We start from the raw sequence: 229141 nt of genomic DNA on the forward strand, positions 1-229141 counted from the left end.
GAGGAGGACACACTCCATGCTTTCCCGCCTCTTCGCCCCCAAGGCGAAGGTCTCCGCCCACTGCGATCTTCCGTGCGGCGTGTACGACCCTGCCCAGGCCCGCATCGAGGCCGAGTCCGTCAAGGCCGTGCAGGAGAAGTACCAGGCCAACGAAGACGCCGACTTCCGCGCGCGCGCCATCACCATCAAGGAGCAGCGCGCCGAGCTCGCCAAGCACCACGTCTCGGTGCTGTGGAGCGACTACTTCAAGCCCCCGCACTTCGAGAAGTACCCGCAGCTGCACACCCTGGTCAACGACACCCTGAAGGCCCTCTCGGCCGCCAAGGCGTCGAACGACCCGGCGACCGGCGCGAAGGCTCTTGAGCTCATCGCCGAGATCGACCGCATCTTCTGGGAGACCAAGGCCGCCTGAGCCTTCCCTTCCCCGTGCAGAGGGGCCCGTCCGCACCGGTGGACGGGCCCCTCTGCACGTGCCGCGTCCACCACCGGCCCCTGTGGCGCGGCCGGTTGGGCGCCCGGTTGGGCGTCCGGGTCGGGTGTCCGGGTGGGGTGTCCGGGTGGGCGTCCCGCTTCAGGAACTCGGGTCGTCCTGCCCGGCCAGAGCCTCGCGGACCGCGTCGAGGTGTCGTGTCTGCCGCCTCGTCAGCAGCGCGTCGACCGGTTCGAGAAGCCGGTCGCATGCGCGGTCGGCCTCCGGCGGCGGCAGCCGGCGCGTGCGTGCACAGCCTCGGGCCGCGGCGATCGCCTTGTCGTAGAGGTCGTGATCCGCGGGAAGGGCGGTCGAGCGCTCGCGTCGCAGCCATGCGATCGGCCACGGCATGTCCCGGGGCCAGTCGGGGTTCGCCAGGGAGCGCAGACGCAGGTATCCCAGCCGGTCCCACCACCGGCGGCTGTGCCACTTGCGCGAGGGGGCCGGCGGCAGGCCGTGAGGCAGGTCCTTCACCGGACCCATGGTGCCCGGTGGCGGCGCCCGGGCGGGCGGATTTCTCCGCCCGACGATCCGGGCCCGCCATGGCCGTGGACGGAACCGGCCATACGGTCGGGGTCCGGGCAGGGCCGTCAGACCGGTGCCCGGACCCGGGGATCACTCGTCGTCCGCGTCCTCGTCGTCGTCCAGCCGGGCCAGCCACGTGGCCAGGCGTTCCACCGGGACCTCGAAATCCGGGTTCAGGTCGACGAAGGTGCGCAGCTGCTCGGCGAGCCACTCGAAGGTGACCTCCTCCTCGCCGCGCCGCTTCTCCAGCTCCTCGATGCCGCGATCGGTGAAGTACAAGTCGGGCTCCGTGCCGTGATGGGGGTGTGCAGGGGGTGTTTCCCGCCAGGATAATCCGCCTTAAGGCGAGACCTCCCGCCTGCGCCCTCCCCGGGTCTAGCCTGGATGCCCAACGAGCGGGGGGTGCGGATGACGGACGGGCGCACGACCGGGTCCGCGCGCGCCTTCGAGCTTCTGGAGCCCCTCGTCCAGGCGGCGACCGTACGCGTTCACGCCCCGCCGGGCGGGTATGAAACCCCTCGCAGTCATCGGACCGGTCCCACGTGGGGGAGCGGCTTCTTCATCGCCCCCGGCTGGGTCCTGACGTGCGCGCACGTGGTCGGCGAAGGGGGTGCTGCGGTGCGTCTGACGGGACGCGAGGTTGGCATCACCTTTTCCGCCGGGAGCATCACCGGCACGGTCACCGGGCGCGTGGAGTGCGTCCTGCCCGAGCGGCTGGAGGAGCGGCGGCCCGGCCGGCACGCCCTGTGGGACCTGCCCGACCTCGCGCTGGTCAGGGTGCTGGCTCCCGTCTCGCACGCCTGCGTGTGGCTGACCGACCGCTCCAGACCGCGTTTCGACGAGGTCGCCTACTTCGGCTGCACCGAGGACCTCGGCACCCCCGAGATCACCGGCCGCACCACCCGGCTGCGCGGCACCGCCGGGAACGGCGCGGCCATCCGGCTCGGCGACGACGACGAGATCGAGCCCGGCATGTCCGGCGGGCCCGTGGTGGACCTCGCCCGCGGCGAGGTCGTCGGCGTGCTCAAGGCCCGGCGGCAGACCGGGGGCGGCGGGCTCGCCGTCTCCGTCGTGCAGCTGCGCACCCTGCCGATGGCCGCGCGGGGCCAGGTCGGGCTCTACCGCCGGATCATGCAGGCCCACGACCTGTACCACTACGACCAGCACCTCAGCGATCTCGACAACCGCCGGACCTGGACGGACGTGCACGGCGAACTCCCGCCGGAGGAGGGCGACCCGTACGCCGGCCGGGGCCGGCTCACCCCCGGCGAACGCACCACCCTGTACGGGCTGCTGGCCGAACTGCCCCCGCCCGGCTCCTCCGAGGTCGTACGCGCCCTGGTCGAGGCGGCGCGCGGCGAGGAGCCGGACCCGTTGCCGCCGGCCCCGCTGAGCTGGCGCGACGGGCTGGGGCTGCTGCACGACCCGCCCGGCGGGACGGGCGAGGCCGCGGCGATGCTCCGGTACGCGACGGACGTGAGCGTGGCCGAGTACCGGGAGCCGGTCACGCCGGGCGCGGACGAGGAGCTGTGGGACTGGGTACGGGCCACGGCCGAGCGGCTGTGGCGGCCGCTGCGGCGCGAGCTCGGCGAGCGCCACGAGCGGGGCCTCGCCGAGCGCGAGCGGCGCCGCCGGGCCTCGGCCGGGCGGACGGCGCACGGCCCGGCGCAGCGGTCCGGCGGGCTGCCGCCCGGGGCCTCGGTGCTGCTGGAGGTCTGGGCGCACGGCTGGGAGGACGTCTACGACTGGCGGGTCTCGGTGCTGGCCGGTCCCGCGCACGCCGGGCGGGTGACCCCCGTGGACTCGGGCGTACGGGCCACGCTGGCGGGCCTGCCGGAGGCCTTACGGGCCCCGCTCGCCGAGGGCTTCCGGCGCTGCGACACCCACGAGGCGGCGGCCCTGCTCGAAGTGGCCGTGGCCCCCGCGCTGTTCGGGCTCGCGGTGGACGAATGGGTGGTGGTGGGCGGCGTGCCGCTCGGCGTGCAGCGGCCGGTGGTCCTGCGTCACCCCGCCGGAGCGAACCCGGCCGCCGTGAGCCCGGCCGCCGTGAGCCGGGCCGCCGTGAGCCCGGCCGCCGCGAGCCCGGGCGGCGTCGGCCCGGGCGGCGCCAGGGAGCACCCCGCCGACCGCGAGGGCACCGACGCGTCCGCCCGCTGGGCGCGGGTCCAGGCCGGACCGCTGCAGGACGAACGCGCCGACTGCATACGGGGGCGCCCGCGCAGCCCCGCCACCGAGTGGCTGACCGGACTCCCCGACAACACCGTGCCGGTGCACTGCCGGGCGGCCGACCAGGAGCCCACGCTCGGGTCGCTGCACGCGGTACGGGACGCCGGGTACGGGGTGGTGGTGACCCGCCGGCCGCCGCCCGACCCGGGGGCCTCGTGCGCGCCCTTCCACCGCGGGCTGCGGGAGGAACTGGCCGACGCCGGGCGGGCGGAGGTGCTCCCGGTACGCCTGCAGAACCTGCGGGGGCGGGCCTACGGGGCGGATCCCGACGCCTACTGGGCGGCCGGGACGGGGCTGGTGTGGGAGGACCCGGCGCGGCCGCTGCCGGACGAGGAGCCCCTCCAGGGCGACCTGTGACGGGGCCGGCACGGACGACGCGAGGGAGGGAGCAGGAGCACCATGAATGACGAGTGGCTCATATACCGCGGGGTGGGCGAGCCCCACGACGGGATCGACGCCCTGCCCGACCCGCCGCCCTGGCGGGACTTCGACGGCGGCCCCGTGGCGGAGCCGGGCGGTCCGGCCCAGGTCGCCGACGGCAACGTGGCGCGGCGGCTCGGGGCGCACCGGCAGGCCGCCGAGCTGCACCGGCCGGAACCGGAGGAGCTGGAGGCCATCAACGCCGCCCTCTACCTGCGGCGGCCGCTGCTCGTCACCGGCTTCCCCGGCACCGGGAAGTCCACCCTCGCGCACGCCGTCGCCCACGAGCTGAAGCTGGGGCGCGTGCTCCGGTGGCCGGTGGTGTCCCGCACCGTGCTCCTGGACGGCCTGTACCGGTACGACGCCCTGGCCCGGCTGCAGGACGTCCAGATCGCCGCGAGCGGCGGAGGCGGCCCGGCCGCCGCCACGGACACCGGGGTCCCCGGCATCGGGAAGTACATCCGGCTCGGGCCGCTCGGCACCGCCCTGCTGCCGACCGCCCGGCCCCGCGTCCTGCTCATCGACGAGCTCGACAAGAGCGACATCGACCTCCCCAACGACCTGCTGAACGTGCTGGAGGAAGGGGAGTTCGCCCTCCCCGAGCTGGAACGGGTCGCCGACAGCGAGCCCGAGGTCCAGGTGCTCACCGACGACGGGACCAAGGTCACCGTCCGCGGCGGCCGCGTGCGCTGCCGGGCCTTCCCGTTCATCATCCTGACCAGCAACGGGGAACGGGACTTCCCCGCCGCCCTGCTGCGCCGCTGCATCCAGCTGAAGCTCGGGCAGCCCGGCGAGAAACGGCTCGCCACCATGGTCCGCGCCCACCTCGGCGAGGAGGCCGCCCGCCTCGGGGCCGACCTGATCAGGGAGTTCCTCAGCCGCTCCCAGTCCGAGCTGGTCGCCGCCGACCAGCTGCTCAACGCCGTCTACCTGACCCACTACGCCGCCCCGCCCACCCGGGAGGACCTCGCGGACCTGCTCATCCAGCGCCTCGACCGCCCGAGGTGATCGGCCGTGGCATCCGCCGGCGCGCCCGGCGTCCGTGAACTGGCCGCGCTGCTGCGCGCCGCCGGGCTCGACCCGTCCGCCGGGGAGATCGCCGACGCCCTGTGGCTGGCCGGGCACATCGGCGGCCCCGCGCAGGGCGCCCCGGGCGGGCCGGGGCCGGGCGGCCCGCAGACCGCGCCCGAGGATCCGGGCGGGGAGCCCGCCGGGCCCGTACGCGCAGACACGGAGGCCGACGCTCCGGTCGGGCTGTACGCCCCCGGGACGGCCCGGGCCGACGGCGAACGGCCGCAGGAGTCGCCCGAGGAGTACGGAGTGCCCGTACGGGTGCCCGGGGCCGCCGCGCTGCCCCGCATCCTGGACATCCAGCGGGCCCTGCGCGCCCTCCAGCGGCACCGCCCGCCCGGCCCGCCCACCCGGCTGGTGATCGACGAGGCGGCCACCGCCGAGGCCAGCGCCCGCGCCCTCGGACTGGTCATCCCGGTGCTCCGGCCGGAGAGCCGGCGCGAGGCGACCGTACGGCTGGTGATGGACGCGTCCCCGTCGATGGCCGTCTGGCAGGACATGTTCGAGGAACTGCGGTCCGTGTGCGAGCGGTTGGGTGCCTTCCGGGACGTCCAGGTGCACTATCTGCACCGCCTCGCCGACGGCACGGCCGCGCTCGGCCGCAGCCCCGCACCCGGCTGCGTACGCGCCTCCGGCCTGCGCTCCGGTGACCAGCTGCGGGACCCGACCGGCCGGGCCCTGACCATGGTGGTCTCCGACTGCGCCGGGCCGCTGTGGCGCGAGGGCACGGCGCAGCGGCTGCTGCACCGGTGGGCCGAGTGCACCCCGTGCATGGTCGTCCAGCCGCTGCCGCAGCGGCTGTGGGGGCGCAGCTGGCTGCCCACCGAGCGGGGCACGCTCACCCGGCCGGAGGGCGGCGGCCAGAGGCTCATGTTCCGGCCGGACCGGCCGCCGCTGCCCGGACGGCCCACGGGCGGGCTGACGGTGCCGGTGCTGCCGCCGAGCGCGACCGCCCTCGGGGCGTGGGCCCGGCTGCTGGCCGGGCTGACGGCCGGGCCCGTACCGGCCGAGGTGGGCCGGGTACTGGCCGACCATCCGGCCGCGCCCCTGCCGCCGCCGCGTGCGGTGCGGCCGCCGCGCGAACTGGTGGCGCGGTTCCGCTCCTCGGCCGCGCCCCGGGCCGTACAGCTCGCGGTGTACCTGTCGGCGGCGCCGCTGACGCTGCCCGTGATGCGGCTGGTGCAGCGCACGATGCTCCCGGACTCCGAACCCTCCGACCTGGCGGAGGTGCTGCTGAGCGGGCTGCTGCGGCGCAGCGGGCCGGGGCCGGGGCACTGGTACGAGTTCGTCCCCGGGGTGCAGGACGTACTGCTGGGGCCACTGGGTCGGGACGAGGCCGCGCTGGTGCTCAAGCACTGCTCGGAGTACGTGCTGGCGCACTTCGGCCGGGGTGTACGGAACTTCCCCGCGCTCGCCGTCTCCCAGCTGACCGGGACCCCGCCGGCGGTCGCCGATCCCGGACCCGAGGAGGACGAGCGGGCGCCCGAGGGGCGGCTCCCGCAGGCCTTCGCACAGGTTTCGGCCAAAGTCGTACGGCGCTACCTGCCCGGGATGCCGCAGGAGGGCCCGGCGGTACGCCGGCCCGCCGCGGCCCCGGTGCCCACCCGGGCCGGGGCGGTGCGCGCCGCCCGGGCCCGGCTGGCGGACGCCGACGCCGACGGGGACGGCGGCGCGCGGGCGCTGTACGAGGCCGTGGCGGTGCTCCGGCGGGCGGTGACGGCCCCGGCGGGACCCGGCGATCCCCCGGAGGAGGCGGAGACCGAGCTGGCGGGGGCGCTGCTGCGGCTGTGGGCGGCCCAGCGGGACCCGGAGCTCCTGGCCGAGGCGGAACGGGCCGTGACCGGGCTGCGGACGGCGCGGGCGGGGGCGGTGCTCGGCCGGGTGCTGTACGAGCGGGCGCTGGCCGCCGGACCGGACGCGGAGCTGCTGGCGGCGGCGGACATGCAGTTCGCGGCGGCCGGAGCCGCGGCCGACCCGGAACTGCGCCGGGACTGCGCGGTGCGGCGCGCGGAGACCCTGATCCGGCTGAGCGGGCTGCGGGACGAGGCGGGCGCGCTGCGCGAGGCACGGGCGGCCCTCGAACCCCTGGCGGGCCGGGCGCCGGGCGCAGAACAGGGCGTGGATCCCGCCGCCGCACCCGGCCGGGACGGCGGCGGGGACGGCGGCCCGGAAGGCACCACGGACGGCGGCCCGGCCCCGTACCCCGAGCTGCACCTGGCCCTGGGCCGCGTCCTGCTGGCCCTGCTGCCCCGCACCCCGGACCCGGCCGAGCGCACGGCCCTGGCCACACAGGCCGCGGCCCGCCTCGCCGCGGCCCTGACCGCCCCGCCCGGCGCCCACGGCCGCACCGGCCCCGGCACCGGCCAGGTACGGGTGGAGCTCGCCGACGCGCTGCGCCACCTCCCCGGCCGGCTGGAGGAGGCCGCCGGGCAGCTGGACGCGGCCCTGGCGGAGGCGGGCGGGGACCCGGAACTGCGGGTGGCCGCCCTGGTGTGCCTGGCGCGCGTACACCGGGAGCGCTACGCGCGGGACGCCGACCCGACGGCACTGGAGGACGCGGCCGAGGCGTACGCCCGGGCCCGCCGGCTGATCCCCCGCGACGCGGAGGCCTTCGGCGAACTGCTGCCCGAGTGGGGCGACGTACTCCTGGACCGGGCCCGGGCCACCGACGGGCGGCGGTTCACCGGAGCCGCCGTACGCGTCCTGCGCGAGAGCCGGGCCGCGGTCCCGCAGTCCGACCCCGGCGCGGCCCACCGGCTGCTGCGGCTGGCCACGGGGCTGCGGCTGCGGCACACGTACGAGGGCGACCCGGTGGACCTGCGGGAGGCCGAGTACCTGCTGGAGCTGGCCGTCCGGCACAGCCGCAATCCGCTGGAACAGGCCCGCGTCTGGCGGGACCACGGCGACGTCCAGCAGGAGATCCACGGCCACACCCGGGCACTGGAGCGCCTCGACCGGGCGGCGGACTCCTACCGGCGGGCCTGGCGGGCCGCCCTGGAGGCCGACGTGGAGGAGCGCGAGGACACCGCCGTCCAGCTGGCCGCCCGCGTACAGCAGTTGCGCGGGGACGTGCTGGAACGCCTCGCCCGGCCCCGCGCGGCCCTGGACGCGTACCGCTCGGCACTGGAGCTGTGGACGCGGACCCGCGAGGGCGCCGCAGGGCGCTCGGAGGCGGTCCGCGCGCGGATCCTGGCCCTGGAGGCCGGGCTCTGACACCCGGGCCCGGGGCGCGGCCGGGCCGGGGACCGCCGTTTCCGCGGACCGGCCGACGGGAAAAGGAAGTTGACCATCCGGTGTGCGACGCGACAGGGGGCCCGGCGGCACATGGCGACGAAGCAGCAGGAAGTGGCGGCGGCGACCCCGGGATGCCCGGGGCGGCTGCCGGATCTCTCCGGGCTGGACCTGGCGGCGCTGCGCGGGATCGACCATCCCGTGCTGGCCCGGGTGATCGAGGGCATGGTCGAGCGGGTGACCCATCCCGCGGAGATCCTCAACGCCTTCGACTCCAGCGTGGCCTGATCGCGAGCACCATGCCGGATCCGTCCTACCTTGAAACCGAGTTGACCACTTTCCGCCGTTAGCCGGGACCGTCCCCAGGGCAGGGATGGACCGTCCGCCGGGGTGTCCCCGGGCGGCTGTTGCCGGGGGAGGGAGGTGCGGCGATGCGGCGAGCGGTCACGAGCGGAACCCCGCTGCCCGCACCCGGCGGCCCCGACCCCACCGCGCCCCCTGACCGCACCGCACACGCCGACCCCGCCCCGCGCGCCGATGCGGGTTCCGCTCCGTACGCCGCCCCGCCCGCCGATGCGGGTCCCGCCCCGCACACCGACGCGCCCGCCGATGCGCATCCCGCTCCGTACGCCGACGCGGCGGCCGGCCAGCGGCTGCGCCACGCCCGGTACGCGCCCTGGCCCTACACCCGGCTCGACGTGGCCGCCGCGCGGGCCGCCGGCCACCGGCCCCACCCGATACGCCAGTTCGTCCTCAAGACGCGCAGCCGCTGCAACCTCGCCTGCACCTACTGCTACGTCTACGAGATGGCCGACCAGGGCTGGCGCGACCAACCGCCCGTCATGACCCCCGCCACCACCGCCCGCGCCGCGCAGCGGATCGCCGAGCACGCCGCCGCCCACGACCTGCCCCGGATCGACCTCGTCCTGCACGGCGGCGAACCGCTGCTCACCGCCCCCGCCCAACTGGCCGCGCCCGTCGACGCCGTCCGGGCCGCCGTGGCCGGGGCCGCCCCGCGCACCCGGGTCACCGCCACCGTCCAGACCAACGGCACCCTGCTCACCCGCGGCCGCCTCGCCGCCCTGGCCGCCGCCGGGATCCGCGTCGGCGTCAGCCTCGACGGCGGGCTGCCCGTGCACAACACCCGCCGGGTGGACCACGCCGGACGGCCCGGCTTCGCGTCCGCCGCCCGCGGCCTGCGGCTGCTGGCCCGCCATCCGCAGAGCTACGCCGGGGTGCTCTGCGTCGTCGATCTCGACCACGACCCGGTGGAGACCTACGAGTCCCTGCTCGCCTTCGCCCCGCCCAGCATCGGGCTGCTCCTGCCGCTCGCGAACTGGAGCGATCCGCCCCCCGGCCACCACCCGGGCCGGACCCCGTACGCGGACTGGCTCCTCGCCGTCTTCGAGCGCTGGTGGCACGACGGCGTACGGCGCACCCGGATCCGGCTCTTCGAGGAGATCATCGCCCTGCTGCTCGGCCTGCCCACCACCACCGAGACCCTCGGGCTCACACCCGCCGCCACCGCCGTGATCGAGACCGACGGCTCCATCGAACAGGCCGACTCACTGAAATCCGCGTACGAGGGGGCCGCCGCGACCGGGATGACCCTCGACACCCACAGCTTCGACCAGCTCCTCGACCACCCCGGACTCGCCGCCCGCCAGCTCGGCCGGGACGCGCTCGCCGCCCGGTGCCGCACCTGCGAGCTGGTCGACGTGTGCGGCGGAGGGCACTACCCGCACCGCTACCGCGCCGGCGAGGGCTTCCGCCAGCCGTCCGTGTACTGCGCCGACCTCCAGGTCCTGATCCGGCACATCGCCGCCGCCGTCCAACGGGCCGCGCAGACCGCCCGGCCCGCCGCCGAAGCCCTCACGACCGAAGGCGCCGCACCCCCCGCCGCCGCACCCCCCGCCGTCCACCCCCCGGCGGTCGCCTCATGACCGACGCCCTCACCGCCTTCACCGTCTCCTCGCCCACCCTGCGCGCCCTCGCCTCCACCGAACCCTCCGTGGAAGGCACCCGCCTGGTCCGCGACGTACGCCGCTCCAAACGCCTGCTCCTACTGCGCGCGGTCCTCGACGCCGCCCCCGGCGGCCGGTCCGGGGAGACCGCCGACCACTGGGCCCTGCTGGAGGAGGCCGAGCGCCGCGACGCGGACGCCGTGCGCGACGTACTGCACTACCCGGCCACCGGGGTGTGGGCCGAGGAGACCCTGCGCCGGCTGCACGCCCCCTGCGGCGCTCCGCCCGACCTCGGACACCTCGGGGCCCTTGCCGTCGCCGCCGCCCTGCGCGCCGGGATCCCCTTCAGCCACACCCTGCGGCCCCTGCACGGCCGCCTCGTCCTGCCCACCCTCGGACTGCTGCGCCCGGACCGCCCCGGCCCGCTCGCCCTCTCCGAACGCTCCTGGGACCCCGACGACCCCGCCACCGTGCCCCTGCACGCCCTGCCCGGCGGCCGGACCGCCCTCGACGACCTCGACCCCTACCGGGCGCCCGGCCCCGCGCAGCCGGCCCCCGTCCGCCCCGCCCGCCGGCTCACGCCCAAGGGCCACAAGCGGTGGGACACCCAATGGTCCGGCGCGCTCACCCTGCTCCAGCGCTACGACACCATCCGCGCCGAGGAGACCGTCCAGCTGCTGCGCTCCGTCGTACCGCTCGCCGGCGGCTCCCGCTCCAGCGGTGCCACCCTCCCCGCGGCCGCGGGCTCCGTACTCGCCCGCGCCCAGGCCCCACCCGCGCTCGCCGCGACCCTCGTCCACGAGGTCCAGCACGGCAAACTGACCGCCCTCACCGACGTCCTGACCCTGCACACCGCCGACCACACGCCCCGCCACTGGGCCCCCTGGCGCAGCGACCCCCGCCCCCTGGAGGGCCTGCTGCACGGCGCCTACGCCCACCTGGCCCTCGCCGGGTACTGGCAGCGTGCCGCCCTCTACGGGGCCCGCGGCGCCTGGGCCCAACACGCCCGGATCCGCGCGCAGGTGGCCGCCGTCCTGCCCGCCCTGCGGGCGCACGAACAACTGACGAGCGAGGGGCGGGAGTTCACCGAGGCGATGGGGGCCGCCGAACGCGCCATGGACGACCTGCCGCCGCCCGGCGACCAGCACACCTCGGCCCGCCGAGCCGTCGACCGCGAACGCCGTGCCTGGTGCGAGGCGCACCCCGAACTCGCCCCGTTCGCACACGGCTGACGGACCGTCCGCTGCGGTACCTTTCAAGCCCGTCCACCGCCCGGATTCCAGGGAGACGGCCCGATGACCACCGGTAGTCGCCAGGACCGTGAACCGGCGGCGCAGCAGCCGCCCCAGCCGCCCCAGACGCAGCGATTCGTCATCAGCTTCGCGGGATTCAACCGCCCCTGGGCGGTGTGGATCGCGCACCGCCTGGAGGAGCACGGCCACCGCGTCGCCCTCCAGCGCTGGGACCCCCAGAACAGCCCCGGCATCGACCAGGCCCTCGACGACCTGGCCCGCTCCGGCAGCCGGGTCCTCCTCGTCCTCAGCGAGCGCTACTTCTCCGCCGGCACCCACACCGACGAGCAGTGGAACACCGCCCTGCGCGCCGTCACCGACCGCCACCCCGACCGGTTCGCGGCGGTCTGCCTCACCGACGCCCCGCTGCCCAGCGCCGTCGCCGTACTGGAGAAGACCGACCTGTGGGGCCTGGACGCGTACGAGGCCGAGTACCGCGTGCTGCGCCGCCTGGAGCTGCCCACCGACCGGATCGGCACCGAGACCGGCCGCCGCGGCCCCCGCTTCCCCAACGACCCGCCGGAGATCTGGGGCCGCGTCCCGCGCCGCAACCCGCGCTTCACCGGCCGCAACGACGTCATCGGCAACCTGCGCGAGGCGCTCACCGAAGCCCCGCCCGGCGCGTCCACCGTCACCCTCCTCGGGCTCTCCGGCGTCGGCAAGACCCAGGTCGCCACCGAGTACGCCTACCGCTTCGCCTCCGAGTACGACATCGTGTGGTGGGTCCCCGCCGAGGACCGGCCCACCCTGCGCGAACGCCTCGCCGACCTGGCCCCCGCGCTCGGGCTGCCGCGCGGCGCCGGCAGCTACGGAGAGCAGATCCGGGCCGTCCTCGAAGCGCTGCGGCGCGGGAACCCGTACGGCCGCTGGCTGATGGTCTTCGACGGCTGCGACAACCCGGACGACCTGATCGACCTGCTGCCCTCCGGCGCGGGCGACGTGATCATCACCTCGCGCAACCGCGAGTGGGCCGCCCGGCACACCAGCCTGGTCGAGGTCCCGCTCTACGCCCGCCCGGAGTCGATCACCTTCATCCGCCGCCGGGCCCTGCGCCTGACCGCCGACGAGGCCGACCAGCTCGCCGAGGCCCTGGAGGACTACCCGCTCGCCCTCGACCAGACCGCCGGCTGGCTCGCCGACTCCCCGCTGCCGGTCGGCGACTACCTCGTCCTGCTCCAGCACCGGATGGACTCCCGCGAGGCCGTCGCGGTCTCCGAGGACTACCCCCTGCCCTTCCCCACCGCCCTCGCCATACTGCTCAACAACGTCCGGGAGAACTTCCCCGACGCCCTCGCCCTGCTCCGGCTGTTCGTCTTCTTCGCCCCCGGCCCGGTGCCGCTGCGCCTGCTAGGCGAGTTCCCCGCCGACGACGTGCCCGAACAGCTCGCCGGGCTGATCAACGACCAGATCCGGTGGAACGCCGCCCTCAACAAACTCGTCCAGTTCTCCGTCGTCCGGCTGGAGTACTCCGACCTGGCCGTGGAGGAAGGCGGCGGCGGGCTGGAAACCGTACAGCTGCACCGCATGGTCCACGGCATCGTCCGCGACGACCTCTCCGAGGCGGAGGCCGAGCCCCTGGCCCGCGCCGTACGCCAGGTCCTCGCCGCCGCCGACCCCGGCCGGCCCTCGGACTCCCGCCTGTGGCCCCGGTACGCCGAACTCATCCCGCACCTGGCCACCTCCGGGGTGCTCACCAGCAGCAACCCGCGCATCCAGAACTTCCTGCTGCACTGCCTGCGCTACCTGATCCTCGCCGGGGAGTACCGCACCTGCCTGCGCCTGTCCGAGGAGACCGACCTGATCTGGCGGGCCCTGCTCGGCGAGGACCACCCCAAGGTCCGCGAACTCAGCTACCACTACGGCGGAGCCCTGCGCAATCTCGGCCTGTTCCGGCGCGCCGAGACCCTCACCCGCGCCCGCGCCGCCCAGCTCACCGAGGAACGCGGCGACCGCGACCTGGAAACCCTGCGCGCCACCAGCTCGTACGGCGGGGTCCTGCTGTGCATCGCCCGCTTCGAACCGGCCCGGGAGATCTTCGAACACTGCCTGGCCACCTACCGCGAACTGCTCGGCGAGGACGACTCCACCACCCTCGCCGCCCAGAACAACCTGGCCGCCACCTACCGCCTGCTCGGCCGCTACCAGGACGCCTACGACCTCGACCTGGACACCCTGCGCCGCCGCGAACGGGTCCTCAGAACCCATCACATCTCCACCCTGTCCTCCGGGATCGCCTGCGCCATGGGGCTGCGGCTGATGGGCCGCTACCACGAGGCCCAGACCCGGCAGGAACAGGGCGTGAAGATCAACACGCAGGTGCTGGGCCTGGAACACCCGCAGACCCTGCGCGCCGAGCACAACCTCGGGATGTGCCTGCGCCGCTCCGGCGACATCCCCGGCGCGGGCCTGCGGCTGCGGACCGTGTGGGAACGGGCCACCAGGGTCTTCGGGGCCGACTACCCGTGGACCCTGATGGTCGCCTCCGACTACGCCACCTACCTCAGGGAGTACGGGGACATCGGCGAGGCCCGCCGGATCTCCGAGGACGTGGTCCGCGGCTACCAGTCCCAGCTCGGCCTCGCCCACCCGTACAGCATCGGCACGGTCGGCAACCTCGGCCTCGTGCTGCGGGCCCAGGGGGAGCGCGCGGCCGCCCTCTCGCTGGCGGAGCAGGCGCTGGTGGGCATGCGCGGCGCACTCGGCGACCGGCACCCCTGGACGCTGGGCTGCGCCCTGAACGCGACCGGGCACCGCAACATCACCGGGCGGCTGGAGGACGCGCTGGACCTGAGCCGGGAGACGCTGCGCGGGGCCGAGCGGGTCCTGGGCCCGGACCACCCGATGGCCCTGAGCGCCCAGATCGCCCTGGCGGCGGACCTCCGGTCGGTACGGGAGTACGAGGAGGCGGCGAAACACGAGGACGCGGGCATCAAGGGCCTCACCCGCACCCTGGGCGCCCAGCACGTCCACACGATCTCGGCGAAGCAGCAGACCAGACCGTACTGGGACTTCGAGCCGCAGCCGTAGGGGAGCCCACGTGCGCGGGGCCTTCACCCCGTCGGCCCCACCGCTCCGGGGCGGCGAGTTGTCAGGCCTCCGTACCGTTCAGTCATCGGACGGCTCGGGCTCAGGCGTCAGCCGGCCGGCATCGAGGGCATCAGGGCCATGAGGGAGAAGATCGCGTGACGGACATCCAGCAGAGGATCACCGGGGACCAGTGGCGGCGGGCCGAGCTGATCTGGGACTACCACCGGATGGGCCACGACCTGGTGCCTGTGGACGTCGCGATCGGGCTGGGTAGCCACGACCTCGGAGTTGCCGTGGCCTCTGCCGATCTCTATCGGGCCGGGCTGTTCCCGGTACTCGTGTTCACCGGAGGCAACAGCCCCACTACCCGGGCTCGCTTCCCCCGAGGGGAGGCTGTCCACTTTCGCGAGCACGCTCTGGACCTCGGGGTTCCTGACTCCGCGATTCTCGTCGAGCCGAGCGCCGCCAACACCGGTCAGAACATCACCTTCACTCGCGACCTCCTGGCCGCGAACGGCATCACGCCGAAGACCGTGCTGCTCGTCTCCAAGCCCTATATGGAGAGGCGGTCCTTCGCCACCGCGCGCAAACTTTGGCCCGAGGTCGAGGTCATCTGTGCCTCGGAGCCACTTGAGTTGGACGACTACCTCAAGAGCATCGGTGACGAGAAGCTCGTCCTGGACATGCTCGTGGGCGACCTCCAGCGGGTGATCGAGTATCCGAAGCTCGGGTTCGCCATCGCCCAGGACGTACCGGAGGACGTGTACGACGCCTACGAGTCCCTCATGCACGACGGGTTCACCAGCCGAGTCATCCGATCCTGAACCCTTGCACCAGGCGTCCGCCGGTAGGTCGAGCGCACGCAGCAGGTGACCGGCCCGGCGACTCTGGTCGCCCGCGACGACCACCCGCGACCGGGAAGCCGGCGGACGGGGGCCGGCGCGGGCTGCGTGGCGGTAGCAGATGAGCCGCAGCCGTAGGGGCCGGACGCGGTGCGGAACCCACGTGAGCGGGTCGTCACCCCACCCGTTTCCGCCCGCATCGCGTCCGGCGCCCCCTGGCTGTTGTTACTTGAGCTGGATGCTGGCTCCGAATATGTTGCCGACCTCCGCGCATTCCTTGACGTCATCGCGGCTGAAGTAAGGGGTGCTGGCGGTGCCGGTCAGTCCCTTCGCGGTCGAAGTGCAGTACCACTTGCGCGGCCCCTTGTACGCCACCTTCCAAACCTCGCTCTTTCCTGCCGCCATGTTCCCGGAGCATTGCGTTGCGATGTCCGTGTGGACGCAGATGTTCGCGATGGTCGCCGAGAAATTGCTGAGACGGAAGGCCGCGACCGGTGCCGCCTGGCTCGCAGGTGCGGTCACGACCATTCCCGCGCTGACGGCCGCCACCATCCCGGCGACCGTGGCCATCCTGGTGCTCCGCTTCATGGTTCGAGACATGTTTCCTCCAGTTGTGGTATCCGGCCGGGACGGGCGGAATTGCCGGATGGTGCCCTCATTGCTGAAATGAGATCGTCATGCGCGGAACTGCGCACAGTGACATCGGAACCCGGCGTCGCTGTTGTCTTGATCTTGGTGGTTCACGGCTGCCGTGCGAGCTCGCCGCGCTCCCGGCGGGCCGCGTCCGCCTCCTCGCGCATCCGGTCGAGTCGCTCCTCCAGCTGGGCGACCCGCTCGCGGTAGCGCTCCAGCTCGGCCCGCACGAACTGCACGTCGGCCACCTGCTGTGCGGACTCCTGGCGGATCTTGTCCGTCTCCACCTCGAACCGGTGTCTGGCCACGTCCAGTTGGGCGATGGCCAGGTCCGCGGCCTCCTCCGCCATCGCGGTGCTCTGTTCGGCGTCCAGGGCCCGCTGGGCCGCGGCCTCGGCCACGGTCCGGATGCGCTCCTCGGCCGCCGCCGAGTCCGTGATGATCGCGAGCTCCTCGATGTAGCCCGGCAGGTCCGTGGACAGCTGGGAGATGAGCGCCACCAGGTCGGCGCGAGCGCCGGATCCGTCCTTGCCCGCCTTCTTGGCCTCGGTCGCCCGGCGTTTCTCGTCCTTGCGCTGCTGCCGCTTGGCCCGGAACCTGCGGAACGCCCCCAGCGCGTTGTGATCCGGGTGAGCGCAGTACGTCGGCTCCGGGTTGTCGGGCGTCGGCGCCTCGGGGTGGTTGGTGCACTCCGGGAAGGCGCAGAGGGGAAGCGTCTCGACCGTCATCATCCTGCTTTCTCATGAGATTTCGGGTACGCCGGAGACAACCGGTATCGGGTGCGGCTCGCGCCGCCCGGTCGCACTCGGTGATGTACGAACACGCTAGAGGCAGCAGGGGACTTGTGGGCGTCCCCGGAGGGGGGCGTCACGAATCGGTAAGATCATCGGCCGTCCGGGGCCACGACAGCCGGAAGGCCCGGCCCCCGTGAGGGGCCGGGCCTTCCGTACTGCTGGGGATCGGGGCGGAGTTACGCCTCGAAGACCTCGTTCAGCAGGAGCTGCTGCTCCGCCTGGTGGCGCTTCGCGGAGCCCACCGCCGGCGAGGAGCCGTGCGGCCGCGAGATGCGGCGCAGGCGCTCGCCCGCCGGGACGTCCGCGCCGACCGCCAGGTCGAGGTGGTCGATCAGGTTCAGCGCGATGAACGGCCACGCACCCTGGTTCGCCGGCTCCTCCTGGGCCCAGATGTACTTCGCCGCGTTCGGGAACTTGGCGATCTCGGCCTGGAGTTCCGCGCCCGCCAGCGGGTACAGCCGCTCGATGCGGATGATCGCGGTGTCCGTGATGCCGCGCTTCTCGCGCTCGGCCTCCAGGTCGTAGTAGACCTTGCCGGCGCAGAAGACGACCTTGCGGACCGCGTTCGCGTCCACCGTGGAGTCACCGATGACCGGACGGAACGAACCGGTCGTGAACTCCTCCGCCTTCGACGCCGCCGCCTTCAGACGCAGCATCGACTTCGGGGTGAAGACGATGAGCGGCTTGTGGTGCGGGTTGTGGACCTGCCAGCGCAGCAGGTGGAAGTAGTTCGACGGCAGGGTGGGCATGGCCACCGTCATGTTGTCCTGCGCGCACATCTGGAGGAAGCGCTCGGGGCGCGCGGACGAGTGGTCCGGGCCCTGGCCCTCGTAGCCGTGCGGCAGGAGCAGCGTGACGCCGGAGGTCTGGCCCCACTTCTGCTCGGCCGAGGAGATGAACTCGTCGACGACGGTCTGCGCGCCGTTGACGAAGTCACCGAACTGGGCCTCCCAGAGGACCAGCGCGTCCGGACGGGCCAGCGAGTAGCCGTACTCGAAGCCCATGGCCGCGTACTCGGAGAGCAGCGAGTCGTAGACGTTGTAGCGGGCCTGGTCCTCGGACAGGTAGAGGAGCGGGGTGTAGTCCTCGCCCGTCTCCCGGTCGATGAGGACCGCGTGGCGCTGGCCGAACGTGCCGCGGCGGGAGTCCTGGCCGGACAGCCGGACCGGGGTGCCCTCCATCAGCAGCGAGCCGAAGGCGAGGGTCTCGCCCATGCCCCAGTCGATGGTGCCCTCGTCGATCATCGCCGCGCGGCGCTGCAGCTGCGGCAGCAGACGCGGGTGGACGGTGACGCCCTCGGGGATGGTGACCTGGGACTCGGCGATCCGCTTGACGACGTCCTGGGAGATCGCGGTGTTCACGGCGACCGGGAAGTCGGCGGACGGGGCCGGGGCGGCCGGCGCGGCGACCGCGGGCTGCGTGGCGGCCTCGCGGACCTCCGCGAAGACCTTCTCCAGCTGGCCCTGGAAGTCCTGGAGCGCCTGCTCGGCCTCTTCCAGCGTGATGTCGCCACGACCGATGAGGGACTCGGTGTAGAGCTTGCGCACCGAGCGCTTCTTGTCGATCAGGTCGTACATCAGCGGCTGCGTGAAGGCCGGGTTGTCGGACTCGTTGTGGCCGCGGCGGCGGTAGCAGATGAGGTCGATGACCACGTCCTTGTTGAACGCCTGGCGGAACTCGAAGGCCAGCCGGGCCACGCGGACGACCGCTTCCGGGTCGTCGCCGTTCACGTGGAAGATCGGCGCCTCGATCATGCGGGCCACGTCGGTCGCGTACATCGAGGAACGCGAGGACTCCGGGGCGGCGGTGAAGCCGACCTGGTTGTTGATGACCACGTGCACGGTGCCGCCCGTGCGGTAGCCGCGCAGCTGCGACATGTTCAGCGTCTCGGCGACGACGCCCTGGCCGGCGAAGGCCGCGTCGCCGTGGAGCGCGAGCGGGAGGACCGTGAAGTCCGTTCCGCCCTTGTTGATGACGTCCTGCTTGGCGCGGGCGACACCCTCCAGGACCGGGTCGACCGCCTCCAGGTGCGAGGGGTTCGCGACGAGCGAGACCTTGATCTGCTCGCCGTCCAGGCCCGTGAAGGTGCCCTCGGCGCCCAGGTGGTACTTGACGTCGCCGGAGCCGTGCATGGACTTCGGGTCGAGGTTGCCCTCGAACTCGCGGAAGATCTGCGCGTACGACTTGCCGACGATGTTCGCCAGGACGTTCAGGCGGCCGCGGTGGGCCATGCCGATGACGACCTCTTCGAGGCGGGCCTCGGCGGCCGAGTCGATGACGGCGTCGAGCAGCGGGATGACGGACTCGCCGCCCTCCAGGGAGAAGCGCTTCTGGCCGACGTACTTCGTCTGCAGGAAGGTCTCGAAGGCCTCCGCCGCGTTCAGCCGGCGCAGGATGCGCAGCTGCTCCTCGCGCTCCGGCTTGGTGTGCGGGCGCTCGATGCGGTCCTGGATCCAGCGGCGCTGCTTGGGGTCCTGGATGTGCATGAACTCGACGCCGGTGGTGCGGCAGTACGAGTCGCGCAGCACGCCGAGGATGTCGCGGAGCTTCATCATCGACTTGCCGGAGAAGCCGCCGACCGCGAACTCGCGCTCCAGGTCCCACAGGGTGAGGCCGTGCTCGGTGATGTCGAGGTCGGGGTGCTTGCGCTGCTTGTACTCCAGCGGGTCGGTGTCGGCCATGACGTGGCCGCGGACCCGGTAGGAGTGGATCAGCTCGAAGACGCGGGCGGCCTTCGTGACGTCGTCGTCGTGCGAGGCGTCGATGTCCCGGTTCCAGCGGACGGGCTCGTACGGGATGCGCAGCGACTCGAAGACGGCGTCGTAGAAGCCGTCCTCGCCGAGCAGCAGGTTCGCGACGATGCGCAGGAACTCGCCGGAGGCCGCACCCTGGATGACCCGGTGGTCGTAGGTCGAGGTCAGGGTCATGACCTTGGAGATGCCCAGCTTGTTCAGGGTGTCCTGCGAGGTGCCCTGGAACTCGGCCGGGTAGTCCATGGAGCCGACGCCCATGATGACCGACTGTCCGGGCATCAGGCGGGGCACGGAGTGCACGGTGCCCAGGCCGCCGGGGTTGGTCAGCGAGACGGTGACGCCGGTGAAGTCGTCCATCGTCAGCTTGCCGACACGGGCGCGGCGGACGATGTCCTCGTAGGCCTGCCAGAACTCGAAGAAGTTGAGGGTCTCGGCCTTCTTGATGCCGGCGACGACGAGCTGGCGGTCGCCGTTGGGCTTCACCAGGTCGATCGCGAGACCGAAGTTGATGTGCTCCGGCTTGACCAGGGTCGGCTTGCCGTCCTTCTCCGCGAAGGAGTAGTTCATGGCCGGCATGGCCTTGATCGCCTGCACCATCGCGTAGCCGATCAGGTGCGTGAAGGAGATCTTCCCGCCCCGGGCGCGCTTGAGGTGGTTGTTGATGACGATGCGGTTGTCGAACAGCAGCTTCACCGGGACGGCGCGGACGGAGGTGGCCGTCGGCACGTCGAGGGAGGCGTTCATGTTCTTGGCGACGGCAGCCGCCGGGCCGCGGAGCGTCACCAGCTCGGGGCCCGCGGGGGCCTCGGTGGCGGGCGCGGCGCCAGCCGCTCCAGTGGAGCCGGTGCTTGCACCGGGCTTCTGGGGGGCTACGGAGGAGGGGGCGGGCGCGGCCGGTGCGGCGGCCGGGGCCTGGGAGGTGACAGTCACAGCAGGGGCACCAGAGGGGGTGGCAGGAGCAGGGGCAGGAGCTGACACGGGCGCAGCAGCTGGCGCGGCGGCAGCCGCTCCAGTGGAGCCGGTGCTCGCGGCGGGTGTCGGGGCAGGGGCCGCGGCGCGCGCCGCCCCCGTGGCGGCGGCGTCGGTGACCTGCGGCGCCGCGGTGACGGTGGTGGCGGCCTGTGCGGAGGCGCCGTCCGTCGTCGCGGGCTTCTCGGGACCGTCCGACTTCACCGGAGCGACAGCGCCACCCGGCTTGTAGTCGGCGAAGAAGTCCCACCAGGCCCGGTCGACCGAATTCGGGTCCTGGAGGTACTGCTGATAGATCTCGTCGACGAGCCACTCATTGGCGCCGAAGCCTGAGGCAGGGTTCTTCCCGCCCTCTGCTGCTTCGGTCGTGGTGCTCGAGTTACTGGGGGACTGTGGCGACACGGCGGCAACCGCCCTCTTCCGCTTCACAAGGTATGGACAGCGGGAATAAAGGCTACGCCTCCTCGGGCGCTGCATGCAGGCCGGGCCGGACTTACGTCGCGCAGGTCACACCGAACGGCGGGTTTCGGGACGTGGAATGGCGGGAAACGAGCCTGGTTCGGGTAGGCGGCACCGAGGTTGCGGCCCCCTTGGCTTCGCACCCCTGACGGACCCCGGGTACGTGTGGCCGAGATCATGTCCTTCCCACTCGAACCCTACGTCAACACGGCACCTATGAGCTGCCCGGAAGCGTGACGAGGATGCGGCAGCCGCGTGACGATTCGGCCACTCCGATCCGGCCTCCGTGCAGTTCCACGGCCCAGCGGGCGATCGCCAGGCCCAGTCCGGTGCCCCCGTCGCCGCCGCGCGCGCTGCCCCGGTTGAACCGCTCGAAGACGCGGTGGCGCTCCGCCTCGGGGATGCCCGGGCCCTCGTCCCGTACCTCCAGCACCAGGCTTCCGGGCGCGTCGCCGGTCCGGGCGCGGACCGTGACCCGGCCGTGCGGAGGGCTGTGCTTGACCGCGTTGTCGATCAGATTTGCGACCACCTGGTGCAGCCGCTCGGCGTCCGCGTGCGCCCACAGCTCGGGCGGGAAGACGTCCAGGTGCAGGTGCACGTCGTTGCGGGTGTGCCCGCCCGAACCGGAGAGGAGCCCCGGCCGGCCGGCGGCCGCCAGCCGCGATTCCTTCAGGACGCCCGACAGGTACGGCCACACCTCGAAGCGGCGGGCGCGCAGCGGGACCACGCCGTTGTCCACCCGGGACAGGTCCAGCAGGGTCTCCACGAGCCCGCCGAGCCGCTCGGTCTGCTTGAGCATCGTGCGCATGGTCTCCGGATCGGCGGCCGAGACCCCGTCCACCACGTTCTCCAGCACGGCCCGCAGTGCCGCGATGGGCGTGCGCAGCTCGTGCGAGACATTGGCGACGAGCTCCTTGCGGTGCCGGTCCACGGCCTCCAGGTCGTCCGCCATCAGATTGATGGTGGAGGCCAGGTCGCCCAGCTCGTCGCGGCGCCCCGCCCCGCGTACCCGCCGGGTGAAGTCGCCGTGGGATATCGCGCGGGCCACCGTCGTCATGTCGTCCAGCGGCGCCGTCAGGCTGTGCGCCACGAACTGGGTGATCAGCATCGAGGCGATCACCGAGAAGACCGTGATGAAGCGCAGCTCGGTGTCGGTACGCAGGGCCACCAGCAGCAGGCCCGTCGTGATGAAGACCGAGACCACCACGAGCGTGCCCAGCTTGGTCTTGATCGAGAACGGCGAGAAGGGCCGCAGCCCCGCGGGAGGCCGTTGCCGTAGCCGCTGCCGGTTCGGCGGGCCGCTCATGCCTGGGCCGGGGTCTCCAGGGCGTACCCGACGCCGTGGACGGTACGGATCCGCTCCGCGCCGATCTTGCGGCGCAGGGCCTTGATGTGGCTGTCGACGGTACGGGTCCCGGACGCGTCGGCCCAGTCCCACACCTCGGCCAGCAGCTGCTCCCGGGAGAGCACCGCCCGCGGGGTGCCGGCCAGGCACACCAGCAGGTCGAACTCGGTGGGGGTCAGGTGCACGTCCTCGGTGTGCACCCGGACCCGGCGCTGGGCGTGGTCGATCTCCAGATCGCCCAGGCGCAGGGTGGCACCGCGCGGGGTGTGCGCGGCCATGGTGGCCCGCTCCACGCGCCGCAGCAGGACGTGGACCCGGGCGGCCAGCTCGCGCATCGAGAACGGCTTGGTCATGTAGTCGTCCGCGCCGACCCCCAGTCCGACCAGCAGGTCGGTCTCGTCGTCGCGCGCGGTGAGCATGAGGACCGGCACAGGCCGCTGGGCCTGGACCCGGCGGCAGACCTCCAGGCCGTCGAAGCCGGGCAGCATGATGTCGAGGACCAGCAGCTCGGGCAGCCAGGTCTCGGCCGCCGTGACGGCCGAGGGTCCGTCGCCCGCGGTCTGCACCTGGAAGCCCTCGGCGCGCAGACGGGCCGCGATGGCCTCGGCGATGGTGTGGTCGTCCTCGACGACCAGCACACGCCGCTGGGCGCCGGGTGTCGCCGCGGCGCTCTGATGGGTGGTGTGTGTCTGTTCCATGTCCGCCCCTGAAGATCCCGCGTGAATGGGGTGCAGCGTAGAGGAGGCGTCGGCCTGCGGCTACGTGGGGTTCGGACATGGCATATGTGCTGGACCACAGTAAGCGGAATGTGTGGTACCGGGTGCCGGTCCCCCCACGGGACCGGCACCCGGCGGACGAGACCGGTCAGGTGCCTCGCCGTACTTGCCCTCCGAGGGGCGTCCGGGGGTGGCTACGGGCCCTGGAAGGTCAGCCCGTGGCCGTGCGGGAAGACCGGGTCGAGCGTGTCGTTCGGCACATCGGGGCGGGAGGCCTCGACGGCCTTCATCGAGCGCGGGAGCTCGAAGGGGAGGCGGCCCTCGGGAGTGGCGCGGCCGAAGGCCACGTCCAGCAGGGCGGCGTCGCCGGCCCCGTAGTCGGCGATCAGGGCCGCCGCGCGCTCGGCGATCTCCGGGATCACGGCGGCCCGCTCCAGATTGATGCAGACCAGGGTCGGGACCTGGTCCAGGAGGGCCAGGATCTGCGCCAGCTCCGGCTCGGGGAAGGCCAGCGAACCCGAGTGGAAGTAGGACTCGAAGATGTTCTCGCGCGGCTCGTACGGGGTCCGCAGCCGCAGCACGGCGAGATCCGCGTCGGCCGGCTCGGCGACGACCTCGCCGTACCCGGCGGCGACGGCCGCGTCCACGTTGCGCACGTACAGCTTCGGCCCCGTGGCGAGCGGGAGCAGGCCGTCCCGGTTGGTCAGGACGGTGAGGGAGCGGCGCTGGGCCGCGGCCCCCAGGGCCGTGAAGTCGGACCGGCCGACGATCTCGGCCGCCGCGTCCGGGTCCACGTACGGGTCCTCGAACAGGCCGAGCGTGAACTTCTCCCGCAGCAGGCGGCGTACCGAGTCGTCGATCCGGGACTCCGCGACGCGGCCCGAGCGGACCAGCTCCACGATCACCTCGGGGCACTGCTCGCCGCCGAACTGGTCGCAGCCGGCCTCCAGACCGCGCGCCGCCCGCTCGGCCACGCTCAGGTGTTCCAGGCCCCAGGCGCGCGCCGGATGCACCTGCCCGAAGATCGTCGCGTCGTTGAGCAGCCCCCAGTCGCTGCAGACGATGCCCTCGAAGCCGAGCTCCTCGCGGAGCAGGCCGGTGACCACGCCCTTGCTGAAGCCGAAGCCGACCTCCTCCCAGTCCGTGCCGATCGGCTGGCCGTAGTACGGCATCATCTGCGCGCACCCGGCGGCGATCGCCGCCTTGAACGGCTCCAGGTGGTGCTCGCGCATGCCGCCCGGGTAGACCTGCTCCTTGCCGTGTGCGAAGTGCGGGTCCTCGCCGTCCTTCTGCGGGCCGCCGCCGGGGAAGTGCTTGACCATCGCGGACACCGACCCGGGTCCGAGGGCCGGGCCCTGCAGGCCGCGTACGTACGCCGCCACGAGCTCGCCGGTCAGCCGGGCGTCGGAGCCGAAGGTGCCGGACTGGCGGGCCCAGCGGGGTTCGCTGGCCAGGTCGATCTGCGGGTGCAGGGCGACGCGGAAGCCGACGGCGAGGTACTCGCGGCGGACGGTGTCGGCGAACCGGTGGACGAGCTCGGGGTCGCCGATGGCGGCCAGGCCCAGGGCCTCCGGCCAGGCGGAGAAGGCGCCGGAGTTGAAGGACGCCCCGATGTTGTCGGTGAAGGTGTGGCGCGGGTCGGTGGAGAGGGTGACCGGGATGCCGAGGCGGGTGGCCGCGGCCATCTCCTGGACGGAGTTCTGCCACCGGGCCATCTCGCGGGGCCCGTAGGTGCCGAGCAGGTTGAAGTGGGTGAGGTGGCGGTCCTCGATCAGCTCGGGCGTGGTGAAGGGGAGCATCGAGCCGTCGGTCTCGGTGACCGGGGTGCCGTCCGCGTTCATCATCAGCATCGAGTGGAAGAGCTGGCCGGCCTTCTCCTCCAGGGTCATCCGGGCGAGCAGGTCCTCCACGCGGCGGTCGACGGGCAGCGCAGCGTCTTGGTAATCGGGCGTCGCGTTCATGGCGGGGCTCCTGGAGCACGTGACCGGGCGGATCGGCACGGTCAAGGTAGAGCCGAAAACCATGCACCTGCTAGGTTTTTGAAAAGTGAGCTGGGTCACGCGGACCGGACGGCCGGAAAACGCCGCGCCTTAGGCTGTCCGCATGGCACAGGACACGGGGCGCACGGAGCGGACCGAGCGGACCGAGCGGACGGAGCGCACGGAGCGGACGGAGCGCAAGGCCTCGAAGGGCTCGGCCCGGGGGACCTACGCGGTGGGCGACGCCCGGCGGCAGAAGATCCTCGACACCGCCGTCGAGCACTTCGCGCAGTGGGGCTTCAACGCGTCCTCGCTGGCCCGCATCGCCGCCGACTGCGGCATCACCCAGGGCGGACTGCTGCACCACTTCCGCGGCAAGGAGGACCTGCTGCTCTCGGTCCTCGCCCAGAGCGAGCGGCACGACGTGGAGCGGCTCTTCAGCGAGCCCGCCGGGTCGGTCGCCGCTCACTTCACCACCGTCGTGGAACTCGCCGCCGACAACGAGCGGCGGCCCGGCATCGTCCGGATGTTCAACACCCTGGTCGGCGAATCCGGCAACCCGGAGCACCCGGCACACGCGTACTTCACCCAGCGCTACGACCGGGTGCTCGGCTACACCGTCGACCTGCTGGAAGCGGGCGTCGGCCGCGGCGAACTGCGCCCGGACACCGACTGCGGGGCCGTCGGCCGGGAGATCCTCGCCGTCATGGACGGCCTGCAGATCCAGTGGGTGCTGGCGCCCGGAAGCGTGGACATGCCGGCCCGGCTGCGCGGATTCCTGGACCGGCTGCTGCGGGACATCTCGGCCGCGTCCTGAGAGACGGCCCGGGCCGTCTCTTTCTGATCTTGCCTGACCCGCGCCGCCTGGCACCGCGCCTCATCCGGGCGCCGCTGCGCCCGGGGGCCCCTCCCAGCGGTAGCCGGGGGAGAGGCACGGCACCAGGCGACGCGGGCTTGACCCGGCAAGATCCGGAAGAGACGGCTTAGGGCCTGTCTTTCCGATCATGCCGGGCCCGGCATGATCCCAAAGACAGGCCCTAGCCGCCGGTGAACGGGGGCAGCGCGTCCAGCACCTTCGTCAGGGCCTCCGGCAGGGACCCCTGGTCGCTGGCCACCTCGTGGCCGCCGTGCACGAAGGCGTAGTAGTACCCGTCGTAGATCGTCGGGCCGCCGGTGGCGATCCGGGGCAGCCGGGCGAAGTCGGCCTCCCGCAGGGCGGTGCGCAGGGCGGCGAGCTCCGCCCCGGACAGCTTTCCGGTGCCCGTCGGCCTCGCCCCGGCGTCGAGCCGGGTGAAGGAGCCGTCGCCCTTGACGACGAGGGTGTGGGTCCGCCCGGCGAAGCCGCCGGTCCGGGTGACCCGGACCAGGGTCTCGCCGGGGGCGGGGACCTGGCCGGCCGTGGGGCTCGTGGTCGGGGCGGCCGTCGCGCCCGGGCTCGTACTCGCGCCCGGGCTCGTACTCGCGCCCGGGTCCGCAGACGCGCTCGCGCTCGTGCCCGGCCCGGTGGAGGACTTCGGGGCCGGGTCGTCGCCGCCCCCGGCACCGGAGGGCCCGCAGCCCGCCAGGGCCACCGTGCTCAGCACTGCCACCGCAACCGCTCGTAACGCGTGCACACCCACCTCCGCAGGGACTCGTGTCCACCCCCGAGTATGGAGTCCGCACACCCGTTGCGACACCCGTCCCGACCGCACGCGGAGGCCGACATCAGCCGGATCGCCCCCTGGCGCCTGCTCCCGCCGCTGCTGGCCGTGCTCCTCGGCCTCTGGGGCCTGGAGCGGGGCGGCAGCATGTGGCGCGACGAGTCCGTCACCTGGCAGGTGGCCCACCGGCCGCTCGGCGGGATCGTGGAGCTGCTGGGCCGGGTCGACGCCGTCCACGGCCTGCACTACGTGCTCATGCACGCGGTGTTCCAGGTGGGGGAGGGCGGCCTGTGGGCGCTGCGGCTGCCCTCCGTCGCCGCCACCGCCCTCGCGGCCGCCGGGGTGGCCGCCGTCGCCCACCGGCTCGCGGGGGAGCGGGCCGCGCTGCTCGCGGGCTGCGTGTACGCCGTACTGCCCCCCGTGCAGATGTACGCCCAGGAGGGGCGCTCCTACGCCCTGGTCGCGGCCGCCGTGGTGTGGGCGACGTACCTGATGCTGCGCGAGCGTTGGCCGGCCTACACGGTGGTGCTGCTGCTCGGCTGCTGGCTGCACGAGTTCGCCGCGCTCGCCCTGCTCGCCCACGCCTTCACCGGGTGGCGCTCGCACGGCTGGCGCCGGAGCGCCGCCGTCGTGCTGGTCCTGCTGCTGCCGCTCGCCGTGGTGAGCGCCCTGCAGGCCGAGCAGCAGCTCGGCTGGCTCGGGCGGCCGAGCTGGCAGGACTGGGCGGCGTACGGGGTGGTGGGCGCCGCGGCCCTGCTGCTCGCGCGGGGCGCTCCGCCCGACCTCGTACGGGTGGCGCTCCCGCTCGTCCTGCTGCCGCCCGGGGTGCTGATGGTGATCTCACTGGTCAACCCCTGGTACGTCGACCGGTACGTGATCTACGCGCTGGCCGGGCTCGCCCTGCTGGCGGGGGTCCGGCTCGCGCAGGCCCGCGGATGGTGGCCGTGGCTGCCGGCGGCCGCGCTCCTGGTGCCGTTCGCCGTCTGGTCGGTGTGGCTGCGTACCCCCGAGAGCCGCAAGGACGACGTGCTCGCGGTGGCCGCCGCGGTCCGGGAGCGGGCCCGGCCGGGGGACGCGGTGCTGTTCATGCCCTCGCGCCGGCGCGAGTGGCTGCTGTCCTCGCCCGAGCTCTACCGGGAGCTGCGCGACGTGGCCCTGGACCGCACCCCGGCGGCCTCGCACAGTCTTCAGGGCACCGAACTGTCCCCGGACCGGATCCGTTCGGCGCTGCTGGCCTCGCCCCGGGTGATCGCCCTGCTGGACCCGGCCGGTCAGCCGCTGGACCCGTACCCGCGGGAGGCGGTCAAGCGGGAGGAGCTGGCGGCCCGCTTCGAGCTGTGCTCGGTGACCGGGGTGCGCGGCGCCCGGGTGGCGGTCTACGCCCGGCCGGGCGGCTGCGGCTGACCCCCGCGCGGGGGGCCGGTCCGGGCCGCGTCGGAGGATGGGGCGACCCGTGTCGAACAGCCGGAGGTGCCGCATGACCCCGCCCCAGGACGCCGTGTCCGAAGCACAGCACGAAGCGCAACTCGAAGCGCAGCCCGGAGCCTTGCCCGAGGCGCTGCCCGGAGCGCAGCTCGAAGCCCTGCCCGAGGCGCTGCCCGGCGCGTCGACCGGATCGCTTCCCGGGCCCCTTCCCGGACCGCTCGTCGGGGCCGACTGGCTCGCCGGGCGGCTGGGTGCGCCCGGCCTTGTCCTCTTCGACGCCTCCGTCGGCGCCCACCGCGCCGCGGCCCACCGGATCCCGGGCGCCCGCCCCTTCGACCTCGACGGGCCCCTGTCCGACCACACCGCGCCCGCCCCGCACACCATGCCCGGGGCCCCGGAGTTCACCGAGGCGATGCGCGCCCTCGGCGTCGACGACTCGGACACCGTCGTCGTCTACGACGGCGCCGGCGTCTACTCCAGCGCCCGCGCCTGGTGGATGCTGCGTGCCATGGGCTTCGACCGGGCCGCCGTCCTCGACGGGGGGCTGCCCGCCTGGACCGCCGCCGGCCTGCCGACCTCGGCCACCGGCCCGGCGTACCAGGGCCCGCGCGGCTCCTTCACCGCCCGGCCCCGGACCGGGCTGCTGGTCGACAGCGCCACCGTCGCGCGGGCGCTGGCCGACCCGGCCGCGGCCGTCCTCGACGCCCGCACACGCGAACGCTTCGCCGGCACCGCCCCCGAACCCCGCCCGGGCCTGCGCGGCGGCCACATGCCGGGCGCGGTCAACCTGCCGTTCGCCGCACTCCAGGACGCGAACGGTCTGATGCGCCCGGCCGGGGAACTGCGCGCCGTCTTCCGGGCGCTGACGGGGGGACGGGAACGGCTCTACCTCAGCTGCGGCTCCGGGGTGACCGCCTGCGTACTGGCCCTCGGCGCCGACCTCGCCGGGTACGAGGAGATCGCGGTGTACGACGGCTCCTGGAGCGAGTGGGGCATGCCCTCGGAGCTCCCCGTGACCACAGGCCGGTAGCAGACGGAGGACGGGGGTTAGCCCCACCGAGGGTCCGGGTACGAGCCCCATCGGCCCGGAGCACGCTCCCGACCCAGAATCGGGACATGACCTCTCACACCACGTCCGCCCGCATGGCCCGCACCGCGATCGCCGCCCTCGGCGCCGGCCTCCTCCTGGCCGGCTGCTCCTTCCCGGGCGGCGCCTTCGCGGACGACGCCTACAAGACGGCGGCCGCCGACGCCACCGTCACCGAGGCGGTCAAAGCCGTGAAGGTGACGGGGGCCCGGTCCGGCTCGATCGACGTCACCCCCGGGACCGGCCCCGGAGTCACGGTCCACCGCACCGTCCACTACCGCGGGGACACCGTTCCGGCGACCGGCCAGAAGGTCACCGCAGGCGTACTGACCTTCAGCGACAACTGCTCCGGGAACTGCTACATCGACTACCGGCTGGAAGTTCCGGCCACCGCCACGGTCGAGCTGGAGAGCTCCAGCGGCGACATCGCCGTGACAGGTGTCGCGGGGGCCGAGGTGGAGTCCGACTCCGGCACCGTCACGGCCGGCCGGATCGGCGGCCCGCTGAAGGTCCGTACCTCCTCGGGCGAGATCACCGCCACCGAGCTGTCCGGCCCGAGCGCCGAGATCCGCTCGTCCTCGGGCAACGCCCGCCTGGACTTCACGAAGGCCCCGGCATCGGTGCTCGCCGAGACCAGCTCGGGCGACGTCACCCTGGAGGTCCCGCAGGCTCCGTACCGGATCAAGGTCTCCACCGACTCCGGCGACCGCGACATCACCCTTCCCGACGACGCCTCCGCCTCCTCCCGGATCTCGGTGGAGACCAGCTCGGGCGACATCCGCATCTCCGCGGTCTGACGCGTTCGCCCCGGGCGAACGGGCCTTGGGGAACATCGGGAGGCGCACATGCATTGAGTCGGCAGAGCTCAACTTCACTGCCGGAGGGAAGATCATGGCTTCGACGTCCGTCACACTCACCCTGCCCGTGCTGCCGCTCGACGACGAGGTCGTGCTGCCCGGAATGGTCGTACCGCTGGACCTGTCCGACGCCGAGGTGCGCGCCGCCGTGGAGGCGGCGCAGGCCGCAGCCGGGAAGAGCGGCAGCGGCAAACCCCGGGTCCTGCTCGTGCCGCGCATCGACGGTACGTACGCCGGGACCGGTGTGCTCGGCACCGTCGAGCAGGTCGGCCGGCTCTCCGGCGGGGACCCAGGGGCCCTCATCCGCGGCCTCGGCCGGGTCCGCATCGGGGCCGGGACCACCGGCCCCGGGGCCGCGCTCTGGGTCGAGGGCGAGAGCGTCGACGAGACGGTGCCCGATCCGCTGCCCGGGGCGGTCACCGAGCTCGTCAAGGAGTACAAGGCACTCGCCACCAGCTGGCTCAAGAAGCGCGGCGCCTGGCAGGTCGTGGACCGGGTCCAGCAGATCGACGGCGTCTCCGCGCTCGCGGACAACTCGGGGTACTCGCCCTTCCTGACGGTCGAGCAGAAGGTCGAACTGCTGGAGACCGCCGACCCGGTCGCCCGCCTCAGGCTCGCCGTCAAGGCGCTCAGCGACCACCTCGCCGAGCAGGACGTGGCCGAGTCCATCGCCAAGGACGTCCAGGACGGCGTCGACAAGCAGCAGCGCGAGTTCCTGCTCCGGCGGCAGCTGGAGGCCGTACGCAAGGAACTGCGCGAGCTGAACGGCGAGAAGGACGGCGAGGAGTCCGACGACTACCGCGCCCGCGTCGAGGCCGCCGACCTCCCCGAGAAGGTACGGGAGGCCGCGCTCAAGGAGGTCGAGAAGCTGGAGCGGGCCAGCGACCAGAGCCCGGAGGGGTCCTGGATCCGGACCTGGCTGGACACCGTGCTGGAACTGCCCTGGAACGAGCGCACCGAGGACGAGTACGACATCCGGGGCGCCAGGGCCGTGCTCGACGCCGAGCACGCGGGCCTCAGTGACGTGAAGGACCGCATCACCGAATACCTCGCCGTCCGCAAGCGGCGCGGCGAGCGCGGCATGGGCGTCATCGGCGGCCGCCGCGGCGGCGCCGTGCTGGCCCTCGTCGGGCCGCCCGGCGTCGGAAAGACCTCGCTGGGCGAGTCCGTGGCCCACGCCATGGGCCGCAAGTTCGTCCGCGTCGCCCTCGGCGGCGTCCGCGACGAGGCCGAGATCCGCGGCCACCGCCGGACCTACGTCGGCGCCCTGCCCGGCCGGATCGTCCGGGCGATCAAGGAGGCCGGATCGATGAACCCGGTGGTCCTCCTCGACGAGATCGACAAGGTGGGCTCCGACTACCGCGGCGACCCCGCGGCCGCCCTGCTGGAGGTCCTCGACCCGGCGCAGAACCACACCTTCCGCGACCACTACCTGGAGGTGGAACTGGACCTCAGCGACGTTGTCTTCCTGGCCACCGCCAACGTCCTGGAGGCCATCCCCGAGGCCCTGGCCGACCGGATGGAGCTCGTCCGGCTCGACGGGTACACCGAGGACGAGAAGGTCGTCATCGCCCGCGACCACCTGCTGCCGCGCCAGCTGGAGCGCGCCGGACTCGGCCCCGACGAGGTGGTCCTGGGGGAGGACGCCCTGCGCAGGCTGGCCGGGGAGTACACCCGCGAGGCGGGCGTACGCACCCTGGAGCGGTCCCTCGCCCGCCTGCTGCGCAAGGTCGCCTCGCAGCACGAACTGGGGGAGCGGGAACTGCCCCTGAGCATCGGCGCCGACGACCTGCGGGCCCTGATCGGGCGCCCGCACCACGTACCGGAGTCCGCCCAGGACCCGGCCGAGCGGCGCACCGCCGTCCCCGGCGTGGCCACCGGCCTCGCGGTGACCGGCGCGGGCGGCGACGTGCTGTTCGTGGAGGCCTCGCTGGCCGACCCGGAGACGGGCGCGGCCGGCCTGACCCTCACCGGCCAGCTCGGCGACGTCATGAAGGAGTCGGCGCAGATCGCCCTGAGCTTCCTGCGCTCCCACGGCGCGGAACTGGAGCTCCCGGTCGCCGACCTGAAGGACCGGGGCGTGCACATCCACTTCCCGGCGGGCGCCGTGCCCAAGGACGGCCCGAGCGCGGGCATCACGATGACCACCGCCCTCGCCTCGCTGCTCTCCGGACGGCAGGTGCGCACGGACGTGGCCATGACCGGCGAGGTCTCGCTGACCGGGCGCGTCCTGCCCATCGGCGGGGTGAAGCAGAAGCTGCTCGCCGCGCACCGGGCCGGACTGACCACCGTCATCATCCCGAAGCGCAACGAGGCCGACCTGGACGACGTCCCGGCGGAGGTGCTGGAGAGGCTGGAGGTGCACCCGGTGACCGATGTGCGCCAGGTCCTGGAGCTCGCCCTGGCCCGGGCGGAGGCCACGGTCGTCGCGGCGGCCTGACGCGTGCACACGGCCCGGTGCCCCGCTGCGGCGGGGTACCGGGCCGTCGGCACACCCGCTGCGAAATACTGGCCCCGCACCATCCGGGTGCCACACATCATCGAAGGAGCGGGACGTGCACGGGAGTGAAGACCAGGAGTTCCTTGCCCTGGAGCGGGAGCTGTCCGTCTTCCTCCGGCGGGCCCGCGCCTCCTCGGGCGAGATGGCCCGCGAGCTCCACCCCGAGCTGGAGCCGGCCGCGTACGGGCTCCTCGTACGCCTGGAGGCGGCCGGCCGGCAGCGGGCCACCGAGCTCGCCGCCTACTTCGGGGTCGGCAAAGCCACCATGAGCCGGCAGCTGCGGGCCCTGGAGGTCCTCGGCCTGGTGGCCCGCGAACCGGACCCCGCCGACGGCCGGGCCTCCCTGGTCGGCCTCACGGAGGAGGGCCGGGAGCGGTTCCTGCGGGTCCGCGGAGCGCGGCGCGAGCAGTACATGCGCAAGCTCGCCGACTGGGACCGCGGCGAGGTGGCGGAACTGGCCCGGCTGCTGAACCAGTTGAACGCGGGCGCGGAGTAGACCCGCTCGGACCGGGGACCGCTCACAGCTCCGCGTAGACGGCCGACGCGTCGTCGTGCCGCTTGTACCGGGCCGACGGGAAGGCCGCGTCGGCCTCGATGGCGCGCACCCGGCCGATCAGGCCCTGCGCGCCCTCCTTCCGCAGCACCGCCAGGCAGTCGGCCCAGTCGCCCTGCCCGAAGGTGTCGGTCCACCGGCTCGCCCCGTCCGTGAGCGCGGCCACCGCCCGCACCTGCCCGCGCGGGGTGCGCCCCGTCACGGCCCGGGCTGCCACCGCCGGATCCGCGGCCGCCGTGAAGAACCCGCCCTCCGCGTTGCGCAGGGCGTCCGTCGCGGCCACCGAGCCCAGCACCTCCCGCGGGATCCGGTCCAGCCGGTCGTCGAGCACCGCCGTCACCCCGCCGTCGGATGCCTGCAGGAGCAGTACGGAGTCCGAGAGGACGAGGTGTTCCACGTACTCCGCGTCCCAGCGGACCACGACGACCGTCGCCTGCGGGGTCCGCACGTGAGAAAGGTCACAGGTGTCGCGGTGGGCTTCGGCCGCGGCGCGGACGGACTCGGCCAGAACCTGATCGAGCGGCATGTCCCGTCGCGATCCGGACAGTTCGGTCAATCGGCCGCCGAGGCGGGCCGTGAACCAGGGCACTCCGTGCACGCATCCGTCGTCGCCGCGCGGCGGGGTGACCCCGTCCAGGAGCACCAGGACGCCGCCGCCCGAAGCGGGGATCGCCGCCGACACCCAGTCCTCATTGGGGCGTTCCTGGTGGCCGGGGGCCGAGGCGAGGTCGATGCGCATACCCGCATTCTGCCGCGCGGGAGGCGGCCGGCGCAGGCAGGTCCGTACCAAATCGGGCGCGTCCCGGCGGCCCCGCACACCGGCCGCCCGGTACGGGCCGCGACGGCCGGGACGGCGGGGCGGTCTTGTGGGCGGGCATCCTGCCAAAGCCCGTATCGATCTTTCAACCACCTGTCCACGGAAGCGCTCCGGCACAGGGTGCCCGAGTTGGTCGGCAACTCATCCGTGATGTTCACTCGTTCGAGTGGCCGGTTGGGTGATGTGCGGCTCTCTCCCCAGCACGCTGCAAAGGTCTGAGGCGGTACGAGGGAGCAGGGGGCGTTTACTTGTTGACCGGCCGTTACCTCGGCCACACGAGTAGACGAGCAAGAGCACACGTACAGGATTGCGAGCACCGGTGCAGAAGAAGCGGTCTCGGAAGAACGGCACCGCCGCCGACGGCCCGGCCCCCGCAGGACGCCGCGTCCGCGTGCGCCGCAGGCTGGTCGTCGGCGTGGCCGTCGCCGGCCTCACCGTCCTCGCGGCAGGCGCGCCCGCCGTCGTCTCCGCCTCGACGGAACTGAACGACTCCCAGCACCTGGTCACCCTCGCGGAACAGACCCGGCAGACCCTCACCCTCACGCACCTCCTCGGTGACGAGCGTGACGCGGTCGTCGAGTACGCCGCCAAGGGCCGCCCCGGCACGGCCAAGGGGCCCGTCCAGGAGCGCATCGCCGGGACCGACCGGCAGCTCGCCGAGGTCCAGGCCGAGGCCGACGAGGCGACCGCCCGGGCCCTCGCCCGCGTACGGACCGTCCGCGCCGAGGCCGTCGACGGCAAGGGCACCGCCCTCGCCGCCCACCAGGCCTACGCCTCGGTCATCGCGGAACTCCTCGCACCCGGCGACCGGCTCGCCGAGCTGACCCCGCCGCGCGCCGAGGCCGCCCTCACCACCACCCGTCCGCTGGCCCCGCTGGGCCAGGCCGTGGAACAGGCCTCGGCCACCCGCGGACTGCTGCTCGCCGCGCTGGCCGTCCCCCGCGGCGACCAGGCCCCGGGCTCGGCCGTGGTCGACGAACTCACCACCGCCGCCCAGCGGGCGCGCGTACGGGAACAGGCCGCCCTCGACGACTTCGCGCGGGCCGCGCGGCCCGACGTACGCCAGACCCTGGCCGCCACCGTCACCGGCCCCGAGGTCAAGACGGCCGACGACTTCCTCAAGCGGCTCACCGACCGGCCCACCCTCACGCCCGCCGACCGCAAGACCGACGGCGCCACCGTCGGCACCGCGCTGACCGCCCGCATCGACCGCATGCGCACCGTGGAGGCCACCCTCGCGAGCGAACGGGCCTCCGCCCTGGCCGCGCTGCGCGACGACGACGTGACCCGGCTCGAAGTCGCGATCGCACTGCTGGGCGTGCTGTTCCTCTTCGCCGTCGGCGTCTCGACCGCCGTGGCGCGGTCGCTGACCCGGCCGCTGTCGGTCCTGCGCCGCGGCGCGGAGCGGCTGGCCACCCCGGAAGGCTCGGTGGAACCGGTCCGGTTCACGGGCCGCAACGACGAGTTCGCCGAGGTCGTGCGCCACCTGAACGCGGTGCGCGACCAGACGGTCTCCCTGCACACCCGGATCGCCGGGCTCGACGCCGACCGGCGCCGGATCATCGGCCGCAGCGAGGCGCTGGCCGCCGGCCGGGACGCGCTGGAGGAAGAACTGACGCAGCTGCGGGCGGGGCTGGAGGAGCACCGGCGCATCATGTCGACGACTTCCGTCTCGCTGTCGCTGCGGACCCTGGGCCTGGTGGAGCGCCAGCTCGCGGTCATCGAGGAGCTGGAGTCCAAGGAACAGGACCCCGACCGGCTGGCGACCCTCTTCAAGCTGGACCACCTGGCGACCGTGATGCGCCGCCACAACGAGAACCTGCTGGTCCTCGCCGGGCAGGAACACGGACACGGGCAGGGCCTGCCGGTGCCGCTGGTCGACGTGATGCGGGCCGCCGTCAGCGAGATCGAGCGCTACGAGCGCGTCGAACTCGCCTCGCTGCCCGCGTACACCCAGGTCGCGGGGCACGCCGCCGACGACATCTCGCACGTGCTGGCCGAACTGCTGGAGAACGCGACCACGTTCTCCCCGCCGGACGTCAAGGTGAAGGTCTCCGGCTGGCTTCAGGGCTCCGGTGACGTGGTGCTGTCCGTCGTGGACGAGGGCATCGGCGTCACCGAGGACCGCCTGGAATCGCTGAACACCCGGCTGTCCACGCCCGAGGCCTACGACGAGGAACCCGAGGCGGAACACGGTCTCGGCCTCGGGCTGTACGTGGCCGGACGGCTCGCGGCCCGGCACGGGGTCACCGCCGAGCTGCGCACCCCGCGGCACGGCGGGACCGAGGCCCTGGTGGTCGTCCCGGCGGCGCTGCTGCCCACCACCCCGGTGGTCTCCCCGGTGCACGCCCTGACCATGCCGGGCGCGCCCGCGCTGCGGCTGCCGGGAGTGATAGCGGAGGCGAACGAGAACACGCTGCCGAAGCGGCGGCGGGGGACGCATGCCGCTCCGGACGCGGGCGCGGACGCGGATGCCGTTACGGACGCGGATGCCGTTACAGAAGCGGCTGCGGAAGCCGAGGTCGAAGCCGAAGCCGAGGCCGATGCGGTGGCCGCTGCCGAGATCCTCGCCGAGGAGCCGGTCGTTCCGGCTGCCGTCGAGCCGGAGCCGGAGCCGGAGCCGGAGCGGGCCCCTGAGCCTGCCGTCGCGGCGGTCCCGATCACCCTGGCCGAGGCGCTGGCCGGACCCGCCGTCGTCGCCGAGACCCCGGCGGAGCCGGACCAGGACCCGGTCGCCGACGCGCCCGCCACGGCCGGGGCGGTCCCCGCCGACCAGGTGTTCGTCGCCGCGCCCCGGGCAGGGGACGGGCCCACCCCTGAGGAACAGCTGCTCGCGCGGGTCGTCCCCGACGCGGAGCCGGCCGCCTCCGGCGTGGCGGACCCCGCCGTACCCGTGGCCGGCGTAGAGGAAGACGTAGAGGAAGACGCAGAGGAAACCGAACCGGAGGCGGAGCCGCACACCCACGCCCCGGCCGAGGGCAACTGGCTCCCCCGCCAGGGCAGCCACCCGGCCGACCAGGCCGAAGGCGAAGGCGCCGTCACCGACAAGGGCCTGCCCAAGCGGACCCCGCGTGCCGTCCCCGCCAAGCGCGCGGCCCGTGACGACGTACGGCCCGAGCCGCCACGCCGCGTCGACGCCGAGGAGTTGCGGCGCCGGCTCGGAGGCTTCTACCAGGGAGCCCAGGACGGACGGCGCGTCGTCGCCGCCGAACTCGCCCAGGAGCAGGGGCCCGACCAAGCCCCTGACCCGGCGCTCGACCAGGCCCTCGACCAGGGGCCGACGCAGCGGCAGGGCCAGAGCAAGACCGACCGGGGGGACACCGCACAGGAGGCACGCACATGACCGCGCCCAGTACGTACGGACTGAGCACCCAGGCCCGCAACCTGCAGTGGCTGCTCACCGACCTGGTCGAGGAGGTACCCGGCGTCAACTCCGTCGCCGTCGTCTCCTCGGACGGGCTGCTGCTCCTGTCCTCCGACCCGGGAGCGGGCACGGCCGAACCGGCCGACCGGCCCAAGACCAGGGGCCCGCGCGGCGCCTCCGCCGACCTCGCCACCATCGTCTCCGGCCTCGGCAGCCTCACCACCGGCGCCGCGGCCCTCATGGAGACCGGCTCGGTCAAGCAGACCATGGTGGCGATGGAGCACGGCTCCGTCTTCGTCATGGCCATCAGCGACGGCTCACTGCTGGGCGTGCACGCCACCCCCGACTGCGACATGAGCGTCGTCGCCTACCACATGGCTCTGTTCGTCGGCCGCGCCGGCCACGTCCTGACCCCCGAAGTCCGCAGTGAGCTGCGCCAGTCGATGGAGAACACCCCGTGAGGAGTACGGCCTCCGACCGGCTGCCGATACGCGGCGCCGACCGCCGCCCCGCCCGCGTCCGCCCGTACTCCCTCACGGGCGGCCGCACCCGCTTCACGCAGGTCCTGCACGTCGAGACGTTCGTCGCCGCCCTGGACACGAAGGTCTCGGAGCCGCAGAAGCCCGACCGCATGCCCGAGATGCCCGCCATCGTCGAGGTCTGCCGCCGCATGCGGACGATCGCCGAGATAGCCGCGCTGCTGAAGCTCCCGCTCGGCGTGGTCCGGGTCCTGGTCAGCGACCTCGCCGACCAGGGACGGATCCGCGTCTACGCAACGGGGCACGGCAGCGGCCGTCCCGAACGCGCGCTGCTGGAAAGGGTGCTCAGTGGTCTTCGCCGTCTCTGACAACCCGGTGTCCCTGCCGCAGTCGGACGACGACCCGGCCCAGCCCTGGCAGTACGACCGCTCCCGCGCCCCCGTCGCCGTCAAGGTGCTGGTCGCGGGCGGTTTCGGCGTCGGCAAGACCACCTTCGTCTCCTCCGTCTCCGAGATCACCCCGCTGCGTACCGAGGCGGTGATGACCCAGGCGAGTGCCCCGACCGACGACCTGTCCGGCACCCCCGACAAGAACACCACCACCGTCGCCATGGACTTCGGCCGCGTCACCCTCGACGACGACCTCGTCCTCTACGTGTACGGAACCCCCGGCCAGGAGCGGTTCTGGTTCATGTGGGACGACCTGGTGCGCGGCGCCATCGGCGGTCTCGTCCTGGCCGACACCCGCCGCCTGCGCGACTGCTTCCCGGCCCTCGACTACTTCGAGACCTGCGGGCTCCCGTACGCCGTCGCCGTCAACCACTTCGACGGCTCGCAGTCGTACGAACCCGACGACGTGCGCGAGGCGCTCAGCGTCCCGCCCCACGTGCCCGTCGTGATCATGGACGCGCGGCGCCGCGACACGGTGGTCGAATCACTGCTCGCCCTGGTGGGCCACGCCCTCGACACCACCCCCGAATAGAGCACCCCGAACAGAGAGCGTGAGAGATGCGCAAGATACTTGTCGTGGGAGCCGGCCAGTCCGGTCTCCAGCTCGCCCTCGGACTCCAGTCGAAGGGGTACGAGGTCACCCTCATGTCCAACCGGACGGCGGACGAGATCCGCACCGGGCGGGTGATGTCCACGCAGTGCATGTTCGACACGGCCCTGCAGCACGAGCGCGATCTCCAGATCAACTTCTGGGAGCAGCAGGCCCCGAAGATCGAGGGCCTCGGCGTCTCCGTCGCCACCCCCGACGCCGGCCGCGCCATCGACTGGCTCGGCAGGCTCAAGGGGTACGCGCAGTCCGTCGACCAGCGCGTGAAGATGGCCGGCTGGCTCGACACCTTCGTGCAGCGCGGCGGGCAGCTGGTCATCCACGGCGCCTCGGTCGCCGACCTCGACTTCTTCTCCCGTACCTACGACCTGGTGCTGGTCGCCGCCGGCAAGGGCGAACTCGTCTCGATGTTCGGTCGGGACGCGGCGCGTTCCCCGTACGACGCCCCGCAGCGCGCGCTCGCCGTCGCCTACGTGCACGGCCTGGGCCCGCGCCCGGAGCACCCGGAGACGGAAGCGGTCCGCTGCAACCTGGTCCCGGGCGTCGGCGAGCTCTTCGTCATGCCCACCCTGACCACCTCGGGCCGGGCGGACATCCTGTTCTGGGAGGGCGTTCCGGGCGGTCCGCTCGACGTCTTCAACGGCGTCAAGGGCCCGGCGGAGCACCTGGCGCTCACGCTGGAGCTGATGGAGAAGTTCGTGCCGTGGGAGTACTCCCGGGCGACGAAGGTGGAGCTGACGGACGCGGGCGCCACGCTCGCCGGGCGCTACGCGCCGGTCGTCCGCAACCCGATCGGGCGCCTCCCGGGCGGCGGCGTGGTGCTGGGCGTCGCGGACGTGGTCGTCGCGAACGACCCGATCACCGGGCAGGGCTCGAACTCCGCCGCGAAGTGCGCCGCCTCGTACCTGTCGTCGATCCTGATGCACGGGGACAAGCCGTTCGACGAGGCGTGGATGAAGGCCACCTTCGACAAGTACTGGTTCACCACGGGCAAGCCGGTCACCCAGTGGACGAACGCGATGCTGGGCGTCCCGCCGGAGCACGTACTGAACCTGATCGGTGCGGCCGGGCAGCTCCAGCCGGTGGCGAATCGATTCGCCAACGGCTTCGACAACCCGGCCGACTTCGACTCGTACTTCTACGACCCCGAGGACACCGCCGACTACCTGGCGGAGGTCGCGTCGGCGTCGGCAGCCGTGGCGTCCGGGGCGTCCGGGGCCTCCTCGGCGGAATAGCCGGTATCGCCCCCCGCCTCGCCCGCTGGCTCGCCCCCTGCCTCGCCCGCCGCCGCCTCGGGCAGCTCGGGCGGGGTGAACTCCGTCAGCGGGGCGCCGTCCGGGTCCGGCCGGACGGCCCCCAGCAGCGGGTTCGCGGCGATCGGCGAAACCTTGACCAGGGCCCCCGGCCGCGGCGCCTGGATCACCTTGCCGTCGCCCACGTACAGGCCCACATGGGTGGCCTTGGGGAAATAGACCACCAGGTCCCCGGGGCGCAGCTGGTCCAGCGGCACCTTCGGCAGCCGGGCCCACTGCTCCTGACTCGTCCGCGGGATGGTGCGCCCGGCGTGCGCCCAGGCCTGCGAGGTCAGCCCGGAGCAGTCGAAGGACCCCGGCCCCTCCGCGCCCCAGACGTACGGCTTGCCGATCTGGGCCGCCGCGTAGGTGAGGGCGGCGCCACCGGCCGCCGTGGGGGTGCCCGTACGGGTGGGGAGGCGACCCGAATCGACCAGGTCCCGCTGCGCGGAGGCGGTGTTCTCGGCCTCCTGCGCGCCGAGCCGGGTGAGCTGGTCCGGGGTCAGGGCGGCGAGCACCCGCTCGACCTCCTTGAGCTGCGCTGCGACCTCGTCCTTGTGGATCTTCTGCTGCGCGGCCAGGGTCTGCCGGGCGTCCAGGGCCTCGCGGGCCCGGGCGGCGAGCGCGTCGGCCCTCTTCTCGCCCCGGGCGAGCCGCGCCAGTACGCCCGCCCGCCGGGCGCCCTCGCGGGCGGCGAGCCGACGCTGGTCCAGGGCGGCCTGCGGGCTCCCGGCGAGCAGCATCCGCGCGTACGGGGACAGCCCCTGGCCGCCCTGGTACTGCTCCCGGGCGATCCGCCCGGCCAGGGCCCTCTCGGAGTCGAGCGCGGTACGGGCCTTGCCGAGTTCGGCGGCGCGCAGCCGCTCCTCGGTCTGGCCGGCCCGGAGGGCCACGTCGGTGGCGTTGTAGGCCTCGGAGGCCTCCTCGGCCTTCTGGTACAGGCCCTGCAGGCGGGTGAGCAGCACCCCGACGGACTCCCCTTCGGGAAGCCCCGGCTCGGCCCCGGCCCCGGGGACCGGCCCGGCGACGACGAGCACTGCGGCGATGCAGACGGCGCGAAGCGGCCGATAGGACAGCCGATGTGACATGGGATCACCTCCGAGGCGGCCGATGCTGCCACGCCCGGTATGACAAATCCCCCAGCGGAGTCGGCCGGTCGCGAGGCCTCACCCGGTTGGGGGTGGGGAGGGCGGGGTCGGGGAGGTGGGGCGGGGGCTTCGGGGGGCGGAATCTGCTGGGGCGGGGTCAGGGTGGGGTATGGGGGTTTCCCGTCAGTCCCATCGTCCCTCCGTGTCGGGCCGGTCCCTCAAGGGCGCTCCTTCGTCGCGTCACTGCGTGATGTCGCTGCGCTCCACCCTTGACCGACCGTCCCGCCCCGGAGAAACGAAAGACTGCCGGGAAGCCCCCAAAGGAACGGGCCGGGTGTTCCTTTCCAGGGACGGGGCGGCCAGAGATGCGCGAGGAGACCCCCGTGGGCACGGTCCAGAGACGGGGCCCATCACAGACCGGCATCCGCGTCGGGGGAGCGCATCCAATCGCTACGCGCTCCTCATCTCTCAGCGTCCGACGACCGTCTGGGGCTGGACATAGGCCGCCCCAGATCGCTACGCGCTTCTCCATGACCGCGACCGGCGCCCGTCAGTCGTTGATGAGAGCCGCTGAGAGGGGCAGACGGCCGGCAGATCGGCTATTCCGTCGTAGAACCGGGTCAACGCGAGCAGCACCCCATAAGTCCATGAACAAACAGGTGCAATTGGGGTGAATGGTTGGCCTTTCTGGCCGTCCATGTGCGCTGACCCGCATCCACGACGACATAGCCGCTGTCCAGCCCGTCTTCACCCCAGCCGGCCGTCAGACGCCTCCCGGGAGGATCGCCTGCGGGTCGTGGGCGGCCTATGTCCAGCCCAGGACGAGATGGAGACGCTGAGAGATGGGGAGCGCGTAGCGATTGGACGCGCTTCCCCCGACACGGGCCCTGGTCTGTGATGGGCCCCGCCCCTCCGTCAGTCGCGCAGCAGGCGGGCCTTGGCCGTCGTGAACTCCTGGGGGGTCAGCAGGCCCTCGCGGGCCAGGCCGGCCAGCTGGGTGAGCTCCGCCGCCAGGCCGGCCGAGGGGGTCGGGCCGGCCGCCACGGTGTGGTCCGGTGGGATCGTCGGCGCCTCCGCCGGCTCCGGATCGGCCGGCTGTGGGGGCTCCGGCGGCACCCCGGGCGGCGGTTCGGCCGGGCCCACCAGGCCCACCGGGTCCGTGGCCATCGGCTCCGAGGCCCCCACCGAACCCGCCGTCGGCTCCGGGGCTCCCGACGCCCGCGCCAGCAGGCCCCGCAGCAGCGGGTGCCCCGGCGGGCGGTTCGCCGGGCGGACCGTTACTCCCATCGGGCGGATGAACATCAGGCCACCCCCGCCCGCGGGTCCGCCGGTACCCGGTCCGGCGGGATGCGGACCGAGCCGACGATCCTGCCGCCCGCGGCCCGTACGGCGATCGCCGCGTCCTCGGCCCACAGGTGTTCGACCACGAGCAGCAGGGCGCAGCTCCCGCGTTCCAGCAGCCCCACCGCCTCCTGGATGTCCTCCGGCCCGATCAGCCGCGCCACGTCCCGGCCCGTCAGCAGGCCGTGCAGCTCGACGAACTCGTCGAACTCGGCCGCCAGTACGTCCCCCGACGCCGTCCTCGTCGCCACGATTCCGTCGATCAGCCGGACCACCCCGGTCTTGCGCAGCCCCATCACGGCCTCGACCGCCGGGGCGCGCAGCTGTTCCTCCGGGAAGGCGAGGACGATGAATTCCACAGGTCCCATGCGCCTCGGCTCCTCACTTTCGATACTTCCGACCGTTTGTGACGACTCTTCGGCACACTATGGCATAAGCGGACATATCATCCGCCTGCTTGCTACGTTTCGGTGCATGACCGCTCTGACGGCAAAGGTGACGGAGCCCGCCCCGCCCCCGCCCCCCGGCGCCGGCGCCCCCAAGCGGCGCGGCGTCGAGCTGACGCTCCTCGCCGGAGCCGTCCTGATCTCCGTCCTCGGTCACCTTTACGTCGGCCTCGCCACCACCGGCCACATCCCCGGGCCCGCCGCCCGCTACGCCACCGGTCTGTGCGTCGCCGCCCTGCTCGCGCACCTCGCCGTCCGCCTGCGGGCCCCGTACGCCGATCCTCTCCTGCTCCCCATCGCGGTCCTCCTCAACGGCCTCGGCCTCGTCCTCATCCAGCGCCTCGACGTGACCACCCCCGGGCACCTCACCGCCGGGGACCAGCTCCTGTGGTCCGCGCTGGGCGTGGCGCTCTTCGTGCTGGTCGTCGCGCTGCTCGGCGACCACCGGGTGCTCCAGCGGTACGCGTACCTCTCCGTCGCGGTGGCCCTGGTCCTGATGCTGATCCCCGTCTTCTTCCCGGCGGTCAACGGCGCGCACATCTGGATCCGGTTCGCCGGGCTCTCCTTCCAGCCGGGGGAGTTCGCCAAGATCCTCCTCGCGGTCTTCTTCGCCGCCTACCTCGCCGCGAACCGCACCGCGCTCGCCCTCACCGGCCGCCGGCTCTTCTGGAAGCTCCGGCTCCTCCCCGGCCGCGTCCTCGGCCCGATCCTCGCGATCTGGCTGCTCAGCGTCGGCGTGCTGGTTCTGGAGCGGGATCTGGGAACCTCGCTGCTGTTCTTCGGACTGTTCGTGATCATGCTGTTCACCGCCACCGGGCGGATCGGCTGGATCGCGATCGGACTGCTGCTCGCCGCCCTCGGCGCGTACGCCGTCGGGACCTTCGAACCGCACGTGCACAGCCGGGTGGACGACTGGCTGAATCCCTTCGCTTCCATCGAGCGCGGCGAGGGCCCCGGCCAGCTCGCCCAGTCCCTCTTCGCCTTCGGCGCAGGCGGCCTCCTCGGCGCGGGACTCGGCCACGGCCAGTCCTTCCTCATCGGCTTCGCCGCCAAGTCGGACTTCATCCTCGCCACCGCCGGCGAGGAGCTCGGGCTTGTCGGCCTCGCCGCGATCCTGCTCCTCTACGGGCTCCTCGTCGCCCGCGGCTTCCGCGCAGGGCTCGCCCTGCGCGACCCCTTCGGGCGGCTGCTCGCCACCGGGCTCGCCTCGATCGTCGCGCTCCAGGTGTTCGTCATCGCGGGCGGTGTCAGCGGCCTGATCCCGCTCACCGGCATGGCCATGCCCTTCCTCGCGCAGGGCGGCTCCTCCGTCGTCACCAACTGGATCATCGTCGCCCTGCTGGTCCGGCTCAGCGACAGCGCCCGCAGACCCCGCCCCGCGAAGGAGCCGGCCGAGTGATCCGCTACATCCGCTGGTGTGCGTACTTCTGCGCCCTCCTGCTGGTCGCCCTGCTGGTCAACATCGCCCGCGTGCAGGTCTGGGAGTCCGCCGCCTACGGCGCGAACCCCGCCAACAAACGCCCCGCCATCGCGCGCTACGCCGAACCCCGGGGGGACATCCTGGTCGACGGGCGCCCTGTCACCGGATCCCGCGACAGCGGCCAACTGCTGCGCTACGAGCGGACTTACACGAACGGCCCGCTGTACGCGCCCGTCACCGGCTTCTCCTCCCAGATCTACGGGACCAGCTTCGTCGAGCGCGCCGAGGACGCGATCCTGTCGGGCACCGACCCGGGGCTCTCGGCCTTCCCGCTCTGGTACGAACTGGCCCGCGGCCGCCCCGCCGGCGGAAACGCCGCCACCACCGTCCGCTCCGGAATGCAGCTCGCCGCGTACGCCGGGCTCGCGGGCAAGCGCGGCGCGGTGGCCGCCGTCGAGCCCGCCACCGGGAAGATCCTCGCGCTGGTCAGCAGCCCCTCGTACGACCCGGCCGTGCTCTCCGGTACGGGTACGAAGGTCAAGGAGGCGTGGTCCGCCCTGAACGCGGACCCCGCCCGGCCGATGCTCAACCGGGCGCTGCGCGAGACGTACCCGCCCGGCTCCACCTTCAAGATCGTGACGGCGGCGGCCGCCCTCGACGCGGGCGTGGTCACCGATGTGGACGCGCCGACCAGGACCCCCGACCCCTACCCCCTGCCCGGGACCAGCACCCTGCTGCCGAACGCGGGCACCGGCTGCGAGGACGCCTCGATGGCGGACGCGGTGCAGTGGTCCTGCAACACGGTGATGGCGAAGATCGGGGTGCAGGTCGGGCTGCGCGCGATGGTGGAGGCGGCGCGGCGCTTCGGCTTCAACGGTGAGGGGCTGCGGGTGCCCTCATGGGTGTCCCGGTCGAACTTCGACACCGACATGAGCCAGGACCAGCTGGCCCTTTCCTCGATCGGGCAGTTCAACACCACGGCGACACCGCTGCAGATGGCGATGGTGGCCGCGGCCGTCGCGAACGGCGGCGAGCTCAAGTACCCCTACCTGGTGGAACGGACGACCCAGGACGACGGTTCCCAGGTCCGGCGCGGCGACCAGCGCAGCCTGGGGCGGGCGATGAACCCGGCCACCGCCGTCCGGCTGCAGGAGCTGATGGTCAAGGTGGTGGAGAACGGGACGGGCCGCAACGCCGCGATCCCGGGCGCGGTGGTCGGCGGCAAGACGGGCACCGCGCAGCACGGGGTCGGCAACGCGGGTACCCCGTACGCCTGGTTCATCTCCTGGGCCAGGGCCGAGGGTACGGCGCTGCCGCAGGTCGCGGTCGCGGTGGTGGTCGAGGACGCGTCGGCCGACCGGGGTGACATCAGCGGCAACGGCGCGGCGGCGCCGATCGCGCGGGCGGTGATGGAGGCGGCGCTGGCAACCGGCTGACTCACCCGGGCCGCCCCCGCCGGCCCGCCCGAGCGCCGAGGGCCGCCTGACCGCCGAGGGCCGCCCGAGCGCCGAGGGCCGCCCGAGCACCGAGGGCCGCCCGACCGCCGAGGGCCGCCCGGACACGCCTCAGGGAGCGTCTTGCCGACCGGGCCGGGCTCGACGGGCTGGACATCCTCAGGGGGCATCCACCCCGTCGGCGATGGCGGCCTCGATCTCCGCCACCCGCGCCGACTCCTCGGCTGCGAACCGCTCGCGGTCGAGGGCCTCGGCGATCTCCTCGTCCTGGCTCATCAGCAGGTCCAGGTTCGAGTCGCCCATGTCGAAGACGCCGAGGTCCAGGTAGGCCCGCTGCAGCCGTTCGCCCCACAGCCCGATGTCCTTCACGCACGGCACGATCCTGCTGAACAGCAGCTTGCGGAACAGGTGCAGGAACTCCGACTGCTCACTGATCAGCGCCGCCTCCTTGGCCGCGATCCCGAAGTTCTCCAGCACCTCCACCCCGAGCAGCCGGTCCCGCATCAGGTAGCAGCCCTCGATCACGAACTCCTCGCGCTCGCGCAGCTCGGCGTCGGTGAGCTGCTTGTAGTAGTCGCGCAGCGCCATCCGCCCGAAGGCCACGTGCCGGGCCTCGTCCTGCATCACGTACGCCAGGAGCTGCTTCGGCAGCGGCTTGGTGGTCGTGTCGCGGATCAGGCCGAAGGCGGCCAGCGCCAGCCCCTCGATGAGCACCTGCATGCCCAGGTACGGCATGTCCCAGCGGGAGTCGCGCAAGGTGTCGCCCAGCAGTTCCTGGAGGCTGTCGTTGATCGGGTACAGCATCCCGACCTTCTCGTGCAGGAAGCGCCCGAAGATCTCGGCGTGCCGGGCCTCGTCCATGGTCTGCGTGGCGGAGTAGAACTTCGCGTCCAGGTCCGGCACCGACTCCACGATGCGCGCCGCGCACACCATCGCGCCCTGCTCACCGTGCAGGAACTGGCTGAAGTTCCAGGAGGCGTAGTGCCGGCGCAGCTCGCCCCTGTCCTTCGCGGTGAGCTTGGCCCAGTGCCGCGTCCCGTACAGCGGCAGGGCCTCTTCGGGAGTGCCCAGCGGATCGAACGGGTCCACCTCGATGTCCCAGTCGATGCGCTTGCCGCCGTCCCACTGCTTGTCCTTGCCCTTCTGGTAGAGCGCCAGGAGCCGCTCGCGGCCGTCGGCGTACTCCCAGCTGAAGCGGGCGGAGCCGGCGGCGGGAACCTGCCAGACCGGCTCGCCCGGGTTCTCGGTGTAGAGCTCGTGCGTCGACACTGACGCCCCCTCGTCTCACGTACTGCCTTGTGGGACCGGACAGTTGGCAGCGTCACACGTTGGTAGACGCGGGGTCAACAAGTCGTGCGCGAGGGATTGACGGCCTTGCTGACAGGCAGTCTCATAAGAAGTGACCGCCGGTAACTCGACGACGAGGTGTCCGAACCCATGACGACCGTGACCGAACGAGCCGCGCTCCAGGACGCCCTCGGCCTGCTCAAAGACCGCGAGCAGATAGCCGAGCGACTGCTCGAATCCTCGGCCAAGCACTCCTTCGACCCCGACAAGGAACTCGACTGGGACGCCCCGGCGATCGAGGGCAAGTACTACTGGCCGCCGGAACTGCTTTCCCTCTACGACACCCCGCTGTGGAAGAAGATGGGGGAGGAGCAGCGCATCGACCTCTCCCGCCACGAGGCGGCGGCGCTCGGCTCGCTCGGCATCTGGTTCGAGATCATCCTCATGCAGCTCATGGTCCGGCACATCTACGACAAGTCCCTGACCAGCAAGCACGTCCGCTACGCGCTCACCGAGATCGCCGACGAGTGCCGCCACTCGATGATGTTCGCCCGCATGATCCAGAAGGCCGGCGCCCCCGAGTACCCGGTCTCCCGCCTCAACCACAACCTCGCGCGGATCCTGAAGACCGTCTCCACCACCCCCGGCTCCTTCGCCTGCACCCTCCTCGGCGAGGAGATCCTCGACTGGATGCAGCGCCTGACCTTCCCGGACGAGCGCGTCCAGCCGCTGGTCCGCGGCGTCACCCGGATCCACGTCATCGAAGAGGCCCGGCACGTCCGGTACGCCCGCGAGGAACTGCGCCGCCAGATGCTGACGGCCCCGCGCTGGGAGCAGGAACTCACCCGGATCAGCTGCGGCGAGGCCGCCCGCGTCTTCTCGCTGGCCTTCGTGAACCCGGCCGTCTACGACAACATCGGCCTGGACCGCCGCGAGGCCGTCGCCCAGGCCAAGGCGAGCGGCCACCGCCGTGAGGTCATGCAGAGCGGCGCGAAGCGGCTCACCGACTTCCTCGACGACATCGGTGTGCTGCGCGGGGTCGGCCGCAGGCTCTGGCAGAGCTCGGGGCTGCTGGCGTAGGCCGGGGGCCGGGGGCGCGCCGCCGGTCCGCGGTCCGGGCCGGACGGACCTGACCGGGCCTGACCTGTGCTGATCGGGCCCTGATCCACAGGACACCCACTCGTCCGGCGCCCGCGGGGCTACCCTGCGGACATGACCGTACGCGCGTACCGCAGGCTGAGCGTCGAGGAGCGGCGAGCCCAACTCCTCGACGCCGCCCTCTCGCTGTTCGCGCACCGGGCACCGGAAGAGGTCTCGCTCGACGACGTCGCCGAGGCCGCCGGGGTGTCCCGCCCGCTCGTCTACCGCTACTTCCCGGGCGGCAAGCAGCAGCTCTACGAGGCCGCCCTCCGCTCGGCCGCCGACCTCCTCGAACTGTGCTTCGCCGAACCCCAGCAGGGGCCCCTGACCCGGCGTCTGTCCCGGGTCCTGGACCGCTACCTCGCCTTCGTCGACGAACACGACGCCGGCTTCGCCGCCCTCCTGCAGGGCGGCAGCGTCGTGGAGACCTCCCGCACGACGGCGACGGTCGACGGCATCCGGCGGGCCGCCGCCGAGCAGATCCTCTTCCACCTGGGCGTCCCGGCCCCCGGACCCCGGCTGCGCATGATGGTCCGTACGTGGATCACGGCCGTCGAGGCGGCCTCCCTCATATGGATCGACGAGGGCAAGCAGCCCGAGGTCGAGCGGCTCCGGGACTGGCTGCTGGACCAGTTCATCGCCCTCCTGACGGCCACCGCCGCCACCGACCCGGAAACGGCCGCGGCCGCCCGGGCCGCCCTCGCCCTGGAATCGGCGGACGGCCCGGTCGGGGTCCTGGCCCGCCGCGTGATCCCGGTGGTGTCCGAGGCCGCCCACCTGCTGTGACACTGGTGGGGTGAGAAGCCAACCGACCCCGTTCGAGGGCGGCCCGATGGACGGCCGGGTCCTCCCCGTCCTCCTCGGCCCGACCGGACACCCCCCGAAGTGGTACGAGATCCCCGTCCCGGCACCGGACGGCGGCCCGCCGACGGTACTGCTGTACGAACGCGTCCCGGCGGGGTACTCCAAGCGGCTCGGCCTGCAGAAGGGCTGGAAGTACGACTTCCGCCCCTCGGGCACCAAGCCCAAGGTCCGCTGGCCCTGGACGAAGACCCCGCGTCCCTGACCCCGTCGGGGCCGGTTCGGGGGCCGCGAGCGTCGGGTCGGGCGCCGAACGTGACGAGGCGTCGGAAAGCGCGGCGGCAAGGCGTTCGACGCCCTGCGGGCACACCCGTCCCCGCCCTCCGCCCGGTCCGCGACGGTGAAGCCTCGGGCCCCGTGTCGTAGGGCCCCGGCCCCCGTCGAGCCTGCGGCCAGGAACCGTCAGTGTGCGGAGGCCGGGGCCGGGTGTGTGTCGGGGCGCTCCCCGCAGGGCGCCGAACGCACTGCCGCCCGGCTTTCCGACCCCTCGTCACGTTCGGCGCCCGAGGAGACGCCCCGGCGCGCGCCCAGCCCCGGCCGCGGCCCGCGCCGCTCACCGCCGCCCGCGTCTATCCGGCCGGGACCCCGGCTCCGGCCGTGTACCGGCGAGGAGCCCGGCAGGGGCCCGCGCCGTTCACCGCCGCCCTCGTGCATCCGGCGGGGACCGCCGAGCCTCCGGCCAGGAGCCCGGCCGCGGCCCGCGCCGTTCACTGCCGCCCCCGTGCATAACGGCGGGGACCGCCGAGCCTCCGGCTAGGAGCCCGGCCGCGGCCCGCGCCGCTCACCGCCGCCCCCGTGCATATCGGCGGGGACCGTCGAGCTTCCGGCGAGGAGCCCGGCCGCGGCCCGCGCCGTTCACCGCCGCCCCCGTGCATCCGGCCAGGACCGCCGAGCCTCCGGCTAGGAGCCCGGCAGGGTCAGGACCGCCAGCCCGCCGCCCCCCTCCGCCGCCTGGAACTCCAGCCGCGCCCCGATCACCCCCGCCTGCCCCACGGCGATGGTCAGCCCCAGCCCGTGCCCCTTGCCGCCCCCGCTGCGGAAGCGCTGCGGGCCGTGCGCCGCCAGGTACTCGGGGAAGCCGTCCCCGTGGTCCCGTACGGTCACCACCGGCCCGTCCACCGTCAGCACCACCGGCGGCCGCCCGTGCTTGTGGGCGTTGGCCACCAGGTTCCCGAGCACCCGTTCCAGCCTCCGCCGGTCCGTCTCCACGTGCGCGTCCCGGACGATCACCACCTCCGAGTCCGTCCCGGACGCCCGCACCACCCGGCGTACCAGCCGCCCCAGCTGGTGCAGATCGCTCTCCACCACCTCGCTGCCCGAGTCCAGCCGGGAGATCTCCAGCAGATCCTCCGTCAGCTGCCGCATCGTCCGTACCCGCTCGCGCACCAGCTCCGTCGGCCGCCCCTCCGGCAACAGCTCCGACGCCGCCTGCAGGCCCGTCAGCGGTGTGCGCAGCTCGTGCGCCACGTCCGCCGTGAACCGCCGCTCGCTCTCCAGCTTCGACTGCAGGCTCCCGGCCATCGTGTCCAGCGCCGCGGCCACCGTCGCCACCTCGTCCTGGTGCCGCGAGGGGGTCCTCGTCCGCGGGTCGTCCACCCGCGCGTCGAGGTCGCCCTGGGTGATCCGCCGGGCCACGGCCGCCGTCAGGTGCAGGCGCCGGGTCACGCGGGTCACCGCGAACGCGCCCACCAGCAGCGTGCCGCCGATCGCCAGCAGCGAGGACCCGATGATCGCGTTGTCCAGCCCGCTGATCGTGCGGGCGCTCTGCCCGTAGTCGACGGTGGTCGCGAGGGCACGGCCGTCCGCCGGGCCCGCCGCCCACATGGTCGGGCGGCCCCGGTGGTCCGCCACCAGAGTGCCCCGGCGCCCGCTGACGGCGAGCGCCCGCAGCTCGGGCGGCAGCCCGACGGGATCCAGCCACGAACCGCGCGGAAGGGGCTCGCCCGCCTCGTACGCGCGCGAGACCTCCAGCAGTCTGCCGAGTGCCTTCTCCCGTGCCGTGGCCACCGTCTGCCGGGTCACCTCCACGTGCACGAGGGCGCCCAGCACGGCCGCCAGCGAGCAGCACATCACCACAATGAAGCACGCCGACTTCCAGGTCAGCGTGGCCGTCCAGGCGGGCAGCCGCACGGGCGTCACGGCCGGCCCGGCACGGGAGCGGGTTCCCGGCTGCCCGGGGCCTGCGGATTGCCGGGCACCCGTACGATCTGCTCGCGTGTCGGCAGCATGGTGAGCTGCTTCTCGTCCCAGGACCAGGCGGTGATCAGCTCGTAGCCGTGGTTGCCGCTGGGCACCCGCAGGATCACGTCACGCCCGGCCAGTTCCACCGTGATGACGGTCTCCGTGGTCGCCATGATCCGGTTGAGCCGCCCGTCCGGGTCGGCCGTGTACACCCGTACGGACATCATCTTGTCCGGGAACTCGATGCCGACGATCAGCTCGTCCTTGCCGTTGCCCGTGAGGTCCCGGTAGTACGGCTTGAGCACCGGGCACGCCTCCGGATCCTGCTCGTCCTCGTCCTCGGCCTTCGCGCACTCCTGGATCGCGGCCGCCGTCCGTGACGGCATCCCGTCCGCGCCGACCTCGGTGTCCGGATGGGCGCGCAGCTCGGCCTGGACGAGGGCCACCGGGTCGACGGCGTGCACGTCCTGGTCGCGGACCGGCGGGATCCCCTTGACGTACTCGGGCGGGGCCCCACCCGGATCGGCGGGCGGTACGGACGCCCCGCGGCGGTCGGGCCACAGATGTACGGGCCCGCTCGCGGTCGGCGTGGAGCCGGCACTCACCAGCCCGCCGCTGTCCCCGCAGCCCGCCAGCAGCGGGACCAGCGCGAGGAGGGGGAGCAGCGGGCGCGCGGACACACGCAAGCGCAACCTGTTCACAGCTCCTGTGCCCTTCTGCCCGCGATACGCCGACGGCCGATCACGTCGACCACGTCAACCATATGCGGAGGTACATCCGTTTTACCCTGCGGTCTCAGCTGTCCGTGCGCCCTCGGCGCAGCATCGCGAAGCCCAGCCCGGCGGCGCCGACGGCCGCGATCCCGCCGGCGGCGGCGAGCAGCAGCACACCGTCGCCCGGACCGTCCGCCAGCGTACGCAGCCGCCGCCCACCGCCGGAACCGTCGGCCACGACACGGGTGTCCCCGGTGGCCGCCTTCCGGGGAACGGAGGCCGGAACGACCTGCCCGCCGCGGGCCTCGTTGCGGGTCCCGGTCTTGTGCCCGTCGCCCGCCACGGTGTGGTCGCCGCCCTGGGCCGGGACGCCACCCACCCAGGAGGTCAGCCGCCCGGCGGGGTCCAGCGCCGCGTGCAGGTCCCCGGAGCCGCCGATGGCGGTGACCCCGTCACGACTGGTCAGGGTGGCCGCCTTGGTGCCGTCGGCCGCCAGGATCTCGGCCTGGTAGGCGCCGTCGGCCGTGCGGTAGATCTTCGCCGTGGAGACCCCGTCCGCGAGCGAGAGGCTCTTGACGAGGATCGAGCGCGGGGCCGCGGAGTGCGCGGACGAGGCCGCGGGCACTCCCTCGGCCAGGGCGGCGGCGGTGGGCAGCGCCAGCAGACTTCCGGCACATGCGGTCACGGCGGCGGCGCGAACGAGAGTGCGGCGGCTGACGGTGCTCACGGGGAAATCCTTCGGTGCCGGTCAGGGCCTGGGCCATCCAGGTGGGTCAAACCTAGGGCCGGGCCGTTGCGGCAGCGCCCCGTTCGTGTAACAGCGGAGTCGCAAGGTTCCGTCAGAGTCGTTACACATCCGAGGGATTGCCCTGCGGCGCCCCGGCTGCTCCCATGGACGGCGGGGGTGAGGGTGATGCGCGGACTCAAGGTATTGCCGAGCGGCCGGCCCGGCCGCGGCCGGCTGTACGTCAATCTGCCCGACGGGCAGGCGGTGGCCTGGTACGACCGGCAGGCCAACCGGATCAGCGTCCTCGCGGACGACCACCGCGAGGCGATCCTGGCGGCGCTCCGCCCCTACCTGAGCGGGACGGTCTCGATCGGCCCGCCCCCGGTCCCCACGGCCTCCGACCTGCGGCGACTCGCGCTACCGCCGGACGCGGACCTGGCCCCGAACCGCCCGGGGGAGACCCTGCTGGGCGAACTGGAACACGGCCCGGCGGGCACCAGAGCCCGGCACCGGCTGCGCCAGGACCTGACCGCGCAGCAGCGGATGGGCGACGCCTTCGACGCCCTCGAACCCGAGGGCTGGCGGACCCTGCACTGCGTCCCGCTCCCGGGGTTGGGCCGCATCGACCACCTGCTCATCGGCCCGGCGGGGATCTTCTGCGTGCGTACGATCCCGGGCCGCCGCCAGCGCGCTGTGATCGGCGACCTCCTGCTCACGGTGGGCCGCACCGAACCCCGCCCGGACCCCCGCTGGATCCGCCGCGCGGCGGCCTTCGCCACGGCGGCCCTGGCCGCCAAGGTCACCCCGGCGCTGGCGCTCGTCGACGCCTCGCGGGTCGAGACGGCCCCCACGGTCCGCGACATCCGCGTCCTCCAGCCCCCGACGGCGACCCCGAACCTCGCGGCATCCCCCACGACGCTGAAACCCCCGGAGGTGGACACCCTCTTCGCCCGCGCCCGCGACACCACCACCTGGCTCGGCACACGCTCCAGCCCTGCCGGCGTTTGAGGCGCCCCACCCTGTCCCCGGCCGCGCACCCCGGCCCACCGCCGCATACTCCAGCCTCGCCGGCGTTTGAGGCGCGGGGTCTGGGGCGGAGCCCCAGTTTCGGGAAGGGGCGGGTAGGGGAGAGCGCTGCAGGCCCAGCCCCACCCTGCCACCGCCACCGTTATCGCTCAGGCGGAGGTCCGCTTCCGCGGCGTCGCGGCCTTCTTCGCCGCCGCACCGGTTTTCTTCGCCGCTGCGGTCTTGGCCGTCTTGGCTGTCTTGGCCGTGCTCTTGGCCGCCGCCGCACCCGAAGCCGACTTGCCCGCGGCCGACTTGCCGGACGTCGTCGTCTTCTTCTTCGTCGCGGCCGAAGCCGCCGCCTTCTTGGCCGAAGCCGCCGTCGACGTCGACTTCTTCCCACCGACCGCCTTCGGCGCAGCCGCACCGGCAGCTGCACCGGCAGCCGCACCGGCACCGGCACCCGCACTCGCCTTCCGCCGGATCGGCGTGACCTCGGCCTCCGCCTCGCCCTCCTGATCCGCCTCCCCCCGGGAAGCCTTCGCGGCCCGCACGCTCTTCTCCAACGCCGCCATCAGGTCGATCACCTGCCCGCCGGCCGGCTCCACCACGGTCTCCGTCGGCTCGAACGCCCCACCCGACTTCGCCACGATCAGCGCCTCCACGGCCTCCCGGTAGTCGTCGTGCAGCGAGGTCATCTCCACCTCGCCCAGCGTCGCCATCAGCGCGTCCGCCAGATCGAGTTCGGCTTCCCGTACGGACACCGTGACCTCCGGAGCCACCCCCTCCGGTGCCCGGATCTCGTCCGGCCACAACAGCCCGTGCATCGCGATCACGTCGTCCACGACCCGCAGCATGCCCAGCCGCTCCCGCCCCCGCAGCGCGTACTTGGCGATCGCGACCTTCCGGCTCCGCTTGAGCGCCTCCCGTAGCAGCGTGTACGGCTTCGCCGCCGTCGCACCGTTCGCCGCGAGGTAGTACGCCGCGTCCATCTGCAGCGGATCGATCTCCTCCGCCGGTACGAACGACATGATCTCGATCGTCTTCGCGGTCGCCAGCGGCAGCTGCGCCAGGTCCGCGTCCGTGATCGGGACGATCGACCCGTCGGCCTCCTCGTACCCCTTGCCGATCTCGGCGCTCGGCACCTCCTCCCCGTCCAGCTCGCACACCTTGCGGTACCGGACGCGCCCGCCGTCACTCACGTGGATCTGGCGGAAGGAGATCGAGTGGCTCTCGGTGGCGTTCACGAGCTTGATCGGGATGCTGACCAGGCCGAAGGAGATCGCCCCGTTCCATATGGATCGCACGGTTCCTCCTGTTTCGTGGCAGTCTCATCGTATGACGCCGATCACATTGGTGGAGGGCCGTCGCATCGCGCTCAGCAATCTCGACAAGGTCCTCTACCCGGAGACCGGCTTCACCAAGGGCGAGGTGCTGCACTACTACGCCACCGTCGCGGACCCGCTGCTCGCCCACATCCACGACCGGCCGGTGTCCTTCCTGCGCTACCCCGACGGACCGGACGGGCAGCTCTTCTTCACCAAGAATCCGCCGCCCGGCACACCCGACTGGGTGAGGACCACCCCCGTGCCGCGCTCCGAGGACCTCTCCGCCGCCCAGGTGGTCGTCGCCGACATGGCCACCCTCATGTGGTCCGCCAACCTCGTCGTGGAGTTCCACACCCCCCAGTGGACCGCCGGCCACCCCGCCCTCGCAGACCGGATGGTCCTCGACCTCGACCCCGGCCCGCCCGCCACCGTCGTCGAGTGCTGCGCCGCCGCGCTCTGGCTGCGCGAGCGGCTCGCCGCCGACGGCCTGCACGCCTACGCCAAGACCTCCGGCTCCAAGGGCATGCACCTGGCCGTGCCCCTGGAGCCGACCCCGTCCGAGCGGGTGTCCGCGTACGCCAAGCAGCTCGCCCAGGAGGCCGAGCGCGAGCTCCCCGACCTGGTCGTCCACCGCATGGCCAAGGCGCTGCGCCCCGGCAAGGTCTTCGTCGACCACAGCCAGAACGCCGCCGCCAAGACCACCGCGGCCCCCTACACCCTGCGGGCGCGGGCCCGCCCGACCGTCTCAGCGCCCGTGTCCTGGGCGGAGGTCGAGGCCTGCCGGACCGCCGCCGGGCTCGTCTTCCTCGCCGACGACATCGCCCCGAGGCTCGCCCGCGACGGGGACCTCTTCGGCCCGCTGACCGACCCCGAGCAGGCCCGACCGCTGCCGGGGACCCGGCCGTGATCCGCGTCGCGCTGGCCGCAGCCGTACGCACCCTGCCGCGCGGGGCGGGTCTGGCGTACGAGCCGAAGTTCGACGGCCACCGGCTCGTCGTGCTGCGCTCGGCGACCGACGTGACGCTCCAGGCGCGCTCCGGCCGGATCGTGACCAGCGCCTTCCCCGACCTGGCCGCGGCCGCGCTGCTGCTGCCCGCCGACACGGTCCTCGACGGCGAGGTGGTGGTCTGGCACGCCGGGCGCACGGACTTCGCGCTGGTGCAGCGGCGGGCGGCGGCCACCGCCGCACGGGCCGCCGTACTCGCGCAGCGCCTGCCCGCCTCGTACGCCGCCTTCGACGTGCTGGAACTGGCCGGGCTCGACCTGCGCGCACGCCCGTACGAGCGCCGCCGGGCCCTCCTCGTCGACCTGCTGCTGCCGCTCGGGCCGCCACTGCAGCCGGTGCCGATGACGACCGATCCGGAACTGGCCGCCACCTGGTACGAGACCCTGCCGGCCAGCGGGATCGAGGGCCTCGTCGTGAAGCGGCTGGACCAGGCCTACCCCGCCGGGCGGCGCGGCTGGCGGAAGCTGCGGCACACCGACGTCCGGGACGCGGCGGTGGTCGGCTACACCGGCACCCCGCGCCGCCCGCTCGCCCTGGTGCTCGTCCTGCCGGTCGGGGACGAGACCCCGCTGGTGTCGAGCCCGCTGAGCGCGGCGCTGCGTGCGGAGGTGGCGGCCGAGGTGGCCGCCCGCGGGGCGGCCTCGCCGTCCCTGGCCACGGTCACGGCGATCGGGCTCGGGGAGGTCCCGTTCCGGGCGCTCGACCCACCGCTCACGGTCGAGGTCCGCTGCGCCTCGACCCGGCACCCGCCGCCGGAGGTGCTGCGGTTGCGGACGGACCTCTGACCCGCGCGGGAGGCGCGGGTCAGAGGGTGTGACGGAGCGGGCGGGTCAGGCGTGGGCGCCACGCCCTGCGTCCGGCGGAGCCCCCGGCTGCGGATGCGGTCCCGGCCCCTCCGGGAGTTTGTAGCCGGACTCCCGCTCCGCCCGGACCTCGTCCGGATGACTGGAGGTGGTGGAGCCGAAGTTCCCGTAGCCCTGCATCTCGTGCGGCCGCAGGCCACCCTCCGGGATCTCCACCTGGTCCCGCTCCTCGCGGACCTCGTAGACCGCGCCGCCCTCGGGCAGATGCGGCTGACTCTCGGGGGTGGGCGGGGGTGGCTCCTTGGCCCGTACCTTCTTGCCCAGCAGGAAGCCGCCCAGCAGGAAGCCGGCGACGAGGATGCCGACGACCAGGAACCATGCGATGTCGGCGAGGGTCGCGTCCACGCTCAGAGTCGTGTCCATAGCGACCATGTTCCCGTACTCAGGTCCGAAATGCTTCGCTATGCCCTGGATGCCTTGGGCCATCCGGGGTACACGCGGTGTGCGTACACACCGAACGAGAAGGAGGCCGGCCATGCCCCGCGGATCTTCCCCGAAGCGCGAACGGCAGTACGAGCACATCAAGGAAGGCCTGGAGCGGCGCGGCGAGCCCGAGGAGAAGGCGCAGGAGATCGCCGCCCGGACGGTGAACAAGGAACGTGCCCGGGCCGGCGAATCCCGGACCGCGAGCAGGGAATCCGTCGAGGACATCTCCTCGTCGCGGCGCGGGGGCCTGCACTCCCACTCGGGCGCGCAGGGCCCCACGTACGAACAGCTCTACGCCGAGGCCCGGCGCCGCAACGTCCACGGCCGCTCGGAGATGAACAAGACACAGCTCAAGCGAGCCCTGGGGAAGTGAAAGCCCTTCCGTCCGCTAGGAGTTGATGGGGCCGTCGGCGTCCCGCAGGGTCCCGGCGGCCTTGCGCTCCCCGAGTGCCCCCAGGATCTCGGCGCAGATCGCCAGCGCGGTCTCCGCCGGGGTGCGGGCGCCGAGGTCCAGGCCGATCGGTCCGTGCACCCGTGCCAACCGGGCCTCGGTGACCCCGGCCGCGAGCAGCCCCTCCCGTCGCCGGGCCGTGGTCTTGCGGGAGCCCAGCGCGCCGACGTACGGCACCTCCTGGGCCAGGGCCACCCGCAGCGTCGGCACGTCGAACGACTCCTCGTGGCTCAGCATGACCAGGCACGCGGCGTCCCGGCGCGCCTCCAGCACCTTGGCGGCCTCCTCCGGGCCGGTGACCAGCACGGCCTCCCAGCCCAGCAGCAGCGCCTGCCGCTCGATGATCTCGGCGAGCTCACCGCCGCCCCCGATGACCACGTACGGGGCCGAGGGGAACGCCTCGACCAGCACCAGCCCCGACTCCGCGTACAGCGCGTCCCGCCCGGCCCGCCGGGTCGCCAGCAGCTCGCCCGCCCGCCGCCCGGCGTCGTCACCGGGCGCGTCCGTGGCCCGTACGACCTCACTGGCGGCCCGGTCCGCGGCCTCGTTCAGTCGGGTCACCAACGCCACCCCGACCCCGTCGCCGAGCAGCTCCCACCACTGGGCCGGGATCGCCGAGAGCGGCTGCAGCAGCACCTCCGCCTGCCCGCCGCAGGTCAGCCTCGCGGCCACGGCCTCGGCTGCCCGTACGGACACCTCGCACACCCGCGCCGTGACCCCGGCCGGCAGGGCCGCGACCTCGGCGGCGAGCTCGGCGTCGAACACCCCGCGGTAGAGCGTGCCGACACACTCCCCCCGCGTATCGATGAGCACGGCCCCGGCCGGATCCCGGGGCCCGAAGCCCTGCTCGGTCACGGGCCGGGCCAGATACCCGGCCCGCCCCTCGGCCACCCACCGCCGCGCCGTCTCCACCAGCTCACGCATCCGCGCCGCCCCTTCTCGATCGTCAGAGCCCGCCACAAGGCACCTGGCCAGCGGCGCCATGCAGCCTCACCCCCAACGTACGCACGCACCCCACACCTACCCACCCCTCAGATCCCACAGACCCCGCCCCACCCCCCTCGTACGGACCACCGGAACCGCCCGGGCCCACGCGGACGCGGTGTCGCCCCCGCATTGACACCCGTGTCATGCATCCGGGGGCGATCGGGGGCCGGCGGTCCTGCCTCCTGCCCCCAGCAGCCCGGACTGAAATCGGGCAGCTCCTTCAGCTCCGCCAGAGGCCAGGCCGTCAGACTCTGTACGGATGTCCACGCACACGAGTTCCGGCCCGGCGCCACCCGCATCTGCCTCCGGGCCGGCAGCGACGCGCCGATCCCCAAGCCGCCCGACTGGCCGAGGGATCCGACACAGCCCCGGCTGCTCGCCTTCGCCACCATGCTGCTTTGATCAGCGCATGACACACGTCGATGGCGCGCCGGGTGACAAATCGAGGCGGTCGGGTCTGGCCGTCGCCTTCGGCGGCGCTTCCGTTGCCTTCTGGTTCTGCTGCCCGTTCTGGATGCTCGTCTGGATGCTGGCCCTGCCCCTCGGCCTTGCAGGTCTTGTCCTGGGTTCCCTCGGCTATCGCGCCGCCTCGCGTCACGGCACGAGTCGCGATCAGCCGCTGACCGCCCTGGCGCTCTCGTCCGTAGGGACGGCTGCGGCAGTCGCGTACATGATCTTCGTGTTCACCCATCCCGACCTGCCGATCCAGGAATAGGCCGGCGGAGCGGCTTTGAGGAGGAGCCGCCACGGGGCAAGAGACCATGGCCTCCTACGCCTCCGGCGAGCCGGGCGGAGCCGGGAACTTGCCCGTTGGCGGGACTCTGGAAGCCGTTGCTCAGGCGATCCAGCCCTCACTGTGGCGATGCCGGCCCAGGCCCGCGGCTGAGAACTCGTCTTCTGTGGCGCTCGTCAGCACGCCCAGCCGCCGCAAGGCCTGGGAGATCGGGCTGCCCGCAGGGGGTGTCGGCTGGCCCTCCTGCACGTGAAGCGGTCCCAGCGTGATGGCACCGCCGGCCCAGACCGCAGCGTGCTGCTCGCCCACACCACCGAAGTACTCGGCTTCCACGTAGGCCAGCGGCCCAGCGGTCGACCATTCGGCAAGGAGCCGGTCGAAGCCTCCCGGCAGCCGCCAGAACCCCAAATGATCCACGTCGGTTCCGTCCGCGACGGCAGCAAACAGTTTGCCGGTCATCGGGGCCAGCGACAGGCCCTGGCCGAGAGGCGCCACCCGGGCCGCAGGCAGGTCCCGCAAAGCAACCCGTAGCAGCTCATCTCCGGCGATCACGGCTTGCAGCACATAGGTCATCCCGACACTCCCTTGACCGATCGGAGGCCCATTTTCTCTCACGGGCCGAAACCGAACGTGCATGGCACCCCCGGGCCAAGCTCCCTCACCTTTGGGCGAGTTCCGGGCTCCGCCGAGAAGGACAAGACGCAGCCGCTCTCTGCGGGTGCTCCCCGACGACACCCCGGACGACGACGGGACCGTCGCCGTGGGGGACCGGTTGGACCCGCCCGGGCACTGGCCGGCACCGCCGACAGGCCGCGCGTCGGCCTCGTAGACCACGATCTGCGGCCGGAGCACTGACTGGCAGTCGGGTCAGGCCGGTGCTTGAATGGAAAAAGCGCGGTGAGCTGGAACTTCGTGAACATACCGAAGCCGGGCCGCGTACTTCGTGCCTCGCAGGCCGCGCATTGCCCTGCGGAGGATCCCGAGCCACAGGTGACAGCTCGGGCTGCTGAAGGGACCCGTCCATGGCCAAGTACACGAAAGAGCCGCCCGACTGCAGGTCCGAGATTCTGTTCGTCGGAACCACAGGTCTCAGACCGCTCGCCAACTCTCCCGACGTTCCGGTGGAGATGTACATCGACATCCTCGCGCCCGAGAGCTACATGAGCGTGTACTTCGAGCAGGTCTCGCTCTACATCGAGGTCCTGACGGAGGGGGTGAAGATAGCCCCGCATCCGACCATCAACCCCACTGGTGAGTGGTCGATCTGGGACGGCGGCCAGTGGGTCGTGACCTCGCCGATGAGTCGTCCGCCCACGGATCGACTGCGTTTGAGGCACTACGACAAACGCGTGACCTCCGGCTCCACCAACGGAAAGACACACTGGCTCGGCGTGACGGGCCTCCCGAGCACCGGAACGCTGGAGATGCGTGCCTATTGCGATGCGATCAACGCTGTGGCCGACACGAGGAGTTGCCGGATCCACATGGACGACTTCCACGTGGGCCAGCAGCTTTCAGGATTCCTGGACTGACTCTGTTCCCGCCGCTTGCGTCGAGCACCAGGGAGGCGATCCGCGGCCGGCGCCTCACAGGCGCGGCGTGCGCAGGCGCGAGGCGTAGCGCAGGCCCTCTACGGGCGGCGCCCGTCCCACGCTCGGAGCACCGATATGCCCGCCAGCGAATCCGGCGACCGTGCAGTTCTTTGGCGACCGTGTAGTTCTTTACCGCAGACAGGAATTTCCCTGGCCAGGCCCGGTTCCTCGCCGTGGGATCCTGTGATTCGTCAGACTTGGGCATCGGAAACGACACCGTTTGTATCGTTCCTTATGAAGGTCCGCAGATGACTGGTGCGGCTCGGGTCGTCGGCCCATTCCATTTCCCCCAGGAGGAAGCGCGCCCACGGGTGCCGCTCGGTTCTGCACTCATTCCGGATGGAATGGTTCTTCGGGCCTATCCGGAAATAGTATTCAGCCCTGCGGAGTCGGGCACTTCCCCACACCCCGGCAGACCCGTTTGCCGTCGTCCTCCCGCTGACAGAGCACGAATCCGCCGAACTCCATCGCTTGGCTGCACCCCGGGCAGGTCGGCACATCGCTGGTCATGCCGAGGACCCTAACGGCGCCGCCGACAGCTCATGGATCTTCATGCTCTTCTTCACCGGCGGGGGCTGACCCGCGCGGTTGCGGTGGCGTTCTGGGCCGCGCGTAGGCCGCAGGTGCTGTCGTGCGGCTGCACAGCACGGCAGTTGGCTGCGCATACGCGAAGACCCCGTCTCAGCGAAGGCGCTGATGGCGGGGTCTTTGGGCACTCCCTGCGAAGTGCCCCCGGCAGGATTCGAACCTGCGCACACGGCTCCGGAGGCCGTTGCTCTATCCCCTGAGCTACGGGGGCGCGTCACTGGTGTTGCTGCGACGGGTTGAACACTACCAGCTTCCGTGGGGTGATCAGGAACCGGTTTGCGGGGGAGGAGGGAGTGGTTCGCCCGCAGGGGGTGGAAGTGGCGAAAACCCGGACGCGGGGGCCCGGGCGGACCTACTCTCGAGTTGTGCCAGGCGTCTCGGGCCGGGTGCTTGTTGTCGACGACAACAAGGTCATCCGGCAGCTGATCAAGGTCAATCTCGAGCTGGAGGGCTTCGAGGTCGTGACCGCGAACGATGGTGCCGAGTGTCTGGACGTCGTGCATCGGGTGTGTCCTGACGTGATCACCCTTGATGTGGTCATGCCGCGGCTGGACGGGTTCGGGGCGGCCGCGCAGTTGCGGGCCGATCCGCGGACCAGGGATGTGCCCGTCGCCATCGTCAGCGCCTGTACGCAGCATGAGGTCGAGGCCGGGATCGCGGCCGGGGTGGACGCCTTCCTCGCGAAGCCGTTCGAGCCCACCGAGCTGGTACGCGTCGTGCGCCGGCTGATCGAGTGCAAGGACCGGAGCGACGGCAGGAAAGGGGCGCCCGCCGGGAGGGGGAGGGGCGGTCCCCTCCAGTAGAGCGCCGTCCTCGCCGGTGCCGCCTGTCCAGTGCGCTGTTCACATGGCGAAACCCTTCGACTGATGACGGTGCGTCTCCCCTAGGCTGGGTCCCGTGACCCCCGCCGACCTCTCCCGTTGCGTCGTGAGCGCCGTGCGCCGCGCCGTCGAGGACGGTGAGCTGGGCGGGGCGGTGCCTGCGCGCGTGGTGGTCGAGCGGACCCGGCCCGGCGGGGTGGGGGAGTACGCCACTCCCGTCGCCTTCCAGATCGCGAAGGGTGCCGGAGCGCGGCCGGCCGAGGTCGCCGAGGTGCTCGCTCGCCGGTTGGGCGGCGTGGCCGGGATCGAGGGTGTCGAGGTCACCGGGGCCGGGTTCCTGAACTTCTCGCTGAGTACCGTTTCCGCCGCCCGGCTGGTGCGTGACGTGCGCCCCGTAGCGGTGATCGAGGTCCCGGACGCGCCGTCCCGGGAGCTGCGCGAGCGCCTCGTACGGGCCGCCGTCGCACGGATCGAGGCCCTGCAGGGCGTCCGGCCCGGGCCGGAGCTCGCCGTCGCGCCGGTCGCCCGCCGTGACGGGGACGTGCTCGCGCGGTACGGGGCCGACGCCGTTGCCTGGGCCGTGCTGACCACCCCCGCCCGCGAGACCCCCGAGTTTTGCGACGCGCTGCTCGTACAAGGGGAGGGGAACGAGCTCTTCCGGGTGCGGTACGCCCATGCCCGCGCCCACGCGCTCGTACGCAATGCCCAGCAGCTCGGGTTCCGCCCCGAAGCCGGTGACGACGTCGACGCTCCCGCCCTGCTGCGCGTCCTCGCCGACCACCCCCTCGTCCTCGAAGCCGCCGCGCACCACCGTGCGCCCGAGCGGCTCGCCCGCCACCTCGTCGAGCTGGCCGACGCGCTGCTCGACTTCCAGTACCGCGTCCTGCCCAAGGGCGACGAGAAACCCTCGGCCGCCCACCGTGCCCGGCTGGCTCTTGCCGAAGCCGCCGGGACGGTGCTGGCCGGCGGCCTGGCCCTGCTCGGCATAGACGCACCGACACGCTTGTGACCCGCGAAGAGAGATACCGATGAGCCGTTCCGCGCACCCCGCCGGGCCCCGCCACGCCGACGTCCTGCCCGAGGGGCACTACTCCCCGCCGCCCGCCGACCTGAACGCGCTCGACGAGAAGGTCTGGGCCCGGACCGTCGAGCGTACGGCTGACGGGGTCGTCGCCGTGGGCGGGATCGAAGTCACCAAGCTCGCCGAGGAGTTCGGGACCCCGGCCTACTTCCTCGACGAGGAGGACTTCCGGTCCCGGTGCCGGGCCTGGGCACACGCCTTCGGTCCCGACGCCGACGTGTTCTACGCCGGCAAGGCGTTCCTCTCCAAGGCCGTCGTGAAGTGGCTGAAGGAGGAGGGGCTGAACGTCGACGTGTGTTCCGGTGGGGAGCTGACCACCGCGCTCGCCGCCGGGATGCCCGCCTCGCGGATCGCCTTCCACGGCAACAACAAGTCCGAGGGCGAGATCCGCCGGGCCGTCGAGGCCGGGGTCGGGCGCATCGTGCTCGACTCCTTCCAGGAGATCGCCCGCGTCGCGCACATCGCCCGTGAGCTGGGTGTACGCCAGCCCGTCCAGATCCGCGTGACGGTCGGCGTCGAGGCGCACACCCACGAGTTCATCGCCACCGCGCACGAGGACCAGAAGTTCGGCATCGCGGTGGCCGACGGTTCCGCCGCCGAGGCCGTGCGCCGGGCGCTCGGGCACGACTCGCTGGAGCTGCTCGGCGTCCACTCCCACATCGGTTCGCAGATCTTCGACATGGCCGGCTTCGAGGTCTCCGCCAAGCGCGTCGTGCGGCTGCTGGCCGCCGTACGGGACGAGCACGGGGTGGAGCTGCCCGAGATCGACCTCGGCGGTGGCCTCGGTATCGCGTACACCTCGAACGACGACCCGCGCGAGCCCCACGAGATCGCCAAGGCCCTGCACGAGATCGTGGCCCGGGAGTGCGAGAGCGCCGGACTGCGCGCCCCCCGGATCTCGGTCGAGCCCGGCCGCGCCATCGTCGGCCCGACCGCCTTCACGCTGTACGAGGTGGGGACGATCAAGCCGCTGGAAGGCCTGCGGACCTACGTGAGCGTCGACGGCGGGATGTCCGACAACATCCGCACCGCCCTGTACGACGCCGAGTACTCCATTTCCCTGGTCTCCCGCACCTCCGACGCCGAGCCCATGCTCGTCCGCGTCGTCGGCAAGCACTGCGAGAGCGGCGACATCGTCGTGAAGGACGCGTTCCTGCCCGCCGACCTCGCGCCCGGTGACCTCCTGGCCGTCCCGGCCACCGGCGCGTACTGCCGCTCCATGGCCAGCAACTACAACCACGCTCTGCGCCCGCCCGTCGTCGCCGTGCGTGACGGACAGGCCCGAGTGATCGTCCGCCGAGAGACGGAGGAAGATCTCCTGCGTCTCGACCTCGGATGATGAAATAGGTGTCTCACTCAATGGACCGAGGATGGAAACTGCTGTCCATTGAGTGAGACTGGTTCCACCCGGCGGGCAAACCGCCCGCGGGGTACTGATGGAAGATCGAAAGGCGTAGGTCGAATGATGCGTACGCGTCCGCTGAAGGTGGCGCTGCTGGGCTGTGGAGTGGTCGGCTCAGAAGTGGCTCGCATCATGACGACGCACGCCGACGACCTCGCGCAGAGGATCGGCGCGCCCGTCGAGCTCGCCGGCGTGGCCGTGCGCCGCCCCTCCAAGGTCCGTGAGGGCATCGACCCCGAGCTGGTCACCACCGATGCGACCGCTCTCCTCAAACGCGGTGACATCGACATCGCCATCGAGGTCATCGGCGGCATCGAGCCCGCGCGCACCCTCATCACCACCGCGTTCGAGCACGGCATCTCCGTGGTCTCCGCGAACAAGGCGCTGCTCGCCCAGGACGGCGCCGCGCTGCACGCCGCGGCGGAGCAGCACGGTCTCGACCTCTACTACGAGGCCGCCGTCGCCGGCGCCATCCCGCTGGTCCGCCCGATGCGCGAGTCGCTCGCGGGCGACAAGATCAACCGCGTGATGGGCATCGTCAACGGCACGACGAACTTCATCCTCGACAAGATGGACTCCACCGGCGCCGGTTACCAGGAGGCGCTCGACGAGGCCACGGCCCTCGGGTACGCCGAGGCCGACCCGACCGCCGACGTCGAGGGCTACGACGCCGCCGCCAAGGCCGCGATCCTGGCCGGCATCGCCTTCCACACCCGCGTCCGCCTGGACGACGTGTACCGCGAGGGCATGACCGAGGTCAGCGCGGCCGACTTCGCCTCCGCCAAGCGGATGGGCTGCACCATCAAGCTCCTCGCCATCCTGGAGCGCGCCGCCGACGGCGAGTCCGTCACCGCCCGCGTCCACCCGGCGATGATCCCGCTCACCCACCCGCTCGCCTCCGTCCGCGAGGCGTACAACGCGGTCTTCGTCGAGGCGGAGGCCGCCGGGCGGCTCATGTTCTACGGGCCCGGCGCGGGCGGCGCGCCCACCGCGTCCGCGGTCCTCGGCGACCTCGTCGCCGTCGCCCGCAACAAGCTCGCCGAGGCAACGGGGCCCGGCGAGTCGGCGTACACCCAGCTGCCGGTCAGCCCCATGGGGGATGTCGTCACCCGCTACCACATCAGCCTCGATGTGGCGGACAAGCCGGGCGTCCTCGCCCAGGTGGCGACCACCTTCGCGGAGCACGGTGTCTCGATCGACACCGTCCGCCAGCAGGGCAAGGACGGCGAGGCCTCCCTCGTCGTCGTCACTCACCGCGCACCCGACGCCGCCCTCTCCGGGACCGTCGAGGCGCTGCGGAAGCTGGACACCGTCCGCGGTGTCGCCAGCATCATGCGTGTTGAAGGGGAGTAAGGACCCATGAGCAGCAATCGCACCCACCAGTGGCGCGGCATCATCGAGGAGTACCGGGACCGCCTGCCGGTGACGGACACGACTCCCGTGGTGACGCTCCGCGAGGGTGGTACTCCCCTCGTCCCCGCCCAGGTGCTCTCCGAGCGCACCGGCTGCGAAGTGCACCTGAAGGTCGAGGGGGCGAACCCCACGGGGTCCTTCAAGGACCGCGGCATGACCATGGCGATCACCAAGGCCAAGGAAGAGGGTGCGAAGGCGGTCATCTGCGCCTCCACCGGCAACACTTCCGCCTCCGCCGCCGCGTACGCGGTGCGCGCCGGGATGGTCTGCGCGGTGCTCGTGCCCCGCGGCAAGATCGCGCTCGGCAAGATGGGCCAGGCCCTGGTGCACGGAGCCAAGATCCTGCAGGTGGACGGCAACTTCGACGACTGCCTGAACCTGGCCCGCGCGCTCTCCGACAACTACCCGGTCGCGCTGGTCAATTCGGTCAACCCGGTGCGCATCGAGGGCCAGAAGACGGCCGCGTTCGAGATCGTCGACGCGCTGGGTGACGCACCCGACATCCACGTGCTGCCGGTCGGCAACGCGGGCAACATCACCGCGTACTGGAAGGGCTTCAAGGAGTACAAGGCCGACGGCCTGTCCACCCGTACGCCCCGTGTGTGGGGTTTCCAGGCCTCCGGTTCGGCGCCCATCGTGCGCGGCGAGATCGTCAAGGAGCCGCACACCATCGCCACCGCGATCCGGATCGGCAACCCGGCCTCCTGGGACTACGCGCTGGCCGCGCGTGACGAGTCGGGCGGCTTCATTGACGAGGTGACGGACCGCCAGATCCTCGCCGCCTACCGCCTGTTGGCCGCGCAGGAGGGCGTCTTCGTCGAGCCCGCCTCGGCCGCCTCCGTGGCCGGTCTGCTCAAGGCCGCCGAGCTGGGCCTGGTCGACCCCGGTCAGAAGATCGTGTGCACCGTCACGGGCAACGGCCTGAAGGACCCCGACTGGGCGATCGCCGGCGCTCCGCAGCCGGTCACCGTTCCGGTGGACGCCGAAGCCGCCGCCGTGCGCCTCGGCCTGGTCTGACCGCAGCACCGCAAAGGCGGCACCGCGACACCGCGGCACCACCCCGGTGCCGCAGCAGTACCGCAGTACCGCAGCACCGTGTGAGCCGGGTTCCGGAGGGCGCGTGAGGGCCCGCAGAGGCCTTCCCGAGACCCTTCGGAACCCGGCAACTCACCCCGTACGACAACAAAAATGCGGCTGAAGTCGGTCGAATTCGGTCGAAGTCCGCGACACGCATCGTGCGCCTCCCGTGCGCCCTATGTCGCGAGAGAACCTTCCTTCGATACGCTGTACCTACATCCGCCACCGCGCATATGACTGCGGTGCTGCCCCGAGGGCCTTCGGGTGTCGTACGTTCTCCAGTACATTCGCAGCGAGCCAGCGAAGAGCGAAGATCTCGCACAGTCACAAGGAGTGTCATCGGACGATGGCCGGTCCAGCGTTCCGCGCCGCCGCCGTACGGGTGCGCGTCCCCGCCAGCAGTGCCAACCTCGGCCCGGGCTTCGACGCCCTGGGCCTGGCCCTGGGGCTCTACGACGACGTAGTCGTCCGGGTGGCCGACTCCGGCCTGAACATCGACATCGCGGGCGAGGGCGCCGACACCCTCCCGCGGGACGAGAGCCACCTGCTCGTACGCTCCATGCGCACCGCCTTCGACCTGCTGGGCGGCCAGCCGCGCGGCCTGGAGGTCGTCTGCGCCAACCGCATCCCGCACGGCCGCGGCCTCGGCTCCTCCTCCGCCGCCATCTGCGCCGGCATCGTCGCCGCCCGCGCCGTGACCATAGGCGGCGAGGCCAAGCTCGACGACGCGGCGCTGCTGGAGCTCGCCACCGAGATCGAGGGCCACCCCGACAACGTCGCCGCCTGTCTGCTCGGCGGATTCACCCTCGCCTGGATGGACGGCGGCAGCGCCAAGGCGATCCGGATGGAGCCCGCCGAATCCATCGTTCCGGTGGTCTTCGTACCCTCCAAGCCGGTCCTCACGGAGACGGCGCGCGGCCTGCTGCCGCGTTCCGTCCCGCATGTGGACGCGGCTGCCAACGCGGGCCGCGCGGGCCTGCTCGTGGAAGCCCTGACCAGGCGCCCCGAGCTGCTCCTGCCGGCCACCGAAGACCGGCTCCACCAGGAGTACCGGTCCCCGGCGATGCCCGAGAGCGTGGCACTCGTCAACAGGCTGCGGGCGGACGGGATCCCCGCGGTCATCTCCGGCGCGGGCCCCACGGTCCTCGCGCTGGTCGACAACGGCGCGGCCGACAAGGTCGCGCAGCTCGCGGGCGACGGGTGGGCGGCCAACCGGCTCGCACTCGACGCCGCGGGCGCGAGCGTACTTCCGCTGGGCACCCAGGGCGGCTAGACCCGCTTTCCCGGAGTGCACAGCCGGTCAGGGGCGGGCGGCCAGGGCAGGCCGCCCGCACGGAAGGGCGCGATTGCCGGTGATTGAGAGGGGGAATATCTATTGGATCCGGTAGTGTTAGTCTCAAGTGCGCATCGGAAGCCGTCATGGCTCGGTGCTCAGTGTCCCCATCCGGGACCACATTTCTTCCGGGAGCCTCCCCGACTGCTTTGATCACTTCCAGCAGTTTCGAGCACGCTCCGGAATCGGCGTGACATTCCCACGCTTTCAGCTCGGGGGCTTCTCGCCGGAACCAGCCATGCACGTTTCTTCCGCCGTATTTCTACCGGCGGACCACCGCCCCGGCACGGTCCACACCTAGGACTGCTGTCGGACAGCACAACCGGTCGCCGAGCCAGACAGGCCGACGTCCGCTCCAGGGAAGGACCCTTCGTGAGCGACACCACCGATCTGATGGGCGCTGCCGACACCTCTGTCGACACCAGTGCCCCCGCCGCGGGCGCCGCACCCAAGCGTCGACGCACCGGCACCGGCCTTGACGGCATGGTCCTGGCCGAGCTGCAGCAGGTCGCGTCGGGCCTCGGGATCAGGGGCACCGCGCGGATGCGCAAGAGCCAGCTGATCGAGGTCATCAAGGAGGCGCAGGCGGGCAGCGGTGCCCCCAAGGCCGCCGCCTCCACTGCCGCAGACACCGCCGAGGCCAAGCCGAAGCGCCGCGCCACCAGCAAGGCCCGCACGGGTGAGGCCGCCGCCGAGGCGCCCGCCGAGAAGCCCGCCGCGCAGGCGCAGATCGAGATCCCGGGCCAGCCGGCAGGGGGCCCCTCCCGCGCGAGCGCAGCCGAGAGCGGGGGAGACGACGCCCCGGTCGGCGAGCGCCGCCGGCGTCGGGCCACGGCCCCCTCCGGCAGCCCGGAGGCCTCGGCCCCCGTCGCCGTACAGGTCGAGCAGAAGACCGAGACCGCGCCCGCCGCCACCGCCCCGTCCGAGGCCAAGGCCGAAGCCGCCACCGCGGTCTCCGCCGGCCAGGCGCAGGGTCAGGACGGCGAAGGCCGTGGCCGTCGCGACCGCCGTGACCGCGGTGACCGTGCCGAGCGCACCGACCGTCAGCGCGACCGCCGTGACCGCGGCGCCAAGGCCGACGACCAGGGCCAGGGCGGCCAGGGTCAGGGCCAGGGCGCGCAGGGTGGCCAGGGCGGACAGGGCGGCGGCCGTCAGGAGCGCGCCGACCGTCAGCAGCAGGGCGGCCGCGGCCAGGGCCAGAGCCAGAGCCAGGGTCAGCAGGGCCGTCAGGACCGCCAGGACAACGGCCCCCAGGACGACTTCGACGGTGAGGACGGCCGTCGTGGCCGGCGCGGCCGCTACCGCGACCGTCGTGGCCGGCGTGGCCGCGACGAGTTCGCGCCGAGCGAGCCGCAGGTCGCCGACGACGATGTGCTGATCCCCGTCGCGGGCATCCTCGACATCCTCGACAACTACGCGTTCATCCGGACTTCGGGCTACCTGCCCGGTCCCAACGACGTGTACGTGTCCCTCGCCCAGGTCCGCAAGGCCGGTCTGCGCAAGGGTGACCACACCACCGGTGCGGTCCGTCAGCCCAAGGACGGCGAGCGCCGCGAGAAGTTCAACGCCCTCGTGCGTCTGGACTCGGTGAACGGCATGGCGCCCGAATCCGGCCGTGGCCGCCCGGAGTTCCAGAAGCTGACCCCGCTCTACCCGCAGGACCGGCTCCGTCTGGAGACCGACCCGGGCGTGCTGACCACCCGCATCATCGACCTCGTGTCGCCGATCGGCAAGGGCCAGCGCGGTCTGATCGTGGCCCCGCCGAAGACCGGCAAGACCATGATCATGCAGGCGATCGCCAACGCGATCACCGTCAACAACCCCGAGTGCCACCTGATGGTCGTCCTGGTCGACGAGCGTCCGGAAGAGGTCACCGACATGCAGCGGTCGGTCAAGGGCGAGGTCATCTCCTCGACCTTCGACCGCCCGGCCGAGGACCACACCACCGTCGCCGAGCTGGCCATCGAGCGCGCCAAGCGTCTCGTCGAGCTGGGTCACGACGTGGTCGTCCTGCTGGACTCCATCACCCGTCTGGGCCGTGCGTACAACCTCTCGGCGCCCGCCTCCGGCCGCATCCTGTCCGGTGGTGTCGACTCGACCGCGCTGTACCCGCCGAAGCGCTTCTTCGGTGCCGCGCGCAACATCGAGGACGGCGGCTCGCTGACCATCCTGGCCACCGCGCTCGTCGACACCGGCTCGCGCATGGACGAGGTGATCTTCGAGGAGTTCAAGGGCACCGGCAACATGGAGCTCAAGCTCGACCGGAAGCTCGCCGACAAGCGCATCTTCCCGGCCGTCGACGTCGACCCGTCGGGCACCCGCAAGGAGGAGATCCTCCTCAACGCGGAGGAGCTCGCCATCGTCTGGAAGCTGCGCCGGGTGCTGCACGCGCTCGACTCGCAGCAGGCGATCGAGCTGCTGCTCGACAAGATGAAGCAGACGAAGTCGAACGCCGAGTTCCTGATGCAGATCGCGAAGACGACCCCGTCGGGCAAGAACGACGACTGACGTCCGGCACGCGCATCACGCGACAGCCCCCGCCGCACCCGCGGCGGGGGCTGTCGCGCGTACGGGCGGCTTTACGGGGTACGGGCGCTCCAGCGGGGCGGCTGGGCCCTGGCAGGGCGGCTGGGCCCCGGTAGGGCGGTTCGGGCCGGAATGGAACCCTGCGCGGCGTACGCCCGTCTGTGTCAGAGGAACCGCGGGTGGACGGCGGGCCGAACGACCAGGGGACCGGACACAGGACTGAGGAGAGCATGACCGAGGAGAGCAAGGACCACGGCGGACGTGCCGCGGCCCGGCGCGCCCGCCGCAAACCGGCGAAGCGCCGCAGGGCCGTCGCCGTCGCCGCCTGGAGCGCCGCGGCGGTGGTCCTGCTGGGGGGAGCGGGCCTCGGCTACTTCTACTTCAAGTTCAACGGCAATCTGAAGACCGTCGACATCGACCAGGCCCTCGGCACCGACCGCCCGCAGAACGTCGACAACGGCTCGATGGACATCCTCGTCCTCGGCTCGGACTCCCGGGGCGGCGCCAACGGCGAGTACGGCCAGGACGACGGCGGCTCCGCCCGCTCCGACACGGCGATGATCATCCACCTGTACGAGGGCCACGAGAAGGCCAGCGTCGTGTCGATACCCCGCGACACCATGATCTCCCGGCCCTCCTGCGCGACGGCGGGCGGGAAGACCGACCCCGGTGGCCAGCGCACCCAGTTCAACGAGGCGTTCACCACCGGCGGGGCCGCCTGCGCGGTCAAGACCGTCGAGAAGATGTCGGGGATCCGTATGGATCACTACATAGAGGTCGACTTCACCGGCTTCAAGAAGATCATCGACAACCTCGGCGGCGTCGAGGTGACCACCACGAAGCCGATCAAGGACGGGTCCAGCCACCTCGACCTCGCGGCCGGCACCAACCGGCTCGACGGGGAGCAGGCCCTCGGCCTCGTACGCACCCGCAAGAGCGTCGGCGACGGCAGCGACCTGGGCCGAATACAGCTCCAGCAGGCCTTCATCAAGGCGCTCATCAAGCAGGTGAAGGGCATCGGGGTCTTCGACAACCCCAAGAAGCTGCTCGGCATCGCCGACTCCGCGACCAAGGCGATCACCACCGACAAGGCGCTCGGTGATGTGAAGTCCCTCATGGGCTTCGCCCAGGGGCTCCAGGGCATCGACGCCCAGGACATGCAGATGATCACGCTGCCGGTGACCACGGACCCCCGCGACCCGAACCGCGTGGCCCCGCTCACCAAGGAGACGAAGATGGTCTGGGACGCCCTGCTGGCGGACCGGCCGATCCCGGCCGAGGCCACCGTGAACTCCTCCGGGGACAAGAGCGCCGCCGGGTCGATCGTCCAGTAGGGCCCCTCCCGGCAGGGTCCGCGGGCCGGTGCGGAATAGACGGCGACCCCATGCCGTTGAGGGAGGCGTCCTCAGAATTTTGACAGGCGGCCCGGTCCTGGCAGACTGGTCTGTCGGCCCCGGTTCACGCAGTACGCAATTCGGCTCCTGCGACCCGGCGCCCTCCCGAATCTAGGAGACACCTTGAAGCGCGATGTTCACCCCGAGTACGTCGAGACCGCGGTCAGCTGCACCTGCGGCGCGTCGTTCACCACCCGTAGCACCCTGACCGAGGGCACCATCCGTGCCGAGGTCTGCTCCGAGTGCCACCCGTTCTACACGGGCAAGCAGAAGATCCTCGACACCGGTGGCCGCGTGGCCCGCTTCGAGGCGCGCTTCGGCAAGGGTGCGGCCAAGAAGTAGCGCGACCCAGGCGCCGGTCTCCGGCCGCCCCCTGTCCACTCGGGGGCGGCCGGACCGGCGCCTTTGTCGTCGTTCCGGCACGTCCCCCTGCAGTCCTTCGCACTTTTCACCCCAGGAGTCCCCCGATGTTCGAAGCGGTCGAGGAATTGGTCGGCGAACACGCCGATCTTGAGAAGAAGCTCGCCGACCCTTCGGTCCACTCGGATCAGGCCAACGCGCGCAAGCTGAACAAGCGCTACGCGGAACTGACCCCGATCGTCGCGACCTTCCGTGCCTGGAAGCAGTCCGCCGAGGACATCGAGACGGCCAAGGAGTTCGCGGCCGACGACCCCGACTTCGCCGCCGAGGCCAAGGAACTGACCGCACAGCGCGAAGAGCTCACCGAGAAGCTCCGCCTGCTGCTCGTTCCGCGCGACCCCAGCGACGACAAGGACGTCCTCCTTGAGGTCAAGGCGGGCGCGGGCGGCGACGAGTCGGCGCTGTTCGCCGGCGACCTGCTGCGCATGTACCTGCGCTACGCCGAGCGCGTGGGCTGGAAGACCGAGATCATCGACGCCACCGAGTCCGAGCTCGGCGGCTACAAGGACGTCCAGGTCTCCGTCCGCACCAAGGGCGGCAACGGCGCCACCGAGCCCGGCCAGGGCGTGTGGGCCCGCCTGAAGTACGAGGGCGGCGTGCACCGCGTCCAGCGCGTTCCGGCCACCGAGTCCCAGGGCCGCATCCACACCTCCGCCGCCGGCGTGCTCGTCACCCCGGAGGCCGAGGAGGTCGAGGTCGAGATCAACATGAACGACCTCCGCATCGACGTGTACCGCTCGTCCGGCCCCGGCGGCCAGTCCGTCAACACCACCGACTCGGCCGTGCGCATCACGCACATCCCGACCGGTGTGGTCGCCTCCTGCCAGAACGAGAAGAGCCAGCTCCAGAACAAGGAGCAGGCCATGCGCATCCTGCGCTCGCGGCTGCTGGCCGCGGCCCAGGAGGCCGCCGAGCAGGAGGCCTCGGACGTGCGCCGCAGCCAGGTGCGCTCCGTGGACCGTTCCGAGAAGATCCGTACGTACAACTACCCGGAAAACCGGATCTCGGACCACCGGACCGGTTTCAAGGCGTACAACTTGGACCAGGTGCTCGACGGTGACCTCGACTCGGTCATCCAGGCCTGTGTCGACACGGACTCCGCGGCCAAGCTCGCGGCCGCGCACTGACCCGACCCCCGCACCACCCCCCGTACGACAGCAGCCCGGAGGACCAGCGTGAACTTGCTGCTTGCCGAGGTGGCCCAGGCCACCCAGCGGCTGGCCGCCGCCGGCGTGCCCTCACCGCGCTTTGACGCGGAGGAGCTCGCCGCCTTCGTGCACAGCGTCAAACGGGGGGAACTGCACCACGTCAAGGACGCGGACTTCGACGCCCGCTACTGGGAGGCCGTCGCCCGCCGCGAGGCGCGCGAGCCGCTCCAGCACATCACCGGCCGCGCCTTCTTCCGGTACCTGGAGCTCCAGGTCGGGCCCGGGGTCTTCGTGCCCCGGCCCGAGACCGAGTCGGTCGTGGACTGGGCCATACACGCCGTGCGCGCCATGGACGTCGTCGAGCCGCTGATCGTGGACCTGTGCACCGGCTCCGGCGCCATCGCGCTGGCCATGGCCCAGGAGGTGCCGCGCTCGCGCGTGCACGCGGTCGAGCTGTCCGAGGACGCCCTGCGGTGGACCCGTAAGAACGCCGAGGGCTCCCGGGTCACCGTCCACCAGGGCGACGCCCTGAGCGCGCTGCCCGAGCTCGACGGCCAGGTCGACCTGGTCATCTCCAACCCGCCGTACATCCCGCTCACCGAGTGGGAGTACGTCGCCCCCGAGGCCCGCGACCACGATCCGGAGATGGCGCTCTTCTCCGGCGAGGACGGCCTCGACACCATCCGCGGTATCGAGCGGACCGCCCACCGGCTGCTGCGACCCGGCGGCATCGTCGTCATCGAGCACGCCGACACCCAGGGCGGCCAGGTTCCGTGGATCTTCGCCGAGGAGCGGGGCTGGGCCGACGCGGCCGACCACCCGGACCTCAACAACCGCCCGCGCTTCGCGACGGCCCGCAAGGCCCTGCCGTGACCGGCGCGACGATTCCCGCCACCCCCCTGCTGCACGAGGAGGCCCGCTGATGGCCCGGCGATACGACTGCAACGACGCGACGGACCGTAAGACGGGTCTGCGTGAAGCCGCATCCGCCGTGCGCCGCGGCGAGCTCGTCGTGCTGCCCACCGACACCCTGTACGGGATCGGCGCGGACGCCTTCAGCCCGGAGGCCGTCCACGACCTGCTCGCCGCCAAGGGCCGGGGCCGCGGTATGCCCACCCCGGTGCTCATCGGCTCCCCGAACACCCTCCACGGCCTCGTCACGGACTTCTCCGAGCAGGCCTGGGAGCTCGTCGACGCCTTCTGGCCGGGCGCGCTGACGCTGGTCGCCAAGCACCAGCCCTCGCTGGCGTGGGACCTCGGGGACACCCAGGGCACCGTCGCCGTACGCATGCCCCTGCACCCCGTGGCGATCGAGCTGCTGACCGAGGTCGGCCCGATGGCCGTGTCCTCGGCCAACCTGTCCGGTCACCCGGCGCCCGAGGACTGCGACGCCGCGCGCGAGATGCTCGGGGACTCCGTGTCCGTGTACCTGGACGGCGGCCCGACGCCCGGCATCCAGCCGTCGTCGATCGTCGACGTCACCGGGAAGGTTCCCGTCCTGCTGCGCGAGGGGGCACTCACCGCAGACCAGCTGCGGGAGGTCGTACCCGACCTCGAGGTCGCCCCGTGAGCCCTGAGGGGCGTGGCATAGCAGGGGGGCACCGCCCGGCGGTAGCCGGGGGAAACACTTTCCGCATACTCCACGTCAGCACCGGGAACGTATGCCGCTCGCCCATCACCGAGCGGCTGACGAGGCATGCCCTCTCGCACCGCCTCGGCGGCCTCGTCACCGGCGACCTCATCGTGGAGAGCGCCGGCACCTGGGGCCACGAAGGCGCCCCGATGGAGGCGAACGCGGCCGCCGTGCTGGCGGACTTCGGTGCCGACGCGTCCGGGTTCACCGGGCGGGAGCTGCTGGACGAGCACGTCATACGCGCCGACCTGGTGCTGACCGCCACCCGTGACCACCGGGCCCAGGTCATCTCGATGGGCCACTCGGCGGGGCTGCGCACCTTCACGCTGAAGGAGTTCACCCGGTTGGTGCGGGCGATAGATCCGGCCACGCTGCCGCCACTGGACGACGGCATGGCGGAGCGGGCGCGGGCGCTCGTCCGGGCCGCGGCAGCCCTGCGCGGCTGGCTGCTGGCGCCGTCGCCCGACGCGGACGAGGTGTACGACCCGTACGGGGCCCCGATCACCTTCTTCCGCTCGATCGGCGACGAGATCAACCAGGCGCTGGATCCGGTCGTGACCGCCCTGACGGGCGTGACCGCCGCGCGCTGAGCGTTCGCCGGCCGCAGGCCGGCGCAGCGGTACGAAGCCCGGGAGGCCCCCGGGACCGAGCGGCCCGAGCGCCGCGTCGAGGAGGGGCCACCGCGCGCTGACAGGGCATCGAGGGGTCCGCGGGCCTACAGTGGCTGGTACCCGGTACCCCTGGAGCGCCGCCATGAGCGTCATCACCCAGCCCACGGACCTGCTGCGCGCGCAGGACCCGCAGATGGCCGACGTACTGGCCGGGGAGCGGCAGCGGCAGGCCGCCACGTTGCAGCTGATCGCCGCGGAGAACTTCACCTCGACCGCCGTGCTCGCCGCGCTCGGGTCCGCGCTCGCCAACAAGTACGCCGAGGGGTACCCCGGTGCCCGGCACCACGGCGGGTGCGAGTACGCCGATCTGGCCGAGCGGACCGCCGTGGAGCGGGCCAAGGCGCTCTTCGGGGCCGAGCACGCGAACGTGCAGCCGCATTCCGGATCCTCCGCCGTCCTGGCCGCGTACGCCGCCCTGCTGCGGCCGGGGGACACCGTGCTGGCGATGGGGCTCCCGTACGGCGGGCACCTCACCCACGGGTCGCCCGCCAACTTCTCCGGGCGGTGGTTCGACTTCGTCGGCTACGGCGTCGACGCCGGGAGCGGCCTCATCGACTACCGGCAGGTCCAGAGCCTCGCCCACGCGCACCGCCCCAAGGCGATCGTGTGCGGCTCCATCTCCTACCCCCGCCACCCCGAGTACTCGGCCTTCCGGGAGATCGCCGACGAGGTCGGGGCCTACCTCATCGTGGACGCCGCCCATCCGATCGGCCTGGTGGCCGGCGGGGCCGCGCCCAGCCCCGTCCCGTACGCCGACATCGTCTGCGCGACCACGCACAAGGTGCTGCGCGGCCCGCGCGGCGGCATGGTGCTGTGCGGCGCCGAGTACGCGGAGCGCGTCGACCGGGCGGTGTTCCCCTTCACACAGGGCGGGGCCCAGATGCACACCATCGCCGCCAAGGCCGTGGCCTTCGGCGAGGCGGCCCGGCCGGCCTTCACCACGTACGCGCACCGGGTCGTCGCCAATGCCCGGGTGCTCGCGGGCGCGCTCCAGGAGCACGGGTTCACCCTCACCACCGGCGGCACCGACACCCATCTGATCACCGCCGATCCGGCGCCGCTGGGTGTGGACGGCCCGACCGCCCGCGGCCGGCTGGCCGCCGCGGGGATCGTGCTGGACACCTGCGCCCTCCCGTACGGGGACCAGCGCGGCATCCGGCTGGGAACGGCCGCCGTGACCACCCAGGGGATGGGGGAGGCGGAGATGGTCCGCATCGCGGCGCTGTTCGCCGCGGCGCTGGACGGAGATGGCGTGAAAACACGTACGGAGGTCGGCGAGCTCACGACGGGATTTCCCCCTTACGGGGAGTAAGCAGGACAAGCAGGGCGTACAGGAACCGGGATACCGCCCCCTCGCGTCCTCGGTGGAGGTGACATCGCAGCTAATGTGTGGGGCTGAGATGGCCGGCGATACATCTGGGGCAGCCCGTGCGTGAATATCTGCTGACGCTTTGCGTCACGGTCGCGGTGACCTACCTGCTGACCGGGCCCGTGCGGAAGTTCGCGATCGCGGCCGGGGCCATGCCGGAGATCCGTGCCCGCGACGTGCACCGCGAGCCCACACCGCGACTGGGCGGCATCGCCATGTTCGGCGGTCTGTGCGCGGGGCTGCTGGTCGCGGACCACCTGCGGAACCTCAACGGCGTCTTCGAGCTCTCGAACGAACCGCGGGCGCTGCTCTCCGGAGCGGCGCTGATCTGGCTGGTCGGCGTCCTCGACGACAAGTTCGAGCTCGACGCCCTGATCAAGCTCGGCGCGCAGATGATCTCCGCCGGCGTGATGGTGATGCAGGGTCTGACCATCCTGTGGATCCCCGTCCCGGGAATCGGCACGGTCCCGCTCACCCAGTGGCAGGGCAACCTGCTCACCGTCGCACTCGTCGTCATCACCATCAACGCCGTGAACTTCGTCGACGGCCTGGACGGCCTGGCCGCCGGCATGGTCTGCATCGCCGCCACCGCGCTGTTCCTCTACGCGTACCGGATCTGGTTCGGCTACGGCATCGAGTCGGCCGCGCCCGCGACCCTCTTCGCCGCGATCCTGATGGGCATGTGCCTGGGCTTCCTGCCGCACAACATGCACCCCGCCCGGATCTTCATGGGCGACTCCGGCTCGATGCTCATCGGCCTGGTGCTGGCCGCCTCCGCCATCTCCCTCACCGGGCAGGTGGACCCGGACGCCCTGGCCCTGTTCGCGGGCGGTGAGCGCAACGCGACGCACGCGATGCTCCCCGCCTACATCCCGCTGATCCTGCCGCTCACGGTCATCGCGATCCCGATGGCGGACCTGATCCTGGCCATCGTGCGGCGCACCTGGAAGGGCCAGTCGCCCTTCGCCGCGGACCGCGGGCACCTCCACCACCGGCTGCTGGAACTCGGGCATTCCCACAGCCGCGCGGTCATGATCATGTACTTCTGGTCAGGCCTGATCGCCTTCGGCACCGTGGCGTATTCGGTGCATTCCGCCACGATGTGGATCGTGCTGGCGATCGCCGCACTGAGTGCGGTGGGCCTGTTCCTGCTGCTTCTGCCGCGCTTCACCCCGCGCGCCCCGCGCTGGGCGGAGGGTCTGGTTCCGCCGCGTTACCGCCATGCCGAACGTGCGGCCGAAGCCGCCGCGGAGGCGGCCGCGCGCGATGTCTCGGGCGCGGAGCCGGAGCCCGCGAGGCCCATCGCCGCGGGTGTGTCCGGCGTCAACGGAGCGACCGCCGTGGGCCCCCGTTCGCGCTTTCCCGACCGGCGTAAGGCTGAATCCACCCGCTGACGGTCGATTCGCATGTCGGACATGAATGCCCTTTACCAGACAAGCCGCACCCCTGTCGCGCACACACGGGCAGGGTCACTCTCATGTGTGACAGTCGGCACACCCGACAGGTAAAGCTCTCATCAAATAGTTTGTGATACCGTTCACTAAACCCGGCGACAGAGCCGAAGGACCGTAGTGCGACGGTCCCTTGGCCCGAGGTCCTCTCTCGGACCGGGCTTACGCTCGTCCCGTACGAGTCCCGTTACCCCCACCATCACGCGGAGCCATGCGCCATGCTGTCCGATGACGCCCGAACCCTTCTGCACACCGCCGTACCCACCGCTGCCGTCGGCGTCGTTGCCGCCATCGTCAGTGGCGTGGTCGCGGGCGGTAAGGGGGCGATCGGGGCGATCGCGGCCACGGTCGTCGTGATTCTGTTCATGGGTATCGGATTCGTCATCCTGCAGCGGACGGCACGATCGCTGCCGCATCTGTTCCAGATGATGGGTCTGGCGCTCTACACGACCCAGATCCTGCTGCTCTTCGTCTTCGTCGCCGTGTTCAAGAACACGACGCTGTTCAATCCCAGGGCATTCGCGATCACCATCGTCGCGGCGACCCTTGCCTGGATCGCCGCGCAGACGCGCGCGCACATGAAGGCCAAGATCCTTTACGTCGAGCCCGAGTCCACCAAGCGTGGTGGCAAGGGTGAGAAGCCTGAAAACACGGGGCCCTCGTCGTGAACGGTAGGGGTGGAATAAGTGCGCGTTCGAGATGCTGCTATCGTCCGGTGCCATATGCGGCATCGCGGGCGCAGGCATCTGAGCTGACGCCTGCTCAATCGCGAGGCTCACTGCCTGCAAGCCGCCCCCACATCCGTAAGACCAGTCCCGTGCCGAACCGCGGCTGTGCGCCGCGCCGACACAACGAGGTTGCCGTACCTATGCGCCACGCTGAAGGAGCCCGCGGTGAGTGCTGACCCGACGCAGGTGCTCGCCTTCGAGACCGATTGCCACATCTTCGACGGCTGTGGTTTCCCGGCTCCTGGCCTGCACTCGTTCCTGTTCGAACCGATCTTCGGCGACATGGACGGAGCCGTCTACTTCAACAAGACGATGCTCCTGGCCCTGCTCGGGTCCGTCATCATCGTCGGATTCTTCTGGGCCGCCTTCGCCAAGCCGAAGCTGGTTCCGGGGAAGCTCCAGATGGTTGCCGAAGCCGGCTACGACTTCGTACGCCGCGGGATCGTCTACGAAACGATGGGCAAGAAGGAGGGCGAGAAGTACGTCCCCTTCATGGTCGCGACGTTCTTCTTCGTCTGGATCCTGAACCTCTGGTCGATCATTCCGGTCGCCCAGTTCCCGGTGACCGCGGTCATCGCGTACCCGGCCGGTATGGCCCTGGTCATCTACTTCATGTGGATGTCGGTCACCTTCAAGCGCCACGGTTTCGTCGGCGGCCTGAAGAACCTCACGGGCTATGACAAGTCGCTCGGTGGCATCCTGCCGCTGGTCATGCTGATCGAGTTCTTCTCGAATGTGATCGTCCGCCCCTTCACCCACGCGGTCCGTCTCTTCGCGAACATGTTCGCCGGTCACACCCTGCTGCTGCTCTTCACGATCGCCAGCTGGTACCTGCTGAACGGCATCGGCATCGCCTACGCGGGCGTGTCCTTCGTGATGGTCATCGTGATGACCGCCTTCGAGCTCTTCATCCAGGCTGTCCAGGCCTACGTCTTCGTGCTGCTGGCCTGCAGCTTCCTCCAGGGCGCCGTCGCCGAGCACCACTGACCGCCCCACCCCCAAACCACCAGTCGTCCGGTGGCCAACCCCCACCGGTCCATGAAAGAGAAGGAAGAACCGGCATGTCCGCTCTCCAGACCCTCGCTGCTGGCGTCGAAATCAAGGGCAACCTCGGCTCCATCGGTTACGGCCTCGCGGCCATCGGCCCCGGCGTCGGCGTCGGCATCATCTTCGGTAACGGCACCCAGGCCCTGGCCCGCCAGCCCGAGGCCGCCGGCCTGATCCGCGCCAACCAGATCCTCGGCTTCGCCTTCTGTGAGGCGCTCGCCCTCATCGGTCTGGTCATGCCGTTCGTCTACCCGACCTCCTGATCCCGGTAGCGAACAGACCCTTTAGTCGGAAGGCACTGATGTGAACCCTCTGGTTCAGCTCGCGGCCGAAGAGGCGGAAAACCCCCTCATCCCGCCGATCCCCGAGCTCGTCATCGGTCTGATCGCCTTCGTCATCGTCTTCGGTTTCCTCGCGAAGAAGCTCCTCCCGAACATCAACAAGGTTCTGGACGAGCGTCGCGAGGCCATCGAGGGCGGTATCGAGAAGGCTGAGGCCGCTCAGACCGAGGCCCAGAGCGTGCTGGAGCAGTACAAGGCCCAGCTCGCCGAAGCCCGGCACGAGGCCGCGCGCCTGCGCCAGGAAGCGCTGGAGCAGGGCACTGCGCTCAAGGAAGAACTGCGCGCAGAGGGCCAGCGGCAGCGTGAGGAGATCATCGCTGCCGGCCACGCCCAGATCGCGGCGGACCGCAAGGCCGCCTCTCAGGCGCTGCGTCAGGACGTTGGCAAGCTCGCCACCGACCTGGCCGGAAAGCTCGTCGGCGAGTCCCTTGAGGACCACGCCCGGCAGAGCCGCACCATCGACCGCTTCCTCAGCGAGCTTGAGGAGAAGGCCGAGGCGGCCCGATGAACGGAGCGAGCCGCGAGGCGCTGGCCTCCGCGCGTGAGCGTCTCGACGCGCTGACGGACAACACGTCCGTCGACGCGGCGAAGCTCGCCGGTGAGCTGGCTGCCGTCACCGCGCTGCTCGACCGTGAGGTCTCGCTGCGTCGGGTCGTCACGGACCCGGCGCAGTCCGGCGAGGCCAAGGCCGAGCTGGCCGCTCGCCTGCTCGGCGGCCAGGTCGGCGGGGAGACCCTCGACCTGGTGTCCGGCATGGTCCGGTCCCGCTGGTCGCAGTCCCGCGACCTGGTGGACGCGCTGGAGGAGCTGGCAGCCACTGCCGACCTCACGGCGGCCCAGCAGGGTGGCGCGCTCGACAACGTCGAGGACGAGATCTTCCGCTTCGGCCGGATCGTCTCCTCGAACACCGAGCTGCGTTCCGCGCTGACCGACCGTGCGGCCTCCGCCTCCGCCAAGAGCGAGCTGCTGCGCAGCCTGCTCGGCGGCAAGGCGAACGCTGTCACCGAGCGCCTGGTGATCCGTCTTGTCACGCAGCCGCGTGGACGTAGCCTGGAAGCGGGACTGGAGTCCCTTTCCACGCTCGCCGCCGAGCGCCGCAACCGCATGGTCGCCACCGTGACCAGCGCGGTTCCGCTCAGCGACGTGCAGCGGGCGCGTCTCGGCGCGGTGCTGGCCAAGCTGTACGGCCGACAGATGCACCTGAACCTCGACGTGGACCCCGAGGTCCTCGGCGGGATCTCGGTGCGAGTCGGCGACGAGGTCATCGACGGCACCATCGCGGACCGCCTCGCCGAGGCGTCGCGCCGCATGGCCGGCTGACCAGCCACCAATAGAACAGAAGCATTCCTAGCGGCCCGGTTGGGCCGTGCAGAACTTGCAGAAGATTCCTGGGGGTCGCCCCCAGACCCCTAAGAAGCTTCAGGCCCAACAAGGAGAGCAGGGAACCCAGATGGCGGAGCTCACGATCCGGCCGGAGGAGATCCGGGACGCACTGGAGAACTTTGTCCAGTCGTACCAGCCGGACGCGGCCTCGCGCGAGGAGGTCGGAACGGTCAGCGTTGCCGGCGACGGCATCGCGAAGGTGGAGGGTCTGCCCTCCGCCATGGCGAACGAGCTGCTGAAGTTCGAGGATGGCACCCTCGGTCTCGCCCTCAACCTTGAGGAGCGCGAGATCGGTGCGGTCGTCCTCGGCGAGTTCAGCGGTATCGAGGAGGGCCAGCCGGTGCAGCGCACCGGTGAGGTGCTCTCGGTCGGCGTCGGCGAGGGCTACCTCGGCCGCGTCGTCGACCCGCTCGGCAACCCGATCGACGGTCTCGGCGAGATCGCGACCGAAGGCCGTCGCGCCCTGGAGCTGCAGGCTCCGGGCGTCATGGTCCGTAAGTCGGTCCACGAGCCGATGCAGACCGGCTACAAGGCCATCGACGCCATGGTGCCCGTCGGCCGTGGCCAGCGTCAGCTGATCATCGGTGACCGTCAGACGGGTAAGACCGCTCTGGCCGTCGACACGATCATCAACCAGCGCGACAACTGGCGCTCGGGCGACGTGAACAAGCAGGTTCGCTGCATCTACGTCGCCATCGGCCAGAAGGGCTCGACCATCGCGTCCGTTCGCGGCGCCCTGGAAGACGCCGGTGCGCTCGAGTACACGACGATCGTCGCCGCCCCGGCGTCCGACCCGGCCGGCTTCAAGTACCTGGCGCCGTACACCGGTTCCGCCATCGGCCAGCACTGGATGTACGCCGGCAAGCACGTCCTGATCATCTTCGACGACCTGTCGAAGCAGGCCGACGCCTACCGCGCCGTGTCGCTGCTGCTGCGCCGCCCGCCGGGCCGCGAGGCCTACCCGGGTGACGTCTTCTACCTGCACTCCCGTCTGCTGGAGCGCTGCGCGAAGCTGTCCGACGACATGGGCGCCGGTTCGATGACCGGTCTGCCGATCGTCGAGACCAAGGCGAACGACGTGTCGGCGTTCATCCCGACCAACGTCATCTCCATCACCGACGGCCAGTGCTTCCTGGAGTCCGACCTGTTCAACGCGGGCCAGCGCCCGGCGCTGAACGTCGGTATCTCGGTCTCCCGCGTCGGTGGCTCCGCCCAGCACAAGGCCATGAAGCAGGTTTCCGGCCGTCTGCGTCTGGACCTGGCCCAGTACCGCGAGCTGGAGGCGTTCGCCGCCTTCGGTTCCGACCTGGACGCCGCGTCGAAGGCTTCGCTGGAGCGCGGCAAGCGTCTGGTCGAGCTGCTGAAGCAGGGCCAGTACCAGCCGATGCCCGTCGAGGAGCAGGTCGTCTCCGTCTGGGCCGGCACCACCGGCAAGATGGACGACGTCCCGGTCAACGACATCCGTCGCTTCGAGTCGGAGCTGCTGGAGCACCTGCGCCGCGAGCGCAAGGACCTCCTCACCTCCATCTCCGAGGGCGGCAAGATGTCGGACGACACGCTGACGTCGATCGCTGACGCCATCGCCGGCTTCAAGCGCCAGTTCGAGACCTCGGACGGCAAGCTCCTGGGCGAGGACGCACCGGCCGTCAACGTCTCCAAGTGACGACGGAAGGGACCTGACTCATGGGAGCGCAGCTCCGGGTCTACAAGCGTCGCATCCGTGCCATCACGGCGACCAAGAAGATCACCAAGGCGATGGAGATGATCGCCGCCTCGCGCATCGTCAAGGCGCAGCGCAAGGTGGCGGCATCGATGCCGTACGCGACCGAGCTCACCCGTGCGGTGACCGCGGTGGCGACCGGCTCGAACACCAAGCACGCCCTGACCACCGAGGTCGAGACGCCGACCCGTGCCGCGATCCTGCTCATCACGAGCGACCGCGGTCTGGCCGGCGGCTACTCCTCGAACGCCATCAAGCAGGCGGAGCGGCTCACCGAGCGGCTGCGCGCTGAGGGCAAGGACGTCGACACCTACATCGTCGGCCGCAAGGGTCTGGCCTACTACGGCTTCCGTGAGCGCAAGGTCGCGGATTCGTGGACCGGCTTCACCGACAGCCCGGCCTACGCCGACGCCAAGCGCGTCGCGGGGCCGCTGATCGAAGCCATCCAGACGGAGACGGCCGAGGGTGGCGTCGACGAGCTGCACATCGTCTACACGGAATTCGTGTCGATGATGACGCAGAACCCGGTCGACGGCCGGATGCTGCCGCTCAGCCTTGACCAGGCTCCGGAGGAGACCGGCGCGAAGGGCGAGATCCTTCCGCTGTTCGACTTCGAGCCGTCGGCGGAGGACGTCCTCGACGCCCTGCTGCCGCGCTACGTCGAGAGCCGTATCTACAACGCACTGCTGCAGTCGGCCGCTTCCGAGCACGCCGCCCGCCGCCGCGCGATGAAGGCGGCGACCGACAACGCCGGAGACCTCATCAAGAGCCTCTCCCGGCTTGCCAACGCGGCCCGCCAGGCCGAAATCACCCAGGAAATCAGCGAGATCGTCGGTGGCGCGAGCGCCATGGCTGACGCGACCGCGGGGAGTGACAAGTAATGACGACCACTGTTGAGACGGCCGCCGCCACGGGCCGCGTCGCCCGGGTCATCGGCCCGGTCGTCGACGTGGAGTTCCCCGTCGACGCCATGCCCGAGATCTACAACGCCCTCAAGGTCCAGGTCTCCGACCCGGCCGAGGACGGCGCGCTCAAGACCCTGACCCTTGAGGTCGCGCAGCACCTGGGTGACGGCCTCGTCCGTACCATCTCGATGCAGCCGACCGACGGTCTGGTCCGCCAGGCCCCGGTGACCGACACGGGCGAGGGCATCACCGTCCCCGTCGGTGACTTCACCAAGGGCAAGGTGTTCAACACCCTCGGTGAGGTGCTGAACTACCCGGAGGAGAACGCCAACGTCACCGAGCGCTGGCCGATCCACCGCAAGGCCCCTCGCTTCGACGAGCTTGAGTCGAAGACCGAGATGTTCGAGACCGGCGTCAAGGTCATCGACCTTCTCACCCCGTACGTCAAGGGTGGAAAGATCGGTCTGTTCGGTGGTGCCGGTGTCGGCAAGACCGTTCTGATCCAGGAAATGATCTACCGCGTCGCCAACAACCACGATGGTGTGTCGGTGTTCGCGGGCGTCGGTGAGCGTACCCGTGAGGGCAACGACCTCATCGAGGAAATGGCCGAATCCGGCGTCATCGACAAGACGGCGCTTGTCTTCGGCCAGATGGACGAGCCCCCGGGCACCCGTCTGCGCGTCGCCCTTGCCGGTCTGACCATGGCGGAGTACTTCCGCGATGTGCAGAAGCAGGACGTGCTGTTCTTCATCGACAACATCTTCCGGTACACCCAGGCGGGTTCCGAGGTGTCGACCCTGCTCGGCCGTATGCCCTCCGCGGTGGGTTACCAGCCGAACCTGGCCGACGAGATGGGTCTCCTCCAGGAGCGCATCACCTCGACCCGTGGTCACTCGATCACCTCGATGCAGGCGATCTACGTCCCCGCGGACGACCTGACCGACCCGGCGCCGGCGACCACCTTCGCCCACCTCGACGCGACGACGGTTCTTTCCCGTCCGATCTCCGAGAAGGGCATCTACCCGGCCGTGGACCCGCTGGACTCGACGTCCCGCATCCTCGACCCGCGGTACATCGCGGCGGACCACTACGCCACGGCGATGCGCGTCAAGGGGATCCTGCAGAAGTACAAGGACCTCCAGGACATCATCGCGATCCTCGGTATCGACGAGCTGGGCGAGGAGGACAAGCTCGTTGTCCACCGTGCCCGTCGCGTCGAGCGCTTCCTGTCGCAGAACACCCACGTGGCGAAGCAGTTCACCGGCGTGGACGGTTCGGACGTTCCGCTCGACGAGTCGATCGTCGCGTTCAACGCGATCTGCGACGGCGACTACGACCACTTCCCCGAGCAGGCGTTCTTCCTGTGCGGTGGCATCGAGGACCTGAAGGCCAACGCCAAGGAGCTGGGCGTCTCCTGATCCGGCGCGCTCCTCACGGAGCGCATCCGGTTCGCACGTTCCGAGGAGAGGGGCGGGTGTGTCCCGTCCCTCTCCCCACGCCCATTAGAATTTGACCCAACACCCGGCCGACCCGCCGGGTGGTGACCCGAGGAGCCACCTTGGCTGCTGAGCTGCACGTCGAGCTGGTCGCGGCGGACCGCAATGTCTGGTCCGGCGAGGCCACCCTTGTTGTCGCCCGCACCACGTCCGGCGACATCGGCGTCATGCCCGGTCACCAGCCGCTTCTCGGTGTGCTGGAATCGGGCCCGGTGACCATCCGCACCAGCGACGGCAACACGGTCGTCGCCGCGGTGCACGGCGGTTTCATCTCGTTCGCGGACAACAAGCTGTCCCTGCTGGCCGAGATCGCCGAGCTCGCGGACGAGATCGACGTCCAGCGTGCGGAGCGGGCACTGGAGCGCGCGAAGGCGGAGGCCGATGCGGCCGCCGAGCGTCGCGCTGATGTCCGGCTGCGCGCCGTAACGGGCTGAACGCCCGTCGGAGTTTGATCGTTTGAGTCCCGGGGGGGCGACCGCCGGGACTCGGCAGACCTCAGCCGCGGTCCGTGCTGGAATTTTCCAGACCGGGTCGCGGCTGAGGCGATGCAGGTCCGTTTTTTCTCATGTGTATTCGATGAGCGAGGAGGTCGGTGAAGATGCTCCTCGCTCTGCTTGTGAGCGGCCTGGTCGTAACCCTGGTGGTGATCGGGCTGTTTGTCTTCGGGCTGCGCCGCAGACTCATCCAGCGGTCCGGCGGCACCTTCGACTGCAGCATGCGCTGGGGTGTGTCCGAGGAGCCCGACATCTCCGGCAAGGGCTGGGTGTACGGGGTCGCTCGCTACAGCGGTGACCGGATCGAGTGGTTCCGGGTGTTCTCGTACTCCCCGCGCCCGCGCCGGCTGCTGGAGCGGTCCTCCATCGAGGTCGTCGCCCGCCGTGCCCCGGAGGGCGAGGAGGAGCTGGCCCTGCTCTCCGACGCCGTCGTGCTCGGCTGTCTCCACCGGGGGACCCGCCTGGAGCTGGCGATGAGCGAGGACGCGCTGACCGGCTTCCTCGCCTGGCTGGAGGCGGCGCCTCCTGGCCAACGGGTGAATGTGGCCTGAGGATCCTTGCCCGTTGCCTGGGGGTCCCCCCGGACGAAGTCTGGGGGCGGGTGAATGTGGCCTGAGGATCCTTGCCCGTTGCCTGGGGGTCCCCCCGGACGAAGTCTGGGGGCGGGTGAATGTGGCCTGAAGATCCTTGCCCGTTGTCCGGGGGCCTCGTCTGGACGATGAGAAGCCGGGGAGACGGGGGCGGACCCGTCTCCCCGGCTTCGGTCTTTACTGCAGCCCGGTGTGGATCGCGTTCGCGAGCTCACCGTTCGCGGTGTCGCCGCTGAACTCCCAGAAGAAGGCTCCCTTGAGGCCCTGCTGCTTGGCCCAGGTCATCTTCCCGGCGATCGTGGCGGGGGTGTCGTAGCTCCACCAGTTGCTTCCGCACTTGGCGTAGGCCGTGCCGGCGACGGTGCCGGTGGCCGGGCAGCTGGTCTTGAGCACCTTGTAGTCCTCGATGCCCTGCTCGTACGTGCCCGGCGCGGGTCCGGTGGCGGTGCCGCCGGGGGCCGCCTGGGTCACTCCGGTCCAGCCGCGGCCGTAGAAGCCGATGCCGAGGTTGAGCTTGGCGCCGGCGACGCCCTTGGCCTTGAGCTTGGCGATGGCGTCGGCCGAGTTGAAGCCGGCCTGCGGGATGCCCGCGTAGGAGGTGAGCGGGGAGTGCGGGGCCGTCGGGCCCTGGGCCGCCCAGGCGCCGAAGAAGTCGTACGTCATGACGTTGTAGAAGTCGACGTACTGCGCGGCGCCGCCGTAGTCGGCCGCGTCGATCTTGCCGCCGCTGGAGGCGTCGGCGGTGATGGCCGCGGTGACCAGGTTGTTCGCGCCGAACTTGGCCCGGGTCGCCTGCATCAGGTTCTTGAAGGCGGCCGCTCCGCTGGTGTCGCAGGACAGGCCGCAGGCGTTCGGGTACTCCCAGTCCAGGTCGATGCCGTCGAAGACGTCGGCCCAGCGCGGGTCCTCGACCAGGTTGTAGCAGGACTGGGCGAAGGCGGTCGGGTTGGCGGCGGCCTGCGGGAAGCCGCCGGACCAGGTCCAGCCGCCGAAGGACCACAGGATCTTGATGTTCGGGTAGGCCTTCTTCAGCTTGCGCAGCTGGTTGAAGTTGCCGCGCAGCGGCTGGTCCCAGGTGTCGGCGACGCCGTCGACGCTCTGGTCGGCGGTGTAGGCCTTGTCGTAGTCGGCGTAGGCGTCACCGATGGTGCACTGGCCGTTCTGGACGTTGCCGAAGGCGTAGTTGATGTGGGTGATCTTGCCCGCGGTGCCGGAGGTGACCAGGTTCTTCACGTGGTAGTTGCGGCCGTAGACGCCCCAGTTGGTGAAGTAGCCGAGCTTGACCTTGCCGCCCGGGTCCGGGGGGATGACCCCGCCGGTCGTCGTCACCGTGGCCGAGCCGGAGGAGGGGCCGGTCTGGTCGATGGTGTCGTGGGCGGTGACGCTGTACGTGTACGTCGTGCCCTTGGTCAGGCCGGAGTCGGCGTAGCTGGTCCCGGTGACGGTGGCGATCTTGGCGGCGCCCCGGTAGACGTCGTAGTTCTTGACGCCCTTGTCGTCCGTGGCGGGGGTCCAGGTCAGGGTGAGCGAGGTGTCGGCGACGTTGCTCGCGGTGGGGGTGCCGGGAGCGGTGGGGGGAGTGTCGCCGGGCTGGGTGCCGCCGTCGCAGGAGGCGCCGTTGATCTTGCAGCCGGACGGGGCGCCGCCGCCGGCGCCGTTGAAGCCGAAGCTGGCGGTGGCGCCGGGGGCGAGGGTGCCGTTCCAGCCGAGGTTCTTGGCGGTCCAGTGGGTGCCCGAGCTGGTGACGGTGGCGTCCCAGGCCGAGGTGACCGAGGTGCCCGCCGGGTAGTCCCACTCCACGGTCCAGCTGCTGAGGGTGGTGGTGCCGGTGTTCTTCACCACCCACTTGCCCTCGAAGCCGGAGCCCCAGTCGGAGACCTTGGTGTACGTCGCCGTCGCCGAGGCGGCCGCCTGGGCCGGGCCGGCCAGGGCGACGAGTCCGCTGACGGGCAGGGCGAGCGCGGCCACGATCGCCGCGACTCGGCTGAAGAACCGGGTGCGCCTGGTGCGGGGTGGGGATGCTGTGCTCAAGGGTGATCCTCCGTAGGTCCGTCGCGGTCGTGGGGGCCGACTACGACATGGGGGTGGGACCTGCGCCGCCCGTGAGCACGCTTTGTCATGGCACGCTCACCACAGTGTTGCGGCGAGCGTAGAAAGGTCTGGACCAACCGTCAAGAGGTCCAGACCGGTGCGCGCCCGTCCGTCTATATCCCCAACTCCTGCGCCAGCACCGCCGCTTGGAGCCTGCTGCGCAGCTCCAGCTTGCCGAGCAGCCTGCTGACGTGCGTTTTGGCCGTCGCCTCCGCCATCTCCAGGCGCACGGCGATCTCCGCGTTCGACAGGCCCTCGCCCAGCGCGCTCAGCACCTCCCGCTCCCGCCGCGTGAGGGAGGCGACCGCCGCGGCCCGCTCCGGCGCCGGGGCGGGCCGCGCCGGGCGGGGCGCCGCGAACTCCGCGATCAGCCGTCTGGTCACCGCCGGGGCGATCAGGCCCTCCCCGCGCGCGACGGTCCGTACCGCCCCGATCAGCTCGGCGGCGTCCGCGTTCTTCAGCAGGAAGCCCGCGGCCCCCGCCCGCAGCGCCCCGAAGACGTATTCGTCGAGGTCGAAGGTGGTCAGCACCAGGACGTCGGCCAGGCCCTCCGAGACCACCTGACGGGTCGCGGACACCCCGTCGAGCCGGGGCATCTGCACATCCATGAGGACGAGATCCGGCCGTAGCTCCCGGGCCAGGCGCACCGCTTCCTCGCCGTCGCCCGCCTCGCCCACCACCTCCACGTCGCCCGCGCTGCGCAGGATGAGCACCAGCCCCGCCCGGACCGCGCCCTGATCCTCCGCCACCACCACCCGAATGGTCATGCCTCCACCGCCTTCTCCTCCGCGGGCAGTGTCGCCCGTACCTGCCACACCGCACCGGACCGCCCCGCCGTGAACTCCCCGCCCAGCAGCTCCGTCCGCTCCCGCATGCCGATCAGCCCGGCCCCCGAGCCCGGGGCGCGGGGGCCCGGCCGGTCCCCGAAGGGCGAGTCCACCGCCACGGTCAGCAGCCCGTCGGTGTGCGCCACGCGGACCGTGACGGTGCCCGGGGCGGCGTGCTTGAGGGCGTTGGTCAGCGACTCCTGGACGATCCGGTACGCGGCCAGCTCCACGGGCGCCGCCGCCGGCTCCCCGGAGGTGCGGTCGTCGTGGAGCGCGAACGTCAGCCCGCTCGCCGAGCCGTTGGTCCTGGCCTGCCCGAGCAGTGCGTCCAGGCCGTCCAGCGAGGGCACGGCGACCGGCTCCTTGTCGCCGCCGGCATCCCGCAGAAGCCCGATCAGCCGACGCATTTCGGCCAGCCCCTGCACGCTGTTCTCGCGGATCACCCCGAGCGCGTCCCGGCTCGTCGTGGCCGTGTCGATGGAGAGCGCGGCGGTGGAGTGGATGGCGATGGCGGAGAGGTGGTTGGCCACCATGTCGTGCAGCTCCCGGGCCATCCGGGCGCGTTCGGCGGCCACGGCCTGGCTGCGGTCCATCTCGGCCAGCAGCGCGGTCTGCTCGGCGCGCAGCCGGGCCGCCTCGGCGGCCTCACGGTGGTTGCGCAGGGTGGCGCCGGTCAGGGCCGGGCCGAAGCTCACGATGCCGGTGACCGCGCCGATCAGCAGGGCCTGCGGGGTACGCAGCCAGGCCAGCGAGGCGATGGTGACCACGACGGTGATCAGGCCGGTGGTGACCGGGAGCCGCCGGGCCATGGCCGGTTTTCCGTACACGACGGCGGCGTACATCAGGTCGGTGAAGATCACGACGGTGGCGAGGTTGCCGACCGTGAACTGGTCGGCGATCACTCCGACGGTGCCGACGGTCAGGGTCAGATTCGGCTTGGTGCGGCGCAGCAGCTCCATCGAGCCGAGGGCCACGAGGGGGACCAGGGCCGCCCAGGCCGGCAGGAAGCCCCGGCCGGGGCTGCTGTAGACCCCGAGCGACCAGAAGGCCAGGCCCGCGGCCGTACTGACCACCGCGAGGAAGACGTCGTCACGGTGGGGGCGCAGGCTCTTCTCGGTCACGTTCCCATCCAACAGGGTGCGCGGGCCCCGCACGTCGGCGGAGAGGCCGAGGCGCGGGTACATCGAACGATGCAGGCCCACATGGTCAATGGAGACGACGTATCGGGCCCGGCCGGACGGGAGTCTGGGAGGGAACGGAGAACCCGAGCGGACGGAGAGTCCCATGATCGTCGCGCTGATCATCGCCTGTGAGGTCGGCTTCTGGGTACTGCTGGCGGCCGGCCTGGCGCTGCGCTACCTCGCGAAGATGCCCAGGCTGGGGGCGGCGGTCCTGCTGTGTGAGCCGCTGATGGAGCTGGTCCTGCTGGTGGTCACCACGCTCGACCTCAAGAACGGCGCCGAGCCGGACTGGAAGCACGGACTGGCCGCCCTGTACATCGGCTACACCGTCGCCTACGGCCACTACACGATCAAGTGGCTCGACGGGCACGCCGCGTACCGGCTGGCCGGGGGACCGAGGCCGGCGGGTCCCGGGTACGGGAAGGCGCGGGCCACGCACGAGTGGAAGCTCTGGGTCCGTACGGTGATCGCCGCCGCCGTCGCCCTGACGCTGCTGCAGGTGGCGATCTGGTACGTGGGCGACGCGGGCGACGTCAGCTCGCTCCAGGGCTGGCAGTCCGGCGCCCTGCGGGCGGTCGGGATCCACGCCCTGGTCGCCGTGGGGTACACGATCTGGCCGAGCAAGGCCCCGGCCGTCCCGGACGACGCCGGGGAGCGGCCGCTCGCCCGGACCGAGCGTTAGGGGGTGCTTGCCGGTCAGGCCGGGCTCGTGGCGTGACCGGCAAGACACCCCCTCGCGCCAGCGCTAGCGCTCGCCACCCGGCACCCACAGAACGTCCCCGACCTCCTTGTTGGCCACCCGGGCCAGGATGAACAGGAGGTCGGAGAGCCGGTTCAGGTAGGTGGCGGTCAGCGGGTTCATCACCTCGCCGTGGACCTCCAGCGCCGCCCACGTCGAACGCTCGGCACGCCGCACCACCGTGCAGGCCTGGTGCAGCAGGGCCGCACCGGGGGTGCCGCCGGGGAGGATGAAGCTGCGCAGCTTCTCCACCTGCTCCAGGAAGTGGTCGCAGTCCGCCTCCAGCTTGTCCACGTAGAACTGCTCGACGCGCAGCGGCGGGTACTCCGGGTTCTCGACCACCGGGGTGCACAGGTCCGCGCCGACGTCGAACAGGTCGTTCTGCACGCGGACCAGGACCTTCACCACGTCCGCAGACAGCCCGCCGAGCGCGATCGCCGTCCCGATGGCCGCGTTGGCCTCGTTGGCGTCGGCGTACGCGGAGATCCGCAGGTCGGTCTTGGCGGTGCGGCTCATGTCGCCCAGGGCGGTCGTGCCCTTGTCGCCGGTACGGGTGTAGATGCGCGTGAGGTTCACCATGCGGCCAGGGTAGACGGGCCCGCCGGGAAAATTCCGGGCGAGGTCACCGCTGCCCGCGTACCGTCCGGTGGGGGCCGCGGGCCCCGGGACGGAGGAGCGGCGAAGTGGCCGACGTGTACTACATCTGGCGCCTGGCCGAGGCCGCCCAGCAGATCGATCTCCTGGCGGGCTTCCTCGCCAACCGGCACGGGCAGCGGGACCCGGACGTCCTCGGTGGACCGGCCGCGTGCGCCGGGGCCGGGCGCGCGGCGGTGGCAGCCGGGCGCCTGGGGGAGGCCCTCGACTGCCTCGACGACCTGCGCGAGCACGCCGCCGCCTGGGCGGGCCATCCGCACCATCCGGGCGAACCGGGCGCCGCCGAGCACGACGCGAGGGTCTGGGACTACGCGAAGGACATGCTGCGCGCGGAGCACGGGCCCGCGCCGACGTACCTCCCCACGGCCCGCGACATCGTGGGGCGGCTCCACTTCCTGCAACGGCAGATCTGTGCGCGGCCGCAGGCGGACGCGCAGGCCAGGGCCGACGCGCACTACCTCGTGGGCCGGGGCGTCATGGCCGTCGAGATCGGCCGCCTGGGGGCGGCGCGCAAGGAGCTGAGGCGGCTGCGCGCACTGGCCGAGAAGTGCACCGGGGCCGACGGCGGGTGAACTGGACGGCCGGGCAGGGCTGCTGGGCCGTACCGGTGTGATGTCCGTCATCTGAGACGTGACGCGTGTTACTTCACGGTCACACCGCACCGCCCGGGCGCTAGTCTCCGCCGGAGTGGCTACGTGACTGTGCCGTAGGGAAACGAGGGGTGTGTAGTGGCTGGGAAGCTCGCCGTCATCGGTGCCGGACTCATGGGTTCCGGAATCGCGCAGGTCTCCGCTCAGGCGGGTTGGGACGTCGTACTCCGTGACGTCACCGAGGCCGCGCTGACCCGTGGCACGGACGGAATCAAGGCCTCCTACGACAAGTTCGTCTCCAAGGGCAAGCTGACGGCCGAGGACGCCGAGGCGGCGCTCGCCCGCATCACCACCACCACGGACCTCGACGCGGTCGCCGATGTCGACATCGTGGTGGAGGCGGCCTTCGAGAAGATCGAGATCAAGCACGAGATCTTCCGCGCCCTGGACAAGATCGTCCGCGAGGACACGATCCTCGCCTCCAACACCTCCGCCATCCCGATCACGAAGATCGCGGCCGTGACGGAGCGTCCGGAGCGGGTCGTCGGCGCCCACTTCTTCTCGCCCGTCCCGATGATGCAGCTGTGCGAGCTCGTGCGCGGCTACAAGACGAGCGACGAAACCCTCGCCACCACCCGGGCGTTCGCCGAGTCCGTCGGCAAGACCTGCATCGTCGTCAACCGCGACGTCGCCGGCTTCGTGACGACCCGCCTGATCTCCGCGCTGGTCGTCGAGGCCGCCAAGCTGTACGAGTCGGGCGTGGCCTCCGCCGAGGACATCGACATCGCCTGCAAGCTCGGCTTCGGGCACGCGATGGGCCCCCTGGCCACCGCCGACCTCACGGGCGTCGACATCCTGCTGCACGCCACCAGCAACATCTACACCGAGTCCCAGGACGAGAAGTTCGCCCCGCCGGAGCTCATGCGCCGGATGGTGGACGCCGGGGACATCGGCCGCAAGAGCGGCCAGGGCTTCTACAAGCACTGAGGCCTGGCCCTGCCACGGAGCACCACCGTTCGAATGCCGTCACCCCCCAGGGTGAATTAGGTATCGGTTCGCTCACGGTCGGCAACTTCCCTGCCCGTGGGGCAGTCAGTTGCAGTGAGAGTTGCCGACCACGGACCAGTCGGACCATACGTACGCAGTACCGCCGGGAGTACACATGCACATCAGGGGCGACCACGCCGAACTCGCTGTCGGGGGCCGCCTCGACGTGCGCAGCGCGGCGGACGCCCGTACGGCCCTCCACTCCGCCCTCGACGACGGACAGGGCGATCTCGTCCTCGATCTCACGGGGCTCGACTCCTGGGACGCGACCGGCCTCGGCGTGATCATGGGAGCGCACCGCCGGGCCGGCCGGACCGGCCGGCGCCTGGTCCTGCGCGGCGTGCCGCCGCAGATGCAGCGGCTGCTCGTCGCGACCCGGCTGCACCGGATCCTCGCGATCGAAGGCGGCCTGGAAGCCGAGTCCCTGCCCCGCGTCTGACCGGCAGGCCGCTGACCTCCGTATTCCCTGCGCAAACGTAACGGTCCGGTGGTGATCGCCCCCCTGCGGTTTCCCGCACGACCGGCCACGGTCTAGGGTTCGGGCGGAAACCGGACCGGTGGCGACAGCGGGTGCGCGAAGGCCGGGCGGTACGACGGCGAGGCGCGCGGCCCGCGATCGGGGGACTGGGTCATGGACCGTACACAGGGGCAGACCGAGCAGCACGAGCAGCCCACGGGCGGCTCCGCGCCCGCGGCGCCCACCGCGGCCGCCACACCCGCGGCGGCCGGGCCCGCCCGGGTCGTCAGCCTGACCGCGGGTGAGTTCGCCCTCACCGTCAACCCGGTCGACGGCAGCGAGATAGAACCGCTGCGCCCCGGCACCGAGCCGGCCCGGCCCGCCAAGCGCGACGCGGCCGCCCGTGCGGCCCGCGCCGCCGCCGCACGGCCGCCCGTACTGCCGGGCCCCGCCGCCCCCGCCCGCCCCCTGCCGGCGCGCGAGGAGGAGCGGGAGCGGCTGGTGCGCCTGCTGGGCCGGGGCCGCTCCGTACGGCTGACCGGTCCCTCGGGATCCGGCCGCAGCGCCCTGCTCGACGCGGTCGCCGACCGGTGCGAGGGCCTCGCGCCCGACGGCGTCGTACGGCTCAGCGGATACGGGCACCAGCAGCCCGGGGAACTGCTCCACGCCCTCTACGCGACCGTGTACGAGGCCGAGCGGCAGCGCCCCGGAAGGGCCGAGCTCCTGGCCCGCGTACGGGAGATAGGCGCCGTCGTCCTCCTGGACGACCTGGAGATGGGCGGGCCCGCCCTCGACGAGCTGATGCGGGCCACCCCCGAATGCGCCTACCTGCTGGCCGCGACCCCGGACACCCGGGCCCCCTCCGACGACTCGCACATCGAGGAGGTCTTCCTCGCCGGACTGGGCAAGGCCGACTGCCTGGAACTGCTGGAGGCGGGCGTCGGACGGCCGCTGACGGACGAGGAGACCGCCTGGGCGGGGGACCTGCGCTTCGCCTCCGAGGGGCTGCCCCTGCGCTTCGTACAGGCCGCCGCGCTGCTGCGGCAGCGGGACGAGCTCAACCACAGCGACGAGGACGACGAGGAGGAGGAGCCCGGCGTCTTCGAGGAGCGCCCGCGCGACGCCGTGCACGTACCGCTGCCGACCCTCGCCGAGGGCGCAGCCCCGGCGGAGCTGCTGGCCTCGCGGGTCAGCGAGTCGGCGCGCGCGGCCCTGCGGATCGCGTGCGCGCTGGGCGGCGAGCTGCCGCACCACGCGCACCTGCCCGCGCTGGTGGGGGACACCCACGCCGACACGGCGGTGGCGGAGCTGCTGGCCTGCGGGCTGCTGACGCCCGTCGGGACGCGGTACCGGCTGGCGTCGGGCGTCGCACGGCAGCTGGAGGAGGTCGGCTACGGGGACACCGCGTCGGAGGAGGCCCGTACGGCCGCCCGGCACTACGCCTGGTGGACCGGGCACGCCTCGGTGGTCCCGGCGCGCGTCGCGGCGGAGGCGGACGCGGTGCTGGCGGCGCTGGCCGGTGCGGACGTGGTCGCGGCGGTGCTGCTGGCGCGCACGGCGGCTCCGGCGTTCGCGGCCTCGCTGCACTGGGAGGCCTGGGAGCGCGTGCTGCGCTCGGGAGCGGAGGCCGCGCGCAAGGCCGGCGAGGTCGCCGAGCAGGCCTACTTCCACCACGAACTCGGTGTGCTGGCCCTGTGCGAGGAGCGGCTGGACCGGGCGCGGGCCGAGCTGGAGACCTCGATCGGGCTGCGGGGCGCCCTGGCGGACAAGCGGGGCACGGTCGCGGGGCGGCGGGCGCTGGCGCTCGTCGTCGACCGGGAGACGGCCGGGGCGGCGGTGTCGCCCCCGCTGCGACTGGAGGCGCCCGCCGCTCCGGCGGCGGCTCCGGAGGCCGTCACGGTGGCCACCCCGGCCGCTCCCGCCCCCAAGGCGGCGGCCGGCCCCAAGGCCGCTCCCGCCCCCAAGGCCGCCCCCGGCCCCAAGGCGGCGGCTGCGGCGGCCTCCGAGACACCCACGGCCAAGGTGGCCCCCGTGGCCCCCGGGGCCCGCGTCGCCCCCGTGGTCCCGGTCTCCGCCGAGGCGGTGACCCGGATGACCCCCGTCGTGCCGGTGACCGCCCGCTCCGAGACGCCCACGAAGCTGTCCGAGGTCTTCGAGGACGCCTTCCCGCTGAATCCGAAGCCCGCGCCGCCCGCCGCGCCCCGGCCCGCCACCGCCCCGGCCCCGGCGGCCCGCGGCCGTCGCCGGCTCGTGCTGCTGGCCGGCGCGGGCGCGCTGACGGTGGTGGCGCTGGGCACCGTCGTGAGCCTGGCGCTGAGTTCCTCGGACACCGCGCCGCCGGCGCAGGAACCGGCGGTGTCCGCCACCCCCGCGGTCACGGAGTCCGCCACGACCGCCGTCAACAGCGGGAACGATCCTGCACCGGAGCCGCCCGTGTCGGCCCCGCCCGCGGAAACCCCGGAGCCCGGGCAGAGCGTCGCCCCGACCCCGGGCCGCAGTCCTGCCCGTACCCCGTCGCGCCGCCCGTCCCCGACGCCGCCGAAGTCCCCGCCGGCGACGTCCGTTTCGCCGCCGCCGACGACGAGCGCGGAGCCCTCGCCCACCCCGACGGAGACCGCCGCGCCCTCGCCGACGGCCACCACCCAGACGGGTACGGGCACGGCGGTCTCACCGGCCACGGACCGGTGAACGACGACGGCTCCGTCCCTCGGGACGGAGCCGTCGTAAGAAACAGGAGCGGAGGATCAGAACAGGCGGAGCTTGTCGTCCTCGATGCCGCGCAGCGCGTTGTAGTCCAGGACCACGCAGTCCATGCCGCGGTCCGTCGCCAGGACCTTCGCCTGCGGCTTGATCTCCTGGGCCGCGAAGATGCCCCGGACCGGCGCCAGGTGCGGGTCGCGGTTGAGGAGTTCGAGGTAGCGGGTCAGCTGCTCGACACCGTCGATCTCGCCGCGGCGCTTGATCTCCACGGCCACCGTCGCGCCCGAGGCGTCCCGGCACAGGATGTCCACCGGGCCGATCGCCGTCATGTATTCGCGCCGGATCAGCGTGTAGCCCTCGCCCAGCGTTTCGATGCGGTCCGCGAGGAGTTCCTGGAGGTGTGCCTCGACGCCGTCCTTGATCAGCCCCGGGTCGGTGCCCAGCTCGTGGGAGGAGTCGTGGAGGACTTCCTCCATGGTGATGATGAGCTTCTCGCCCGCCTTGTTGATGACCGTCCAGATGTTGGCCTCATCGCCGCTCCCCTCCTTGAGGGTGCACGGCGGCGACATCCAGTTGAGCGGTTTGTACGCTCGGTCGTCCGCGTGGATCGAGACACTGCCGTCGGCCTTCACGAGGATCAGACGGGGTGCCGAGGGCAGATGGGCGGTGAGCCGGCCCGCGTAGTCGACGGAGCAGCGGGCAATGACGAGACGCATGGTCGGCAACGCTACTCGACGAGAAGGCCTTCACGCGATTCGCCCCTGAAAGCCCCGTTCGCCGATGGCGCGTTGTATGCGCATTCTCCTGGTGCGTCACCGATGGGACGCCTACCGTGGTGAGCGGGAGGTTGTCGAGCGTGCACTCTGCGTCGCGACCTCCTTCCCTGCCCGTAAGACTCCGGCAACCCAAACAGCCGGGGTCGCGAGAGGAGAACCCATGTCGCTCGACGTCTCACCGGCCCTACTCGAACAGGCCGAGCGAGGCGAGGTCGACGAAGCCGCTTTCGTCGACTGCGTCCGGACCTCCCTGCCCTTCGCCTGGGAGATGATCAGCTCGCTGGTGGCTCAGCTGAAGGTGGACGGCGGAGAGTTCGCCGACAACCAGACGCCGCCGCCGGACGAGCAGGCGCGGGGGCAGCTGCTGCGCGCCCTCGCGAGTGACGCGATACGCGGTGCGCTGCAGCGGCACTTCGGAGTGCGCCTGGCATTCCAGAACTGTCACCGGGTGGCGGTGTTCCCGCTGGATTCCTCGGTGGACGACCGGCTGGCCAAGTTCACTTCGATCCGCGGTCAGCTGCTCAACCAGTCGCCGGAGCTGCGCGACTGCTAGGCCCTGACGGCCGTGTCCTGGCCGCCTCTTTCGGATCATGCCGCCCGGGCGTGATCCGAAAGAAACGGCCCAGGTGGGGCCGGCGGGCCGTCTCAGCCGAGGCGGGGAAGGACTTCGGCGCCGAGCCGGCGTACGTTCTCCTCCGTCGCGGCGAGATCGCCCGAGCCCTCCGCCAGGAGGGCGAAGCGCGTGATGCCCGTCCGTGCCGACGTGGCCGCCAGCCGGTCCGCCGCCACTTCCGGGGTACCCACGGGGTGCAGGTCGCACAACAGTTCCGTGTAGGCGACCGGATCCCGCATCGCACGCACCCGGCCGTCCACCGTCACATGCGCGTCGAGGCCCTGCTTGAGCCAGCCCGGCATCGCCTTCAGCAGGGTCTCGCGTGCGTCCGCCGTACGGTCCGCGATCTGGCACACCCCGGCGGAGACGTGTCCCGCGCCGGCCACGTGCTCGCGCGAGTGGCCCGCCGCCAGCGCCGTGCTGCGCCACAGCGCGACCATCTCGGCTTTGGTGTCGTCCCCGCAGTGCATCCCGAGGAGCATCGGCAGCCCGCGCTCCGCGGCCATCCGTACCGACGCAGGCGAGGTGCAGGCCACGATGACCCCGGGCCCCGCCGCGTCCCCGTCCAGGGCCTCCGAGGGCCGCGGTACGACGTCCACCTCGCGGAATGCGTACCGCTCGCCGGCGGCGCCCACCCGTGCCCGGGTCAGCCAGCGCCGCAGCAGGTCCAGGGCCTCCGGGAAGCCGTTCTCGTAACTGTCCAGGCCGCCCCCGAACACCTCAAGGTCGACCCATGGCCCGCCGCGGCCCACCCCGAGGGTGAACCGGCCGCCCGAGGTCACGTGCAGCAGGGCCGCCTGCTCCCCGAGCGCCACCGGGTGCGTGCTCGGCAGCACGCTCACCGCCGTGCCCACCCGCAGCCGGCGGGTCCGCCCCAGCAGCAGGGCCGCCAGGGTCACCGCCGACGGGCAGACCCCGTACGGGACGAAGTGGTGCTCGGCGAGCCAGACCGAGTCGAGCCCGGCCTCCTCGGCCACCTCGGCGGTCCGCACCGCCCGGTGCAGTGCCTCTCCCTGTCCCTGGCCCGGGAACTGGGCCGCCAGTACAAACGCTCCTACGCGCATCGCCTTTAGCCTCCTCGCGGCTGACGCGGCCTCCCCCAGGTGGACCGGTTCTTCCTATGGCAACAACGTCTGACACGTGCCAAAGGCACGGGCTGACACGAAAGTTATTGGGATTGTCGGGCCATTTCTCTTCGCGCGGCCGCCTTCCTCAGCAACCCTGCGGGTACCCGGCCTCGCTGCGCGTAGTCTGGGAGAAAGTCACTGCCGTCCGCCCATCCGTGAGGTATACGTGTCACCGCGCAACAACCGCCCCAGGGGCGGCGAGACCCCGGACGAACGCCCCAGCACCGGCCTCGACCGCTACGGGCTGGAGCGCACGGAGGAGTACCAGGGCGAGGACTGGAAGGTCCGGCACGTGGCCGGCGCGAGCGCGGCGGGGAAGCGCTACCGCTGCCCCGGCTGCGACCAGGAGATCCCCTCCGGCACCCCGCACCTGGTGGCCTGGCCCGAATACGGCGGCGTGGACGACCGCCGGCACTGGCACAAGGCCTGCTGGAACGCGAAGGACCGCCGCACCTCGAAGGTGCAGCGGTCCCGCAACGCTCCCAGGTACTAGTACTAGACGTCCCGGCGGCCGACGACCACGTACGAGCCGGCCACCGCGGCGCCGGTGATCAGCACGATCAGCGCCAGGTGCGCGAAGTTGCTCGGCGACGGGCCGAGGTCGCCGCCCTCCGGCAGGCCGAACAGCTGCATCATCGCCACCGGTACGTTGTTCCGCAGGATGAGCCGCCCGACGGGCTCGACGGCCTCCCACATGCTGAGCATGCCCCCGATCACCGGCGGCAGCGTGACCAGGCCCAGCATCACGGCGATCGCCCCGGCCGAGTGCCGCACCAGCGCGCCGATCGCGAGCGCGAGCACGCCGAGCAGGGTGACGTAGCCGCAGCCGAGCAGTGCCCCGAACCACTCGCCGGCCGCGTGCGGGCCCGACGCGGTGCCGCCGCGTACGACCGCTGCGGAGACCCCGACCACGAACACCGACAGCGTGGTGGTGACGAAGGCCGTCATGCTGAAGACGAGGTACTTCGCGGTGAGCACCCGGTGCCGGTCCGGGGCGGCCGTGAAGGTGGTCCGCACCAGCCCGGTGCCGTGCTCCGAGCTGATGGTCAGCACGCCGAGGACGATCACCGCGAGCTGGCCGACCAGCAGGCCGATCAGGGCGGGCGTGGTGAAGTTGATCTGCGCGAAGTCCTCGTCCCCGGTCTGCGCGACGACGAGCAGGCCGACGCCGACCACGATCAGCACGAGCGAGCCCAGCGTCCACAGGGTGGAGCGGAGCGAGACCAGTTTGGTCCACTCCGAGGCCAGGGCGTGCCCCAGGTGCGGCCGCGGCGTGGCCAGGGGGGAGCTGTAGCTCCCGGGCTGCTCCGCCGTCGTGGTCGTCGGGGTCATCGGGTGTCCTCGGAGGTGTGCGGGGTGGTGTTCCTGGTGGTGCTCGCGAGCTCGCCCGGCTTGCCGGGCATCAGGAAGGGCTGCCCGCCCGCCCCGGGCGGCGGCGGAGCGAAGAAACCGTTCTGCGGGGCCTCGGGGGCGGCCTCCGCCTCGTCCTCCCAGGCCGGGAGGGAGAGCGGCTCCGGCTCCCACAGCTCGGCCCGCGGGTCCTCGGTGGAGGTGTACTCGACCGCGGACTGGGTCATCCGCATGTACGCCTCCTCCAGCGAGGCCCGGTGCGGTGACAGCTCCCACAGCCGGACACCGGCCGCGTGCGCCAGGTCCGAGATCTGCGGCAGCTCCAGCCCGGTCACGCGGAGTGCTCCGTCGGACTCCTGGAGGACCCGCCCACCCGCCTTGGTGAGGGTCGTCCCCAGCGTCTCCCGGCCATGACGATCAGTGTCGGCCGCGCGCACCCGAGCGAATCCGGCCGAGTTGTGCGCGATGAACTCCTGGGTGCCCATGTCGGCCAGCAGCCGCCCCCGCCCGATCACGATCAGGTGGTCGGCGGTCAGCGCCATCTCGCTCATCAGGTGCGAGGAGACCAGCACGGTGCGGCCCTCGGAGGCGAGGCGGCGCATGAGGTTGCGGACCCAGAGGATGCCCTCGGGATCGAGGCCGTTGACCGGCTCGTCGAACAGGAGCACCTGCGGGTCGCCGAGCAGGGCCGTGGCGATGCCGAGCCGCTGGCCCATGCCGAGCGAGAAGCCCTTCGTACGCTGCCGGGCGGCGTCCTGGAGGCCGACCACGGCCAGCACCTCGTCCACCCGCTTCTCCGGGATCCCGGAGAGCTGGGCGATGGAGAGCAGGTGGGCGCGGGCCCGGCGGCCGCCGTGCACGGCCTTGGCGTCGAGCAGGGCCCCGACGTGCCGCTGGGCGTTCGGCAGCTCCCGGAAGGGCCGGCCGTTGATCGTGACGTGGCCGGATGTGGGCCGGTCCAGGCCCACGATCATGCGCATGGTGGTGGACTTGCCGGAGCCGTTCGGCCCCAGGAATCCGGTGACGTGCCCCGGCTTGACCTGGAAGGACAGCTGGTCGACGGCGGTCTTCGCGCCGAAGCGCTTGGTCAGGCCGACTGCCTCGATCATCTTGCTGCCCCTTACCAGGCCGGGACGACTTTCGCCCGCGTAAGGGTTAAGAGGATAACGAGGTTCCTGCGGTTCCGTCCCGGGCCGGATCCCTGAGCTGCCCCTGAGACCGACCCGGGCATCACCCGTACTACTTCAGCAGGGGGCCGGCTGTCAGGCGTCCCTCTTCTTGAGGACGAGGTAGCCCCCGAGTACCGCGGCGGCCACCCACAGGAGCATGATCCCGAGGCCGCCCCACGGACCGTAGGGGCCCTCGTCGGTACCCATGGCGTTCGGTACGACCTGCATGATCTTCGACCCGGCCGCAGTGGGCAGGTACTGACCGTACTCACGGGTCGCCTCGAAGGCGTTGAGGAGGTTCGTGACGATCAGGAAGAACGGGATCAGGATGCTGATCGAGGCGACCGAGCTGCGCAGCATGCTGGCGACACCCATGGAGAACAGGGCGATGAGCGCCATGTACACGCTGGCACCGATCACCGCACGCAGGACGTTCTCCGCGTCGAGACCGGTGCCGTGGCCGCCCAGGATCGCCTGGCTGAGGAAGAACGACACGAAGCTGGTCAGCAGTCCGACCAGCAGGGCCAGGGCCGTGGCCACGGTCAGCTTGCCGAACAGGAAGTTCCCGCGGGCGGGTACGGCGGCCAGCGAGGTGCGGATCATGCCCGTGCTGTATTCGGTGCTGACCACCAGCACACCGAAGACGATCATCGCCAGCTGACCGAACTGCATGCCGGCGAAGCTCACCAGGGTGGGGTCGAAGGTGGCCTGTTCGATCGCGCTCATGTCGTTGAAGCCCGCCGCGACCGCGGTGGAGATCAGGGCGCCGAAGCCGGCGGTGACGATCAGGGCCAGCGCGAGGGTCCAGCTGGTGGAGGCGACCGTGCGGATCTTGGTCCACTCGGACTGGAGGACGGCGGTGAAGGCCATGCTCACTCACCGCCCTTGCGCGTCGAGGTGTACCCGGCGCCCCAGGCGGGGACGTCGGCCGGCCGGGCCGGGTTGTCGGCAGCCATGCCCGGTGCGTGGGCGTGGTACTCGACGGAGTCCGCCGTCATGCGCATGAACGCTTCCTCCAGTGAAGCCCGTTGCGGGCTGAGTTCGTGCAGCACGATCTGGTGCTGGGCGGCCAGCTCGCCGAGCTGCTCCGCACTCACGCCGTCGATCTCCAGGGTGCCGGTGGCGGGAACGGTGACGGCGTTGATCCCGGCCTCGTGCAGGACGTCCTTCAGCCGCTCCTGCTGCGGCGTGCGCAGCCGGACATAGCTGCGCGAGTTCTGCTGGATGAAATCGGCCATCGGCAGGTCTGCCAGCAGCTTTCCCAGTCCGATCACCACCAAATGGTCTGCGGTCAGCGCCATTTCGCTCATCAGATGGGAGGAGACGAAGATCGTCCTCCCCTCCGCCGCCAGGCCCTTCATCAGATTGCGGATCCAGAGAATTCCCTCGGGATCCAGGCCGTTGACCGGCTCGTCGAACATCAGGATTTCCGGGTCGCCCAGCAATGCAGAGGCGATTCCCAGCCGTTGGCTCATTCCGAGCGAAAATCCTTTGGACTTCTTCTTCGCCACGGCCGTCAGGCCGACCAGGTCCAGTACCTCGTCGACCCGCTGCCGCGGGATGCGGTTCGACTCGGCCAGACAGAGAAGGTTGTTGTATGCGCTTCGGCCACCGTGCATGGCCTTCGCGTCCAGCAGCGCCCCCACGTGCTTCAGCGGCTCCGCCAGGTCGCGGTAATGCTTTCCGTAGACCCGGACCGTGCCGCTGGTCGGGTTGTCGAGGTCGAGCATCATGCGCATGGTCGTGGACTTGCCCGCGCCGTTGGGGCCCAGGAAGCCGGTCACCACCCCCGGTCGGATCTGGAAGCTGAGGTGGTCCACGGCAGTCGTCGTACCGAATCGTTTGGTAAGGCCCTCAAGCTCGATCATGCGGCCACGCTAGAACGCCCGAGGGCCCTACGCCACCTCAAAAGGGTGACATAGGGCCCTCGATCGGGCACACGACGGGTGCGGCGTGCTACCCGCCGGTAATCAGCGGCTCTGCTGCGCCGGCACGCCGCGGGTGACGGGCTCGTCGTCCACGATCGGGTTGGCCGCCGCGACGGCCGCACCGGTGAGCGTCGCCAGCATCTCGCGGACGTTGGTCAGCTGCGCGTTGATCGAGTCGCGGCGGTTGGTGAGCGCCGCCAGCTCGCGCTCGGACTCGCTGCGGATGCGGTCCGCCTTGGCGTTGGCGTCGGCCACGATGTCCTCGGCCTGGCGCTGCGCGGTCTCCACGGTCTGGCGGGCCCGGCGTTCGGCGTCCGTACGCAGCTTCTCGGCCTCCAGGCGCAGCTGCTCGGCGCGGTGCTCGATCTCCGCGAGACGCTTCTCGGCCTTGGCCTGGCGGGAGGCCAGGTCGCGCTCGGACTGCTCACGGCGCTTGGCCAGGTTGGTCTCGAAGTCCGCGGCGGCCTGGGCGGCCTTGGCGCGGGTCTCCTCGAAGAGGGCGTCGGCCTCCTCGCGCTTGGAGGCCGCGTCCTTCTGGGCCTCGGCGCGCAGGGTCGACGCGTCGCCCTTGGCCTTCTCGACGATGCGGACGCCCTCGTCCTCCGCCTTCGACTTGCGGTCGGCGGCGAACGACTCGGCATCGTTGCGCACCTGCTGGGCGGCCGACTCGGCGAGCTCGCGGTGCTGCTCCGCCGCGCGACGGGCCTCCTCGCGCAGGTCCTTCGCCTCCTCCTCGGCCAGCCGCAGGATCTTCTCGACCCGGGCGCCGAGACCGGCGTACGACGGCTCGGCGTCGCTCACCTGGGCCTGGGCGTTCTGCGTCTCGAGGTGCAACTCCTCGATCCGCTTTTCCAGAGAGTTGATACGTCCAAGGGCGCTGTCGCGGTCGGAGACCAGCTTGGTAATGCGGTCGTCCACCTGACCACGGTCGTAACCACGCCGCACGAGCTCGAAGCCGAAGGGGGAGGAAGTGTCGCTCATGGGGTTCCTGTCGAATGAGACCGATGAGGTGCTACGTGAGGTGTTAGGGGAATCCTAGGCGCCCAGACGGCGTGTCATCGAGTCAATCCGCGTTTGATCTGGACAATGACACCCCTTTTGAGTGGCAAGGCGGCAGAATGCTTGTCACCCGTTCGCCTGAACCTTCATCAGGTGCACACACCCCGGAGCATTTGGCTACCCCTCCGACGCCTTGCCACCCGAACGAGTGGATCCCGCAGTCACCCCGGCCTTCACGCCCCCCACACCCTGGCCGCCGACCGCCGGCTTTCCGCCGCCCGAAGGCGCCTCGAATGATTCCAACGCCTCAAGAACGTCCTGGACACGGGAGATCTCCGCCTGAATGTCCTCGCGACGGCGCACCAGGACCTCCAGCTCGCGGCGGCCCTCCTCGACGAGCTGCTCCGCCTCCGCCTTGGCCTGCGCGAGCGCGCTCTCGGCCTCCCGGGCCAGCTCCGCCTTCTTCTGCTCGGCCTCCTTGAGGAGCGCCTCCGCCTTGCGGACCGCCGCGATGCGCACCTTGCTCGCCTCGCTGCTCGCGTCCGACACCAGTTCCTTGGCCTTCGCCTCGGCCTCGACGCTCTGTTCCGTCGCCGCGCGCACCAGCTTGTCCACACGCTCGCCGGCCGACTTCATCTGTTCGGCCGACTCCCGGCGGGCCCGCTCGTGCAGCTCCTCGACCTCGCCCTCGACGCGGCCGCGCAGCTCCTCCGCCCGTTCCCTTATGGCAGCGGCATCCGTGCGCGCGCCGACCAGCAGCTCGTCCGCGTCCGTACGGGCCTTCTCCACCAGGGAGTTGCCCTCGACGGTCGCCTCGGAGGTGATCCGCACGGCCTCCTTGCGGGCCGCGTCGACCATCGCGTCGGCCTGCTCCTCGGCCGCCGTGGTGGCGGCGAGGGCCTGCTTCTGCGCATCGGCCGTGAGCTTCTCGGCTTCCGCCGAAGCCTCCGTGATGAGCCGGTCGACCTGCTCCGCGGCCTCGCTGCGGCGCTTGTTGGCCGCCTCGCGGGCCTCGTCCAGCAGTCGCTCGGACTCGGTACGGGCCTCGCCGCGGGTGCGCTCCGCCTCGGCCGCCGCCTGCGCCTTGACCCGCTCGGCCTCCGACCGGGTGCGGGTCGCGTGCTCCTGCGCCGAGGACAGCGCCTCCGACGCGTCCGCGCGCAGCCGCTCGGCCTCGCCGGCCGCCTCGCCGACCGTGCGCTCGTTGTCCTTGCGGGTCTGCTCGGTGAGCTTCTCCGTCTCGGAGACGGCCTCGGTGATGAGCCGGTCCGCCTGCTCGGCCGCCTCGCTGCGCAGCCGGTTCGCCTCGGCGCGCGCCTCGTCCAGCGTCTGCTCGGCGTCGCGCTCGGCGCCCGCCAGGGTCTCGTTCGCCGCGACCGTGACCCGCTCCGCCTCCGCGGTGGCCTCGCCGATGATCCGGCCGCCCTCCGCGCGGGCCTCGTCCAGTACCCGGGCCGCCTCGGCACGCACCCGCTCGGCCTCCGCCGCGGCCTCGCCGACGGTGGCCTCGTTGGCCACACGGGTCTCGTCGATCAGACGGTCGCCCTCGGCACGCGAGTCGACCATGATCCGCGCGGCGTCGCGCTCGGCGCTCGCCAGCGTCTCGGCCGCCTGCGCCTTGAGCCGGGTCGCCGCGGTGGTGAGCCGCTCGGCCTCCACCGTCGCCTCGCCGACGGTGGCCGCGTTCGCGGCGCGGGTCTCGTCGGTGAGCCGCTCGGCCTCCGCCGCGGCCTCGGAGATGAGCCGGTCGACCTGCTCCGCGGCCTCGGTACGCAGCCGGTTGCCCTCGGCCCGTGCCTCGTCCAGGCTGTTCGCGGCCTCGGTGCGGGTGGCCTCGGCGGCCTCGGCCGCCTCGGCGGTGATCCGCGCGGCCTCCGTCTCGGCGTCGCCGACGGTGGCCGCGTTCGCGGCGCGGGTCTCCTCGGTGAGCCGCTCGGCCTCCGCCGTCGCCTCGGCCGTGATCCGGGCACCCTCGGCGCGGGCGGACTCCAGGGACTCCGCCGCCTCGCCGCGGATGCGGTTCGCGTCGTCCCGGGCGTCGGCCCGGGTCCGGGCCGCGTCCCGCTCGGAGGCGGCCAGCGCGTCCGTGGCCTCCGTACGCACCCGCTGCGCGTACTCGGCGGTGTCGCTGCGCAGCTGCTCCGCCTCGGCGATGGCCTCGCCGACCGTACGCTCCGCCAGTGCCTTCGCCGCGTCCGTCTCGGCCCGCGCCTCGCTGCGGACCCGGTTGGCGTCCTCGGTGGCCCGCTCCCGTTCCGCGTAGGCGTCGCCGCGGACCCGGCCGGCCTCTTCCTCGGCCTCCGTCTTCGTACGCTCCGCCGCGTGCTCGGCGGCGTTGCGCAGCCCGGCGATCTCCTCCTCGGCCTGCTCGTGCAGCCCGGCCACGGAGTCCCGTACCTGCTGGGCGGTGGCCTCCGCCGCCGACACGACCTCCGACGCGCGCCGCTCGGCCTCCTCCGTCAGCCAGACCGCCTCGGCCTGCGCCTCCTCGGAGCGCTTGCGGGCCTGCGCCAGCAGTTCCTCGCTCTGCTCGCGGGCCTGGGCCCGCTCGTTGTCCGCGTCGGTCCGCGCCGACGACAGGGTCTCCTCGGACTCCCTGCGGCGCCGGGCGGCCTCCTCCTGTGCGGCGGCCAGCGCCTCCGCGGCCTCCTCGGCGACCCGCTCGGCGGCGGCCTTCGCCTCCGCACGCAGCCGGTCCGCGGTCTCCTGGGCCTCGGAGCGCACCCGCTCCGCCTCGGCCTCGGCCTCGCCGCGCAGCCGCACGGCGGACTGCTCCGCCTCGGCACGCGCCCGGCCGGCGTCCTGCGCCGCGTCGGTGCGCAGCTGGTCGGCCTCGGTCTCCGCCTGCGCCTGCAGGGTGCGGATCCGCTCGGCCGACTCGGCGCGCAGCCGGTCGTTCTCCTCCGTGGTCTCCCGGCGGATGTTCTCCGCCGCACCGCGGGCGTCACGCAGCGTCTGCTCGGCCGTCGTCAGCCGGGTCTCGGCCTCCGTGTGCAGCCGTACGAGCTCCTCGTCGGCCTCCGCCCGCTTGGCGGCCAGCGCCTGCTCGGTCTCCTGGCGCCGGGCGACGGCCGCCGCGTCCGCCTCGGCCCGTACGCCCTCGGCCTGCTCCTCGGCCTCGGCGCGCAGCCGCTCGGCCTCGGCGCGGGTCCGCTCCAGGGTCTCCTCGGCCTGCTTGCGCAGCGTGCCGGCCCGCTCCACGGCCTCGGCGCGCACCCGCTCGCTCTCGGCGGTCGCGCCGCCGCGCAGCTCGTCCGCGTCCGCCTTGGCCTTGCCGAGCAGCTCCTCGGCGGTCCGGGCCGCCTCCTCGATCTGCTGGACGGCTTCACGGCGGGCCTCGCCGCGGATCCGCTCGCCCTCGGCGACGGCCTCGGCGCGCAGCTGCTCGGCCTCGCCGCGCAGCCGCCGGGCCTCCGACTGGAGCTCGACCGTGCGGGCCCGGTACTCCTCGGTGTCGTCCTTCGCCGCGCCCTTGAGCTCGTCGGCCGTGGCCGCCGCCTGCAGGCGCAGCCGGTCGGCCTCGGTCTCGGCCTCGCGGCGGATCCGCTCGGCCTCCTCGGACGCGGCCCGGGTGGTGGCCCGGGCGTCCTCCGAGGCCTTGTTCAGTACGTCCTCGGCGGTGCGGGCGGCCTTCGCCAGCTGCGCCGCCATGTCCTCGGCGGCAGCCGTACGGGCCTGCTCGCCGGCCTCGGTGCGCTGCCGCTCGGCGTCCGCGCGGGCATCGGCCAGGGCCTGCTCGGCCTCCGCCTTGAGGACCTCGGCCTCCTTGGTGGCCTCGCCGACCAGCCGGGCGACCTGCTCCTTGGCGGTGCGGGTGCGCTGCTCGTTGACGGACTCCGCCGACGTCAGCTGCCGGGTGGCGCTCTCCTTCGCGTCCGCGAGGAGCTTCTCCGCCTCGGCGCGGGCCTCGCGCAGCGCGGAATCGGCTTCCTGCACGCGGGATTCGGCCAGCCGGCCCAGATCCAGGGTCTGCTGGCGGGTGTGCTCGGCCTCGGCGGTGGTGGTGGAGCGCAGCCGCTCCGCGTGCTCGCTGGCCTCCTGGGCCTGCGAGGAGGCGGCGGTCAGCAGCCGCTCGGCCTCCTTGCGGGCACGCAGCAGGGTGGCCTCGGCCTCCCCGCGGGCCGTCTCCGCGTCCGCGGCCATCCGGCGCCGGGTCTCCTCGGCGACGCGGGCGGCTTCGGCGCGGGCGGCGTTCAGGGACTGCTCGGCCTCGGCGCGGGACTCCTCCATGAGGCGGCGCGCCTGGGCCTCCGTACGGGCGCGCAACTGCTCGGCCCAGGCCACGTTCTCGTTGACGTGGGCCTCGACGGTCTGGCGCCGCTCGCCCAGCTCCTGGTCCAGGCGCTGGCGGCGGTTGACGGCCTCGGCGTGCAGCTCGGCCTGCAGGCGTGCCTGGTGCTCGGCGTGCTCCTGGAGGATGCGCTGGGTCTGGGCCCGGGCGTCACGAAGCTCGCGCTCGGCGTCCGAGCGCATCTGGTCGGCCTGGATCTGGGCATTGCGGAGCAGCTGCTCCGCCTGGTATCCCATGTCCGCGCCGTCGTAGGCGGGGCGGGACGCAAGAGCGCGTCGTACCTCGTGCAGCTTGGCGCGCAGCACCTCGACCTGGTATCCCAGGTCCTCGGCGTGCTGGACGGCCTTCCCGCGCTCCTTCTTCAGCCGCTCCATCTCGGCCTCGAAGCGCGAGAGATGGTCGGCTTCGGCCTGATGGCTCTCCTGGCTTTCGTAGCCCCGCACAGCGCGGTCCCATCCGTCCCCTGGTCGCAAGCTCACTCCCAATGAGCATCGCTCGCCCGCTGAACGACGCCCCCGGGGGAATGGTGTCAGATACCGGGGCAGGGGTCACAGGCCCCGACCCCGTTTCCGCACCGAACCCCGGCCGAGCCATGGCCACTCTACCGGCCGGGGAATCGGGCCATCGGTGATCCGTCAGTGCTCGGGGTTCGAGGTGACCAGTTCGGTGAGAACGCCGTGGCAGTCCTTGGGGTGCAGGAAGGTGATGGAGGAGCCCATGGAGCCGGTGCGGGGCTGGTCGTAGAGGACGCGGACGCCCTTGCCGCGGATGGCCTCGGAGTCCCCCTGGACGTCCTCGGTGCCGAAGGCGATGTGGTGGACGCCCTCGCCGTTCTTGGCCAGCCATTTGCCGACCGCGGAGTCCTCGCGGGTGGGCTCCAGGAGCTGGAGGTACGAGGCGCCGCCGTCGGACGTCTCGTTGATCTTCAACATGGCCTCGCGGACACCCTGCTCCTCGTTGACCTCGGAGTGGAACACCTCGAAGCCGTACGTGGCACGGTAGAACTCGACAGTCTTGTCCAGGTCGAAGCAGGCGATCCCGATGTGGTCGATTCTTGTCAGCATGGTGACAGTGCACCGCCGAAGGGGGCGGTCACGCAACGTGCGCGCGATCACACCGGCAGCCCGGTGACCGCTGCGGTACCGCCCAGTACATTCACGTAAACCCTCGTTCACTCCTCATCCAAGGGGCTGTGCCTCATGTCCGGATCGAACAACACCACTTCTGTGATCGTCGCCGGGGCCCGCACGCCCATGGGGCGCCTGCTCGGCTCGCTGAAGTCCTTCTCGGGTGCCGACCTCGGCGGCTTCGCCATCAAGTCCGCGCTGGACCGGGCCGGGATCTCCGGCGACCAGGTGCAGTACGTGATCATGGGCCAGGTGCTGCAGGCCGGTGCGGGCCAGATCCCCGCCCGCCAGGCCGCGGTCAAGGCCGGCATCCCGATGAACGTGCCCGCGCTCACGATCAACAAGGTGTGTCTCTCGGGCCTGGACGCGATCGCGCTGGCCGACCAGCTGATCCGCGCCGGGGAGTTCGACATCGTGGTCGCGGGTGGTCAGGAGTCCATGACCAACGCCCCGCACCTGCTGCCCAAGTCGCGCGAGGGCTTCAAGTACGGCGCCGTCGAGATGCTGGACGCGATGGCCTACGACGGCCTGACCGACGCCTTCGAGAACATCGCGATGGGCGAGTCCACCGAGAAGCACAACACCCGCCTGGGCATCGAGCGCGCCCCGCAGGACGAGTTCGCCGCCTCCTCGCACCAGCGGGCCGCGGCCGCGCAGAAGAACGGCGTCTTCGAGGCCGAGATCGTCCCCGTGGAGATCCCGCAGCGCAAGGGTGACCCGGTGATCTTCTCGACCGACGAGGGCATCCGCCCCGAGACCACGGCGGAGTCCCTCGGCAAGCTGCGCCCGGCCTTCGCCAAGGACGGCACGATCACCGCCGGCACCTCCTCCCAGATCAGCGACGGCGCCGCCGCCGTGGTCGTGATGAGCAAGGCGAAGGCGGAGGAGCTCGGCCTGGAGTGGATCGCCGAGATCGGGGCCCACGGCAACGTGGCCGGCCCCGACAACTCGCTCCAGTCGCAGCCGTCGAACGCCATCCTGCACGCCCTGAAGAAGGAGGGCCTCCAGGTCTCCGACCTGGACCTCATCGAGATCAACGAGGCCTTCGCGGCGGTCGCCGTGCAGTCAATGAAGGACCTCGGCGTGACCCCGGAAAAGGTGAACGTCAACGGTGGCGCCATTGCCCTGGGGCACCCGATCGGCATGTCCGGAGCCCGTGTGGTGCTGCACCTGGCGCTGGAGCTGAAGCGCCGTGGCGGCGGCGTCGGCGCGGCCGCGCTGTGCGGCGGCGGCGGTCAGGGCGACGCGCTGATCGTCCGCGTCGCCAAGTAGGCGGCGTCAGGCCGCCGGCCCCCGACACGGGGCCGGCGGACCCCCTTTCCCGGGCCTGGCGGCCCTCAGGCATCCCGTACGAGAACCGAGGAGCGCAGCACAGATGACGGCGGTGGACGTCCCCCAGCTGGTGGCCCAGGCCCGTGAGGGCCGGCCGAGAGCGGTGGCCCGGCTGATCTCTCTGGTCGAGGGGGCGTCCCCGCAGCTGCGCGAGGTGATGGCCGCGCTGGCCCCGCTGACGGGCGGGGCGTACGTGGTGGGGCTGACCGGGTCGCCGGGCGTCGGCAAGTCGACCTCGACCTCGGCGCTCGTGTCCGCGTACCGCAAGGCCGGCAAGCGGGTCGGCGTCCTCGCCGTCGACCCGTCCTCGCCCTTCTCGGGCGGGGCGCTGCTCGGCGACCGGGTGCGGATGTCGGACCACGCCTCGGACCCGGGGGTCTACATCCGCTCCATGGCCACCCGCGGCCACCTGGGCGGGCTGGCCTGGGCCGCTCCGCAGGCGATCCGGGTGCTGGACGCGGCCGGCTGCGAGGTGATCCTGGTCGAGACGGTCGGGGTCGGGCAGTCGGAGGTGGAGATCGCCTCCCAGGCCGACACCTCGGTGGTGCTGCTGGCCCCCGGGATGGGGGACGGGATCCAGGCCGCCAAGGCGGGCATCCTGGAGATCGGCGACGTCTACGTGGTCAACAAGGCCGACCGGGACGGCGCGGACGCCACCGCCCGGGAGCTGAACCACATGCTGGGCCTGGGCGAGGCCCGGGGCCGGGACGACTGGCGGCCGCCGATCGTGAAGACGGTCGCGGCCCGCGGCCAGGGCATCGACGAGCTGGTCGAGGCGCTGGAGAAGCACCGGGCGTGGATGGACGAGCGTGGCGTGCTGGCACAGCGCCGGGCGGCCCGGGCGGCCCGGGAGGTCGAGACGATCGCCGTGACGGCGCTGCGGGCGCGGATGGCGGACGTGCACGGTGACGCCCACCTGGACGCGCTGGCCGCCAGGGTGGCCGTGGGCGAGCTGGATCCGTACGCGGCGGCGGACGCGCTGCTGACGACGCTGACGGAGGCGTAGAACCGGGCCGGGCCCCGGCAGGGCGTGTGCGGCGCCGCTGCCCGGGCCCGGCCGGGTGCCTCAGGAGCTCTGGTCCGAGTCGGAGTCCGAATCGGAGTCGGAGTCGGTCTGTGCGGTGACCTTGCCGGTCGTGGGGTCCACGGAGGCGTCCCACGTCGTGCCGTCGGAGCCTTTGACCTCGACGTGCCAGTACGGGGCCTTTCCGTTGTCGCCGGAGTCCCATTCGACGGTCCACGCCGTGCCCGGGTGGGCGGCGACGGCGGCCTTGGCGGCCTGTGCCGCGGTGATCTTGGCCGCGAGCAGCCCCTTGTGCTCGCCCGGGTTCTCGTCGGTGTCCACGTTCTCGCGGGTGACCTTGCCCGTGGCGGCGTCGACCTCCAGCTCGGCGTGGCCCTTGCCGTCCTTGGTGATCACGTCCACATGCCAGACGCTGCCGTCCCGGTCGAGGGACTCGACCACACCCGGATAGTCCTTCAGAGCGGCGGTGAGGGCCTGCTCGGCCGTGACGTCGGCCCGGGCGGCGGCCACGGGGGCGGTTCCCGCCATGTCGGCGGACACCGCGGCGGCGGTCGCCACGGGGCCTGCGACCAGCAGGGCCACGGACGCGGCGGCTGAGACGAACACGTTGCGCTTCATAGGCTGGACCTCCTCAGGCCGGCCCGACGGACCAGGGCCGGCAGCGAGCGTTCTCAGCCATTGTCGGGCCGATGGCCGTCCGGGGCGCGACGAGTCCGTGAGGCCCGTGCTGCCCGGACGGCCCCGGCCTCAGACCTTGCCGCGGTTGTCGCGCAGGTGCTCCGCGACCGGGGTCAGCGAGGCGCGCAGCGCCGCCAGGGCTTCCGGCGGCAGCAGGTCGATGAAGTGCCGGCGGACGGACGCCACGTGGTGCGGGGCGACGCGTCGCATGGTCTCCATGCCCTCGTCCGTGAGTACCGCGTACAGGCCGCGGCGGTCGGACTCGCAGTTCACCCTGCGGACCAGGCCTGCCGTCTCCATGCGGGTGATCTGGTGCGACAGCCGGCTCTTGGACTGCAGCGTGGCGGTCGCGAGATCGCTCATCCGCATCCGGTGGTCCTGCGACTCCGAGAGGTTCACGAGGATCTCGTAGTCGTTGTTGGTGAGTCCGAAGGGCTGGAGATCCTTTTCCAGCTGGTGCATCAGCAGCCTGCTGACGTCCAGGTGGGTGCGCCAGGCGCACTGCTCGGCGTCGGTCAGCCAGGGGGTCCCCTCAGACGGAGTCTGGGGGAGAGTGGCCGTCTCGGTCTCCATGGTCTCCATGAATGAACTCTACCTAAAAAGTTGAATTGCGTACGAAAAATCTCAGGTCAGGCTGATCACAGTCCGAGGCGGCGCTGGAGATCACCCAGCTGTCCCGGCATCCGCGGCACGCCCAGCTGCCCCATCGGACCCTGACCGGCCCCCGGAACGCCCTGCGCGTTGCCCGTGGCCGCCCCGGCGCCGACCGCGCCGATCGCCTGCTCCGCCATCAGCATCTCCGACGACTGGAGCAGCACCGTGCCCGCACCGACGAACTCGAACTGGTGCTCCTCGCCCGAGCTGCCCCCGATGCCGGTCAGTGAACGCAGTCCGCCCATCACGCCCGTCATGTAACCGTGGTCGTAGTGGTGGCACGGCGAGGGGCAGTCCGCCCAGCCCACCAGTGCCTGCGGGTCCACGCGCAGCGGCGGCTCCAAGAACACCACCGGACCGTTGGACGCCGCCACGAACTTCCCGGTTCCGATCAGCGTCAGGAAACCCGGGACGATCGACTGCTTCAGGGCGAGCGAGGGCTGGTACGCGAGCAGGTTGCCCGACCGGATCGTCAGGTTGCCCTTGTCCAGGTCGTACGAGTTCACGTCGAAGGCCCGGTCGGCCAGCAGCATCTTGCCCGAGCCCTCGGCGACCACCCAGTCACTGGCGTGCAGCGGCGAGTGGAAGCTGCTGCGCAGCAGGCGGTCGAAGCGGCCGTTGCCGATCCCGTTGAACTCGATGTGCCCGTAGTACGAGATCATCTTGCCCTTCTGCAGGAACCACTGGCTCCCCTTGAGCTCCACGCAGAAGGTGTACGCGTTCACGTTGTCGTCGGAGGGCAGCGTGTACGGGTCGAAGACCGTCGGGCCGCCCGGTCCGCCGGTCACAGGGCCAAAGTTCACAGCTTCTCCTCGGAGGCCTGTACGTACACCGCGCCCTGGCCGGACAGCTCCAGCTGGAACGCCTCGCCCGAGCCGCGGCCCACCATGTCCCGCCAGCCGAGCGCGGTGGAGAGCTTGTTGCGCACGTCTCCGTGGTGGGCGACGTACGCCTGCGGGTCCACGTGGACCGGGCGCTGCGGGGTGATCGGCAGCTCGATGACCCCGCCGTGGGCCATCACGGCGACGGAGCCGTGGCCCTTGAGGGTGGTGGTGAAGAGGCCCTGGCCGGTCACCTGGCCGCGGACCATGCCCATGACCCCGCCCTGGGAGCCCATGAACATCGTGCCCTGCTGGAGGGTGCCGTCGAAGGCGAGCAGCCGGTCGGCCTCGACGTAGAGGGTCTCGCCGGTCAGGTTGATGACCTGGATGTGGTGGCCGCCGTGGCCGAACATCACGGTGCCGCTGCCCTCGACCGCCATCAGCGGGGTCTGCTCGTTCGCCACCCGGCGCCCGATCATGCCCATGACCCCGCCCTGACCGCCGGTCAGGCTCGGGGTGAAGGAGACCTCACCGCGGTACGCGAGCATGGCGCCGCGCTGGCTGTACATCTTCTGACCCGGGATCACCTGGGCCTCGACCATCTTCGAGTTGATCTCGCGGAACGGCATCAGATGTCGCCCCCGACGGTGTTGCGCTCGCTGGGCTGCACGTAGACCAGGCCCTCGCCCTCGAAGCGGATCTGGAACGCCTCGCCGGAGCCCTCGCCGATGAGTGTGCGGAAGTTCACACCGGACTGGAAGGACTGCTGGAGGTTGCCCGTGTGCGCGATGTACGCGCCGGGGTCGACGGACAGCGGGTACTGGGCGCTCACGCGCAGCACCACGGCAGGGCCGTCGGACATGATCGCGGCCTGGCCCGAGCCCTCGACGGTCGTGGTGAACAGGCCGTTGCCCGTCGTCGCGCCGCGCAGGCCGGTGAAGGTGGTGCCGGTGCGCAGACCGGCGTCGGTGCACAGCAGGTTGCTGGACTCGACGTAGAGCTTCTCACCGCGCAGGTCGACCAGGTTGATCTCGCTCGCGCGGTCGGCGAAGAAGCAGGTGCCGTGCCCCTGCACTTCCATCACTGTCATCTGTTCGCCGGTCAGCCGGCGGGTCACCATGCCGCGGAGGCCTTCGCCGCCGCCGGTCATCTTCTTGAAGGCCATCTGCCCGTCGTACGCGACCATGGAGCCGTTCTTCGCTTTCACGGCATCCCCGGTCAGGTCGACGGCCAGCACCTTGCTGCCTTGGAGTCGGAACTGAGCCACGGGAAGACGTTATCGGCAGCGGGCGACCCCGAACAGGGCCCCGTGGCTGATATATGCCACACCCGGGAGATATCGGTGCGACCGCGCGGGCGTCCAGGCCCGCCCGCGGAGGCCGTGGCGGGGGAGGGGCCGGGTCAAGATCCCGCAAAGCGGCTGAGACACTGGGAGGGACCCTGGCCTCCACCCCGAAGGTTCCACGTGGACATCAAGACCGCCTCCGCACTGCACCGACTGCGCCTCGTCTCCGTTCCGGAGGCGCTGTCGTTCCCGGCCCTGCTGATCTTCGGCTCGCTGCTGAGCCGGGTCTCGGACATCGACTACCTGATGATGCCGCTCGGCGTCATCCACGGGATCCTGTTCGTCCTGTACGCGGTCTTCCTGCTGGACGTCTGGAACAAGGCGAAGTGGCCCTTCAAGAAGGTCCTCCTCTTCTTCGTGCTCGCGCTGGTGCCCTTCGGCGGTCTCTACGGCGACAAGCTCCTCAAGCGCGACGAGGGCGACAGCGTCATCGCGGCCCGGGCGCGCGAGGCGGCCGGCGCATGATCGTCGCGTTCTCGGTGACCCCGCTGGGGGTCGGTGAAGAGGTCGGCGAGTACGTCGCCGACGCGGTCCGGGTGGTCCGCGAGTCCGGGCTGCCGAACCGCACCGATGCGATGTTCACGACCGTGGAAGGGGAGTGGGACCAGGTCATGGACGTCGTCCGGCGCGCGGTGGCGGCCGTGGAGGAGCGGGCGCCGCGGGTCTCCTTCATCCTGAAGGCCGACATCCGCCCCGGGGTCCACGACGGGATCACCTCCAAGGTCGAGACGGTGGAGCGGCACCTGGCCTGAGCCGCCCTCACCGGCCCGACTTCCACCGGTATTTCCGAAAGCGCCCCCGGCCTGCAGGCCGGGGGCGCTTTCGCATGCCCCGGGAGCCGGGCGGACACGGTTTGAGCGATCGCTCAATTTCCCCTAAGGTGCCGGTTGAGCGATCGCTCAATTCGTGAAACGGGGGGTTGGAATGGGCCTGTACGTCGAGACCGGCATCCGGGTCGGCATGGACGAGCTCTGGGAGCGCAGCCAGGACCCGGCACAGCATCAGCGGTGGGACCTGCGGTTCACCTCCATCGGCTACCTCCCGCGCGCCGAGGGCGAACCCCAGCGGTTCCGGTACGCGACCCGCGTGCTGCCGTTCCTCTCCGTCGACGGGACCGGGATCTCCGCCGGGGAACGCCACCGGGCCGACGGCACCCGGGTCTCCGCCCTGCGGTTCGCCTCGGAGCACCCGCTGTCTTTGCTCGCCGAGGGCAGCGGGTACTGGCGCTACGTCCCCGGCCCCGACGGGATCCGCTTCCTCACCGGCTACGACTACCGCCCGCGCTGGGGCCGCTTCGGCGCCCTCGCCGACCGGCTGGTGTTCCGCCCGCTCATGGGCTGGGCCACCGCCTGGTCCTTCGACCGGCTGCGGCTGTGGTGCGAACGCGGGACCACCCCCGGCCTCGCCCTCGCCCGCGCGATCGGCGAGAGCGCCCTGCGCCTGCTGCTCTCGGTCGCCGCCCTGGTGTACGCGCCGCTGCCGGCCGCCCTGTTCGTCCTGGCCGCCGCCCTGCTGCTGCCGCCGCTGCCCGGCACCCCGGCCGCCCGCCGCTGCCTGCGCACCCCGCCCGGCCGCACCCCCGCCTCCGCGCCCCGCCTGCTCAGCACCCTGGAGCCGTCATGACCTCCATCTTCCGGGCCCACATGGGCGCAGAGTTCGACCGCCTGCACCCGCAGATCCAGCGCCGCTTCTCGGTGGGGCTCGCGAGTGGCGAGGGCTGCATCGGCCGCGGCACCATGGAGCGGATATGGCACGGCCCCGGTTATGTGAAGCCCTTCCTCCGGCTCGGCGGCATGCGGAACATCCTGGTGCCGCGCGAGGGACGGGACGTCCCCTTCGTCATCGAGAACCTCCCCTACCTCGACTCGTTCGGGCGCGAGACCGTCACCTTCGTACGGACCTTCCAGCTGCCCGGCGGAGCCCACCGCTTCGACGCCACGATGGTCCACAGCCCCGAACGCGACTGCGTCCTCGACTACCTGGGCACCCACCAGCACCTCGCCAGCGACCTCCACATGAGCGCCGAGCCCGACGGCTCGCTGCTCATCCGCTCCGGTGAACACCGCTTCCGCGAGGGCCCCCTCGACGTCCGCGTCCCCGATCTGATCGGCGGCGACGCCGAGGTCCGCGAGTCCTTCGACGAGACCACCGGCCGGTTCCGGATCCGGGTACGGGTGGTCAACCGCCGCTTCGGACCGCTCTTCGGTTACGAGGGCTCCTTCACCGCGGAGTACGTCGACGCCCGCGACCGGTGGGCGAGCGGGCTCTGCGGCAGCCTGCGGCCGGTCCGCGAGGAGGTCCGGGCATGAGTGCCGCCACCAAGGAGAAGCTGCTCGAAGGAGCCCTGCGCACCCTGGCCGAGCAGGGCATCGCCAAGGCCTCCGCCCGCACCGTCGCGGCCACCGCCGGGGTGGGCCAGGGCCTGATCTTCTACCACTTCGGCTCCGTGGACGAGCTGCTCGCCGCGGCCTGCCGGTACGGCGCCGAACAGCGGGTGGCCCGCTACCGCGACCGGCTCGCCGCCCTGGGCAGCCTCGCCGAACTGCTGGAGTTCGCCCGCGCCATGCACGAGGAGGAGCGGGCCGCCGGGAACGTGGCCCTGCTCGGGCAGCTGCTGGCCGCCGGCCAGACCTCGCCCGTCCTGGCCGCCGCCACCGCCGACGGGCTCGGGCTGTGGATCGAGGAACTGGAGAAGGTCCTCACCAGGCTGCTGGCGGCAACCCCGCTGGACGGGTACGCCGACCCGGCCGGGCTGGCCCGGGCCACGGCCGCCTCCTTCATCGGCATCGAGCTGTACGAAGGGGTGGACCCGACGGGCGCCGGCAGCGCGCTCGCCGCGCTGGAACAGCTCGCCGGGCTGGCCGCCGTGCTGGAAGGTCTCGGCTCCCTGAGCCAGCGCGTGGTGCGGCACGGTCTGCGGCGCGGCACCCGCTGACCTGGACCGTCCCGGGCCGCGCGGCCCGGGACGGCCGCGCGCGTCACCCGTACGGCCCTGCGGCCCCGGACCGGAGGAAGGACCGCCCGGTCGGCCGATCCCCGTTCGACACGACCGAGTTCGTCACCTTTCGTGTGTGTATAGGCCTCGGGATCGAGCACCGGGAGGGACCGTGGCGCCGGAAGGCTTCGACTACGAGACGCACAGCCGCCTCGCCGGTCCGTTCGCGCAGCCGGCTCCCGGCCCCGACGGCGTCCACCGGGTGGAGTACCGCTCCCTGCTCTCGCGCGAGGAGGTCCGCACCCGAATACGGGCGATCGCCCTCATGACGCTCGCCCCGGTGGCCGCGGCCGGACTGCTGCTCTACCTGGTCTGGCCCACCCACTGGACCGTCCGGGAGGGCGCCGCCCGCTGGCTGATCGTCTGCGATGTCATGATGCTCTGCTCCATCGCGCTGATCATGCTGTTCACGCTGGTCAACGTGGTGTCGATCGCCCACGCCACGATGGTCGCCCGCGACCCCGTCCCCGTACCGGCCGAGCCCGGCACCCGCGTCGCGTTCCTGACGACCTACGTCCCCGGCAAGGAGCCCCTCGCCATGGTGCGGGCCACCCTCCAGGGAGCGCGGCGCGTCCGCCACGACGGGCCGATGGACGTATGGCTGCTGGACGAGGGCGACGACCCCGAGGCCCGGGCCCTGTGCGCGAAGCTCGGAGTACGGCACTTCACCCGCAAGGGAGTGCCCGAGTGGAACACGGCGAAGGGTCCCCACCGGGCGAAGACCAAGCACGGCAACTACAACTCCTGGCTGGTGCGCCACGGCGACGACTACGAGTTCTTCGCCTCCGTCGACACCGATCACGTCCCGCTCGCGAACTACCTGGAGCGGATGCTCGGCTTCTTCCGCGACCCCGACGTCGCCTTCGTCGTCGGCCCGCAGGTCTACGGCAACTACACCGAGGCCGTCACCAAGGCCGCCGAGTCCCAGCAGTACCTCTTCCACGCCCTGATCCAGCGCGCCGGCAACCGGTACGGCGCCCCCATGTTCGTCGGCACCAACAACACGGTACGGATCAGCGCCCTGCGGCAGATCGGCGGACTCTACGACTCCATCACCGAGGACATGGCCACCGGATTCGAGCTCCACCGCCGCAGGAACCCGGTCACAGGGCGGTTCTGGCGGTCCGTCTACACCCCCGACGTGCTGGCCGTCGGTGAGGGCCCCGCCTCCTGGACCGACCTCTTCACCCAGCAGCTGCGCTGGTCGCGGGGCACCTACGAGACCCTGTTCAAGCAGTACCGCAAGAGCCTCTTCACGATGCCCGCCGGGCGCCGGCTCAACTACACGCTCATGCTCGTCTACTACCCGATGACCGCCGTGAACTGGCTGCTCGGCGTCCTCAGCTGCGCCCTCTTCCTGTGGTTCGGCGCCTCCGGCACCCAGGTCTCCTCCAAGGTCTGGCTGATGCTCTACGCCGACGCGGCCGCCCTCCAGGTGGGCCTCTACCTGTGGAACCGCCGCCACAACGTCTCGCCCCACGAACCGGCAGGCTCCGGCGGAGTCGCGGGCATGGCCCTGTCCGCGGTCTGCGCGCCCGTCTACCTCCGGTCACTCGGCTCGGCGGTGCTGCGCACCGAGGGCCGTTTCGTCGTCACCCCCAAGGGCGGTGACGCCAGCCCCGACCGGCTGATGACCTTCCGCATCCACCTCTTCTGGGCCGCCGTCCTGATCGTCTCGCTGCTGGCCTCCGTCCGCTTCGACCACACCCACGTCGCCATGCGCGTCTGGGCGGTGCTGGCCCTGGCCATCGCGCTCGCCCCGGTCGCCGTGTGGTGCGTGACGCGTCGCCGGCCGGGAGCCGGGGACGGGGCGGACGGAGGCTCCGAGCCGGGTGAGGAGCCGGCGTACGTCCGCGCCACAGGAGGGAACTGAGCATGGACTACCGGCCGTCGAAGAAGTTCAAGAAGACCGCCCTGGGTGCCGCCGCCGTGCTGGTCCTGGTCGCGCTCAACGCACCCGCCGCGATCTCCTTCGCCGAGGACAAGTACCACGCGTACAAGATCGGGCAGACCAGCTACCGGCTCCAGTACGGGTCGTGGGGCCTCATCGGGCTCCCCGAGGAGTACCGCATCAACGCCATGCACGCGGCTCTGCTGCACACGGGCAAGGTGCTGCTCATCGCCGGCAGCGGCAACAACCAGAAGAATTTCGACAAGGGCACTTTCGAGACCGTCCTGTGGGACCCGGAGGACGACAGCTTCAAGAAGATCCCGACACCGGAGGACTTCTTCTGCGCCGGGCACAGCCAGCTGCCCGACGGGCGGCTGCTGGTGGCCGGCGGCACCGCCCGCTACGAGGTCCTCCACGGGAAGGTCACCCGGGCGGGCGGCCGGATGCGGGTCAAGAACGAGAACCCCGACAAGGCCGTCAAGCTGCGCAAGGGCACCCGGTTCCGCTCTCCGTCCGGGGTGGAGTACGAGGCGAAGTTCGACGTGACCGTGCCGAAGGCCCGGAAGAAGTTCGAGATCACCTACGGGCGCGACGGGCAGGTCATGCCGTGGCGGACCACCGTGGTCGCCGCCGAGTCGCGGGTCTTCGTGGAGGCGGTGAAGCCCGGCGCCGAGGGGCTGACGACGGAGGCGGCGCAGTACGAGGTGATCGGGCTGACCGGCAAGGACGCCGACAACGTCTACGGGCTCGCGGAGCGGCTGAGCGCCGACAAACAGGACTTCCAGGGCATCAAGTCGGCCTACGAGTTCGACCCGGTGGCGGAGAAGTACCTGCGCGTCGACCCGATGAGCGACGCCCGCTGGTACCCGACGCTCGTGACCCTGCAGGACGGGCGGGTGCTCGCGGTCTCCGGGCTCAACGACGTGGGCGACGTCGTGCCCGGCGACAACGAGTACTACGACCCGCGGACGAAGAAGTGGTCGAAGGCCCCCTTCCACTACTTCCCGACCTATCCCGCGCTCTTCCTCGTGCAGGGCGGCAAGCTCCTCTACACCGGCTCCAACGCGGGCTACGGCCCGAAGACCAAGGGGCGCGAGCCGGGTGTGTGGGACCTGGCGACCAACGAGTTCAAGAAGGTGGGCGGTCTCGCGGAGCCGGACCGGCTGGAGACCTCCTCCTCGCTCCTGCTGCCGCCCGCCCAGGACCAGCGGGTGATGGTCCTCGGCGGCGGCGGGGTCGGTGAGTCCAGGCTCTCGTCCAGCCGGACCGCGATCGTGGACCTGAAGGAGGAGAACCCGGTCTTCCGGTCCTCGGCGCGGCTGCCGCGCGCCACCCGCTACCTGAGCAGCGTGCTGCTGCCGGACGACTCGGTCTTCACCACGGGCGGCTCCGCCGACTACCGCGGCCGCAGCGCCAGCGACATCCACAAGGCGCAGTTCTACTACCCGCGCACCGACTCCTTCGTGGCCGCCGCCGATCCGACCGTGGGCCGCAACTATCACTCCGAGGCGCTGCTGCTGCCCGACGGGCGGGTGGCGACCTTCGGGTCGGACCCGCTCTTCGCCGACAAGGACAACACCAGGCTCGGCAAGTTCGAGCACCGGCTGGAGGTGTACTCGCCCCCGTACCTGTACCGGGACCCGGCCCGGCGGCCCGTCCTGGGCGAAGGGCCCGAGGAGCCCGGCGCGGACGGGCGGGCCACCTTCGCCGCCGCGCACCCGGAGCGGATCGAGCGGGCCCGCCTGATGCGGCCGAGCGCGGTCACGCACACCACGGACGTGGAGCAGCGCTCGATCGAGCTCGGGCTGAGCAGGACGGACGACTCGGTCACGGTCGAGGTGCCGCAGGACCCGACGCTGGTGCCGCCGGGGTGGTACATGCTGTTCGTGACGGACGCCGACGGGACGCCCTCGGTGGCGAAGTGGCTCCAGGTCAAGGCCCCGCGGCCGGCGGCGCCGTAAGGGGGCGCCGTAAGAGGGCGCCCGGTCATTCCCTGGCGCGGCGGGCCAGCCCCAGGGCGTAGTCCGGCCACCAGGTGCCGGCCGACGGGCCGCCGCGGCAGGTCCCGTCGGACTCGCCGGGCCGCTTGACCCAGAGGTAGGCGTCGACGAGCGGGTCGCCCGTCCGGTCGGTCGGCGGTGCCCCGAGGGCGCGGCCCGGCGGATTGCACCAGGCCTGGGCGCGGTCGCCGGGCAGTGGGCCGTCGCCGTTGCGGCTGGTGTCGATGACGAAGTGCTTGCCGCTGGTGCCCTTGGAGATCCTGGCGCCGTAGGCCCGGGCGGCCGCGTCGGGCTGGAAGTTGGAGACGTTGAGGGCGAAGCCGTCGGCGCGGTCCAGGCCCGCCTTGAAGAGGGGGTCGACCAGGTCCATCGGGTTGGGGATCCAGGCCGGGTTGCCGGCGTCCAGGTAGACCTTGGTGTTGGGGTTCTTCTTCAGCCGGTCGACGGCCTCGGAGAGCAGCTGGTAGCGCTCGGCGTGGTGCTCGGGCCGGGTGCAGCCGTCGATGATGTGCGCGATGGCGTCCGGCTCCAGGACGACGACGGCCTTGGTGTTCTCGATGTTGTCGGCGAAGGCGCCGATCCAGCTGCGGTAGGCCCGGGCGTCCGGGGCGCCGCCGGCCGAGTGCTGGCCGCAGTCCCGGTAGGGGATGTTGTACGCGGCGAGCAGCAGGGTCCGCCCGGTGGCCCGCGCTCCCGCCCTGGCCCGGCGGATCTCGGGGCCGGGGTCGTCGCCGGGTCCCCACAGGGTGAGCGGGCGGTCCGCGATCCTGCGCAGCACCTGGGCGTCGCTGTTGCGGCCCGCCGCCTCCCAGGCGGCCACCTGCCGGGCGGCGTCGCTCTGCGGGTCCACCCAGAACGGGGACTCCTCGGCGGCGGCGATGGGGGAGGGCGCCGCGGGTGTGGCGGCGGGGGTGCCGGGCTCGGGCGCGGGCTCGCCGCCGCAGGCGGGGGCCGCGGCGAGGAGCGCGAGCAGGCCGAGGACGGGGGCGGTGGTGCGAAAACGCGGCCTGCGAGCGGCGGGGGGCATCCGGCTTCCTCGGGACGAAGGGTCGGGCGGCGGAGCGAGATACCGGGATATGTTGACATGTCGGACAGTTGGCATGGCTGTGCGACACCGGACGGCGGGGCCGAGCGGGCCGGGCCGAGCGGGCGGGTCCAGCGGGCCGGGTCCAGCGGACCGGGCTCAGGGGGCGGGGTCGCCCGTGGTGAGCGCGATCGCCAGCGGGGTGCGCTCGTAGCGGACCTGGTGGCCGTGACGGGCGGACATGAGCAGCCCCGCCGCCCGCAGGACCCCCAGGTGGGCCGAGACCGTGGACGGGGCCAGACCGAGCCGGTGGGCCAGCGCCGTGGTGGAGGCCGGTTCCTCCAGCGCGCACAGCACCTCGGCCCGGGCCCGGCCCAGCAGCCGGGCGAGCGCGTCCGGGGTGTTCTCCCGGGCCGGGGTCCACAGGGCGCCGATGCCGCGGGCCGGGTAGACGATGGTGGGCTGCCAGGGCGGGTCGAAGCCGCCCGCGATCCCCGGCCAGATGAAGGCGCTCGGCATCAGGAGCAGCCCCTGGCCGCCCAGGACGCGCTCGTGGTGACTGGTGGGCCGCTCGATGGTCAGGGTGAGCGAGGCGGCGTCCCAGGCGAGGCTCGGATGCAGCCCGTCGAAGAGCGACTGGAGACCGCCGGCGGTGAGACGGCGTGAGTGGAAGAGGATGTCCGCCTCCAGCAGGGCCCGCAGCCGAGGCCAGTGCGGCTCGATCAGCACGCTCCAGGCCCGCTCCAGCAGGTCGGCCAGATCGCGTACGGCCCGGGCCGGATCGGCGAGCAGGGCCCGGCCCAGGTCGCCGTCGAGGGCGCCGGGCGTACACGCCAGCGACTTGCGGATGTCCTCGCGCGCCGCAGCCGGATCCGCGCCGCGGATCAGCGCGACCTCCTCCTCGAAGGAGACCCCGGGGCCGCTCGGCGGTGGGCCGATGAAGTCCGCACTGTGCCCGCGGTGCGGCATCAGCAGCCACAGCGGCCGCAGGTCCAGCCCGTCGGCCGCGGCGCGGATCCGCCGCAGCCAGGGCAGGTGGTAGCCCTGCCGGTCCGGGCGGTTCAGGGTGCGGACCGCCTCCTGCGTCTCCCAGGCGGGCGACAGCGCGAACCGGCACCGCAGCAGGTCCTCGTGCCCGAAGTGGTGGTGCAACCCCATCCCGGCGCCCCCTCTCCTTCTCCGAGACTGCCGCCGACGCAAGGACTCTGCCTCAACATTCGTCCACAGCCGAATCTCTGGGGCGCCGGCCGCGGGCCCGGGACGCTGGGCCCATGCCAGCCGACACCCAGGCGCCCGGGCGGTCCGCACCGCCACTGGGCTACCGCTCCGTGTTCCGGGTCCGGGAGTTCCGGACCGTCTTCGCCGCCCACCTGCTGTCCGTGTTCGGCGTGGTCGTCGCCGAGATCTCGCTGTCCGTCCTCGTCTACCGCACCACCGGCTCGCCCCTGATGAGCGCGCTGACCTTCGCCCTCGGCTTCCTCCCGTACGTCCTCGGCGGCACCCTGCTCGCCGGGATCGCCGACCGCCACCCCGCCCGCCGGGTGCTCGTCGCGTGCGACCTCGTCTGCGCGCTCTGCGCTGCCGCCATGGTGGCGCCGGGCACGCCCGTCGCCGTGCTCCTCGTCCTGCGCTGCGCGATGGCCTTCGTGGCACCGCTGTTCCAGGGCACGCGCAACGCCTCCCTCTCCGACATCCTCGGCACCGGCGACGCCTTCGTCCTGGGCCGCTCGCTGCTGCGCATGGTGGCCCAGAGCGCCCAGCTCATCGGCTTCGGCCTCGGCGGGCTGCTGCTCACCGTGCTCGCACCGCGCGCGGCCATCGCCCTCACCGCCGCCGGCTTCCTCGGCTCCGCGCTGCTGCTGCGGCTGGGCACGCGCAGCCGCCCCGCCCGCAGCAGCGCCCGTACCTCCCCGCTCGCCGGACTGCGCGCCGTCCTCGGCCGGCGCCGGCTGCGCGCGCTGATGCTGCTGTTCTGGCTGCCGCCCGTCTTCCTCGTCGTCCCCGAGGCGCTGCTCGCCCCGTACGCGGACGGCATCGGCGCCGGCACCGCCGCCCTCGGCCTGATGATGTGCGCCATGCCCGTCGGCACCGTCGCCGGGGAGCTCTGGGCCGGCTCGGTCCTCACCGCCCGCACGCGCTCGCGGATCGTGGCGCCGCTCGCCGCCGCCGGGCTGCTGCCGCTCCTGCTCTTCGCGCTCCGGCCGGGGCTGCCCGTGGTCCTCGCCGCCCTGCTGCTCGCCGGGCTGGCCCACGCCTACACCCTCGGGCTGGACCAGTGGTACGTCGAAGCCGTTCCCGACGAGCTGCGCGGCCGGGCGATGACGCTGCTCAGCACCGGCCTGATGACCCTCCAGGGGGTGGGCATGGCCCTGGCCGGCCTCGCCGCCGAATTCCGCCCGTTGCACGAGGTCGTCACCGGCGCCGGGATCCTCGGTACGGGCGTCGTCCTGCTGCTCCTGGCCGAACTCCGGGCCGCCGCCCGGCAGGAGGAACGACTGAGGGATGAGACGGCCCTCGCGGTGAAGTGACCTCCCGGTAGGGTCGGACGCGTGCCCAAGCCGCTCAGCCTTCCCTTCGACCCCATCGCCCGCGCCGACGAGCTCTGGCAGCAGCGCTGGGGACCCGTGCCCTCGATGGCCGCGATCACCTCGATCATGCGCGCGCACCAGATCCTGCTCGGCGAGGTCGACGCGGTCGTCAAACCGTACGGGCTGACCTTCGCCCGGTACGAGGCACTGGTGCTGCTCACCTTCTCCAAGGCCGGCGAACTGCCGATGTCCAAGATCGGCGAGCGGCTGATGGTCCACCCGACGTCGGTGACCAACACCGTGGACCGGCTGGTGAAGTCCGGACTGGTCGCCAAGCGGCCCAACCCGAACGACGGCCGCGGCACCCTCGCCTCCATCACGGAGAAGGGCCGCGAGGTCGTCGAGGCCGCCACGAAGGACCTGATGGCCGTCGACTTCGGCCTCGGTGCCTACGACGCCGAGGAGTGCGGGGAGATCTTCGCGCTGCTGCGCCCGCTGCGGGTGGCCGCGGCGGACTTCGACGAGTAGCCGGAGGCCGGGGGCGGAGCTCGTGGCCGGGGCCCGGGGCCGCGTCAAGATCGAGCAAAACGGACGGCTAGGCTCGTCGGCATGAAACGAAGCGTGCTGACCCGCTACCGCGCCATGGCCTACGTGACCGCGGTCATGCTCCTGATCCTCTGTGCCTGCATGGTGGCGAAGTACGGCTTCGACACCGGCGCCGACCTGACCTTCGTGGTCTCGCAGGCCCACGGTGTGCTCTTCATGATCTATCTGGTCTTCGCCTTCGACCTGAGCTCCAAGGCCAGGTGGCCCTTCGGCAAGATGCTCTGGGTCATGCTCAGCGGAACGATTCCGGTGGCCGCCTTCTTCGTCGAGCGCAAGGTCCGCGCCGAGGTCGAGCCGCTGGTCAGCGACTCGGTCGCGACCGCCGAGGCCTGATCGCCTCCGCGTACGAGGCGAGCGTCACCCACCCCCGGGGTGAGTCCCCGGGGGTTTGCCATCGACATTTACTAGGACGTCCTAGTAAATTCATGGGTATGGACGCTGACGCCATCGAGGAAGGCCGCCGTCGCTGGCAGGCCCGCTATGACAAGGCCCGCAAGCGCGAGGCAGACTTCTCCACGCTCTCGGGCGACGCCGTCGAACCGGTCTACGGGCCCCGGCCCGGCGACGCGTACGAGGGATTCGAGCGCATCGGGTGGCCGGGCGAGTACCCGTACACCCGCGGGCTCCACGCCACCGGCTACCGCGGGCGGACCTGGACCATCCGGCAGTTCGCCGGGTTCGGGAACGCCGAGCAGACCAACGAGCGCTACAAGATGATCCTGGCCGCCGGCGGCGGCGGGCTCTCCGTCGCCTTCGACATGCCGACCCTCATGGGGCGCGACTCCGACGACCCCCGCTCCCTCGGAGAGGTGGGGCACTGCGGGGTCGCCATCGACTCCGCCGCCGACATGGAGGTCCTGTTCAAGGACATCCCGCTCGGTGACGTCACGACCTCGATGACGATCTCGGGCCCGGCCGTCCCCGCCTTCTGCATGTACCTGGTCGCCGCCGAGCGGCAGGGCGTGGACCCCGCCGTCCTCAACGGCACGCTCCAGACCGACATCTTCAAGGAGTACATCGCCCAGAAGGAGTGGCTCTTCGAACCCGAGCCGCACCTGCGCCTCATCGGCGACCTCATGGAGTACTGCACGAAGGGCATCCCGGCCTACAAGCCGCTGTCCGTCTCCGGCTACCACATCCGCGAGGCCGGGGCCACGGCCGCGCAGGAGCTCGCGTACACCCTCGCCGACGGCTTCGGCTACGTGGAGCTGGGCCTCTCGCGCGGCATGGACGTCGACGCCTTCGCGCCCGGCCTGTCCTTCTTCTTCGACGCGCACCTCGACTTCTTCGAGGAGATCGCCAAGTTCCGCGCCGCGCGCCGGATCTGGGCCCGCTGGATGAAGGAGGTCTACGGGGCGAAGAGCGAGAAGTCCATGTGGCTGCGCTTCCACACCCAGACCGCAGGCGTCTCCCTGACCGCGCAGCAGCCGTACAACAACGTCGTACGCACCGCCGTGGAGGCCCTCGCGGCCGTGCTCGGCGGCACCAACTCCCTGCACACCAACGCCCTCGACGAGACCCTCGCCCTGCCGAGCGAGCAGGCGGCCGAGATCGCCCTGCGCACGCAGCAGGTGCTGATGGAGGAGACCGGCGTCGCCAACGTGGCGGACCCGCTGGGCGGTTCCTGGTTCGTGGAGCAGCTCACCGACCGCATCGAGGCCGAGGCCGAGAAGATCTTCGAGCAGATCAAGGAGCGCGGCCTGCGCGCCCACCCCGACGGGCAGCACCCGATCGGGCCGATCACCTCGGGCATCCTGCGCGGCATCGAGGACGGCTGGTTCACCGGGGAGATCGCCGAGTCGGCCTTCCAGTACCAGCGGTCGCTGGAGAAGGGCGACAAGCGCGTCGTCGGCGTCAACGTGCACCACGGGTCGGTCACCGGGGACCTGGAGATCCTCCGGGTCAGCCACGAGGTCGAGACCGTCCAGGTGCGGGAGCTGGCCGCCCGCAAGACCCGCCGCGACGACGCCAAGGTCGACGCGGCGCTGAAGGCGATGCTGGACGCCGCCCGGGACGGGTCGAACATGATCCCGGCCATGCTGGACGCGGTGCGGGCCGAGGCCACGATGGGCGAGATCTGCAACGTCCTGCGCGACGAGTGGGGCACGTACACGGAGCCGCCGGGCTTCTAGGCCCAGGCCCCAGGCCCTTGGCCCATGGTCCGCAGGCCTGGAACGGCCGGTCGTGCCCCCCCCGTACGGTGGGGGCATGACCGGCCTTCCTGTGCCCGTACGGGGCGTGAGCGCGCGCGTGGTGATGAACAAGGGCGGCTGTGGCGGCCACTACGCCTACGTCGTCGCCGACTTCGAGCCGCCGGGGCCGGCCGGGACGGAGATCTTGAACCAGGCGGGAGAGGACCGGCTGCCCGCCGAGTTCCTCGCGGCGGTGCGGGACGGCATCGAGCTGGGGCTGGACGGGGTCGAGGCCGCGGTCCTGATCACCGACGGCGGCGTCTACTGGCCGGACGCCCGCGACATCGGCTACCGCACGGCCGGGGCCCAAGTGGCCCGGGGCGCGCTCGTCGCGGCCGGCCTGCGGCCCGAGGAGGAGGCCGACGCGCTGCGCTGGGCGAACTGGCCGGGCCGTCGGCGGCCCTGGCCGGGGGAGAACCCGCGGGCCGCGGCGCTGGCGGAGCAGGTCCTGGAATCCCGGCGCCGCTCCGGGGTGTGGACCTTCTGACGGCGTGGCGGCAGCGGGCGGCCGGGTGGGATCAGGCGGCGGCAGGGCCGCGCAGGCCGTGCATCAGGAGGGCCGTGAAGGTGGCGACCCAGAGTTCGTCCACCGGTTCCGAGCTCACCAGGGCGCGGTGCACCACCGTGCCCGCGATCACGTCGAAGATCAGGTCCGTGGTGCGGCCCGCGAGGGACTCGTCCTCCTCGTAAGGGAGTTCGCCGCGAGCCTGGGCCCGTTCGCGACCCAGTACGACGAGACGTTTCTGCCGGTCCACGATCGCCGACCGGATCCGGTCACGCAGGGCCTCGTCCCGGGTGGACTCGGCGACGACCGCCATCAGGGCGGTACGGGCCTCCGGGCGCCGCAGGAGCTCCGCGAACTGCAGCACCACGTTCTCGATGTCCGCTTCCAGGGAGCCGCGGTCCGGGAGTTCGAGCGCGTCGAAGAGCTCCGCGACCGCGTCCACGACCAGCTCGTTCTTGCCCGCCCAGCGCCGGTAGAGGGTGGTCTTGGCGACCCCCGCGCGGGCGGACACGTCACCCATCGTGAGCTTCGACCAGCCCAGCTCGACGAGCGCGTCCCGGGTCGCGGCGAGGATCGCGGCGTCCGCGGCGGCACTGCGGGGACGACCGGTGCGGCCGGGGCTGGGGTTGCGCATGGCCGAGACCATACCCGCCGGTAGCCGAACCGGCCGCTGTGGTTCAGATCACGGGACCGGAAGGGGCGCGGTGGGCCGCCGATGGAGTTACGCTACGGCTCGTAGCGTAAGAGCGACAACCACGCGAAGAGCTACAGGCGCCAGGTGGGGACCCGGCGCCGTTCAACATCACGATCGCGACGGTACGGCGGCACGGCCAATTCACGCGATCTTTTTCGTCGGCGCGCGCACACGGGGGAGGATGTACGCATGCAGCCCAGAAACATGTCCATGAGCGGCGTCGTCGACCTCGCCGCCGTGAAGGCGGCCGGCGAGGCCAAGGCCAAGGCCGAGCAAGCCCGCGCCGAAGCGGCGAAGCGGGCCGGCGAGGCCGGCGGGGCGGGTCCGTCCGCCGGTGCCGTGCCGCCGTCCGCGCTCGTCATCGACGTAGACGAGGCCGGCTTCGAACGCGATGTGCTCCAGCTCTCCGCAGAGGTTCCGGTCGTCCTGGACTTCTGGGCCGAGTGGTGCCAGCCGTGCAAGCAGCTCAGCCCGCTGCTGGAGCGCCTGATCGCCGAGGCCAACGGTCGCCTCGTGCTCGCCAAGATCGACGTCGACGCCAACCAGATGCTGATGCAGCAGTTCCAGATCCAGGGCATCCCGGCCGTCTTCGCCGTGGTCGCCGGTCAGGTGCTGCCGCTTTTCCAGGGCGTGGTCCCGGAGCAGCAGATCCGCGAGACCTTCGCCCAGCTCGTCCAGGTCGCCGAGGACCGCTTCGGGATCATCGGCATCGAGGTGGACCCGGACGCGGAGGGGACCGCTCCGGCCGTCCCGGCCGAGGACGAGATCCCGGCCGGCCCGTACGACGCCCTGCTGGAGGCGGCCGTCGTCGCGCTCGACGCCGGTGACCTCGGCGGCGCGGTCCAGGCGTACAAGAACGTGCTCTCCGACGACCCGGGCAACACCGAGGCCAAGCTGGGTCTGGCCCAGGCCGAGCTCCTCGCCCGGGTCCAGCACATGAACCCGCAGGCGGTGCGGGCCGCGGCGGCCGAGAACCCGCGCGACCCGGCGGCGCAGATCGCCGCGGCCGACCTCGACCTGGTCGGCGGCCACGCGGAGGACGCCTTCGGGCGCCTGGTGGACACCGTCCGCGTCACGTTCGGTGAGGACCGGGACGCCGTGCGACTGCGGCTGCTGGAGCTGTTCGAGGTCATCGGCGCGGACGACCCGCGGGTCTCCGCGGCGCGTACGGCGCTCGCCCGGGTGCTCTTCTAGGCGGCCTCCGGACCGGCTTCGCGGCCGCTCCGGGCCCGCCGCCACGTGCCGCCCGTACATCGCCGGGCGGTCGGCGATTTGTTGACACGTAGAGAAACAGCGGCCGCGCTTTGCCAAAACTTGGCAATCGCGGCCGCTGTTACTCGCAGTAAATCGAACCCCGTGAACTGTCCGGTGTGTTCGTCATTCGTCCGTTCTGTCGTGGCCCTGGGTAACACCCTGTGTTGCTGCCCGACGGCGGCGGGTCGCACCTAGGTTATCTGCCCGTTACCCGCCAGTAACGAACCCCCTTGTGCCCCGGCCTGGAATGGACCACGATCGGCGACGCTCGGTCCTTCCCGCAGAGCCGCTCACTCGGAGCCGCGGTGAAGGGTCCCCACCGAGCCGGCCGGTGGCAGTGGCACCAGCCGTGGGACAGGGGGGTCTCTGCCACTCCGGCGGGGCCTGTCCTCCAGGTTGCGCGAACGCGTGGCCCAGTGGTTGTCGCTCGGGGGTGATCGCCGGTGTATCGGACGTGGCACAGCCGCGGCCCGGCCGCCTGCGCTCCTTCCCGAGGACGTAGCACTTCTCCCATCCCAGGACGGGCACGGCCCGGACCGGAGATGTACGTCCGAGAAGGAGGAACGAAATGAGTTCTCAGGTTCGTGGTGGGACCAGATGGAAGCGCTTCGCGCTCGTCATGGTGCCGAGCATCGCGGCCACGGCCGCGGTCGGTGTGGGTCTGGCGCAGGGTGCCCTCGCGGCGTCGTTCAGCGTCTCCGGCCAGGACTTCAAGGTCGCGGCCGACAAGCTCGACGGTCAGAACCTCATCCAGTACGGCGGTATCGCCAAGGGGCATGACCTGAAGACCGGCAAGGAGGTCGACCACCCGGTCACCATCTCCGGATTCAGCAGCGCCAAGATCACCAACATGTGCCAGTCCCTGGTCACCCCGACTCCGCTGGGCGCCATCACGCTCCAGCTGAGGACCGGTCACAAGGGCACGGCGGCCGAGGCGACCAACATCTACCTGGATGTGGCCGAGCTCGACACCGACGCCGAGTTCGAGAACCTGGACATCGGTGTCGCGGTCGGCGACCCGAGCCACAAGACCAAGCCGCAGGCCGGCACGGTCGCGAGCCCGTACGCGTTCTCGCAGCGCGCCGACCGGGCCATCCTCACGGACGTGAAGCAGAAGGCCTGGGCGACCACGGCCGGCACCTTCAAGCTTCCCAACCTGAAGCTGCGCCTGCTCGGTGGCGACCAGCCCTGCTACCAGGACATCAAGGACTGATCCGTCCGTCCCGGTGCATGACCGGACGGGCGGGTGGCGGCAGCCGTCGCCCCCCGCCCGTCCGGGCTCCACAGAGTTCTCAAGTACCACCGTTTCCAGGGAGCTGTTGTCCATGAACCCCCAGGCCCCGGTTTACGTGCGCGCAGAAGACGACGCCTGGCCCACCGTGGTGTACTACCACTTCCATGCCTGGAGCGGCCGCCGTCCCTTCTGGGCCGGGTTGTTCACGCTCCTCGGTGGCTTCCCGATCGCATATTTCCCTTACGCGGACCTCCGGCTGGGCAACGTCAGTCTCGCCATGGCCACCACGGGCGGCGCGGGCGCACTGATCATCGGTGTACTGCTGATCACGCTGGGCCTGGCCCTCTGGTTCCAGGAGACCATCCGTGTCTTCGCCGGCGTGGCCGCGATCCTGCTCGCCCTGGTCTCGATCCCGGTGTCCAACCTCGGCGGATTCTTCGTCGGCTTCAGTCTCTCCATGGTCGGCGGCGCTCTCGCCCTGGCCTGGGCGCCGGGACAGCCGGCGGAGGAGGAGCCGCCCGTGTCCGACCAGCCGGCCCCGGTCGGGCTGAGCAAGGCGGATGCGACGGCGGACATGGGCACCCCGGGCATTCCGGGTCCCCGTGGGACGGAAACGGCACACGCGAGCGAGACGACTGCCCACGCCGATGGCGGGAGGAACAGTGCGGGGTGACGAGACGCAGCGGGGCGTGGCCCCTGGCGCAGAGTCCCGTGCAGTGAAGGGGCCGCGCCACGCGGCGCCCAGGAAATCGCTGCTGAACAAGATCCAGATACCCGTCGGCAAGACGATGGCGCTCGCGGCGATGCCGACGGCCGTGTTCGTCGGGATGGGTATGGCGCCGAAGCTTGCGGTGGCCGACGACAAGGAGATCCCCTTCGCGCCCGGGCCGTGTGTGACGCGGTCCGACGAACCCGCGGAGACCGAGTCGAAGTCCCCGTCGCCCACGCCGTCCACGACGCCTTCGCCGAGTACGTCGCCCAGCGCGACGCCCTCTCCGTCCGCGTCGGCCTCCGCGAAGGCGAAGCCGAGCACCTCTCCGTCGGCGGCCAAGCCCCCGGTGACGAACGAGGTGGCCCCGGCCGCCACGCCGTCCCAGGACAAGGCCAAGGACGCGGACGCGGACAAGGCCAAGTCCACGAACCCGCTGGACCCGCTGGGTGTCGGCGACGCGCTCAAGAACCTCGTCGACGAGCTCGGCAGGCCCCTCAAGGACGCGACGGCGAAGGCCACCCCGACGCCCGCGCCCACTCCGTCGGGCACCGCCACGGCGGCCCCGACCCCGGACCCGGCCGCGGACGCGATCCGCGAAGCGGCGAAGAAGGCCGGTGTCGACGTCAAGGAGCTGTCCGAGGAGGTCAAGAAGACCGGGAAGGACCCCAAGGACGAGACGGGCGAGGGCAAGGCCGAGGACGAAGCCAAGGACGACAAGTCCAAGGCGGAGGACGAGGACAAGGCCGACGAGGACAAGGCCAAGGACGAGGAGACGAAGGACCCGGACGGGAAGCAGCCCTTCCCGTGCCCGACCTACGACGCCAAGGCACTGGCCGACGCCGAACTGGAGCAGGGCGTCCCGCTCCTGCCGGACGAGCCCTGGTACCTCGACAGCTCCCTGCTGACCCTCTACGGCCTGGACTACCACGGCATCGTCGAGGTGAAGACGGCCGGCGGCAAGACCAAGAAGGTCCTGAAGTTCACCGCGGACTCGCTGGACATCAAGGACCTGTACCAGACGGTCGGCAAGTCGGGGAACGTCGCTCACCTGAAGTCGCGTCCGGGCTCCACGTCCAAGATCCGCGGCGGCACGGTGACGATGTACACCGAGAGCCTCAAGGGCAACCTGTTCGGTCTGATCCCGATCGAGTTCACCCCGAACAGTCCGCCGCCCCTGAACGTCCCGTTCGCGTTCTTCACGGACGTCAAGGTCGTCCAGGCCGGCCAGTTCGGCGGCACGCTCACCGTTCCGGGCCTGAAGAACTACATCGGCCCGCCGGAGTAGTTGTCCGGACAGACCTGAGGCCCGCTCCCCACAGGGAGCGGGCCTCAGTCGTGCGTGTGGTGCTCAGGGGCCGAACCGGGGCAGGACCTCGGTCTTCATCCCGTACTCGTCGAAGATGCCCACCAGCGCGCGGGTCATGGCTTCCACACCGGGTTCGCGGACGATCACCAGATCCTTGACCTGCAGGTAGGAACCGTCGGCGCACTCACCGGTGGTCGTCCACCTGTCCATGACCCGGGCGACCTCGTCGAGGGTCAGGAGCGTGGCACTCCACCGCGTGCCGTCGGGCGCGGTGACGAGCGCGTCGGTGTTCTCCACGGTCAGGGGATCGTCCTCGGCGCCGAGGATGTAGGTGATGGAGAACCGGGGTGTCTCCACGATGTGGAGGGGATCGTCATCCATAGAGCTTCTTCAGTGTCTTGATGACGGTCGGCTCGCCGTCCTTGTCGGTCATTCCGACGATATCGTAGGTGTCTCCGGCTCGGCGGAAGAAGACCCTCGCGCCGCTCCTGGCCCGCAGGTACATGACTCCCTTGGCTCCCTTCAGGTTTCTCATGCCCAGGCTCTGCGGGAGCTGGACGACCGGCCCCGTCGGGGGGTTCGCCTTGAGGTTGGCCTCAAGTGCGTTGAAGTCCCGGGCCACGTCCTGGTTCTTCGCGGAAGCCCTCATGATCGCGAGGAGGCCGGGGTCGTTTTTGAACGACGTCGTGGGGCAGAGCTTCTTCGGAGGGGTCGGCCCGGCCGAGGGAGCCGCCGCAGCGCTCAGGAACGAGTGCTTGGCGGGAGCGCTCTGCGGGGCGCTGCCCAGCGCCGTAGCGATGAGACATTCGACGGCCGGCTGGCCCTTTTTGAGGGTGTCGACGAGCTTGCGCAGCCGCTCCAGGGTGAAGCGGGCCCGGTCCATGCCGTCCAGGAAGGCGTTGACGCCCTTCCCCACCTTGTAGATGATCTTGGCGACAGCGGGGATCTTCGAAACGGCCACGCCGACCATCACGACGTTGACCAGGGTCCACAGGCAGCTCTCGACGTCACGCTGGCCGAAGCACTTCTTGGCGTCCGTGTAGCCGAGTTCGTCGAGCAGGATCTGCCCGCCGTTCTCGATCACCCAGTTGAGCACGTCCTGGCCCGCGAGCCTCTTCGCCTCACGGAACTCGTCGACGCACGACTGCCCGCAGTTGGCCAGCAGCAGGGCCTCTTCGTCCTGCGAGAGGTCCCCTCCCGTGTTGAACGGGGGAGCCTCGACCACTGCCTTGCGCGCTTCCTCCTGCCTCTTGCGGTACTCCTCCTCGGCGCGGTCGGCAGCCGATTCGGCGTCCTTCGCGTCCTGGACGGCGTTGGCGGCGGCCTTCTCGGCGCCGACGGCGTCCTTCTCGGACTGGGTCGCCGCGGCGTCGGCGGCGCTCGCGTCGCGGGTGGCGGCGTCGGCGGACGCGTGGGCGCCCGCCGCGCTCTTCTCCGCCTCGGTGGCCTCGTCGTTGGCGCCGAGCGCCGCGTCTGAGGCGTCCTTGGCGGCGCTCTTCGCGAAGAGGGCGTCGGTGCCCGTCTGGGTGCTGTACTCCTTCGTCTTGTCGTCCGCCTTCTTGGCGGCGTCGGCGGCCCGAGCGGCTTCCGCCGCCGAGGCGCGGGCGGCTGCCATGGACTTCAGCGCGGCCGCCGTGTCGGCTGCCGCCGCGGCCGCCGCCTGGGCGGCGAGCTTGGAATCGCCGGCCGCCTTGTCGGCGAGGGTCTTGGCGGTCGCCGCGGCCTTGGTGGCCTCGTCGGCCTTGGCGGTGGCCGCTGCCGCCTGCTGTTCGGCGTGGGTCTTGGCGGACTGACCGACCAGCGCGGCGAAAGCTGCCGCCGAGTCGGTCTCGCGGTAGGCCGTGCCGATCGCGATGGCGGTGTTGGCGGGCTGGATGGCCTGTGCTGCGGAGTCGCGTGCGGCGGTGGCCGCCATGGAGGTGGCGTAGGCGTGTCCGGCGGTGACGGCCGACCACGCGGCCGTCTTGACGGCCTCGGTACGGGCGGCCGCAGCGTTGCTCATGGCTTCGAGCGAAGCGGTCTGGGTCTTCTTCGCTGCGGCTTCGGCCTTGGTGGCGTTGACCGATGCGGCCTCGGCCGCGTCGATGGCGTCGGCCGCGGCGGCGTGTGACGTGAGGGAGGCGGCGAAGCTGGTCTCCCAAGCGGACCACGCCGTGTCGGCAGATGCCCGGGACCGTTCCGCGGCACCGTCGGCGCGGGTGGCAGCGGCGCGGGCGTTGACCGAGGCGGTCTTCGCGGTCTCGGCCTCGGTACGAGCGCGACCGGCCGCACCGGCCGCGTCGTTCGCGGCGGCCCGGGCGGCCGTCGCCGCCTCCCGGGTCTCCGCTGCCGCAGGAGTCCCGACGGCTGCCGCGGCGGCGGCTTCCAGTGCGGCGGCGCGGGACGCGGTGGCGTTCTTCTCGACCTCGGCGGCCTCGGCCCGTTCACGTGCCTCGGCGGCCTTGCCCTCGGCGTCGAGCGTCAGAGCGAATTGGTCGTGGGCGGTCGTCGCCTGCGCCTCGGCCTCGGTACGAGCCCGGCCCGCGGCCTCGCGTTCGGTCGCGGCGCGCTGCTCGGCGACCTGTGCCTTGCCGCGTTCGGTGGCGGCGTTCTGCCGCTCCTTGACGGCGGTGGCCTTCTCCTTCTCGGCCTTCGCCCGCTCGGTCTTGGCCGTCTCGGCGGCCTTGCGGGCGGTCTCCTGCGCGGCCTCGGCGGTGGCCTGGGCGGCCTTCGCCTTGGTGGCGTTGTCCGCGGCCTCCTTGGCCTGGGCCGCGGCCTGGGCGGCGGCGGCCTTGGCCTGGGCGGCGGCCTCCTGGGCGGCGACGCGGCGGAACTCGGTGTTCAGCGCGTGCGACTGGGTCTGGGCCAGCGCGTACAGGGTCTTGCTGTCCTCGACGGTCGCCTTCGCGGCGTTCGACGCGGTCAGCGAGGCCTTGGCGGCGGCCTCGGCGGCGGCGGCCGAGGCCTTCGCGACCTGGACGGACTGCTGCGCGAACAGCAGACCGCGGCCGCGGGGGGTCTTGGCGGCGTCCGCGATGGTCCACGCCGCGTTCTGGGAGGTGTTGGCCTTGTCGGCCGCCGTCTTGGCGGCGGCCGAGGCGGCCGCCGCGATCTTCGCCTGGTCGGCGGCCTTGGTACGGGCCGCCCCCAAGTCCTTGGTGGCCTGGGTGAAGACGGATGCCGCGGGTCGACCCGACGCGTTCGCGGGCTGGGCGCCCCAGTACTTCTGCCAGGTCAGGATCTGGTCGGCGAGCCAGGCCTGGCCGAGCGACTCGATCATGGCCTCGGTGGCCTTGCGGGCCTCCGCGGCCGCGGCGACCTCGGCGTTGACGATCTCGTTGCGCGGCGTGTTCTGGGCGGCGTACTCCTGCTCCCACTCCACGTGCGCGGTCACGACGATCGGAGACATGACGCGGTAGAAGTCGAGCGGATTGCGGCTGTCGCACGCGCTCCAGGCGGCCTTCAGCGCCTCGACCTCGAGACGGAACTCGACCGAGTCCTCGGCCGGCGTCTCCTTCATGTAGCCGCCGAGCCGCAGGTAGCGGCCGACGTCACTCGCCGTGGGGGAGCGGTAGTTGCTGCTCTCCGCGTCCCTCAGCAGGTCCTTCGTGACGAAGTCGTGGTTGAGGTCCTGGCCCTTGAGATCGGCGGCGAGCGCTTTCGCCTTGTCGACGGAGGCCTTGGACGCCACGGCGTGGCCGTCGCCGCCCAGCTGGTGGTAGAGGTCGCGCTGCGGGCCCAGGGTGAAGGCGACGACGTCCTTGTCGAACTGCGGGGCGTACTGCGGGATGCCCGCCGCGGTGCCGGACTTCCAGTACGGGTTGTTCGCGGCTTCCCAGCGTTCGCGGCGCTCGGCGGACGCAACGGGGGAGCCCTCGTAGGAGTCCCGGTCCTTGACCATCGCCTGGCGCAGCGGGTCCATGCCCGTGACGGGGTCGGTCGCCGTGGCGAGGGCCGCCGGGCTGCCCGTGAGGGCCCTGGCGGCGGCGCCCTTCATCTCCGGGCCGCCGATGTGCAGGGCGAACCCGCCCGCGCAACGGTCGAGGCGGGCCTGCTCGCCCAGGCTGATCGGCAGGTAGGGCGGGTTGGTGTCCGGCGGTACCTCGACGGCGGAGGCCGGTGCGGCGTTGATGAGGCCGGCCAGCAGGGCGGCGCTGGTGGCCAGGGCGGTGCCGGCGAGGCCGCGCCGTACCGCGGCCCGGAGGGCGGGGCTTCTGCCCCGCGAAAGGGTGGATCTCTGCACGTGTATGCCTGTCCTTCGGAAATGAGATGGGCAGCCCGAAGGAAGGCGCGGAACGTGTGGGCGCTGGTCAGGCGCGAGTGATGAGCGGTATGCCTTCCCCCAAGGCGTGCACCGACAGTTTCATGATCCCCTTACCGCCGGTAGCGCATTTTCGGACACGCTACTCGTGAGTAAGAAACGCACAGGGAAGTCACAGGAACGCCGGACCGGGACAAACACCTGGGGCGGCACCCCGGATCCTTCGTGGATCCGGGGTGCCGCCCCAGGTCTCTGTGCGGCAGAGTTCAAGCGGGCCGGCGGTGTCAGGCCTGGGTGTCGCCCAGGTGGTGGACGCGGACCATGTTCGTGGTGCCGGGGACACCGGGGGGCGAGCCGGCGGTGATGACCATGGTGTCGCCCTGGTTGTAGCGGTTGAGCTTGAGCAGCTCGCCGTCCACCAGGTCGACCATCGCGTCGGTGGTGTCCACGTGCGGGACGATGTAGGACTCGACGCCCCAGCTCAGCGTGAGCTGGTTGCGGGTGTTGACGTCGGTGGTGAAGGCCAGGATCGGCTGGGTCACGCGGTAGCGCGACAGGCGGCGGGCGGTGTCGCCGGACTGGGTGAAGGCGATCAGCGACTGGGCGTCGAGGAAGTCCGCGATCTCGCACGCCGCGCGGGCGACGGAGCCGCCCTGGGTACGGGGCTTCTTGCCCTGGACCAGCGGCTGGAGGCCCTTGGAGAGGAGCTCCTCCTCGGCCGCCGTGACGATCTTCGACATCGTCTTGACGGTCTCGATCGGGTAGGCGCCGACCGAGGACTCGGCCGACAGCATGACCGCGTCCGCGCCGTCGAGGATGGCGTTGGCGACGTCGGAGGCCTCCGCGCGCGTCGGGCGGGAGTTGGTGATCATCGACTCCATCATCTGGGTCGCGACGATCACCGGCTTGGCGTTGCGGCGGCACATCTCGATGAGCCGCTTCTGGACCATCGGGACCTTTTCGAGCGGATACTCGACGGCGAGGTCACCGCGGGCCACCATGACCGCGTCGAAGGCGTCGACCACGGCCGCCATGTTCTCGACGGCCTGCGGCTTCTCCACCTTGGCGATGACGGGGACCCGGCGGCCCTCCTCGTCCATCACCTTGTGGACGTCCTTGACGTCGTTGGCGTCGCGGACGAAGGACAGGGCGACCATGTCGCAGCCCATCCGCAGGGCGAAGCGGAGGTCGTCGACGTCCTTCTCCGACAGGGCGGGGACGTTCACGGCGGCACCCGGCAGGTTGATGCCCTTGTGGTCCGAGATGACACCGCCCTCGATGACGATGGTCCGGACCCGGGAGCCCTCGACCTCGGTCACCCGGAGCTCGACGTTTCCGTCGTTGATCAGGATCTGGTCACCCTTGGCGACATCGCCCGGGAGGCCCTTGTAGGTGGTGCCGCAGATGGACTTGTCACCCGGGACGTCCTCGGTGGTGATGGTGAACTCGTCACCGCGCACCAGCTCGACGGGACCCTCGGCGAAGGTCTCCAGACGGATCTTCGGGCCCTGGAGGTCGGCGAGGACGCCGACGGCGCGCCCGGTGTCCTCGGAGACCTGCCGGACGCGGTCGTACCGCTCCTGGTGTTCTGCCTGGGACCCGTGGCTGAAGTTGAATCGGGCCACGTTCATACCTGCCTCGATGAGCGCTTTCAGCTGCTCATACGAGTCGACGGCGGGGCCCAGCGTGCAGACAATTTTGGAACGGCGCATGACTGGATCCTATCGGTTTGTTTCGTAGCGGAATATTCCGTCTGGCGGAAAGTCCAAGTGACTAGTGGGTAACCAGCGCATACGCCTGGGTGGCGATCTCCAGTTCCTCATCCGTCGGGACCACCGCCACCGCCACCCGGGCGTGCTCCGCCGAGACCAGCCGGGGTTCGGCGGAGCGCACGGCATTGGCCTGCGGGTCCAGCGTCAGGCCCAGCGCGGCCAGGCCGTCGATCGCGGCCTCGCGGACCTGGTGGGCGTTCTCGCCGACCCCGGCCGTGAAGGTCACCGCGTCCACCCGCCCGAGCACCGCCGTATAGGCCCCGATGTACTTCTTCAGCCGGTGGACGTACGCGGCGAAGGCGAGGCTCGCCGCCTCGTCGCCCTCGCCCGCGCGCCGCAGCACCTCGCGCATGTCGTTGTCGCCGCACATGCCCAGCAGACCGCTCTTCTTGTTCAGGAGCGAATCGATCTCATCCACCGAGAAGCCGCCCACCCGCGCCAGGTGGAAGACGACCGCCGGATCGACATCGCCCGAACGGGTCCCCATGACCAGCCCCTCCAGCGGGGTCAGGCCCATGGACGTCTCCACGCACACCCCGCCCCGCACGGCCGAGGCGGAGGCGCCGTTGCCGAGGTGCAGCACGATCACGTTCACGTCCTCCACCGGCTTGCCGAGCAGCCGGGCCGTCGCCCGCGAGACGTAGGCGTGGGAAGTGCCGTGGAAGCCGTACCGCCGGATGGAGTACGCGTCGGCGGTCGCGGCGTCGATCGCATACCGCGCCACGTGCTCCGGCATCGTCGCGTGGAAGGCCGTGTCGAAGACGGCCACCTGCGGAAGGTCCGCGCGCAGCGAGCGCGCCACCTCGATGCCCGTCACGTTCGCCGGGTTGTGCAGCGGAGCCAGCGGGATCAGGCTCCGGATCTCCGCCAGCACCTCGTCGTCGATCACGGTCGGCCGGGTGAACCGCGTCCCGCCGTGCACCACCCGGTGCCCCACCGCCGCAAGTTCCGGCGAGTCCAGGCCCATCCCGTCCGCGGCGAGCTCCGCGGCCACGGCCTTCAGCGCGGCCCCGTGGTCCGCGATCGGGCCGAGCCGCTCCCGCCGGCCGGCGGCGGCGCCCGGACCCGCGAGCGGCTCGTGCACCAGCCGGGAGGTCTCTTCGCCGATGCGCTCCACCAGACCGGACGCGAGCCGGGACCGGTCCGCCATGTCGAGGAGCTGGTACTTCACCGACGAGGAGCCGGAGTTGAGGACGAGTACGCGCGATGCGGTCACGATGAGGGTCTTTCCTTGTCGCGGGCGGTAGGGGAGGGCGGGGGGATCAGGCGGTGGCCGTGGGCGCCGGCGCGCCCTGCGCCTGGATCGCCGTGATGGCCACGGTGGTGACGATGTCCTGGACGAGCGCACCGCGCGAGAGGTCGTTGACCGGCTTGCGCAGCCCCTGGAGCACCGGGCCGACCGCCACCGCGCCCGCCGAACGCTGCACGGCCTTGTACGTGTTGTTGCCCGTGTTGAGGTCGGGGAAGATCAGCACCGTCGCGCGGCCGGCCACCTCGGACCCCGGCAGCTTGGTCGCCGCGACCGAGGGCTCCACGGCCGCGTCGTACTGGATCGGCCCCTCGATCTGCAGGTCCGGGCGCTGCTCGCGGACGAGCTCGGTGGCCTTGCGCACCTTGTCGACGTCCGCCCCGCTGCCCGAGGTGCCCGTCGAGTACGAGAGCATCGCGATCCGCGGCTCCACGCCGAAGGCGGCCGCGGTGGCGGCCGACTGGACGGCGATGTCGGCGAGCTGCTCGGCGTTCGGGTCCGGGTTGACAGCGCAGTCGCCGTAGACGAGGACCCGGTCGGCCAGGCACATGAAGAAGACCGAGGAGACGATGGACGCCTCGGGCTTGGTCTTGATGATCTCGAAGGCCGGGCGGATGGTCGCCGCGGTGGAGTGCACCGAACCGGAGACCATGCCGTCGGCCAGGCCCCGCTGGACCATCAGGGTGCCGAAGTAGTTGACGTCGGTGACCACGTCGGCCGCCAGCTCGACGGTCATCCCCTTGTGGGCGCGGACCTGCGCGTAGTACTCGGAGAAACCTTCCCGCAGCGGGGAGGTCGCCGGGTCGATGAGCTGGGCGCCGGAGATGTCGACGCCGAGGTCGGCTGCCTTCTTCAGGATCGCCTGCTCCTCGCCCAGCAGGGTCAGGTCGCAGACCCCGCGGCGCAGCACCACGTCCGCGGCGCGCAGCACGCGCTCCTCGGTGCCCTCGGGCAGCACGACGCGGCGGCGGTCCGAGCGGGCCCGCTCCAGCAGCTCGTGCTCGAACATCATCGGGGTGACGCGCTCCGAGCGGGCCACCGACAGCAGACCGCGCAGCTCGCCGGTGTCCACGTGCCGCTCGAACAGGCCGAGCGCGGTCTCCAGCTTGCGCGGCGTCGCGGAGTTCAACCGGCTCTGCAGCGAGAAGAGTTCGGCGGCGGTGGGGAAGCTGTTGCCGGCCACCGACACCACGGGCGTGCCCGGCGCCAGCTTCGAGGCCAGCGTCAGGATGTCCTGGCCCGGGCGCTCGTTCAGGGTGAGCAGCACACCGGCGATCGGCGGGGTGCCGGAGGTGTGCGCGGCCAGCGCGCCGATGACCAGGTCGGAGCGGTCCCCCGGGGTGACGACCAGGCAGCCGGGCGTCAGGGCGTTCAGGAAGTTCGGCAGCATGGCGCCGCCGAAGACGAAGTCCAGGGCGTCGCGGGCCAGCCCGGCCTCGTCGCCGAGGAGCACCTCACCGCCGAGCGCCCGGGTGATCTGGGCGACGGTCGGGGCGGAGAGCGACTTGTCGTCCGGCAGCACGTAGCAGGGCACGGGCAGCCGGGCGGCCAGCCGCTCGGCTATGACGTCGCGGTCCTCCGCGGCCACCCGGTTCACGACCATCGCGACGACGTGGCAGCCCAGCGTCTCGTAGGCGCGGTAGGCGTTGCGGGCCTCGGCGCGCACGGCCTCGGCGTGGTGCTTGGTGCCGCCCACCACGGGGACGACGACCGCGCCCAGCTCGTTGGCGAGGCGGGCGTTGAGCGCCAGCTCGTCGGGGAGGTTGGTCTCCGCGTAGTCGGTGCCGAGGACGAGCATGACCTCGTAGTCGCGGGCCACCCGGTGGTAGCGGTCCACCAGCCGCGAGACCAGCTCGTCGGTGCCCTTCTCGGCCAGGATCGCCGAGGCCTCCTGGTAGGACATGCCGTAGGCCGCCGCGGCGTCCTGATCGATCCGGTAGCGGGCCTTGAGGAGGTCGAAGAGCCGGTCCGGTGCGTCGTGCAGCAGCGGACGGTAGACGCCGACCCGGCCCGTCTGCCGGGTCAGCAGCTCCATGATTCCCAGCTCGACGACCTGCCGGCCGTCCCCGCGCTCGATACCGGTCACGTACACGCTGCGCGTCACGCCCGCTCTCCGTCCCATGCTGTGAAGGTCATTTTGGTCTGGCTCGACCCCTTGACAATACCTCTGTCAATGGGTAGGGCGCCCCCGGGAAAAAGCCCTGGCCGGGAGGGCCGAAGAGCCTTCGGGGCGCGGTCGCCGAAAACGTGCGGCGTCCCGGGCCCGTGGAACAATCGGACAGGCTTCACCATTACGCCCTTCATATGTACGGCAGGAGACACAGCACGATGCGTATCGGAGTTCTCACCGCAGGCGGCGACTGTCCGGGCCTCAACGCTGTCATCCGGTCGGTCGTACACCGTGCCCTGGTCGGGCACGGAGATGAGGTCATCGGTTTCGAGGACGGCTTCAAGGGCCTCCTCGACGGCCATTTCCGCCCCCTCGACATCAATGCCGTCAGTGGCATCCTCGCCCGCGGCGGCACGATCCTCGGTTCGGCGCGCATGGAGCGCGCCCGTCTCCACGAAGCCGCCGAGAACGCCCAGGAGCTGGCGACGCGCTACGGCATCGACGCCCTCATCCCGATCGGCGGCGAAGGCACCCTGACCGCCTCCCGGATGCTGTCGGACGCCGGGATGCCGGTCGTCGGCGTACCGAAGACCATCGACAACGACATCTCCTCCACCGACCGCACCTTCGGCTTCGACACCGCCGTCATGGTCGCCACCGAGGCGATCGACCGCCTCAAGACCACCGCCGAATCGCACCAGCGCGTGATGGTCGTCGAGGTCATGGGCCGCCACGCGGGCTGGATCGCCCTGGAGTCCGGCATGGCCGGCGGTGCGCACGGCATCTGCCTGCCGGAGCGCCCCTTCGAGGTGGACGCCCTGGTGAAGATGGTGGAGGAACGATTCGCCCGCGGTAAGAAGTTCGCCGTGATCTGCGTGGCCGAGGGCGCGCACCCGGCCGAGGGCTCCATGCCGTACGAGAAGGGCGCGATCGACGCCTACGGCCACGAGCGCTTCGCCGGCATCGGCAACCGCCTCGCGCTCGAACTGGAGCACCGCCTCGGCAAGGAGGCCCGCCCGGTCATCCTCGGCCACGTCCAGCGCGGAGGCACCCCCACCGCCTACGACCGGGTGCTCGCGACCCGCTTCGGCTGGCACGCCGTCGAGGCCGTCCACCGCGGCGCATACGGCAACATGACCGCCCTGCGCGGCACCGAGATCGTGATGGCCCCGCTCGCCGAGGCGGTCACCGAGCTGAAGACCGTCCCCGAGGGGCGCATGTACGAGGCCGAATCCGTCTTCTGACGCCGGCCCGGGCGGGATCTGCCGCCCGGCTTCCCGGGCTTCCCCGGCCACCGGGGCCGAACGGCCCCGGTCCCCGCGCGTCCGCGCCGGGTCCGGGGCCGTTCGCCGATGCCGGTGGTCCGCCCGATGTGCTCGTCCTACGCCGCACCGCCCGCGAGGTGCCAGAACCGGTCCACGATCTCGGCGAGGAACTCCCGGCCCGCGTCCCCGCTTCCGGCCTCGCCCTGGCCGCCGCCCCAGCTGAGCGTCGCCACCATCCGCGACTGGTAGCCGCCGTGCAGCTGCGCCAGCACCGCCTCCAGATGGTGCTTGGGGATCGGCAGCAGCTTGCCCAGCGGCTTCACGTACGCCTGCCAGCGCGTGGTCACCGCACTGCGCAGCAGATCGGCGAGCTCCTCGTGCTTTCCGGTCGCCGTCACGAACTGGGCCAGCGTCAGACCCAGCACCGTGGCCAGGGCGGCGGACTGCCGTTCGTTGCCCTTCCAGCGCCCGGTGTCCTCCATCTTCTGGTACGAGCTCGTTTCCAGGCCGATCCGGCGGGCCAGGTCGTCCGCCGCGAGCCCCCGGGCGACCCGGTGCTCCCGCAGGGTGACCGGTTCGGCGAGCAGTTCGCCGGGCGCACACCACAGGACGCCCGCGAGAGCCGTGAGCTCGGCGGAGGAAGGTGATATCTCGCCACGCTCCCAGGCCATCACGGTCTCGGGCGCGACGACGAGTCCGTACTGGGCACGCAGGCCGTAGGCGACATGTCCGGGAGCCATGCCCAGGGCCGCGCGCAGGCGACGCGCGGCGGGGGCATTGAAAGGTGGGCTGGAGTGCACACCGCACACCGTAGAAGTGGCCAGGCTGCGGCGCCTACAGACCAAACAAACAAGCCCATACCTCGTAGGAACGTCCTATGAAGTTAAGGCCTTTCGCCGGGTTTCCGGGCGACTGTCCGGTAATCGGAGAACCGGAAGATCTTTTCCGTATGTACGGTTCCAGCCAACGCCCGTCGATGCAAGACCTCTCACACTCTTCGCACAATCCGAACCGGCCGGCCGTTTTCTGCGTGATCCTTTCCGGGGCCCTCGCCGACGGGGGTGGTGAGGGCCCCGCCCTTCTTCCCCGCCCTTCCTTGCCTTGCCTTGACGTCGGCGTCAAGGAATACGGTCGTGCCATGCGCATCGGCGAACTGGCGGAGCGGGCGGGGACCAGCACCCGGACGCTCAGGTACTACGAGTCGCGCGGGCTGCTCCCCGCGCGGCGGGCCGGCAACGGCTACCGGACCTACGACGAGGACGACCTGCGGCTGCTGAGCCAGATCCGCATGCTCCAGGACTTCGGCTTCGAGCTGGAGGAGACCCGGCCCTTCGTGGACTGCCTGCGGGCCGGCCACCCGGCCGGGGACTCCTGCCCCGCCTCGCTCGCCGTCTACCGGCGCAAGCTCGCCGAGCTGGACGGCCTGATCGGCCAGCTGACCGACGTACGCGAGCAGCTCGGGCGGCAGTTGGCCGACGCGGAACGGGCGGCCGGCGAAGCGGCCGTGCCGAAGTGCGAGATGACCGGATGACCGAATGACCGGATGGACGAGAGGGACAGTGGCATGAAGGCTCACGGTGTGGCGCAGGTGACCGACGCGGATTTCGAGGCCGAGGTGCTCGGGGAGCGGGGACGGCCCGTCCTCGTGGAGTTCACCGCGGACTGGTGCGGCCCCTGCCGCCAGCTCGCCCCCGTACTCTCCTCGATCGCCGCCGAGGAGGCCGACCGGCTCAAGGTCGTGCAGATCGACGCGGACAGCAACCCCGGGGCCGTCACCCGGTACGGGGTGCTGTCCATGCCGACCCTGCTCGTCTTCCGTGACGGCGAGCCCGTCCAGCAGATGGTCGGGGCCCGGGCCAAGCGCCGGCTCCTCCAGGAACTGGAGGAGCAGCTGGCCACGGCCTGAGCCCCGGCGCCGAGCCCCCGCGGGCTCAGCCCTGTGGCCGGAACCAGACCGTCGCCAGCGGCGGGAGGGTCATGCGCAGGCTCGCCGGGCGGCCCTGCGCAGGGACCGGCTCCGGCCGCAGCGGCTGCGTGGAGTGGATGCCGCTGCCGCCGTAGACCTCCAGGTCGGTGTTGAGCACCTCCCGCCACAGCGGCACCTCCTCGGGCACCCCGATCCGGTAGCCGTGCCGGACCACGGGCGAGAAGTTCGACACCGCCAGGAGCTGCGAGCCGTCCTGCGCGTACCGCAGGAACGCGAAGACGTTGTCCTCCGCGGCGTCCGCCTCCACCCAGGCGAAGCCCTCCGGCACGGTGTCCCGCTCCCACAGGGCGGGCGCCGCCGTGTACGTGCGGTTCAGGTCGCGCACCAGGTCCCGTACGCCGCGGTGGTCACCGGCCGCCGCGTAGGAGGAGTCCAGCAGCCACCAGTCCGGCCCGTACACCTCCGACCACTCCGACCCCTGCGCGAACTCCTGCCCCATGAAGAGCAGTTGCTTGCCCGGGTGGGCCCACATGAAGCCCAGGTACGCCCGGTGCGAGGCCCGCCGCTGCCACCAGTCGTCCCCGGGCATCCTCGACACCAGCGAACCCTTGCCGTGCACCACCTCGTCGTGCGAGATCGGCAGCACGTAGTTCTCGCTGAAGGCGTAGATCATCCCGAAGGTCATGTCGTGGTGGTGGTACTTGCGGTGCACCGGCTCCTTCGACATGTAGCGCAGGGTGTCGTGCATCCAGCCCATGTTCCACTTCAGGCCGAAGCCGAGCCCGCCGCCGTCCGTCGGCCGGGTCACGCCCGTCCACGCCGTGGACTCCTCCGCGATGGTCACCACCCCCGGACAGCGCCGGTACACGGTCGCGTTCATCTCCTGGAGGAAGCCGACCGCGTCCAGGTTCTCCCGCCCGCCGTGCTCGTTGGGCGCCCACTCGCCCTCGCCGCGCGAGTAGTCGAGGTAGAGCATCGAGGCCACCGCGTCCACGCGCAGGCCGTCCACGTGGAACTCCTCGCACCAGTACACGGCGTTGGCGACGAGGAAATTGCGGACCTCCTTGCGGCCGTAGTCGAACTCCAGCGTCCCCCAGTCCGGGTGCGCGGCCCGCCGCGGGTCGTGGTGCTCGTACAGCGGCCGCCCGTCGAACTCCGCGAGGGCCCAGTCGTCGCGCGGGAAGTGCGCGGGCACCCAGTCGACGATCACCCCGATCCCGGCCCGGTGCAGCGCGTCCACGAGGAAGCGGAAGTCGTCGGGTGTGCCCATCCGCGAGGTCGGCGCGTAGAAGCCGGTGACCTGGTAGCCCCACGAGCCGCCGAACGGATGCTCGGCGACCGGCATCATCTCCACGTGCGTGAAGCCCAGCTCCTTGACGTACGCGGGGAGCTGCTCGGCGAGCTGCCGGTACGAGAGCCCGGGCCGCCAGGACGCCAGGTGCAGCTCGTACACCGAGAAGGGGGCCTGGTGCGGGGGACGGGCACCGCGCCCGGCCATCCACGCCGAGTCCTGCCACTCGTATCCGGAGGAGGTCACCACCGAGGCGTTCGCCGGGGGGACCTCCGCGGAGCGGGCCATCGGGTCGGCACGCAGGGTGTGGCTGCCGTCGGGGCGGGTGATGTCGTACTTGTAGAGCGTTCCGGTGCCCACCCCGGGCAGGAACAGCTCCCACACGCCGGTGGACCCGAGCGAGCGCATCGGGTAGGCGGCGGAGTCCCAGTACGAGAAGTCCCCGGTGACCCGGACCCCCTGGGCGTTCGGCGCCCACACCGTGAAGCGGGTCCCGGCCACGCCCTGGTGCTCCATCGGCTCGGCGCCGAGCGCCTTCCACAGCTGCTCGTGGCGGCCCTCGCCGATCAGGTGCAGGTCCAGCTCGCCGAGGGCGGGCAGGAACCGGTAGGGGTCGTGGATCTCGATCTCGTCACTGTCGTACGTGACCAGCAGCCGGTACTCCGGCACGCCGGTCAGCGGCAGCAGCCCCGAGAACAGCCCGTCGCCCTCGTCGAGGAGCTCGGCCCGCAGCCCCTTGGCGACGACGGTGACCGCCTTGGCATAGGGGCGCAGCACCCGGAAGGCCACCCCGTCCCGCTGGGCACGGGCCCCCAGTACCGCGTGCGGATCGTGGTGGCGGCCCTCCAGCAGCCGGGCCCGTTCGTCCGTGCCGAGTGCGGGCGCCGGCCGGACGCCGCGTGGAGGGGCGGCGCGGCGGGCCCGGGGCGCCCGGGCCTTCTTCGCCGGCGCCGGCGCCGCCGCGGGAGCGGGGGCGGGTGCGGCTTCGTCGCGGACGGTCGGTGACGGCTGTCGTGCGGCGCTCACGCGAGCGGCCTCCTCGGGGGCTTCGGGCGGGGGTGGGGGTGGGGGGAGATGGAGCCGGGGGCGGACGGGGTCGGCGGCACGCGGTGGGCGGGACGTACGGGCTCCGAGAGCCGCCGGATCGCGGCCATCGGGACGTGCAGCCAGTCGGGGCGGTGCCGGGATTCGTAACGGGCCTCGTACACCGCCTTGTCGGTCTCGTACGCGCGCAGCAGCACGGGGTCCTCGCGGGGGTCCCGGCCGGTGGTGCGGGCGTAGCCCTCGCAGAAGGCGGCCCGGCAGTCGTCCGCCCAGGCGGGGGCGAACGGCCGGTGCGAGCGGGCGGCGTAGTCGAAGGAGCGCAGTATCCCGGCGATGTCGCGCACCGCCGGTTCGGGGCGGCGCCGGTCGGCCAGCGGCCGGGCCGGCTCGCCCTCGAAGTCGATCAACGACCAGCTGCCGTCGAGGGTGCGCAGGGTCTGACCCAGATGGAGGTCCCCGTGGATCCGCTGGGCGGGCACCCCCGCACCCCGGGAGGCCGCCAGCGCGTCGAAGGCGCCCCGCAGCCCCGCCTCGTAGGGCCGCAGCGCCGGGACCTCCCGGGCGGTGGCGGCCAGCCGGGCCGTCATCCCCGCCGCGAGCCGGGCGGTCTGCTCCGGGCCGAGCGCGACCGTGGGGAGCGCCGCGGCCAGCGCACTGTGCACCTCGGCGGTGGCCCGGCCCAGCGCGTGTGCCTCGGCGGTGAAGTCGGCCCCGGCGCCGAGGCGGCGCAGCGCGAGCTGCCAGCCGTCGTCGGAGCCGCGCAGGTACGGCTGGAGCACGCCCAGGGTCAGCGGTTCGCTGCCGGGCGGCTCGGCCTCGTACCAGGCGACGGGGGCCGGGACCCGGGCGCAGCCGGCGGCGGCCAGCGCCCTGGGCAGCTCCAGGTCCGGGTTGACCCCGGGGCCGACCCGGCGGAACACCTTCAGGATGAACGAATCTCCGTAGATGAGCGAGGAGTTGGTCTGCTCACCGGACAGCGGCCGGGGGGTGAGCCCCGCCGGGATCGGCGTGGCCGGGTCCCGGTCGAAGCGCAGCGGGCCGAGGACCCCGGGGGAGCGCAGCCGTTCCAGCAGCATGGCCGCGAGCCGGGGATCGCCCAGCGCCTCGTAGACCGCCCGGCCCGCGTACGGACCGTCCTCGGCATGGCCGATGAGGGTGGGCGCGAGGGCGGGCGGCAGGGACGGGCGGATGCCCAGCAGCAGTTGGTAGCAGTCCCCGTCGACGTCGAGGAGCAGGTGCAGCAGTCCGGGGGTGGATCCCGGCGGCAGCAGTTCGGCCGCCGAGACGGTCCTGAGCCTGCTGATGGCGCGGCCCTTGCCCGCGAACCAGCGCTGTGCGGGCAGCCAGGCCCTGAGCATCGGCTCCAGTGGAGCGATCCCGGCGGCCCGGTCGGCCGTCAGCCGGCTCCGGGCGGATGCAGCCTCCGACATGGCGTCGCGTCCTTTCCCCGGGCCGTCACAGAATGCGCAGAGTGTCCCGGATGCGCGGCAGTTGCTTATCCGGCATGTGCGAGTGTCGGGTCAGGATGGTCCGTACAGGGGCGGGCGATTGACCCATTCGAGCTGCCCGCCCCCTGGTGTGAAGGCTCGGTTCGCCTCCGGAGCGCCGTGAGCCTGGCTCGCAGGCGCGCTCCTTCGGCTCACTCGCCCCCGGACCGGCTCCCGGCTATTCGGCGCGCAGTTCGGCGCGCCGTTCGGTCCGCAGCCGGAACCAGTAGAAGCCGTGGCCCGCCAGGGTCAGCAGGTACGGCCACTCGCCGATCGGCGGGAAGCGCACATCACCGGTGAGCTCCACCGGGACCCGTCCCTTGAACGACCGCAGATCGAGCTCGGTGGGCTGCGCGAAGCGCGAGAAGTTGTGCACGCACAGCACCAGGTCGTCCCCGTGCTCGCGCAGGAACGCGAGCACCGCCGGGTTCGACGACGGCAGTTCGGTGTACGAGCCGAGTCCGAAGGCCGGGTTCGCCTTGCGGATCTCGATCAGGCGCCGGGTCCAGTGCAGCAGCGAGGAGGGCGACGCCATGGCCGCCTCGACATTGGTGACCTGGTACCCGTGGACCGGGTCCATGATGACCGGCAGGTTCAGCCTGCCCGGATCGCACGAGGAGAAACCGGCGTTGCGGTCCGGGGTCCACTGCATCGGCGTGCGGACGCCGTCGCGGTCGCCCAGCCAGATGTTGTCGCCCATGCCGATCTCGTCGCCGTAGTAGAGCACCGGCGAGCCCGGCAGCGACAGCAGCAGGGCCGTGAACAGCTCCATCTGGTTGCGGTCGTTGTCCAGGAGCGGGGCGAGCCGGCGCCGGATGCCGATGTTGGCCCGCATCCGCGGGTCCTTGGCGTACTCGGCGTACATGTAGTCACGCTCTTCGTCCGTGACCATTTCGAGGGTGAGCTCGTCGTGGTTGCGCAGGAAGATGCCCCACTGGCAGCGGTCCGGGATCGCCGGGGTCTTGGCCAGGATTTCGGAGACCGGGTAGCGGGACTCTCTTCGGACGGCCATGAAGATGCGCGGCATGACGGGGAAGTGGAAGGCCATGTGGCACTCGTCCCCGCCCTTCTCGTAGTCGCCGAAGTAGTCGACGACGTCCTCGGGCCACTGGTTGGCCTCGGCGAGCAGCACGGTGTCCGGGTAGTGCGCGTCGATCTCGGCCCGGACCCGCTTCAGGAGCTGGTGGGTGCGGGGCAGGTTCTCGCAGTTGGTGCCCTCTTCGGCGTACAGGTAGGGCACGGCGTCGAGGCGGAAGCCGTCGATGCCGAGGTCGAGCCAGAAGCGCAGGGCGGAGACGATCTCCTCCACCACGGCCGGGTTCTCGTAGTTGAGGTCCGGCTGGTGGGAGAAGAATCTGTGCCAGTAGTACTGCTTGCGTACGGGGTCGTACGTCCAGTTGGAGGTCTCGGTGTCGACGAAGATGATGCGGGCGTCCTGGTACTGCTTGTCGTTGTCGGCCCACATGTAGTAGTCGCCGTACGGACCGTCCGGGTCCTTGCGTGACTGCTGGAACCACTCGTGCTGATCGCTGGTGTGGTTCATGACGAAGTCGATGATCACCCGCATGCCGCGGGTGTGCGCGGCGTCCACGAACTCCACGAAGTCGGCGAGGTCGCCGAACTCGGGGAGCACGGAGGTGTAGTCGGCGACGTCGTAACCCCCGTCGCGCAGGGGTGAGGCGAAGAACGGCGGCAGCCAGAGGCAGTCGACACCGAGCCACTGGAGGTAGTCCAGTTTGCCGGTGAGCCCCTTGAGGTCCCCGACGCCGTCGCCGTTGCTGTCGTGGAAGGAGCGGACGAGGACCTCGTAGAAGACCGCCCGCTTGAACCAGTCGGGATCGCGGTCCTTGGCGGGGGTGTCCTCGAAGGTGTCGTGGACGGGATCGTTGATCATCATGTGGTGGGTGACCCTCCGGTGGGCGGGGACGGTCGCAGAGCGGCCAGTACGTGCGCGGGCGTGCGGCCCGGCTCTAGGCGCACGTAGTTCGCCCTGCCCCAGTGATAGGTCTCGCCGGTGAGCTCGTCGCGCACCGCGAGGGACCCGTGCCAGTCGAGGCCGAGTACCGGCATGTCCAACGACACTGTCGCCTCCTGGGTGTGGTGCGGATCGAGGTTGACGACCACCAGTACGGAATTGGCTCCGGCGTGCTTCGAATAGGCGATCACCTGTTCGTTGTCGGTCGAGTGGAAGTGGATGTCGCGCAACTGCTGGAGCGCGGGGTTGCGGCGGCGCATCCGGTTCAGCGCGGTGATCAGCGGGGCGATGGTGGCGCCCGTGCGGTCGGCGGCGGCCCAGTCGCGCGGCCGGAACTCGTACTTCTCGGAGTTCAGGTACTCCTCGCTGCCCTCCCGCACCGGGGTGTTCTCGCAGAGCTCGTAGCCGGCGTAGACCCCCCAGGCGGGGGAGAGGGTGGCGGCCAGGACGGCCCGGACCTCGAAGGCGGGACGGCCGCCGTGCTGCAGGTACTCGTGCAGGATGTCGGGCGTGTTGACGAAGAAGTTCGGCCGCATGACCGACGCGGAGGGGGTGTCCGCCAGCTCGGTCAGGTACTCGGTCAGCTCGGCCTTGGTGTTGCGCCAGGTGAAGTACGTGTACGACTGCTGGAAACCGACGGCGGCCAGCGCCCGCATCATCGCGGGCCGGGTGAAGGCCTCGGCCAGGAAGATCACGTCCGGGTCGGACTTGTTGATGTCCGCGATCACCTTCTGCCAGAAGACGACCGGCTTGGTGTGCGGATTGTCGACCCGGAAGATGCGGACGCCGTGGTCCATCCAGTGCCGCAGGATCCGGCAGGTCTCCTCGACGATGCCGGCCATGTCCGTGTCGAAGTGGATCGGGTAGATGTCCTGGTACTTCTTCGGCGGGTTCTCGGCGTACGCGATCGTCCCGTCGGCCCGGTGGCGGAACCACTGCGGGTTCTTCTCCACCCACGGGTGGTCGGGGGAGCACTGCAGCGCGAAGTCCAGCGCGATCTCCATGCCCAGATCGCGGGCGCGCCCGACGAAGGCGTCGAAGTCCTCGATGGTGCCGAGTTCCGGGTGCACCGCATCGTGCCCGCCCTCGGTGGAGCCGATGGCCCACGGCACGCCCGGGTCCCAACTTCCGGCGGAAAGAGTGTTGTTCGGACCCTTGCGATAGGTGGACCCGATGGGGTGGATGGGCGGCAGGTAGACCACGTCGAAGCCCATCGCCGCGATCGCGGGCAGCCGCTCGGCGGCGGTCCGGAAGGTCCCGCTGACCGGGGCCTCGTCGGGCTCCAGCACCGCTCCCTCGGAGCGCGGGAACATCTCGTACCAGGAGCCGAAGAGGGCCCGCTTGCGCTCCACGAGCAGCGGCAGGGGCTTGGAGGCGGTGACCAGCTCCCGGTAGGGGCGCCTGGCGAACGCGGCGTCCACGGCCGGGGCGAGGGCGGCCTCGTGGCGTTCGGCAGCGGGCAGGTCCTCGTCGCGCATGGTCCCGGCGGCGGCCAGGACGGCCTCGCGCCCGTCGCGCTTGGGGATCCGGGCCCCGGCCCGCTCGTAGAGCTCCGCGCCCTCCAGCAGCATGAGCCCGGTGTCGATCCCGGCGGGGATCTTGATCGCGGCATGGGCCCGCCAGGTGGCCACCGGATCGCTCCACGCCTCGACGGTGTACGTCCACCTCCCCTCGACCTCGACGGAGACCTTGGCCCCCCACCGGTCGGTGCCGGGGGCGAGTTCACTCAGCGGCACGGGGGCCCGCAGCCGCCCGCCCGGATCACGCAGGACGAGGTGGGCGGCGACGGCGTCGTGTCCTTCGCGGAACACGGTGGCGGAGATCTCGAAGACCTCGTCCACGACCGCCTTTGCGGGTCTGGCGCCGCAGTCGACGGCGGGGCGGACGTCCAGCACGGGAATGCGACCGATCATGATGGGATCACCTGGGGGCAGTTCGCAGGGCTCGGTGACAACAGGCCGACCGCGACGGCGGCCGGTAGTGCACGCTCTGTTCGCTCTGTTTCTAGCCGCTCAGTGGACGGCTGGGCTGCGGGCATGGCCGCTCCTGTCCGCGTTCACTCGGGTGGCGGGGAGAGGGTTTGTGGGCGGGTGCGCCGTGCGTGTACGACGTGTACCCGGGGAGCCCTTCCCACTCTCACCCCGCCCAATCCGCGCGCTCGGTTAACTACTCGTACGTAGTGGCACGGCCGATACCAAGGCCCGGGTCGACATCCGCCGGGGCTCCGTCAAGTCGGGCGGGACTAGGTGACGTAGAGGCCTCCGACTTGACGAAGCCCCGGCGCGGACGGGGTGGGAACCACCTGTCCCACGGGCCCCGTGCGCCCCGCCCGGAGGGGCGGCGAGGGCTGCCCCGGGGGACAAGGGCCCGTCATGCCGAGAGGCGCGAGTGACCGGTGATCCAGGGGTCTTGAACGATGCGGTCGAGGACGACGGTCACGGTCCGGCCGCCCGGGAGCGCGTCGCCCGTGCCGACGCCACGCCGGCCTCGCCCGTGCCGATGCCACGCCGGTCTCGTCCGGCCCGGACTGCTCGACCGGCCCGTCCACGCCGTAGCCGACCGCCGGGGCTTCGGCAGCGCCGTCTTCAGCCGCGCCTTCCGCGAGGCGTACGGCAGCGGCCCCACCGAACGGTGCGCGCAGCCCCGGGCGGCGGACCGCCCGCACCCGGACACGCCCTGAGGGGGTGTCCGCCGGGGGCCGTTACGCGGTCCCGCCGGGGATCCGGGCCGGCTCCGCCCGGGACCACCAGTCGGCCGGGACACCGGAAAGGCCCGCGCGGGCGGCCACCACACCTCCGGCGATCGCGCACGTGGTGTCGCGGTCACCCCAGCCCTCCACCGTGCGCCACAGCGCCTCGGCCAGGTCGTCCGGCTCCCCGGCGGCGCACCACAGGGCGAACGGCACGGTGTCCGGCGCCGAGATCCGCCAGCCCGAACCCAGGCGCTCCGCGGCCTCCCGCACGGTCGTACCGGCCGGCAGCCCGGCCGCCGTCAGCAGTAGGTCCCGCACCTGTCCCGGCAGCACCCGGCCGGCCACCTCCCGCAGGAAGTCCGGGCGCCGCGGCGCAGGCCCGCCCCGGCCCGCGGCCGCCAGCGCGGCCGCCACCGCCACCGCCACCGCACCGGCCACGGCCTCCGGGTGCGCGTGCGTGGCCAGCGCCGAACGCCGCGCCTGCTCCACCACCGCGTCCATGTCCCCGTGGAAGAACGCCCCCAGCGGAGCCACCCGCATCGCCGCCCCGTTGCCCCACGAGCCCTGGCCGCCGAACTGCTCGCCGGTGACGGCCCGCCAGTCCTCCCCGGCCCCGATCCGCTCCAGTACCTCGTGCATCGAGGCCCCGTACTGGCGGTACGCGTCCCGCGCGTACTCGGCGGCGAAGGCCGCGGCCAGTTCCGCCGGGCGCACCTCCCCGTACCGGATCAGATGCGCGTGCAGGACGAGCCCCATCGCCCCGTCGTCCGTCCACTTCCACGGCCCCGGACGCAGCTCGCGCCCGGCCAGCCACCGCTCGCCGGCCCCGGCGTCCCGAACGAACCAGCTCTGCCCGAACGCGTCCCCGAGCACCAGCCCCTCCAGGCTGTCCCGTGCCGCGCCCGACCTGTCATCCATACGGGGGACAATGCCACATGGACTCGGAGGCACTGCACGAATTGATCGGCGCACAGCTGCGTGCGGCCGACCCCCGGCGGCGGGAGGCCGCCGCACGCCGGGCGGTGGACGTCGCCTGGGGCCCGGACCAGGAGCGGTACCTGGCCGCCGCGCTCGCCGACGCCGTCGGCCGCGAGGACGACCCGGCCGCCCTGGCGGCGCAGATCGACGCGCTGCCGGCCGTGGAACCGGCCCTCGGCGACGCCGCGCTGGTCCGCCTCGCAGGCCGCTGCGCCGACTCCCCGGCCCTGTCCGCGCTGCTCGTCCGTGCCGCCCGGCTGCAGATCTCCGGGCCTGCCGAACCCGTCGGCGACGCGACCCGGGTCGCCGTACGCTGCCTGCGCGGAGCCCCGCACTCCGGGCTCGGGCTGCGCACCCCGGGCGGGTCGTGGGTGGTCCTGGAGCGGATCGAGTTCTACGGCAGGGCCGTGGACCGGCTGGACCCCGGCTGCACGGCCCGGGTGTTGCTGTCCGGATCCGGCGCGCGGGGGCTGGCCGAGTGGGACCGCCTGGAAGCCGACCCCCGGGCCCGGGAGTGCGCACCGCGGCTGCGCTCGCCCGCCCCCCGGACCCGGTGCTCCGCCGCCGACGCCATCGCGGACTGGCCGGACTCCTGGGCGCCCGAGGTGGGCCGGTACCTGTGCGGCGTGCTGGCCCGGGCCGCGGTGCGGGAGCAGGACCACGACGCGCTGGAGGCCCACCTGCACGCACTGCTCGCACTGGACCGCTTCCTGGCGGAACCGGCGTTCGCCCTGCTGCGCACGATGGACCGCGCCGCCCTGCCGGAGGTGCTGCGGCCGTATCTGGACGACCTGTTGGAGGAGGACCGGGCTCGCAGCGGCCGGTGAGCCCCGCCGGAGGGGCCCGCCGGAGGGGCCATGGCCGGAACCCGCGGGCGCCGCTAGCCTTCCCGGGGTGATGCGCGGGTGCACAGCGTGGTGCGGCCGCTCCGATCCGTAATCCCCTGCGAAGGTGGAACACGTGAAGGCTATCCGTCGATTCACCGTGCGCCCCGTCCTCCCGGAACCCCTGCTGCAGCTCACCGAGCTCGCGCGCAATCTGCGCTGGTCGTGGCATTCCGAGACCCGTGAACTCTTCCAATCCGTCGACCCCGAGGGCTGGCAGGCCGCCGGCGGCGATCCCGTCCGGCTGCTCGGCGCGGTCTCCGCGGCCCGGCTCGCCGAACTGGCCGCGGACCGCCGGTTCCTGCGCCGGCTCGCCGTCGCCGCGGCCGACCTCGACGACTACGTGAACGGCGGGAGGTGGTACCAGAGCCAGGAGAACGGCGCGGAACTGCCTGCCGCCATCGCCTATTTCTCCCCCGAATTCGGCATCACCGCCGCCCTGCCGCAGTACTCCGGCGGCCTCGGCATCCTCGCCGGGGACCACCTGAAGGCCGCCAGCGACCTCGGCGTCCCGCTCATCGGGGTGGGCCTGCTCTACCGCCACGGCTACTTCCGCCAGTCGCTCTCCCGCGACGGCTGGCAGCAGGAGCACTATCCCGTCCTCGACCCCAACGAACTCCCGCTCGGCCTGCTCCGCCAGGACGACGGCACCCCCGCCCGTGTCTCGCTGACCCTGCCCGGCGGACGCACCCTGCAGGCCCACATCTGGCAGGCCCGCGTCGGCCGGGTGCCGCTGCTGCTCCTGGACTCCGACGTCGAGGACAACGACGCCGCGGCCCGCGAGGTGACCGACCGGCTCTACGGCGGCGGCAGCGACCACCGGCTGCTCCAGGAGATGCTGCTCGGCATCGGCGGCGTGCGCGCGGTGCGCGCGTACTGCCGGATCACCGGCCATCCCGATCCCGAGGTCTTCCACACCAACGAGGGGCACGCCGGCTTCCTCGGGCTCGAACGCATAAGGGAACTGGAGCGGGAGCAGGGCCTCGGCTTCGACGGCGCCGTCGAGGCGGTGCGCGCCGGCACCGTGTTCACCACGCACACCCCCGTCCCGGCCGGGATCGACCGCTTCGAGCGGGCCCTGGTCGCCCGGCACTTCGGGGAGGGCGGGGAACTGCCCGGCGTACCCGTCGAGCGGATCCTGGAACTGGGCGCCGAGACCTATCCCGGCGGCGACCCCGGCGTGTTCAACATGGCCGTCATGGGCCTGCGCCTGGCCCAGCGGGCCAACGGGGTGTCCACCCTGCACGGCGCGGTCAGCCGGGAGATGTTCGCCGGGCTGTGGCCCGGCTTCGACCCGGCCGACGTGCCCATCACCTCCGTGACCAACGGGGTGCACGCCCCCACCTGGGTGGCCCCCGAGGTGGTCCGGCTCGGCGCCCGCCAGATCGGCCCGGGCCGTACCGAGGACGCCCTGTCGGTCGGCGGCTCCCCGCGCTGGGACGCCGTCGCCGAGATCCCGGACCAGGACGTCTGGGACCTGCGCCGGGTACTGCGCGAGCAGCTGGTGCAGGAGGTACGGGACCGGCTGCGCGCCTCGTGGCGCCAGCGCGGCGCCGCGGCGGCCGAACTGGGCTGGGTCGACTCCGTGCTCGACCCCGACGTGCTGACCATCGGCTTCGCCCGGCGCGTGCCCTCGTACAAGCGGCTGACGCTGATGCTGCGCGACCCGGACCGGCTGCGCAGGCTGCTGCTGGACCCGGAGCGGCCGGTGCAGATCGTGGTGGCGGGCAAGGCGCACCCGGCCGACGACGGCGGGAAGCGGCTCGTGCAGGAACTGGTCCGCTTCGCGGACGACCCGCGGGTACGGCACCGAATCGTCTTCCTGCCCGACTACGGCATGGCCATGGCGCAGAAGCTCTACCCGGGCTGTGACGTCTGGCTGAACAATCCGCTGCGGCCCCTGGAGGCCTGCGGCACGAGCGGGATGAAAGCGGCCCTGAACGGCTGCCTCAACCTGTCCGTGCTGGACGGCTGGTGGGACGAGTGGTTCGAGCCGGACTTCGGCTGGGCCATCCCGACCGCCGACGGGCTGGGGGCGGACGAGGACCGGCGCGACCACCTGGAGGCGAGCGCCCTCTACGAGCTGATCGAGAACCGGGTCGCGCCCCGGTTCTACGACCGGGCCGGTCACAGCGGGCTCCCGGTGCGGTGGATCGAGATGGTCCGGCGCACGCTCGTCTCGCTGGGGCCGAAGGTGCTCGCCGGGCGGATGGTCCGGGAGTACGTGGAGCGGCTGTACACGCCGGCCGCGCTCGCCCACCGGGCCCTGGACGCCGGGGCGGCGCGTGACCTCGCCTGGTGGAAGGGGCGGGTCCGGGCGGCCTGGCCGCGGCTCTCCGTCGAACACGTGGAGACGCTGGCGGCGGCTCCGGTCAACGGCACCGCCGAACTGGGTGCCACCCTCACCCTGCGCGTGCAGGTGGCGCTGGACACGCTCACCCCCGAGGACGTCGAGGTACAGGCCTTCGCCGGCCGGGTGGACCCGCAGGACGTCATCCGGGACGGGCGCAGCTTCCCGCTCAAGCCGGCCGCGGGGCCCGACCTGGAGGGCCGCTGGGTGTACGAGGGCCCGCTCGCCCTCGACCGTACGGGGCCCTTCGGCTACACGGTGCGCATCCTGCCCGCGCACCCGCTGCTGGCGACCCCGGCGGAATTGGGCCTGGTCGCGGCCCCGGTGGAGACGGATGCGGGGGGCGGGCTGCTCCTGCGGTAGGCACCGTGGCGGTACCGGTACCGGTACCGGTTCAGGGGGCGGGCGGCGGATCCACCAGCCGCTCGCCCTCCACGAGCATCCCGGCCCGCTTGACGCTGCGCAGGGCCGGGATCACCTCCACCTGCCCCACGCCGTCCACCGCGCCGATCCGCTCGGTCAGGTACGTGTAGAGCGCGTCGGTGTCCCGGCACACGACCACCGCCATCAGGGAGGCCGCCCCGGTCACGGCCGCCGCGAACGGCACCTCGCGGTGGCTCGCCAGCGCGGCCCCCACCTCCGCCAGCCGGGCCGGCGGGACGGTCAGCACCATCGTCGCCTCGGCCTCGTAGCCGAAGAGCGAGGGGACGAACTCCACGTCGAAGAAGAGCGCCCCGAGATCGCGCAGCCGTTCCACCTTCCGGCGGGCGGTCGACTCCGACAGCCCGGTGGCGCGGGCCAGTTCCGGATACCCGGCGCGGCCGTCCCGGCCCAGCACCGCGAGCAGCGCGAACTCCGTCTCGTCCAGGGCGTACCGGTCCGGCCCGGGCGGGGCCGCGGGCCGTTCCAGGGCCGCGATCTGATCCGGGCGCAGCACGTCCACGCCCGCCCACGAGTCGGGCCCGCCGAAGAACTTCCGCAGGATGGTGTGGGCGCTGATGCCGGTCACCCGGCGGGTGCGCGGCAGCTTCTCCAGCAGCAGGGTGTCCCGGTCCCTGCGGGTACGGGCCCGGGTCATGCAGTGGACCTCCGTGCCGCCCGAGTTCAGGGTCACCCACGCGATGTCCGGGCGGCGGGCGAGCGCCTCGGCCACCGGGAGCGCCGCGTCGGGGGCGCACTGCACCCGCAGCCAGGACTCGAACAGGCCGACGCGGCTGCCCTGCGGCAGCCCGACCACCCGGACCAGACCGGCGGTCCGCAGCCGCCGGTAGCGGCGTACGACGGTCTGGTCGGAGACCTCCAGCACCTCGGCGAGCCGGCTGAAGGAGGCCCGGCCGTCGATCACGAGGGCGTGCACCAGGGACTGGTCGAGTGCGTCCAGCTGCGTCTCGTTCATGGTTTCCATCATGACAGGGGCCCTGATGAAGGAAATCCGGCAGGAGCGGGCCGCTGGATGGGGGAAGGGTGGTGGGCGGTGGGACCTTGGGGTCACCGCGGACCCGCCCGCGACCCCGCCCCTCCGCAAACCCGAGGAGAACTCCCATGCGCAAATGGCTGCCCCTGACGGCCGTCTGCCTCGGGGCTTTCATGCTCCTGGTCGACGTCACGATCGTGACCGTCGCCCTGCCCGACATGTCCGCCGACATGGCCTCCGACACTTCCTTCGGCGGATTCGCCGGCCTCCAGTGGGTGATGGACGTCTACGCCCTCGCCCTGGCCGCCCTGCTGCTGGGAGCGGGCTCGCTCGCCGACCGGATCGGCCGCCGCCGCGTCTACCTCGTCGGGCTCGGGCTCTTCGCCGCCGCCTCGCTCGCCTGCGGGCTGGCCACCGGCCCGGCCGAGCTGATCGCCTTCCGCGCCGTCCAGGGCATCGGCGGAGCCGCCATGTTCGCCACCACCATGGCCCTGCTCAGCGCGTCCTACCAGGGCCGCGACCGCGGGGTGGCCTTCGGTGTCTGGGGCGCGGTCAACGGCGCCGCCGCCGCGGCCGGGCCGATCATCGGAGGGCTGCTCACCGAGAACTTCGGCTGGCGCTGGATCTTCTTCATCAACCTGCCCGTCAGCGCGCTGGCCGTGTACGTCACCCTCAAGGCGGTGGCCGAGTCCCGCAACCCGCACGCCGGGCGCCTCGACCTGCCCGGCATGGCCACCTTCACCGCGGGCGCCGCGGCCGTCACCTACGCCGTGATCCGCGTCGGCGAGAACGGCTGGGGCTCGCCCACCACCCTCGGCCTGCTCGGCCTGGGCGTGGCCGCCTTCGCCGCCTTCGTCCTCGTCGAACTGCGCAGCACCCGCCCGATGCTGGACCTCTCGCTCTTCCGCAGCCGAACCTTCGTCGCCGTCATGGCCGCCGGACTGCTGCTGTCGGGCGCCGCGTTCTCGTACCTCATGTACGTCTCCCTGTGGCTGCAGTCCGCCGAGGGGATGAGCCCGGTCGGCGCGGGCCTGGTGCTGCTGCCGCTCAGCGCGGCCGGCTTCGTCGTCGCCTCGGTGGCCGGACGGCTGCTGCACGCGGTCCCGCCCCGGCTGACCATCGGCGGCGGACTGCTGCTGATCGGCTTCGGCGCGCTGCTCCAGGCCTGGATGCTCGACGCCGGGGACGGCTGGACCGCCCTGGTGCCCGGGCTGCTGGTGACCGGCGTGGGGGTGGGCGCCGCGACCCCGGCGCTGGCCGCCACCGCGATGGGGGCCGTGGCCCCGGCCCGGGCGGGCATGGCGGGCGGCGCCCTGAACACCGCGCGCCAGCTGGGCACCGCCCTCGGCATCGCCGTGCTCGGCGCGGTCTTCCACGCGGGGCTGCGCTCCGGGCTCGATGAGGGCGGCCGGGGGCTGGCGGAGCCGCTGGCCTCCGGCGGCGCCGGGCAGGTGCTCGCCGAAGCCCCGGCGGGCGCGGCCCGCGAGGCGCTGACGGGGCTGGTGGAGGCCGCCTTCGCGAGCGGTCTGCGCGAGACGTTCCTGGTCTCGGCCGCGATGGGGCTGGCCGGTGCGCTGGCGGTCTTCCTCCTGCTCCGCGGCGGGACGCCGGCCGCCGCAGCTCCGCTCCCGCGGCCCCGCACGCGGTCCACCGGGGCTCAGGACCCGGCGGGGGCACAGGCCGTACGGAACTGAGGCCGTACGCAGGGAGACCGTGCGGAGGGCCGTACGGCTGGGACCTCACGGGTGAACCTTCGAACGTACTGGGCATGCCGAATCGATTCAGCGGCCTCCTCCGCTCCTACGCTGCCCGAGGATGCCACCGGACCGGTATCCGCGGAACCCGAGGAACGGACTCCCCCCATGCGTCTTCGCTCGACCGCCGCCGTGTTCGTCGGCGCTCTCGCGCTCGCCCTGCCCACCGCCGGCCCGTCGGTGGCCGACGACCACGGCGAACGCGCCCTCGGCACGCTGCACTACCAGTACCTGGATGCGGCCGGCTCCGAGAGAAGAGGCCAGATCCGGCCCGCCGACAACGACACCTGCTACCTGCTGACGCGCACCTCCCGCGACGAGCCCGCCATCGAGGTGCGCAACGAGACGGAGTCGCTGGCGGTCCTCTTCGACAACCGCGGCTGCAACGGCGAGGCGGAGAAGGTGCTGAAGCCGGGGGAGAGGGCGAAGCGGGTGGAGGTCGTCTCGGTCTACTTCAAGCCGGTGGACGAGGAGGACTCGGGCCGGGGCGACACCGGTGGCACTGGCGGCAACGGCGGCACCGGCGGGAACGGCGGCACTGGCGGGAACGGCACCTGGCCGGGCCGGGACGACCAGTCGCGGGACGACGAGGCCGACGAGGACCAGACCGGCGGCACCGGCGGCACCGGCGGCACCGGCGGGAACGGCGCGAACGGCGGCACCGGCGGGAACGGCACCTGGCCGGGCCGGGACGACCAGTCGCGCGACGACCAGACCGACCAGAACCAGAACCAGAACCGGGACGACGAGGAAGAGGAGGAGGACTTCCTCACCGCCCTCTTCCGCGCCCTGGGCTGACACGGGTAGCGCAGGGCCCGGCGGAGCCGGGCCCCTGGAACAGGGCCGCCCGGGGAGGATTCCTCCCGGGCGGCCCCGTGGTCTATCTGCTCAGCTGTCGTTCACGCTGCCCCGGTGGGGTCAGAAGGTGAGCTTCCAGCTGTTGATGTAGCCGGTGTCGAGGCTCGCGAGGTCCGCGACACGCAGCTTCCAGGTGCCGTTCGCGACCTCGGAGGAGGCGTTCACGGTGAAGGACTGGACGATGTTGTCCGCGCTGCCGCCGGTGCGGTTGCGCAGGTTGTAGACGGAGCCGTCAGGGGCGACCAGGTCGACCTTGAGGTCACCGACGTAGGTGTGGACGATGTTCACGTCCACCTTGAGCGTGCTGGGGGCGTTGCCCGAGCGCGTCACGTTGATCGGGGACTCGACGGTCGAGTTGTCCGCGATCTGGTAGTCCGTGGTGTTCTCGAAGACGCTCGGCTGCGTGGTGCCGACCGTCCAGGTGAACGCCGCGGTACCGGTCTGGTTCTGCGAGTCGGTCACCGTGACGGTCACGTTGGACGTGCCCGCGGTGGAGGCCGTGCCCGAGATCAGGCCGTTGGAGGAGTTGATCGACAGGCCGGCCGGCAGGCCGGTCGCCGCGTAGCTCAGGGCACCCGGGTTCGTGCTCGTGGCCTGGACCTGCAGGCTCACGGCGCTGCCCGTGACGGTGCTCTGGTTGGCGATCGGGCTGACCGTGACGCCGTTGGAGATGCGGGATCCGACGGCGACGCCGGCCCACGCGTTGGCCACGTTGTTGTAGATGGCCGAGCCCTGGCCGTAGAGGTCGGCGGCGGCCTTCAGGGTCTGGACGCGGGCGTCGGCGTAGTTGGTGTTCGACTTGAAGTAGCCCACCGTCAGCGCGCGGAACCAGATCTTCGAGGCGGCGTCACGGCCGATCGCGGTGACGGGCAGGCCGTCCGCGGTCGGCGAGTTGTAGCTCACGCCGTTGACGACCTTGGCGCCCGAGCCCTCGGAGGCCAGGTAGTACCAGTGGTTGGCCGGGCCCGAGGAGTAGTGGACGTCGATGCCGCCGAGGCCCGAGTACCAGCTGTCCTTGGACGCGCCGTCCTTGCTCGGCTTGTCCATGTAGCGCAGCGGGGTGCCGTCGCCGTTGATGTCGATCTTCTCGCCGACCAGGTAGTCGCCGACGTCCTGCGGGTTGTTGGCGTAGAACTCGACGGCCGCAGCCATGATGTCGGAGGTCGCCTCGTTCAGACCGCCGGGCTCACCGCTGTAGGTCATGTTGCCGGTGACCGAGGTCAGACCGTGGGTCATCTCGTGCGCGGCCACGTCGGTGGAGGTGAGCGGCTTGTTGTTGCCCTCACCGTCGCCGTACGTCATGCAGAAGCAGGAGTCGCTCCAGAACGCGTTGACGTAGGCGTTGCCGTAGTGGACCCGGCTGTACGGGGCCACGCCGTCGTTGCGCAGGCCGTTGCGGCCGTGCACGTTCTTGTAGTAGTCCCACGTGGCGGCGGCGCCGTAGTGCGCGTCCGCGCCGGCGGTCTCCAGGTTGGACGGCAGGTTGTTGCCCCAGATGTCGTCCGGGCCGGAGAACAGCGTGCCGGTGCCGGAGCCGGTGCCACGGTTGAGGTTGTACGTCTTGTGGCTGCCGCGCGCGGCGTCGGTCAGGTTCCAGGTGCTGCCCGACTGGGTGGTCCCGAGGGTCACCTGGCCGCTGTACATCGTGTTGCCGGTGCCGGTCTCGATGGCCTGCCACTCGGTGATCTTGGCGCCGGTCTTGGCGTTGGTCACCACGTGGAGCTCGTTCGGCGTGCCGTCGTGCTGGAGGCCGCCGACGACGGTCTCGAACGCGAGGACCGGCGCGCCTTCGGCCGCCCAGATCACCTTGCGGGCGCCCTTGGAGGCCTTGGCCTCCTTGGAGCCCTCGGCACTCGCGGCGGAGACGGCCTGGCTCTCGGCGGCCGCCGGGGTGACGGTGGCGCTGGTGTCGGCGACCTTGATCTCGTGGTTGGTCGCCTTGGTCACGCCCTTGGTGACGCCGTCCTTGGCGTGGACGGTGAGGTCGCCACCGAGGACCGGGAGTCCGTCGTAGGTGCGCTCGTAGGTGGTGTGCGTGGTGCCGTCCGCGTCCTGGACCACGTCGCGGACGACGAGCTTCTCGCCGCTGCCGAGGCCGAGCGCCTTGGCGGCCTGCACGGTGGTCGAGTTGGCCTCGGCCAGGAGCGTCGCACGCTCCGAGGCACTGAGTGCGCGGTTGGCCGCGCCCGGGTTGGGCTGGGAGGCCGTGGGTGCCTGCGACGCGGTGGCGTCGGCGGTGGCGGTGCCGGTCTGTATGCCTACGGCGAGCAGGGCTGCCGCGGCAACGAGCGCGCCGGCCGCGGTGGCACGCCTCTGGGGGGTGGACCTCAACGCAGACTCCTTCTGCAAGGGGGGTTCCGGATGGCTGGGTGGGCCTCCGGGCAGAACAGGGCTGGTGCGATGAACGGTCGAAGATTGCCACTCGCAGCGACAGATGTCAGGGCCGCGTCAAAAGGTTGGCCGGAAACGGTCCGTTGTCCGAAGATGCGTATCCGGTATCCGGACCATTTACCTCCGTAAGCCACCTGGGCCGTCCGGCATGCGGAACGCCTGATACCGGTTGCTAACACTTGCGCAACAAGAGGCTGCGTTGACCCAAACGGCATTTACCGTACGGGTGTTTGTCGTACTGTTTCCCGGTGCGGCAGATGTTCGTTGCCAGGGGAAGCGATGGGCACCCGCCACTGTCATAGACCACGTGCCAGGGGGGCCCATGAGGCATGTCCATATTCCTGCGCAAAGAGTGGCCAGAGCGGCCAGGGAGTCCCTTGCGCCCGCACGGCGCCTCGGGGACAAGGCCCGTTGGTACCGCCCGGCCGCAATCGCCGCCGACTTCCTCGGCGCCGCGATCCCGGTGGGACTCGTCTTCGACGCCGCGCAGCAGGTCCGGCCCGTCTACTGCGCCCTGGCCGCCGCCGTGGCGTGGACCGGGGTGCAGGCGCTGCGCCGGCGCTACGCGACCCGGACCCTCGGGGAGTCCCGCGGTGTGCTGCCGGTCGTACATGACTGGCTGATTCTGATCGGCGTTCTGGCCGTGGCGCGTGTGGTGACCGAAGAAGCCACCCCCCGGCTGTCCGCTCTCGGGGCCCTGCTGCCCGCTCTGCTCATCACCGTCGCCGTCCACAAGCTGACCTACCGGCACCTCTCGGCCGCCCGCCGCGAGGCCCAGGCCGTCAGCCGGGTCCTGGTCGTCGGCGAGCCCGACGCGGCCGAGGACGTCATCGCGCACCTCGCCGCCCGCACCGACCACCCGTACGTCGTCGTCGGCGTGGTCCCGGTCGGTGCCGGACCGCTCGCCAGCGGGGTGCCCGTGGCGGCGCGGCTCGACGGATGGACCCCCGAGGTCCCGAACGGCGACTCCGCGGCCGTGCTCGGCGCCGTCGCCAGCCACCACGCCGACCTGGTGCTGGTGGCCCCCGGCGTGCGGATCACCGGGGAGCGGCTGCGCCGGATCGCCTGGGCCCTGCACGACGCCGGGCTGGAACTCGCCGTCTTCCCCGGACTGGTGGAGGTCTCCGTCAAGCGGCTGGAGACCCTGTCCGCGGGCGGGCTCGCCGTGCTGCGGGTGGCGCCGCCCGTCAGCCGCGGGGTGCAGACCCTGCTCAAGTCCGCCCTCGACCGGGTCGGAGCCGCGGCCGGACTGCTGCTGCTCTCCCCGGTCCTCCTGGGGATCGTCCTGGCCATCCGCCTCGGCTCGCGCGGCCCGGCCTTCTACCGGCAGCGGCGGATCGGCCGCGACGGGGTCCCGTTCGTCATGTGGAAGTTCCGCACGATGGTCGTGGACGCCGACGACATGAAGGCCGAGCTGTCCGGGTCGAACGAGAACGACGGCCTCATGTTCAAGATGCGCCGCGACCCCCGGGTGACCCGGGTGGGCCGGCTGCTGCGCCGCACCTCGCTGGACGAGCTCCCGCAGCTCATCAACGTACTGATCGGCAACATGTCGCTGGTCGGCCCGCGCCCGCCGCTTCCGGAGGAGGTGGCGAAGTACGACGAGGTCGAGCTGCGCCGGCTCACCGTGCGGCCCGGGATGACGGGACTGTGGCAGATCAGCGGACGGTCCGACCTGTCCTGGGACGAAACCATCCAGCTCGACCTCCAGTACGTCGACAACTGGTCCTTCACCAGCGATGTCGACGTGATGGGCCGCACGCTCCGCGCCGTCGTAGACGGTCGCGGAGCGTACTGAGGGGCCTGGGCCGCCTGTGCGATCAGCTCTGCTCGCGCCACCACTTGTACGTGGCGGCGATGCCGTCCCGCAGCGGGACGGCGGGCTTCCAGCCGAGCGACGTCAGGCGGCTCACGTCCAGCAGCTTGCGCGGGGTCCCGTCCGGCTTGGACGTGTCCCAGGCGAGCCGGCCGCGGAAGCCGGTCACCTCGGCGACCGTCTCGGCCAGCTCCTTGATGGTCAGGTCCTCGCCGCAGCCGATGTTGACGGGCTCGTCGCCGTCGTAGCCGTTCAGCAGCACGGCGCAGGCCGCGGCCAGGTCGTCCACGTGCAGGAACTCCCGGCGCGGGGTGCCCGAGCCCCACAGCGTGACCTCGTCACGGCCCTCGGCGGCGGCCTCGTGGAAGCGCCGGACGAGGGCCGGCAGGACGTGCGAGGTCTCCAGGTCGAAGTTGTCGCCCGGACCGTAGAGGTTCGTCGGCATGGCCGAGATGTACGAGGCCCCGTACTGCTTGCGGTACGACTGGACCTGGACGATCCCGGCGATCTTCGCGAGGGCGTAGGCCTCGTTCGTCGGCTCCAGCGGGCCGGTCAGCAGGGCGTCCTCGCGGATCGGCTGCGGGGCCAGCTTCGGGTAGATGCAGGACGATCCCAGGAACAGCAGCCGGCCCACGCCGGCGGCGTGCGCGCCGCCGATCACGCTGAGCTGGATCTGCAGGTTCTCCTCCAGGAACTGCACCGGGTACGTGCTGTTGGCCATGATCCCGCCGACCTTGGCGGCGGCCAGCACCACGGCGTCCGGGCGGACGTCCTTCAGGTACGCGGCGGTCGCGGCGGCGTCGCGCAGGTCGAGGTCGGCGCGGCCCCGGGTGAGCACCTCATGGCCGTCGGCGGTGAGCCGCCGGGCGACCGCGGACCCCACGAGGCCGCGGTGACCCGCGACGAAGACACGGGCGTTCGGGGGCAGGAGCGGCAGCGAACTTGTCATACCGCCGATGATGCCAGTCCGCTCCGGCGGGGGCGGCAGTGGTCCACGGCCCGAGCCCGCGCCGCCGGCGCGGCCCCGGCCGCGGCGGACCTCACGGTCCAGGGCGACGGCTCGCGCCCGGCCGTGCCCCGCTGCCCGGGCCCGGCCGTGGGCGGCGGCCCGGCATCGGTCGTCGACCCGCATCCGGCGGACCTGACGGTGCCGGCGGTGGCCGACAGCCGGCACCCGGCCGTCGGGCCGTTCGGGATCTCGGCCGGCTCCGGAACCGGGGGCGTGCCGGGCGGCGTCAGGACCACGAGACGGCGGGCGCCCCGCAGGGGGCGTCCGGGGCGGCCGTGTACGGTACGCATCCAGCCCCCTGGCCGCGACCCGACCCTTCGGCGTGCCGCCCCGCAGGGCCCGGCTCCGCACCCACCCCGAGGCACAGCCTCACCACGACCGACAGAAACCACCAGCAAGGGGACCCCATGGGCAAGACCGCACTGATCACCGGAGTCACTGGACAGGACGGCTCGTACCTCGCCGAGCTCCTGCTCTCCAAGGGCTACACGGTGCACGGGCTCGTGCGGCGGTCCTCCAGCTTCAACACGGAGCGCGTCGACCACATCTACCAGGACCCGCAGACCGCCAACCGGTCCTTCGTCCTGCACCACGCCGACCTCTCCGACGGCGTCGCCCTCGTGAACCTGCTCCGCGACATACGCCCCGACGAGGTCTACAACCTCGGCGCCCAGTCCCATGTCCGCGTCTCCTTCGACGCCCCGCTCTACACGGGCGACGTGACCGGCCTCGGCGCGCTGCGGCTGCTGGAGGCGATCCGGGCCAGCGGTGTCGACACCCGCATCTACCAGGCCTCGTCCTCCGAGATGTTCGGCGCCACCCCGCCCCCGCAGAACGAGGCCACGCCGTTCCACCCGCGCAGCCCGTACGGCGCCGCGAAGGTCTTCGCGTACTGGACCACGGTGAACTACCGCGAGGCGTACGACATGTTCGCCGTCAACGGGATCCTCTTCAACCACGAGTCCCCGCGCCGCGGCGAGACCTTCGTGACCCGCAAGATCACCCGCGCGGTGGCCCGTATCAAGGCCGGACTCCAGGACCACCTCTACCTCGGCAACCTCGACGCGGTCCGCGACTGGGGCTACGCCCCCGAGTACGTGGACGCCATGTGGCGGATGCTCCAGCAGGACGAGCCCACCGACTACGTCGTCGCCACCGGGGTGGCCGCGACCGTCCGCGAGTTCGTCGAGTCCTCCTTCACGCACGCCGGTCTCGACTGGACCGACCACGTGCGCTACGACCCCAAGTACGAGCGCCCGAGCGAGGTCGACGCCCTCATCGGCGACGCGTCCAAGGCCCATGACCTGCTTGGCTGGAAGCCGACGGTCCTGGTGGCGGAACTGGCGCAGATCATGGTCGACGCCGATATCCGTCAGGTCGAGGACCAACTGGCGGGCGTGACGGTCCGCATCGACCGCTGAGGCCTTATATTTCCCCTACGGTTTGCCGTTTTCCGGCCATGCTCCGCAGCTCTGCAGGGGTATGGCCGGGGTAAACCTGCCGTATGTCCCTTGTGCACCCTCCATGCTGAACCTGTTGATTCCAAGTTGGTATGCAATGGGTCAAGAGAGGTGACCGGGCCTTCAAGTGAGCCCTAGTCTGCGCCAGTACATATGGCTGTTCGGATAGTTCCAGCCATCAAACCGGGCAATCGCCCTGGGGGGCTCATGCGTAGATCCAGAGGGCTGACTGCCGCCCTCGTCCTGTCACTGGCCGGTGCGGGCACCGGCATAGGCCTGGTGCTGATGCCTCAGGCGTCCGCCATCACGGCGCCGGTGGCATTCACCGCCGACGAACTGCCGACCTGGCAGACGAACGGCGTCGTCTGGGCGATGGCCCAGGCCAACGGCACCGTCTTCGCCGGCGGTACCTTCTCGGCCGTCCGCCCGCCCGAGGGCGTGGCCGGCGCGGAGCAGAATGCCGTGAACTTCGTGGCGCTCGACGCCGCGACCGGCAATCCCACCTCCTGCAAGCTGGCCTTCACCATCGGCGAAGGCACCGCGACCGTTCGTACGCTGGTCGTCTCGAAGGACAAGAAGACCCTCTACGCGGGCGGGTCCTTCGGCGCCGTCAACGGCACCCCGGTCTCCAGCCTCGCCGCGATCGACATCGCGAGCTGCACCCCCAAGGCATCGTTCCACCCGAGCTTCCCCGCCACCGTGCGCGCGCTCGCCGTCACCGACGACACCCTGTACGCGGGTGGCGACTTCACCACCGTCGAGGGCCAGACCCGCGAGCGGTTCGCCGCCGTGGACGCCTCCTCCGGTGCGCTGAAGCCCTTCGTCGCCAACGTCGACGAGCCGGGCCGCGCCGTCGAGGTCACCCCCGACGGCAAGAACGTGCTCCTCGGCGGCGACTTCTTCACCGTCAACGGCTCCAACAGCCACGCCCTCGCCGTGGTCAACGCCACCACGGGCGCGGTCACCAAGACGTACGGCAACATCCCGTCGAACTCGGTCGTCAAGGACATCTCCACCGACGACACCGGCTTCTACACGGGTCACGAGGGCTCCGGCGGCGGCGTCTTCGACGGCCGCATCGGCCTGCGCCTGAGCGACTTCACCGAGAAGTGGCGCGACCGCTGCCTCGGCGCCACCCAGTTCGTCCTGCCGTACGAGGGAGTGCTCTACAGCTCCTCGCACGGGCACGACTGCTCCACCGAGCTGGAGTTCCCCGACGGCAAGCGCAACTTCCTGCTGGCCCAGCCGACCAACCACGAAGGCGCCGCCCCCGCGCCCGTGGATGGCTTCGTGCGCGGACCCGGCAAGCTGGGCTGGCACCCCACGGCCAACGACGGCATGGACGGCACCGAGGGCATCGGCCCGCGCGTCATGGCCGTGGCCGAGAAGAACAACGTCAAGTACATGTGGGTCGGCGGTGAGTTCACCCTCATCAACGGCAAGCCGCAGTGGGGCCTGACCCGCTTCGCCTCCACCGGTGACGTCGGCGCCCCGACCACCCCGGTGGCCAGCGCCTCCAGCGTCAAGCCCGGCGAGGTCCAGGTCCGCTGGCGCACCAGCTACGACGCGGACGACAGCAAGCTGACGTACCGCATCTACCGCAACGGCTCCGCCACCCCGGCCGCCACCGTCACCGCCAGCTCGCTGGAGTGGGAGCGCCCCCAGGCCTCCTGGAACGACGCCACGGTCAAGGCCGGCCAGAGCTACACCTACCGGGTGACCGCGACCGACGCCGCCGGCAACACCAGCGCCCTGTCGGCCGTCGCCTCGGTGACCGTCCCGACCTCGGTCCAGTCCTACCCCAACCAGGTCCGCACCGACGGCGCCGACCTCTACTGGCGCTACGACGACGCGGTCAGCCCCTACGTCGCCGACTCCTCGGTGTCCGGCAACCGCAGCGGCGTCCAGCTCAACGCCCCCGCCCTGAAGCAGGCGCCCGGCGCCGTCTCCGGCAGCACGGCGATGGGCTTCAACGGGACCAGCCAGCAGGTGTACAGCGACCGCCGTCAGACGGTCGGCAACACGTTCACCATCGAGACCTGGTTCAAGACGAACACCACGCGCGGCGGCAAGCTCATCGGCTTCGGCAACAACACCGCGCGCAACAGCGGCACGTACGACCGCCAGCTGTACATGACCAACACCGGTCGCCTGGTCTTCGGCGTCTACAACGGCTCGACCCGCACCGTCTCCACGGGCCTGTTCGAGACGTACAACGACAACCAGTGGCACCACGTGGTCGGCACCCAGGGCCCCGGCGGCATCACGCTGTACGTCGACGGCCAGAACAAGGGCTCCCTGAACGCCACGAGCAACAGCAACATCGCGGGCTACTGGCACGTCGGCGGCGACAACCTCGCCAACTGGCCGACCCGCCCGACGAGCAACTTCTTCGCGGGTCAGCTCGACGAGACCGCCGTCTACCCGTCGGCGCTCACCCAGGCCCAGGTCAAGAGCCACTTCGACCTGGCCAAGGCGCCCACCGACACGGTCTCCGCGGTCAAGACGACCGAGGACACCTACATCAACCAGGGCGCCCCGAGCACCGCCTACGGCACGTCCACCTCGCTCGCGGTGCGCGGCAGCGGCTCGCTGTACGAGACGTACATGCGCTTCAACCTGCCGGCCGCCCCGGCGGGCCAGGTCCTGAAGTCCGCCTCGCTGCAGATCAAGACCAGCACGCAGGCGAACTCCGGCACCGCCGACACCGTGAAGGTGCTCCCGGTCACCGGCAACTGGACCGGCGCGGGTACCACCTTCAACACCAAGCCCACCCTCGGCACCACCCCGCTCGGCAGCATCGCGGGCGTGCCGGAGGGCTCCGCGGTGCACAACGTGGAGCTGGACACCGCCACGGTCTCCGCGGCGCTGGGCACCAGTTACGGCCTGGGCCTGACGAGCACGGGCACCGACCCGCTGTGGATCTGGTCCTCCGAGGCCACGGCGGCGGAGGGTACTCCGCAGCTGGTCCTCACCTTCGGCGCGAAGTAAGCGACGACAACCGAAACAACCGCCTGACGGCGTGCGGGGTCCGGCTCTCTGTGGCCGGGCCCCGCTGCACACCCCCTTGAGTACGGGAGCCATCCGATGTACCGACGCTCCGCAGCGGCTGCTGTCCTGCTGGCCGCCGCCCTGACGCTGACCGCCTGCAGTTCGGGCGGGGACAAGGCCGACTCCGGCGCCAAGCCGAAGCCCCCGGCCTCGTCGTCGGCCCCCGACCCGGCGGACGCTCCGCAGCCGTCGACCGACCCGAACGCGAAGCCGACCGGCCCCGTCCTGCCGGACGCGAAGATCACCCCGAAGACGGGCAGCTTCACGGCGGAGGAGAAGAAGTACCTGAGCGGGCGGGTCCCCGACAAGGTGGACCCGGCGTCCGTGCTGCAGGGCGGCCAGGACGCCTGCCAGCGGGTGCAGCGCACCGCGAAGCACGACAAGGACGCGGCGACCGGAGCCGTCATCACCGGCGAGATCCCGGGCGCCAAGGACGCGATCACCCTCCTGTGCCCGGACCAGAAGCCGATCCTCGCCGCGGCGGAGAAGGGCTTCCCCGAAGGCCCCCGGACCTCGCCCGCGGCCGGCAGCTACCGGGCGCTCACCCAGGCCACGAACTGCACCTGGGAAGCCAAGGGCAAGGACGGCGCCACCCTCGCCTCGGGTCCCGAGACCCCGCCCAAGGCGGGCGACAAGATCACGGCGACGATCCCGGCCGGCACGGCGGAGTTCAACTCCACGGGCTGCTACGCCTGGATCCCCGCGTAGCCGACCGCCAACGCCCCCGAGGACCGGACTCCCGGCCCCCGGGGGCGTTTTCGTACCCGGATCCCGGGTACCCGCGCGGTCACAGTCCCGACAGCGGAAGGCGGATCCATGGGCATCGGCGGATGCATCGTCCTGATCGTGGTGGGTGCCATCCTCACCTTCGCCAGTGACTGGGAGCTGGAGAGCGTGAACCTCGACCTGGTCGGCCTGATCATGATGGCGGTCGGCGGAATCGGCCTCGCCGTGTACACGAGCATCTACAAACGCCGCCGCACCACGGGCGGCGCGATCCCGGTGGTGGACGACCACCGCCGGGACGTCATCTGACGCCGCGGATGCCTTCGTAGACCGGGAGGAGGGTGTCGAGGACGGCGTCCATGGAGAAGGACTCCGCGGCCAGCTTGCGGGCGGACAGGGAGGCCTCGTGGTTGGCCGTCGCGTCCAGGAGGTTCAGGACGGCGGTGGAGACGCCTGCCGGGCCGGGGTCGACCGCGTGGCCGGCGCCGGTGCGGGCGATGTCGCGGGCCAGGCCGTTGGAGTGGGTCACGACCGTGGGGACGCCCACGGAGAGGGCTTCCAGCACGGACATGGGGAACGGTTCGTCCACCGACGGCAGTACATAGACGTGGGCGCGGCGCAGTTCGGCGAGGACCTCCGCGCTGGAGAGGGCCCCCGGGACCGTGAACCGGTCGGTGAGGCCCAGTGCCCCGATCCGGGCCCGTACGGCGGCCAGTTCGCCCTCGTCCGGGCCCGCGACCACGAAGTGCGCGTCCGGGTGGGCGGCGAGGACCGCCGGGGCCGCGTCCACGAAGTCCACCGGCCGCTTACGGGCCTGCAGGCGCGCCGAGTACAGGATGCGCGGCGGGCCGCTCAGCGGGGGCCGTTCCTCCTGCGCCGGGGTCCCGTTGACCAGGCGGACCGCCTGCGCCAAGGGCGGCGCGCCGACCACCGCGTCCAGCCCCTCCCGCTCGTGCGGGGTCAGGTACAGCACCGCGTCCGCGCCGCGCAGCAGCCGGCGTACCGCCACCGCGTCCAGCACCTTGGCCAGCAGCTTCCCGCTCGGGTCCACCATGCCGTGGGTCTGCAGCACGAGCGGCTTCCCCGCCCGCAGCGCCGCCAGGGCGACCGGCAGCGTCACCAGGTCCCGGGCCAGGTGGACGTGTACGACATCGGCGTCCCGCACCAGCCGGCCGGCCGAGGCCAGCAGGGCGGGCGAGGTCATCCCGCTGAAGCCGAGGGGGAGCAGCCGGCGGGCCGGGAACAGCCGCGCCGGAACGCCCTCCACGGACGTCGGCCACGGGTCGAAGCCCTCGCCGAGCGCGAGCAGCCGCGCCTGGTGGCCGCGGTCCTGCAGCCCCTTCGCGAGGTTCAGCGCGACCCGCACCGGTCCGCCGAAGGCGTGCGAGGGGGAGTGCAGGGTGACGGCGTGCAGGACTCTCATCGCGGCACTCACTTGGGCTCCTCCACCGGGCGGCGGTGCCCGTCCTGGGTCTGCAGGGTCAGTGCGGGAAGGTTCTTGTGGACCACCGAACCGGCGCCCGCGACCGCGCAGCGGCCCACCGTGACCCCGGCGAGCACGGTCGCCCGTACCGCCACCCACGCGCCGTCCTCGACCACGATCGGGGCGTTGCGGTAGCGGAAGTCGGCGGCCCGGTGGTCGTGCGAACCGGTGCACAGCATGGCTTCCTGCGAGACGCACACGTTCGCCCCGATGGTCACCGGCTCCAGGTTCAGCAGCCAGGCTCCCTCACCTATCCAGGTGTGGTCCCCGATGTCGAGCTTCCACGGCCACAGCACCCGCACCCGGTGCCGGATGAGAACGCCCTCGCCGATCTTCGCCCCGAAGGCCCGCAGCAGCGCCACCCGCACCCGCGCCGGACAGAACCAGCTCATGAACAGCGTGTTCATCACCGCGAACCAGAGCGCCTGCGTCAGCAGCCCGCGGCCCTTGTCGTACCCGGCCAGCGTGAAGGAAGGAAGATCCCGCAACTGTCGCCCCCATCCGCTCCCCCGGACTCCGTCCGGGGGGAGCCCCGCGCCGCCGCCTCCCCGGGCGTGGCCCGCTCAGACTAGACTGCCCGCGGACCAGGCACATCGGGTGGGGGCGGCAGTGACGACGGACATACGCAAGCCCTCCGCAACGCCGCCGAAGCGGCCCGTCGCGTCCCCCTTCGAGGACGAGAGCCTGTGGGGCCGGGCCACCCTCCCGCGCACGCTCCTCTCGCGCGCGCTGTCCGTCCCGCTCGCGCTCGGATTCACCGTCTTCCTGCCGCTGTTCGTCGCCGTCCAGACGGGCGCCGGCGCCCGCGACGCGGCCTTCTGGCTCCAGCTGCTGCTCACCATGTACGCGGGCGCGCGGCTCTCGGCGATGGTGCTCACCAGCCGCCGCAAGCTGCTGCAGGGCTCCTTCTGGCTCTTCGTCTACATGGCCATGGGCGTGGCCCCGCTCGCGCAGGCCGTCCTCGGCCAGGTCCCCACGCCGGTCGTCGGCCCGCGCTCCGACCTCACCATCGCCATCGGGCTCGTACTGCTCGGCTGCACGGCCTTCGACGTCGGCGTGCTGCTGGCCCGGCACCGGCCGGCCGGGCGCGCGGGCGGCTCCCAGAAGGAGTCGAAGCCCGTCATGGCGCACCGGCGCCGGCTCCAGCTCCTGACGATCCTGTCGTTCCTCTGCAGCGCCGTCTTCATCATGAAGCTGGGCGGCCCGGCGGTCTTCTTCTCCAGCCGCCAGGAGATCATCGCCGGCATCGAGGAGGCGGGCGTCTCCAACGGCGACGGCCAGGCGGGCCAGGCCCTGCTGCGCGGCTTCGGCACCGTACCGGCACTGCTCGCGCTGCTCCTGTACACCCGCTGGCTGATCACCTCGAAGTTCGCCCGCCGCAAGGTGTCGGTCATCGTCACGTGGGCGGCGCTCGCCGGCCTCAACCTGATCGTCAACAACCCGATCTCGAACCCCCGGTACTGGTTCCTGACGGTCATGTTCGCGCTGCTGTTCACCGTCTTCCCGGTGAGCGCGGCGATGTACCGGGTGGCGCTGTCGATGGCGGTGGTCGTCGCGCTCCTGGTCTTCCCGTTCGCGGACCGCTTCCGCTACGACGAGAAGAACTACCGGCCGGTCGAGACCACGTCCTTCCTGGAGCCCATGGCCCTCAAGGACTACGACCAGATCGGCATGTTCGCCAACACCATCACCTTCTCGAACTCCGGCCCCGGCCACTTCTACGGCCGCCAGCTCGCGGGATCGGTCTTCTTCGCGGTGCCGCGCGCGGTGTGGCCCGGCAAGCCGCGGGACACGGGCGTGATGGTCGGCCAGTGGATGGGCACGGTCAACACCAACCTCTCCTCCCCGATCTGGGCGGAGCTGTGGCTGGACTTCGGGCCGCTGGGCATGGGGGCGGGGCTGCTGGGCATGGGGTACGCCTCGGCCCGCGTCGACCGGCGCTATGCGAAACGGGCCACGCGCAGGAGCCCGCCGGGGAGCCTGATCTCGGTGGTGGTCCCGCTGGTCGCGGGCTACTCGTTCATCCTGCTGCGCGGACCGCTCCTGCAGGCGTCGGGGCGGGTGGCGATCGCGGCCCTCTGCCTCGCGCTGGTCGCGACCTACCGCACGGACAGGTCCACGACCCTGCGCTGACCGCGCCACCGCTTCCCGGGGCTGCGTCCCGGACCCCCGCGCCGCGAAGGTCCGGTATCCCTCTCGTCGTAGAACCGTGCGGCGAGCGTGGCCCGCCTGCCGTGGAACCGAAGTGTCCGGCTCAGCTCAGCCCAAGGGGGCGAGCCCGACGTTTTCCTTGAGGAACTCCGAGAGCAGGTGCTGCAGGACATCCGGTCGTTCCAGGTGCAGGTCGTGTCCCGTTCCAGGGATGCTCACGCCCACCGTCGCCGGTCGCTGTTGCAGCATGTCGTCGGCTTCCTGCGGGGGGATGATGCCGTTCTGGCCCAGGACGGCCAGGGCCGGACAGGAAACCTTTGCCCACTCGTCCCAGAAGGAGCGCCGGGTGTTCTCGGCCAGCGAGCCGACCATCACGTCACGGTCGAAGCGGGGCCACCATCCGCCGTCGCGTTCCTCCAGTCCGGCGGCCCAGCCTTCGCCGACCGGGCCTCCGCCGAGAAACCGGACGGCGGCTTCCCGTGAGGGGAACGGCGTAGGCCAGGAGTCGAGCCATCCACCGATCTCCGCCGGGACATCCGGAGGCGACCCTCCAGGTCCGGCCTCGACGAGTACGAGGCCGCGGATGAGTTCAGGGTGAGCGGCAGCGGTGAGCATGGCGGTGTTGCCGCCCATCGACTGACCCACCAGGACGGGCCGTCGCAGGTCGAGCTGATCGACGACGGCGACGACATCAGCGACGTAGGCGGCGCGGGAGAGATCTCGCGGGCGACGTTCACTGGCCCCGTGGCCTCGCTGGTCCATGGCGACGACCCGGTAGCGGGTGCTCAAGCTCCGAGCTGTCGCGTCCCACTCGCCCCCGTGCCCGGCCAGCCCGTGCAGCAGAACGACGGGCGGCCCCGACCCTCCCCAGTCGCGGCAGCAGAGTCGTACACCGCCGCGCACGACGACGCGCTCGGTCCATGGCATGCAGGTTCCTCCTGAAAGCAGGGGTCGCGGAAATGGTCGGACGGTCACGAGCGGGCCGCTTGTTCCCCGGTGTCCGAGCCGGGGCCGCGCAGCGCCCGGGATACGGCGAAAGGGCGGGGCGGGGAGCGGCCCCGCGCAGCGGGTCAGGCGGCGAAGGGCCGGCAGCCCGGTTCAGCCCGCGGCGGGGGTCGGCACGGGCTCGGGCTCCCGCGAGCCGGCGGCGGCCGGGAGGCGGGTGACGCGCCACCAGGCGGCCAGGGCCTTGAGGGCCGAGCCGGCCGCCAGGCCCCACGCGGCGCCCGCCACGCCCCACACCGCGTAGCCACCCAGCAGCAGTCCCACCGACAGCAGCGAGAAGACCACCTGCAACGACAGCGTGGCCTTCGGCGCGAGCACCCGCAGGGTCAGCAGCGCGCACGTGCCGAGCCCCATCACGGCGTACTGCGCCCCCGTGGCCGGCAGCAGTCCGGACGCGCCCGCCCAGGTGTCGCCGAGCAGTTCCCGGCCCAGCCGGTCCGGCAACAGGTACAGGGCCGTGGCCCAGCCCGCTCCGACCGCCGCCAGTAGGAGTCCCAGCGCGGCCGTGGCCCGGACCGTGGCGCGCTTGCCGCCGAGCCGCCCGAGCACCGGCGGACCGAAGGCGTTCGCGGAGTTGAACAGCACGTTCAGCGGCCCGAAGAGAGTGGTCGCACCCCGCAGCGCGCCGACGGCCAGCGGCGTCGCGAAGACGCCGAGGCCCAGGACGGCGAGCTGGCTGGAGCCGTTGCCCACCGCGAACTCGACCACGAACCGCTGCCCCAGGTGACCCCGCCGCAGGTACGGCCGCAGGTCGGCGCGGGCGCCGCGTACGTACGGCCGCAGCAGCCAGAGCCCCACGCCCAGCGCCGGCAGGGCGGAGAGCCCCCACGCGAGCACCAGCCGTCCCGCCGAGGCACCGTCGGGCTGCAGGGCCAGCGCCGCGACCACGCACACCAGCCGCAGGACGTCGGCGGCCAGCGCCCGCTGCGGGGCGCGCAGCGCGGAGAAGCAGTACCGCAGGCCGTCCTGGAGGAGCACCAGCGGCAGTACGAGGCCCAGCGCGAGGAAGGCGGTTCCGGTGGCCCCGGGGAGCGCGAGGCCCACGACCAGGAGCAGCGCGCCCACGGCGGCCGACGCGGCCGCGGTGAAGCCCACGGCCGAGCGGCACTCGGCGCCGAGTGCCGCACCCTTCTCCAGAACCAGGCTCTGGCCGACGTAGGCCATGTTCAGTCCGAGGAGCACGCTGAAGGTCACGTAGACCATGGAGAAGTCGGCGAACCCGGACGCCGAGGACAGCCGGGCCGCCAGCACCAGCACCAGGATGTTCGTGGCGCTGGACGCGGCCTGGTCCAGGACCGACGCGACGGCGGCGAGGCCGCGTCGGCTCATCTGCGGCCCATGCGGACGGTGCGCAGCGCGACGGTGTCGGTGCCGTCACCGGGGATGTGCTGTTCGGGCTCGGCCACTTCGTACGGGATCGGCTGGGGCTGCGGCACGGGCCGCCCGGGCTTCGGGGAGGTCCCGGGACCCCCGGTGGGGCCGGTGGGGGCCGGGCCGGTCTTGTCCTTGACGCGGCCGCGCTTCTCGCCGGGCAGCGGCGCGTGCAGCACCGCGCCGAGGACGGTGCCGCCGGCGCCGCTGATCAGTTCGCGGATCCGCGACAGGTCCGTGCGGTGCACCGCGCGCGGGTCGCAGACGACCAGGACGCCGTCGACGCGGTCGACGAGGGCCAGGGCGTCGGCGTAGGAGAGCACGGGCGGAGCCAGCACGACGACCGTGGAGTTGGGGGAGTCGGCCTCGGAGATCAGCCGGGTGGCGCGGGCCGAGGTCAGCGAGCGCGGGACGTTGCGCGCCCGCTCGCCCGGGATGAGGTCGAAGGATCCGGACTCCCCGGCGTCCACGACGAGCTGGCGTCCGTCGGGCCACTCGGTGTCCGAGTGGCGGCCGCCGCCGCTCGGGCTGCCCGGGGTCTGGCTCCAGCGCGGCCGGCCGCCGGCGTCCGTCGGCAGCTGGCTGGCCAGGACCGGGGTGCGCAGGTCGGCCTCGATGAGGAGGACGTCCTTACCGGTCTCCGCGAAGGAGGCGGCGAGGTTCACGGCCACGGCGGCGGCGGTCTCGCTACTGCCGCGCGGGGCGACGACGAGCAGGCGGCGCCGGTCGGCGAAGCGGGCGTCGTAGGCGAGGCGGAAGGCCACCGAGCGGTACTCCTCGGCGAGCCGGGGATCGGCCTCGCCGGCGGCGAGCAGCGGTCCGCCGCCCGTCCGGTCCCGGGGCAGGTAGCCCAGGACGGGGGCGCGCAGGGCCCGGGCGACGTCGCCCTCGGAGCGCGGCGCCGGGTCGAAGACGAGGCGGACCCAGGCGGCCAGCAGGCCGAGTGCGAGGCCTACGGCCGCGCCGAGCGCGAGCGACATGACGACGCCGGGGCCGTCGGTGGCGGTGGGCGCGGTCGCCGCGCTGGTGACGCGGCCCGGGGTCATGTCCAGGGCCTCAAGCTTGGTGATCTTGGTGTTGTAGCCGCCGACCTCGCTCTGCAGGTCGGTCTTGGAGGAGCTGGCGGCGTCGCGTCCGGCGCCGGCCGGCATCCGGGCGATCTCCTTCGACAGCTCGTCGAGCTGCTTGGCGATCGGATCGCGCTGATCCTTGTACCCCTTGACCATCTTGTCGCGGGTGGCGTCGAGGGCCTCCTGCCGCTTCAGCAGGTACGCCTCGGTCATCGTGTTGGCGCGCTTGGCGGCCTCCTTGGGGGAGTCCGCCGTGTACGTGAAGCGCAGGACCATGGTCTGCGGCGGGTTGGTCACCTGCAGACCGCTGCGCAGGGCGGCGAAGCCGGACGCGCCCACGCCGAGTTTCTTCGCCGCCTCGTTGGCTATGGAGGAACTGAGCGCGACCTGGCGCTCCGAGCCGATGTTGATCGCCTTGTCCGGGGCGAGGCTCGGGTTGAACGGGTCGTCGGTGGGTGCGCGCAGGACGACGTCGGCGGTCGCGACGTAGGTGTCCGCCGTGGAGATGCCGAGGTAGACGCCGCCCAGCAGACCGATGCCGATGCCCGCGCCGATGAGCCTGCGGTAGCGCAGGAGCTGCCGGAACTGATCTCTCAGGAGATCCGGTTCGTCGTCGGCCGGTGCCGCTGCAGGGCGGTTCGTCTCGATCACGGCCGGGGTCCCCCAAGTGCTTCGTCTATCAGTGCGTCGATGCGGGCCAGGCCCGCTTCGCGGCTCAGATGGGCCGCCACGTGGCGGGGTCCGGCCGCTCCCAGTGCGTCCGCGCCTTCCGGGTCCTCGGCCAGGGCCCGTACGGCCTTCAGCAGGGCCTCGGGGTCCTCCGGCGGTACGAGCACCCCTGCGCCCGAGCGTTCCACTTCCTGCGCGGTCCCGCCCTCCGCGGCCACGGAGGCGACGACGGGCCGACCGGTCTGGAAGTACGAGGTCAGCTTCGACGGGACGCTCATGTCCAGCACGGCGGCGTGCTGCGTGACCGCGAGCACGTCCGCCGCCGCGAGGATATCCGGGAACTCGCCGTCAGCGGCAGGGGGGATGATGTCCAGATTCGGCACATCCGACGCGAGATCGGACAGAGCCGCCCGCTGACTGCCGTCGCCCATCAGGACGAACCGGACGCTCGGATCCAGCCGGGCGGCGCCGACGAGGACTTCCAGGCCCTGCTTGAGGCCCATGTTCCCGGAGTGCAGGACGACGGTCTCGCCGGGGGCCCAGCCGAGGTGGTGACGGGTCTCTCCGCGCGGCTTGGTGGGCACCGGCACGTGCGACCAGTTCGGGACCAGGCGGATCTTCTCCGGGTCCACGCCCATGCCCACGACCCGGTCCACGAAGGTCTCGTGGATGACGCCGACGAGGGTGGCGCGCTTGAGGGCGTAGGCCTCGGCGCGGCCGGCGATCGCGGCGGCCTTGTCGCCGCCGCTGATCCCGCTCTGCGCGGCGGCGGCGCCCATCAGGTCCTGGACGACCGGGATGTACGGGACCTTCCACCGGGCCGCGAGCCGGGCGGCGAGCACTCCGCCGGCCAGGCTGGGCATCTGGGCGAGGATCGCGTCGGGCTTGGGCATCCGGGGCGGGGCCACGGCGCCGTGCAGCAGAATCGATCCTTCGAAAAGGGCCCGCTTCACGGCGGTCTGGCGCGGCGGCACGGTGTGCGCACGCCGGTGCACGGTGACACCCGCGCGCTGTTCCGTGCGCTGGAACGCCCCCTTGTACTCGGGTTCGAGCGACCATGCCGGGTAGTGCGGCATGCCCGCCAGGACGTGCGTCTCGTGACCGAGATCCGCCCAGTGCTCCGCGATCTGGGTGGCGTACGGGCCGATCCCCGCGTGCTCCGGAGCGTAATTGGTGGAAACCAGCAGCATGCGCCGCTGACCGGATCTGGACACCGTGCGTCCCCTCTTCCCCTGGATGATGCGCACGTCACCCTATTCGTTCACCCGCGTGGTGCGGAACGTGCACGCTATTGTCTGCTAATCCGCTACACCGGGGGGTGTGGCTGCTGGGGGTAAATGATGACGGAGCACGACATGTCCGACCTTGCTGCGCCTGCGCGCAGGCCGTATCGAGTCGGCTATGCGCCCGGCGCCTACGATCTGTTCCACATCGGGCATCTCAACATCCTCCGGCACGCCCGGAGCCAGTGCGACTACCTGGTCGCCGGAGTGGTCTCGGACGAGATGGCCGAGCTCGCCAAGGGGCGCCGCCCGATGATTCCGCTCGTCGAGCGGCTGGAGATCGTGCGCAGCGTGAAGTACGTCGACGCCGCCTTCGTCGAGACGGTCCCCGACAAGGTGGAGACCTGGAAGCAGGTCCGCTTCGACGTCATCTTCAAGGGCGACGACTGGCGCGGCACGCCCAAGGGCGACCGGCTGGAGAAGGACTTCGCCACCCACGGCGTCGACGTCGTGTACTTCCCCTACACCGTGCACACGTCCAGCACCCAGCTGCGCCGGGCACTGGACGCGCTCGCGGAACCGGCTCAGGCGCCGGGCCAGGTCACCGGCGAACGGCGCTGAGCTCCCGGAACCACTTCGCGAGGAACGCCAGCAGGAACAGCGCGGCGACCACGCCCAGTCCCGTGTACGCCCAGACGAACAGCTTCCCGCCGCCGAGCAGCAGGAACACCAGGCAGAACACCCCGTAGTCCACGGGCAGCAGGGCCACCGCGCGCGCGGTCGACGGCGCGGCCGCCGGGCTGCCGGGGGCCGGCTTCGGCTTCAGCTTCTCCGTCAGCAGCCCGCCGAAGAAGGTCACCACCGCGGCGAACTGGAAGCCCAGCGGCACCAGCAGCCAGCCGTCCGCGCCCGTCCCGTACGCGTCGGGGAAGCGGTAGAAGGCGATCAGCACGCAGGAGTGCAGTGCGGTGAGCTTGGCCGCGTCCACGACGTGGTCGAGCCATTCGCCGGCCGCGCTGCCGCCGCCGCGCAGCCGCGCGAGCTGCCCGTCGGCGGAGTCGAAGGCGAAACCGACGGCGAGGGCGGCCCACACCGCGATCCCCAGCCCCCACGAGGGGGCGGTCAGCGCGACCGCGGCCACGGCGGCGAAGCTGAAGGCGGCACTGATCAGCGTCACCTGGTTCGGGGTGAGCCCCAGCGCGTACGAACCGGCGGCCAGGTACCGCCCGGCGGGCCGGTTGACGAACCGGGAGTAGAGCGACACCCCCTTCGCCGACTTCTGCGCCCCGCGCAGTTCCTGCAGCGCGGTCGTGACTCTGCCCATGCAGGGACCCCCTCCGAGACGATGTCGAACACATCATCGCAGCACGAACGAGGGAGCTGGTTCCGGATGTCGGGGACGTCCGGAACCAGCAGCACGGGCCGGGCCGGTCCGCCGTTCAGCTCACCACCTTCAGCAGCAGCACCGACCGCGCCGGGACCGTCAGGGTCTGCCCGCCGCGGTGCCGGGTCCGGGGAGGATCGGACTGGGCCTCCAGGGAGGTGTCCAGGACGACCTCGTACACCTGCGCCCAGGGCGCCCCCGGCAAGGCCCATTCCACCGGCCGGTCCCCGGTGTGCAGCAGGGCGAGGAAGCTGTCGTCCGTCACCTGCCGGCCCCGCTCGTCACGGCCCGGGATGTCCCGCCCCGACAGGTACATCCCCAGCGAGGAGGCCGGCGCGTACCAGTCCCGCTCCGTCATCTCCGCGCCCGCCGGGGTGAACCAGGCCAGGTCCCGCAGACCGTCCGCGCCCTGCGAGCGCCCGGAGAAGAACGCCCGCCGCCGCAGCACCGGATGGGAGTGGCGCAGCGCGATCAGCCGGGAGGCCAGGGCGAAGAGCGACTGCCAGGCCGGATCCTCCAGCAGCGACCAGTCCACCCAGCCCGTCTCGTTGTCCTGGCAGTACGCGTTGTTGTTGCCGTCCTGCGTCCGCCCGAACTCGTCCCCGGCCACCAGCATCGGCACGCCCGTGGACAGCAGCAGCGTGGTGAGCAGGTTGCGCAGCTGGCGGCGGCGCAGCACGCCGATCCGGGGATCGTCGCTCCCGCCCTCCGCCCCGCAGTTCCACGACCGGTTGTCATTCGTCCCGTCCCGGTTCGCCTCCCCGTTCGCCTCGTTGTGCTTGCGCTCGTACGACACCAGGTCGCGCAAGGTGAAACCGTCGTGCGCGGTCACGAAGTTCACCGAGGCGTACGGCCGCCGCCCGCCCCACGCGTACAGGTCGCTGGAGCCCGACAGCCGGTAGCCGAGATCCCGCACGTCGGGCAGCGCGCCCCGCCAGAAGTCCCGTACGGCGTCCCGGTAACGGTCGTTCCACTCCGTCCACAGCGGCGGGAACGCCCCCACCTGGTAGCCGCCCGAGCCCACGTCCCACGGCTCGGCGATCAGTTTCACCCGCCGCAGCACCGGGTCCTGGGCGATCACCGCGAGGAACGGCGACAGCATGTCCACGTCGTGCATCGACCGGGCCAGCGCCGCCGCCAGGTCGAAGCGGAAGCCGTCCACTCCCATCTCGGTCACCCAGTAGCGCAGCGAGTCGGTGATCAGCCGCAGCACGTGCGGGCGCCCCGCGTGCAGGGTGTTCCCGCAGCCCGTGTAGTCGGAGTACCGCCGCTGGTCGGACTGGAGCCGGTAGTAGCCCCGGTTGTCGATCCCGCGCAGCGACAGCGTCGGGCCCAGCTCGCCCGCCTCCGCCGTGTGGTTGTAGACCACGTCGAGGATGACCTCGATCCCGGCCGCGTGCAGGGCCCGGACCATCCGCTTGAACTCCCCGACCTGCTGCCCGGCCGTACCGCTCGCCGAGTACGCCGCGTGCGGGGCGAAGTAGCCGATCGAGTTGTAGCCCCAGTAGTTGCGCAGCCCCCGGCGCAGCAGATGGTCCTCGTGCGCGAACTGGTGCACCGGCAGCAGCTCGACCGCCGTCACCCCCAGCCTCGTCAGGTGCTCGATCGCCGCCGGGTGGGCCAGGCCCGCGTAGGTGCCGCGCAGTTCCTCGGGAATACCCGGATGGCGCATCGTGAAGCCGCGCACGTGCAGCTCGTAGATCACCGAATCGGCCCACGGGGTCTTCGGCCGGACATCGTCCGCCCAGTCGTCGTCATCGTGGACGACCACGCCCTTCGGGACGAACGGCGCGGAGTCCCGGTCGTCCCGAACGGTGTCCGCGATGTACTGCTGCGGCCAGTCCCGGACGTGCGCGTACACCTCGGGGGGCAGGGTGAAGTCCCCGTCCACGGCCCGCGCGTACGGGTCCAGGAGCAGCTTCGCCGGGTTGTACCGGGCGCCCGTCCAGGGATCCCAGCGGCCGTGCACCCGGAATCCGTACCTCTGCCCGGGGCGTACGCCCGGCACGAACCCGTGCCAGATCTCGTGCGTGTGCTCCGTCAGGGTGCAGCGGGTCTCGGCGCCGGCCTCGTCGAAGAGACACACCTCCACCGCCTCCGCGCCCTGCGCCCACAGGGCGAAATTGGTGCCCGCGGTCCCGTCGGGACCGTGATGGAACCGGGCCCCCAGCGGATGCGAGGACCCCGGCCACACCGGCGCCCCCGGGCGCGCGTGCACCCGTAACACCTGGCCCCTGACCTGGCCGTTCGGCCGCTCCTTCAGTCGCCCTTCGATCTGCGGTACGGGCGCGGCCCGGCCGCTCCGCACCGCTTCCGCGGCATTGCTGACGGCTTCCACCGCCTCCTGCTCGGCTGCGCTCGACACTGCCCGCCTCCACGGCTCCTGGGTACCGGCGGGGGTAGGGGAGAGTGCGGCCCCGGCGTCCCGGCCTGGGCCCGCCCCCGTCTGGTCCTTCACACTGTTCTGCCCGGACAGTTCTGCCCGGAACGTGGCCCGCGCTCACGTTTCCCCCGCAGCGCCCGGTCGTTGGAGGGATCGTGACACTTCTGACGAGGCGGGCAGGGGCGGGCTTGGCCGCCGTGGCGGCGTGGGCGGGCCTGCTGGGCGGCCTGGCCGGATGCACCCAGGACGGCAAGGCCCCGGTCGAGATCCAGCTGCCCGGCAAACCCCGCTCGCCGGACGAGGCCATCCGCATCACCCCCGACGACAACGCGAAGGGGGTCCCCGCGGACGGACGGCTGTCGGTCACCGTGCCCGAGGGCCGTCTGGAGCGGGTCGTCGTGACCAAGGTGGAGGACGCGCAGCAGGAACAGGTCCCCGGCGCCATCGCCGACGACGGGCTCAGCTGGAGCCCCGACCCCGCGTCCGGGCGGCTCGCGCTCGCGGCCAAGTACACCGTGGACGCCGTCGCCCTCGACGGGCACGACCGCCGCCAGGCCCGCCACACCACCTTCACCACCTTCGTTCCCGAGGAGCGGTTCATCGGCTACTTCAAACCCGAGAACCGCTCGACCGTCGGCACCGGCATGATCGTCTCCTTCCGGTTCAGCCAGGCGATCGAGCGCCGCGCCGAAGTGGAGCGGGCCATTTCCGTCACCTCCGACCCGGGCGTACAGGTCGTCGGCCACTGGTTCGGGCGGGAGCGGCTCGACTTCCGGCCCAAGGAGTACTGGAAGTCCGGCACCAAGGTCACGGTGAAGATGGACCTGCGTGACATCGAGGGCGCGCCCGGCGTGTACGGCATCCAGGACAAGAGCGTCGGCTTCACCGTCGGCCGCTCCCAGATCTCCACCGTGGACGCGGCCGAGCACACCATGGAGGTCCGCCGGGAGGGGCAGCTGGTGTCGACCGTGCCGATCAGCGCCGGGGCGCCCAAGACCACCACCTACAACGGCAAGATGGTGGTGATGGAGATGTTCGACGTCACCCGCATGAACGGCCAGACCGTCGGCTTCGGCGGCGAGTACGACATCCCCGACGTCCCGCACGCCATGCGGCTCACCTCCTCCGGAACCTTCCTGCACGGGAACTACTGGTCCAGCCCCGACACCTTCGGCACCACCAACGTGAGCCACGGCTGCGTGGGCCTGCGCGACGACAAGGGCGGCGGCTCCGACACCCCGGCCGGCTGGTTCTTCGACCGGACCCTCGTCGGGGACGTGGTGCAGGTCGTGAACTCGCAGGACAAGACGGTCGCCCCGGACAACGGGCTGGGCGGCTGGAACATGTCCTGGGCGGACTGGGTCGCCGGCTCGGCCATCGCCTGAGCACGCCAGGGCGTGTCTCGTCGGTCGAGCCCGGCCTGATCGGCAAGACACCCCCTCGGGCGGCCCCGCCCGGGAGAGTGATCGCTGTGATCGAAATGCCGTAGCGCAGAGTGTCCCCGCCGCGCCCCGCCGAAGCCTGCCCCCAGCCTGTCAGGGCACATCAGGGCAGCAGGCAACGGACGGAGCGTCATGTCAGCAAGGAACTGGACCCTCGGGCTCGCGATCGGAGCCGTACTGGCCTCCGCCGCGCCCGCGGCCTTCGCGGAGGGTCCCGGTGGCGACCGCCCGGCGGCGGTCGCCAGAGCTCCGCTTCCCGGGGGGCTGGGGCCCTGCGTGCCGGGAGACTGCCCCGACCCGTACTCGGCGATCGGCACCGACGGCATCCCGAAGGGCCGGGACAACGGCATCAACATCTTCGCGGGAGGCGACTTCCGGGTCCGGGGCCGGGCCTCCGAGGCCGAGGGCCGGCTCGTCGTCCTCGGCGACTTCGACCAGAACAAGCAGGCGGGCGGGGACAGCCGCTACAACGTGGGCATCGTCGGCGCCGGATCGCTGGTGCCCCCGCCCGTCGGCGCCGACTTCCTCACCACCGGCGGCTCCGTCACCGTCGCGTCGGGCGAACGCCTGCTCGCCGACGGCGGAGTGGTCCGGTACGCCGGCTCCGTCTCGGGCATGGTGACGGGCCGCCCGGTCCGGGACCCCGCCGCCGTCACCCCGTACGCGGGGCTGCGCGACCGGCTCAGCGCCGCCAGCCAGTGCTACGCACGGGTCGACGGGCAGCCGCGCCGCGCCACCGGCACGGCCGTCAACAACGGCTACGAGACGCTCTTCACCGGCGACGGCACCTCCTCGCTCCAGGTCTTCAACGTCGACGCGAACCTGGTCGGCAACGGCGGCGGTCAGCAGGGCGTCCGGTTCGCGCGGATCCCGGACACGGCCACCGTGCTGGTGAACGTCCTGGGCGCCACCCGCACGATCAGCACGTACAGCGGCGGCATCCAGGACACCGCCCCCCTCAACGCCTACCGCGACCGGCTGCTGTGGAACTTCCCGGACGCCACCACCGTGAACCTGACCGGCGGCGGCCAGTTCCAGGGCAGCTTCCTCATGGGGCAGCAGTCCTCGGAGACCACCGTCACCCTGCCCGGCATCAACGGGCGCTTCTTCACCACCGGCTCCGTCACCCACGGCAGCAGCACGACCGGGGGCGGGGGCCAGGAGTTCCACTCCTACCCCTTCAACGGCGACCTGCCCGAGTGCGGCGGCCCGGCCCCGGTGACCGGCACGGTCTCGGTCCTCAAGCGGGACGCGGAGACGGGCGCGGCGCTGCAGGGGGCACGGTTCGAACTGTGGCGGGAGACGAACGGGAGGGACGGCCTGCAGGACACCGCTCCGGGCGCCGACACCCTCGTCGCCGAGTGCACGACGCCGGCCTCCGGCATCTGTGAGCGGACCACCGAGCCCGGCACCTACTACTGGCGCGAGACCGGGGCGCCGCCCGGCTACGACCTGGACGACACCGTCCACGAGCTGACCCTCACCGCCGCGAACGCCTCGGCCGGGGTCCGGTACGAGGCCGGCAACCGGCGCACCCCCGAGCCGCCGGACGCCGCCCGGGTCGTGCTGCGCAAGACCGACCGGGCCACCGGCCTCCCGCTGGCGGGAGCGCAGTTCGAGCTCTGGCGGGAGAGCAACGGCTCCACCGGCCTCCAGACGGATCCCGCGGGCGGCGACACCCGTCTCGACGGGGTCTGCGTGACGGACACCCGCGGCACCTGCACGGTGGAGCTGCCGATCGGGCACACGTACTACTGGCGGGAGACCGCCGCCCCCGTCGGGTACGAGACCCCGGCCGACCCGGCCACCCGGTTCGACCTGGACCGGGGTGACGTGACGGACGGCATCGTCGTCGACGTCGCGAACACCCCGGTGACCGAGGAGTACGAGGGCTCGGTCCGGGTCGTGAAGCAGGACGCCCGGACCAGGCTGCCGCTGCGCGGCGCGGTCTTCGAGCTGTGGCAGGAGACCAACAACACCCCGGGCCTGCAGACGCGCGGCAGCAGCGCCGACCGCCGGGCCGCCCCGGGCTGCACCACCGACCGGACCGGCGTCTGCAACTTCGGCCCGCTCCCCGAGGGCTGGTACTACCTGGTCGAGACGGCGGTCCCCGCGGGCTACGTACTGCCCGCCGACCGGGTCACCGGCCCGCTGCGCCTGGACATCGGCACCCCCGACCGGCGCATCGTGGTCACGCTGCGGAACAAGCCGGTCGACCACGGCAAGGACGACCACGGCAAGGGTGACCACGGGAAGGACAAGCACCCCAAGCAGCCGAAGCACCCGAAGGGCGACCACGGCAAGGGCAAGCAGCCGAAGCACCCGAAGGGCGACCACGGCAAGGGCAAGCAGCCGAAGCACCCCCAGCACTCCAAGCACCCGAAGCACCCGAAGCACTCCAAGCACTCCAAGGGCCCCCGGGCCTGACCCCTCGGCGGCCGCCCCCTCGGGATTGGCCTGATCACCTACCGTGCCCCGGTCACGGGGGCGGCCGCCGCGGCACTTCTCCGGGCAGTTGGGACGGAACGGTGACAAGACCGTGGCTCATCGTGATCTCTCCGTGTGATTACCTGTCAACAAGCGCGCGACAGTCCGCGCGCGGGGGACATGGGGAGATCACGAGTGAACCTGCAGCCGATACGCGGCCGCGCCCGCACCGGCCTGCCGGCCCTTCTGCTGGGGGCGGCCCTGCTGTTCACCACCGCGTGCAGTGGCAGTGGCGGTGGTAACGGCGGCGGCAGCGGTGGCGACAACGCCGGGGGTGGCGGCAAGACCGGTACCGAGGCCTCCAAGGCGGTCGTCAGCGTCAAGCCCGACGACGGGGCGAAGGAGGTCGCGACCAGCGGCGTCCTGAAGATATCGAGCACGGGCGGCAAGCTCAGCACGGTGACCGTGGCGGACACCAAGGGCAACGCGGTCGAGGGCAAGCTCGCCGACGACGGCGCGAGCTGGGAGCCGGCCCGCCACCTGGCCTCCGCCACCGAGTACAAGGTGCACGCGGTCGCCAAGGACGAGGCCGGCCGGGAGTCCGCCAAGGACACCACCTTCACCACCCTGACCCCGACGAACACCTTCGTGGGCCACTACACGCCCGAGGACGGCGCCACCGTCGGCGTGGGCATGCCGGTCTCGATCAACTTCACCCGGGGGATCACCAACCCCGAGGCCGTCGAGAAGGCCATCACGGTCACCGCCGAGCCGGCCGTCCAGGTCGAGGGCCACTGGTTCGGCAACGACCGCCTCGACTTCCGCCCCGAGAACTACTGGGCCGCGGGCACCAAGGTCACCGTGAAGCTCGCCCTCGACGGGGTCGAAGGCCGCCCCGGCGTCTACGGCAAGCAGACCCGTACGGTCACCTTCACCGTCGGCCGCTCGCAGGTCTCCACGGTCGACGCGAGCACCAAGCAGATGGAGGTCGTCCGTGACGGCCAGGTGCTCAAGAACGTCCCGATCACCGCGGGCGCCCCGTCGACGACCACGTACAACGGTCAGATGGTCATCAGCGAGAAGTACAAGGTGACCCGGATGAACGGCGCGACCGTCGGCTTCGGCGGCGAGTACGACATCGCCGACGTCCCGCACGCCATGCGCCTGTCGAACTCCGGGACCTTCGTCCACGGCAACTACTGGGCTTCCTCCGGCACCTTCGGCTCGGCGAACGTCAGCCACGGCTGCGTGGGCCTGCGTGACGAGCGCGGCGGCGGTGACTCCGACGCCCCGGCGGCCTGGTTCTTCAACGAGTCGCTGATCGGCGACGTGGTCGTCGTGAAGAACTCGAAGGACAAGCAGATCGCCCCGGACAACGGCCTCAACGGCTGGAACATGCCGTGGGCGGAGTGGATCAAGTAGTACGCCGCCCATGCGGTGAGGGCCCGGTGCTGTGACCCACAGCACCGGGCCACTTCGCGTTAACCGGCGCTAACCTGGCCCGTATGACCCTCTCTCTCGAAGTCTCCGAAGGCGTCGGCACCATCCGCCTGGACCGGCCGCCCATGAACGCCCTGGACATCGCCACCCAGGACCGGCTGCGCGAGCTCGCGGTGGAGGCGACCGACCGGGCGGACGTCCGCGCGGTCATCATCTACGGCGGCGAGAAGGTGTTCGCGGCGGGCGCGGACATCAAGGAGATGCAGACGATGGACCACGCGGCGATGGTCGCCCGGTCCCGTGCGCTCCAGGACGCCTTCACCGCCGTCGCCCGTATCCCCAAGCCCGTCGTCGCGGCCATCACCGGCTACGCGCTGGGCGGCGGGTGCGAACTCGCGCTGTGTGCCGACTACCGGATCGCCGCCGACAACGCGAAGCTCGGCCAGCCCGAGATCCTGCTCGGCCTGATCCCGGGCGCGGGCGGCACCCAGCGGCTGTCCCGGCTGGTCGGACCGTCCAAGGCCAAGGACCTGATCTTCACCGGGCGCATGGTCAAGGCCGACGAGGCGCTGACCCTCGGCCTGGTCGACCGGGTGGTGCCCGCCGCCGAGGTGTACGAGCAGGCGCACGCCTGGGCCGCCAAGCTGGCGCAGGGTCCGGCGATCGCGCTGCGCGCCGCCAAGGAGTGCGTGGACGCGGGTCTGGAGGCCGACATCGACACCGGCCTCACCATCGAACGCAACTGGTTCGCGGGCCTGTTCGCGACCGAAGACCGTGAGCGCGGGATGCGCAGTTTCGTCGAAGAGGGCCCGGGCAAGGCGAAGTTCGTCTGAGCTGAAGCCTCGGCCGAGGACTCCGGTCCTCCCTGTGGGTGGATTAGCCAGGCCTTAAGGCAGCCTTAAGGAGAATGAGTGATCCACTCGCTGTGATCACTTCCGTGCGGTGTGTCACCGCAGGTCAAGGTGTGCGCCGAGGCCCTCCGATTGCCTCCCGCATATGACAGAACACCCCCTTGGAGTCGTTGAATCCGGGGGGTGTTTTCCTGTGGAACGGCCCGGGAGGGCGGGTCGGCCGTCCATGATGGGTGCATGGCGGGCCTGGAGGGTGTGGAACAGCCGCGGCAGCAGCGCGGCAGCGCTTCGGCGGTACGGCTCACGGCGGCCGTTGAGGACGAACAGGGCCTCAAGGCGCTGGAGTTGTACGGAAATCCGGCCGAGGCCGAAGTGACGCTGCCGTCCATGCCGGAGTCGGCGAGCACCGCGCGCCGGCTCACCCAGTGCGTGGTGGTCCGCCTCTGGGGCCTCTCGCCGCAGATCGCCGAGCATGCCGTCCTGCTGGTCTCGGAGCTCGTGGGCAACGCGGTCCGGCACACCGGGGCCCGCTCCTTCGGCTTACGCATGCTGCGCCGCCGCGGCTGGATCCGGGTGGAGGTGCGCGATCCCTCGCGCGGACTGCCCTGCCTGATGCCGGTCCACGAGATGGACACCACCGGCCGGGGCCTCTTCCTCGTCGACAAGCTGTCCGACCGCTGGGGTGCGGACCTGCTGCCGCGCGGGAAGATCACCTGGTTCGAGATGCGGGTCGCCGACCGCCAGAACGCCTGACCCCCGGAACGCCTGAAGCCCCCGTGCGCCGGGTGGGGCGGTGTGGGGGCTTCATGGGTGCGCCGAGGATCTAAGGGGGTGTGATCCTCGGCGTGGCGACTTCGCTCGGGTCAATGGGAAGTCGTGGTTCCGACTATGGCAGACGAGGGCCCGAACGCCAAAAGTCCCTACTTGGACATAAGTGGGCAAATCATAAGACTTTCTAGCTAAATCCTAGGTGAGGTGAGCCACTCACCTCGTAATCTATGAATAAGTATCGACTGCTCTGTGTGAATCGTTGATCACATAGCGACCCGACCACCCGGTTGGCCCCTTTTGGCGACCGTCCTGAATTGGGTCAATCATTACCTTCCGGGTCATCCACCCCTTAAATGGGCAGGTGCTCTCACAACCAGGCCGCCGCGCGGCCCTGCGCGTGGCCGCTCTCGGGACGGCCGGCGCCGCCGCGGCCGGCCTCACCGCCGCCTGCGGACCGGGTCGGCCCGCCACCGCGCCCTCCGGGCCGCCGCCGGGTCCGGCCCGGCCGGCCCGCCCGGCACAGGCGGCTCCGGCCGCCGCCCCGCGCCGGTTCGCCGGGCAGCCCGTCGAGATCGGCCACGGTCCGCGCGACCGTCCCCGCGTCGCCCTCACCTTCCACGGCAACGGGGACCCCGCCATCGCCCGGGCGGTGCTGGCCGCGGCCGAGAAGGGGGGCGCGCGGGTCACCGTACTGGCCATCGGATCCTGGCTCGACGCACACCCGGAGCTGGCCCGGCGCATCCTCGACGGCGGTCACGAGCTCGGCAACCACACCCAGCGCCACCTCGCGATCAACGGCATGCCCGAGGCGGAGGCCTACGCCGAGATCACCGGCTGCGCCCAGCGGCTCAAGCGGCTCACCGGATCCATCGGCACCTGGTTCCGGCCCTCCCAGACCCAGTACGCGACCCCCCTCGTCCGGAAACTGGCCCAGCGGGCGGGCTACCCGCACGTCCTCTCGTACGACGTGGACTCCCTCGACTTCACCTCGCCCGGTGCCGCGGCCGTCATCCGCACCGTCATCGGGACGATCCGGCCCGGATCGGTGGTGAGCCTGCACTTCGGCTACGCGGACACGGTCGACGCGATGCCTCCCCTCCTCGAAGAACTCGCGCGCCGCGAACTGCGCGCGGTGACCACCACGGAGCTGCTGACCCCATGACGACCACCCGCCTTCCCCGGACTGCCGGCGCGCTGCTGGCAGGTCTGGTCCTCGCCGCCCTGGCCGGCTGCGGATCAGCCGGCAAGGAACCCGCCGAGGCGCTCGGCACCAAGGGCCCGGCCAAGCCCGTCAAGGCCGCGCCGGCCGCCCCGCCCGGTCTGCCCGGCATGCCGCCCGTGCTCGATCCGAACGACGTCTACGCGGCGGACCGGCCGAACAAGCTCTCCCCGGTGGTCAAGGACTTCCCGTCCCGCGTCTACGTGCCGAACACCAACTCCAACACGGTGTCCGTCATCGACCCGACGACCTACCAGGTCATCGACACCATCCCGGTCGGGGTCCAGCCCCAGCACGTGGTCCCCTCCTGGGACCTGAAGACCCTGTGGGTCAACAACAACCGCGGTCACACCCTCACCCCGATCAACCCGGCCACCGGCGAGGCCGGAAAGCCGGTCGAGGTGCACGACCCGTACAACCTGTACTTCACGCCGAACGGCAAGTACGCCATCGTCATGGCCTCGATGGACAAGGAGCTGGTCTTCCGCGACCCGCACACCATGGACCGGGTGAAGACGGTGCCCGTGACCTGCTACGGGGTCAACCATGCGGACTTCTCCGCCGACGGGCGCTACTTCATCGTGAGCTGCGAGTTCTCCGGCGAACTCCTCAAGGTCGACACCGAGCGCATGGAGGTCGTCGGCCAGCAGAAGCTGCCGTTCGAGGGCGCGATGCCGCAGGACGTCAAGGTCTCCCCGGACGGGAAGACCTTCTACGTCGCGGACATGATGGCGCACGGCATGTGGGTGCTCGGCGGGGACAAGTTCGAGACCCCCAAACTGCTGCCCACCGGGAAGGGCTGCCACGGCCTCTACGTGAGCCGCGACTCCAAGGAGATGTACGTCTCCAACCGGGGTGAGGGCACCGTCTCGGTCTTCAACTTCCCCGAGAACAAGCTCACCAAGAAGTGGACGCTGCCGGACGGCGGAAGCCCCGACATGGGCGGGGTCTCCGCCGACGGCAAGGTGCTGTGGCTGTCGGGCCGTTACAACTCCGAGGTCTACGCGCTCGACACGCAGACCGGCAAGCAGATCGCCCGGATCCCGGTGGGCGGCGGACCGCACGGACTCGCCGTGTACCCGCAACCCGGCCGCTACTCCCTCGGCCACACCGGCATCTTCCGCTAGGCCGTCTCCGTCGGGCCGGACACGGCGGTGCCCCGGAAGCTCGCACAGCTCCCGGGACACCGCGGTCCATGCGCCGGACCACGGGCTACCAGGCGACCGGAAGACGCTCCGGAAGCCGCTTGATGAAGCCCGTACGCCAGACGAGGTTCTCGGAGGGCACCGCGAGCCGCAGCGCGGGCAGCCGCTCCACCAGCACCTCCAGTGCGATCTCGGCATGGGCCCGGCCCAGCGCGGACGCCGGGCAGAAGTGCCGGCCGGCGCCGAAGGCGAGGTGGGGGTTGGCGCTCTCGCGCTCCAGGTCCAGCTCGTCCGGACGCGCGAAGGCCTCCGGGTCGAAGTTGGCCCCCTCCAGGAGGACGAGGACGAGCTCACCCTCCTTCACCAGCACGTCACCGACCCGGACGTCCGCCAGGGCGATGCGCGGCAGGCCGTCGCCGACGGACAGGTTCCAGCGCAGCAGCTCCTCCACCGCCCCGGCCATGCGCTCCGGGTGCCGGCGCAGGTACCCGATCAGCTCGGGCCGCTGGAGCAGTGCGAGCACCGCGAGCGTGAGGAACGCGGAGGTGGAGACCGCGCCCGCACCGAAGAGGGAGACGGCGACCGTCGCGAACATGTCGTCGGTCAGGTGCGCCGACTCCGGGTCCGCCTCCTTCAGCCCGGCGAACCTGCCGAGGAGCCCCGTACGCTCCTCGGGAGCCAGCGCGAGCTGGTCGTTCAGCCGGTCGGCGAAGTAGCCCACGTCCTTGTACCAGTTGAGGGCGGAGTCGGCGAACGGCTCGCGCGCGGTCATGAACGCGACGTCCAGGCCCGACATCAGCCGGCGCCAGTCCTCGAAGGGCACCCCCAGCACCTGGCAGTGCAGCGCCGCCGAGAACGGGTCGGCGAAGCCCGCCCGGAGATCGGCCGGGCCGCCCTCCGCCACGAGCGCGTCGACGAGCTCGCCGGCCCGGGCGCGCAGCAGGTCCCGCAGCCCCTCCTGGCGGGGGTTCAGCGCCTTCATCACGGCGTTGCGCAGTCCGGCGCTGTTGATGTTGCCCATGTTGTTGACGACCTCGGGCGGGATCGTCAGCGCGTACTGCCGCGGGACACCGTCGTTCGCCGTGTCCTTGAGGCTGAAGCGCTCGTCCTCCAGTACCTGCTTGGCCAGCGCGTAGCTGCTCACCAGCCAGGCCGGGTCCCCGGTGAGGGTGCGGACCCGGGCGACCGGCGCCTTCTCGCGCAGCCAGGCGCACTCCTGCGGGAGCACGTCACCGCGCCGGGAGAGCGGGAAGTCCAGGAGCGGCCGCTCCGCGGTCCCCGGGCCCTCAAGCTGCTCGACGCTCATCGGCGGTCCTTTCGGTCGGTGCGTGGTCCGCGGTGCTCCCGGGTGCGTTGGCCTCGGGCCGTACGACGGCGTACGCCTGGTTGCGGGTCGCGCGCAGGCCTCCGCCGCGTGCGAACAGGACATCGGTCAGCGGCATCCTGACGTGGTAGGCCGCCACCGAGGACGGCACGTCGAGAATGCTCGGGGTGTCCACGAAGAACGGCAGCTCGGCCGCCATGTAATCGAAACAGACGCGCAACTGCTCGGCCGTGATCGATTCACCTTCCGGCAACTTGGAGCCGACGAAATGCAGGGCCATTTCCTCGCAGCCCTTGCGGAATTCGTCGTCGGTCTCCAGGAAATGCAGGACGCGTCGGTGCAGTAGCTGGTAGACGGGGTTCGACTGGAATTCGGAAAGTGCGCGAACGCGGATTTCAACCTGCGGAGGTCCTGATTCCGTCACGCCCTTGAGGATCCGCCGCCGGACCGCCTTGATCTCTTTTGCCGCGCGCTTCTCCGCGTGCTCCCGGGTGTGCCCGAAGGCGGCGAACATCCGGTCCACGTGGAGGTCCGCGTAGACGAAGTCGACCTGTGCGAACCGGGCCGTGGCCCAGCGGGCCAGGTCGGCGATGCGGTCGGCGCTGAAATAGCTGTTTCCGGGGCTCACGCCGATGAGCACATGGTCGCCGTCTTCCCAGATGTGTCGGCAGGTGCGGGTGAAGGGCAGAACTTCGAATGATGCGTCAGCCGTGATCGTCATCTGATTGATCGCCCTTGTTGCCACTTGTCCCTGGGAGCCCTGCGCTCCTGGTGTGGCGGCAATGCCAGTACGTTATGCCGTGGCCCCGGAGTGTGACAAGTGGAATCTTGATTTGTTCGGTCGGAATTATCGATTCCGTATTACGGGGCGGTAATTGAAATCGTTTCTGCCGCTCGAACGGGACCCGGGGCGGGCGCGAGCCGGGACGGCCGCTACCCTGAGCCGGTCAACAAGGCATCAAGAAGGAGTGGACCCAGTGGCGGACATCGAGAGCGCACGGACGACGTTCGGCAAGTTCGACGTGAACGGTGACGGCTTCGTCACGGCCGACGAGTTCAAGGCGGCCATGGCGGCCATGGGCGACCCGTTCGTCACCGGCCCCGTCGCGGACGCCGTGATCGCTTCCAAGGACGCGAACGGCGACGGCCTGCTGAGCTTCGACGAGTTCTGGGCCTCCCTGAACAAGTAGTCCCTCCGCTGCCGCCCCGCCCCGGACCGCCGGAGCGGGGCGGCAGCGTGCGTCCGGCGCCGGGCGCCGGACATCCGGGCCCGGCGGCGTCAGGCCTGCGGTCCGGACATGTCCTCGACCTCGTCCAGGGCCTCCTCCAGCCAGTGCAGCCAGAACGTCTCCAGGGCGATCCCGCCGTGCAGCACGAGCCGCCGCAGCCGGTCCTCCACGGCGTCCCGCCCCGGCGGGAAGTCCTTCTCCTCGATGGCCTCGTACTGCGCCAGCTGGCGCCGGTGCAGCTCCAGATGGCGCCGCAGCTCGGGACCGAGCCCCTGCGGCCCCACGACACCCGCCGCGCGGATCCGCAGCAGCAGCGGGTCGCGCATCGGCTTGGGATCCTGGCTCTCGCCGACCCACCGGGCCAGCTCCGCGCCGCCGGCGGGCAGCACCTCGTACTCCTTCTTCTGCCCGCGCACGGGCACCTCGCTCGGCAGCTCCCGGATCAGCCCGGACTCCTCCAGCCGCCCCAGCTCGCGGTAGATCTGCTGGTGCGTCGCCGACCAGAAGTACCCGATCGACTTGTCGAACCGCCGGGTCAGCTCCAGCCCGGACGAGGGCTTCTCCAGCAGGGCGGTGAGGATGGCGTGCGGCAGCGACATGGCGCCATCCTAGGTTTGCGGCGGCGCCGGCCCCGCCGCCGCCTCCGCAGGGCCGTCCCCGGACGGGCGCGGCCCGCTGGCGGCGCCGACCCGCCCTGGCGAGGCTGGGGGTGTGGCTGCCGAATACGACTACTCGGACCTGACCGCCCTCTACGTGAACTGCACGCTCAAACGCTCACCCGAGACCAGCAACACCGAGGGCCTGATCGACCGGAGCCGCAGGGCCATGGAATCGGCCGGCACCCGGACCTCCCTCATCCGCGCCGTCGACCACGACATCGCGACCGGGGTCTGGCCCGACATGACCGAGCACGGCTGGGAGAGCGACCAGTGGCCGGTCCTCTACAGCCAGATCATGGACGCCGACATCCTCGTCCTGTGCGGCCCCATCTGGCTCGGCGACAACAGCTCCGTGATGAAGCAGGTCATCGAGCGGCTCTACGCCTGCTCCTCGCTGCTGAACGAGCGGGGCCAGTACGCCTACTACGGGCGGGTCGGCGGCGCGCTGATCACCGGTAACGAGGACGGCGTCAAGCACTGCGCCATGAACGTCCTCTACAGCCTCCAGCACCTCGGCTACGTGATTCCGCCGCAGGCCGACGCGGGCTGGATCGGCGAGGCCGGGCCCGGGCCCTCCTACCTGGACCCCGGCTCGGGCGGCCCCGAGAACGACTTCACCAACCGCAACACCGCCTTCATGTCCTGGAACCTCATGCACCTGGCCGCCCTGCTCAAGCGCTCGGGCGGCATCCCGCCGCACGGCAACCAGCGCGCGCAGTGGGACGCGGGCTGCCGCTCCGACTTCCCCAACCCCGAACACCGATGAGTTCTCCGTTCCGGGGCGGTCTCATGGTGGACGGCCAGAGTGGAGGAAGCCCGTGGAGCAACTGCTGAGAGTCCAGAACTTCACCGTCTCCCGCGACGGATTCGGTGCCGGTGAGCACCAGAGCCTCGCGCGGCCGTTCGGCCACGCCGACCCCGGCGAGCTGTTCTTCTGGGCCGGAGCCACCGCGAGCTGGCCCAACCGCACCGACCCCGGGGGGAGCCGGGGCCTCGACGACTACTTCACCCGGGACTTCACGCACAACATCGGCGCCGAGATCATGGGCCGCAACAAGTTCGGTCCCCAGCGCGGGCCCTGGGCCGACCACGAGTGGCGCGGCTGGTGGGGTGAGGAGCCCCCGTTCCACACCCCCGTGTTCGTCATGACCCACCACCCGCGTCCCTCGTTCACGCTCTCCGACACCACCTTCCACTTCGCCGACGCCGACCCGGCCACGGTCCTCGACCGGGCGCGGGAAGCCGCGCAGGGCAAGGACGTCCGGCTCGGCGGCGGGGCCACCACGATCCGCGGGTTCCTCGACGCCGGCCTCGTCGACACCCTGCACGTGGCGGTCGCACCGGTGGACATCGGAGCCGGGGTCAGACTCTGGGAGTCACCCGACGAGCTGCTCGACCGGTTCCACCTCGACGTCGTGCCCAGCGCGAGCGGGGTGACGCACCACCTGTTCTGGCGGCGGTGACGGCCCCGGGCCGGTACGGCGAGGCCCGGGGCTCGCGCGCCCCGGGCCTCGCCGTACCGGCACCGGTTCAGTGCGCGATGTCCACGACGAACCGCTCCGGCGAGTGCAGCGGGAACGCGCGGTAGTACGGCAGGGTGTCGAAGGCGGCGCCGAAGGTCACGTATCCCTCGTAGTCGCCGGTCAGGGCGATGCCCTTGAGCTTGCTCAGGTTGATCTTCTGCAGCTTGGGCCCGTGGTAGACGCTCTGCCCCGCGTCGTTGTGCGCGGCGGCGGGGTTGAGCCGGATCTCCAGGAAGTACTTCCCGGGCAGCGGCACGGGCTTGCCGGAGCCGTCGTAGACCAGGTGCGGGACGGGCGTGACGGTGACCGCGGGGGCGTAGCCCTGGAGGTCGATGACGATGCGGTCGTACGTGGGGTGCCCGGCCCAGCGGGCGTTGACCACGAGCGGGGTCGGGGCCTGGGTTGCGGTGGCGACGGTGGTGGAGGCCGAGGCAGGCGCGGCGAAGGAGAGGCAGGCGGCGAGCAGGGCGCCGGTTGCCAGGGCCACGAACTGCCGGAGACGGGCGTGGATCATGACGTCCCCTCGTTTCTCGAGAGACGGGGACTGGTGGCACTACCGAGGACGCCGTCGGGGATCGCACGGTTCCGGTTCCGCTCGCGTCCTGTTCCCCGGTTCCGGGGACGGAAAGAGGGGCCCGGCGCACGCGCCGGGCCCCTCTCGTGTCACGCGGTGCGCGTCAGCACTCGATGACGTTGACCGCGAGGCCGCCGCGGGCGGTCTCCTTGTACTTGACCTTCATGTCGGCGCCGGTCTCCTTCATGGTCTTGATGACCTTGTCGAGGGACACCTTGTGGCTGCCGTCGCCGCGCATCGCCATCCGTGCCGCGGTGACGGCCTTGACCGCCGCCATGCCGTTGCGCTCGATGCAGGGGATCTGCACCAGGCCGCCGACCGGGTCGCAGGTCAGACCGAGGTTGTGCTCCATGCCGATCTCGGCCGCGTTCTCGACCTGCTCCGGGGTGCCGCCGAGGACCTCGGCGAGGGCACCGGCCGCCATCGAGCAGGCGGAGCCCACCTCGCCCTGGCAGCCGACCTCGGCGCCGGAGATCGACGCGTTCTCCTTGAACAGCATGCCGATCGCGCCCGCGGCGAGGAGGAAGCGGACCACGCCGTCCTCGTCCGCGCCCGGCACGAAGTTCATGTAGTAGTGGAGCACGGCGGGCAGGACGCCCGCGGCGCCGTTGGTCGGCGCGGTCACCACGCGGCCGCCGGCCGCGTTCTCCTCGTTGACCGCCATCGCGTAGATCGTCGCCCACTCGCTGCGGTGCAGCATCGGGTCGCCCTCGGTGCGCAGCTGGCGCGCCGTGGCGGCGGCCCGGCGCTTGACCCGCAGACCGCCCGGGAGGATGCCCTCACGGGACATGCCGCGCGAGACGCAGGACTGCATGACGCGCCAGATCTCCAGGAGGCCCTCGCGGATCTCCTCCTCCGTGCGCCAGGCCTTCTCGTTCTCCAGCATCAGCGAGGAGATCGACAGGCCGGTCTCGTTCGCGAGGCGCAGCATCTCGTCGCCGGAGCGGAAGGGGTACTTCAGCACCGTGTCGTCGAGCTTGATCCGGTCCTCGCCGACCGCGTCCTCGTCCACGACGAAGCCGCCGCCGACCGAGTAGTAGGTCTTCTCCAGCAGCGGGGTGCCGGCGCTGTCGTACGCGAAGAGCGTCATGCCGTTGGCGTGGTACGGCAGGGAGCGCCGGCGGTGCAGGATCAGCTGGTTCGGCTCGTCGAAGGCGATCTCGTGGACATCGCCTATCTCCGCACCCAGCAGTCGCAGCCGGCCGCTCTTGCGGATGCGCTCGACCTCGTCGTCGGCGGTCTCGACGTTCACCGTGCGGGGGGAGTGGCCCTCCAGACCGAGCAGCACCGCCTTGGGGGTGCCGTGACCGTGGCCGGTCGCGCCGAGGGATCCGAAGAGCTCGGCCCGGACGGAGGCGGTCTGGGCCAGCACGCCGTCCTTCTTCAGCCGCATCACGAACATGCGCGCGGCCCGCATCGGACCGACCGTGTGGGAGGAGGAGGGACCGATACCGATGGAGAAGAGATCGAAGACGGAGATGGCCACGGTGGCGGACTCCCTTGTCTGCTCGTGGGGTGGGAGGGGGCAGGAGAGGAGAAGTGGATTATTCGGATTTTGTCCGGCAGACGAGCTTAACGCGGCGAGGTGAACGCCTCGGCTGCCGGACGAGGTGGGAAGGATTACGTGGACGGGTCGGCCGGGTGTCCGGGGCCGTGGGCCGGTGCGGACCGCGGTGCGGGGCGCGCCGGTGCGGGGCGCGCCGGTGCGGGGCGGCGCCGGACCGCTGCGGCGTGCGGGCCGCGGGGCGCCGCGGCCGCCGGGAGTCGCAGGGGCGGGGGCGGGGGCCCGCCGCGACCGGGGGAGGGGTGCCGGGCCCCGGTCATGGGAAGGGCCCGGCCTGTGCGGTTACAAGGCCGGGCCCTCCGTGGCCGTTGGCCGGACGCCGGTTAGAGCGTCGGGTACAGCGGGAACTTCGCGGCGAGCGCGGAGACGCGAGCCTTCAGGGCCTCGCTGTCGTACGCGGGCTTCAGGGCCTGCGCGATGATCTCGGCGACCTCGGTGAAGGCCTCGGCGTCGAAACCGCGGGTGGCCAGGGCCGGCGTACCGATCCGCAGACCCGAGGTGACCATCGGCGGCCGCGGGTCGTTCGGGATGGCGTTGCGGTTGACCGTGATGCCGACCTCGTGGAGGCGGTCCTCGGCCTGCTGACCGTCCAGCTCGGAGTTGCGCAGGTCGACCAGGACCAGGTGCACGTCGGTGCCACCGGTGAGGACGTCCACGCCCACGGCCTTGACGTCGTCCTGGACCAGGCGGGCGGCGAGGATCTTCGCACCCTCCAGGGTGCGCTCCTGGCGCTCCTTGAACTCGGGCGAGGCCGCGATCTTGAAGGAGACCGCCTTGGCCGCGATCACGTGCTCCAGCGGGCCGCCCTGCTGACCAGGGAAGACCGCGGAGTTGATCTTCTTGGCCAGCTCCTGCGTCGACAGGATGACACCGCCGCGCGGACCGCCGAGGGTCTTGTGCGTGGTGGTGGTGACGACGTGGGCGTGCGGCACCGGGTTCGGGTGCAGACCGGCGGCGACCAGACCGGCGAAGTGTGCCATGTCGACCATCAGGTACGCGCCGACCTCGTCCGCGATGCGGCGGAAGGCGGCGAAGTCCAGCTGGCGCGGGTAGGCGGACCAGCCGGCGACGATCAGCTGCGGCTTGGACTCCTTGGCGAGGCGCTCGACCTCGGCCATGTCCACCTCGCCGGTCTCGTCGACGTGGTACGGGACCACGTTGTAGAGCTTGCCGGAGAAGTTGATCTTCATGCCGTGGGTCAGGTGACCACCGTGGGCCAGGTTGAGGCCCATGATCGTGTCGCCCGGCTTCAGCAGCGCGAACATCGCGGCGGCGTTGGCCTGCGCACCGGAGTGCGGCTGGACGTTCGCGGCCTCGGCGCCGAACAGCGCCTTGATGCGGTCGATCGCGATCTGCTCGACGACGTCGACGTGCTCGCAGCCACCGTAGTAGCGGCGGCCCGGGTAGCCCTCGGCGTACTTGTTGGTCAGGACCGAGCCCTGGGCCTCCATGACGGCGACCGGAGCGAAGTTCTCCGACGCGATCATTTCCAGGGTGGACTGCTGGCGCGCGAGCTCGGCGTCGACGGCGGCGGCGACGTCCGGGTCGAGCTCGTGCAGAGGGGTGTTGAGAACAGACATCAGGATCCCCTGGGGTGTCAGTTGTCGGAGTGGGTGAGCGCGGCGTACTCCTCGGCGGAGAGCAGGTCGGCCGGCTCCTCCGCGGTGCGCACCTTGAACAGCCAGCCACCCTCGAACGGGGCGGTGTTGACGAGCGCCGGGTCGTCCACGACGTCCTGGTTGAACTCGACGACCTCGCCGGTGACGGGGGAGTACAGGTCGCTGACCGACTTGGTCGACTCAAGCTCGCCACAGGTCTCGCCGGCGGTCACCGTGTCGCCGACCGCGGGGAGCTGGGCGTAGACCACGTCACCGAGCGCGTTGGCCGCGAACTCCGTGATGCCGACCGTCGCGACGCCGTCCTCGGCGGTCGACAGCCACTCGTGCTCCTTGCTGTAACGCAGCTGCTGGGGGTTGCTCATGACCTGATTCTCCTGGATGCGGGGGAGTGGATACGAACTGCGGTCTTGGGTACTGAGACGGCGCCGTACGGGTTCCCGGACGGCGGACGTGGTGCGTGGGGCTACTTCTGCCGCTTGTAGAACGGCAGCGCCACGACCTCGTACGGCTCATGCGTACCGCGAATGTCGACGCCGACGCCGGACGTGCCGGGCGCGGCGTGCGCCGCGTCCACGTACGCCATCGCGATCGGCTTGCCCAGCGTCGGGGACGGGGCGCCGGAGGTGACCTCGCCGATGACCTGACCGTCGGCGACGACCGGGAACCCGGCGCGCGGGACGCGGCGGCCCTCGGCGATCAGACCGACCAGCTTGCGCGGCGGGTTCGTGGCGGCGCGCTCGGCGGCGGCCTCCAGCGCGGCGCGGCCGACGAAGTCGCCCTCCTTCTCGAACTTCACGACCCGGCCCAGGCCCGCGTCGAACGGGGTGAGGGAGGTGGTCAGCTCGTGCCCGTACAGCGGCATGCCCGCTTCCAGGCGCAGGGTGTCGCGGCAGGACAGGCCGGCCGGGACCAGGCCGACGCCCTCGCCCGCCTTGGTCAGCGCCTGCCACAGCTCCACGGCGTGCTCGGGGGCGACGAACAGCTCGAAGCCGTCCTCGCCCGTGTAGCCGGTGCGCGCGATCAGCGCGGGGACGCCCGCGACGGTGCCCGGCAGGCCGGCGTAGTACTTCAGGCCGTCCAGGTCGGCGTCGGTCAGGGACGCCAGGATGCCCGGGGACTCCGGGCCCTGCACGGCGAGCAGCGCGTACGCGTCGCGGTCGTCGCGGACCTCGGTGTCGAAGCCGGCGGCGCGCTCGGTCAGGGCGTCCAGGACGACCTGGGCGTTGGAGGCGTTGGCGACGACCATGTACTCGGTCTCGCCGAGGCGGTAGACGATCAGGTCGTCGACGATCCCGCCGTCCTCCTGACAGATGTGCGTGTAGCGCGCGCGGCCGACATCGACGGTGGAGATGTTGCCGACGAGGGCGTGGTCCAGGGCCTTGACGGCCTCCGGGCCGGTCAGCGTGATCTCGCCCATGTGGGACAGGTCGAAGAGACCGGCCTTGGTGCGTACGGCGTTGTGCTCGTCGCGCTCGCTGGCGTACCGCAGCGGCATGTCCCAGCCCGCGAAGTCGGTCATGGTCGCACCGAGCGAGCGGTGCAGCGCATCGAGGGCGGTCAGGCGGGGGGCAGTGCTCATGGGTGTGGCTCCCGGGTCCCAGGGCATCGACATGACATGACGAGGACGTTCCTCCCCATCTGTCATCGGAACCTGAGAGGTTCGCCGAGAGTTCCGCCGATCCGCAGATCGCCGGTTCTTCTCATCGACTTGCACCTTGGGTGGAGCTGCGCAGCAGCTCGCTTTTCAGATCTGCCTCATCCACGCGGTACGGGGCCTGAGAGATTCAAGGGAGGTTCTTGCTCCTTCGGCGCCCGCGCACGGCCTTGCGGCGTGCCGGGACTCTCCCGCGCGGATTCAAGCGGCCGGTATGCAGTTGGTCCAGATGGCGCACATCATTGCACGCCATGCCCGAGATCGGGCGGCGGGGTCCGAAAGTTCGTACGGCCCTCCGAAGGGCCGGACCGGAACCGGGGCCGCCGGATTACCGTCTCTTTACACTCAGTGGGCAAGGGTCCTGGTGACCCGATTCGGGGGAGGCGAACACTGTGCGGAGATTCGGAGTGGTGACGACGACGGGAACGGTGGAGGCGGTACCCGCGCAGCGCGGCGCCCGCGGGCGCGGGCGGGCGGCCGACACCGGCCTCGGCCTCGTACGTGACCTGCGCGGACCGGCCGCGCGCGCCCCGCGCCGGCTCGGCTTCGCGGCCGGGGACATCGTCGTGGTGTCCGGCCTGCCCGGTGGCGGCAAGAGCACGCTGATCAAGCGGGCGGCCGCCGAGGGCGGGGCCGTGGACTCCCAGGACACCCGTGAGCGCTGGGAGCGCCGCATGCCCGCGGCGCTGCCGTACGCGGTGTACCGGCCGCTGGTGCGCGCCGCGCACTACTGGGGGCTGTGGCGGATCCTGCGCTCCGGGGCCTCCGTCGTCGTCCACGACTGCGGTACGCAGGCCTGGGTACGCGGCCTGCTGGCGGCCGCCGCGCGCCGCCGGGGCCGGGCGCTGCACCTGCTCCTGCTGGACAGCAGCCCCGAGGAGGCCCTCTCCGGTCAGGCCGCGCGCGGCCGCCGGGTCTCCGCCTACGCCTTCGCCCGCCACCGCGGCGCGGTGACCCGGCTGCTCCGCGAGGCCGAGGCGGGCCGGCCGCCCGCGGGCTGCGCCTCGGCGACCCTGCTGGACCGGGCCTCCGCCGCGACGGTGACCCGCATAGCCTTCACTACCTGACCAGATCGAGCCCCGCCGGTCTTTTCGGCGCCGGCCGAACCCCGGCGGCGCGGCAGCGCGCGGGGCCGGTACCCTGCGGGGCGACACGCGCGGGAATGAGACAGAGGCAGGGGCAGATGCAGGGCAGCGGCTGGCCGGGGAATGAGCTGGAGCAGGTGCTCGGGGCGGCGCTCGGGCAGCCGGACGCCGGGGGGCGGATCCTGGAGGTCCTCGGGCGCAGCCAGGTATGGGTGCCCCTGCCGGGCGGGGGCACCCCGACGACGGCCGGCCTCGACCTGCCCACCATGGACATCGGCGGGGCGGCGTACGTCCCCGTCTACAGCTCCGAGGCCCAGTTCCTCGCCTGCGTCGGCCCCGGCATGGACTTCGCCGTGGCTCCCGCCGCCGAGTTCGCCCGCGGCCTGCCCCCGCAGCTCGGCATCGCCCTCAATCCCGAGGGCGCCGTCGGCGTACCGCTCCCGCCGCCCGCCGTCGCGGAGCTCTGCCGCAGCGGCCGGACCCCGCTGGACGGCCCGGCCACCGGTGGCCGGGTACGGCTCTTCGAGCCCGACTGGCAGGAGGATCCGGTGGATTTCCTCGCCGCCGCCACCGAGGAGTTCCGGGCCACCGCAGTGGTCGCCGCCGCGCACCGCTGCCTCGCCAGCGTCGAGGGCGGGGCACCCCAGCTGTTCGTCGGTGTCCGCCTGGTGGGATGGGAACCCGAGATGCAGGCCGCTCCGATGGAGGCCCTCGGACGGGCCCTGACCCGTGTCCCGCCGCCGTGGCCGGTGCAGTTGATCCTGCTGGATGCCGTCCAGGACCCGGTCACGGACTGGATTCGTGAGCGCGTACGCCCCTTCTACCTGCCGTAGGGCCGCTTAAGCTGGTTACATCTCCTGGCCGCACGCGCGATTGCCGGTTCGGAGGACACGCGTGGAGCGACGGGCGGACGAAGAGGGGTTCCGGGTGAGTGCGTCAGGCACGGCCGCGGCCGGGCAGGTCGAGCACATGATGCGCCAGGTGACTCCCGGGCGCTACGAGAGTTACGAGTCACTCCTGCACGCCCTCTCCGAGGGCCGGCTGTGGATGCTGCTCTGGCAGGGGCAGCCGGGCTCCCCGGACGCCCAGTACGGCGGTATGGAGGTCGAGAGCCTCGGCTACGCGCCCTGCGTCACCTCCCCCCAGGAGCTGGCCGCCAGCGGCTGGAACCGGGGCTACGAGGTGGTCACCGGGCGGGACATCGCCCGCGCGCTGTACCCGGACCGCTGGGGCCTGTGGCTCAACCCGCACGCCCAGGGCGGCGGCCTCGGCGTGCCCTGGGCCGATCTGCGCCGGATCGCCACCGGCCTGGACCGGATGCCGGCCGGCCCGCTGCGCCTCTCCGAGCCCGCGATCGAGCTCCCGCAGTTCTACGGGCTGCTGACCCAGCACGCCCACCGCACCCCGGCCGTGCGGTCGCTGCGCCGCGCGTGGGTGCAGCCCGCGCTCGGCTCCCCGTACCTCGCGGTCGGGCTCGACCTGTACGACGCCTCCGCGCCCGCGCTGGAATCCGTACGGGAGATGATGCGGCAGTCGGTCGGGGTGGTCCCCGACGGCGTCCCGGTGTGCACGGTCGCACTCGGGGACGAGCACGACCCCGTCGCCATGTGGCTGCGCGCGCAGACCCGGCCCTTCTACGACCGTGAAGGCCAGGCGCCGGCGTACTGACGCGATACCCGAATATCGATACATCCTTCTCGAAGGCCGCACCGATCCCATCGGTGCGGCCTTCGGCATATCCGGTGAATCCGCCCAAGATCCATGCCCGAAAGGGCAGTTGGGCCGGATGTCCGTTCCGTGCAGAACGGGCGGTGTTTCACCGCTCAACAGATCCCGGGGTTCGGATAACGGAAGGTGTAGGCGTAGATCACGGTTGCGCATCACATCCCCGGGGGGTCTGGCGGGCGCTTGAGAGGGCGTTGAAGACTCCACCCCACCGAAGGCCGGTCCATCTCGCAAACACCAGCTCTTCACGTGCACTTCCGGCACATTTCGTGCCGATCGCACCACCAGCGACGCCGATTGAACCAAGCCGCCACAGCGGCGGGCATGGGCCGACCGATGTCGGCCGAGAGGGGTCCCACCACGATGACGGCACCACTGCAGGACACCAGCGCGGCCGAGCCCGCAGCCGTGGCCACCTCCGAGGTTCCGCGCAAGGCGATCGAGGGACGTTCGCTCGGCCGTATCGCCTGGACCAGACTCAAGCGCGACAAGGTGGCGATGGCCGGCGGCATGGTCGTGCTGCTGCTGGTGGTCCTGGCCATGCTCTCGCAGCCGATCCAGTGGATCTTCGGGCTGGACCCGGACGCCCTGCACCAGGACCTCATCGATCCCTCCCTGGCCACCCCCGTGGGCTCCTTCGGCGGCATCAGCTGGGAGCACCCGCTGGGCGTGGAGCCGAAGTTCGGCCGCGACATCGCCACCCGCATCCTGGAAGGCTCCTGGGTCTCCCTGCTGGTCGCCTTCGGATCGACCGTGGTCTCGGTGTTCATCGGCTCCGTGCTGGGCGTCATCGCCGGGTACTACGGAGGCTGGGCCGACACGGTGATCAGCCGCATGATGGACACCTTCCTCGCCTTCCCGCTGCTGCTCTTCGCGATCTCCATCTCGGCCGCCCTCCAGGGCGGGGCCTTCGGCCTCGAAGGACTGCCGCTGCACATCAGCGTGCTGATCTTCGTGATCGGCTTCTTCAGCTGGCCCTACATCGGACGCATCGTGCGCGGCCAGACGCTCTCGCTGCGTGAGCGGGAGTTCGTCGACGCGGCCCGCAGCCTCGGCGCCCGCGGCCCCTTCATCGTCTTCCGCGAGCTGCTGCCGAACCTGATGGCGCCGATCCTCGTCTACTCCACGCTGCTCATCCCGACCAACATCCTCTTCGAGGCCTCCCTGAGCTTCCTCGGCGTGGGTATCCAGCCGCCGCAGGCCTCATGGGGCGGAATGCTCAGCTCCGCCGTGGCCTACTACAAGGTCGACCCGATGTTCATGGTCGTCCCGGGCATGGCGATCTTCGTCACCGTGCTCGCCTTCAACCTCCTCGGCGACGGCTTGCGCGACGCCCTGGACCCCAAGAGCTCGCGCTGACCCTCCCGTTCCTCGGGCACCCGGCCGAGGCTCCGCCAGTACCCACCATCACTCCGAATCAGGGGGCATCACTCCGCCATGAGAAGCAGGTCGAGAACAGCCGCGGTGCTTGCCGCCGCCATCACCGTCGCCCTCACCGCCTCCGCCTGCAATGGTGGTGACAAGACCGGCGGCGACGACAAGTCGGCCGGCTCCAACGCCGCCGTCAAGGCCGTGGTCAACGCCTCGGACAAGAAGGGCGGGACGGTCGTCTACGAGGCGTCCGACACCCCCGACTCCTTCGACCCCGGCAACACGTACTACGGCTTCGTCTTCAACTTCAGCCGCCTGTACGCCCGTCCGCTGACCACCTTCGCGCCCGCCCCGGGCGCCGAGGGCAACAAGGTGGTCCCGGACCTCGCCGAGAGCCTCGGCACGCCGAGCGACGGCGGCGCCACCTGGACGTACAAGCTGCGCAAGGGCGTCAAGTACAGCGACGGCTCGGCGGTCACCTCCAAGGACGTCAAGTACGCGGTCGAGCGCAGCAACTTCGCGCGTGACGTGCACTCCAACGGCCCGAACTACCTCGCGCAGTACCTCAAGAACAACGAGACCCCGTACGAGGGCCCGTACAAGGACAAGTCCGACACCGGACTGCAGTCCATCGAGACCCCCGACGACCAGACGATCGTCTTCAAGCTGAAGCAGCCCTTCGCCGAGTTCGACTACCTGCTGGCGAACCCGCAGTCGGCCCCCGTGCCGAAGGCCAAGGACAACGGCGCGGACTATGTGAAGAACATCGTCTCCTCGGGCTCGTACATGTTCGAGAGCTACGAGCACGACAAGCAGGCCGTCCTGGTCCGCAACCCCAACTGGGACGCCTCCACGGACCCGCTGCGCAAGCAGCTCCCCGAGAAGATCGTCGTCAAGCTGAAGGTCAACCAGGAGACGATCGACTCCAACCTGAAGGCCGGCAACACCCACATCGACATCGTCGGCAACGGTGTGGCCCAGCAGACCCAGACCGAGCTGCTGACCTCGAAGGACCCCAACACCGACAACGCCGAGGGTGGTCGCCTCGTCTACATGGCGATGAACACCAAGGTGGCGCCCTTCGACAACGTCGAGTGCCGCAAGGCGGTCCAGTACGCGGTCGACAAGGTGTCGGTGCAGACCGCCTTCGGCGGCCCCATCCGCGGCGCCATCGCCAGCACCGTCCTGCCGACCGACATCCCGGGTCACGTGGACTTCAACACCTACAAGACCCCGGACGACAAGGGTGACGAGGCCAAGGCCAAGGCCGCGCTGACCGCCTGCGGCCAGCCCAACGGCTTCGAGACCACCATCACCGCGCGCAACGACCGCGCCGGCGAGGTCGACATGGCCACGGCCATCCAGGCGTCCCTGAAGAAGATCGGGATCACGGTCAAGATCCAGCAGTTCCCGGCGGGCAAGTACTTCAGCGACTACGCGGGCGTCCCGAAGTTCACCGAGGACAACAAGATCGGCCTCATGATGATGCAGTGGGGCGCCGACTGGCCGAGCGGCTTCGGCTTCCTCCAGCAGGTCGTCCACGGTGACGCGATCAGCAAGACGGGCAACACCAACCTGTCGCAGCTGAACGACCCCGAGATCAACAAGATGCTGAACGACAACATCGCCAACACCGACTCCGCCGCCCGCGAGAAGGTCTACGGCGAGATCGACAAGAAGGTCATGGACCAGGCGGTCATCGTGCCCCTGACCTACTTCAAGGTCCTGCACTACCGCTCGCCCAAGATCACCAACGTGGTCTCCAACCCGGCGTGGAGCGGTCAGTACGACTACCTCAACATCGGCCTGAAGTAACCCCGGACGTCAAGTCCTCAGGCAGTTCGACCCTCTCAGCCAGATCTGCCAGAACCGTGGAAGGCAGGTGAAGGCAGCAGTGCGCGCGCCGGTCCGTCCCGCGCCCCCGACCGGGGTGCGGGGCGGACCGGCGGACGCCGAAGCCGACCCCCGTGTTTGTGTACATCGTCCGGCGGCTGTTCGCCGCGGTGTTCCTGCTGCTCGTTGTCAGCGCGATCACCTTCGCGATCTTCTTCCTGCTGCCCCGGCTGGCCGGCGGCACGGCCGACTCGCTGGCCACCCAGTACGTGGGCAAGAACCCCTCGCCCGAGTCCATCGCCGCGGTCAAGAAGAACCTCGGTTTCGACCAGCCCCTGTACGCGCAGTACTGGGACTTCCTGCGGGGCATCTTCGCGGGCCGCGAGTTCAACTACGGCCCCGACCCCACGCAGTGCAGCGCCCCCTGCCTCGGCTACTCCTTCAAGGACCACGTCGAGGTCTGGCCCGACATCGTCAACCGGCTGCCCATCACCGCCTCCCTCACCCTGGGAGCGGCCGTCATCTGGCTGATCACCGGTGTGACCACGGGCGTGGTCTCGGCCCTGCGACCGGGCTCGCTCTTCGACCGGCTCGCGATGGGCGTGGCCCTCGCCGGCGTCTCGCTGCCGATGTTCTTCACCGGCACGCTCTCGCTGGCCGTCTTCGTCTTCAACTGGCCCGTGTTCACCAATGTGTACGTGGACTTCTCCGAGGATCCGGCCGCCTGGTTCCAGGGGCTGGTCCTGCCATGGAGCACGCTGGCCTTCCTCTACTCGGCGCTCTACGCCCGGCTCACCCGGGCCGGAATGCTGGAGACCATGAGTGAGGACTACATCCGCACCGCGCGCGCCAAGGGCCTGCGCGAGCGGGTGGTCATCACCCGCCACGGGCTGCGTTCCGCGCTGACCCCGATCGTGACCATCTTCGGCATGGACTTCGGGCTGCTCCTCGGCGGCGCCATCGTCACCGAGACGGTCTTCTCGTACCACGGCATCGGTGAGTACGCGTACCACGCCATCGCGGTGAACGACCTGCCGAAGATCCTCGGGGTGACCCTCTTCGCCGGAGCCTTCATCGTGCTGTGCAACCTGGTGGTCGACCTCGTCTACGCCATCATCGACCCGAGGGTGAGGCTGTCGTGACCGATCCGACTCCGAAGGGGAGCGAGGCCGGCGCGTCCGCCGCTGCCGCCGCCGACCGTGCCGCGCACACCGCCACCGCCACGGCCCTCGTGGCGGGACCGGGTGACGGCCCTCCCTCCCAGGCCTTCCTCGACGTACGCGATCTCAAGGTCCACTTCCCCACCGACGACGGCGTCGTCAAGTCCGTCGACGGGCTCTCCTTCCAGCTGGAGAAGGGCCAGACCCTCGGCATCGTGGGCGAGTCCGGCTCCGGCAAGTCGGTCACCTCGCTGGCCGTCATGGGCCTGCACCGCGCGGGCAACGCCGACCGCTCCAACGTCGAGATGTCGGGCGAGATCTGGCTCGGGGGCAGGGAACTGCTGTCCGCCGATCCCGAGGAGGTGCGCCGTCTGCGGGGCCGCGACATGGCGATGATCTTCCAGGATCCGCTGAGCGCGCTGCACCCGTACTACACGATCGGCGCCCAGATCGTGGAGGCGTACCGCGTCCACAACGACGTGGACAAGAAGACGGCGCGCAAGCGGGCCGTCGAGATGCTCGACCGGGTGGGCATCCCCGAGCCGGGCAAGCGCGTGAACGACTATCCGCACCAGTTCTCCGGCGGCATGCGCCAGCGCGCGATGATCGCGATGTCGCTGGTCAACAACCCCGACCTGCTGATCGCGGACGAGCCGACCACGGCCCTGGACGTCACCGTGCAGGCGCAGATCCTGGACCTGATCCGCGATCTGCAGAAGGAGTTCGGCTCCGCCGTCATCATGATCACGCACGACCTCGGCGTGGTCGCGGAGATGGCCGACGAGATCCTCGTGATGTACGGCGGCCGGTGCGTCGAGCGGGGCACCGCCGAGAAGGTCTTCTACGAGCCCCGGCACCCCTACACCTGGGGCCTGCTGGGCTCGATGCCGCGCATCGACCGCGAGCAGAGCGAGCGCCTCATCCCGGTCAAGGGCTCCCCGCCCAGCCTCATCAACATCCCCGACGGCTGCGCCTTCAACCCGCGCTGCCCGTACGCCGACGTGCCCAAGGGCAACGTGACGCGTACGGTCCGGCCCGAGCTCACCCAGGACGACAGCCGCCACTGGTCCGCCTGCCACATGTCGCAGGACGAGCGGACCCGTATCTGGACCGAAGAGATTGCGCCGAAGCTGTGACCGAGACGCCTGACACGAAGAAGCCGGAATCGGTGGTCATTCCCGCGCAGGCCAAGGACTCTCCCGAGGTCCTGCTCAAGGTCACCGGCCTGACGAAGCACTTCCCGATCACCAAGGGGCTGATCCGGCGCCAGGTGGGCGCGGTCAAGGCCGTCGACGGCCTCGACTTCGACGTCCGGCGCGGTGAGACCCTCGGCATCGTCGGCGAGTCCGGCTGCGGGAAGTCGACCATGGGCCGGCTGATCACGCGGCTGCTGGAGCCGACCGGCGGCTCCATCGAGTTCGAGGGCAAGGACATCACGCACCTCGGGGTGTCGGGCATGCGCCCGCTGCGCCGGGACGTGCAGATGATCTTCCAGGACCCGTACGGCTCGCTGAACCCCCGCCACACGGTGGGCACCATCGTCAGCGCGCCGTTCAAGCTCCAGAAGGTCAGCCCGGAGGGCGGGCTCAAGGCGGAGGTCCAGCGGCTGCTCTCGCTCGTGGGCCTCAACCCCGAGCACTACAACCGCTACCCGCACGAGTTCTCCGGCGGCCAGCGCCAGCGCATCGGCATCGCGCGGGCTCTCGCGCTGAAGCCGAAGCTGGTGGTCGCGGACGAGCCCGTCTCGGCGCTGGACGTGTCGATCCAGGCCCAGGTGGTGAACCTGCTGGACGACCTCCAGGACGAGCTCGGGCTCACGTACGTGATCATCGCGCACGACCTCTCCGTCATCCGGCACGTCTCGGACCGCATCGCCGTGATGTACCTCGGCAAGATGGTCGAGCTGGCCGACAACAAGGGGCTGTACGGGTCGCCCATGCACCCCTACACCAATGCACTGATGTCGGCCGTGCCCGTGCCCGACCCGAGGCGGCGCGGCGCCAAGAGCGGCCGCATCCTGCTCAAGGGCGACGTCCCGTCGCCGATCTCGCCGCCGAGCGGCTGCCGCTTCCACACCCGGTGCTGGAAGGCCACGCAGATCTGCGCGACGCAGGAGCCGCCGCTGCTGGCGCTGAAGCCGGGCCACCAGGTGGCCTGCCACCACCCGGAGAACGCCCCCGACCAGGCACCGGGCGACCAGCCCCTGCCGGGCGCGGCGGACGCGGTGGCCAAGGTCACGGAGTGACCACCCGGTGGGGCCGAAACCGCCTTCGGCGCGGTTCCGGCCCCACCGGACGACGCCGGCCCCATCCCATCCCAGCCCCGCCCGGGGGCCCCTCCCAGCGGTAGCTGGGGGAGTTCGAGGCGCGGGGGTTCGGGGGCAGCGCCCCCGCGACGGCACCGCACGGCACACCCGGCGTCGGCGGAGCCCCGCATTCTGCCGAGCCCGCCGCAGGTGACAATGGCCCGGTGCTCCACGATCTCTTCCCGCCCGGGATCCAGCATGCCCTGGACCTCGCCGGCATCTTCGTCTTCGCCACCGCAGGCGCCCTGCTCGCCGTCCGCAAGAACTTCGACGTCTTCGGCATCGTCGTGCTCGCGCTCGTCACGGCGCTGGGCGGCGGTCTCTTCCGGGACATCGTCATCGGCGCCGTGCCGCCCGCCGCCTTCGGCGAACTCAGCTTCTTCGTGACCCCCCTGGTCGCCGCCGCGATCGTCTACTTCCTGCACCCCGAGGTCCAGCGGATCAACCGCGCCATCAACGTCTTCGACGCGGCCGGCCTCGGGCTGTTCTGCGTGACGGGCACGACCAAGGCCTACGAGTACGGCCTCGGACTCACCGCCTCTGCGGCGCTCGGCGTGACCACGGCCGTCGGCGGCGGCGTCCTGCGCGACGTGCTGGTCAACGAGGTGCCCTCGCTGCTGCGCGACCGCGAGATGTACGCCGTCCCCGCGCTGGTCGGCGCTTCGATGGTGGCCGTCTTCATCAGCCTGCACGCCCTCAACGGCATCACCACCGGCCTCGCGATCGTCACCACCTTCGTCCTCCGCCTCCTCGCCATGCGCTACCACTGGCGGGCACCGCTGGCCTGGAACAGGCGGTCGTCGGTGGCCGAAGAGCCGTAACAAAAGAAAGCTACCGCTTAGTAGCAAGCCGGTGTACCGTCGTTTGCATGTCACACGCAGCTGCCAAGGCATCCATCGGCGACAGTGAGTTCGACCGCGACACCGCCATCACCGCACGCGCGGGCGAGCCCGGGGTGTACGACGCGGAACTCTCCGCCGGCTGGACGATCATCGCCGCCGTGAACGGCGGCTACCTGCTGGCCCTGGTCGGCCGGGCCCTGTCGGCGGCCCTCCCGCACCCGGACCCGTTCACCGTCTCCGCGCACTACCTGACCTCCTCCGTGCCCGGCCCCGCCGTGATCCGCACCCAGGTCGTCCGCGTCGGCCGCACCCTCTCCACCGGCCAGGCCTCGCTGTTCCAGTACGACGAGAGCGGCGCCGAGATCGAGCGCATCCGCGTCCTCGCCTCCTACGGCGACCTCGCGGCCCTGCCGGACGACGTACGCACCGTCGCCGTGCCGCCCGCCATCCCCGCCTACGAGGACTGCATCGGCCCCGAGGCCGGCCCGGCCCCGATCCCCGGCAGCTCCGCCATCGTGGACCGGCTCCGCCTCCGCCTGGACCCGGCGACCGCCGGATGGGCCGTCGGCGCGCCCTCCGGCAAGGGCGAGATGCGGGCCTGGTTCGAGCTGGCCGACGGCCGCGACGCCGACCCGCTCTCCATGCTCCTGGCCGTCGACGCGCTCCCGCCGACCGCCTTCGACATGGGCCTGGTGGCCTGGACCCCGACGGTGGAACTCACCACCCACGTCCGCCGCCGCCCGGCCCCCGGCCCGCTCCGGGTCTCCATCACCACCCGCAACCTGTCCGGCGGCTTCCTGGAGGAGGACGCCGAGGTCTGGGACTCCTCGGACCACCTGGTCGCGCAGTCCCGCCAACTGGCCCGCGCCCTGCGCCCGGCCTGACGCCGGCCTGGCCTGACGCCGGCCTGGCCTGACGCCGGCCCGGCCCGGGCCGACTGGTCCGGCGGCGCCCCGGGGTGCCTTGCCGGCCATCGTGGGGTCCCGCGGCGCAAGCGGCCACCGGCGGGCTCGTAGAATCGGGGGATCATGGCCTACCTCGACCACGCCGCCACCACCCCGATGCTGCCGGAGGCCGTCGCGGCGATGACCGCGCAGTTCGCCGCCACGGGGAACGCCTCCTCCCTGCACGCCGCCGGCCGCCGGGCCCGCCGTACCGTGGAGGAGGCCCGCGAGGCCTTCGCCGAGGCGGTCGGCGCCCGCCCCAGCGAGGTGGTCTTCACCGCCGGCGGAACGGAGGCCGACAACCTCGCCGTCAAGGGCCTCTACTGGGCCCGGCGCGACGCCGATCCCGCCCGGACCCGGGTCATCGCCAGCCCCGTCGAGCACCACGCCGTGCTCGACGCCGTCCACTGGCTCGCCGAGCATGAGGGCGCGCAGGTCGAGTACCTGCCCGTGGACCGCTACGGGCGCGTCCACGCCGACGCCTTCCGCGAGGCCGTCGAGCGCAACCCCGACGACCTGGCTCTGGCCACCGTCATGTGGGCCAACAACGAGATCGGGACCGTCATGCCGGTCCGCGAACTGGCCGCCATCGCCCGTGAGTACGGGATCCCGCTGCACTCCGACGCCGTCCAGGCCTTCGGCCAGCTCGACGTCCACTTCGGCGACAGCGCTCTCGCCGCCATGACCGTCAGCGGCCACAAGATCGGCGGCCCCTACGGCATCGGCGCTCTGCTGCTCGGCCGCGACCAGAGTCCCGTACCCGTCCTGCACGGCGGCGGCCAGGAGCGGCACGTCCGCTCCGGCACCCTCGACGTGCCGGCGGTCGCCGCCTTCGCCGTGGCCGCCGTCCTCGCCGTCGAACGGCGCGAGCGGTTCGCCACCGAGATCGGCGCCCTGCGCGACGAGCTGGTCGCCGCCGTCCGCGCGGCCGTGCCCGACGCCGTTCTCGGGGGAGACCCCGACGAGCGGCTTCCCGCCAACGCCCACTTCAGCTTCCCCGGCTGCGAGGGCGACTCGCTGCTGCTCCTGCTCGACGCCCAGGGCATCGAGTGCTCCACCGGCTCCGCCTGCACGGCGGGCGTGGCCCAGCCCAGCCACGTCCTGCTGGCCGCCGGCACCGACCCGCAGCTGGCCCGCGGCACCCTGCGCTTCTCCCTCGGCCACACCTCCACCAAGGAGGACGTCGCGGCCCTGGCCGCGGCCATCGGCCCGGCGGTGGAGCGCGCCCGCACGGCGGGCCTCAGCTAGTGCTGTGACCGGCAAGGTTCACCGGGTCACGACGATGCTTCCCCCAGGCCCTGCGGGCCTGGGGAGACCCCGTGCACCGGACGCCGCAACCCGGCCAAGCTTTCCGGCCACAGCACCAGGCCGTCTCTTCCGGATCCTGCCGGGCCCGGCCTAAGCGTCCAGGGCCGCCCGGATCAGGCCTATGTAGCGGTTCCAGTCCCAGTGGCGGCCGGGATCGGTGTGGTCGGCGCCCTGCACCTCGGAGTGGCCGACTATGTGGGTGCGGTCCGCCGGTATGCCGTACCGGCGGCAGACGTCGGCCGCCAGCCGCGCCGAAGCCGCGTACATCGTGTCCGTGAAGTCCTGCGGGCGGTCCACGAAGCCCACGTGCTCGATGCCGACACTGCGCTCGTTCATCGAGCGGTTCCCCGAGTGGAAGGCCACGTCCAGCTCGCGCACCATCTGCTCCACGTGCCCGTCCCCGCGCACTATGTAGTGCGCCGACGCCTTGTGCCACGGGTTCTGGAAGGCGTCCACCGAGGACTGGAAGCCGCCCTGTGTGACATGCACGACGATCCGGTCCACCCGGTAGTCGGCCGGGCGGTCCGCCTTGCGCCAGTTCGCCGGCGAGGCCGACGTCCAGCTCGCGCCCGCGTGGTCGAGCTCGCCCTCCTTGCGGGGCTTGTCCACACCCGGTATCAGCCACCAGGCCCGGCCGATCTCCTCCCGGCCGGCCACCGCCGCCGCCGCGAAGACCCCGAGCCCGCCGAAGAGCACGGCCCTGCGGGTCCGCCCCGGCGACTTCTTCCCCTTGTTCCCCTGCTCGACGATGTGATCCACCCCCCGTACCCCGATAACGCGCTGTGACCCCGCCCGGTTCCCCCGTACTCTGGACGGTGCTATGACTGAGAACCTGCCGCGCACCGCCCGTCCCCTTCGCGTCCTGGCCGCCATGTCCGGGGGCGTGGACTCCGCCGTCGCCGCCGCCCGCGCGGTCGAAGCCGGGCACGACGTGACCGGCGTCCACCTGGCGCTCTCCGCGAACCCGCAGTCCTTCCGGACCGGCGCCCGCGGCTGCTGCACCATCGAGGACTCCCGAGACGCCCGCCGGGCCGCCGATGTCATCGGCATCCCGTTCTACGTCTGGGACCTCGCCGAGCGCTTCCGCGAGGACGTCGTCGAGGACTTCATCTCCGAGTACGAGGCCGGGCGCACCCCGAACCCGTGCCTGCGCTGCAACGAGAAGATCAAGTTCGCGGCGCTGCTCGACAAGGCCCTCGCGCTCGGCTTCGACGCCGTCTGCACCGGTCACTACGCCACCGTCGTGCTGAACGAGGACGGCTCCCGCGAGCTGCACCGCGCCTCCGACATGGCCAAGGACCAGTCCTACGTCCTCGGCGTCCTCGACGAGAAGCAGCTCGCCCACGCCCTCTTCCCGCTCGGTGACACCCTCACCACCAAGGAAGAGATCCGCGCCGAGGCCGAGGAGCGGGGGCTGGCCGTCGCGAAGAAGCCCGACAGCCACGACATCTGCTTCATCGCCGACGGCGACACCCAGGGCTTCCTCGCGAACCGCCTCGGCAAGGCCGAGGGCGACATCGTCGACGAGGTGACCGGCGAGAAGGTCGGCACCCACGAGGGCGCCTTCGGCTTCACCATCGGCCAGCGCAAGGGCCTGCGCATCGGCCACCCCGCCCCCGACGGCAAGCCGCGCTACGTCCTCGACATCTCGCCGGTGAACAACACCGTCACCGTCGGCCCCGTCGAGGCCCTCGACGTCACCGCCCTCACCGCGATCCGCCCCCGCTGGTGCGGAGCCGTGGCCGCCGCCCCGGGCACCTACACCGCCCAGCTGCGCGCCCACGGCGGCGAGACCGAGGTCTTCGCCGAGGTCGTGGACGGCGAGCTGCGCGTCTCCTTCACGGAGCCGGTCCGGGGCGTGGCCCCCGGCCAGGCGATCGTGCTGTACGACGGCACCCGTGTGGTCGGCTCGGCCACCATCGCGACCACGACGCGGGCCGCCGCCACCGTCTGAACGCCGCCTTCCACGGCACGACGCCGCGGCCCGTCCCCCCGGGCGGGCCGCGGCGCCGTGCTGCCCCGATCAGGCCGCCGGGTACCAGACGGTCCCGCTGCCGCCGTGCTGGGCGAGGGTGGTCGCGATGATCTCGCCCTCCCGGAAGTAACGCGGGTGCTGCTGCAGGAAGCCGGGGAAGGAGTCCAGGGACGTCGCGTCACAGACCCCGTCGGTCTTGATGCAGTGGCGCTGGACCGGGACGCCGGGGAAATCCTCCGGCCCGGTGCCGGGGGAGTACGCCACGAACGGGATGAGGACCCCCTGGGGGACCAGGCGCCAGAAACCGGTTCCGGGCTGCATCGGGTCGGAGTAGAGCATGCCGTCGACCCGGTCGCGCGGCACCTCGGTGCCGTTGTCGGCGATCGTCTGGAGCAACAGGTCGGCGACCCAGGCGCCCTGGGAGTAGCCGGCGATCGTGAAGGTGGCGGTCGGGTCGGTCCGGTAGGCCTCCTCCAAGGCGGCCCGGGCGTTCCAGTAGCCCTGGTTCACGCTGTCGCCGAAGCTCGGTGCGAAGGGGGCCGGCTGTTCGTTGTGGCTGCCGACGAAGGGGCCGCCGCTGGCCACGTAGCAGACCGGAATCGCGATGCCCCCGTTCAGATGCCGGTTCGCGGCGTCGAAGCTCGTGGTGCACCCCGGTGCGGCCGCGGCCGCACCGGTACCGCCGATCTCGATGTAGTAGTGGTTCGCCGGGGCGGCCTGCGCGGTGGTCGGCGCGGCCACGGCGCCGGCGAGCAGGAGGACCGTCGACGCGACGACGGACTTGAGGCGATGGGCGAGCCTGTGCGGCTTCTTGGTGGACATACGGGTCAACTCCCCTGGGTCAAGGCGGACACCGCGTCGAGTGCGGCGACCGGCACTCATCGTGGTGTTCGTGCTGGTCGGGGGACCATGCCCGCAACCGGCCATATGTGGCCGGTCGGTGATGCCCCGTGGTTTGACCGGGATCCGGGAGGACATCGGACTCAAGTGGCAGGGTCGTCGTCGGGTGAAAGGGCGGACAAGTGAGCAGCCGGTTCGGTGCGTTGCTCCGCGGGTTGCGGCACGAGGCGGGGATGACGCAGGAGCAGTTGGCCGAGCGGTCCCGGCTCGGGGTCCGCACCATCCACCGGCTGGAGACCGGCAAACCCACCGACGCCCGGATGGGAACGGTGAAGCAGGTCGCGCACGCGCTGGCCGACGAGCTGAAGCGCGACCGGGACGAGCTCTGGACGGATCTGCTGGCCGCCCACCGCGGCAACGGAGCCGCCGCCGGTGAGGACCTGCGTGCCGCACGTGCTCCCGTACCGGAGCCGGAGCCGGAGCCGGTGCAGGCGCCCCGGCCGGTGCCGGAGCGGACGCCCGAACCGGAACATCCGGCCCGGCCGGCGCCGCACCGCACACTGCCGACGTCCCGGGGCGCCCTGGCCGAGGCCGCCGGGGCGCTCGCCCACGACGTCTACGGCCGCTGCATCCGCGAGGAGGAGCAGCGCCGCATCCACGACCCCTTCCCGCTTCCCGTGCGGTGGCGGTCGGCCCCCGCCGACCTGCTGGACCACTGGGACAACATCCGCGGCACCGCGCCCGGAACCGCCCGCGGCCCGCTCTCCCTGGACGGCGGCCTCACGGACATCGCCGACGTCTACCGGCGCGTCCGGTCCGGGCGGCTGGTGGTGCTCGGCCGGGCCGGCTCCGGCAAGACCGTCCTCGTCCTGCGGTTCGTCCTCGACCACCTGGGCGCGCGCTCCGACGCCGAGCCCGTGCCGGTGGTCTTCAGCATGGGGTCGTGGGACCCGACCGGCACCACCCTGCGCGACTGGCTGATCGCCCGCCTGCTGCGCGACCACCCGAACCTCGACGCCCGCGCCCCCGGCGGCTCGACCCTCGCCGCCGCCCTGGTGGACGCCGGATGGATCCTGCCGGTCCTGGACGGATTCGACGAGATGGCCACCGGGCTGCTCGGCGTCGCCCTGCGCGAACTCAACGCGAGCTCGCTGCCGCTGCTCCTGACCAGCCGCACCGAGCAGTTCGCCGAAGCCGTCGGGGTCGAGGTGCTCCGCCGGACCGCGGGCATCGAGCTGCTGGACCTCGACGCCGCCGACCTGGTCCACTACCTGCCGCGCACCGCGCGCCCGAGGGCGCCGGCCGGCCGGGAGGGACCGGCCGGCCGGGAGGGCGGGGACGGCCGGGCCGCCACCGGGTGGGACCCCGTCCTGGAGCGGCTGCGCACGGACCCGGAGGACAGCCCGGGCGCCCGCCTCAGGGCCGTACTGAGCACCCCGCTGATGGTCCTGCTCGCCCGGACCGCCTACAGCGACACCCCGGCCCAGGACCCTGCCGGGCTGCTGGACGAGGCCCGCTTCCCGACCCCGGAGGCCATCGAGGAGCATCTGCTGGCCGGGTTCGTGCCGAGCGTCTACCGGCCGCTGCCCATGGCCGTCCCGGGCGCCCGCCGCGGGCGCAGGTCCCGTGGCTGGGACCCGTACCGCGCCGGGCGCTACCTGGGCCACCTCGCCGACCACCTGGACCGGCCCGGGCGCCGCGCGGGCCAGGACCTGGCGTGGTGGCAGCTGCGCGACTCGCTGCGGCCGTCCTCGCGGATCCTGGCCGTCGTCCTCGCCTGCTCCCTGGTCACCGCCGTCGCCGACTGGCTGGTCTTCCCGGCGAAGAACCTGGCCGCGGGCCGCGGCGCCGCGTTCGCCCTGGGTGCGGGCCTGCTGGACGCGGTGCTGTTCGGCCCCGCCGTCGGCCTCGCCTTCGGGCTGGTCTACGGGCTCATGGCCGTGCTCGGGATCAGGGCGTTCGAGCCGTCCCGGGTGCGGATGCGGCTGCCCGGCCGCCGCCGGCGCGGCGTCGGACCGTCCTCCCGCAGGTTCGCCACCCTGGTTCCGGCCGGACTGCTGGGCGGCTTCGTGATGGGCCTCGGGTGCGGGATCGCCTTCACCGTGGGCGCGCAGCTGACGTACGGCGGGGTGCTGGTCAACGCGGCGGTGATCGAGGCGACGGCCGTCAACTGCCTCATGTACGGGCTCACGTTCGCCCTGGCAGGAGGCCTCGTACTCGGGCTCGTGGCCACGCTGGAGACCCCCATCGACCTCGGCCGGGCCGCCACCCCGACGGACCTGCTGGCCGTCAACCGCAGTATCGTGGTGCGCCAGGCACTCTTCCTCGCGCCGATGCTGACCCTGGTGATCGCCTTCGGCGGCCGGCTCATGACCGAGCTGCTCCAGGGTGTCGTCGGCCCCCTGACCTGGCCGATGGCCGAGGGGCTCGCGCTCGGCGCCGTGGGCGGGGTGGCCGGCGCGCTCTCCTACGTGCTGGCGTTCACCGCCTGGGGCCAGTGGGTGCTCCTGGCCCGGATCTGGCTGCCGCTGACCGGCCGCCTCCCCTGGGCGACGGTCGCCTTCCTGGAGGACGCCTACCGGCGCGGTGTCCTGCGCCAGGTCGGCGCCGTCTACCAGTTCCGCCACGCCCGCCTCCAGCGCCACCTGCGCGGCCGGCCGGCGGGGCCGGCCGGCCAGGACGTGCCGGGCGGAGGGTCACCTGCCCGATGACCTCCACAACGTCTCCGAGCGGTGGTTCGACCCGGTGATCGTCACCCGGCAGAGCACGCAGGAGATCATGTCGCCCTCCCTGGCAATGCCAGGGACGCAGTCCGCCCGCTGCCCTGGCAATGCCAGGGCAGCGGGCGGACTGCGGCGAACCTGATCGCCCGGACGGGTCGCGGCCGGTGTGCGCCTCAGGCGACGGTCAGGACGATCTTGCCGGTGGTGCGGCCCTGCTCGCCGATCTCGTGGGCCTTCGCGGCCTGCTCCAGCGGCAGCACCGTGTCGACCAGCGGCTTCAGCAGGCCCTGCTCGACGAGCGCCGCGATCTCCCGCAGGCCGCCCAGGTCAGGCTCCACCAGGACCCAGGAGGCGTGCACCCCCTGCGGGTCGGCCGGGAGGGAGTCCGGGCCGGGCAGGGTCACCAGATGGCCGCCGGCCTTGAGGACCTTCAGGGAGCGCCGCGTGTAGTCCCCGCCGATGGCGTCGATCACGACGTCCACGTCGGCGACGGCGTCCTCGAAGTCCGTGGTGCGGTAGTCGATCACCTCGTCGGCGCCGAGCTCGCGCAGCAGCGCGTGCTTGCCCGCGCTCGCGGTGCCGATCACGTACGCGCCGCGGGCCTTGGCGATCTGTACCGCCAGGTGGCCCACCCCGCCGGCCGCCGCGTGCACCAGCACCCGCTGCCCGGCGCTCACCCCGGCCGTGTCCACCAGGGCCTGCCAGGCGGTCAGCGCGGCCAGCGGCAGCGCCGCGGCCTGCACGTGGTCCAGCGTGGCCGGCTTGGGGGCGAAGTGCCGGGCGGGTCCCGTCACGTACTCGGCGTACGCGCCGGCCTGCTGCGGGAAGCGGGGCATCCCGTACACCTCGTCGCCCACCTGGTACAGGGTCACGCCCGGTCCCACGGCCTCGACGGTGCCGGACACGTCCCAGCCGACCGCCGGCACCGGGCCCCAGGGGATCAGGGCGCCGCTCTCGCGCGTCTTCCAGTCCACGGGGTTGACCCCGGCGGCGTGGACCCGCACCAGGACCTCGCCCATACCGGGCTCCGGACGCTCGGCCTCGGTCTCGACGAGGACCTCGGGTCCGCCCCACTTGCTGATGACGACGGCGCGCATGACATGTCTCCTTGCTGGGTTCCTGCCGGCCGGTGTCCCGGCCGATGACCTCACTTTCCCCGCTCGCCGACCCGCGCAGTGTTGGCCGTACGGCCACCATGTGACAGGATCTGGCCATGCACCGAATTGCCGTACTCGCCCTCGAAGGGGTCCCTCCGTTCGAGCTCGGCATCCCCTCCCGTGTCTTCGGCAACGCCCAGGACGAGGCCGGGGCGCCGCTCTACGAGGTGACCGTCTGCACCGCCGACGGCCTGCCCGTGACCAGCGACGCGGGCTTCACCGTCGGCGTCTCGGCGGGCCCCGAGGCCCTCGCCGCCGCCGACACCGTGATCGTCACGCCCACCCACGCCATGGACGAGCTCGCGCACGGCGCGCCCCTGCCGCAGCCGCTGACCGACGCCCTCGCGGCGATCCGGCCCGGCACCCGGCTGGTCTCCCTGTGCACCGGCTCGTACGTCCTGGCCGCCGCCGGACTGCTCGACGGCCGCCCCGCCACCACGCACTGGCTGCACGCGCCCGAGTTCCAGCGGGGCTTCCCGCGCGTCCGGCTCGACGAGGAGGTCCTCTTCGTCGACGACGGCGACATCCTCACCTCGGCCGGCGTGGCCGCCGGCATCGACCTCTGCCTCTACCTGATCCGCCAGGACCACGGCACGGGCGTCGCCAACCGGGCCGCGCGGCTGTGCGTGGTCCCGCCCTGGCGCGACGGCGGCCAGGCCCAGTACATCGACCGCCCCGTCCCCGAGCCGACCGTCGCCACCACCACCGCCACCCGCGCGTGGGCCCTGGAACGCCTCGCCGAACCGGTCACCCTCGGCGAACTGGCCGCGCACGCCCGGATGAGCCTGCGCACCTTCACGCGCCGGTTCCGCGACGAGGTCGGCATGACGCCGGTGCAGTGGCTCACCGCGCAACGGCTCGAACTGGCCCGTCACCTGCTGGAGTCCAGCGACCTGCCGGTCGACCTGGTGGCCCACCGCGCCGGCTTCGGCTCGGCCAACTCCCTGCGCCAGCACATGCGTTCCGCCCTCGGCGTCTCACCGATCGCCTACCGGCGCACCTTCCAGCCCGCATCGGCATGACCTGGGAGGTAATCGCAGCAGGAGCCGCGCCCTGACAGGATCGGATCAGCGGGCCCGGGCCGACGGGCCGGTCGACAGGGGAGCAGACCATGACCGCGTACGCCATCGCCCACATCCGCCCCGAGACGATGAACGAGGACATCCTCACGTACATCGAGACCATCCAGTCGACGATGGATCCCTTCGGCGGCCGCTTCCTCGTCCACGGCAAGGAGGTCGAGGTCCTGGAGGGCCCCTTCCCCGGCACCGTCGTCGTCATCGGCTTCCCCGACATGGAGCGGGCGCGTGCCTGGTACGCCTCCGACGCCTACCGGGCCATCCTCCCGCTGCGCACGGACCACATGGCCGGCGAGGTCATCCTCGTCGAGGGCGTCCCGGCCGACTACGACGCCTCGAAGACGGCCGCCGGCCTGCGCGAAGCCGCAGGGCTCTGACGATGGGCAACCGGGCCGTCTTCGTCCTCCCGGGCTCCCGGGGCCACACCCGCCACCGCTCCTCCTACGGCGCCGTGGACCTGGACCTCGACCTGCTGGCCGGGCCCGAGGCGGTGCTCCCGTACCTGCGCAGCCACGCTCGGGAGGACGACTGGTACCCCGACGACA

General features: G+C 71.8%; 196 protein-coding genes, 1 tRNA gene and 1 riboswitch (1 of these 198 cut by a window edge). Of the genes, 121 read left to right on the top strand and 76 right to left on the bottom strand.

Translation table 11 applies throughout. The annotated features are described in order from the left end of the window. The first annotated feature begins 16 nt into the window (after positions 1 to 16). A complete protein-coding gene (sodN, locus tag ACFY0D_RS08305; protein WP_030009413.1) occupies positions 17 to 412 on the top strand; it encodes a superoxide dismutase, Ni in 396 nt (131 codons plus the stop codon). 159 nt (positions 413 to 571) lie between these two features. Here the strand turns inward: sodN and ACFY0D_RS08310 are convergent, their stop codons facing one another. Beyond that, entirely contained in the window at positions 572 to 943 is a 372-nt protein-coding gene (locus ACFY0D_RS08310; RefSeq protein ID WP_390797576.1) for a hypothetical protein, read from the bottom strand. A gap of 141 nt (positions 944 to 1084) precedes the next feature. Further along, the gene (locus ACFY0D_RS08315; RefSeq protein WP_030009408.1) at positions 1085 to 1273 is read right to left on the bottom strand and encodes a DUF6104 family protein; all 189 of its coding nucleotides are present in this window, start codon (positions 1271 to 1273) and stop codon (positions 1085 to 1087) included. 129 nt (positions 1274 to 1402) lie between these two features. On the opposite strand from ACFY0D_RS08315, the gene ACFY0D_RS08320 reads away from it, so the two are divergent. The 8 genes from ACFY0D_RS08320 to ACFY0D_RS08355 all read left to right on the top strand — a co-directional run bounded on the left by ACFY0D_RS08320 (position 1403) and on the right by ACFY0D_RS08355 (position 15049). Next, complete coding sequence (locus tag ACFY0D_RS08320; protein ID WP_390797760.1) at positions 1403 to 3577, top strand: trypsin-like peptidase domain-containing protein; 2175 nt, start codon at positions 1403 to 1405, stop codon at positions 3575 to 3577. 42 nt (positions 3578 to 3619) lie between these two features. Continuing rightward, entirely contained in the window at positions 3620 to 4648 is a 1029-nt protein-coding gene (locus tag ACFY0D_RS08325; RefSeq protein ID WP_390797577.1) for an AAA family ATPase, read from the top strand. Between the two features lie 6 nt (positions 4649 to 4654). Then, complete coding sequence (locus ACFY0D_RS08330; protein ID WP_390797578.1) at positions 4655 to 7924, top strand: SAV_2336 N-terminal domain-related protein; 3270 nt, start codon at positions 4655 to 4657, stop codon at positions 7922 to 7924. Positions 7925 to 8035: 111 nt separating this feature from the next. Continuing rightward, positions 8036 to 8230 carry an FxSxx-COOH cyclophane-containing RiPP peptide gene (fxsA, locus tag ACFY0D_RS08335; RefSeq protein WP_382541979.1) on the top strand — a complete coding sequence of 65 codons (195 nt, stop codon included), beginning with the start codon at positions 8036 to 8038 and terminating at the stop codon, positions 8228 to 8230. A gap of 143 nt (positions 8231 to 8373) precedes the next feature. Next, positions 8374 to 9885 carry an FxsB family cyclophane-forming radical SAM/SPASM peptide maturase gene (locus tag ACFY0D_RS08340; protein ID WP_390797579.1) on the top strand — a complete coding sequence of 504 codons (1512 nt, stop codon included), beginning with the start codon at positions 8374 to 8376 and terminating at the stop codon, positions 9883 to 9885. Further along, on the top strand, positions 9882 to 11138 hold the full coding sequence (locus ACFY0D_RS08345) for an aKG-HExxH-type peptide beta-hydroxylase (protein ID WP_390797580.1): 1257 nt from the start codon (positions 9882 to 9884) through the stop codon (positions 11136 to 11138). The genes ACFY0D_RS08340 and ACFY0D_RS08345 overlap by 4 nt, the downstream gene beginning before the upstream one ends. 63 nt (positions 11139 to 11201) lie before the next feature. Then, positions 11202 to 14225 carry an FxSxx-COOH system tetratricopeptide repeat protein gene (fxsT, locus tag ACFY0D_RS08350; RefSeq protein WP_390797581.1) on the top strand — a complete coding sequence of 1008 codons (3024 nt, stop codon included), beginning with the start codon at positions 11202 to 11204 and terminating at the stop codon, positions 14223 to 14225. Between the two features lie 155 nt (positions 14226 to 14380). Next, positions 14381 to 15049: a YdcF family protein gene (locus ACFY0D_RS08355; protein WP_390797582.1), complete on the top strand. Its 669-nt coding sequence runs from the start codon at positions 14381 to 14383 to the stop codon at positions 15047 to 15049. Between the two features lie 243 nt (positions 15050 to 15292). On the opposite strand, the gene ACFY0D_RS08360 is transcribed toward ACFY0D_RS08355, so the two are convergent. From ACFY0D_RS08360 to ACFY0D_RS08385, 6 genes are all read right to left on the bottom strand, one after another. Continuing rightward, positions 15293 to 15637: a hypothetical protein gene (locus tag ACFY0D_RS08360; RefSeq protein WP_390797583.1), complete on the bottom strand. Its 345-nt coding sequence runs from the start codon at positions 15635 to 15637 to the stop codon at positions 15293 to 15295. Positions 15638 to 15807: 170 nt separating this feature from the next. Continuing rightward, positions 15808 to 16431: a hypothetical protein gene (locus ACFY0D_RS08365; RefSeq protein ID WP_390797584.1), complete on the bottom strand. Its 624-nt coding sequence runs from the start codon at positions 16429 to 16431 to the stop codon at positions 15808 to 15810. Positions 16432 to 16670: 239 nt separating this feature from the next. Beyond that, positions 16671 to 20618 carry a multifunctional oxoglutarate decarboxylase/oxoglutarate dehydrogenase thiamine pyrophosphate-binding subunit/dihydrolipoyllysine-residue succinyltransferase subunit gene (locus ACFY0D_RS08370; protein ID WP_390797585.1) on the bottom strand — a complete coding sequence of 1316 codons (3948 nt, stop codon included), beginning with the start codon at positions 20616 to 20618 and terminating at the stop codon, positions 16671 to 16673. A 271-nt stretch (positions 20619 to 20889) separates the two neighbouring features. After that, the gene (locus ACFY0D_RS08375; RefSeq protein WP_301366490.1) at positions 20890 to 21981 is read right to left on the bottom strand and encodes a HAMP domain-containing sensor histidine kinase; all 1092 of its coding nucleotides are present in this window, start codon (positions 21979 to 21981) and stop codon (positions 20890 to 20892) included. After that, positions 21978 to 22718 (bottom strand): response regulator transcription factor, encoded by a 741-nt coding sequence (locus ACFY0D_RS08380; RefSeq protein ID WP_301366489.1) that lies wholly within the window; start codon positions 22716 to 22718, stop codon positions 21978 to 21980. Before ACFY0D_RS08380 ends, ACFY0D_RS08375 begins: the two co-directional genes overlap by 4 nt. Positions 22719 to 22930: 212 nt before the next feature. Further along, positions 22931 to 24697, bottom strand: coding sequence for a glycoside hydrolase family 3 protein (locus ACFY0D_RS08385; protein WP_390797586.1), 1767 nt, complete (start codon positions 24695 to 24697; stop codon positions 22931 to 22933). A gap of 142 nt (positions 24698 to 24839) precedes the next feature. Here ACFY0D_RS08385 and ACFY0D_RS08390 point away from each other — a divergent pair, with 142 nt between their 5' ends. After that, positions 24840 to 25532, top strand: a complete 693-nt coding sequence (locus tag ACFY0D_RS08390; protein WP_390797587.1) for a TetR/AcrR family transcriptional regulator — start codon at positions 24840 to 24842, stop codon at positions 25530 to 25532. Positions 25533 to 25752: 220 nt separating this feature from the next. Here the strand turns inward: ACFY0D_RS08390 and ACFY0D_RS08395 are convergent, their stop codons facing one another. Then, positions 25753 to 26304: a hypothetical protein gene (locus ACFY0D_RS08395; protein ID WP_390797588.1), complete on the bottom strand. Its 552-nt coding sequence runs from the start codon at positions 26302 to 26304 to the stop codon at positions 25753 to 25755. A gap of 78 nt (positions 26305 to 26382) precedes the next feature. Here ACFY0D_RS08395 and ACFY0D_RS08400 point away from each other — a divergent pair, with 78 nt between their 5' ends. The 5 genes from ACFY0D_RS08400 to ACFY0D_RS08420 all read left to right on the top strand — a co-directional run bounded on the left by ACFY0D_RS08400 (position 26383) and on the right by ACFY0D_RS08420 (position 32720). Next, positions 26383 to 27759 carry a hypothetical protein gene (locus ACFY0D_RS08400; protein WP_390797589.1) on the top strand — a complete coding sequence of 459 codons (1377 nt, stop codon included), beginning with the start codon at positions 26383 to 26385 and terminating at the stop codon, positions 27757 to 27759. Between the two features lie 73 nt (positions 27760 to 27832). Continuing rightward, the gene (locus ACFY0D_RS08405; RefSeq protein ID WP_390797590.1) at positions 27833 to 28810 is read left to right on the top strand and encodes a sulfurtransferase; all 978 of its coding nucleotides are present in this window, start codon (positions 27833 to 27835) and stop codon (positions 28808 to 28810) included. Positions 28811 to 28896: 86 nt separating this feature from the next. Then, positions 28897 to 29664: a DUF4097 domain-containing protein gene (locus ACFY0D_RS08410; RefSeq protein ID WP_390797591.1), complete on the top strand. Its 768-nt coding sequence runs from the start codon at positions 28897 to 28899 to the stop codon at positions 29662 to 29664. A 94-nt stretch (positions 29665 to 29758) separates the two neighbouring features. Beyond that, a complete protein-coding gene (gene lon, locus ACFY0D_RS08415; protein ID WP_390797592.1) occupies positions 29759 to 32164 on the top strand; it encodes an endopeptidase La in 2406 nt (801 codons plus the stop codon). Positions 32165 to 32279: 115 nt separating this feature from the next. Then, the gene (locus ACFY0D_RS08420) at positions 32280 to 32720 is read left to right on the top strand and encodes a MarR family winged helix-turn-helix transcriptional regulator (RefSeq protein ID WP_030013696.1); all 441 of its coding nucleotides are present in this window, start codon (positions 32280 to 32282) and stop codon (positions 32718 to 32720) included. A 22-nt stretch (positions 32721 to 32742) separates the two neighbouring features. On the opposite strand, the gene ACFY0D_RS08425 is transcribed toward ACFY0D_RS08420, so the two are convergent. Beyond that, on the bottom strand, positions 32743 to 33516 hold the full coding sequence (locus tag ACFY0D_RS08425; RefSeq protein ID WP_390797593.1) for a protein phosphatase 2C domain-containing protein: 774 nt from the start codon (positions 33514 to 33516) through the stop codon (positions 32743 to 32745). A gap of 397 nt (positions 33517 to 33913) precedes the next feature. On the opposite strand from ACFY0D_RS08425, the gene ACFY0D_RS08430 reads away from it, so the two are divergent. From ACFY0D_RS08430 to ACFY0D_RS08450, 5 genes are read left to right on the top strand one after another with little or no spacing between them, the layout of a single operon-like run. Beyond that, the gene (locus ACFY0D_RS08430) at positions 33914 to 36937 is read left to right on the top strand and encodes a nitrate- and nitrite sensing domain-containing protein (RefSeq protein WP_390797594.1); all 3024 of its coding nucleotides are present in this window, start codon (positions 33914 to 33916) and stop codon (positions 36935 to 36937) included. Then, a complete protein-coding gene (locus ACFY0D_RS08435) occupies positions 36934 to 37419 on the top strand; it encodes a roadblock/LC7 domain-containing protein (protein ID WP_301366478.1) in 486 nt (161 codons plus the stop codon). The genes ACFY0D_RS08430 and ACFY0D_RS08435 overlap by 4 nt, the downstream gene beginning before the upstream one ends. Next, positions 37416 to 37805 (top strand): DUF742 domain-containing protein, encoded by a 390-nt coding sequence (locus ACFY0D_RS08440; RefSeq protein ID WP_109781348.1) that lies wholly within the window; start codon positions 37416 to 37418, stop codon positions 37803 to 37805. Before ACFY0D_RS08435 ends, ACFY0D_RS08440 begins: the two co-directional genes overlap by 4 nt. Then, positions 37786 to 38418, top strand: a complete 633-nt coding sequence (locus ACFY0D_RS08445; protein WP_314243985.1) for an ATP/GTP-binding protein — start codon at positions 37786 to 37788, stop codon at positions 38416 to 38418. The genes ACFY0D_RS08440 and ACFY0D_RS08445 overlap by 20 nt, the downstream gene beginning before the upstream one ends. A 26-nt stretch (positions 38419 to 38444) precedes the next feature. Then, positions 38445 to 39728 (top strand): styrene monooxygenase/indole monooxygenase family protein, encoded by a 1284-nt coding sequence (locus tag ACFY0D_RS08450; RefSeq protein ID WP_390797595.1) that lies wholly within the window; start codon positions 38445 to 38447, stop codon positions 39726 to 39728. Here the strand turns inward: ACFY0D_RS08450 and ACFY0D_RS08455 are convergent. From ACFY0D_RS08455 to ACFY0D_RS08465, 3 genes are all read right to left on the bottom strand, one after another. After that, complete coding sequence (locus ACFY0D_RS08455) at positions 39656 to 40873, bottom strand: NlpC/P60 family protein (RefSeq protein ID WP_390797596.1); 1218 nt, start codon at positions 40871 to 40873, stop codon at positions 39656 to 39658. The two genes, ACFY0D_RS08450 and ACFY0D_RS08455, sit on opposite strands and share 73 nt — an antisense overlap. A gap of 915 nt (positions 40874 to 41788) precedes the next feature. Further along, positions 41789 to 42175: an SHOCT domain-containing protein gene (locus ACFY0D_RS08460; RefSeq protein WP_390797597.1), complete on the bottom strand. Its 387-nt coding sequence runs from the start codon at positions 42173 to 42175 to the stop codon at positions 41789 to 41791. Further along, the gene (locus tag ACFY0D_RS08465) at positions 42175 to 42582 is read right to left on the bottom strand and encodes a DUF6325 family protein (RefSeq protein ID WP_390797598.1); all 408 of its coding nucleotides are present in this window, start codon (positions 42580 to 42582) and stop codon (positions 42175 to 42177) included. Before ACFY0D_RS08465 ends, ACFY0D_RS08460 begins: the two co-directional genes overlap by 1 nt. Before the next feature lie 106 nt (positions 42583 to 42688). On the opposite strand from ACFY0D_RS08465, the gene ACFY0D_RS08470 reads away from it, so the two are divergent. Both ACFY0D_RS08470 and ACFY0D_RS08475 read left to right on the top strand, forming a co-directional pair. After that, on the top strand, positions 42689 to 44059 hold the full coding sequence (locus ACFY0D_RS08470) for an FtsW/RodA/SpoVE family cell cycle protein (protein ID WP_390797599.1): 1371 nt from the start codon (positions 42689 to 42691) through the stop codon (positions 44057 to 44059). Continuing rightward, positions 44056 to 45516 (top strand): penicillin-binding transpeptidase domain-containing protein, encoded by a 1461-nt coding sequence (locus ACFY0D_RS08475; protein WP_390797600.1) that lies wholly within the window; start codon positions 44056 to 44058, stop codon positions 45514 to 45516. Before ACFY0D_RS08470 ends, ACFY0D_RS08475 begins: the two co-directional genes overlap by 4 nt. 177 nt (positions 45517 to 45693) lie before the next feature. On the opposite strand, the gene ACFY0D_RS08480 is transcribed toward ACFY0D_RS08475, so the two are convergent. Further along, a complete protein-coding gene (locus ACFY0D_RS08480) occupies positions 45694 to 46803 on the bottom strand; it encodes a ferritin-like domain-containing protein (protein ID WP_390797601.1) in 1110 nt (369 codons plus the stop codon). Positions 46804 to 46971: 168 nt separating this feature from the next. Here ACFY0D_RS08480 and ACFY0D_RS08485 point away from each other — a divergent pair, with 168 nt between their 5' ends. The 3 genes from ACFY0D_RS08485 to ACFY0D_RS08495 all read left to right on the top strand — a co-directional run bounded on the left by ACFY0D_RS08485 (position 46972) and on the right by ACFY0D_RS08495 (position 49027). Continuing rightward, positions 46972 to 47901: a diiron oxygenase gene (locus tag ACFY0D_RS08485; RefSeq protein ID WP_390797602.1), complete on the top strand. Its 930-nt coding sequence runs from the start codon at positions 46972 to 46974 to the stop codon at positions 47899 to 47901. A 132-nt stretch (positions 47902 to 48033) separates the two neighbouring features. Further along, positions 48034 to 48747: a helix-turn-helix domain-containing protein gene (locus ACFY0D_RS08490; RefSeq protein WP_314244005.1), complete on the top strand. Its 714-nt coding sequence runs from the start codon at positions 48034 to 48036 to the stop codon at positions 48745 to 48747. A 10-nt stretch (positions 48748 to 48757) separates the two neighbouring features. After that, entirely contained in the window at positions 48758 to 49027 is a 270-nt protein-coding gene (locus tag ACFY0D_RS08495) for a hypothetical protein (RefSeq protein ID WP_150259279.1), read from the top strand. 695 nt (positions 49028 to 49722) lie between these two features. Here ACFY0D_RS08495 and ACFY0D_RS08500 read toward each other — a convergent pair. From ACFY0D_RS08500 to ACFY0D_RS08510, 3 genes are all read right to left on the bottom strand, one after another. Continuing rightward, complete coding sequence (locus ACFY0D_RS08500; RefSeq protein ID WP_390797761.1) at positions 49723 to 50892, bottom strand: histidine kinase dimerization/phospho-acceptor domain-containing protein; 1170 nt, start codon at positions 50890 to 50892, stop codon at positions 49723 to 49725. 65 nt (positions 50893 to 50957) lie between these two features. Further along, positions 50958 to 51683 (bottom strand): hypothetical protein, encoded by a 726-nt coding sequence (locus ACFY0D_RS08505; protein WP_390797603.1) that lies wholly within the window; start codon positions 51681 to 51683, stop codon positions 50958 to 50960. Positions 51684 to 51798: 115 nt separating this feature from the next. After that, positions 51799 to 52443, bottom strand: coding sequence for a hypothetical protein (locus ACFY0D_RS08510; RefSeq protein WP_390797604.1), 645 nt, complete (start codon positions 52441 to 52443; stop codon positions 51799 to 51801). A 186-nt stretch (positions 52444 to 52629) separates the two neighbouring features. Between ACFY0D_RS08510 and ACFY0D_RS08515 the strand changes: the two genes are divergently transcribed. Beyond that, positions 52630 to 53451 carry a nuclease-related domain-containing protein gene (locus ACFY0D_RS08515; RefSeq protein WP_390797605.1) on the top strand — a complete coding sequence of 274 codons (822 nt, stop codon included), beginning with the start codon at positions 52630 to 52632 and terminating at the stop codon, positions 53449 to 53451. A 167-nt stretch (positions 53452 to 53618) separates the two neighbouring features. On the opposite strand, the gene ACFY0D_RS08520 is transcribed toward ACFY0D_RS08515, so the two are convergent. Continuing rightward, on the bottom strand, positions 53619 to 54755 hold the full coding sequence (locus ACFY0D_RS08520; protein WP_390797606.1) for a Ku protein: 1137 nt from the start codon (positions 54753 to 54755) through the stop codon (positions 53619 to 53621). A 31-nt stretch (positions 54756 to 54786) separates the two neighbouring features. Here ACFY0D_RS08520 and ligD point away from each other — a divergent pair, with 31 nt between their 5' ends. Continuing rightward, positions 54787 to 55683: a non-homologous end-joining DNA ligase gene (gene ligD / locus ACFY0D_RS08525; RefSeq protein WP_390797607.1), complete on the top strand. Its 897-nt coding sequence runs from the start codon at positions 54787 to 54789 to the stop codon at positions 55681 to 55683. Beyond that, on the top strand, positions 55683 to 56567 hold the full coding sequence (locus ACFY0D_RS08530; protein WP_390797762.1) for an ATP-dependent DNA ligase: 885 nt from the start codon (positions 55683 to 55685) through the stop codon (positions 56565 to 56567). Before ligD ends, ACFY0D_RS08530 begins: the two co-directional genes overlap by 1 nt. A gap of 45 nt (positions 56568 to 56612) precedes the next feature. Here the strand turns inward: ACFY0D_RS08530 and ACFY0D_RS08535 are convergent, their stop codons facing one another. Further along, positions 56613 to 57008, bottom strand: coding sequence for a DUF6479 family protein (locus ACFY0D_RS08535; protein WP_373041067.1), 396 nt, complete (start codon positions 57006 to 57008; stop codon positions 56613 to 56615). 112 nt (positions 57009 to 57120) lie between these two features. On the opposite strand from ACFY0D_RS08535, the gene ACFY0D_RS08540 reads away from it, so the two are divergent. Next, complete coding sequence (locus ACFY0D_RS08540; protein ID WP_390797608.1) at positions 57121 to 57444, top strand: plasmid stabilization protein; 324 nt, start codon at positions 57121 to 57123, stop codon at positions 57442 to 57444. A 15-nt stretch (positions 57445 to 57459) separates the two neighbouring features. On the opposite strand, the gene ACFY0D_RS08545 is transcribed toward ACFY0D_RS08540, so the two are convergent. Continuing rightward, the gene (locus tag ACFY0D_RS08545) at positions 57460 to 58446 is read right to left on the bottom strand and encodes an XdhC family protein (protein ID WP_390797609.1); all 987 of its coding nucleotides are present in this window, start codon (positions 58444 to 58446) and stop codon (positions 57460 to 57462) included. A gap of 472 nt (positions 58447 to 58918) precedes the next feature. On the opposite strand from ACFY0D_RS08545, the gene ACFY0D_RS08550 reads away from it, so the two are divergent. After that, entirely contained in the window at positions 58919 to 59224 is a 306-nt protein-coding gene (locus tag ACFY0D_RS08550) for a hypothetical protein (protein ID WP_390797610.1), read from the top strand. A gap of 120 nt (positions 59225 to 59344) precedes the next feature. Here the strand turns inward: ACFY0D_RS08550 and ACFY0D_RS08555 are convergent, their stop codons facing one another. Continuing rightward, complete coding sequence (locus ACFY0D_RS08555) at positions 59345 to 59815, bottom strand: hypothetical protein (RefSeq protein WP_390797611.1); 471 nt, start codon at positions 59813 to 59815, stop codon at positions 59345 to 59347. A 449-nt stretch (positions 59816 to 60264) separates the two neighbouring features. Between ACFY0D_RS08555 and ACFY0D_RS08560 the strand changes: the two genes are divergently transcribed. Beyond that, positions 60265 to 60774 (top strand): hypothetical protein, encoded by a 510-nt coding sequence (locus ACFY0D_RS08560; RefSeq protein ID WP_390797612.1) that lies wholly within the window; start codon positions 60265 to 60267, stop codon positions 60772 to 60774. Positions 60775 to 61561: 787 nt separating this feature from the next. On the opposite strand, the gene ACFY0D_RS08565 is transcribed toward ACFY0D_RS08560, so the two are convergent. After that, positions 61562 to 61633 (bottom strand) — tRNA-Arg (locus ACFY0D_RS08565). Between the two features lie 100 nt (positions 61634 to 61733). Between ACFY0D_RS08565 and ACFY0D_RS08570 the strand changes: the two genes are divergently transcribed. The 25 genes from ACFY0D_RS08570 (at position 61734) to ACFY0D_RS08690 (ending at position 87826) form a co-directional block, all read left to right on the top strand. Continuing rightward, a complete protein-coding gene (locus ACFY0D_RS08570; RefSeq protein ID WP_390797763.1) occupies positions 61734 to 62225 on the top strand; it encodes a response regulator in 492 nt (163 codons plus the stop codon). A 94-nt stretch (positions 62226 to 62319) separates the two neighbouring features. Next, positions 62320 to 63252 carry an ArgS-related anticodon-binding protein NrtL gene (gene nrtL / locus ACFY0D_RS08575; protein WP_390797613.1) on the top strand — a complete coding sequence of 311 codons (933 nt, stop codon included), beginning with the start codon at positions 62320 to 62322 and terminating at the stop codon, positions 63250 to 63252. A gap of 19 nt (positions 63253 to 63271) precedes the next feature. After that, positions 63272 to 64663, top strand: coding sequence for a diaminopimelate decarboxylase (gene lysA, locus ACFY0D_RS08580; protein WP_301366450.1), 1392 nt, complete (start codon positions 63272 to 63274; stop codon positions 64661 to 64663). A gap of 123 nt (positions 64664 to 64786) precedes the next feature. Then, on the top strand, positions 64787 to 66079 hold the full coding sequence (locus ACFY0D_RS08585) for a homoserine dehydrogenase (RefSeq protein ID WP_390797614.1): 1293 nt from the start codon (positions 64787 to 64789) through the stop codon (positions 66077 to 66079). 6 nt (positions 66080 to 66085) lie between these two features. Continuing rightward, positions 66086 to 67156, top strand: a complete 1071-nt coding sequence (gene thrC / locus ACFY0D_RS08590; RefSeq protein ID WP_351151287.1) for a threonine synthase — start codon at positions 66086 to 66088, stop codon at positions 67154 to 67156. A 406-nt stretch (positions 67157 to 67562) separates the two neighbouring features. After that, positions 67563 to 68489 carry a homoserine kinase gene (thrB, locus tag ACFY0D_RS08595; RefSeq protein ID WP_351151285.1) on the top strand — a complete coding sequence of 309 codons (927 nt, stop codon included), beginning with the start codon at positions 67563 to 67565 and terminating at the stop codon, positions 68487 to 68489. Positions 68490 to 68921: 432 nt separating this feature from the next. Beyond that, positions 68922 to 71057 (top strand): transcription termination factor Rho, encoded by a 2136-nt coding sequence (gene rho / locus ACFY0D_RS08600; protein WP_390797615.1) that lies wholly within the window; start codon positions 68922 to 68924, stop codon positions 71055 to 71057. A gap of 248 nt (positions 71058 to 71305) precedes the next feature. Then, positions 71306 to 72409, top strand: a complete 1104-nt coding sequence (locus ACFY0D_RS08605) for an LCP family protein (protein ID WP_390797616.1) — start codon at positions 71306 to 71308, stop codon at positions 72407 to 72409. Positions 72410 to 72592: 183 nt separating this feature from the next. Next, complete coding sequence (rpmE, locus tag ACFY0D_RS08610; RefSeq protein ID WP_030008686.1) at positions 72593 to 72811, top strand: 50S ribosomal protein L31; 219 nt, start codon at positions 72593 to 72595, stop codon at positions 72809 to 72811. Positions 72812 to 72936: 125 nt separating this feature from the next. After that, the gene (gene prfA / locus ACFY0D_RS08615) at positions 72937 to 74016 is read left to right on the top strand and encodes a peptide chain release factor 1 (RefSeq protein WP_390797617.1); all 1080 of its coding nucleotides are present in this window, start codon (positions 72937 to 72939) and stop codon (positions 74014 to 74016) included. Positions 74017 to 74064: 48 nt separating this feature from the next. Further along, on the top strand, positions 74065 to 74910 hold the full coding sequence (gene prmC / locus ACFY0D_RS08620) for a peptide chain release factor N(5)-glutamine methyltransferase (RefSeq protein ID WP_390797618.1): 846 nt from the start codon (positions 74065 to 74067) through the stop codon (positions 74908 to 74910). Positions 74911 to 74959: 49 nt separating this feature from the next. Then, on the top strand, positions 74960 to 75607 hold the full coding sequence (locus ACFY0D_RS08625) for an L-threonylcarbamoyladenylate synthase (RefSeq protein WP_030720925.1): 648 nt from the start codon (positions 74960 to 74962) through the stop codon (positions 75605 to 75607). Further along, a complete protein-coding gene (locus ACFY0D_RS08630; RefSeq protein WP_301366445.1) occupies positions 75604 to 76260 on the top strand; it encodes a protein-tyrosine-phosphatase in 657 nt (218 codons plus the stop codon). Before ACFY0D_RS08625 ends, ACFY0D_RS08630 begins: the two co-directional genes overlap by 4 nt. 163 nt (positions 76261 to 76423) lie before the next feature. Further along, on the top strand, positions 76424 to 77653 hold the full coding sequence (gene glyA, locus ACFY0D_RS08635; RefSeq protein WP_390797619.1) for a serine hydroxymethyltransferase: 1230 nt from the start codon (positions 76424 to 76426) through the stop codon (positions 77651 to 77653). A 116-nt stretch (positions 77654 to 77769) separates the two neighbouring features. Beyond that, complete coding sequence (locus ACFY0D_RS08640) at positions 77770 to 79104, top strand: MraY family glycosyltransferase (RefSeq protein ID WP_390797620.1); 1335 nt, start codon at positions 77770 to 77772, stop codon at positions 79102 to 79104. 275 nt (positions 79105 to 79379) lie between these two features. Continuing rightward, positions 79380 to 79829 (top strand): hypothetical protein, encoded by a 450-nt coding sequence (locus ACFY0D_RS08645; RefSeq protein WP_301366443.1) that lies wholly within the window; start codon positions 79380 to 79382, stop codon positions 79827 to 79829. A 210-nt stretch (positions 79830 to 80039) separates the two neighbouring features. Further along, positions 80040 to 80876 (top strand): F0F1 ATP synthase subunit A, encoded by an 837-nt coding sequence (gene atpB / locus ACFY0D_RS08650; RefSeq protein ID WP_189743241.1) that lies wholly within the window; start codon positions 80040 to 80042, stop codon positions 80874 to 80876. Between the two features lie 74 nt (positions 80877 to 80950). Beyond that, the gene (locus tag ACFY0D_RS08655) at positions 80951 to 81199 is read left to right on the top strand and encodes an ATP synthase subunit C (RefSeq protein WP_030008695.1); all 249 of its coding nucleotides are present in this window, start codon (positions 80951 to 80953) and stop codon (positions 81197 to 81199) included. A 40-nt stretch (positions 81200 to 81239) separates the two neighbouring features. Beyond that, entirely contained in the window at positions 81240 to 81785 is a 546-nt protein-coding gene (locus ACFY0D_RS08660; protein ID WP_030008696.1) for a F0F1 ATP synthase subunit B, read from the top strand. Further along, on the top strand, positions 81782 to 82597 hold the full coding sequence (locus tag ACFY0D_RS08665) for a F0F1 ATP synthase subunit delta (RefSeq protein ID WP_390797621.1): 816 nt from the start codon (positions 81782 to 81784) through the stop codon (positions 82595 to 82597). The genes ACFY0D_RS08660 and ACFY0D_RS08665 overlap by 4 nt, the downstream gene beginning before the upstream one ends. A gap of 130 nt (positions 82598 to 82727) precedes the next feature. Further along, positions 82728 to 84323, top strand: coding sequence for a F0F1 ATP synthase subunit alpha (gene atpA, locus ACFY0D_RS08670; RefSeq protein WP_301366441.1), 1596 nt, complete (start codon positions 82728 to 82730; stop codon positions 84321 to 84323). Between the two features lie 20 nt (positions 84324 to 84343). Further along, a complete protein-coding gene (locus ACFY0D_RS08675) occupies positions 84344 to 85261 on the top strand; it encodes a F0F1 ATP synthase subunit gamma (RefSeq protein ID WP_373041106.1) in 918 nt (305 codons plus the stop codon). Beyond that, the gene (gene atpD / locus ACFY0D_RS08680) at positions 85261 to 86703 is read left to right on the top strand and encodes a F0F1 ATP synthase subunit beta (RefSeq protein WP_390797622.1); all 1443 of its coding nucleotides are present in this window, start codon (positions 85261 to 85263) and stop codon (positions 86701 to 86703) included. Before ACFY0D_RS08675 ends, atpD begins: the two co-directional genes overlap by 1 nt. 140 nt (positions 86704 to 86843) lie before the next feature. After that, entirely contained in the window at positions 86844 to 87215 is a 372-nt protein-coding gene (locus ACFY0D_RS08685) for a F0F1 ATP synthase subunit epsilon (RefSeq protein WP_030008701.1), read from the top strand. 164 nt (positions 87216 to 87379) lie between these two features. Beyond that, entirely contained in the window at positions 87380 to 87826 is a 447-nt protein-coding gene (locus ACFY0D_RS08690; protein WP_189972913.1) for a DUF2550 domain-containing protein, read from the top strand. Positions 87827 to 88042: 216 nt separating this feature from the next. Here ACFY0D_RS08690 and ACFY0D_RS08695 read toward each other — a convergent pair whose 3' ends face one another. The 3 genes from ACFY0D_RS08695 to ACFY0D_RS08705 all read right to left on the bottom strand — a co-directional run bounded on the left by ACFY0D_RS08695 (position 88043) and on the right by ACFY0D_RS08705 (position 91904). After that, positions 88043 to 89896, bottom strand: a complete 1854-nt coding sequence (locus ACFY0D_RS08695) for a glycosyl hydrolase family 18 protein (protein WP_390797623.1) — start codon at positions 89894 to 89896, stop codon at positions 88043 to 88045. Positions 89897 to 90069: 173 nt separating this feature from the next. Further along, complete coding sequence (locus ACFY0D_RS08700; protein WP_390797624.1) at positions 90070 to 90723, bottom strand: response regulator; 654 nt, start codon at positions 90721 to 90723, stop codon at positions 90070 to 90072. Next, positions 90720 to 91904, bottom strand: coding sequence for a sensor histidine kinase (locus tag ACFY0D_RS08705; protein ID WP_390797625.1), 1185 nt, complete (start codon positions 91902 to 91904; stop codon positions 90720 to 90722). Before ACFY0D_RS08705 ends, ACFY0D_RS08700 begins: the two co-directional genes overlap by 4 nt. A gap of 163 nt (positions 91905 to 92067) precedes the next feature. Here ACFY0D_RS08705 and ACFY0D_RS08710 point away from each other — a divergent pair, with 163 nt between their 5' ends. Further along, positions 92068 to 92646, top strand: coding sequence for a hypothetical protein (locus ACFY0D_RS08710; protein WP_390797626.1), 579 nt, complete (start codon positions 92068 to 92070; stop codon positions 92644 to 92646). Between the two features lie 63 nt (positions 92647 to 92709). Here ACFY0D_RS08710 and ACFY0D_RS08715 read toward each other — a convergent pair whose 3' ends face one another. Further along, complete coding sequence (locus ACFY0D_RS08715) at positions 92710 to 93282, bottom strand: cob(I)yrinic acid a,c-diamide adenosyltransferase (RefSeq protein WP_351151244.1); 573 nt, start codon at positions 93280 to 93282, stop codon at positions 92710 to 92712. A gap of 104 nt (positions 93283 to 93386) precedes the next feature. Between ACFY0D_RS08715 and ACFY0D_RS08720 the strand changes: the two genes are divergently transcribed. From ACFY0D_RS08720 to ACFY0D_RS08735, 4 genes are all read left to right on the top strand, one after another. Beyond that, complete coding sequence (locus ACFY0D_RS08720) at positions 93387 to 93929, top strand: hypothetical protein (protein WP_390797627.1); 543 nt, start codon at positions 93387 to 93389, stop codon at positions 93927 to 93929. A 156-nt stretch (positions 93930 to 94085) separates the two neighbouring features. Continuing rightward, on the top strand, positions 94086 to 94934 hold the full coding sequence (locus ACFY0D_RS08725) for a 3-hydroxyacyl-CoA dehydrogenase family protein (protein ID WP_150259394.1): 849 nt from the start codon (positions 94086 to 94088) through the stop codon (positions 94932 to 94934). A gap of 175 nt (positions 94935 to 95109) precedes the next feature. Continuing rightward, entirely contained in the window at positions 95110 to 95433 is a 324-nt protein-coding gene (locus tag ACFY0D_RS08730) for an STAS domain-containing protein (RefSeq protein ID WP_030764081.1), read from the top strand. A 192-nt stretch (positions 95434 to 95625) separates the two neighbouring features. Further along, positions 95626 to 98139: an ATP-binding protein gene (locus ACFY0D_RS08735; protein WP_390797628.1), complete on the top strand. Its 2514-nt coding sequence runs from the start codon at positions 95626 to 95628 to the stop codon at positions 98137 to 98139. Between the two features lie 56 nt (positions 98140 to 98195). Here ACFY0D_RS08735 and nucS read toward each other — a convergent pair whose 3' ends face one another. Beyond that, a complete protein-coding gene (gene nucS, locus ACFY0D_RS08740) occupies positions 98196 to 98867 on the bottom strand; it encodes an endonuclease NucS (protein ID WP_189743080.1) in 672 nt (223 codons plus the stop codon). Between the two features lie 220 nt (positions 98868 to 99087). On the opposite strand from nucS, the gene ACFY0D_RS08745 reads away from it, so the two are divergent. Continuing rightward, a complete protein-coding gene (locus ACFY0D_RS08745; protein WP_150259400.1) occupies positions 99088 to 99480 on the top strand; it encodes an SCO5389 family protein in 393 nt (130 codons plus the stop codon). Positions 99481 to 99572: 92 nt separating this feature from the next. On the opposite strand, the gene ACFY0D_RS08750 is transcribed toward ACFY0D_RS08745, so the two are convergent. Further along, positions 99573 to 100604 carry an LLM class flavin-dependent oxidoreductase gene (locus ACFY0D_RS08750; RefSeq protein ID WP_390797629.1) on the bottom strand — a complete coding sequence of 344 codons (1032 nt, stop codon included), beginning with the start codon at positions 100602 to 100604 and terminating at the stop codon, positions 99573 to 99575. A 229-nt stretch (positions 100605 to 100833) separates the two neighbouring features. Here ACFY0D_RS08750 and ACFY0D_RS08755 point away from each other — a divergent pair, with 229 nt between their 5' ends. Next, a complete protein-coding gene (locus ACFY0D_RS08755; protein WP_030009607.1) occupies positions 100834 to 101160 on the top strand; it encodes a hypothetical protein in 327 nt (108 codons plus the stop codon). Between the two features lie 2 nt (positions 101161 to 101162). Here ACFY0D_RS08755 and ACFY0D_RS08760 read toward each other — a convergent pair whose 3' ends face one another. The 7 genes from ACFY0D_RS08760 to mce form a co-directional block, all read right to left on the bottom strand. Continuing rightward, a complete protein-coding gene (locus tag ACFY0D_RS08760; protein ID WP_390797630.1) occupies positions 101163 to 101999 on the bottom strand; it encodes an ABC transporter permease in 837 nt (278 codons plus the stop codon). Continuing rightward, positions 101996 to 103126 carry an ABC transporter ATP-binding protein gene (locus tag ACFY0D_RS08765; protein ID WP_390797631.1) on the bottom strand — a complete coding sequence of 377 codons (1131 nt, stop codon included), beginning with the start codon at positions 103124 to 103126 and terminating at the stop codon, positions 101996 to 101998. The genes ACFY0D_RS08760 and ACFY0D_RS08765 overlap by 4 nt, the downstream gene beginning before the upstream one ends. 153 nt (positions 103127 to 103279) lie before the next feature. Next, positions 103280 to 104056, bottom strand: coding sequence for an ABC transporter permease subunit (locus ACFY0D_RS08770; RefSeq protein WP_390797632.1), 777 nt, complete (start codon positions 104054 to 104056; stop codon positions 103280 to 103282). A gap of 2 nt (positions 104057 to 104058) precedes the next feature. Further along, positions 104059 to 105054 carry an ABC transporter ATP-binding protein gene (locus ACFY0D_RS08775; protein WP_390797633.1) on the bottom strand — a complete coding sequence of 332 codons (996 nt, stop codon included), beginning with the start codon at positions 105052 to 105054 and terminating at the stop codon, positions 104059 to 104061. Positions 105055 to 105156: 102 nt separating this feature from the next. Next, a complete protein-coding gene (locus tag ACFY0D_RS08780) occupies positions 105157 to 106095 on the bottom strand; it encodes a cellulose-binding protein (RefSeq protein WP_030153801.1) in 939 nt (312 codons plus the stop codon). A 195-nt stretch (positions 106096 to 106290) separates the two neighbouring features. Continuing rightward, positions 106291 to 110847, bottom strand: coding sequence for a polarized growth protein Scy (scy, locus tag ACFY0D_RS08785; RefSeq protein ID WP_390797634.1), 4557 nt, complete (start codon positions 110845 to 110847; stop codon positions 106291 to 106293). 192 nt (positions 110848 to 111039) lie between these two features. Then, positions 111040 to 111468: a methylmalonyl-CoA epimerase gene (mce, locus tag ACFY0D_RS08790; protein WP_008738238.1), complete on the bottom strand. Its 429-nt coding sequence runs from the start codon at positions 111466 to 111468 to the stop codon at positions 111040 to 111042. Positions 111469 to 111603: 135 nt separating this feature from the next. Here mce and ACFY0D_RS08795 point away from each other — a divergent pair, with 135 nt between their 5' ends. Next, on the top strand, positions 111604 to 112803 hold the full coding sequence (locus tag ACFY0D_RS08795; protein ID WP_351151219.1) for an acetyl-CoA C-acetyltransferase: 1200 nt from the start codon (positions 111604 to 111606) through the stop codon (positions 112801 to 112803). Positions 112804 to 112906: 103 nt separating this feature from the next. Further along, positions 112907 to 113869: a methylmalonyl Co-A mutase-associated GTPase MeaB gene (gene meaB, locus ACFY0D_RS08800; protein WP_189743065.1), complete on the top strand. Its 963-nt coding sequence runs from the start codon at positions 112907 to 112909 to the stop codon at positions 113867 to 113869. Positions 113870 to 113929: 60 nt separating this feature from the next. Here the strand turns inward: meaB and ACFY0D_RS08805 are convergent, their stop codons facing one another. The 5 genes from ACFY0D_RS08805 to ACFY0D_RS08825 all read right to left on the bottom strand — a co-directional run bounded on the left by ACFY0D_RS08805 (position 113930) and on the right by ACFY0D_RS08825 (position 117307). Then, complete coding sequence (locus ACFY0D_RS08805; protein ID WP_390797635.1) at positions 113930 to 114505, bottom strand: PepSY domain-containing protein; 576 nt, start codon at positions 114503 to 114505, stop codon at positions 113930 to 113932. A 129-nt stretch (positions 114506 to 114634) separates the two neighbouring features. Beyond that, positions 114635 to 115138 carry a MarR family transcriptional regulator gene (locus ACFY0D_RS08810; RefSeq protein ID WP_351151447.1) on the bottom strand — a complete coding sequence of 168 codons (504 nt, stop codon included), beginning with the start codon at positions 115136 to 115138 and terminating at the stop codon, positions 114635 to 114637. Positions 115139 to 115203: 65 nt separating this feature from the next. Continuing rightward, positions 115204 to 116007: an AIM24 family protein gene (locus tag ACFY0D_RS08815; RefSeq protein ID WP_390797764.1), complete on the bottom strand. Its 804-nt coding sequence runs from the start codon at positions 116005 to 116007 to the stop codon at positions 115204 to 115206. 11 nt (positions 116008 to 116018) lie between these two features. Continuing rightward, a complete protein-coding gene (locus ACFY0D_RS08820; protein WP_301366422.1) occupies positions 116019 to 116669 on the bottom strand; it encodes an AIM24 family protein in 651 nt (216 codons plus the stop codon). Further along, positions 116669 to 117307: an AIM24 family protein gene (locus ACFY0D_RS08825; RefSeq protein WP_030720822.1), complete on the bottom strand. Its 639-nt coding sequence runs from the start codon at positions 117305 to 117307 to the stop codon at positions 116669 to 116671. Before ACFY0D_RS08825 ends, ACFY0D_RS08820 begins: the two co-directional genes overlap by 1 nt. Before the next feature lie 198 nt (positions 117308 to 117505). Between ACFY0D_RS08825 and ACFY0D_RS08830 the strand changes: the two genes are divergently transcribed. From ACFY0D_RS08830 to ACFY0D_RS08860, 7 genes are all read left to right on the top strand, one after another. Next, a complete protein-coding gene (locus ACFY0D_RS08830; protein WP_351151214.1) occupies positions 117506 to 117850 on the top strand; it encodes a DUF3817 domain-containing protein in 345 nt (114 codons plus the stop codon). After that, positions 117847 to 118137 (top strand): MTH1187 family thiamine-binding protein, encoded by a 291-nt coding sequence (locus ACFY0D_RS08835; RefSeq protein WP_351151211.1) that lies wholly within the window; start codon positions 117847 to 117849, stop codon positions 118135 to 118137. Before ACFY0D_RS08830 ends, ACFY0D_RS08835 begins: the two co-directional genes overlap by 4 nt. Before the next feature lie 172 nt (positions 118138 to 118309). Beyond that, on the top strand, positions 118310 to 119008 hold the full coding sequence (locus ACFY0D_RS08840; RefSeq protein WP_390797636.1) for a hypothetical protein: 699 nt from the start codon (positions 118310 to 118312) through the stop codon (positions 119006 to 119008). After that, on the top strand, positions 119005 to 119694 hold the full coding sequence (locus tag ACFY0D_RS08845) for a DUF4166 domain-containing protein (RefSeq protein WP_390797637.1): 690 nt from the start codon (positions 119005 to 119007) through the stop codon (positions 119692 to 119694). Before ACFY0D_RS08840 ends, ACFY0D_RS08845 begins: the two co-directional genes overlap by 4 nt. Continuing rightward, positions 119691 to 120320, top strand: a complete 630-nt coding sequence (locus ACFY0D_RS08850; RefSeq protein WP_390797638.1) for a TetR/AcrR family transcriptional regulator — start codon at positions 119691 to 119693, stop codon at positions 120318 to 120320. Before ACFY0D_RS08845 ends, ACFY0D_RS08850 begins: the two co-directional genes overlap by 4 nt. Positions 120321 to 120492: 172 nt before the next feature. Next, a complete protein-coding gene (locus ACFY0D_RS08855) occupies positions 120493 to 122253 on the top strand; it encodes a glycosyltransferase family 2 protein (protein ID WP_390797639.1) in 1761 nt (586 codons plus the stop codon). A gap of 2 nt (positions 122254 to 122255) precedes the next feature. After that, entirely contained in the window at positions 122256 to 124232 is a 1977-nt protein-coding gene (locus ACFY0D_RS08860; protein ID WP_390797640.1) for a galactose oxidase-like domain-containing protein, read from the top strand. A gap of 25 nt (positions 124233 to 124257) precedes the next feature. Here ACFY0D_RS08860 and ACFY0D_RS08865 read toward each other — a convergent pair whose 3' ends face one another. Continuing rightward, positions 124258 to 125298, bottom strand: coding sequence for a glycoside hydrolase family 6 protein (locus ACFY0D_RS08865; RefSeq protein WP_390797641.1), 1041 nt, complete (start codon positions 125296 to 125298; stop codon positions 124258 to 124260). 156 nt (positions 125299 to 125454) lie between these two features. Further along, positions 125455 to 126453, bottom strand: coding sequence for a DUF5937 family protein (locus ACFY0D_RS08870; protein ID WP_390797642.1), 999 nt, complete (start codon positions 126451 to 126453; stop codon positions 125455 to 125457). Positions 126454 to 126566: 113 nt separating this feature from the next. Between ACFY0D_RS08870 and ACFY0D_RS08875 the strand changes: the two genes are divergently transcribed. The 5 genes from ACFY0D_RS08875 (at position 126567) to ACFY0D_RS08895 (ending at position 131108) form a co-directional block, all read left to right on the top strand. Then, entirely contained in the window at positions 126567 to 127823 is a 1257-nt protein-coding gene (locus tag ACFY0D_RS08875; protein WP_390797643.1) for an MFS transporter, read from the top strand. 21 nt (positions 127824 to 127844) lie between these two features. After that, positions 127845 to 128351: a MarR family transcriptional regulator gene (locus ACFY0D_RS08880; RefSeq protein ID WP_351151187.1), complete on the top strand. Its 507-nt coding sequence runs from the start codon at positions 127845 to 127847 to the stop codon at positions 128349 to 128351. 81 nt (positions 128352 to 128432) lie between these two features. Further along, on the top strand, positions 128433 to 128762 hold the full coding sequence (locus ACFY0D_RS08885; protein WP_301366410.1) for a DUF3817 domain-containing protein: 330 nt from the start codon (positions 128433 to 128435) through the stop codon (positions 128760 to 128762). A gap of 98 nt (positions 128763 to 128860) precedes the next feature. Next, positions 128861 to 130561 (top strand): methylmalonyl-CoA mutase, encoded by a 1701-nt coding sequence (locus ACFY0D_RS08890; protein WP_390797644.1) that lies wholly within the window; start codon positions 128861 to 128863, stop codon positions 130559 to 130561. A gap of 76 nt (positions 130562 to 130637) precedes the next feature. Continuing rightward, positions 130638 to 131108 carry a hypothetical protein gene (locus ACFY0D_RS08895; RefSeq protein ID WP_390797645.1) on the top strand — a complete coding sequence of 157 codons (471 nt, stop codon included), beginning with the start codon at positions 130638 to 130640 and terminating at the stop codon, positions 131106 to 131108. A 31-nt stretch (positions 131109 to 131139) separates the two neighbouring features. Here ACFY0D_RS08895 and ACFY0D_RS08900 read toward each other — a convergent pair whose 3' ends face one another. Next, positions 131140 to 131760, bottom strand: a complete 621-nt coding sequence (locus ACFY0D_RS08900) for a TetR/AcrR family transcriptional regulator (RefSeq protein WP_030014167.1) — start codon at positions 131758 to 131760, stop codon at positions 131140 to 131142. A 249-nt stretch (positions 131761 to 132009) separates the two neighbouring features. Here ACFY0D_RS08900 and ACFY0D_RS08905 point away from each other — a divergent pair, with 249 nt between their 5' ends. The 4 genes from ACFY0D_RS08905 (at position 132010) to ACFY0D_RS08920 (ending at position 136305) form a co-directional block, all read left to right on the top strand. Continuing rightward, positions 132010 to 133014 (top strand): tetratricopeptide repeat protein, encoded by a 1005-nt coding sequence (locus ACFY0D_RS08905; RefSeq protein WP_390797646.1) that lies wholly within the window; start codon positions 132010 to 132012, stop codon positions 133012 to 133014. Positions 133015 to 133642: 628 nt separating this feature from the next. After that, complete coding sequence (locus ACFY0D_RS08910) at positions 133643 to 134287, top strand: DUF6230 family protein (RefSeq protein WP_390797647.1); 645 nt, start codon at positions 133643 to 133645, stop codon at positions 134285 to 134287. A 112-nt stretch (positions 134288 to 134399) separates the two neighbouring features. Next, positions 134400 to 134981, top strand: a complete 582-nt coding sequence (locus ACFY0D_RS08915) for a DUF6114 domain-containing protein (protein ID WP_390797648.1) — start codon at positions 134400 to 134402, stop codon at positions 134979 to 134981. Continuing rightward, positions 134971 to 136305 carry a hypothetical protein gene (locus ACFY0D_RS08920; RefSeq protein ID WP_390797649.1) on the top strand — a complete coding sequence of 445 codons (1335 nt, stop codon included), beginning with the start codon at positions 134971 to 134973 and terminating at the stop codon, positions 136303 to 136305. The genes ACFY0D_RS08915 and ACFY0D_RS08920 overlap by 11 nt, the downstream gene beginning before the upstream one ends. A 63-nt stretch (positions 136306 to 136368) precedes the next feature. Here the strand turns inward: ACFY0D_RS08920 and ACFY0D_RS08925 are convergent, their stop codons facing one another. From ACFY0D_RS08925 to pta, 5 genes are all read right to left on the bottom strand, one after another. Continuing rightward, positions 136369 to 136707 (bottom strand): hypothetical protein, encoded by a 339-nt coding sequence (locus tag ACFY0D_RS08925; RefSeq protein ID WP_390797650.1) that lies wholly within the window; start codon positions 136705 to 136707, stop codon positions 136369 to 136371. After that, positions 136700 to 140548 (bottom strand): hypothetical protein, encoded by a 3849-nt coding sequence (locus tag ACFY0D_RS08930; RefSeq protein ID WP_390797651.1) that lies wholly within the window; start codon positions 140546 to 140548, stop codon positions 136700 to 136702. The genes ACFY0D_RS08925 and ACFY0D_RS08930 overlap by 8 nt, the downstream gene beginning before the upstream one ends. A gap of 302 nt (positions 140549 to 140850) precedes the next feature. Beyond that, complete coding sequence (pyk, locus tag ACFY0D_RS08935) at positions 140851 to 142278, bottom strand: pyruvate kinase (RefSeq protein WP_390797652.1); 1428 nt, start codon at positions 142276 to 142278, stop codon at positions 140851 to 140853. Between the two features lie 61 nt (positions 142279 to 142339). Continuing rightward, the gene (locus tag ACFY0D_RS08940; RefSeq protein ID WP_390797653.1) at positions 142340 to 143554 is read right to left on the bottom strand and encodes an acetate kinase; all 1215 of its coding nucleotides are present in this window, start codon (positions 143552 to 143554) and stop codon (positions 142340 to 142342) included. A 46-nt stretch (positions 143555 to 143600) separates the two neighbouring features. Then, positions 143601 to 145691, bottom strand: coding sequence for a phosphate acetyltransferase (gene pta, locus ACFY0D_RS08945; protein WP_390797654.1), 2091 nt, complete (start codon positions 145689 to 145691; stop codon positions 143601 to 143603). A 224-nt stretch (positions 145692 to 145915) separates the two neighbouring features. Here pta and ACFY0D_RS08950 point away from each other — a divergent pair, with 224 nt between their 5' ends. Continuing rightward, positions 145916 to 146941, top strand: coding sequence for an ATP-dependent 6-phosphofructokinase (locus tag ACFY0D_RS08950; RefSeq protein ID WP_390797655.1), 1026 nt, complete (start codon positions 145916 to 145918; stop codon positions 146939 to 146941). A gap of 137 nt (positions 146942 to 147078) precedes the next feature. Here the strand turns inward: ACFY0D_RS08950 and ACFY0D_RS08955 are convergent, their stop codons facing one another. Next, positions 147079 to 147762 carry a helix-turn-helix domain-containing protein gene (locus ACFY0D_RS08955; protein WP_390797656.1) on the bottom strand — a complete coding sequence of 228 codons (684 nt, stop codon included), beginning with the start codon at positions 147760 to 147762 and terminating at the stop codon, positions 147079 to 147081. Between the two features lie 338 nt (positions 147763 to 148100). Between ACFY0D_RS08955 and ACFY0D_RS08960 the strand changes: the two genes are divergently transcribed. Then, a complete protein-coding gene (locus ACFY0D_RS08960) occupies positions 148101 to 148493 on the top strand; it encodes a MerR family transcriptional regulator (RefSeq protein ID WP_390797657.1) in 393 nt (130 codons plus the stop codon). Between the two features lie 33 nt (positions 148494 to 148526). Further along, positions 148527 to 148868: a co-chaperone YbbN gene (locus ACFY0D_RS08965; RefSeq protein WP_272934836.1), complete on the top strand. Its 342-nt coding sequence runs from the start codon at positions 148527 to 148529 to the stop codon at positions 148866 to 148868. A gap of 25 nt (positions 148869 to 148893) precedes the next feature. Here ACFY0D_RS08965 and glgB read toward each other — a convergent pair whose 3' ends face one another. From glgB to ACFY0D_RS08990, 5 genes are all read right to left on the bottom strand, one after another. After that, positions 148894 to 151206: a 1,4-alpha-glucan branching enzyme gene (glgB, locus tag ACFY0D_RS08970; protein ID WP_390797658.1), complete on the bottom strand. Its 2313-nt coding sequence runs from the start codon at positions 151204 to 151206 to the stop codon at positions 148894 to 148896. Next, positions 151203 to 152654, bottom strand: a complete 1452-nt coding sequence (locus ACFY0D_RS08975) for a phosphotransferase (RefSeq protein WP_390797659.1) — start codon at positions 152652 to 152654, stop codon at positions 151203 to 151205. The genes glgB and ACFY0D_RS08975 overlap by 4 nt, the downstream gene beginning before the upstream one ends. A gap of 235 nt (positions 152655 to 152889) precedes the next feature. Next, positions 152890 to 154608, bottom strand: a complete 1719-nt coding sequence (treS, locus tag ACFY0D_RS08980) for a maltose alpha-D-glucosyltransferase (protein ID WP_390797660.1) — start codon at positions 154606 to 154608, stop codon at positions 152890 to 152892. Continuing rightward, a complete protein-coding gene (locus tag ACFY0D_RS08985; RefSeq protein ID WP_390797661.1) occupies positions 154605 to 156599 on the bottom strand; it encodes a maltotransferase domain-containing protein in 1995 nt (664 codons plus the stop codon). Before ACFY0D_RS08985 ends, treS begins: the two co-directional genes overlap by 4 nt. A gap of 788 nt (positions 156600 to 157387) precedes the next feature. Next, a complete protein-coding gene (locus ACFY0D_RS08990) occupies positions 157388 to 158296 on the bottom strand; it encodes an ADP-ribosylglycohydrolase family protein (protein ID WP_390797662.1) in 909 nt (302 codons plus the stop codon). A 17-nt stretch (positions 158297 to 158313) separates the two neighbouring features. Here ACFY0D_RS08990 and ACFY0D_RS08995 point away from each other — a divergent pair, with 17 nt between their 5' ends. After that, on the top strand, positions 158314 to 159183 hold the full coding sequence (locus ACFY0D_RS08995; RefSeq protein WP_390797663.1) for a hypothetical protein: 870 nt from the start codon (positions 158314 to 158316) through the stop codon (positions 159181 to 159183). 133 nt (positions 159184 to 159316) lie between these two features. Beyond that, complete coding sequence (gene glgP / locus ACFY0D_RS09000; RefSeq protein WP_351151133.1) at positions 159317 to 161953, top strand: alpha-glucan family phosphorylase; 2637 nt, start codon at positions 159317 to 159319, stop codon at positions 161951 to 161953. A gap of 31 nt (positions 161954 to 161984) precedes the next feature. Here glgP and ACFY0D_RS09005 read toward each other — a convergent pair whose 3' ends face one another. Then, entirely contained in the window at positions 161985 to 162986 is a 1002-nt protein-coding gene (locus ACFY0D_RS09005; protein ID WP_229876342.1) for an Lrp/AsnC family transcriptional regulator, read from the bottom strand. 146 nt (positions 162987 to 163132) lie between these two features. Between ACFY0D_RS09005 and ACFY0D_RS09010 the strand changes: the two genes are divergently transcribed. Both ACFY0D_RS09010 and ACFY0D_RS09015 read left to right on the top strand, forming a co-directional pair. Then, on the top strand, positions 163133 to 164698 hold the full coding sequence (locus ACFY0D_RS09010) for a DHA2 family efflux MFS transporter permease subunit (RefSeq protein ID WP_390797664.1): 1566 nt from the start codon (positions 163133 to 163135) through the stop codon (positions 164696 to 164698). 168 nt (positions 164699 to 164866) lie between these two features. Beyond that, positions 164867 to 165556: a hypothetical protein gene (locus tag ACFY0D_RS09015; RefSeq protein WP_390797665.1), complete on the top strand. Its 690-nt coding sequence runs from the start codon at positions 164867 to 164869 to the stop codon at positions 165554 to 165556. 120 nt (positions 165557 to 165676) lie between these two features. On the opposite strand, the gene ACFY0D_RS09020 is transcribed toward ACFY0D_RS09015, so the two are convergent. Then, positions 165677 to 167947: a M4 family metallopeptidase gene (locus ACFY0D_RS09020; RefSeq protein ID WP_390797666.1), complete on the bottom strand. Its 2271-nt coding sequence runs from the start codon at positions 167945 to 167947 to the stop codon at positions 165677 to 165679. Between the two features lie 382 nt (positions 167948 to 168329). Between ACFY0D_RS09020 and ACFY0D_RS09025 the strand changes: the two genes are divergently transcribed. Next, a complete protein-coding gene (locus ACFY0D_RS09025) occupies positions 168330 to 169805 on the top strand; it encodes a sugar transferase (protein ID WP_390797667.1) in 1476 nt (491 codons plus the stop codon). A 22-nt stretch (positions 169806 to 169827) separates the two neighbouring features. Here the strand turns inward: ACFY0D_RS09025 and ACFY0D_RS09030 are convergent, their stop codons facing one another. Then, entirely contained in the window at positions 169828 to 170772 is a 945-nt protein-coding gene (locus ACFY0D_RS09030) for a GDP-L-fucose synthase family protein (protein ID WP_390797668.1), read from the bottom strand. Between the two features lie 467 nt (positions 170773 to 171239). On the opposite strand from ACFY0D_RS09030, the gene gmd reads away from it, so the two are divergent. From gmd to ACFY0D_RS09050, 4 genes are all read left to right on the top strand, one after another. After that, positions 171240 to 172253: a GDP-mannose 4,6-dehydratase gene (gmd, locus tag ACFY0D_RS09035; protein WP_189742990.1), complete on the top strand. Its 1014-nt coding sequence runs from the start codon at positions 171240 to 171242 to the stop codon at positions 172251 to 172253. A 246-nt stretch (positions 172254 to 172499) separates the two neighbouring features. Beyond that, the gene (locus ACFY0D_RS09040; RefSeq protein ID WP_390797669.1) at positions 172500 to 175283 is read left to right on the top strand and encodes a DNRLRE domain-containing protein; all 2784 of its coding nucleotides are present in this window, start codon (positions 172500 to 172502) and stop codon (positions 175281 to 175283) included. 96 nt (positions 175284 to 175379) lie between these two features. Further along, positions 175380 to 176051 (top strand): hypothetical protein, encoded by a 672-nt coding sequence (locus tag ACFY0D_RS09045; RefSeq protein WP_390797670.1) that lies wholly within the window; start codon positions 175380 to 175382, stop codon positions 176049 to 176051. 108 nt (positions 176052 to 176159) lie between these two features. Next, positions 176160 to 176378 (top strand): DUF6458 family protein, encoded by a 219-nt coding sequence (locus ACFY0D_RS09050; RefSeq protein ID WP_301366384.1) that lies wholly within the window; start codon positions 176160 to 176162, stop codon positions 176376 to 176378. Here ACFY0D_RS09050 and ACFY0D_RS09055 read toward each other — a convergent pair. Both ACFY0D_RS09055 and ACFY0D_RS09060 read right to left on the bottom strand, forming a co-directional pair. Then, complete coding sequence (locus tag ACFY0D_RS09055) at positions 176371 to 177492, bottom strand: glycosyltransferase (RefSeq protein WP_390797765.1); 1122 nt, start codon at positions 177490 to 177492, stop codon at positions 176371 to 176373. The genes ACFY0D_RS09050 and ACFY0D_RS09055 overlap by 8 nt on opposite strands. An 8-nt stretch (positions 177493 to 177500) precedes the next feature. Next, complete coding sequence (locus tag ACFY0D_RS09060; RefSeq protein WP_390797671.1) at positions 177501 to 178040, bottom strand: WcaF family extracellular polysaccharide biosynthesis acetyltransferase; 540 nt, start codon at positions 178038 to 178040, stop codon at positions 177501 to 177503. Positions 178041 to 178161: 121 nt separating this feature from the next. Here ACFY0D_RS09060 and ACFY0D_RS09065 point away from each other — a divergent pair, with 121 nt between their 5' ends. Beyond that, positions 178162 to 179685 carry a hypothetical protein gene (locus tag ACFY0D_RS09065; protein WP_390797672.1) on the top strand — a complete coding sequence of 508 codons (1524 nt, stop codon included), beginning with the start codon at positions 178162 to 178164 and terminating at the stop codon, positions 179683 to 179685. A gap of 126 nt (positions 179686 to 179811) precedes the next feature. Here the strand turns inward: ACFY0D_RS09065 and ACFY0D_RS09070 are convergent, their stop codons facing one another. The 4 genes from ACFY0D_RS09070 to ACFY0D_RS09085 all read right to left on the bottom strand — a co-directional run bounded on the left by ACFY0D_RS09070 (position 179812) and on the right by ACFY0D_RS09085 (position 185008). Next, positions 179812 to 180630: an alpha/beta fold hydrolase gene (locus ACFY0D_RS09070; RefSeq protein ID WP_390797673.1), complete on the bottom strand. Its 819-nt coding sequence runs from the start codon at positions 180628 to 180630 to the stop codon at positions 179812 to 179814. Positions 180631 to 180801: 171 nt separating this feature from the next. Then, complete coding sequence (locus ACFY0D_RS09075; RefSeq protein ID WP_390797674.1) at positions 180802 to 182037, bottom strand: hypothetical protein; 1236 nt, start codon at positions 182035 to 182037, stop codon at positions 180802 to 180804. Then, positions 182034 to 183800, bottom strand: coding sequence for a lipopolysaccharide biosynthesis protein (locus tag ACFY0D_RS09080; protein WP_390797675.1), 1767 nt, complete (start codon positions 183798 to 183800; stop codon positions 182034 to 182036). The genes ACFY0D_RS09075 and ACFY0D_RS09080 overlap by 4 nt, the downstream gene beginning before the upstream one ends. Continuing rightward, the gene (locus ACFY0D_RS09085) at positions 183797 to 185008 is read right to left on the bottom strand and encodes a glycosyltransferase (RefSeq protein WP_390797766.1); all 1212 of its coding nucleotides are present in this window, start codon (positions 185006 to 185008) and stop codon (positions 183797 to 183799) included. The genes ACFY0D_RS09080 and ACFY0D_RS09085 overlap by 4 nt, the downstream gene beginning before the upstream one ends. Before the next feature lie 150 nt (positions 185009 to 185158). Here ACFY0D_RS09085 and ACFY0D_RS09090 point away from each other — a divergent pair, with 150 nt between their 5' ends. Beyond that, on the top strand, positions 185159 to 185662 hold the full coding sequence (locus ACFY0D_RS09090) for an adenylyltransferase/cytidyltransferase family protein (protein ID WP_390797676.1): 504 nt from the start codon (positions 185159 to 185161) through the stop codon (positions 185660 to 185662). Here the strand turns inward: ACFY0D_RS09090 and ACFY0D_RS09095 are convergent. Together ACFY0D_RS09095 and glgX are read right to left on the bottom strand one after the other, a co-directional pair. Then, complete coding sequence (locus ACFY0D_RS09095; RefSeq protein ID WP_390797677.1) at positions 185643 to 186365, bottom strand: CDP-alcohol phosphatidyltransferase family protein; 723 nt, start codon at positions 186363 to 186365, stop codon at positions 185643 to 185645. The genes ACFY0D_RS09090 and ACFY0D_RS09095 overlap by 20 nt on opposite strands. Positions 186366 to 186480: 115 nt before the next feature. Further along, positions 186481 to 188790: a glycogen debranching protein GlgX gene (gene glgX, locus ACFY0D_RS09100; RefSeq protein ID WP_390797678.1), complete on the bottom strand. Its 2310-nt coding sequence runs from the start codon at positions 188788 to 188790 to the stop codon at positions 186481 to 186483. A 182-nt stretch (positions 188791 to 188972) separates the two neighbouring features. On the opposite strand from glgX, the gene ACFY0D_RS09105 reads away from it, so the two are divergent. The 7 genes from ACFY0D_RS09105 to ACFY0D_RS09135 all read left to right on the top strand — a co-directional run bounded on the left by ACFY0D_RS09105 (position 188973) and on the right by ACFY0D_RS09135 (position 198085). Next, on the top strand, positions 188973 to 190193 hold the full coding sequence (locus ACFY0D_RS09105) for an Ig-like domain-containing protein (RefSeq protein ID WP_390797767.1): 1221 nt from the start codon (positions 188973 to 188975) through the stop codon (positions 190191 to 190193). A 189-nt stretch (positions 190194 to 190382) separates the two neighbouring features. After that, on the top strand, positions 190383 to 192677 hold the full coding sequence (locus tag ACFY0D_RS09110; protein ID WP_390797679.1) for a choice-of-anchor A family protein: 2295 nt from the start codon (positions 190383 to 190385) through the stop codon (positions 192675 to 192677). A gap of 195 nt (positions 192678 to 192872) precedes the next feature. Next, positions 192873 to 194099 carry an Ig-like domain-containing protein gene (locus tag ACFY0D_RS09115; RefSeq protein WP_390797680.1) on the top strand — a complete coding sequence of 409 codons (1227 nt, stop codon included), beginning with the start codon at positions 192873 to 192875 and terminating at the stop codon, positions 194097 to 194099. 83 nt (positions 194100 to 194182) lie between these two features. Beyond that, a complete protein-coding gene (locus ACFY0D_RS09120; protein ID WP_266379608.1) occupies positions 194183 to 194950 on the top strand; it encodes an enoyl-CoA hydratase/isomerase family protein in 768 nt (255 codons plus the stop codon). A gap of 255 nt (positions 194951 to 195205) precedes the next feature. Further along, positions 195206 to 195721, top strand: a complete 516-nt coding sequence (locus ACFY0D_RS09125) for an ATP-binding protein (RefSeq protein WP_390797681.1) — start codon at positions 195206 to 195208, stop codon at positions 195719 to 195721. A 379-nt stretch (positions 195722 to 196100) separates the two neighbouring features. Continuing rightward, positions 196101 to 196901 carry a polysaccharide deacetylase family protein gene (locus tag ACFY0D_RS09130; RefSeq protein ID WP_390797682.1) on the top strand — a complete coding sequence of 267 codons (801 nt, stop codon included), beginning with the start codon at positions 196101 to 196103 and terminating at the stop codon, positions 196899 to 196901. Continuing rightward, positions 196898 to 198085 (top strand): YncE family protein, encoded by a 1188-nt coding sequence (locus tag ACFY0D_RS09135; RefSeq protein WP_390797683.1) that lies wholly within the window; start codon positions 196898 to 196900, stop codon positions 198083 to 198085. Before ACFY0D_RS09130 ends, ACFY0D_RS09135 begins: the two co-directional genes overlap by 4 nt. 85 nt (positions 198086 to 198170) lie before the next feature. Here ACFY0D_RS09135 and ACFY0D_RS09140 read toward each other — a convergent pair whose 3' ends face one another. Together ACFY0D_RS09140 and ACFY0D_RS09145 are read right to left on the bottom strand one after the other, a co-directional pair. Further along, entirely contained in the window at positions 198171 to 199409 is a 1239-nt protein-coding gene (locus ACFY0D_RS09140; protein WP_390797684.1) for a cytochrome P450, read from the bottom strand. After that, positions 199390 to 200148: a tRNA-dependent cyclodipeptide synthase gene (locus ACFY0D_RS09145; protein WP_390797685.1), complete on the bottom strand. Its 759-nt coding sequence runs from the start codon at positions 200146 to 200148 to the stop codon at positions 199390 to 199392. Before ACFY0D_RS09145 ends, ACFY0D_RS09140 begins: the two co-directional genes overlap by 20 nt. A 256-nt stretch (positions 200149 to 200404) precedes the next feature. Between ACFY0D_RS09145 and ACFY0D_RS09150 the strand changes: the two genes are divergently transcribed. Beyond that, positions 200405 to 200617, top strand: a complete 213-nt coding sequence (locus ACFY0D_RS09150; protein WP_030009288.1) for an EF-hand domain-containing protein — start codon at positions 200405 to 200407, stop codon at positions 200615 to 200617. A gap of 89 nt (positions 200618 to 200706) precedes the next feature. Here ACFY0D_RS09150 and ACFY0D_RS09155 read toward each other — a convergent pair whose 3' ends face one another. Next, positions 200707 to 201255: a PadR family transcriptional regulator gene (locus tag ACFY0D_RS09155; RefSeq protein ID WP_390797686.1), complete on the bottom strand. Its 549-nt coding sequence runs from the start codon at positions 201253 to 201255 to the stop codon at positions 200707 to 200709. A 112-nt stretch (positions 201256 to 201367) separates the two neighbouring features. Between ACFY0D_RS09155 and ACFY0D_RS09160 the strand changes: the two genes are divergently transcribed. Beyond that, positions 201368 to 202081, top strand: a complete 714-nt coding sequence (locus ACFY0D_RS09160; protein ID WP_390797687.1) for a flavodoxin family protein — start codon at positions 201368 to 201370, stop codon at positions 202079 to 202081. 52 nt (positions 202082 to 202133) lie between these two features. Next, positions 202134 to 202778, top strand: a complete 645-nt coding sequence (locus ACFY0D_RS09165; RefSeq protein ID WP_390797688.1) for a dihydrofolate reductase family protein — start codon at positions 202134 to 202136, stop codon at positions 202776 to 202778. 67 nt (positions 202779 to 202845) lie between these two features. Here the strand turns inward: ACFY0D_RS09165 and ACFY0D_RS09170 are convergent, their stop codons facing one another. From ACFY0D_RS09170 to gcvT, 5 genes are all read right to left on the bottom strand, one after another. Beyond that, a complete protein-coding gene (locus tag ACFY0D_RS09170; RefSeq protein ID WP_390797689.1) occupies positions 202846 to 203352 on the bottom strand; it encodes a hypothetical protein in 507 nt (168 codons plus the stop codon). Positions 203353 to 203515: 163 nt separating this feature from the next. Continuing rightward, positions 203516 to 204898, bottom strand: a complete 1383-nt coding sequence (locus ACFY0D_RS09175; protein WP_390797690.1) for an L-serine ammonia-lyase — start codon at positions 204896 to 204898, stop codon at positions 203516 to 203518. 401 nt (positions 204899 to 205299) lie between these two features. After that, a complete protein-coding gene (glyA, locus tag ACFY0D_RS09180; protein ID WP_390797691.1) occupies positions 205300 to 206556 on the bottom strand; it encodes a serine hydroxymethyltransferase in 1257 nt (418 codons plus the stop codon). A 17-nt stretch (positions 206557 to 206573) separates the two neighbouring features. Then, entirely contained in the window at positions 206574 to 206957 is a 384-nt protein-coding gene (gcvH, locus tag ACFY0D_RS09185; RefSeq protein WP_301366365.1) for a glycine cleavage system protein GcvH, read from the bottom strand. A 101-nt stretch (positions 206958 to 207058) separates the two neighbouring features. Continuing rightward, positions 207059 to 208174: a glycine cleavage system aminomethyltransferase GcvT gene (gene gcvT / locus ACFY0D_RS09190; protein ID WP_390797692.1), complete on the bottom strand. Its 1116-nt coding sequence runs from the start codon at positions 208172 to 208174 to the stop codon at positions 207059 to 207061. Between the two features lie 175 nt (positions 208175 to 208349). Continuing rightward, positions 208350 to 208453, bottom strand: a riboswitch (glycine riboswitch). A gap of 206 nt (positions 208454 to 208659) precedes the next feature. Here gcvT and ACFY0D_RS09195 point away from each other — a divergent pair. The 11 genes from ACFY0D_RS09195 to ACFY0D_RS09245 all read left to right on the top strand — a co-directional run bounded on the left by ACFY0D_RS09195 (position 208660) and on the right by ACFY0D_RS09245 (position 220762). After that, the gene (locus tag ACFY0D_RS09195) at positions 208660 to 209316 is read left to right on the top strand and encodes an AAA family ATPase (RefSeq protein ID WP_390797693.1); all 657 of its coding nucleotides are present in this window, start codon (positions 208660 to 208662) and stop codon (positions 209314 to 209316) included. A gap of 95 nt (positions 209317 to 209411) precedes the next feature. Continuing rightward, positions 209412 to 210167, top strand: a complete 756-nt coding sequence (locus ACFY0D_RS09200; protein ID WP_390797694.1) for an enhanced serine sensitivity protein SseB — start codon at positions 209412 to 209414, stop codon at positions 210165 to 210167. A gap of 94 nt (positions 210168 to 210261) precedes the next feature. Further along, entirely contained in the window at positions 210262 to 211002 is a 741-nt protein-coding gene (locus ACFY0D_RS09205; protein ID WP_390797695.1) for an enhanced serine sensitivity protein SseB C-terminal domain-containing protein, read from the top strand. 420 nt (positions 211003 to 211422) lie between these two features. Further along, the gene (locus ACFY0D_RS09210; RefSeq protein WP_314244204.1) at positions 211423 to 212418 is read left to right on the top strand and encodes an ABC transporter permease; all 996 of its coding nucleotides are present in this window, start codon (positions 211423 to 211425) and stop codon (positions 212416 to 212418) included. Between the two features lie 78 nt (positions 212419 to 212496). Continuing rightward, entirely contained in the window at positions 212497 to 214245 is a 1749-nt protein-coding gene (locus tag ACFY0D_RS09215; protein WP_390797696.1) for an ABC transporter substrate-binding protein, read from the top strand. 152 nt (positions 214246 to 214397) lie between these two features. Next, entirely contained in the window at positions 214398 to 215405 is a 1008-nt protein-coding gene (locus ACFY0D_RS09220) for an ABC transporter permease (protein WP_351151042.1), read from the top strand. Positions 215406 to 215494: 89 nt separating this feature from the next. Then, positions 215495 to 216559, top strand: a complete 1065-nt coding sequence (locus ACFY0D_RS09225) for an ABC transporter ATP-binding protein (RefSeq protein WP_390797768.1) — start codon at positions 215495 to 215497, stop codon at positions 216557 to 216559. A gap of 32 nt (positions 216560 to 216591) precedes the next feature. Next, positions 216592 to 217668 (top strand): ABC transporter ATP-binding protein, encoded by a 1077-nt coding sequence (locus tag ACFY0D_RS09230; RefSeq protein WP_390797769.1) that lies wholly within the window; start codon positions 216592 to 216594, stop codon positions 217666 to 217668. A gap of 224 nt (positions 217669 to 217892) precedes the next feature. Then, positions 217893 to 218549, top strand: coding sequence for a trimeric intracellular cation channel family protein (locus ACFY0D_RS09235; RefSeq protein WP_390797697.1), 657 nt, complete (start codon positions 217893 to 217895; stop codon positions 218547 to 218549). Positions 218550 to 218596: 47 nt separating this feature from the next. Beyond that, positions 218597 to 219454: a thioesterase family protein gene (locus ACFY0D_RS09240; RefSeq protein WP_390797698.1), complete on the top strand. Its 858-nt coding sequence runs from the start codon at positions 218597 to 218599 to the stop codon at positions 219452 to 219454. A 144-nt stretch (positions 219455 to 219598) separates the two neighbouring features. Then, positions 219599 to 220762, top strand: coding sequence for a cysteine desulfurase family protein (locus tag ACFY0D_RS09245; RefSeq protein ID WP_390797699.1), 1164 nt, complete (start codon positions 219599 to 219601; stop codon positions 220760 to 220762). A gap of 150 nt (positions 220763 to 220912) precedes the next feature. Here the strand turns inward: ACFY0D_RS09245 and ACFY0D_RS09250 are convergent, their stop codons facing one another. Continuing rightward, positions 220913 to 221581, bottom strand: coding sequence for an N-acetylmuramoyl-L-alanine amidase (locus ACFY0D_RS09250; protein WP_390797700.1), 669 nt, complete (start codon positions 221579 to 221581; stop codon positions 220913 to 220915). A 61-nt stretch (positions 221582 to 221642) separates the two neighbouring features. Here ACFY0D_RS09250 and mnmA point away from each other — a divergent pair, with 61 nt between their 5' ends. Beyond that, positions 221643 to 222776: a tRNA 2-thiouridine(34) synthase MnmA gene (mnmA, locus tag ACFY0D_RS09255; RefSeq protein WP_390797701.1), complete on the top strand. Its 1134-nt coding sequence runs from the start codon at positions 221643 to 221645 to the stop codon at positions 222774 to 222776. 69 nt (positions 222777 to 222845) lie between these two features. On the opposite strand, the gene ACFY0D_RS09260 is transcribed toward mnmA, so the two are convergent. Next, the gene (locus ACFY0D_RS09260; protein ID WP_390797702.1) at positions 222846 to 223619 is read right to left on the bottom strand and encodes a PE-PPE domain-containing protein; all 774 of its coding nucleotides are present in this window, start codon (positions 223617 to 223619) and stop codon (positions 222846 to 222848) included. A 200-nt stretch (positions 223620 to 223819) separates the two neighbouring features. On the opposite strand from ACFY0D_RS09260, the gene ACFY0D_RS09265 reads away from it, so the two are divergent. Beyond that, entirely contained in the window at positions 223820 to 226348 is a 2529-nt protein-coding gene (locus ACFY0D_RS09265; protein WP_390797703.1) for a helix-turn-helix domain-containing protein, read from the top strand. A 185-nt stretch (positions 226349 to 226533) separates the two neighbouring features. Here ACFY0D_RS09265 and ACFY0D_RS09270 read toward each other — a convergent pair whose 3' ends face one another. Continuing rightward, positions 226534 to 227457 carry an NADP-dependent oxidoreductase gene (locus ACFY0D_RS09270; RefSeq protein WP_390797704.1) on the bottom strand — a complete coding sequence of 308 codons (924 nt, stop codon included), beginning with the start codon at positions 227455 to 227457 and terminating at the stop codon, positions 226534 to 226536. Between the two features lie 116 nt (positions 227458 to 227573). Between ACFY0D_RS09270 and ACFY0D_RS09275 the strand changes: the two genes are divergently transcribed. From ACFY0D_RS09275 to ACFY0D_RS09285, 3 genes are all read left to right on the top strand, one after another. Further along, complete coding sequence (locus ACFY0D_RS09275; RefSeq protein WP_390797705.1) at positions 227574 to 228539, top strand: GlxA family transcriptional regulator; 966 nt, start codon at positions 227574 to 227576, stop codon at positions 228537 to 228539. 89 nt (positions 228540 to 228628) lie between these two features. Further along, the gene (locus tag ACFY0D_RS09280) at positions 228629 to 228973 is read left to right on the top strand and encodes a DUF1330 domain-containing protein (protein ID WP_390797706.1); all 345 of its coding nucleotides are present in this window, start codon (positions 228629 to 228631) and stop codon (positions 228971 to 228973) included. Positions 228974 to 228975: 2 nt separating this feature from the next. Continuing rightward, on the top strand, positions 228976 to 229141 hold the start of the coding sequence (locus ACFY0D_RS09285; protein ID WP_390797707.1) for a hypothetical protein. The gene runs 785 nt beyond the window's last position; 166 of the gene's 951 nt are visible here — the first part of the coding sequence; its start codon is at positions 228976 to 228978; its stop codon lies beyond the right edge, outside the window.

The organism is Streptomyces sp. NPDC001502, assembly GCF_042894785.1.
GTDB classification, from domain to species: Bacteria; Actinomycetota; Actinomycetes; order Streptomycetales; family Streptomycetaceae; genus Streptomyces; species Streptomyces kutzneri.

What these genes read in the sequence shown, in the direction of transcription:
- sodN (WP_030009413.1), top strand. Translation starts at nt 17, where the DNA reads ATGCTTTCCCGCCTCTTCGCCCCCAAGGCGAAGGTCTCCGCCCACTGC.
- ACFY0D_RS08320 (WP_390797760.1), top strand. Translation starts at nt 1,403, where the DNA reads ATGACGGACGGGCGCACGACCGGGTCCGCGCGCGCCTTCGAGCTTCTG.
- ACFY0D_RS08325 (WP_390797577.1), top strand. Translation starts at nt 3,620, where the DNA reads ATGAATGACGAGTGGCTCATATACCGCGGGGTGGGCGAGCCCCACGAC.
- fxsA (WP_382541979.1), top strand. Translation starts at nt 8,036, where the DNA reads ATGGCGACGAAGCAGCAGGAAGTGGCGGCGGCGACCCCGGGATGCCCG.
- ACFY0D_RS08340 (WP_390797579.1), top strand. Translation starts at nt 8,374, where the DNA reads ATGCGGCGAGCGGTCACGAGCGGAACCCCGCTGCCCGCACCCGGCGGC.
- ACFY0D_RS08345 (WP_390797580.1), top strand. Translation starts at nt 9,882, where the DNA reads ATGACCGACGCCCTCACCGCCTTCACCGTCTCCTCGCCCACCCTGCGC.
- fxsT (WP_390797581.1), top strand. Translation starts at nt 11,202, where the DNA reads ATGACCACCGGTAGTCGCCAGGACCGTGAACCGGCGGCGCAGCAGCCG.
- ACFY0D_RS08360 (WP_390797583.1), bottom strand. Translation starts at nt 15,637, where the DNA reads ATGGCCACGGTCGCCGGGATGGTGGCGGCCGTCAGCGCGGGAATGGTC.
- ACFY0D_RS08365 (WP_390797584.1), bottom strand. Translation starts at nt 16,431, where the DNA reads ATGATGACGGTCGAGACGCTTCCCCTCTGCGCCTTCCCGGAGTGCACC.
- ACFY0D_RS08375 (WP_301366490.1), bottom strand. Translation starts at nt 21,981, where the DNA reads ATGAGCGGCCCGCCGAACCGGCAGCGGCTACGGCAACGGCCTCCCGCG.
- ACFY0D_RS08380 (WP_301366489.1), bottom strand. Translation starts at nt 22,718, where the DNA reads ATGGAACAGACACACACCACCCATCAGAGCGCCGCGGCGACACCCGGC.
- ACFY0D_RS08385 (WP_390797586.1), bottom strand. Translation starts at nt 24,697, where the DNA reads ATGAACGCGACGCCCGATTACCAAGACGCTGCGCTGCCCGTCGACCGC.
- ACFY0D_RS08390 (WP_390797587.1), top strand. Translation starts at nt 24,840, where the DNA reads ATGGCACAGGACACGGGGCGCACGGAGCGGACCGAGCGGACCGAGCGG.
- ACFY0D_RS08405 (WP_390797590.1), top strand. Translation starts at nt 27,833, where the DNA reads ATGACCCCGCCCCAGGACGCCGTGTCCGAAGCACAGCACGAAGCGCAA.
- ACFY0D_RS08410 (WP_390797591.1), top strand. Translation starts at nt 28,897, where the DNA reads ATGACCTCTCACACCACGTCCGCCCGCATGGCCCGCACCGCGATCGCC.
- lon (WP_390797592.1), top strand. Translation starts at nt 29,759, where the DNA reads ATGGCTTCGACGTCCGTCACACTCACCCTGCCCGTGCTGCCGCTCGAC.
- ACFY0D_RS08425 (WP_390797593.1), bottom strand. Translation starts at nt 33,516, where the DNA reads ATGCGCATCGACCTCGCCTCGGCCCCCGGCCACCAGGAACGCCCCAAT.
- ACFY0D_RS08435 (WP_301366478.1), top strand. Translation starts at nt 36,934, where the DNA reads ATGACCGCGCCCAGTACGTACGGACTGAGCACCCAGGCCCGCAACCTG.
- ACFY0D_RS08450 (WP_390797595.1), top strand. Translation starts at nt 38,445, where the DNA reads ATGCGCAAGATACTTGTCGTGGGAGCCGGCCAGTCCGGTCTCCAGCTC.
- ACFY0D_RS08455 (WP_390797596.1), bottom strand. Translation starts at nt 40,873, where the DNA reads ATGTCACATCGGCTGTCCTATCGGCCGCTTCGCGCCGTCTGCATCGCC.
- ACFY0D_RS08460 (WP_390797597.1), bottom strand. Translation starts at nt 42,175, where the DNA reads ATGTTCATCCGCCCGATGGGAGTAACGGTCCGCCCGGCGAACCGCCCG.
- ACFY0D_RS08465 (WP_390797598.1), bottom strand. Translation starts at nt 42,582, where the DNA reads ATGGGACCTGTGGAATTCATCGTCCTCGCCTTCCCGGAGGAACAGCTG.
- ACFY0D_RS08470 (WP_390797599.1), top strand. Translation starts at nt 42,689, where the DNA reads ATGACCGCTCTGACGGCAAAGGTGACGGAGCCCGCCCCGCCCCCGCCC.
- ACFY0D_RS08485 (WP_390797602.1), top strand. Translation starts at nt 46,972, where the DNA reads ATGACGACCGTGACCGAACGAGCCGCGCTCCAGGACGCCCTCGGCCTG.
- ACFY0D_RS08490 (WP_314244005.1), top strand. Translation starts at nt 48,034, where the DNA reads ATGACCGTACGCGCGTACCGCAGGCTGAGCGTCGAGGAGCGGCGAGCC.
- ACFY0D_RS08500 (WP_390797761.1), bottom strand. Translation starts at nt 50,892, where the DNA reads ATGTGCTGCTCGCTGGCGGCCGTGCTGGGCGCCCTCGTGCACGTGGAG.
- ACFY0D_RS08515 (WP_390797605.1), top strand. Translation starts at nt 52,630, where the DNA reads ATGCGCGGACTCAAGGTATTGCCGAGCGGCCGGCCCGGCCGCGGCCGG.
- ligD (WP_390797607.1), top strand. Translation starts at nt 54,787, where the DNA reads ATGACGCCGATCACATTGGTGGAGGGCCGTCGCATCGCGCTCAGCAAT.
- ACFY0D_RS08535 (WP_373041067.1), bottom strand. Translation starts at nt 57,008, where the DNA reads ATGGACACGACTCTGAGCGTGGACGCGACCCTCGCCGACATCGCATGG.
- ACFY0D_RS08540 (WP_390797608.1), top strand. Translation starts at nt 57,121, where the DNA reads ATGCCCCGCGGATCTTCCCCGAAGCGCGAACGGCAGTACGAGCACATC.
- ACFY0D_RS08545 (WP_390797609.1), bottom strand. Translation starts at nt 58,446, where the DNA reads ATGCGTGAGCTGGTGGAGACGGCGCGGCGGTGGGTGGCCGAGGGGCGG.
- ACFY0D_RS08550 (WP_390797610.1), top strand. Translation starts at nt 58,919, where the DNA reads ATGACACACGTCGATGGCGCGCCGGGTGACAAATCGAGGCGGTCGGGT.
- ACFY0D_RS08555 (WP_390797611.1), bottom strand. Translation starts at nt 59,815, where the DNA reads ATGACCTATGTGCTGCAAGCCGTGATCGCCGGAGATGAGCTGCTACGG.
- ACFY0D_RS08560 (WP_390797612.1), top strand. Translation starts at nt 60,265, where the DNA reads ATGGCCAAGTACACGAAAGAGCCGCCCGACTGCAGGTCCGAGATTCTG.
- lysA (WP_301366450.1), top strand. Translation starts at nt 63,272, where the DNA reads ATGAGCCGTTCCGCGCACCCCGCCGGGCCCCGCCACGCCGACGTCCTG.
- ACFY0D_RS08585 (WP_390797614.1), top strand. Translation starts at nt 64,787, where the DNA reads ATGATGCGTACGCGTCCGCTGAAGGTGGCGCTGCTGGGCTGTGGAGTG.
- thrC (WP_351151287.1), top strand. Translation starts at nt 66,086, where the DNA reads ATGAGCAGCAATCGCACCCACCAGTGGCGCGGCATCATCGAGGAGTAC.
- thrB (WP_351151285.1), top strand. Translation starts at nt 67,563, where the DNA reads ATGGCCGGTCCAGCGTTCCGCGCCGCCGCCGTACGGGTGCGCGTCCCC.
- ACFY0D_RS08605 (WP_390797616.1), top strand. Translation starts at nt 71,306, where the DNA reads ATGACCGAGGAGAGCAAGGACCACGGCGGACGTGCCGCGGCCCGGCGC.
- prfA (WP_390797617.1), top strand. Translation starts at nt 72,937, where the DNA reads ATGTTCGAAGCGGTCGAGGAATTGGTCGGCGAACACGCCGATCTTGAG.
- ACFY0D_RS08625 (WP_030720925.1), top strand. Translation starts at nt 74,960, where the DNA reads ATGGCCCGGCGATACGACTGCAACGACGCGACGGACCGTAAGACGGGT.
- glyA (WP_390797619.1), top strand. Translation starts at nt 76,424, where the DNA reads ATGAGCGTCATCACCCAGCCCACGGACCTGCTGCGCGCGCAGGACCCG.
- ACFY0D_RS08645 (WP_301366443.1), top strand. Translation starts at nt 79,380, where the DNA reads ATGCTGTCCGATGACGCCCGAACCCTTCTGCACACCGCCGTACCCACC.
- ACFY0D_RS08655 (WP_030008695.1), top strand. Translation starts at nt 80,951, where the DNA reads ATGTCCGCTCTCCAGACCCTCGCTGCTGGCGTCGAAATCAAGGGCAAC.
- ACFY0D_RS08665 (WP_390797621.1), top strand. Translation starts at nt 81,782, where the DNA reads ATGAACGGAGCGAGCCGCGAGGCGCTGGCCTCCGCGCGTGAGCGTCTC.
- atpA (WP_301366441.1), top strand. Translation starts at nt 82,728, where the DNA reads ATGGCGGAGCTCACGATCCGGCCGGAGGAGATCCGGGACGCACTGGAG.
- ACFY0D_RS08675 (WP_373041106.1), top strand. Translation starts at nt 84,344, where the DNA reads ATGGGAGCGCAGCTCCGGGTCTACAAGCGTCGCATCCGTGCCATCACG.
- atpD (WP_390797622.1), top strand. Translation starts at nt 85,261, where the DNA reads ATGACGACCACTGTTGAGACGGCCGCCGCCACGGGCCGCGTCGCCCGG.
- ACFY0D_RS08690 (WP_189972913.1), top strand. Translation starts at nt 87,380, where the DNA reads ATGCTCCTCGCTCTGCTTGTGAGCGGCCTGGTCGTAACCCTGGTGGTG.
- ACFY0D_RS08700 (WP_390797624.1), bottom strand. Translation starts at nt 90,723, where the DNA reads ATGACCATTCGGGTGGTGGTGGCGGAGGATCAGGGCGCGGTCCGGGCG.
- ACFY0D_RS08710 (WP_390797626.1), top strand. Translation starts at nt 92,068, where the DNA reads ATGATCGTCGCGCTGATCATCGCCTGTGAGGTCGGCTTCTGGGTACTG.
- ACFY0D_RS08715 (WP_351151244.1), bottom strand. Translation starts at nt 93,282, where the DNA reads ATGGTGAACCTCACGCGCATCTACACCCGTACCGGCGACAAGGGCACG.
- ACFY0D_RS08730 (WP_030764081.1), top strand. Translation starts at nt 95,110, where the DNA reads ATGCACATCAGGGGCGACCACGCCGAACTCGCTGTCGGGGGCCGCCTC.
- ACFY0D_RS08735 (WP_390797628.1), top strand. Translation starts at nt 95,626, where the DNA reads ATGGACCGTACACAGGGGCAGACCGAGCAGCACGAGCAGCCCACGGGC.
- nucS (WP_189743080.1), bottom strand. Translation starts at nt 98,867, where the DNA reads ATGCGTCTCGTCATTGCCCGCTGCTCCGTCGACTACGCGGGCCGGCTC.
- ACFY0D_RS08745 (WP_150259400.1), top strand. Translation starts at nt 99,088, where the DNA reads ATGTCGCTCGACGTCTCACCGGCCCTACTCGAACAGGCCGAGCGAGGC.
- ACFY0D_RS08750 (WP_390797629.1), bottom strand. Translation starts at nt 100,604, where the DNA reads ATGCGCGTAGGAGCGTTTGTACTGGCGGCCCAGTTCCCGGGCCAGGGA.
- ACFY0D_RS08760 (WP_390797630.1), bottom strand. Translation starts at nt 101,999, where the DNA reads ATGACCCCGACGACCACGACGGCGGAGCAGCCCGGGAGCTACAGCTCC.
- ACFY0D_RS08765 (WP_390797631.1), bottom strand. Translation starts at nt 103,126, where the DNA reads ATGATCGAGGCAGTCGGCCTGACCAAGCGCTTCGGCGCGAAGACCGCC.
- ACFY0D_RS08770 (WP_390797632.1), bottom strand. Translation starts at nt 104,056, where the DNA reads ATGGCCTTCACCGCCGTCCTCCAGTCCGAGTGGACCAAGATCCGCACG.
- ACFY0D_RS08775 (WP_390797633.1), bottom strand. Translation starts at nt 105,054, where the DNA reads ATGATCGAGCTTGAGGGCCTTACCAAACGATTCGGTACGACGACTGCC.
- ACFY0D_RS08780 (WP_030153801.1), bottom strand. Translation starts at nt 106,095, where the DNA reads ATGAGCGACACTTCCTCCCCCTTCGGCTTCGAGCTCGTGCGGCGTGGT.
- mce (WP_008738238.1), bottom strand. Translation starts at nt 111,468, where the DNA reads ATGCTGACAAGAATCGACCACATCGGGATCGCCTGCTTCGACCTGGAC.
- ACFY0D_RS08795 (WP_351151219.1), top strand. Translation starts at nt 111,604, where the DNA reads ATGTCCGGATCGAACAACACCACTTCTGTGATCGTCGCCGGGGCCCGC.
- meaB (WP_189743065.1), top strand. Translation starts at nt 112,907, where the DNA reads ATGACGGCGGTGGACGTCCCCCAGCTGGTGGCCCAGGCCCGTGAGGGC.
- ACFY0D_RS08805 (WP_390797635.1), bottom strand. Translation starts at nt 114,505, where the DNA reads ATGAAGCGCAACGTGTTCGTCTCAGCCGCCGCGTCCGTGGCCCTGCTG.
- ACFY0D_RS08810 (WP_351151447.1), bottom strand. Translation starts at nt 115,138, where the DNA reads ATGGAGACCGAGACGGCCACTCTCCCCCAGACTCCGTCTGAGGGGACC.
- ACFY0D_RS08820 (WP_301366422.1), bottom strand. Translation starts at nt 116,669, where the DNA reads ATGCCGTTCCGCGAGATCAACTCGAAGATGGTCGAGGCCCAGGTGATC.
- ACFY0D_RS08835 (WP_351151211.1), top strand. Translation starts at nt 117,847, where the DNA reads ATGATCGTCGCGTTCTCGGTGACCCCGCTGGGGGTCGGTGAAGAGGTC.
- ACFY0D_RS08840 (WP_390797636.1), top strand. Translation starts at nt 118,310, where the DNA reads ATGGGCCTGTACGTCGAGACCGGCATCCGGGTCGGCATGGACGAGCTC.
- ACFY0D_RS08845 (WP_390797637.1), top strand. Translation starts at nt 119,005, where the DNA reads ATGACCTCCATCTTCCGGGCCCACATGGGCGCAGAGTTCGACCGCCTG.
- ACFY0D_RS08850 (WP_390797638.1), top strand. Translation starts at nt 119,691, where the DNA reads ATGAGTGCCGCCACCAAGGAGAAGCTGCTCGAAGGAGCCCTGCGCACC.
- ACFY0D_RS08860 (WP_390797640.1), top strand. Translation starts at nt 122,256, where the DNA reads ATGGACTACCGGCCGTCGAAGAAGTTCAAGAAGACCGCCCTGGGTGCC.
- ACFY0D_RS08865 (WP_390797641.1), bottom strand. Translation starts at nt 125,298, where the DNA reads ATGCCCCCCGCCGCTCGCAGGCCGCGTTTTCGCACCACCGCCCCCGTC.
- ACFY0D_RS08870 (WP_390797642.1), bottom strand. Translation starts at nt 126,453, where the DNA reads ATGGGGTTGCACCACCACTTCGGGCACGAGGACCTGCTGCGGTGCCGG.
- ACFY0D_RS08875 (WP_390797643.1), top strand. Translation starts at nt 126,567, where the DNA reads ATGCCAGCCGACACCCAGGCGCCCGGGCGGTCCGCACCGCCACTGGGC.
- ACFY0D_RS08885 (WP_301366410.1), top strand. Translation starts at nt 128,433, where the DNA reads ATGAAACGAAGCGTGCTGACCCGCTACCGCGCCATGGCCTACGTGACC.
- ACFY0D_RS08890 (WP_390797644.1), top strand. Translation starts at nt 128,861, where the DNA reads ATGGACGCTGACGCCATCGAGGAAGGCCGCCGTCGCTGGCAGGCCCGC.
- ACFY0D_RS08895 (WP_390797645.1), top strand. Translation starts at nt 130,638, where the DNA reads ATGACCGGCCTTCCTGTGCCCGTACGGGGCGTGAGCGCGCGCGTGGTG.
- ACFY0D_RS08900 (WP_030014167.1), bottom strand. Translation starts at nt 131,760, where the DNA reads ATGCGCAACCCCAGCCCCGGCCGCACCGGTCGTCCCCGCAGTGCCGCC.
- ACFY0D_RS08905 (WP_390797646.1), top strand. Translation starts at nt 132,010, where the DNA reads ATGCAGCCCAGAAACATGTCCATGAGCGGCGTCGTCGACCTCGCCGCC.
- ACFY0D_RS08910 (WP_390797647.1), top strand. Translation starts at nt 133,643, where the DNA reads ATGAGTTCTCAGGTTCGTGGTGGGACCAGATGGAAGCGCTTCGCGCTC.
- ACFY0D_RS08915 (WP_390797648.1), top strand. Translation starts at nt 134,400, where the DNA reads ATGAACCCCCAGGCCCCGGTTTACGTGCGCGCAGAAGACGACGCCTGG.
- ACFY0D_RS08925 (WP_390797650.1), bottom strand. Translation starts at nt 136,707, where the DNA reads ATGGATGACGATCCCCTCCACATCGTGGAGACACCCCGGTTCTCCATC.
- pyk (WP_390797652.1), bottom strand. Translation starts at nt 142,278, where the DNA reads ATGCGCCGTTCCAAAATTGTCTGCACGCTGGGCCCCGCCGTCGACTCG.
- ACFY0D_RS08950 (WP_390797655.1), top strand. Translation starts at nt 145,916, where the DNA reads ATGCGTATCGGAGTTCTCACCGCAGGCGGCGACTGTCCGGGCCTCAAC.
- ACFY0D_RS08960 (WP_390797657.1), top strand. Translation starts at nt 148,101, where the DNA reads ATGCGCATCGGCGAACTGGCGGAGCGGGCGGGGACCAGCACCCGGACG.
- ACFY0D_RS08965 (WP_272934836.1), top strand. Translation starts at nt 148,527, where the DNA reads ATGAAGGCTCACGGTGTGGCGCAGGTGACCGACGCGGATTTCGAGGCC.
- ACFY0D_RS08975 (WP_390797659.1), bottom strand. Translation starts at nt 152,654, where the DNA reads ATGTCGGAGGCTGCATCCGCCCGGAGCCGGCTGACGGCCGACCGGGCC.
- treS (WP_390797660.1), bottom strand. Translation starts at nt 154,608, where the DNA reads ATGATGATCAACGATCCCGTCCACGACACCTTCGAGGACACCCCCGCC.
- ACFY0D_RS08985 (WP_390797661.1), bottom strand. Translation starts at nt 156,599, where the DNA reads ATGATCGGTCGCATTCCCGTGCTGGACGTCCGCCCCGCCGTCGACTGC.
- ACFY0D_RS08990 (WP_390797662.1), bottom strand. Translation starts at nt 158,296, where the DNA reads ATGGATGACAGGTCGGGCGCGGCACGGGACAGCCTGGAGGGGCTGGTG.
- ACFY0D_RS08995 (WP_390797663.1), top strand. Translation starts at nt 158,314, where the DNA reads ATGGACTCGGAGGCACTGCACGAATTGATCGGCGCACAGCTGCGTGCG.
- ACFY0D_RS09005 (WP_229876342.1), bottom strand. Translation starts at nt 162,986, where the DNA reads ATGAACGAGACGCAGCTGGACGCACTCGACCAGTCCCTGGTGCACGCC.
- ACFY0D_RS09010 (WP_390797664.1), top strand. Translation starts at nt 163,133, where the DNA reads ATGCGCAAATGGCTGCCCCTGACGGCCGTCTGCCTCGGGGCTTTCATG.
- ACFY0D_RS09015 (WP_390797665.1), top strand. Translation starts at nt 164,867, where the DNA reads ATGCGTCTTCGCTCGACCGCCGCCGTGTTCGTCGGCGCTCTCGCGCTC.
- ACFY0D_RS09025 (WP_390797667.1), top strand. Translation starts at nt 168,330, where the DNA reads ATGAGGCATGTCCATATTCCTGCGCAAAGAGTGGCCAGAGCGGCCAGG.
- ACFY0D_RS09030 (WP_390797668.1), bottom strand. Translation starts at nt 170,772, where the DNA reads ATGACAAGTTCGCTGCCGCTCCTGCCCCCGAACGCCCGTGTCTTCGTC.
- gmd (WP_189742990.1), top strand. Translation starts at nt 171,240, where the DNA reads ATGGGCAAGACCGCACTGATCACCGGAGTCACTGGACAGGACGGCTCG.
- ACFY0D_RS09040 (WP_390797669.1), top strand. Translation starts at nt 172,500, where the DNA reads ATGCGTAGATCCAGAGGGCTGACTGCCGCCCTCGTCCTGTCACTGGCC.
- ACFY0D_RS09045 (WP_390797670.1), top strand. Translation starts at nt 175,380, where the DNA reads ATGTACCGACGCTCCGCAGCGGCTGCTGTCCTGCTGGCCGCCGCCCTG.
- ACFY0D_RS09050 (WP_301366384.1), top strand. Translation starts at nt 176,160, where the DNA reads ATGGGCATCGGCGGATGCATCGTCCTGATCGTGGTGGGTGCCATCCTC.
- ACFY0D_RS09055 (WP_390797765.1), bottom strand. Translation starts at nt 177,492, where the DNA reads ATGAGAGTCCTGCACGCCGTCACCCTGCACTCCCCCTCGCACGCCTTC.
- ACFY0D_RS09070 (WP_390797673.1), bottom strand. Translation starts at nt 180,630, where the DNA reads ATGCCATGGACCGAGCGCGTCGTCGTGCGCGGCGGTGTACGACTCTGC.
- ACFY0D_RS09075 (WP_390797674.1), bottom strand. Translation starts at nt 182,037, where the DNA reads ATGAGCCGACGCGGCCTCGCCGCCGTCGCGTCGGTCCTGGACCAGGCC.
- ACFY0D_RS09085 (WP_390797766.1), bottom strand. Translation starts at nt 185,008, where the DNA reads ATGCTGCTGGTTTCCACCAATTACGCTCCGGAGCACGCGGGGATCGGC.
- ACFY0D_RS09090 (WP_390797676.1), top strand. Translation starts at nt 185,159, where the DNA reads ATGACGGAGCACGACATGTCCGACCTTGCTGCGCCTGCGCGCAGGCCG.
- ACFY0D_RS09095 (WP_390797677.1), bottom strand. Translation starts at nt 186,365, where the DNA reads ATGGGCAGAGTCACGACCGCGCTGCAGGAACTGCGCGGGGCGCAGAAG.
- ACFY0D_RS09110 (WP_390797679.1), top strand. Translation starts at nt 190,383, where the DNA reads ATGTCAGCAAGGAACTGGACCCTCGGGCTCGCGATCGGAGCCGTACTG.
- ACFY0D_RS09120 (WP_266379608.1), top strand. Translation starts at nt 194,183, where the DNA reads ATGACCCTCTCTCTCGAAGTCTCCGAAGGCGTCGGCACCATCCGCCTG.
- ACFY0D_RS09125 (WP_390797681.1), top strand. Translation starts at nt 195,206, where the DNA reads ATGGCGGGCCTGGAGGGTGTGGAACAGCCGCGGCAGCAGCGCGGCAGC.
- ACFY0D_RS09135 (WP_390797683.1), top strand. Translation starts at nt 196,898, where the DNA reads ATGACGACCACCCGCCTTCCCCGGACTGCCGGCGCGCTGCTGGCAGGT.
- ACFY0D_RS09140 (WP_390797684.1), bottom strand. Translation starts at nt 199,409, where the DNA reads ATGAGCGTCGAGCAGCTTGAGGGCCCGGGGACCGCGGAGCGGCCGCTC.
- ACFY0D_RS09145 (WP_390797685.1), bottom strand. Translation starts at nt 200,148, where the DNA reads ATGACGATCACGGCTGACGCATCATTCGAAGTTCTGCCCTTCACCCGC.
- ACFY0D_RS09155 (WP_390797686.1), bottom strand. Translation starts at nt 201,255, where the DNA reads ATGTCGCTGCCGCACGCCATCCTCACCGCCCTGCTGGAGAAGCCCTCG.
- ACFY0D_RS09170 (WP_390797689.1), bottom strand. Translation starts at nt 203,352, where the DNA reads ATGATCCACGCCCGTCTCCGGCAGTTCGTGGCCCTGGCAACCGGCGCC.
- glyA (WP_390797691.1), bottom strand. Translation starts at nt 206,556, where the DNA reads ATGTCTGTTCTCAACACCCCTCTGCACGAGCTCGACCCGGACGTCGCC.
- gcvH (WP_301366365.1), bottom strand. Translation starts at nt 206,957, where the DNA reads ATGAGCAACCCCCAGCAGCTGCGTTACAGCAAGGAGCACGAGTGGCTG.
- gcvT (WP_390797692.1), bottom strand. Translation starts at nt 208,174, where the DNA reads ATGAGCACTGCCCCCCGCCTGACCGCCCTCGATGCGCTGCACCGCTCG.
- ACFY0D_RS09200 (WP_390797694.1), top strand. Translation starts at nt 209,412, where the DNA reads ATGAGACAGAGGCAGGGGCAGATGCAGGGCAGCGGCTGGCCGGGGAAT.
- ACFY0D_RS09210 (WP_314244204.1), top strand. Translation starts at nt 211,423, where the DNA reads ATGACGGCACCACTGCAGGACACCAGCGCGGCCGAGCCCGCAGCCGTG.
- ACFY0D_RS09215 (WP_390797696.1), top strand. Translation starts at nt 212,497, where the DNA reads ATGAGAAGCAGGTCGAGAACAGCCGCGGTGCTTGCCGCCGCCATCACC.
- ACFY0D_RS09240 (WP_390797698.1), top strand. Translation starts at nt 218,597, where the DNA reads ATGTCACACGCAGCTGCCAAGGCATCCATCGGCGACAGTGAGTTCGAC.
- ACFY0D_RS09245 (WP_390797699.1), top strand. Translation starts at nt 219,599, where the DNA reads ATGGCCTACCTCGACCACGCCGCCACCACCCCGATGCTGCCGGAGGCC.
- mnmA (WP_390797701.1), top strand. Translation starts at nt 221,643, where the DNA reads ATGACTGAGAACCTGCCGCGCACCGCCCGTCCCCTTCGCGTCCTGGCC.
- ACFY0D_RS09260 (WP_390797702.1), bottom strand. Translation starts at nt 223,619, where the DNA reads ATGTCCACCAAGAAGCCGCACAGGCTCGCCCATCGCCTCAAGTCCGTC.
- ACFY0D_RS09270 (WP_390797704.1), bottom strand. Translation starts at nt 227,457, where the DNA reads ATGCGCGCCGTCGTCATCAGCAAGTGGGGCGGACCCGAGGTCCTCGTC.
- ACFY0D_RS09275 (WP_390797705.1), top strand. Translation starts at nt 227,574, where the DNA reads ATGCACCGAATTGCCGTACTCGCCCTCGAAGGGGTCCCTCCGTTCGAG.
- ACFY0D_RS09280 (WP_390797706.1), top strand. Translation starts at nt 228,629, where the DNA reads ATGACCGCGTACGCCATCGCCCACATCCGCCCCGAGACGATGAACGAG.